Annotated in this window: 215 protein-coding genes and 1 tRNA gene (1 of these 216 cut by a window edge); 119 read left to right on the plus strand and 97 right to left on the minus strand. The window is 49.5% G+C overall.

The window, feature by feature from the left end:
* Both ABDZ76_RS09550 and ABDZ76_RS09555 read left to right on the plus strand, forming a co-directional pair.
* On the plus strand, positions 1–195 hold a 195-nt coding region (locus tag ABDZ76_RS09550; RefSeq protein ID WP_343804797.1), incomplete at its 5' end, for a hypothetical protein.
* Between the two features lie 437 nt (positions 196–632).
* Positions 633–1,064 carry an RrF2 family transcriptional regulator gene (locus ABDZ76_RS09555; protein ID WP_343804801.1) on the plus strand — a complete coding sequence of 144 codons (432 nt, stop codon included), beginning with the start codon at positions 633–635 and terminating at the stop codon, positions 1,062–1,064.
* Here ABDZ76_RS09555 and ABDZ76_RS09560 read toward each other — a convergent pair.
* The gene (locus ABDZ76_RS09560) at positions 1,057–1,992 is read right to left on the minus strand and encodes a zinc ABC transporter substrate-binding protein (protein ID WP_343804803.1); all 936 of its coding nucleotides are present in this window, start codon (positions 1,990–1,992) and stop codon (positions 1,057–1,059) included. The two genes, ABDZ76_RS09555 and ABDZ76_RS09560, sit on opposite strands and share 8 nt — an antisense overlap.
* A gap of 121 nt (positions 1,993–2,113) precedes the next feature.
* Here ABDZ76_RS09560 and znuC point away from each other — a divergent pair, with 121 nt between their 5' ends.
* From znuC to ABDZ76_RS09575, 3 genes are read left to right on the plus strand one after another with little or no spacing between them, the layout of a single operon-like run.
* Positions 2,114–2,968: a zinc ABC transporter ATP-binding protein ZnuC gene (znuC, locus tag ABDZ76_RS09565; RefSeq protein WP_343804805.1), complete on the plus strand. Its 855-nt coding sequence runs from the start codon at positions 2,114–2,116 to the stop codon at positions 2,966–2,968.
* A complete protein-coding gene (gene znuB, locus ABDZ76_RS09570) occupies positions 2,961–3,764 on the plus strand; it encodes a zinc ABC transporter permease subunit ZnuB (RefSeq protein WP_343805554.1) in 804 nt (267 codons plus the stop codon). Before znuC ends, znuB begins: the two co-directional genes overlap by 8 nt.
* Positions 3,765–3,769: 5 nt before the next feature.
* Positions 3,770–4,186, plus strand: coding sequence for a Fur family transcriptional regulator (locus ABDZ76_RS09575; RefSeq protein WP_343804807.1), 417 nt, complete (start codon positions 3,770–3,772; stop codon positions 4,184–4,186).
* Between the two features lie 50 nt (positions 4,187–4,236).
* Here ABDZ76_RS09575 and ABDZ76_RS09580 read toward each other — a convergent pair whose 3' ends face one another.
* Both ABDZ76_RS09580 and ABDZ76_RS09585 read right to left on the minus strand, forming a co-directional pair.
* Complete coding sequence (locus tag ABDZ76_RS09580; protein ID WP_343805557.1) at positions 4,237–5,019, minus strand: helix-turn-helix transcriptional regulator; 783 nt, start codon at positions 5,017–5,019, stop codon at positions 4,237–4,239.
* A gap of 342 nt (positions 5,020–5,361) precedes the next feature.
* Positions 5,362–6,045, minus strand: coding sequence for a TetR/AcrR family transcriptional regulator C-terminal domain-containing protein (locus ABDZ76_RS09585; protein ID WP_343804809.1), 684 nt, complete (start codon positions 6,043–6,045; stop codon positions 5,362–5,364).
* A gap of 233 nt (positions 6,046–6,278) precedes the next feature.
* Between ABDZ76_RS09585 and ABDZ76_RS09590 the strand changes: the two genes are divergently transcribed.
* The 6 genes from ABDZ76_RS09590 to ABDZ76_RS09615 all read left to right on the plus strand — a co-directional run bounded on the left by ABDZ76_RS09590 (position 6,279) and on the right by ABDZ76_RS09615 (position 13,281).
* Positions 6,279–7,463, plus strand: a complete 1,185-nt coding sequence (locus ABDZ76_RS09590; protein WP_343805559.1) for an HlyD family secretion protein — start codon at positions 6,279–6,281, stop codon at positions 7,461–7,463.
* 40 nt (positions 7,464–7,503) lie between these two features.
* Entirely contained in the window at positions 7,504–9,081 is a 1,578-nt protein-coding gene (locus ABDZ76_RS09595; protein WP_343804811.1) for a DHA2 family efflux MFS transporter permease subunit, read from the plus strand.
* 250 nt (positions 9,082–9,331) lie between these two features.
* Positions 9,332–10,435, plus strand: a complete 1,104-nt coding sequence (locus ABDZ76_RS09600; RefSeq protein ID WP_343804813.1) for an ABC transporter substrate-binding protein — start codon at positions 9,332–9,334, stop codon at positions 10,433–10,435.
* Positions 10,436–10,502: 67 nt separating this feature from the next.
* Complete coding sequence (locus ABDZ76_RS09605; RefSeq protein ID WP_343804815.1) at positions 10,503–11,408, plus strand: ABC transporter permease; 906 nt, start codon at positions 10,503–10,505, stop codon at positions 11,406–11,408.
* Positions 11,405–12,211, plus strand: a complete 807-nt coding sequence (locus tag ABDZ76_RS09610) for an ABC transporter permease (protein ID WP_343804817.1) — start codon at positions 11,405–11,407, stop codon at positions 12,209–12,211. The genes ABDZ76_RS09605 and ABDZ76_RS09610 overlap by 4 nt, the downstream gene beginning before the upstream one ends.
* 8 nt (positions 12,212–12,219) lie before the next feature.
* Positions 12,220–13,281, plus strand: a complete 1,062-nt coding sequence (locus ABDZ76_RS09615) for an ABC transporter ATP-binding protein (protein WP_343804819.1) — start codon at positions 12,220–12,222, stop codon at positions 13,279–13,281.
* A 53-nt stretch (positions 13,282–13,334) separates the two neighbouring features.
* Here the strand turns inward: ABDZ76_RS09615 and gndA are convergent, their stop codons facing one another.
* Together gndA and odc2 are read right to left on the minus strand one after the other, a co-directional pair.
* Positions 13,335–14,747, minus strand: a complete 1,413-nt coding sequence (gene gndA, locus ABDZ76_RS09620) for an NADP-dependent phosphogluconate dehydrogenase (protein ID WP_343804822.1) — start codon at positions 14,745–14,747, stop codon at positions 13,335–13,337.
* Positions 14,748–14,965: 218 nt separating this feature from the next.
* Positions 14,966–16,099, minus strand: coding sequence for an ornithine/lysine decarboxylase (gene odc2 / locus ABDZ76_RS09625; protein WP_343804824.1), 1,134 nt, complete (start codon positions 16,097–16,099; stop codon positions 14,966–14,968).
* A gap of 621 nt (positions 16,100–16,720) precedes the next feature.
* Between odc2 and ABDZ76_RS09630 the strand changes: the two genes are divergently transcribed.
* The 4 genes from ABDZ76_RS09630 to ABDZ76_RS09645 all read left to right on the plus strand — a co-directional run bounded on the left by ABDZ76_RS09630 (position 16,721) and on the right by ABDZ76_RS09645 (position 20,749).
* On the plus strand, positions 16,721–17,911 hold the full coding sequence (locus ABDZ76_RS09630; RefSeq protein WP_343804826.1) for an amidase: 1,191 nt from the start codon (positions 16,721–16,723) through the stop codon (positions 17,909–17,911).
* A 12-nt stretch (positions 17,912–17,923) separates the two neighbouring features.
* Positions 17,924–18,838, plus strand: a complete 915-nt coding sequence (locus ABDZ76_RS09635; protein ID WP_343804828.1) for a LysR family transcriptional regulator — start codon at positions 17,924–17,926, stop codon at positions 18,836–18,838.
* Positions 18,839–19,022: 184 nt separating this feature from the next.
* The gene (locus ABDZ76_RS09640) at positions 19,023–19,658 is read left to right on the plus strand and encodes a DUF1007 family protein (RefSeq protein WP_343805561.1); all 636 of its coding nucleotides are present in this window, start codon (positions 19,023–19,025) and stop codon (positions 19,656–19,658) included.
* Positions 19,658–20,749, plus strand: coding sequence for a nickel/cobalt transporter (locus ABDZ76_RS09645; RefSeq protein WP_343804830.1), 1,092 nt, complete (start codon positions 19,658–19,660; stop codon positions 20,747–20,749). The genes ABDZ76_RS09640 and ABDZ76_RS09645 overlap by 1 nt, the downstream gene beginning before the upstream one ends.
* Positions 20,750–20,753: 4 nt before the next feature.
* Here the strand turns inward: ABDZ76_RS09645 and ABDZ76_RS09650 are convergent, their stop codons facing one another.
* The 6 genes from ABDZ76_RS09650 to trhO all read right to left on the minus strand — a co-directional run bounded on the left by ABDZ76_RS09650 (position 20,754) and on the right by trhO (position 25,463).
* Positions 20,754–20,990 carry a hypothetical protein gene (locus ABDZ76_RS09650; protein ID WP_343804832.1) on the minus strand — a complete coding sequence of 79 codons (237 nt, stop codon included), beginning with the start codon at positions 20,988–20,990 and terminating at the stop codon, positions 20,754–20,756.
* A 122-nt stretch (positions 20,991–21,112) separates the two neighbouring features.
* A complete protein-coding gene (locus ABDZ76_RS09655; protein WP_343804834.1) occupies positions 21,113–21,799 on the minus strand; it encodes a GNAT family N-acetyltransferase in 687 nt (228 codons plus the stop codon).
* Between the two features lie 44 nt (positions 21,800–21,843).
* Positions 21,844–22,935, minus strand: a complete 1,092-nt coding sequence (gene modC / locus ABDZ76_RS09660) for a molybdenum ABC transporter ATP-binding protein (RefSeq protein ID WP_343804836.1) — start codon at positions 22,933–22,935, stop codon at positions 21,844–21,846.
* Positions 22,932–23,618, minus strand: a complete 687-nt coding sequence (gene modB, locus ABDZ76_RS09665; protein ID WP_343804838.1) for a molybdate ABC transporter permease subunit — start codon at positions 23,616–23,618, stop codon at positions 22,932–22,934. The genes modC and modB overlap by 4 nt, the downstream gene beginning before the upstream one ends.
* Positions 23,615–24,364 carry a molybdate ABC transporter substrate-binding protein gene (gene modA / locus ABDZ76_RS09670; protein WP_343804840.1) on the minus strand — a complete coding sequence of 250 codons (750 nt, stop codon included), beginning with the start codon at positions 24,362–24,364 and terminating at the stop codon, positions 23,615–23,617. Before modA ends, modB begins: the two co-directional genes overlap by 4 nt.
* A 175-nt stretch (positions 24,365–24,539) precedes the next feature.
* Positions 24,540–25,463 carry an oxygen-dependent tRNA uridine(34) hydroxylase TrhO gene (trhO, locus tag ABDZ76_RS09675; protein ID WP_343804842.1) on the minus strand — a complete coding sequence of 308 codons (924 nt, stop codon included), beginning with the start codon at positions 25,461–25,463 and terminating at the stop codon, positions 24,540–24,542.
* A 232-nt stretch (positions 25,464–25,695) separates the two neighbouring features.
* Between trhO and ABDZ76_RS09680 the strand changes: the two genes are divergently transcribed.
* Together ABDZ76_RS09680 and ABDZ76_RS09685 are read left to right on the plus strand one after the other, a co-directional pair.
* Positions 25,696–26,346, plus strand: coding sequence for an N-acetylmuramidase family protein (locus tag ABDZ76_RS09680; protein WP_343804844.1), 651 nt, complete (start codon positions 25,696–25,698; stop codon positions 26,344–26,346).
* Positions 26,347–26,400: 54 nt separating this feature from the next.
* Positions 26,401–27,039, plus strand: a complete 639-nt coding sequence (locus tag ABDZ76_RS09685) for a 2-dehydro-3-deoxy-phosphogluconate aldolase (protein ID WP_343804846.1) — start codon at positions 26,401–26,403, stop codon at positions 27,037–27,039.
* A gap of 39 nt (positions 27,040–27,078) precedes the next feature.
* Here ABDZ76_RS09685 and ABDZ76_RS09690 read toward each other — a convergent pair whose 3' ends face one another.
* Positions 27,079–28,479: an outer membrane beta-barrel protein gene (locus ABDZ76_RS09690; RefSeq protein ID WP_343804848.1), complete on the minus strand. Its 1,401-nt coding sequence runs from the start codon at positions 28,477–28,479 to the stop codon at positions 27,079–27,081.
* Positions 28,480–28,713: 234 nt separating this feature from the next.
* Here ABDZ76_RS09690 and ABDZ76_RS09695 point away from each other — a divergent pair, with 234 nt between their 5' ends.
* Positions 28,714–29,715 carry a KpsF/GutQ family sugar-phosphate isomerase gene (locus ABDZ76_RS09695; protein ID WP_343804850.1) on the plus strand — a complete coding sequence of 334 codons (1,002 nt, stop codon included), beginning with the start codon at positions 28,714–28,716 and terminating at the stop codon, positions 29,713–29,715.
* Positions 29,716–29,764: 49 nt separating this feature from the next.
* On the opposite strand, the gene ABDZ76_RS09700 is transcribed toward ABDZ76_RS09695, so the two are convergent.
* From ABDZ76_RS09700 to ABDZ76_RS09730, 7 genes are all read right to left on the minus strand, one after another.
* A complete protein-coding gene (locus ABDZ76_RS09700; protein WP_343804852.1) occupies positions 29,765–30,226 on the minus strand; it encodes an NfeD family protein in 462 nt (153 codons plus the stop codon).
* 27 nt (positions 30,227–30,253) lie between these two features.
* Positions 30,254–31,237: an SPFH domain-containing protein gene (locus tag ABDZ76_RS09705; protein ID WP_343804854.1), complete on the minus strand. Its 984-nt coding sequence runs from the start codon at positions 31,235–31,237 to the stop codon at positions 30,254–30,256.
* A gap of 57 nt (positions 31,238–31,294) precedes the next feature.
* Complete coding sequence (hemH, locus tag ABDZ76_RS09710; RefSeq protein WP_374844560.1) at positions 31,295–32,332, minus strand: ferrochelatase; 1,038 nt, start codon at positions 32,330–32,332, stop codon at positions 31,295–31,297.
* Between the two features lie 161 nt (positions 32,333–32,493).
* Positions 32,494–32,871, minus strand: coding sequence for an outer membrane lipoprotein Omp10 (omp10, locus tag ABDZ76_RS09715; protein ID WP_343804856.1), 378 nt, complete (start codon positions 32,869–32,871; stop codon positions 32,494–32,496).
* A gap of 127 nt (positions 32,872–32,998) precedes the next feature.
* Positions 32,999–33,691, minus strand: coding sequence for an aminotransferase class IV family protein (locus ABDZ76_RS09720; protein ID WP_343804858.1), 693 nt, complete (start codon positions 33,689–33,691; stop codon positions 32,999–33,001).
* Positions 33,643–34,788, minus strand: a complete 1,146-nt coding sequence (locus ABDZ76_RS09725; RefSeq protein ID WP_343805563.1) for an aminodeoxychorismate synthase component I — start codon at positions 34,786–34,788, stop codon at positions 33,643–33,645. The genes ABDZ76_RS09720 and ABDZ76_RS09725 overlap by 49 nt, the downstream gene beginning before the upstream one ends.
* Positions 34,789–34,811: 23 nt before the next feature.
* Positions 34,812–36,611: a M3 family oligoendopeptidase gene (locus tag ABDZ76_RS09730; RefSeq protein WP_343804860.1), complete on the minus strand. Its 1,800-nt coding sequence runs from the start codon at positions 36,609–36,611 to the stop codon at positions 34,812–34,814.
* A gap of 479 nt (positions 36,612–37,090) precedes the next feature.
* Here ABDZ76_RS09730 and ABDZ76_RS09735 point away from each other — a divergent pair, with 479 nt between their 5' ends.
* On the plus strand, positions 37,091–38,878 hold the full coding sequence (locus ABDZ76_RS09735; RefSeq protein ID WP_343805565.1) for a peptidoglycan L,D-endopeptidase MepK: 1,788 nt from the start codon (positions 37,091–37,093) through the stop codon (positions 38,876–38,878).
* Between the two features lie 69 nt (positions 38,879–38,947).
* On the opposite strand, the gene galU is transcribed toward ABDZ76_RS09735, so the two are convergent.
* On the minus strand, positions 38,948–39,841 hold the full coding sequence (gene galU, locus ABDZ76_RS09740; protein WP_343804862.1) for a UTP--glucose-1-phosphate uridylyltransferase GalU: 894 nt from the start codon (positions 39,839–39,841) through the stop codon (positions 38,948–38,950).
* A gap of 361 nt (positions 39,842–40,202) precedes the next feature.
* On the opposite strand from galU, the gene ABDZ76_RS09745 reads away from it, so the two are divergent.
* The 3 genes from ABDZ76_RS09745 (at position 40,203) to ABDZ76_RS09755 (ending at position 43,704) form a co-directional block, all read left to right on the plus strand.
* On the plus strand, positions 40,203–41,378 hold the full coding sequence (locus ABDZ76_RS09745) for a lytic murein transglycosylase (protein ID WP_374844569.1): 1,176 nt from the start codon (positions 40,203–40,205) through the stop codon (positions 41,376–41,378).
* A gap of 72 nt (positions 41,379–41,450) precedes the next feature.
* On the plus strand, positions 41,451–42,539 hold the full coding sequence (locus ABDZ76_RS09750) for an SGNH/GDSL hydrolase family protein (RefSeq protein WP_343804866.1): 1,089 nt from the start codon (positions 41,451–41,453) through the stop codon (positions 42,537–42,539).
* Positions 42,540–42,654: 115 nt separating this feature from the next.
* Entirely contained in the window at positions 42,655–43,704 is a 1,050-nt protein-coding gene (locus tag ABDZ76_RS09755) for a threonine aldolase family protein (protein WP_343804868.1), read from the plus strand.
* Between the two features lie 68 nt (positions 43,705–43,772).
* Here the strand turns inward: ABDZ76_RS09755 and ABDZ76_RS09760 are convergent, their stop codons facing one another.
* Positions 43,773–44,252: an Hsp20 family protein gene (locus ABDZ76_RS09760; protein ID WP_343804870.1), complete on the minus strand. Its 480-nt coding sequence runs from the start codon at positions 44,250–44,252 to the stop codon at positions 43,773–43,775.
* A gap of 38 nt (positions 44,253–44,290) precedes the next feature.
* Between ABDZ76_RS09760 and ABDZ76_RS09765 the strand changes: the two genes are divergently transcribed.
* The 3 genes from ABDZ76_RS09765 to ABDZ76_RS09775 all read left to right on the plus strand — a co-directional run bounded on the left by ABDZ76_RS09765 (position 44,291) and on the right by ABDZ76_RS09775 (position 46,174).
* A complete protein-coding gene (locus ABDZ76_RS09765) occupies positions 44,291–44,566 on the plus strand; it encodes a hypothetical protein (RefSeq protein ID WP_343804872.1) in 276 nt (91 codons plus the stop codon).
* A 26-nt stretch (positions 44,567–44,592) separates the two neighbouring features.
* The gene (locus tag ABDZ76_RS09770) at positions 44,593–44,967 is read left to right on the plus strand and encodes a hypothetical protein (RefSeq protein WP_343804874.1); all 375 of its coding nucleotides are present in this window, start codon (positions 44,593–44,595) and stop codon (positions 44,965–44,967) included.
* A gap of 199 nt (positions 44,968–45,166) precedes the next feature.
* Positions 45,167–46,174: an alpha/beta fold hydrolase gene (locus tag ABDZ76_RS09775; protein WP_343804876.1), complete on the plus strand. Its 1,008-nt coding sequence runs from the start codon at positions 45,167–45,169 to the stop codon at positions 46,172–46,174.
* On the opposite strand, the gene hisN is transcribed toward ABDZ76_RS09775, so the two are convergent.
* Together hisN and ABDZ76_RS09785 are read right to left on the minus strand one after the other, a co-directional pair.
* Positions 46,162–46,938, minus strand: coding sequence for a histidinol-phosphatase (gene hisN, locus ABDZ76_RS09780; RefSeq protein WP_343804878.1), 777 nt, complete (start codon positions 46,936–46,938; stop codon positions 46,162–46,164). The two genes, ABDZ76_RS09775 and hisN, sit on opposite strands and share 13 nt — an antisense overlap.
* A gap of 76 nt (positions 46,939–47,014) precedes the next feature.
* Positions 47,015–47,878, minus strand: coding sequence for an N-formylglutamate amidohydrolase (locus ABDZ76_RS09785; RefSeq protein ID WP_343805568.1), 864 nt, complete (start codon positions 47,876–47,878; stop codon positions 47,015–47,017).
* Between the two features lie 332 nt (positions 47,879–48,210).
* Here ABDZ76_RS09785 and cpdR point away from each other — a divergent pair, with 332 nt between their 5' ends.
* The 12 genes from cpdR (at position 48,211) to paaZ (ending at position 59,868) form a co-directional block, all read left to right on the plus strand.
* Positions 48,211–48,573 (plus strand): cell cycle two-component system response regulator CpdR, encoded by a 363-nt coding sequence (gene cpdR / locus ABDZ76_RS09790; RefSeq protein WP_343804880.1) that lies wholly within the window; start codon positions 48,211–48,213, stop codon positions 48,571–48,573.
* Positions 48,574–48,692: 119 nt separating this feature from the next.
* A tRNA-Val gene (locus ABDZ76_RS09795) sits at positions 48,693–48,767 on the plus strand.
* 458 nt (positions 48,768–49,225) lie between these two features.
* The gene (locus ABDZ76_RS09800; protein ID WP_343804882.1) at positions 49,226–50,728 is read left to right on the plus strand and encodes a C69 family dipeptidase; all 1,503 of its coding nucleotides are present in this window, start codon (positions 49,226–49,228) and stop codon (positions 50,726–50,728) included.
* A gap of 185 nt (positions 50,729–50,913) precedes the next feature.
* Positions 50,914–51,750 carry a PaaX family transcriptional regulator C-terminal domain-containing protein gene (locus tag ABDZ76_RS09805; protein WP_343804884.1) on the plus strand — a complete coding sequence of 279 codons (837 nt, stop codon included), beginning with the start codon at positions 50,914–50,916 and terminating at the stop codon, positions 51,748–51,750.
* A gap of 137 nt (positions 51,751–51,887) precedes the next feature.
* A complete protein-coding gene (gene pcaF / locus ABDZ76_RS09810) occupies positions 51,888–53,093 on the plus strand; it encodes a 3-oxoadipyl-CoA thiolase (protein WP_343804886.1) in 1,206 nt (401 codons plus the stop codon).
* A 19-nt stretch (positions 53,094–53,112) separates the two neighbouring features.
* Positions 53,113–54,105, plus strand: coding sequence for a 1,2-phenylacetyl-CoA epoxidase subunit PaaA (gene paaA, locus ABDZ76_RS09815; protein WP_343804888.1), 993 nt, complete (start codon positions 53,113–53,115; stop codon positions 54,103–54,105).
* A 54-nt stretch (positions 54,106–54,159) separates the two neighbouring features.
* Positions 54,160–54,444, plus strand: a complete 285-nt coding sequence (gene paaB / locus ABDZ76_RS09820) for a 1,2-phenylacetyl-CoA epoxidase subunit PaaB (RefSeq protein ID WP_289386379.1) — start codon at positions 54,160–54,162, stop codon at positions 54,442–54,444.
* Positions 54,444–55,286, plus strand: a complete 843-nt coding sequence (paaC, locus tag ABDZ76_RS09825) for a 1,2-phenylacetyl-CoA epoxidase subunit PaaC (RefSeq protein WP_343804893.1) — start codon at positions 54,444–54,446, stop codon at positions 55,284–55,286. The genes paaB and paaC overlap by 1 nt, the downstream gene beginning before the upstream one ends.
* Positions 55,287–55,290: 4 nt before the next feature.
* Entirely contained in the window at positions 55,291–55,812 is a 522-nt protein-coding gene (gene paaD, locus ABDZ76_RS09830) for a 1,2-phenylacetyl-CoA epoxidase subunit PaaD (protein ID WP_343804895.1), read from the plus strand.
* A gap of 89 nt (positions 55,813–55,901) precedes the next feature.
* Complete coding sequence (gene paaE / locus ABDZ76_RS09835; RefSeq protein WP_343804897.1) at positions 55,902–56,978, plus strand: 1,2-phenylacetyl-CoA epoxidase subunit PaaE; 1,077 nt, start codon at positions 55,902–55,904, stop codon at positions 56,976–56,978.
* A gap of 11 nt (positions 56,979–56,989) precedes the next feature.
* On the plus strand, positions 56,990–57,742 hold the full coding sequence (locus ABDZ76_RS09840) for a Phenylacetic acid catabolic protein (RefSeq protein ID WP_343804899.1): 753 nt from the start codon (positions 56,990–56,992) through the stop codon (positions 57,740–57,742).
* A 53-nt stretch (positions 57,743–57,795) separates the two neighbouring features.
* A complete protein-coding gene (gene paaZ, locus ABDZ76_RS09845; RefSeq protein ID WP_343804901.1) occupies positions 57,796–59,868 on the plus strand; it encodes a phenylacetic acid degradation bifunctional protein PaaZ in 2,073 nt (690 codons plus the stop codon).
* Positions 59,869–59,932: 64 nt separating this feature from the next.
* Here the strand turns inward: paaZ and ABDZ76_RS09850 are convergent, their stop codons facing one another.
* The 4 genes from ABDZ76_RS09850 to paaG all read right to left on the minus strand — a co-directional run bounded on the left by ABDZ76_RS09850 (position 59,933) and on the right by paaG (position 63,263).
* Positions 59,933–60,532 carry a TetR/AcrR family transcriptional regulator gene (locus tag ABDZ76_RS09850; protein ID WP_343804903.1) on the minus strand — a complete coding sequence of 200 codons (600 nt, stop codon included), beginning with the start codon at positions 60,530–60,532 and terminating at the stop codon, positions 59,933–59,935.
* Between the two features lie 131 nt (positions 60,533–60,663).
* A complete protein-coding gene (paaK, locus tag ABDZ76_RS09855) occupies positions 60,664–61,974 on the minus strand; it encodes a phenylacetate--CoA ligase PaaK (protein WP_343804906.1) in 1,311 nt (436 codons plus the stop codon).
* A 60-nt stretch (positions 61,975–62,034) separates the two neighbouring features.
* Positions 62,035–62,478: a hydroxyphenylacetyl-CoA thioesterase PaaI gene (paaI, locus tag ABDZ76_RS09860; protein ID WP_343804908.1), complete on the minus strand. Its 444-nt coding sequence runs from the start codon at positions 62,476–62,478 to the stop codon at positions 62,035–62,037.
* Entirely contained in the window at positions 62,475–63,263 is a 789-nt protein-coding gene (gene paaG / locus ABDZ76_RS09865) for a 2-(1,2-epoxy-1,2-dihydrophenyl)acetyl-CoA isomerase PaaG (protein WP_343804911.1), read from the minus strand. The genes paaI and paaG overlap by 4 nt, the downstream gene beginning before the upstream one ends.
* 107 nt (positions 63,264–63,370) lie before the next feature.
* Here paaG and paaN point away from each other — a divergent pair, with 107 nt between their 5' ends.
* From paaN to ABDZ76_RS09900, 7 genes are all read left to right on the plus strand, one after another.
* On the plus strand, positions 63,371–65,014 hold the full coding sequence (paaN, locus tag ABDZ76_RS09870; RefSeq protein ID WP_343804914.1) for a phenylacetic acid degradation protein PaaN: 1,644 nt from the start codon (positions 63,371–63,373) through the stop codon (positions 65,012–65,014).
* A gap of 76 nt (positions 65,015–65,090) precedes the next feature.
* Positions 65,091–66,185 carry an ABC transporter substrate-binding protein gene (locus tag ABDZ76_RS09875; RefSeq protein WP_343805570.1) on the plus strand — a complete coding sequence of 365 codons (1,095 nt, stop codon included), beginning with the start codon at positions 65,091–65,093 and terminating at the stop codon, positions 66,183–66,185.
* A gap of 95 nt (positions 66,186–66,280) precedes the next feature.
* A complete protein-coding gene (locus tag ABDZ76_RS09880; RefSeq protein WP_343804916.1) occupies positions 66,281–67,153 on the plus strand; it encodes a branched-chain amino acid ABC transporter permease in 873 nt (290 codons plus the stop codon).
* Positions 67,153–68,112, plus strand: a complete 960-nt coding sequence (locus ABDZ76_RS09885) for a branched-chain amino acid ABC transporter permease (protein WP_343804918.1) — start codon at positions 67,153–67,155, stop codon at positions 68,110–68,112. Before ABDZ76_RS09880 ends, ABDZ76_RS09885 begins: the two co-directional genes overlap by 1 nt.
* Positions 68,109–68,897: an ABC transporter ATP-binding protein gene (locus tag ABDZ76_RS09890; RefSeq protein ID WP_343804920.1), complete on the plus strand. Its 789-nt coding sequence runs from the start codon at positions 68,109–68,111 to the stop codon at positions 68,895–68,897. Before ABDZ76_RS09885 ends, ABDZ76_RS09890 begins: the two co-directional genes overlap by 4 nt.
* Entirely contained in the window at positions 68,884–69,585 is a 702-nt protein-coding gene (locus tag ABDZ76_RS09895) for an ABC transporter ATP-binding protein (protein ID WP_184223005.1), read from the plus strand. The genes ABDZ76_RS09890 and ABDZ76_RS09895 overlap by 14 nt, the downstream gene beginning before the upstream one ends.
* A 1-nt stretch (position 69,586) precedes the next feature.
* Entirely contained in the window at positions 69,587–71,524 is a 1,938-nt protein-coding gene (locus ABDZ76_RS09900; protein WP_343804924.1) for a 3-hydroxyacyl-CoA dehydrogenase NAD-binding domain-containing protein, read from the plus strand.
* Between the two features lie 56 nt (positions 71,525–71,580).
* Here the strand turns inward: ABDZ76_RS09900 and ABDZ76_RS09905 are convergent, their stop codons facing one another.
* Positions 71,581–73,065, minus strand: a complete 1,485-nt coding sequence (locus ABDZ76_RS09905; RefSeq protein WP_343804926.1) for a DHA2 family efflux MFS transporter permease subunit — start codon at positions 73,063–73,065, stop codon at positions 71,581–71,583.
* Positions 73,066–73,128: 63 nt separating this feature from the next.
* Between ABDZ76_RS09905 and ABDZ76_RS09910 the strand changes: the two genes are divergently transcribed.
* A complete protein-coding gene (locus tag ABDZ76_RS09910; RefSeq protein WP_343804928.1) occupies positions 73,129–73,704 on the plus strand; it encodes a TetR/AcrR family transcriptional regulator in 576 nt (191 codons plus the stop codon).
* A gap of 3 nt (positions 73,705–73,707) precedes the next feature.
* Here ABDZ76_RS09910 and ABDZ76_RS09915 read toward each other — a convergent pair whose 3' ends face one another.
* The 6 genes from ABDZ76_RS09915 to ABDZ76_RS09940 all read right to left on the minus strand — a co-directional run bounded on the left by ABDZ76_RS09915 (position 73,708) and on the right by ABDZ76_RS09940 (position 80,442).
* Positions 73,708–74,493: an ABC transporter ATP-binding protein gene (locus ABDZ76_RS09915; RefSeq protein ID WP_343804930.1), complete on the minus strand. Its 786-nt coding sequence runs from the start codon at positions 74,491–74,493 to the stop codon at positions 73,708–73,710.
* A 10-nt stretch (positions 74,494–74,503) separates the two neighbouring features.
* Complete coding sequence (locus ABDZ76_RS09920; protein WP_343804932.1) at positions 74,504–75,493, minus strand: FecCD family ABC transporter permease; 990 nt, start codon at positions 75,491–75,493, stop codon at positions 74,504–74,506.
* 11 nt (positions 75,494–75,504) lie between these two features.
* A complete protein-coding gene (locus tag ABDZ76_RS09925; protein ID WP_343804934.1) occupies positions 75,505–76,494 on the minus strand; it encodes a FecCD family ABC transporter permease in 990 nt (329 codons plus the stop codon).
* Complete coding sequence (locus tag ABDZ76_RS09930) at positions 76,494–77,393, minus strand: ABC transporter substrate-binding protein (RefSeq protein ID WP_343804936.1); 900 nt, start codon at positions 77,391–77,393, stop codon at positions 76,494–76,496. The genes ABDZ76_RS09925 and ABDZ76_RS09930 overlap by 1 nt, the downstream gene beginning before the upstream one ends.
* A 53-nt stretch (positions 77,394–77,446) precedes the next feature.
* Positions 77,447–79,660 carry a TonB-dependent receptor plug domain-containing protein gene (locus tag ABDZ76_RS09935; protein WP_343804939.1) on the minus strand — a complete coding sequence of 738 codons (2,214 nt, stop codon included), beginning with the start codon at positions 79,658–79,660 and terminating at the stop codon, positions 77,447–77,449.
* A 149-nt stretch (positions 79,661–79,809) separates the two neighbouring features.
* The gene (locus ABDZ76_RS09940; RefSeq protein ID WP_343804941.1) at positions 79,810–80,442 is read right to left on the minus strand and encodes a CatB-related O-acetyltransferase; all 633 of its coding nucleotides are present in this window, start codon (positions 80,440–80,442) and stop codon (positions 79,810–79,812) included.
* Between the two features lie 220 nt (positions 80,443–80,662).
* Here ABDZ76_RS09940 and ABDZ76_RS09945 point away from each other — a divergent pair, with 220 nt between their 5' ends.
* Positions 80,663–81,556, plus strand: coding sequence for a cation diffusion facilitator family transporter (locus tag ABDZ76_RS09945; protein WP_343804944.1), 894 nt, complete (start codon positions 80,663–80,665; stop codon positions 81,554–81,556).
* 30 nt (positions 81,557–81,586) lie between these two features.
* On the opposite strand, the gene ABDZ76_RS09950 is transcribed toward ABDZ76_RS09945, so the two are convergent.
* From ABDZ76_RS09950 to ABDZ76_RS10005, 12 genes are all read right to left on the minus strand, one after another.
* A complete protein-coding gene (locus ABDZ76_RS09950; RefSeq protein ID WP_343804946.1) occupies positions 81,587–82,294 on the minus strand; it encodes a response regulator transcription factor in 708 nt (235 codons plus the stop codon).
* On the minus strand, positions 82,291–85,035 hold the full coding sequence (locus tag ABDZ76_RS09955; RefSeq protein ID WP_343804948.1) for a DUF4118 domain-containing protein: 2,745 nt from the start codon (positions 85,033–85,035) through the stop codon (positions 82,291–82,293). Before ABDZ76_RS09955 ends, ABDZ76_RS09950 begins: the two co-directional genes overlap by 4 nt.
* Positions 85,036–85,063: 28 nt before the next feature.
* A complete protein-coding gene (kdpC, locus tag ABDZ76_RS09960; protein ID WP_343804951.1) occupies positions 85,064–85,627 on the minus strand; it encodes a potassium-transporting ATPase subunit KdpC in 564 nt (187 codons plus the stop codon).
* Between the two features lie 11 nt (positions 85,628–85,638).
* The gene (kdpB, locus tag ABDZ76_RS09965; RefSeq protein ID WP_343804953.1) at positions 85,639–87,699 is read right to left on the minus strand and encodes a potassium-transporting ATPase subunit KdpB; all 2,061 of its coding nucleotides are present in this window, start codon (positions 87,697–87,699) and stop codon (positions 85,639–85,641) included.
* Positions 87,700–87,787: 88 nt separating this feature from the next.
* Positions 87,788–87,958 (minus strand): hypothetical protein, encoded by a 171-nt coding sequence (locus ABDZ76_RS09970; RefSeq protein WP_343804956.1) that lies wholly within the window; start codon positions 87,956–87,958, stop codon positions 87,788–87,790.
* Between the two features lie 6 nt (positions 87,959–87,964).
* Complete coding sequence (gene kdpA, locus ABDZ76_RS09975; protein WP_343804959.1) at positions 87,965–89,662, minus strand: potassium-transporting ATPase subunit KdpA; 1,698 nt, start codon at positions 89,660–89,662, stop codon at positions 87,965–87,967.
* Positions 89,663–89,692: 30 nt separating this feature from the next.
* Complete coding sequence (locus ABDZ76_RS09980) at positions 89,693–89,785, minus strand: potassium-transporting ATPase subunit F (protein WP_343804961.1); 93 nt, start codon at positions 89,783–89,785, stop codon at positions 89,693–89,695.
* A 379-nt stretch (positions 89,786–90,164) separates the two neighbouring features.
* The gene (locus ABDZ76_RS09985; RefSeq protein ID WP_343804964.1) at positions 90,165–90,878 is read right to left on the minus strand and encodes an ABC transporter ATP-binding protein; all 714 of its coding nucleotides are present in this window, start codon (positions 90,876–90,878) and stop codon (positions 90,165–90,167) included.
* Between the two features lie 3 nt (positions 90,879–90,881).
* Positions 90,882–91,628, minus strand: coding sequence for an ABC transporter ATP-binding protein (locus ABDZ76_RS09990; RefSeq protein ID WP_343804966.1), 747 nt, complete (start codon positions 91,626–91,628; stop codon positions 90,882–90,884).
* Complete coding sequence (locus tag ABDZ76_RS09995; RefSeq protein ID WP_343804968.1) at positions 91,625–92,605, minus strand: branched-chain amino acid ABC transporter permease; 981 nt, start codon at positions 92,603–92,605, stop codon at positions 91,625–91,627. The genes ABDZ76_RS09990 and ABDZ76_RS09995 overlap by 4 nt, the downstream gene beginning before the upstream one ends.
* Positions 92,605–93,483 carry a branched-chain amino acid ABC transporter permease gene (locus ABDZ76_RS10000; RefSeq protein WP_343804970.1) on the minus strand — a complete coding sequence of 293 codons (879 nt, stop codon included), beginning with the start codon at positions 93,481–93,483 and terminating at the stop codon, positions 92,605–92,607. The genes ABDZ76_RS09995 and ABDZ76_RS10000 overlap by 1 nt, the downstream gene beginning before the upstream one ends.
* Before the next feature lie 65 nt (positions 93,484–93,548).
* Positions 93,549–94,685, minus strand: coding sequence for an ABC transporter substrate-binding protein (locus ABDZ76_RS10005; protein WP_343804972.1), 1,137 nt, complete (start codon positions 94,683–94,685; stop codon positions 93,549–93,551).
* A 243-nt stretch (positions 94,686–94,928) separates the two neighbouring features.
* Between ABDZ76_RS10005 and ABDZ76_RS10010 the strand changes: the two genes are divergently transcribed.
* Positions 94,929–95,537: a hypothetical protein gene (locus ABDZ76_RS10010; RefSeq protein ID WP_343804974.1), complete on the plus strand. Its 609-nt coding sequence runs from the start codon at positions 94,929–94,931 to the stop codon at positions 95,535–95,537.
* A gap of 913 nt (positions 95,538–96,450) precedes the next feature.
* On the opposite strand, the gene ABDZ76_RS10015 is transcribed toward ABDZ76_RS10010, so the two are convergent.
* Together ABDZ76_RS10015 and ABDZ76_RS10020 are read right to left on the minus strand one after the other, a co-directional pair.
* A complete protein-coding gene (locus tag ABDZ76_RS10015) occupies positions 96,451–97,098 on the minus strand; it encodes a 3'-5' exonuclease (protein ID WP_343804976.1) in 648 nt (215 codons plus the stop codon).
* Positions 97,099–97,436: 338 nt separating this feature from the next.
* On the minus strand, positions 97,437–97,688 hold the full coding sequence (locus ABDZ76_RS10020) for a hypothetical protein (protein ID WP_343804978.1): 252 nt from the start codon (positions 97,686–97,688) through the stop codon (positions 97,437–97,439).
* A gap of 130 nt (positions 97,689–97,818) precedes the next feature.
* Between ABDZ76_RS10020 and ABDZ76_RS10025 the strand changes: the two genes are divergently transcribed.
* Complete coding sequence (locus tag ABDZ76_RS10025) at positions 97,819–98,046, plus strand: hypothetical protein (RefSeq protein WP_343804980.1); 228 nt, start codon at positions 97,819–97,821, stop codon at positions 98,044–98,046.
* A gap of 12 nt (positions 98,047–98,058) precedes the next feature.
* Here the strand turns inward: ABDZ76_RS10025 and ABDZ76_RS10030 are convergent, their stop codons facing one another.
* From ABDZ76_RS10030 to ABDZ76_RS10040, 3 genes are all read right to left on the minus strand, one after another.
* Complete coding sequence (locus tag ABDZ76_RS10030) at positions 98,059–98,253, minus strand: hypothetical protein (RefSeq protein ID WP_343804982.1); 195 nt, start codon at positions 98,251–98,253, stop codon at positions 98,059–98,061.
* Between the two features lie 77 nt (positions 98,254–98,330).
* Positions 98,331–99,104: a nucleotidyltransferase domain-containing protein gene (locus tag ABDZ76_RS10035; protein WP_343804984.1), complete on the minus strand. Its 774-nt coding sequence runs from the start codon at positions 99,102–99,104 to the stop codon at positions 98,331–98,333.
* 99 nt (positions 99,105–99,203) lie between these two features.
* Positions 99,204–100,253: an NAD(P)H-dependent flavin oxidoreductase gene (locus ABDZ76_RS10040; RefSeq protein ID WP_343804986.1), complete on the minus strand. Its 1,050-nt coding sequence runs from the start codon at positions 100,251–100,253 to the stop codon at positions 99,204–99,206.
* Positions 100,254–100,400: 147 nt separating this feature from the next.
* Here ABDZ76_RS10040 and ABDZ76_RS10045 point away from each other — a divergent pair, with 147 nt between their 5' ends.
* The 5 genes from ABDZ76_RS10045 to tsaA all read left to right on the plus strand — a co-directional run bounded on the left by ABDZ76_RS10045 (position 100,401) and on the right by tsaA (position 104,310).
* Positions 100,401–100,784, plus strand: coding sequence for a winged helix-turn-helix domain-containing protein (locus tag ABDZ76_RS10045; protein WP_374844561.1), 384 nt, complete (start codon positions 100,401–100,403; stop codon positions 100,782–100,784).
* A gap of 145 nt (positions 100,785–100,929) precedes the next feature.
* The gene (locus ABDZ76_RS10050; protein WP_343804988.1) at positions 100,930–101,958 is read left to right on the plus strand and encodes an iron ABC transporter substrate-binding protein; all 1,029 of its coding nucleotides are present in this window, start codon (positions 100,930–100,932) and stop codon (positions 101,956–101,958) included.
* Positions 101,958–103,001 (plus strand): FecCD family ABC transporter permease, encoded by a 1,044-nt coding sequence (locus tag ABDZ76_RS10055; protein ID WP_343804990.1) that lies wholly within the window; start codon positions 101,958–101,960, stop codon positions 102,999–103,001. Before ABDZ76_RS10050 ends, ABDZ76_RS10055 begins: the two co-directional genes overlap by 1 nt.
* Positions 102,998–103,786, plus strand: coding sequence for an ABC transporter ATP-binding protein (locus ABDZ76_RS10060; protein ID WP_343804992.1), 789 nt, complete (start codon positions 102,998–103,000; stop codon positions 103,784–103,786). The genes ABDZ76_RS10055 and ABDZ76_RS10060 overlap by 4 nt, the downstream gene beginning before the upstream one ends.
* Positions 103,783–104,310: a tRNA (N6-threonylcarbamoyladenosine(37)-N6)-methyltransferase TrmO gene (gene tsaA / locus ABDZ76_RS10065; RefSeq protein WP_343804994.1), complete on the plus strand. Its 528-nt coding sequence runs from the start codon at positions 103,783–103,785 to the stop codon at positions 104,308–104,310. Before ABDZ76_RS10060 ends, tsaA begins: the two co-directional genes overlap by 4 nt.
* A gap of 49 nt (positions 104,311–104,359) precedes the next feature.
* On the opposite strand, the gene iolG is transcribed toward tsaA, so the two are convergent.
* Positions 104,360–105,367 carry an inositol 2-dehydrogenase gene (iolG, locus tag ABDZ76_RS10070; protein WP_343804996.1) on the minus strand — a complete coding sequence of 336 codons (1,008 nt, stop codon included), beginning with the start codon at positions 105,365–105,367 and terminating at the stop codon, positions 104,360–104,362.
* 238 nt (positions 105,368–105,605) lie between these two features.
* Here iolG and ABDZ76_RS10075 point away from each other — a divergent pair, with 238 nt between their 5' ends.
* From ABDZ76_RS10075 to ABDZ76_RS10100, 6 genes are all read left to right on the plus strand, one after another.
* The gene (locus tag ABDZ76_RS10075) at positions 105,606–106,427 is read left to right on the plus strand and encodes a MurR/RpiR family transcriptional regulator (RefSeq protein WP_343805574.1); all 822 of its coding nucleotides are present in this window, start codon (positions 105,606–105,608) and stop codon (positions 106,425–106,427) included.
* Positions 106,428–106,562: 135 nt separating this feature from the next.
* Positions 106,563–108,479 (plus strand): bifunctional 5-dehydro-2-deoxygluconokinase/5-dehydro-2-deoxyphosphogluconate aldolase, encoded by a 1,917-nt coding sequence (locus tag ABDZ76_RS10080; RefSeq protein ID WP_343804998.1) that lies wholly within the window; start codon positions 106,563–106,565, stop codon positions 108,477–108,479.
* A 43-nt stretch (positions 108,480–108,522) separates the two neighbouring features.
* Positions 108,523–110,346 carry a 3D-(3,5/4)-trihydroxycyclohexane-1,2-dione acylhydrolase (decyclizing) gene (gene iolD / locus ABDZ76_RS10085; RefSeq protein WP_343805000.1) on the plus strand — a complete coding sequence of 608 codons (1,824 nt, stop codon included), beginning with the start codon at positions 108,523–108,525 and terminating at the stop codon, positions 110,344–110,346.
* A gap of 3 nt (positions 110,347–110,349) precedes the next feature.
* Positions 110,350–111,249, plus strand: coding sequence for a myo-inosose-2 dehydratase (iolE, locus tag ABDZ76_RS10090; RefSeq protein WP_343805576.1), 900 nt, complete (start codon positions 110,350–110,352; stop codon positions 111,247–111,249).
* A 3-nt stretch (positions 111,250–111,252) separates the two neighbouring features.
* Positions 111,253–112,080 (plus strand): 5-deoxy-glucuronate isomerase, encoded by an 828-nt coding sequence (gene iolB / locus ABDZ76_RS10095; RefSeq protein ID WP_343805002.1) that lies wholly within the window; start codon positions 111,253–111,255, stop codon positions 112,078–112,080.
* 378 nt (positions 112,081–112,458) lie between these two features.
* Positions 112,459–112,758, plus strand: a complete 300-nt coding sequence (locus tag ABDZ76_RS10100) for a DUF1344 domain-containing protein (protein ID WP_343805004.1) — start codon at positions 112,459–112,461, stop codon at positions 112,756–112,758.
* Positions 112,759–112,837: 79 nt separating this feature from the next.
* Here ABDZ76_RS10100 and ABDZ76_RS10105 read toward each other — a convergent pair whose 3' ends face one another.
* The 8 genes from ABDZ76_RS10105 to ugpB form a co-directional block, all read right to left on the minus strand.
* The gene (locus ABDZ76_RS10105; protein WP_343805006.1) at positions 112,838–113,638 is read right to left on the minus strand and encodes an inositol monophosphatase family protein; all 801 of its coding nucleotides are present in this window, start codon (positions 113,636–113,638) and stop codon (positions 112,838–112,840) included.
* Positions 113,639–113,664: 26 nt separating this feature from the next.
* Positions 113,665–114,726, minus strand: coding sequence for an ABC transporter ATP-binding protein (locus ABDZ76_RS10110; RefSeq protein WP_343805008.1), 1,062 nt, complete (start codon positions 114,724–114,726; stop codon positions 113,665–113,667).
* Positions 114,723–116,942 carry an ABC transporter permease gene (locus ABDZ76_RS10115; protein ID WP_343805010.1) on the minus strand — a complete coding sequence of 740 codons (2,220 nt, stop codon included), beginning with the start codon at positions 116,940–116,942 and terminating at the stop codon, positions 114,723–114,725. The genes ABDZ76_RS10110 and ABDZ76_RS10115 overlap by 4 nt, the downstream gene beginning before the upstream one ends.
* 83 nt (positions 116,943–117,025) lie before the next feature.
* Positions 117,026–118,051 carry an ABC transporter substrate-binding protein gene (locus tag ABDZ76_RS10120; protein ID WP_343805012.1) on the minus strand — a complete coding sequence of 342 codons (1,026 nt, stop codon included), beginning with the start codon at positions 118,049–118,051 and terminating at the stop codon, positions 117,026–117,028.
* 253 nt (positions 118,052–118,304) lie between these two features.
* Entirely contained in the window at positions 118,305–119,366 is a 1,062-nt protein-coding gene (locus ABDZ76_RS10125; RefSeq protein WP_343805014.1) for a sn-glycerol-3-phosphate import ATP-binding protein UgpC, read from the minus strand.
* Positions 119,366–120,214, minus strand: a complete 849-nt coding sequence (ugpE, locus tag ABDZ76_RS10130; RefSeq protein WP_343805016.1) for a sn-glycerol-3-phosphate ABC transporter permease UgpE — start codon at positions 120,212–120,214, stop codon at positions 119,366–119,368. Before ugpE ends, ABDZ76_RS10125 begins: the two co-directional genes overlap by 1 nt.
* Before the next feature lie 15 nt (positions 120,215–120,229).
* The gene (gene ugpA / locus ABDZ76_RS10135) at positions 120,230–121,111 is read right to left on the minus strand and encodes a sn-glycerol-3-phosphate ABC transporter permease UgpA (protein ID WP_343805018.1); all 882 of its coding nucleotides are present in this window, start codon (positions 121,109–121,111) and stop codon (positions 120,230–120,232) included.
* A 69-nt stretch (positions 121,112–121,180) separates the two neighbouring features.
* Complete coding sequence (ugpB, locus tag ABDZ76_RS10140) at positions 121,181–122,485, minus strand: sn-glycerol-3-phosphate ABC transporter substrate-binding protein UgpB (protein ID WP_343805020.1); 1,305 nt, start codon at positions 122,483–122,485, stop codon at positions 121,181–121,183.
* A 669-nt stretch (positions 122,486–123,154) separates the two neighbouring features.
* Between ugpB and ABDZ76_RS10145 the strand changes: the two genes are divergently transcribed.
* Positions 123,155–123,604, plus strand: coding sequence for an ABZJ_00895 family protein (locus ABDZ76_RS10145; protein WP_343805022.1), 450 nt, complete (start codon positions 123,155–123,157; stop codon positions 123,602–123,604).
* 108 nt (positions 123,605–123,712) lie between these two features.
* On the opposite strand, the gene ABDZ76_RS10150 is transcribed toward ABDZ76_RS10145, so the two are convergent.
* The 6 genes from ABDZ76_RS10150 to ABDZ76_RS10175 all read right to left on the minus strand — a co-directional run bounded on the left by ABDZ76_RS10150 (position 123,713) and on the right by ABDZ76_RS10175 (position 128,790).
* On the minus strand, positions 123,713–124,693 hold the full coding sequence (locus ABDZ76_RS10150; protein WP_343805024.1) for a 2-hydroxyacid dehydrogenase: 981 nt from the start codon (positions 124,691–124,693) through the stop codon (positions 123,713–123,715).
* Positions 124,694–124,773: 80 nt separating this feature from the next.
* Positions 124,774–125,556, minus strand: a complete 783-nt coding sequence (locus tag ABDZ76_RS10155) for a maleate cis-trans isomerase family protein (protein WP_343805026.1) — start codon at positions 125,554–125,556, stop codon at positions 124,774–124,776.
* A gap of 67 nt (positions 125,557–125,623) precedes the next feature.
* Positions 125,624–126,421, minus strand: a complete 798-nt coding sequence (locus tag ABDZ76_RS10160) for an amino acid ABC transporter ATP-binding protein (RefSeq protein ID WP_343805028.1) — start codon at positions 126,419–126,421, stop codon at positions 125,624–125,626.
* A gap of 44 nt (positions 126,422–126,465) precedes the next feature.
* Positions 126,466–127,164 (minus strand): ABC transporter permease, encoded by a 699-nt coding sequence (locus tag ABDZ76_RS10165; RefSeq protein WP_343805030.1) that lies wholly within the window; start codon positions 127,162–127,164, stop codon positions 126,466–126,468.
* Between the two features lie 5 nt (positions 127,165–127,169).
* Entirely contained in the window at positions 127,170–127,865 is a 696-nt protein-coding gene (locus ABDZ76_RS10170; protein WP_343805032.1) for an ABC transporter permease subunit, read from the minus strand.
* Between the two features lie 118 nt (positions 127,866–127,983).
* Positions 127,984–128,790: a transporter substrate-binding domain-containing protein gene (locus ABDZ76_RS10175; protein ID WP_343805035.1), complete on the minus strand. Its 807-nt coding sequence runs from the start codon at positions 128,788–128,790 to the stop codon at positions 127,984–127,986.
* A 319-nt stretch (positions 128,791–129,109) separates the two neighbouring features.
* Here ABDZ76_RS10175 and ABDZ76_RS10180 point away from each other — a divergent pair, with 319 nt between their 5' ends.
* Positions 129,110–130,054: a LysR substrate-binding domain-containing protein gene (locus ABDZ76_RS10180; RefSeq protein ID WP_343805037.1), complete on the plus strand. Its 945-nt coding sequence runs from the start codon at positions 129,110–129,112 to the stop codon at positions 130,052–130,054.
* A 71-nt stretch (positions 130,055–130,125) separates the two neighbouring features.
* On the opposite strand, the gene repC is transcribed toward ABDZ76_RS10180, so the two are convergent.
* The 5 genes from repC to ABDZ76_RS10205 all read right to left on the minus strand — a co-directional run bounded on the left by repC (position 130,126) and on the right by ABDZ76_RS10205 (position 136,284).
* Positions 130,126–131,331, minus strand: a complete 1,206-nt coding sequence (repC, locus tag ABDZ76_RS10185; RefSeq protein ID WP_343805039.1) for a plasmid replication protein RepC — start codon at positions 131,329–131,331, stop codon at positions 130,126–130,128.
* A 168-nt stretch (positions 131,332–131,499) separates the two neighbouring features.
* Positions 131,500–132,522 carry a plasmid partitioning protein RepB gene (repB, locus tag ABDZ76_RS10190; RefSeq protein ID WP_343805041.1) on the minus strand — a complete coding sequence of 341 codons (1,023 nt, stop codon included), beginning with the start codon at positions 132,520–132,522 and terminating at the stop codon, positions 131,500–131,502.
* A gap of 3 nt (positions 132,523–132,525) precedes the next feature.
* Positions 132,526–133,731: a plasmid partitioning protein RepA gene (repA, locus tag ABDZ76_RS10195; protein ID WP_343805043.1), complete on the minus strand. Its 1,206-nt coding sequence runs from the start codon at positions 133,729–133,731 to the stop codon at positions 132,526–132,528.
* Positions 133,732–134,137: 406 nt separating this feature from the next.
* A complete protein-coding gene (locus ABDZ76_RS10200; protein ID WP_343805045.1) occupies positions 134,138–135,760 on the minus strand; it encodes an AMP-binding protein in 1,623 nt (540 codons plus the stop codon).
* A 62-nt stretch (positions 135,761–135,822) separates the two neighbouring features.
* Positions 135,823–136,284, minus strand: a complete 462-nt coding sequence (locus tag ABDZ76_RS10205; RefSeq protein WP_343805047.1) for a MarR family winged helix-turn-helix transcriptional regulator — start codon at positions 136,282–136,284, stop codon at positions 135,823–135,825.
* Between the two features lie 268 nt (positions 136,285–136,552).
* Here ABDZ76_RS10205 and ABDZ76_RS10210 point away from each other — a divergent pair, with 268 nt between their 5' ends.
* The 7 genes from ABDZ76_RS10210 (at position 136,553) to ABDZ76_RS10240 (ending at position 144,058) form a co-directional block, all read left to right on the plus strand.
* Complete coding sequence (locus ABDZ76_RS10210; RefSeq protein WP_374844562.1) at positions 136,553–137,407, plus strand: alpha/beta hydrolase; 855 nt, start codon at positions 136,553–136,555, stop codon at positions 137,405–137,407.
* A 56-nt stretch (positions 137,408–137,463) separates the two neighbouring features.
* Complete coding sequence (locus tag ABDZ76_RS10215; protein ID WP_343805051.1) at positions 137,464–138,600, plus strand: ABC transporter substrate-binding protein; 1,137 nt, start codon at positions 137,464–137,466, stop codon at positions 138,598–138,600.
* Positions 138,601–138,767: 167 nt separating this feature from the next.
* The gene (locus ABDZ76_RS10220; RefSeq protein ID WP_343805053.1) at positions 138,768–139,688 is read left to right on the plus strand and encodes a branched-chain amino acid ABC transporter permease; all 921 of its coding nucleotides are present in this window, start codon (positions 138,768–138,770) and stop codon (positions 139,686–139,688) included.
* A gap of 9 nt (positions 139,689–139,697) precedes the next feature.
* Positions 139,698–140,678: a branched-chain amino acid ABC transporter permease gene (locus ABDZ76_RS10225; protein ID WP_343805056.1), complete on the plus strand. Its 981-nt coding sequence runs from the start codon at positions 139,698–139,700 to the stop codon at positions 140,676–140,678.
* Entirely contained in the window at positions 140,671–141,420 is a 750-nt protein-coding gene (locus tag ABDZ76_RS10230) for an ABC transporter ATP-binding protein (RefSeq protein WP_343805058.1), read from the plus strand. The genes ABDZ76_RS10225 and ABDZ76_RS10230 overlap by 8 nt, the downstream gene beginning before the upstream one ends.
* Positions 141,421–142,104 carry an ABC transporter ATP-binding protein gene (locus ABDZ76_RS10235; protein ID WP_343805060.1) on the plus strand — a complete coding sequence of 228 codons (684 nt, stop codon included), beginning with the start codon at positions 141,421–141,423 and terminating at the stop codon, positions 142,102–142,104.
* 181 nt (positions 142,105–142,285) lie between these two features.
* Positions 142,286–144,058, plus strand: a complete 1,773-nt coding sequence (locus ABDZ76_RS10240; protein ID WP_343805062.1) for an SLC13 family permease — start codon at positions 142,286–142,288, stop codon at positions 144,056–144,058.
* A gap of 57 nt (positions 144,059–144,115) precedes the next feature.
* On the opposite strand, the gene ABDZ76_RS10245 is transcribed toward ABDZ76_RS10240, so the two are convergent.
* The 5 genes from ABDZ76_RS10245 to ABDZ76_RS10265 all read right to left on the minus strand — a co-directional run bounded on the left by ABDZ76_RS10245 (position 144,116) and on the right by ABDZ76_RS10265 (position 149,272).
* Entirely contained in the window at positions 144,116–144,865 is a 750-nt protein-coding gene (locus tag ABDZ76_RS10245; RefSeq protein ID WP_343805578.1) for an ABC transporter ATP-binding protein, read from the minus strand.
* 11 nt (positions 144,866–144,876) lie between these two features.
* On the minus strand, positions 144,877–145,650 hold the full coding sequence (locus ABDZ76_RS10250; RefSeq protein WP_343805064.1) for an ABC transporter ATP-binding protein: 774 nt from the start codon (positions 145,648–145,650) through the stop codon (positions 144,877–144,879).
* 12 nt (positions 145,651–145,662) lie between these two features.
* A complete protein-coding gene (locus ABDZ76_RS10255) occupies positions 145,663–146,802 on the minus strand; it encodes a branched-chain amino acid ABC transporter permease (protein ID WP_343805580.1) in 1,140 nt (379 codons plus the stop codon).
* Between the two features lie 5 nt (positions 146,803–146,807).
* Positions 146,808–147,836, minus strand: coding sequence for a branched-chain amino acid ABC transporter permease (locus ABDZ76_RS10260; RefSeq protein WP_343805066.1), 1,029 nt, complete (start codon positions 147,834–147,836; stop codon positions 146,808–146,810).
* Between the two features lie 92 nt (positions 147,837–147,928).
* Positions 147,929–149,272: a substrate-binding protein gene (locus ABDZ76_RS10265; protein ID WP_343805068.1), complete on the minus strand. Its 1,344-nt coding sequence runs from the start codon at positions 149,270–149,272 to the stop codon at positions 147,929–147,931.
* 180 nt (positions 149,273–149,452) lie between these two features.
* On the opposite strand from ABDZ76_RS10265, the gene ABDZ76_RS10270 reads away from it, so the two are divergent.
* Positions 149,453–150,994, plus strand: a complete 1,542-nt coding sequence (locus ABDZ76_RS10270) for a helix-turn-helix domain-containing protein (RefSeq protein ID WP_343805070.1) — start codon at positions 149,453–149,455, stop codon at positions 150,992–150,994.
* Between the two features lie 3 nt (positions 150,995–150,997).
* Here the strand turns inward: ABDZ76_RS10270 and ABDZ76_RS10275 are convergent, their stop codons facing one another.
* The 3 genes from ABDZ76_RS10275 to ABDZ76_RS10285 are packed head-to-tail and all read right to left on the minus strand — an operon-like array spanning position 150,998 to position 154,399.
* Complete coding sequence (locus tag ABDZ76_RS10275; RefSeq protein ID WP_343805073.1) at positions 150,998–153,709, minus strand: ATP-binding protein; 2,712 nt, start codon at positions 153,707–153,709, stop codon at positions 150,998–151,000.
* Positions 153,706–154,011, minus strand: a complete 306-nt coding sequence (locus ABDZ76_RS10280) for a TVP38/TMEM64 family protein (protein ID WP_343805075.1) — start codon at positions 154,009–154,011, stop codon at positions 153,706–153,708. Before ABDZ76_RS10280 ends, ABDZ76_RS10275 begins: the two co-directional genes overlap by 4 nt.
* A gap of 1 nt (position 154,012) precedes the next feature.
* The gene (locus ABDZ76_RS10285; protein ID WP_343805077.1) at positions 154,013–154,399 is read right to left on the minus strand and encodes a response regulator transcription factor; all 387 of its coding nucleotides are present in this window, start codon (positions 154,397–154,399) and stop codon (positions 154,013–154,015) included.
* 370 nt (positions 154,400–154,769) lie between these two features.
* Here ABDZ76_RS10285 and ABDZ76_RS10290 point away from each other — a divergent pair, with 370 nt between their 5' ends.
* Complete coding sequence (locus ABDZ76_RS10290; protein WP_343805079.1) at positions 154,770–155,621, plus strand: sulfite exporter TauE/SafE family protein; 852 nt, start codon at positions 154,770–154,772, stop codon at positions 155,619–155,621.
* Here the strand turns inward: ABDZ76_RS10290 and ABDZ76_RS10295 are convergent.
* The 3 genes from ABDZ76_RS10295 to ABDZ76_RS10305 all read right to left on the minus strand — a co-directional run bounded on the left by ABDZ76_RS10295 (position 155,601) and on the right by ABDZ76_RS10305 (position 158,359).
* Positions 155,601–156,587 (minus strand): DMT family transporter, encoded by a 987-nt coding sequence (locus tag ABDZ76_RS10295; protein WP_343805081.1) that lies wholly within the window; start codon positions 156,585–156,587, stop codon positions 155,601–155,603. The genes ABDZ76_RS10290 and ABDZ76_RS10295 overlap by 21 nt on opposite strands.
* Before the next feature lie 107 nt (positions 156,588–156,694).
* Positions 156,695–157,303 carry a hypothetical protein gene (locus ABDZ76_RS10300; RefSeq protein WP_343805083.1) on the minus strand — a complete coding sequence of 203 codons (609 nt, stop codon included), beginning with the start codon at positions 157,301–157,303 and terminating at the stop codon, positions 156,695–156,697.
* A gap of 114 nt (positions 157,304–157,417) precedes the next feature.
* Positions 157,418–158,359 (minus strand): nucleoside hydrolase, encoded by a 942-nt coding sequence (locus tag ABDZ76_RS10305; protein ID WP_343805085.1) that lies wholly within the window; start codon positions 158,357–158,359, stop codon positions 157,418–157,420.
* 235 nt (positions 158,360–158,594) lie between these two features.
* Between ABDZ76_RS10305 and ABDZ76_RS10310 the strand changes: the two genes are divergently transcribed.
* Together ABDZ76_RS10310 and ABDZ76_RS10315 are read left to right on the plus strand one after the other, a co-directional pair.
* Positions 158,595–159,152 (plus strand): invasion associated locus B family protein, encoded by a 558-nt coding sequence (locus ABDZ76_RS10310; RefSeq protein ID WP_343805087.1) that lies wholly within the window; start codon positions 158,595–158,597, stop codon positions 159,150–159,152.
* A gap of 19 nt (positions 159,153–159,171) precedes the next feature.
* Positions 159,172–159,630 carry a GFA family protein gene (locus ABDZ76_RS10315; RefSeq protein ID WP_343805089.1) on the plus strand — a complete coding sequence of 153 codons (459 nt, stop codon included), beginning with the start codon at positions 159,172–159,174 and terminating at the stop codon, positions 159,628–159,630.
* A gap of 61 nt (positions 159,631–159,691) precedes the next feature.
* Here ABDZ76_RS10315 and ABDZ76_RS10320 read toward each other — a convergent pair whose 3' ends face one another.
* From ABDZ76_RS10320 to ABDZ76_RS10345, 6 genes are read right to left on the minus strand one after another with little or no spacing between them, the layout of a single operon-like run.
* A complete protein-coding gene (locus tag ABDZ76_RS10320) occupies positions 159,692–161,560 on the minus strand; it encodes a CocE/NonD family hydrolase (RefSeq protein WP_343805091.1) in 1,869 nt (622 codons plus the stop codon).
* Entirely contained in the window at positions 161,557–163,140 is a 1,584-nt protein-coding gene (locus ABDZ76_RS10325) for an ABC transporter substrate-binding protein (RefSeq protein ID WP_343805093.1), read from the minus strand. The genes ABDZ76_RS10320 and ABDZ76_RS10325 overlap by 4 nt, the downstream gene beginning before the upstream one ends.
* Positions 163,137–164,183, minus strand: a complete 1,047-nt coding sequence (locus ABDZ76_RS10330) for an ABC transporter ATP-binding protein (protein WP_343805095.1) — start codon at positions 164,181–164,183, stop codon at positions 163,137–163,139. The genes ABDZ76_RS10325 and ABDZ76_RS10330 overlap by 4 nt, the downstream gene beginning before the upstream one ends.
* Entirely contained in the window at positions 164,180–165,190 is a 1,011-nt protein-coding gene (locus tag ABDZ76_RS10335) for an ABC transporter ATP-binding protein (protein ID WP_343805097.1), read from the minus strand. The genes ABDZ76_RS10330 and ABDZ76_RS10335 overlap by 4 nt, the downstream gene beginning before the upstream one ends.
* The gene (locus tag ABDZ76_RS10340; protein WP_343805099.1) at positions 165,187–166,086 is read right to left on the minus strand and encodes an ABC transporter permease; all 900 of its coding nucleotides are present in this window, start codon (positions 166,084–166,086) and stop codon (positions 165,187–165,189) included. The genes ABDZ76_RS10335 and ABDZ76_RS10340 overlap by 4 nt, the downstream gene beginning before the upstream one ends.
* On the minus strand, positions 166,086–167,054 hold the full coding sequence (locus tag ABDZ76_RS10345; RefSeq protein WP_343805101.1) for an ABC transporter permease: 969 nt from the start codon (positions 167,052–167,054) through the stop codon (positions 166,086–166,088). The genes ABDZ76_RS10340 and ABDZ76_RS10345 overlap by 1 nt, the downstream gene beginning before the upstream one ends.
* A 170-nt stretch (positions 167,055–167,224) precedes the next feature.
* On the opposite strand from ABDZ76_RS10345, the gene ABDZ76_RS10350 reads away from it, so the two are divergent.
* Positions 167,225–168,133, plus strand: a complete 909-nt coding sequence (locus ABDZ76_RS10350; RefSeq protein ID WP_343805103.1) for a LysR family transcriptional regulator — start codon at positions 167,225–167,227, stop codon at positions 168,131–168,133.
* A gap of 55 nt (positions 168,134–168,188) precedes the next feature.
* Here ABDZ76_RS10350 and ABDZ76_RS10355 read toward each other — a convergent pair whose 3' ends face one another.
* On the minus strand, positions 168,189–169,667 hold the full coding sequence (locus tag ABDZ76_RS10355) for an aldehyde dehydrogenase family protein (protein WP_343805105.1): 1,479 nt from the start codon (positions 169,665–169,667) through the stop codon (positions 168,189–168,191).
* Between the two features lie 104 nt (positions 169,668–169,771).
* Here ABDZ76_RS10355 and ABDZ76_RS10360 point away from each other — a divergent pair, with 104 nt between their 5' ends.
* From ABDZ76_RS10360 to pyc, 6 genes are all read left to right on the plus strand, one after another.
* A complete protein-coding gene (locus ABDZ76_RS10360) occupies positions 169,772–170,560 on the plus strand; it encodes an SDR family oxidoreductase (protein WP_343805106.1) in 789 nt (262 codons plus the stop codon).
* Between the two features lie 13 nt (positions 170,561–170,573).
* Entirely contained in the window at positions 170,574–172,223 is a 1,650-nt protein-coding gene (locus tag ABDZ76_RS10365) for a thiamine pyrophosphate-binding protein (RefSeq protein WP_343805107.1), read from the plus strand.
* Between the two features lie 92 nt (positions 172,224–172,315).
* On the plus strand, positions 172,316–172,648 hold the full coding sequence (locus tag ABDZ76_RS10370) for a cupin domain-containing protein (RefSeq protein ID WP_343805109.1): 333 nt from the start codon (positions 172,316–172,318) through the stop codon (positions 172,646–172,648).
* Between the two features lie 76 nt (positions 172,649–172,724).
* Positions 172,725–173,405, plus strand: coding sequence for a GntR family transcriptional regulator (locus ABDZ76_RS10375; protein WP_343805110.1), 681 nt, complete (start codon positions 172,725–172,727; stop codon positions 173,403–173,405).
* Between the two features lie 172 nt (positions 173,406–173,577).
* On the plus strand, positions 173,578–174,756 hold the full coding sequence (locus ABDZ76_RS10380) for a diaminopropionate ammonia-lyase (RefSeq protein ID WP_343805111.1): 1,179 nt from the start codon (positions 173,578–173,580) through the stop codon (positions 174,754–174,756).
* A 386-nt stretch (positions 174,757–175,142) separates the two neighbouring features.
* Entirely contained in the window at positions 175,143–178,598 is a 3,456-nt protein-coding gene (pyc, locus tag ABDZ76_RS10385) for a pyruvate carboxylase (RefSeq protein WP_343805112.1), read from the plus strand.
* Between the two features lie 62 nt (positions 178,599–178,660).
* On the opposite strand, the gene ABDZ76_RS10390 is transcribed toward pyc, so the two are convergent.
* The 3 genes from ABDZ76_RS10390 to ABDZ76_RS10400 are packed head-to-tail and all read right to left on the minus strand — an operon-like array spanning position 178,661 to position 182,366.
* Positions 178,661–180,994, minus strand: a complete 2,334-nt coding sequence (locus tag ABDZ76_RS10390) for a xanthine dehydrogenase family protein molybdopterin-binding subunit (protein ID WP_343805113.1) — start codon at positions 180,992–180,994, stop codon at positions 178,661–178,663.
* 2 nt (positions 180,995–180,996) lie between these two features.
* Positions 180,997–181,500: a (2Fe-2S)-binding protein gene (locus ABDZ76_RS10395; RefSeq protein ID WP_343805114.1), complete on the minus strand. Its 504-nt coding sequence runs from the start codon at positions 181,498–181,500 to the stop codon at positions 180,997–180,999.
* Positions 181,497–182,366, minus strand: a complete 870-nt coding sequence (locus ABDZ76_RS10400; protein ID WP_343805115.1) for an FAD binding domain-containing protein — start codon at positions 182,364–182,366, stop codon at positions 181,497–181,499. The genes ABDZ76_RS10395 and ABDZ76_RS10400 overlap by 4 nt, the downstream gene beginning before the upstream one ends.
* Before the next feature lie 243 nt (positions 182,367–182,609).
* Between ABDZ76_RS10400 and dctP the strand changes: the two genes are divergently transcribed.
* From dctP to ABDZ76_RS10440, 8 genes are all read left to right on the plus strand, one after another.
* On the plus strand, positions 182,610–183,608 hold the full coding sequence (gene dctP, locus ABDZ76_RS10405) for a TRAP transporter substrate-binding protein DctP (RefSeq protein WP_343805116.1): 999 nt from the start codon (positions 182,610–182,612) through the stop codon (positions 183,606–183,608).
* Positions 183,609–183,713: 105 nt separating this feature from the next.
* Positions 183,714–184,226 (plus strand): TRAP transporter small permease, encoded by a 513-nt coding sequence (locus ABDZ76_RS10410; protein WP_343805118.1) that lies wholly within the window; start codon positions 183,714–183,716, stop codon positions 184,224–184,226.
* A gap of 1 nt (position 184,227) precedes the next feature.
* Complete coding sequence (locus tag ABDZ76_RS10415; RefSeq protein WP_343805120.1) at positions 184,228–185,541, plus strand: TRAP transporter large permease; 1,314 nt, start codon at positions 184,228–184,230, stop codon at positions 185,539–185,541.
* Between the two features lie 67 nt (positions 185,542–185,608).
* Entirely contained in the window at positions 185,609–186,880 is a 1,272-nt protein-coding gene (locus ABDZ76_RS10420) for an ArgE/DapE family deacylase (protein WP_343805122.1), read from the plus strand.
* A gap of 14 nt (positions 186,881–186,894) precedes the next feature.
* Positions 186,895–187,512 carry an SRPBCC family protein gene (locus tag ABDZ76_RS10425; RefSeq protein WP_343805124.1) on the plus strand — a complete coding sequence of 206 codons (618 nt, stop codon included), beginning with the start codon at positions 186,895–186,897 and terminating at the stop codon, positions 187,510–187,512.
* A gap of 28 nt (positions 187,513–187,540) precedes the next feature.
* The gene (locus ABDZ76_RS10430; RefSeq protein ID WP_343805126.1) at positions 187,541–188,545 is read left to right on the plus strand and encodes an XdhC family protein; all 1,005 of its coding nucleotides are present in this window, start codon (positions 187,541–187,543) and stop codon (positions 188,543–188,545) included.
* A 3-nt stretch (positions 188,546–188,548) separates the two neighbouring features.
* A complete protein-coding gene (locus ABDZ76_RS10435; RefSeq protein WP_343805128.1) occupies positions 188,549–190,177 on the plus strand; it encodes an NTP transferase domain-containing protein in 1,629 nt (542 codons plus the stop codon).
* Between the two features lie 104 nt (positions 190,178–190,281).
* Positions 190,282–191,049 (plus strand): sulfite exporter TauE/SafE family protein, encoded by a 768-nt coding sequence (locus ABDZ76_RS10440; RefSeq protein WP_343805130.1) that lies wholly within the window; start codon positions 190,282–190,284, stop codon positions 191,047–191,049.
* Positions 191,050–191,094: 45 nt separating this feature from the next.
* On the opposite strand, the gene scpA is transcribed toward ABDZ76_RS10440, so the two are convergent.
* Genes scpA through ABDZ76_RS10455 form a run of 3 tightly spaced genes read right to left on the minus strand, consistent with a single transcriptional unit; the run spans position 191,095 to position 196,820 of the window.
* Entirely contained in the window at positions 191,095–193,239 is a 2,145-nt protein-coding gene (gene scpA, locus ABDZ76_RS10445; RefSeq protein WP_343805132.1) for a methylmalonyl-CoA mutase, read from the minus strand.
* The gene (locus ABDZ76_RS10450) at positions 193,239–195,242 is read right to left on the minus strand and encodes an acetyl-CoA carboxylase biotin carboxylase subunit (protein ID WP_343805134.1); all 2,004 of its coding nucleotides are present in this window, start codon (positions 195,240–195,242) and stop codon (positions 193,239–193,241) included. The genes scpA and ABDZ76_RS10450 overlap by 1 nt, the downstream gene beginning before the upstream one ends.
* A gap of 45 nt (positions 195,243–195,287) precedes the next feature.
* A complete protein-coding gene (locus ABDZ76_RS10455) occupies positions 195,288–196,820 on the minus strand; it encodes an acyl-CoA carboxylase subunit beta (protein ID WP_184222776.1) in 1,533 nt (510 codons plus the stop codon).
* A 129-nt stretch (positions 196,821–196,949) separates the two neighbouring features.
* Between ABDZ76_RS10455 and ABDZ76_RS10460 the strand changes: the two genes are divergently transcribed.
* Positions 196,950–198,371 (plus strand): helix-turn-helix domain-containing protein, encoded by a 1,422-nt coding sequence (locus ABDZ76_RS10460; RefSeq protein ID WP_343805137.1) that lies wholly within the window; start codon positions 196,950–196,952, stop codon positions 198,369–198,371.
* Between the two features lie 23 nt (positions 198,372–198,394).
* Here the strand turns inward: ABDZ76_RS10460 and ABDZ76_RS10465 are convergent, their stop codons facing one another.
* Positions 198,395–199,006 carry a glycosyltransferase family 29 protein gene (locus ABDZ76_RS10465; RefSeq protein WP_343805139.1) on the minus strand — a complete coding sequence of 204 codons (612 nt, stop codon included), beginning with the start codon at positions 199,004–199,006 and terminating at the stop codon, positions 198,395–198,397.
* A 220-nt stretch (positions 199,007–199,226) separates the two neighbouring features.
* Here ABDZ76_RS10465 and ABDZ76_RS10470 point away from each other — a divergent pair, with 220 nt between their 5' ends.
* The 25 genes from ABDZ76_RS10470 to ABDZ76_RS10590 all read left to right on the plus strand — a co-directional run bounded on the left by ABDZ76_RS10470 (position 199,227) and on the right by ABDZ76_RS10590 (position 224,388).
* Positions 199,227–199,886, plus strand: a complete 660-nt coding sequence (locus ABDZ76_RS10470; RefSeq protein ID WP_343805141.1) for a DapH/DapD/GlmU-related protein — start codon at positions 199,227–199,229, stop codon at positions 199,884–199,886.
* 122 nt (positions 199,887–200,008) lie between these two features.
* The gene (gene phnN / locus ABDZ76_RS10475; RefSeq protein ID WP_343805143.1) at positions 200,009–200,575 is read left to right on the plus strand and encodes a phosphonate metabolism protein/1,5-bisphosphokinase (PRPP-forming) PhnN; all 567 of its coding nucleotides are present in this window, start codon (positions 200,009–200,011) and stop codon (positions 200,573–200,575) included.
* Positions 200,576–200,754: 179 nt separating this feature from the next.
* Positions 200,755–201,477: a phosphonate metabolism transcriptional regulator PhnF gene (gene phnF / locus ABDZ76_RS10480; protein WP_343805145.1), complete on the plus strand. Its 723-nt coding sequence runs from the start codon at positions 200,755–200,757 to the stop codon at positions 201,475–201,477.
* A 109-nt stretch (positions 201,478–201,586) separates the two neighbouring features.
* Entirely contained in the window at positions 201,587–202,042 is a 456-nt protein-coding gene (phnG, locus tag ABDZ76_RS10485) for a phosphonate C-P lyase system protein PhnG (RefSeq protein ID WP_343805147.1), read from the plus strand.
* On the plus strand, positions 202,042–202,593 hold the full coding sequence (gene phnH / locus ABDZ76_RS10490; protein WP_343805149.1) for a phosphonate C-P lyase system protein PhnH: 552 nt from the start codon (positions 202,042–202,044) through the stop codon (positions 202,591–202,593). Before phnG ends, phnH begins: the two co-directional genes overlap by 1 nt.
* Complete coding sequence (locus ABDZ76_RS10495; protein WP_343805151.1) at positions 202,593–203,678, plus strand: carbon-phosphorus lyase complex subunit PhnI; 1,086 nt, start codon at positions 202,593–202,595, stop codon at positions 203,676–203,678. Before phnH ends, ABDZ76_RS10495 begins: the two co-directional genes overlap by 1 nt.
* Positions 203,675–204,589 carry an alpha-D-ribose 1-methylphosphonate 5-phosphate C-P-lyase PhnJ gene (locus ABDZ76_RS10500; protein ID WP_343805153.1) on the plus strand — a complete coding sequence of 305 codons (915 nt, stop codon included), beginning with the start codon at positions 203,675–203,677 and terminating at the stop codon, positions 204,587–204,589. Before ABDZ76_RS10495 ends, ABDZ76_RS10500 begins: the two co-directional genes overlap by 4 nt.
* A complete protein-coding gene (locus ABDZ76_RS10505; RefSeq protein WP_343805155.1) occupies positions 204,586–205,416 on the plus strand; it encodes an ATP-binding cassette domain-containing protein in 831 nt (276 codons plus the stop codon). Before ABDZ76_RS10500 ends, ABDZ76_RS10505 begins: the two co-directional genes overlap by 4 nt.
* A gap of 10 nt (positions 205,417–205,426) precedes the next feature.
* A complete protein-coding gene (locus ABDZ76_RS10510; protein WP_343805157.1) occupies positions 205,427–206,134 on the plus strand; it encodes a phosphonate C-P lyase system protein PhnL in 708 nt (235 codons plus the stop codon).
* Complete coding sequence (locus tag ABDZ76_RS10515) at positions 206,124–207,284, plus strand: alpha-D-ribose 1-methylphosphonate 5-triphosphate diphosphatase (RefSeq protein ID WP_343805159.1); 1,161 nt, start codon at positions 206,124–206,126, stop codon at positions 207,282–207,284. The genes ABDZ76_RS10510 and ABDZ76_RS10515 overlap by 11 nt, the downstream gene beginning before the upstream one ends.
* A 75-nt stretch (positions 207,285–207,359) precedes the next feature.
* Positions 207,360–208,166, plus strand: a complete 807-nt coding sequence (gene phnC / locus ABDZ76_RS10520; RefSeq protein WP_343805161.1) for a phosphonate ABC transporter ATP-binding protein — start codon at positions 207,360–207,362, stop codon at positions 208,164–208,166.
* Positions 208,167–208,184: 18 nt separating this feature from the next.
* Positions 208,185–209,093, plus strand: a complete 909-nt coding sequence (phnD, locus tag ABDZ76_RS10525; RefSeq protein WP_343805163.1) for a phosphonate ABC transporter substrate-binding protein — start codon at positions 208,185–208,187, stop codon at positions 209,091–209,093.
* 79 nt (positions 209,094–209,172) lie between these two features.
* Positions 209,173–210,141, plus strand: a complete 969-nt coding sequence (phnE, locus tag ABDZ76_RS10530) for a phosphonate ABC transporter, permease protein PhnE (protein WP_343805165.1) — start codon at positions 209,173–209,175, stop codon at positions 210,139–210,141.
* Entirely contained in the window at positions 210,138–211,016 is an 879-nt protein-coding gene (gene phnE, locus ABDZ76_RS10535; RefSeq protein WP_343805167.1) for a phosphonate ABC transporter, permease protein PhnE, read from the plus strand. Before phnE (ABDZ76_RS10530) ends, phnE (ABDZ76_RS10535) begins: the two co-directional genes overlap by 4 nt.
* 499 nt (positions 211,017–211,515) lie before the next feature.
* On the plus strand, positions 211,516–212,013 hold the full coding sequence (locus ABDZ76_RS10540; protein ID WP_343805169.1) for a hypothetical protein: 498 nt from the start codon (positions 211,516–211,518) through the stop codon (positions 212,011–212,013).
* On the plus strand, positions 212,013–212,585 hold the full coding sequence (locus tag ABDZ76_RS10545) for a peroxidase-related enzyme (protein WP_343805171.1): 573 nt from the start codon (positions 212,013–212,015) through the stop codon (positions 212,583–212,585). Before ABDZ76_RS10540 ends, ABDZ76_RS10545 begins: the two co-directional genes overlap by 1 nt.
* Before the next feature lie 81 nt (positions 212,586–212,666).
* Positions 212,667–213,653, plus strand: coding sequence for a LysR family transcriptional regulator (locus tag ABDZ76_RS10550; protein WP_343805173.1), 987 nt, complete (start codon positions 212,667–212,669; stop codon positions 213,651–213,653).
* Between the two features lie 2 nt (positions 213,654–213,655).
* A complete protein-coding gene (locus ABDZ76_RS10555; RefSeq protein WP_343805175.1) occupies positions 213,656–215,113 on the plus strand; it encodes an NAD(P)-binding domain-containing protein in 1,458 nt (485 codons plus the stop codon).
* Complete coding sequence (locus ABDZ76_RS10560; protein WP_343805177.1) at positions 215,110–216,090, plus strand: ABC transporter permease; 981 nt, start codon at positions 215,110–215,112, stop codon at positions 216,088–216,090. Before ABDZ76_RS10555 ends, ABDZ76_RS10560 begins: the two co-directional genes overlap by 4 nt.
* Positions 216,087–216,986 (plus strand): ABC transporter permease, encoded by a 900-nt coding sequence (locus ABDZ76_RS10565; protein ID WP_343805179.1) that lies wholly within the window; start codon positions 216,087–216,089, stop codon positions 216,984–216,986. Before ABDZ76_RS10560 ends, ABDZ76_RS10565 begins: the two co-directional genes overlap by 4 nt.
* Positions 216,983–217,987, plus strand: coding sequence for an ABC transporter ATP-binding protein (locus ABDZ76_RS10570; protein WP_343805181.1), 1,005 nt, complete (start codon positions 216,983–216,985; stop codon positions 217,985–217,987). The genes ABDZ76_RS10565 and ABDZ76_RS10570 overlap by 4 nt, the downstream gene beginning before the upstream one ends.
* Positions 217,984–219,042 (plus strand): ABC transporter ATP-binding protein, encoded by a 1,059-nt coding sequence (locus ABDZ76_RS10575; protein WP_343805183.1) that lies wholly within the window; start codon positions 217,984–217,986, stop codon positions 219,040–219,042. The genes ABDZ76_RS10570 and ABDZ76_RS10575 overlap by 4 nt, the downstream gene beginning before the upstream one ends.
* A complete protein-coding gene (locus ABDZ76_RS10580; protein WP_343805185.1) occupies positions 219,039–220,607 on the plus strand; it encodes an ABC transporter substrate-binding protein in 1,569 nt (522 codons plus the stop codon). The genes ABDZ76_RS10575 and ABDZ76_RS10580 overlap by 4 nt, the downstream gene beginning before the upstream one ends.
* An 11-nt stretch (positions 220,608–220,618) precedes the next feature.
* On the plus strand, positions 220,619–221,905 hold the full coding sequence (locus ABDZ76_RS10585; RefSeq protein ID WP_343805187.1) for an acyl-CoA thioesterase/bile acid-CoA:amino acid N-acyltransferase family protein: 1,287 nt from the start codon (positions 220,619–220,621) through the stop codon (positions 221,903–221,905).
* Positions 221,906–222,051: 146 nt separating this feature from the next.
* Positions 222,052–224,388, plus strand: a complete 2,337-nt coding sequence (locus ABDZ76_RS10590) for a penicillin acylase family protein (RefSeq protein WP_343805189.1) — start codon at positions 222,052–222,054, stop codon at positions 224,386–224,388.
* A 29-nt stretch (positions 224,389–224,417) separates the two neighbouring features.
* Here ABDZ76_RS10590 and ABDZ76_RS10595 read toward each other — a convergent pair whose 3' ends face one another.
* Complete coding sequence (locus tag ABDZ76_RS10595; RefSeq protein WP_343805191.1) at positions 224,418–225,365, minus strand: LysR family transcriptional regulator; 948 nt, start codon at positions 225,363–225,365, stop codon at positions 224,418–224,420.
* Positions 225,366–225,500: 135 nt separating this feature from the next.
* Here ABDZ76_RS10595 and ABDZ76_RS10600 point away from each other — a divergent pair, with 135 nt between their 5' ends.
* The 6 genes from ABDZ76_RS10600 to ABDZ76_RS10625 form a co-directional block, all read left to right on the plus strand.
* Positions 225,501–226,367: a pirin family protein gene (locus tag ABDZ76_RS10600; RefSeq protein WP_343805193.1), complete on the plus strand. Its 867-nt coding sequence runs from the start codon at positions 225,501–225,503 to the stop codon at positions 226,365–226,367.
* A gap of 98 nt (positions 226,368–226,465) precedes the next feature.
* Complete coding sequence (gene ycaC, locus ABDZ76_RS10605) at positions 226,466–227,098, plus strand: isochorismate family cysteine hydrolase YcaC (protein ID WP_343805195.1); 633 nt, start codon at positions 226,466–226,468, stop codon at positions 227,096–227,098.
* Positions 227,099–227,203: 105 nt separating this feature from the next.
* Positions 227,204–228,055, plus strand: a complete 852-nt coding sequence (locus ABDZ76_RS10610; RefSeq protein WP_343805197.1) for a DMT family transporter — start codon at positions 227,204–227,206, stop codon at positions 228,053–228,055.
* 146 nt (positions 228,056–228,201) lie between these two features.
* Positions 228,202–229,329: an LLM class flavin-dependent oxidoreductase gene (locus tag ABDZ76_RS10615; RefSeq protein ID WP_343805199.1), complete on the plus strand. Its 1,128-nt coding sequence runs from the start codon at positions 228,202–228,204 to the stop codon at positions 229,327–229,329.
* Between the two features lie 82 nt (positions 229,330–229,411).
* Positions 229,412–230,092 (plus strand): FMN reductase, encoded by a 681-nt coding sequence (locus ABDZ76_RS10620; RefSeq protein WP_343805201.1) that lies wholly within the window; start codon positions 229,412–229,414, stop codon positions 230,090–230,092.
* 174 nt (positions 230,093–230,266) lie between these two features.
* A protein-coding gene (locus ABDZ76_RS10625) for a metallophosphoesterase family protein (RefSeq protein ID WP_343805204.1) crosses the window boundary here: on the plus strand, positions 230,267–230,686 show its start. 849 nt of this gene lie beyond the right edge of the window; 420 of the gene's 1,269 nt are visible here — the first part of the coding sequence; it begins with the start codon at positions 230,267–230,269; its stop codon lies beyond the right edge, outside the window.

Consider the following 230,686-nt stretch of genomic DNA (forward strand, 5'->3'; position numbering starts at 1 on the left):
GAACTATCCGAAAACAGTTCAGCAAACTATGCCGCCCACGTTTCTCTTTCTTCTGTATGTAATTTTCAAAGAACGGACGAAATCAACTTTCGTCAAAAACTAACTTCAATCACCAATCAGCGAACTCGCGCTCAACCGCTCAGCAATCTCACCACCCTCACTCTCTCGAGCTCCGAAGTGGTTCGGGGCTTCTAACCCCTCAAGTAATCACTGTCAAGTGAAAACTTGCAAGAAAATCATTTACTTATCAAACAATCTTCTCAAATTCCTAAAACCGGATTTCTCCAATTTCAGCCAGAACAATCAACCAATCTCACAACCGATCAATCACTCTTAAGGACGAAGCTTCCTGCCGCTAGCAGCGCCGCCGCCCTCGTTGTTCGCCTTATAGGGCAACCAATCTAAAACTGTCAACGACAATCTAACAAAAAATGCAAAATTCTTTTCAACAGGGAAAACAAACAAAATTAACCAAAACGAAACCAAAAAACAGAACCAAGAAAGGAATCGAAACTACCCTTTGATTATCCCCAATTAGTAGGGGAAGCCGCACTCTATATATAAAGGGCTTGTACCGGACGCTTATTGCTCCTAATCCTGAAATTGCGGGTATTATAAGGGAGTCCAGTACAATGCTAACAAAAAAAGGGAAATATGGCCTGAAAGCCATGATCCATCTGGCCACTTCGGAACAGGAAACTCTGGTATCGGTTGGGGAGATTGCCACCAAACATCAGATCCCGCGCAAATTTCTGGATAATATCCTGACAGAACTGCGCAATGCCGGCTTTGTAAACAGCCGTAAAGGCAAAGGCGGCGGCTTTTGCCTTGCCCGTCCGGCCAGTGAAATTCACATCGGCAATATTATACGTGTGCTTGATGGAGCGCTTGCGCCAATTTCCTGCGCCAGCAAAACGGATTATCGTCCTTGCGACGATTGCAATGAAGAGTTTTGTGAAGTGCGCCACGTCATGCTGGACGTGCGCAAAGCGATTGCCGATGTTCTCGACAATCGCACTTTAGAGCAAAGCGCTAATCCGGCGATAGCAGCACTTCTTAATTAAGACACTTATTCAGCGAAGCGGCCAGATCACGCAACAAATTCAGATATAGATCTGGCCCATCCTTCAGTTCCGCCCCCAAAGGATCCAGAACACCGGTCTTTGCCGATGTGCCATCAATCACTGTCTGTACCAAGCGCGACTCGAATTGCGGCTCTGAAAATACGCAGACCGCATTAAGAGCCGAGAGTTTATCGTGTATCTCTTTTATACGGGCTGCACCCGGCGCATTTTCCGGACTGACAGTGATTGAACCAACCGTATTCAAGCCATAACGTTTTTCAAAATATTGATAACCATCATGGAAAACGACAAACGGCTTGCCTTTTACAGGCGCCAGCTCATCCTTCAGCTCTTTATCCAATTTTGCGATACGCTCTTTATAACTATCCGCATTGGCATGATATGTTTTTGCATTGGCAGGATCTGCTTCACTTAAAACATTGGCGATTTCCTCAACCATCGTTTCGCCATTGGAAGGATCAAGCCAGATATGTGCGTCATGGCCATGCTCATGAGAATGATCGTGCCCGTGACCATGGTCGTGACCTTCAAAAGCGCCACCCTCACGGAAGCCATAAGTGGTCAGACCACTCACCTCACCCAGCATAATTTGCTCAGCTTTGGTGCCGAGCGTTTCCAATGGCTTGCTTAAGAACATTTCCATAGAAGGCCCTGTCCAGAAAATGAGCTTGGCATTTTCCAGCATATTAGCATCTGACGGCTTCAAACTATAAGTATGACCAGAGCCAGCGCCTTTCACGATCAGCTGCGGTTCAGCCACATCTTTCATCACAGCAGAAACCAGTGAATGCAGAGGCTTGATTGAAACGACAACGTCCGTATCGGTTAAGGCATAACTTGGCTGTACGGCTAAAGCAGTGCCGGCACAAAAAACCGATGCCATCAAAAATTTACCCATAAATTTCATAATAAACCTCTTGAAAAGACATGACTCACATCACTAATTGCGATATGTAATTGTATAACAATTCTATGTAATGCTATAACGTCACGAATTGCAACGTGCAAGCTATTTTCGGAAATATTTTATGCCCCATACCCGCCCGACCACACATACCGGCTCCATAAAGCCCGCCAACCCGCCTTTGATCGAACTCAAAGATGCAGGCGTTTTTCGTGACGGCCGCTGGCTGGTGCGCAATATTAATCTGACAGTCAGCGCCGGTGAGATTGTAACGCTGATCGGCCCTAATGGTTCGGGCAAAAGCACCACGGCAAAAATGGCCTTGCATATTACCAAGCCGGACGAAGGGTCGGTTACACACCAGCCCGATCTCCGCATCAGCTATGTACCGCAAAAGCTCAATCTTGACCGCACCTTACCTTTATCGGTTGAACGCCTGATGACCCTGACCGCCAAGGTCAGCAAAGCAGATATTCTCAAAGCACTGGAACGTGTCGGCATTACTCATCTCTTAAAAGCGCAAATCGCCAATCTCTCCGGCGGCGAATTACAGCGCGCCTTAATTGCGCGCGCCATAGCCCGAAACCCGAACCTTTTAGTGCTGGACGAGCCGGTGCAAGGCGTGGACTTTAATGGTGAGGCTGTTCTTTATGAGCTTATCCAGAAAGTACGTGATGAAACCGGCTGTGCGGTTTTGCTGATCAGCCATGATCTGCATCTGGTTATGTCTGCAACGGATCGTGTTTTCTGCCTTAACGGGCATATTTGCTGTAGCGGTACACCGGAGGAAGTCAGTGCGAGCCCTGATTATATGCGCCTGTTTGGCGCGCGCGCCGCTTTGCCTTTGAGTGTCTACCAACACAAACATGACCACACGCATCTGGCCGATGGTCGTGTTTTACATTCTGACGGCACGATTACCGATCACTGCCACCATGAAGACGGGCATCACAATCACGAAGGTCAGCATCATGCTTGATGATTTTTTCACCCGCGCTCTCATTGCCGGCATCGGGCTTGCTGTTACCACCGGCCCGCTTGGTTGCTTTATCATCTGGCGACGGATGGCTTATTTTGGCGATACCATGTCCCATTCCGCCCTGCTTGGTGTGGCGCTCGCCTTGTTTTTCAACATCAACATGATTGTCGGTGTTTTTGTCGTAGCGCTTTCCATCTCTGCCATTTTGCTGCTGTTGCAACGCAAACAGAGCCTGTCATCAGATTCTCTTTTGGGGATACTGTCCCACTCCACGCTGGCACTTGGCATGGTGATGGTTGCCTTTATGACATGGGTGCGTGTTGACCTGATGTCCTTTCTCTTTGGCGATATTCTCTCGGTCTCCAGAATGGACATATTGCTGATTTATGGTGGCGGCGCTGTTGTGCTTGCTATTCTGGCATTTCTCTGGCGGCCATTGCTGGCTTCAACCATCAATGAAGATCTGGCTCGCGCAGAAGGTATGAACCCTGACCTATCGCAAGCCGTCTTCATGATTCTGCTTGCTGTGGTGATAGCAATTGCGATGAAAATAGTCGGCATCCTGTTGATTACCGCCATGTTGATTATTCCGGCAGCCACGGCACGCCGCTTCGCGACAACCCCTGAAAAAATGGCTGTCATTGCCTCACTCGTCGGATCACTGGCGGTTACCGGCGGGCTTTTCGGCTCGCTCCATTATGATACACCATCCGGCCCGTCGATCGTGGTGGCGGCATTTGGCATTTTCATGCTAAGCCTGCTATCATTAAACAAAAGAATGCTGAAACGGATATAAAAACAATGAGTGCACATCATCATCACGCTGCAACCGAGCTGACGCGCAATCAATCTCTTGTTTTTGACGTCCTCAGCAAGGCGGAAGGCCCGCTTAGTGCCTATACGATTTTAGATCAGCTGCGCGATGAAGGTATTCGCGCACCCCTGCAAATTTATCGTGCGCTGGATAAGTTGCTGGAATATGGCATGGTACACCGTGTGGAAAGCCTCAATGCGTTTGTCGCTTGTGCCGATCCGCACTGCTCCGCCCACGGCATCACCGCTTTTGCTATTTGTGAAAAATGCGGACAAGTAGATGAATTTGCTGATCCGCTGATTGAAGACCGCGTGCGCCAATGGGGTGCGCAGCATGGCTTTAAGCCAAGCAAAACCACTTTGGAACTGCGTGGTCTTTGCGCACAATGTCAGGCCGCAGCCTGATATAAAAAGAGCGGTTGCGTTCATTACAAACCGCTCTTTGAAGTCTGATTTTATGTCAGATGCGACACTTCCGGCTCTTTAATAATGCCTAAGGTCAAAGCCGCAGCAACGGCTGCCGTGCGGTTGGAACAACCAAGCTTGATCTTGGCATTTTGCAAATAAGTCACCACTGTCCAGCGAGCGATAGATAAAATCTCGGCAATCTCACCGTCAGTTTTGCCGATTGCTGCCCATGTCAGACACTCAATCTCACGCGCTGTCAGCAGTGCTGCTTGCGATGTTTGCGAAATCCCCTGCCCTGCCAAAGCCAAATGCAATTCCTTGCTGGCCTTCAATAAGGATGCGCGCATACGATTGATAAATGCGCAACGGTCTTCCTCGCCTTCATCAAATGAAAACAGCGAACACCCCGCAATGCCATTGGCATATTGCGCCGACACCGCCAGAAAAAGCGTACCAGCGCCATGTTTGGTCGCATCATTATACATCGCAGCTATGGACGGATTATCATAATGCTGCCCGCCCAGATCGAGCAGCAGTTCGCAATCTCCAGTCGTGACCACAGGAATATTGTCATTAAACAACGGATCAATGGCAAAGTAGTTTTTTGCCGAATAACGCTCCACCCATTTAGAGGGCATTGTAATGGCAACAGTAATATCGCTATCGGCGATTTTTGTACCCTCAAATCCGCAATTACAAAAAGCATGCAGAATATGTTTGCAGTTGATTTCCTGTTTAACGCGCTGAAGTTCAGTTAAAATATCGCCTTTGAACGTCTGCCCAAAAAATGTTTCTTTGAAATTCGGAAAGTGAATTAAATCATATTTCATCATAATTATCCTTGCTAAAAGCAGCACCTAATCCACACCATGATGTCTCATAAGCAGACACTGCCACTTCACTCGGCCAAACGCCTGGGAGGATGGACGGAGCCCTAAAGGCATAAATTTTTGTCAGTTAGCAACACTTTAGATAAGCAATAGCTAAAATAACCTATGTTTTATGACTTAAAATGAACAATTTGAAAAGAAAAAATAAAGCGGGAAACAGCTTTTAAATTAAAAACTGAATATTCTCATAAATCCTGTAAATAGCTATCAAGTACTTATAACAATATATATAGCAATTTATTGATCCCAATTAATAGGGATTACTTGAGATAGGCTTAAAAATCAGCGCGGTGCATAACCGCGACAAAACAAATCAACTGCACTTTTAACATTATGTTCAATGCGCTGGAAAACCTCTTCCTCGCTCAAAACACCAAACAAACGTGGCCGGTAAAGACCGGCAAAATACAAATCCACCAATTGAAAAGCCGCCAATTGCGTATCAGCAATTTCCAATTCCTTGCGTGCCACCATCTGATCCAGAAATCCGGCCATTCTTTGCAGCATATGTTTAGGACCACTGCGATAAAAGCCACTAGTCACATCCGGATTACGGTCACGGATGCCAAGCACAATGCGCTGTGCGCTGACAGCAGATTCAGCGAGAAAACGCTGCGAGATCTGCATGCCGAATTCAATCAACTGTTCTTTATTATAGGGGCCGTTATCCAAAATTGCTGCGAGCTCTGAAAACATTTCACGCCGATATTCATAGCAAATCGCTTCAAACAAAGCGTCTTTATCAGTGAAATACACATAGAGCGTACCTTTGGACACACCAGCCTGACGCGCAATATCGCTCATGCTGGCAGCTTCAAAGCTCTTGGTGAAAAACACTTCCTGTGCACCGGCCAAAATCTGCGCACGCTTTACCGGATCTTGCCCCGCACCATGACGATTGCCTGATGAGAGAACCTCCTTGGCATTATCATCAGTTTCAGCAAGGTTTTCCGGTTTCAGACACATGGCACACTTTCTTCAGGGTTTTATCCTCTATAACCCCGACAATCATCACTACACAAGTTTTTAGAACCCGCGGGTTCGATTTCTCTTGATATGATAGCTCCGATGCCTTATGTCAACATCGAACCCGCCGGTTCAATCGGTATATCTCCCATATACCACAACTCATTTTTTACGTACCTCTTGAAGAGAGCTCCCCCATGACGGCTCAATCACCAGCGCATTCATCCAGCTCAATGCCAGCTCAGACTTCTGCAGAAGAAGCCGAAATCCGCGCCTTTCCGGGTGTAACAGCAGAGCAGACAAAACGTCAGAATCCAGTGCAAAACGAAACGCCTCCTCCAAGCACAGCCCCATCATCGGCTGAGAAAAAGAAAAAAGGCGCAGGCAAACGTGTCGTGCTGCCTGTTCTGCTCGTTGCGGCATTAGGTGCCGGCGCATGGTATGGCTATAATTGGTGGACTGTCGGCCGTTTTATGGTTTCCACTGAGGATGCCTATATTCAAGGCGATATTTCCGCCATTTCGCCCAAAGTCAGCGGCTATATTGAAGAAATTCCTGTGCATGCCAACCAGTCGGTTAAAGCAGGTGATCCGATTTTCATCCTTGAAGATGGCGATTACCGCATCGCGCTTGATGAAACAAACGCCAAGCTTGAAACGCAAAAACAAACTTTACTGCGCATTGATGCCCAGACCCTTGCTGCTAAAGCCAGTTTGAAGCAGGCAGAAGCCGGAAAACTTTCCGCAGAAGCCGTGCTGACCAACGCCAAAGCCGCGATGGAACGCACCCGTCAGCTGCACAGCACACGCATTGCCTCAAACTCTGATCTCGATAATGCCACTTCCGCATTGGATCAGGCGCAGGCTAATGTCGCCAGTGCAGAAGCAACTATTGCGGCTGCAACAGCAAATATCGGTGTCTTGGAAGCGCAATATAAAGAAGCCGAAAGCACAACACGTTCGCTGGAGCTTGCCCGTGACAAAGCCGAACGTGATCTTTCTTTCACCGTGCTGAAAGCACCATTTGACGGTGTGATTGGCAATCTTTCCGGCAAAACCGGTGATCTTGTGAATGCAGGCCAGCGTATTGCCGCACTTGTGCCCGTCAAAGAGCTTTATATTGAAGCCAATTTCAAAGAAACACAGCTTGCCAAAATCCATGGTGGCGAAAAAGCCCATATCACCATTGATGCACTGCAAGATCAGACTTATGAGGGCACAGTTACCTCTATCGCACCGGCATCGGGCGCAGTGTTTTCACTTCTGCCGCCAGAAAATGCGACTGGTAACTTCACCAAGATTGTCCAGCGTGTACCGGTGCGGGTCACCATTCCGGCAGATGCCATAGCATCAGGCAAATTGCGTGCCGGTTTAAGTGTGGTTGTCGATATCGACACCCGCACTTCGCCTGCTCAATAAGCGTGATTTGACCTTAAAAGCCTGAACGGAGCGCGTCATTATGGCCGCCGATATAACAGCCGGATCATTGCCTGTTGCCGATGATCGTATAGATCCCAAAAAAGCTATCGCCTTTCTGGCGATGGTTTTCGGGATGTTTATGGCGATCCTCGACATTCAGATTGTCTCGGCCTCTTTGGCCGAAATTCAGGCCGGCCTTGGCGCCAGCTCTGATGAAATTTCATGGGTGCAGACCTCCTATCTGATCGCGGAAGTTATCATGATTCCGCTATCGGGCTTTTTAGGTCGTCTGATGTCCACCCGCGTGCTTTTCACATTGTCTGCGGCGGGCTTTACGCTTGCCAGTATTCTATGTGCGACCGCCACCAATATTGAGCAGATGATTGTCTATCGTGCGTTGCAAGGTTTTATCGGCGGCGGCATGATTCCAAGTGTTTTTGCGGCAGCTTTTACTATTTTTCCGCCGTCCAAACGCTCCATCGTCTCCCCGATGATCGGCCTTGTCGCCACGATGGCGCCAACGGTCGGGCCAACTATCGGCGGCTATCTCAGTCACACATTTTCATGGCATTGGCTGTTTTTGGTCAATGTGATCCCAGGCATTATCGTGGCTGTCGCCGCATGGAAACTGATTGATTTCGATAAAGGCGACAAATCCCTTTTGTCAAAATTTGACTGGTGGGGCTTAGCCGGTATGGCAGCTTTTCTGGGTTCGCTTGAATATGTGCTGGAAGAAGGCCCGCGCAATGACTGGCTGGATGATCAAACCATTTTTGTTATGTCCATCGTACTGACTGTCGGCGCTGTGATCTTTTTCTATCGTGCATTCACCGCACAAGAACCCATTGTCGACCTGCGCGCCTTTAAAAATGTCAATTTTGCTTTCGGTTCGCTGTTTTCCTTTGTCATGGGGGTCGGGCTTTATGGCCTGACCTATCTCTATCCGCTCTATCTCGGACGGGTACGCGGTTATGATTCTCTGATGATCGGTGAAGCACTGTTTGTTTCAGGTCTTGCCATGTTTATGACAGCCCCGATTGCCGGTATTTTGTCCAATAAAATGGATCCGCGTCATATGATGATGGTCGGTTTTATCGGTTTTGGCGCTGGCACATGGCTGGTCACCGGCCTGACAGCTGACTGGGATTTCTACGAATTATTGCTGCCGCAAATTTTGCGTGGTTGCTCTTTGATGATTTGTATGGTGCCGATCAACAATCTGGCGATGGGTACGCTGCCGCCTTCACGCCTCAAAAATGCGGCAGGTTTGTTTAACCTGACGCGAAACTTAGGCGGTGCTGTCGGCTTGGCGGTTATCAATACGATTCTCACCGATCGGAATGCCATGCATTATCAACGCCTTGCTGAGCATATTCGCTGGGGCAACCGTGAAGCAGAAGATATGCTTGCCAATTTGACCGCCAAATTTAATGCAGCAGGCCTCGATGGCCCAGTCATTGCGCTCTCCAAACTCAGCGGCATGGTGCATCAACAGGCAACACTTTTGTCCTTCATTGATGTTTTCCACATCTTAACGGTGCTGTTCAGCGCTCTGGCCGTGCTTTGTTTATTCGCCAGAAAACCAGATAAAGCAGCCAGTGGCGGCGGTGGCCATTAAAAAAACTGTCATAAAATCAAGGCGGTCGGTGCTTCATCGGCCGTTTTGACGACTAAAGCCTGATTGCCAAGCGCTTAAAAACATGGTTCATTTTCCGACAGCCTTGGGTTTATCCGGTGCCCTTCATGCAACCGCAATGCATTTATGAAAGATGTCATGCAGGTGTCATGCAGTGTGATTATCGGATTAAATATGAGCATTGGAATCATACCAGCGCCATAAAACTCAAGCCTGAACAGGGAGTTTAATTATGTTGTCTCATGCAGCGCGTTTATTGTCATTATCGACTGCAATTGCGGTTGCAGGTGTGTCCATTGCGGCCGCCGCACCATCTGAAGAGCTGATCGCAGCGGCTAAAGCTGAAGGTGAGCTCACCACAATCGCTCTGCCCCACGACTGGTGCGGCTATGGCGAAATCATTCAGAGTTTCAAAGATAAATACGGCATTAAAGTCAACGAACTGAACCCTGATGCGGGCTCAGGCGATGAAATTGAAGCTATCAAAGCCAATAAAGACAACAAAGGCCCGCAGGCTCCTGACGTGATTGACGTCGGCTTCACCTTCGGCACCACCGCTAAAGCGGACGGTTTGTTGCAGCCTTATAAAGTGTCAACATGGGATTCGATCCCGGATGATGCCAAGGACGCAGAAGGCTACTGGTATGGCGACTATTACGGCGTGCTGGCTTTTGAAGTTAACAAAGACATCATCAAAGATGCCCCACAAGACTGGGCAGACCTGTTGAAGCCTGAATTTGCCAATGCGGTTGCACATTCCGGCGATCCACGCGCCTCGACTCAGGCAATCTTGAGCGTTTACGCAGCCGGCCTCTCGCTTGGTGGTTCGGCTGGTGAAGATGCCGCCCAGAAGGGTCTGGAATTCTTCCGCGATGTTAATAAAGCCGGCAATTTCGTTCCTGTTATCGGTAAAGCCGCTTCGCTGGCACAAGGTTCAACCCCAATTGTTATCCGCTGGGATTACAATGCGCTGGCCGACCGTGACACACTGAACGGCAACCCGGAAGTTGAAGTTATCATTCCGAAAAGCGGCGTTGTTGCAGGCGTTTACGTGCAAGGCATCAGCGCCTATGCACCACATCCAAATGCAGCCAAGCTCTGGATGGAACATCTTTATTCCGATGAAGGTCAGGTCGGTTACCTGAAAGGTTACTGCCACCCGATTCGCTTTAATGCGCTGGCAAAAGAAGGCAAAATCCCGCAGGATCTGCTCGACAAACTGCCACCAGCAGAAGCTTACGAAAAAGCTGTCTTCCCTTCATTGGAAGAGCTGGAAAAATCACAGGCTGCGATCACTAAAAACTGGGATAGCGTTGTCGGTGCCAATGTCCAATAATATTTGCTAATCCTCATGTCCTGCGGCTTGTCTTTTCAAGCCGCAGGATTTCTCTTAAAAGAACAGCATGAACGCAATCAGCAACGATTATCTCGACGGCGAGCCAGCTGCCTTACCAAAACGCAAACGAAAACTTTCCTTTGCTTGGGTTGGGGTCACGCCTTTTTTCCTTTTTGCCATTTTATTTCTGCTCTGGCCGACCATGTTTCTGGTTGTCGGCGCCTTTCAGGACGGGCAAGGCAATTTTACCTTCCAGAATATTATTGATCTGTTTCAGGCCAATATTTTAAGCGCCTATTGGGTTTCGATCAAAATCAGTTTCGCCTCCGCATTGGGTGGCGCGGTGATCGGCTTCTTTCTGGCATGGGCAATCGTGCTCGGTAATTTGCCCAAATGGCTGCGCCCGACAGTGCTGACCTTCTCCGGTGTTGCCTCCAACTTTGCCGGTGTGCCACTGGCTTTTGCCTTTCTGGCAACCCTTGGACGCACAGGTTTCGTAACGATTCTTCTGCGCGAATGGTTCGGCTTCAATCTTTATGGCACCGGCTTTAATCTTTTGAGCTTTTTCGGTCTCACCCTCACCTATCTATTTTTCCAAATTCCGCTGATGGTGCTGATTCTCACACCCGCCTTAGACGGTTTGAAAAAAGAATGGCGTGAAGCTGCCTCGATTCTTGGTGCCAACCAGCTGCAATATTGGCGCATGGTGGCCTTTCCCATCCTCTGGCCAAGCCTGCTCGGCACATCGCTTTTGCTGTTTGCCAATGCTTTTGGTGCCATTGCCACAGCTTATGCCCTAACCGGCTCGACACTCAACATCGTACCGATCATGCTTTACGCACAGATTCGCGGCGACGTGCTGCATAACCAAAACTTAGGTTACGCGCTGGCGCTCGGTATGATTGTCATTACAGGCATTTCCAACCTGCTTTATATTTGGTTGCGTATGCGTGCGGAAAGGTGGCAGCGATGAAAAAGACCCGCTATTTCACCCCGCAGCGCATTGGTGCATGGGTCGCCTTTCTGATCGGCGCGATTTATTTTCTGGTGCCACTGATCGGCACATTTGAATTTTCGCTGCGTATGCGTCGCGGCGAATATTCTTTTGATGCTTATCGCGTCGTTTTCACCGATCCGAATTTTCAGTCAACCTTCGGCTATTCGATACTCTTAGCTATCATGACGATTATCTTCGGCATTTTGCTGGTGGTGCCAACGGCCTATTGGGTGCGTTTGCGTTTGCCAAAATTGCGACCCGTAATCGAATTCATCACGCTGATGCCATTGGTCATTCCGGCCATCGTCATCGTTTTCGGCTATTTGCGCATTTATAACTCATCATCATGGTTGCCATTTACCGCTTCGACACAAGCAACTGACCTGTTGTTAATGTTCGGTTATGTCACCTTGTCATTGCCTTATATGTACCGCGCCATTGATACGGCCATGCGCACGATTGATGTTCGCACGCTAACGGAAGCTGCCGAAAGCATGGGGGCAAAGCTGCCGACAATCATGTTCCGGATTATTTTCCCGAATGTGCTTTCCGGCGTGATGAGTGGTGCTTTCATTACCTTTGCGATTGTGATCGGCGAATTTACCCTTGCCTCCCTTCTCAACCGTCCGGCTTTCGGGCCTTATCTGCAACTTGTCGGCGCCAACCGCGCCTATGAACCATCAGCACTCGCCATTATTGCATTTGGCATAACATGGGCAAGCATGGCATTGATCCAGCTTGTCTCACGCCTCAACAAATTCAAAACCACGGGCGGGTAATTCATCTCATGGCCTTTTTAAATTTAAAAAACTTACAAAAAAGCTTTGGCACCAATACGGTGGTGCATGATTTCAATCTCGCCGTTGAAAAAGGCGAATTTGTCTCCTTCTTAGGCCCTTCGGGCTGCGGGAAAACCACCGTTTTGCGCATGATTGCCGGTTTTGAAACACCTGACCGCGGCATGATCGAAATTGACGGTAAGGATGTGGTTGATCTCAAACCCAACCAACGCAATATCGGCATGGTGTTTCAGGCCTATGCGCTGTTTCCCAATATGACAGTTGCGCAAAACGTGGCTTTTGGCCTGCGTATTGCCGGTAAATCCAAACAAGAGCGCGATGCAACGGTCAAAGAAATGCTGAGCCTTATCCGGCTTGAGCATCTGGCCGACCGCTATCCGTATCAAATGTCCGGCGGTCAGCAGCAGCGTGTGGCTCTTGCCAGAGCTTTGGCAACCAAGCCGCAAGTGCTGCTGCTTGATGAACCGCTTTCTGCACTTGATGCAAAAATCCGCATTTCTTTGCGTGAAGAGATTCGCGCCATTCAGCAAAAACTCGGCATTACCACAATCTTCGTCACCCACGATCAGGAAGAAGCTTTGTCAATCTCTGACCGAATCGTCGTGATGCATGAAGGTAAGGCCGATCAGGTTGGCACACCGTTTGAGATTTATAATCAGCCATCCACACGCTTTGTGGCGTCCTTTGTCGGAACGCTCAATATGCTGGAAGGTCATGTGGAAAATCTCTCCGCCAATCAGATCAATCTGGATGGCAATCTGATTACATTGCCTCAGCCAATCACGGGTGTAGCCGATAAAGCATCAGTCACTTTGGCATTACGACCAGAAGCCATCCGGCTCAACAATCAAAAGCCGCAGGATGTTTCTGTGCCTGCCGCGATTGAAGATGTGCATTTCTTGGGCTCAGTGATCAGAACACGTGTGAAGCTCGGGCAGAATCAATTGTCGCTTGATAGTTTCAATGATCCGGCTGTGGCACCGCCAAAGCGTGGCGACGAGGTGAAAGTTTCCTTTGCCGCCCACGACCTGCTGGTCTTACAAGATTAACAAAAAAGCCGCTGATACAATCAGCGGCTTTTTTAATCTCACTTAAGCTATTATCACGCGCCCCAAGGGCCGTGGAAATCACCCTGTTTATCAAGGCGTTCAAAACCATGCGCGCCAAAGAAATCACGCTGCGCCTGAATAAGATTGGCTGTGCCGCGTGACTGTTTGAAACTGTCAAAATAGCTCAAAGCAGCGCTCAATGCCGGCATTGGCAATTCGCCAAGGGCTGCTTTTGCCACCACCTGACGCAATGCACCGGATGATGCTTTCATTTTTTCAACAAAAGCCGGTGTCAGCAGCAGATTATCGGCCTCACCATCATCAAACGCTTTGGCAATATCATCAAGGAACTGCGAGCGAATAATGCAACCGGCACGCCAGATACGGGCAACTGTTGCCAATGGAATATTCCAGCCATGCTCTTTAGAAGCGGCCTGCATCACCACAAAACCCTGCGCATAGGCAGCAATTTTACCAGCCAGTAATGCTTGTTCCAACTGATTAATGAACGCGGCCTGATCTTCCAGCTCTACCGTATGATCGGCAGTACCATAGGTTTTCTCGGCCAATGCACGTTCTGCTCGCATCGAAGAAACAGCACGCGCACCAACAGCTGCTTCAATGGCAGATGCCGGAACACCCATCATCTGCGCTTCAATGGCAGCCCAGCGTCCGGTGCCCTTTTGGCCAGCCGCATCAAGAATGATATCAACCATCGCCTGACCGGATTCAGGATCCTGTGTGCGCAACACTTCAGCCGTGATTTCAATCAGATAAGAGTTGAGTGCGCCTTCGTTCCATTTGGCAAAAATATCGCCAATCGCAGGTGCAGAAAGGCCAAGACCATCACGCAGCACGCCGTAAATTTCAGCAATCATCTGCATATCGGCATATTCAATACCGTTATGAATGGTTTTCACAAAGTGACCAGCACCATCCGGCCCCATCAGGGCAACGCATGCTTCACCTTCATATTGCGCAGCAACAGCATTCAAAACCGGTGCAATACGTTCATAGGCAGCTTCCGTGCCGCCCACCATCATAGACGCACCATGGCGCGCACCTTCCGCACCACCGGAAATGCCCATGCCAACAAAGGTCGGGTCATTGGGTCCAAGCGCTTTTAGACGGCGAACCGTATCGCGATAATCGGAATTGCCGGAATCGATAATGATATCCTGCTTATCAAGCAGAAGCCGCAAACGGGCGGTTTCATCATCCACCGGCTGACCTGCTTTGATCAGAAAGATGAACGGGCGCGGTTGACGGGTGTTTTCCACCAGCGCTTCAAAAGTTTCACAAGGAATAATTTTATCGCTCAGCGCACCGGCATTTTTGTAAAACTGCTGCACGACGGCCGGATCACGATCATAAACCGCAACGCGGAAACCTTTTTCAGCAATGTTCAGTGCGAGGTTAGAACCCATCACGCCAAGCCCAACCATGCCAATATCGGCTTTTTCCATGATATGTCCTTCTGTCAAACGTCAATTTACCTGGCGATATAGCCTAAACATGATCGCAGGCCAATGGTTTATAAGCATCAGCGAAAATACAAAGCTGACTTCCGCCGTCCTGATTAATTCTTCAGACCTATATATGACCGGCTGACAGTTTGTTCAATTTACAAATGGAAAAAGCACCCAAGAAAAAGCCGCCTGATTGTGTCAGGCGGCTTGTTTTTTTAAATCACGTAAGAGCGGAGTGGCTCAAAACCGTTGAAAGCAACGGCCGAATAAGTGGTGGTGTAAGCACCGGTGCCTTCAATGAGAACCTCGTCACCGATCGAAAGTGAAACCGGCAACGGATATGGGTTCTTTTCATAAAGCACATCTGCGCTATCGCAGGTAGGTCCTGCCAGTACGCATGGCTGCACTTCATCACCATCGCGTGGTGTCACGATCTGATAACGGATCGCTTCATCCATGGTTTCAGCCAAACCACCGAATTTGCCAATGTCGAGGTAAACCCAACGCACATTGTCATTGTCGGCTTTGCGCGAAACCAGCACCACTTCCGCCTTGATCACACCGGCATTACCAACCATGCCGCGGCCTGGTTCGATAATGGTTTCCGGCAGACGGTTGCCGAAATATTTGCTCAAAGCATCAAAAATCGCCATACCATAGGCCTGTGCGGTTGGCACATCGCTCAAATAGCGGGTCGGGAAACCACCGCCCATATTAACCATGCGAAGGTTGACACCTTCTTTTGCCAATTCGCGGAATACCATTGAAGTGTCGGCCAAAGCGCGATCCCATGCGCCCAGATCGGTCTGCTGTGAACCGACATGGAAAGACACGCCATAAGCATCCAAACCCTGTTCTTTAGCAGCGCGTAACACATCAACAGCCATAGCAGGCACACAACCAAATTTGCGTGACAACGGCCATTCAGCGCCTTCACCATCGGTTAAAACGCGGCAGAATACGCGAGAACCCGGTGCAGCGCGGGCAATTTTTTCAACTTCTTCAACGCAATCGACAGCAAAGAGATCAACGCCATGAGCAAAAGCACGCGCAATATCGCGTTCTTTCTTGATGGTATTGCCATAAGAAATACGGTCGGCGGTTGCACCTGCATCCAGCGCCATTTCAATTTCTGCAACTGATGCAGTATCGAAGCATGAGCCAAGGGAAGCCAGAAGACGCAGAACTTCCGGTGCAGGATTTGCTTTAACTGCGTAAAAAATACGGGATTCCGGCAATGCTTTTTCAAAGCCGAGATAGTTTTCGCGCACAACATCCAGATCCAGCACGAGGCATGGGCCTTCAGGGCGGCGGGTGTCGAGAAAATCAATAATACGCTGTGTAGCCATAGTACAAACTCCCATGCGGGCGTACTTCTAGCGCACCGCTTCACGAAGGGACAAAGTAAGTATGAATCACTCCGCACGAGACCAGCCTTTGGAGACACTGAAATCATGTGAAAGTTCATAGCGATGATGGGACAACGCCGCTAAGCGTTATTCCGCTTTGTCTGCCTTGGATTGGAAGAGTTGACCGCTTCCGCACTACCGGCAATGAAGGTGTGCCTCTTTGAGTTCCCGACTTTTGGACAGCCGAAAGACACCAGAAAGGCCCGCACCGTCGTTGCTTCAAGATGTCCTTGATCTGGCGGTTGGCCATCAGATCAACTGGAGCGGTTAGGTCCAGGTACCGTACCGGTTTTCCCTCACCATTTGAGGACCGGCGGACACCCACAGGCACGTGCGACTTTGGGCAATTGCGATATAAGAGATAAATCATGTCCATTCAATGACAAATATCCGGTTAATGAAATTAATTTTTTTAAGATTTCTTACTGATGCAAATAAGTCTCAAAAATGCACAAAACCTCATAAAAAACCTATATTATTTCTATATTTATCGCTTTCCACCGGCATGAAATCCGCTGTAGGATGAACAAAGCATCACGATTTTTTAGCGGAAAGTGAACAATGGCGGCTCTTGATCCTTATAATGCGCTCATTAATACGAGTTCTGCCGAGGTGGCTCATGCCACGCACGGCTCCCTTTCAGGCGCGACACTCGCTGTTAAAGATATATTTGACGTCCAAGGGCTCATCACAGGTTGTGGTAATCCGGCGAAAGCTGCCGAATCAAAACCTGCCACCCAAAATGCGGTCTGCGTACAAGTACTGCTGGATCAGGGGGCACAATTTATCGGCAAAACCCAAACCGATGAGCTGGCCTTTTCGCTGATGGGGCAAAATGATCACTTCCCCCACCCTATCAATGCAGCTGCACCTTCACGCGTAACCGGCGGCTCATCCTCCGGCTCGGCCGCAGCCGTTGCCGGTGGTCTTGCAGATATTGCCTTGGGCTCCGACACCGGCGGCTCAATCCGTGCACCGGCAGCATTTTGTGGCTTGATCGGATTGCGCACCACCCATAGCCGTATTTCCAAAAAAGGCGCGATGCCGCTTGCGCCTTCGCTCGACACCGTCGGCTGGTTTGCCAAAAACATCGACCTCTATGAAAAGGTCGGCGCAGCACTGCTTGGTGAAGATCAGCATCAAACAGCATTGACCAAGCTGTTCTTCATGCCAATTTTAGAGCATCTTTTGCTCAATCAGCAATCGGCAGATGCCTATAGAGCCATGTTTACAACGGTGCGTGACCAGTTCACCAACCTTAAACCAGCTTCTCAGCCAACCAGCTCACTCGCAGAGCTTTATCTCTGCTTCCGTCAGATCCAAGGTGCCGAAGCCTGGGCAAGTCATGGCAAATGGATATCATCGGGCGACAAGCATTTAAGCAAAGGTGTGGCTGAGCGTTTTGCCTATGGTGCCAAGGTAAATGCTGAAGATTTGGCTGCTCAGCAGCTCAGACGCGCACGCTTTATTGCAGAGTTTGAAGATATATTGGGCGATGACGGTGTTCTGGTTCTGCCAACCGTTCCGGGCATTGCGCCATTAAGCGCAGAACCTTTTGAACAACAGCAGATTTACCGCGAGCAAGCCTTGCAACTTTTATGCTTATCCGGTCTTTCCGGCCTGCCACAAATCACATTGCCATTAAGCACGGTTGATGGCGCACCTTTTGCCATTTCACTGATCGGCCCGCGCCATAGCGATATGGCACTTATCGCCTTAGCCAAACAAATTCTTCACGTTAAAGCCTCATAACAGGAGCGATCGATGGACACTCTCACCCGTATGCGGGCTTTTATTGATGTGGTTGAGGCGGAAGGTTTTTCTGCTGCCGCCCGTAAAATCGGCCGTTCCAAAGCGCTGCTTTCCAAATATGTGCGCGAACTGGAAGATGAGCTGGGTGCACGCCTGCTTAATCGCACCACGCGCCAGTTTTCGCTGACCGAAGCAGGGCACACTTATTATCACCGTGCGGTTGAGATCATCCGTGACATTGAAAATCTGCAAGATGCCGTGTCTGAAAGCAGCGGCGATGCCCGCGGACGCATCAAGCTTTCCGCCCCGCGCACCTTTGCCGATGCGGTGATCGGTCAATCTTTGATTGAGTTTTGTCTGGCACATCCAGAAATTACTCTGGATGTCAGCCTTGATGACCGCTTTGTTGATCTGGTGGAAGAAGGTTTCGATCTGGCAATCCGTATCACCCGGCTACAGGATTCATCGCTGATTGCCAAAAAACTGGCGCCTTTTCACACCGTGCTTTGCGGCTCACCGGAGCTGATTGAACGTGTAGGCAGACCGGAACGCCCCGAAGATCTGGCCAGCCGCCCTTGCATTATTGATACCAACAGCCGTTCACGCAATAATTGGTATTTCCGCAATCCTGATGGCTCTGCCGTTGCGGTTTCCGTCAGCGGCCCTTTGGAGGTCAACAGCCCGATCAGCACCAAACATGCAGGCCTTCGCGGTTTGGGCTTCTGCTCGCTGCCGGTTTTTGTTGCTGAAGAAGAAATCGCCAAAGGCACATTGGTTTCGGTGCTGGATGAGTTCCGGCTCACCGATGGCGGAATTTATGTAGTTTATTCCCATAAGCGCTATTTGCCAGCCAAAGTGCGCGCCTTAGTGGATTTTTTAAGCCAATGGTTCAAAGACCATAATGAGAACGTTTCCCGACAAGGGTAACAAGCATTTTCAACAAGAACGCGGCAATACAAAATGTCAGAAAATGGGTTGAGTTTTTAAAACACCAGCCTCACTTCTGCCGCGTTCAACACGTTTGATATGCGCCTTCTTTCAGGATTCCTTCATGCTCAGCTTTCTTCTGCGGAACACAAGTTCAACACCGTTTTTTACCGGTTTTATCACGATGGTTGCCGCTTCCACGATGACGGCGCTTCCCGCGCATACCCACCCGCATGTTTTTGCTGATGCACGGCTGGAATTATCCATTGATAAAGACGGCATGGTCGAGCATTTAGCCCATGTATGGCGCTTTGATGATGTGTTTTCCAGCACTGTTCTGATGGAATTTGACAAGAATGGCGATCTCATTCTTGATCAAGGCGAGCTCGACACTTTGTCGAAAACAATCGGCGATTCATTACAAGAGTTCAACTATTTCCAGACCATTATGGACAACGGCAATGATGTCAAAATGAATGAGCCAACGCATTTGCGTGCTGATTTTATTGATAATCAACTGCTGATTATTTTCGAAACCAAACCGGCACAGCCTTTGAATATCAAATCCGGTCATGTGGTCAGCTTCGGTATTTATGATCCGACCTTTTATACAGCCATTGATTTTCTCACCGATGAAGACCTGCATGTCGATGGCCTGCCAGAAGGGTGCCATGCAGAGGTCGTGCGCCCAGATCCTGATGAAGCACTGGCGCAAAACCAAGGCACATTAACAGACGCCTTTTTCAATGACCCAATGGGGACTAATATGTCAAAAATATTCGCCACCCGTTTAGAGTTAAGCTGCGGAGCCAAGAAGTAATGCCGCAGAAACGTCTCTTTTATACACTCAGCCTGCTCCTCCTCATTGCCTCCTCCCAATATGCTTTGGCACAATCTTCGCTTGGTATCGGCAGTAATGAAGCAGCCTTAACACCCACCGGCCCGTTCGCACATCTGATCCTGTGGCTCAACGAGCAACAACGCGCTTTCTATCTGGCGATGACCAATGCTTTGAAAGCCATGCGTGAAAGCCCATGGAATGCGCATATTCTCATCGGTATTTCTTTTGTTTACGGCGTGTTTCACGCAGCCGGCCCCGGCCATGGCAAGGCGGTGATTTCTTCTTATATGATAGCCAATGAAACCGCTTTGCGACGCGGCATTTTACTATCCTTCATCTCATCGCTGTTACAGGCTTTGATGGCGATATTCGTCGTAGGATTAGGCTGGTTTGTGCTGCGTGGCACCGGCATCAGCATCAATGACACTGCCCGTTTCATGGAAGTTGCGAGTTTCGGGCTTATTATGTTGTTTGGCTTCTGGTTGCTCTGCCGCAAATTACCAGTGCTGATCAAAGGCAATCCGCAAACCATCAGCCCTGTGGTGGCAGTCCCTGAAACCGCTATCGCGACAAGCTCGCTTTCAACTGCTGCACAACAACAAAGTTTTGGCAGCGCCAAACCGGTGCGCCTCAATTACAGCGCCAGCAAAGCGCAAGAAACCGGTTTTGATCATGCTTTTGTCGGCAGTGAATTAAACTGCGCTGCCTGCGGTCATGCCCATATGGCTGACCCGTCACAATTAAGCGGTGATTTCAACTGGAAAACCGCATGGTCGGCGATCATGGCTGTGGGTTTGCGCCCCTGCTCGGGCGCTTTGATTGTGCTGACTTTTGCCGTTTTAAACGGCCTGGTAGTCGGTGGTTTAATTTCGGTTTTTGCAATGGCCTTCGGCACATTCTTAACCGTTGCAGCGCTGGCAACACTGGCGGTAACCGCTAAAAATGTCGTCCTGAAACTGATGGGACATAAGGCCATGTCCTTCCGTGTTCAGGCTTTGATTGAAGTGGGGGCAGCACTGCTGATTACCCTTGTCGGTGCTTTGCTATTTGCCGCGGCCTTGACTGGATAAAAAACTATTTCTGGCTGCGGGCACGGAGCCAGAAAACACCAAAAAATGCCAAAACAAAAAGCACTGCGAAAACGGCCGCAGCTACCAGTGAATATTCACCGAGCCACAGCATAATCGGCGGCAATAAATAGCCGAAAAACGCAAAGCCAAACATGATGCAGGCAGCAGCAATAGCAGGCCCCTGCCATTCAGGCTTTGTTTTGTTGTTCTGCTGCACTTTGCCAGACTGTTGCTTGTTCATTATCTCTCCTCCGGCAAGGGCATAAAATCATGCGTCAAGCAGATGCCAATATTGGCAGGCCTGCTTATAACTTGGCCTGCCATTTTCTTGCATGATTGGGTGGCTCAGAGCAAGCTCCTTCTTCAGGCGCTTTGTTCCGCCTTAATAAAGCTTTCCAACTTGCGGATCTGCTCACCGTTTTCATTAAAATTATCAGGATTGAGCCAAGCCTGATAAGCACGCTTCAAAGCCGGCCACTCACTATCGATAATTGAAAACCACGCACTGTCGCGATTAAGGCCTTTGGCAACCATATGTTGACGGAATATGCCCTCAAACGTGAAGCCAAAACGCAAAGCCGCGTGTTTTGACGGCTCATTATCATTGTTGCACTTCCACTCATAACGGCGATAGCCCAGCCCGTCGAACACATATTGCATAAACAAATATTGTGCTTCTGTTGCCCCGCGTTGACGCGAAATGGCAGGCCCCCAATAGATATTGCCAATTTCAATCACACCATATTGCGGCTCAATGCGCATCAAAGCCTGCCGTCCGGCAACCAAGCCTGTTTTCTTGTCAATGACAGCAAAAAATATCGTTTCCGTATTGGCTGCACTTTGCTCAAGCCAAGGCGTGAAAGCTTCACGGCTTGCCGGTGGTTGATCAAACAAATAACGAAAACGCTGATCGACATCAGCGACCGACGAGGCAGCGTAAAGCTGATCGCCATGGCGTTCGACATCTAATGGTTCCAGACGAACATATTGCCCGTCCAAAATTATGCGTTGCGGTTTTTCACGCGGCGTCCAGTTCGTCAAATCAGTCATTTCATATGCTCCAGCTGTTTTTAAAATGGAGCAATAAAACCGCATTAACGCAATGCGGTTCTATCAACTGAAACGGCTTTCACCATCGCATAAACATCATCGCCCGCTTGCAATGACAAATCTGCCACGGATTTGCGTGTCAATCTTGCTCCCATTTGCTGTCCAGCATAGGAAAGTGTGAGACGTGCAAAAGAGCCGCTTTCGTCATTAATAGCGGTGATTTTTACCGGCAGTATGTTGCGAATGCTTAAACCTTCCGGCTTGTTACGCGCGATCGACACATCACGCTCACGAATGCGCAATCGCAGCCGCATCCCCTTCTCCACACCCTGATCGGTAATCTGAAAAGCAGTGCCGTTCAGATCAATCGTTGCGATCTGATAGGCCGCATCGTAATCTGTCACTTGACCTTCCAAAAGCACCCCGCTGCCGTCACCCTGATTATCAATCAGCGGGAAAACCTTAGCCACAGGGCCGCTTGCCACCACATTTCCACCCGCTAAAAGCACCAGCGTATCGGCAAGACGCGCCACTTCATCAATCTCATGGCTGACATAGACAATCGGCACGCCGCTTTCATCACGCAGCATTTCCAAATAGGGCAAAATTTCCTGCCGCCGCATCCGGTCAAGCGAGGACAAGGGCTCATCAAGCAGTAACAATGCCGGATCAGACAGAAGCGCCCTGCCGATTGCCACGCGCTGGCGCTCCCCGCCTGACAAATGTGTTGGTTTGCGGGTGAGCAGATTTTCCAGCCCCAAAAGTTGCACAATATCATCAAATGAGCGCGAAGCCCGTCTTTTGTCCGCCCCCCACCTTTTGCCAGCCCAACGCGCATAAGTGAGATTACGGGCAACCGACATATTAGGAAAAAGCCGCGCATCTTGAAAAACATAGCCGATACGGCGTTTTTCAGGGGGTAGAAAAATGCTTTTTTCTTTGTCAAACAGCACATGATCGCCTATGGCAATGCGTCCTGAAGCGGGGCGCAATGTGCCGGAAATCATCTTCAACAAGGTGGTTTTTCCAGCGCCTGAATGACCGAACAAAGCAGTTACGCCCTGATCGGCGGTAAAATTCGCTTTCACCGGAAAAGCGCCATTAAAACCGGTAAGCGAAACAACAAGACCCGTCATTTTGCACCTGTCGACAATTTGCGCTGCAACCATTCGGACAATATCACCGCACAAATAGAAAGGGCTGCCGAAACCAAAATGAGCTTAAAGGCTGCACTATCGCCGCTTGGTGATTGCAACAAAGAGTAAATCGCCAAGGACAATGTCTGTGTTTGCCCCGGAATGTTGGAAACAAATGTGATGGTTGCACCAAACTCGCCAAGCGCCTTGGCAAAGCCAAGCACCGCGCCGGCAATAATACCGGGTAAAAGTGCCGGTAAAGTTACCGTGCAAAAACTCATCAACCAGCTTGCACCCAATGTGCGCGCTGCTTCTTCCAAGCCTTGATCAAGGTTTTCAATCGACAATCTGATCGGGCGAACCAGCAGCGGAAAGGCCATTGTTCCGGCCGCCAATGCAGCACCCGTCCAGCGGAAGGAAAAGCTCACCCCCAGCCATTCCTGCAAAGGTGCACCAAGCGCCCCTTTGCTGCCGAATAAAATCAGCAATAAATAGCCCGTCACCACCGGCGGCAAGACCAGCGGCATGGTGACCACGGCCTGCACAAAGCTTTTGCCCGGAAAGTTAAACCGTGCCAACACCCAAGCAACTGCAAAGGCCAATGGCAATGCGAACAGGATCGCGGTTAAGGCGATCCTGAGCGACAGAGCTATAATCTGCCAATCTTGTGGTGAAAGATTCACTGACCTGTCTCAGCCGCCTTGACGAAACCTTTATCTGCGATGATTGCCTGTCCGGCATCGCTCTCCAAAAATGCCAGAAAAGCCTTGGCTTCATCATTTGCACCTTTGACCAAAGCGGCCGGATAAAGAATGGCTTTGTGGCTATCGGCCGGAAAACGATAGGCTTCCACCAGATCAGTTGTCACCGCACGGTCGGACGCATAAACAATCGCCGCATTGACCTCATCACGGCTGACATATTGCAAGGCCACGCGCACATTTTCAGTGAAAACAGCATTGCCTTCAATTTTGCCCCAGATGTTCAAATGCTCAAGCGCTGCCTTGCCATATTTACCGGCTGGCACATTGGACGGATCGCCCATCGCAAAACGTGCGCCTAACAGCTTTTCCAGATCACTGTCAGCTTTATCTTTTTGAGTGGCAATCACCAGCGCATTGCCTGCAATAACGACGCGTGATTCATCTTCAATCAGCTTGCGCTCTTGCAGATAATCCATCCAGTCGAGATCGGCAGATACAAAGATTGATGCAGGCGCGCCCGCTTCCACCTGTTTGGCCAAAACAGACGATGCCGCAAATGATGCAACAACATCAATGCCGTCTTTTTCTTTGAATTGTTTGGCTGCTTCTTCAATCACATCTTTCATGCTGGCTGCGGCAAAAACAGTTACCTGCTCGGCGGCAGACGCCCAAGATGTCACCAAACAAGACAAAGCCACGGCACAGCTGAATAAAATTTTCTTCATTGATCTCCACCTCGGAATGCTGGCAACAGCACCCCTCTCCCATTATCAAGATTAAACCACCGTTATATTCTTAGCGATATAATGAACTAAGCATAAAATCTGTGCTTCACCAAACAAAAAAAGCTCCCCGAAGGGAGCTTTGATCTTTTAAGCAATGATGCAGATAAAACCTCTCTTAGCTGCCAATGTGACGGGCGCGACCGTGTTTTTTCGCCAGCATGATTTGTTTTTCGCGTTCGGCATAGCGGGCACGATCTTCATCGGTGCGTTCGTCATAGCAAGCCTCGCATGAAATGCCGTGCTTAAATTTCGGTGACAGCTTGTCTTCCGGCGTAATCGGTCGGCGGCAAGCGCGGCAAAGTTCGATATCGCCTTCCACCAGACCATGGCCAACCGATACGCGCTCGTCAAAGACGAAACATTCGCCTTCCCACATGCTTTGTTCAGCCGGAATATCTTCCAGATATTTCAAAATGCCACCTTTGAGATGGTAAACATCATCAAAGCCCAAGCCTTTGACAAAAGCCGTTGCTTTTTCACAGCGGATACCGCCCGTGCAGAACATCGCGATTTTTTTGCCCTCCAGCTCATCACGATGTTGCTCCACCCATTCCGGAAATTCGCGGAATGTTGTGGTGCAGGGGTCAATCGCACCTTCAAAAGTGCCGATCGCATATTCGTAATCATTGCGCGTATCAACGAGAATGGTGTTCTCGTCGCTGATCAGATCATTCCAGTCTTCAGCTGCCACATAGGTGCCAACACTTTGCAGCGGATCAATACCTTCGACACCCATGGTGACGATTTCGCGCTTCAGCTTAATCTTCAGGCGATAGAACGGCAGCTTGCTGGCGGTCGAATATTTAAGCTCCAGACCTTTAAGCTCGGGAATCGCTTCAATATAATCGATAAGTGCCGCAATACCTGCTTCTGTACCTGCAACCGTGCCGTTGATGCCTTCGCTTGCAAGCAGCAGCGTGCCTCTGACATCGTGCTTGTTGCACAATTCAGTCAAAGGTTCGCGCAACGCCTCAAATTGCGGCAGTTTCGCAAATCGATAGAGTGCGGCAACGGTAAAAACGGGTGCAGACGTGTTCATATTTTTCAGTGCCAGTTCGATTTTTTAATGCAAGGATTGCGTCAGACATTCTTAATTGTCGCAAAATATCTCTAACGCATTGATTTTAATCAATAGTCACGTTCCATCCATAAAACGTGCTTGTTTCTGCCTCTGACGTAGCGCTGAAAAGCACAATTTTCAAGCTCACATTTATCCCCCACCTGCCAAGATAGACGACAATGGTCTTTTTCAAGCCAGAAAAGGAACCTCAATGTTTAACAAGGATACAATCAACGCAGTTCTGACAATCGCTTTTGAATATCAGCTTGATCCGGCGGCTTTGCTGGCTGTTGCCGAAATTGAATCAGGCGGCAAAACCGCTTATCTGGTCAATGGAAAATTTGAACCGGCAATCCGGTTTGAAGGCCATTATTTTGACCGCAGACTAACGGGCTCAATCCGTGAGCGGGCGCGCACGGAAGGTTTGGCACATCCCTCAGCTGGAAAAATCCGCAATCCTGCCAATCAAACGGCTCGATGGGCACTGCTGGAACGCGCCATAAAAATTAACCGGAAAGCCGCGCTCGAATCAACCTCATGGGGCTTAGGGCAAGTGATGGGCGCCCATTGGCAGTGGCTGGGTTTCAAAAATATTGATGCTCTTGTAGTCCTTGCCCGCAGTTCTGTCTCCGGCCAGATCATGCTGATGACACGGTTTATTCTCCAATCCGGTTTGCAGCAAAGCCTGCATAAACAAGACTGGGCGCATTTTGCCAAAAGCTATAATGGGCCGGCTTATGCCAAAAACCAATATGACCTGAAGCTCGAAGCCGCCTGGATCGGCTGGAAAATCCGTCTGGCTCATGAAATGCCGCGGCTTGAAACCAGTATCAGTGTAGACAAACCCATCCCAGCCATTTAAATCGGTTCGTATAAATTTGCAGATGCGGAACAGTTCATAACCACCGGAGCTCACATGTCTCAAAAGATCGATCTTCTCAAGCCAGTGCTTACAGGCCAGCCGGTCATTCCGGTTTTGCTCATCGAAAAGGTAGAACATGCGGTTCCGCTTGCGCGTGCGCTTGCTAAAGGTGGTTTGCCTGCCATTGAAATAACGCTTCGCACCGCTGCTGCACTGCAAGCAATCAAAGCTGTGGCCGATGAAGTGCCGGAAGCCATTGTTGGTGCTGGCACAATTCTGGATGCAAAAAACTATCAGGATGCAGTGGCCGCAGGCTCACGCTTTATCGTCAGCCCCGGCGTTACCCGCAATATCCTCGATGCTGCCAATGATAGTGCCGTGCCATTATTGCCAGCCGCCATCACACCAGGCGAAATGCTGAGCCTTCGTGATGAAGGCTACCGCTATTTGAAATTCTTCCCTGCCGAACAATCCGGTGGTGCAGCATTTTTGAAAGCCATGTCTTCGCCATTGGCTGATCTTTCGTTCTGCCCGACCGGCGGCATCAGCCTTGCCAATGCCAATAATTATTTGAGCCTGCCAAATGTGATTTGCGTGGGTGGCTCATGGGTTGCACCACAAAATCTGGTTGAAGCCGGAGATTGGGATGCCATCACCAAGCTGGCCAGCGATGCCTGCAAGCTAAAAGCTTAAAACTAACAACGAAAAAGCCCTGAAAATTCAGGGCTTTTTTTATCGCTGCAATTTCATGCCGACATAAATGCTGTTGGAACGATAATCGCGTGAAGCCAGATCGCTTTTCATCTGTTCATGACGCAGGCGCGCATTGAGCGCTACAAAACGGTTAATCCAATAGGTCGCGCCAATTTGCGCACCATACATATAATCAAAGCCGGTATTATCTTTATTATCGCGGATACGCGTATCAAGCCCTGCTGTCAGCATCAGGTTGGAGCGAATATTATGGTTCACTTCAAGGCTTGCCAGATATAAGAGCGAGCCACTGACATTGGCCGTTGTCGCCCCTTCCACAAGGGTGCGGGCATTGAGTGCCACATCCGTGCCACGGCGCGGCGACCAGTTCACAAGCGCATTAAACGCCAATCCATCCACATTGCGCAAACGATCATCATCCAGTTGCGCGCGTAAATAACCGACCGATAATTCACCGTTGAATTTCTCGCCCAGATCAAACATTAGCCCTGCATTGGCAGCATATTGATTGCCGCTGCGCTGAAAACCATTGTGATCATATTTGTCATCATAAATACGCTTGCCAGCCTCAACCTCAACAAAAGGCTTCAACGCGGCCGACACCTGAAAACCACCGCGAAGCTTCGCACTGACATAATTATTATTGCGGTCACTTTGGCTGATACTACCACCGCCGATCAAATCCGCATCGCCGTAAAAATTACGCTCAAAGCGTGCATCAGCACGGCCAAAAAGCAGGTTTCCTTCGCGCTCAATGCCGACAGTGCCGCTCAATGTGTGAAAAAGCGGGTTTTCATCAGCAACATCCAGACTGTTTGGACTGGAAGCACTTTCACGGCGCAACATATAATCAAAACCCAAATTCAAACGGCTTTGATTATCCAGATCAAGACGCAAGCCACTGTTCAGAAGCAAAAACGGCTCTGATACATCATCGCCGGAAATTGTTTTGATCCAATTGCCCGTCAGATTTAAAAATGCCGCATGGCGCGGTAAATCAGTTTGAATATCCATGCGCAATTGCGTCTCTGACAAAACCGCATTTTTACCGCTACTGCTGTTTTTGGAATTGCTGGTGGCACGTAAGCCCTGCTCCAGCGACGGGCGCAACATAAAGTTACCGCTGCGGATACCAAGCGGTGCAAAAGGATTTGCTTCCGGCCTTCCGCCCAAACCCTGTTCCGGATTTTGCGGCAGATTTTCGCGGCTCGCACGGCTGGGCTCTTCATCCTCATTCTGGATAAAGCGTCCCGCTTTCGTGCTTTCCCAAAAGCCTGGTTCTTCAAGCACTTGGGGCAGGTTTTGAGCAAAAACAAAGCTTGATGAACCCGCCAAAAAAGCCACAAGCAGAGCCAGCTTCAGTGGCACTTTGCGCACTGAGCCTTTCAAGCCAGTCGTGTTTTTTCGCGTTTTAACCATCAAAGCATTCTGCAAACCGGTCAATTCATGGTTTATAAGATCTAACTCTTTATGGTTAATATTCAGTTGCAGGATTTTCTGCGGAAAAATAATTTAAATAATAATTTGAATATGTTGCCTGATATATATCTTTACAAATACCTATATGGGAGAAAAGCAGTTCACGCAGGCGCGTGAACTTCTGCATGCTTTATTATTGGACAAACCCACACGAAAAGCTTATCGGTTCAGACCATGCAAGACTTGATCAGACCTTCCGTTAAAGACGATGCCGAGGCAGCTCTTGCTTCCGCATTAAGAACCCTGAACACCGAGAAAAACGGTTTGTCGGCGCTTGAAGAAGCCCTACAAAACGGCCTCGCGGCACCTTTTGCCGAAGCTGTCAGAGTGATCGGCGCCAGTAAAGGGCGTCTTATTGTAACCGGTATCGGCAAAAGCGGCCATGTCGGTTCCAAGCTGGCGGCAACATTTGCCTCCACCGGTACTGCCGCGTTTTTCGTCCATTCTGCCGAAGCCAATCATGGCGATCTTGGCATGATCAGCTCTGACGATGTGATTCTCGCCCTTTCATGGTCGGGTGAAACAGCAGAGCTTAAAGGCGTTGTGCAATTTGCCACCCGCTACCGCATTCCGCTGATTGCCATCACCGCAGGTGAAGATTCAGCCCTTGGCCGCGCCGCGACCACATGCCTGCTGATGCCGCGTGCCACAGAAGCCTGCCCGCATGGCTTAGCACCTACCACCTCAACTTTGATGCAGCTTGCCATCGGTGATGCACTGGCAATTGCCCTGCTTGAAGCCCGCAACTTCACCCCAGGTGATTTCCGCACCTTCCATCCGGGCGGTTCATTGGGGGCAAGCCTGACCCATATCAAAGAAGTCATGCATAAAGGCGATAATATCCCAACCGTTCCGCTTGGCACATTGATGCCGGAAGCGATGAAGGTTCTTTCACATAAGCGTTTTGGCTGTGTGGCGGTTCTGGATAGTGACGGTTTGCTGGCAGGTATTGTCACCGAGGGTGATCTGGCGCGTAACCTGCACCGTAATCTGTCGGAACTCAGCGTTGATGATGTGATGACCCGCTCACCGAAAACGGTCAGCCCGAAAGCATTGGTCAGCAGCGCGATGAGCATTTTGGAAGAGCACAATATCAGCGTGCTGATTGTAACAGAAGAAAACCGCCCTGTCGGTGTTATCCACTTCCACGATTTGCTGCGCATTAAAGCCGCATAAAACAAAAAGCCCGGGAAACCCGGGCTTTTTTATTTGTCTCCTGAAAGCCTTATACCAGTGGTTCCACCACCAAAGTGCCCTGATCAAAAGCGGTAATCAGCACAGATGTGCCAGCTGGCATATCAGCGCCTTTAACGCGCCAGATCGTATCATTGATTTTCAATCGGCCATGACCGTTGACAACGGCTTCAATCAACACAGCACGCTGACCAACCAATTGATCACCACGACGATTGAGCAATGGCTGGTCAACTTCGCGCTTGCTGGAGCCGAAAAACCGACGTCCAACCAGCGGAAAGATAACCGACAAAACCAAAAACACTAACAGCGACACCTGCCAGCCAAGTCCGAGTGCACTGCCAAGCAAAAGCACAAAAGTGCCGGTGACAAGAGCAGCAGCACCAAACCATACCAGAAAGATCCCCGGCAACAGCACTTCCAGAACAAGCAGAATAAGCCCCAGAACGATCCAGCTCCAATGGCCTGATTGCTCAATCAAAGTCACAATCATGATCTGCTCCTGTTCTGAAACAATGGCTTATTTCTTGCCAGTGGATGGAACCGAACGACCACGCTGAGGAGCTGGATCATTCGTATTATCATCGCTGCCGGAACCAAAAACTTCCTTGGCAATCGCGCCAATACCACCGAGCGAGCCAATCAATGAGCTTGCTTCCAATGGCATCATAACGATCTTATTGTTCTTGGAACTGCCGATCTCTATCAAAGCTTCAGTATATTTCTGTGCGATGAAGTAGTTGATCGCCTGCACATTGCCGTCGGCAATCGCATCGGAGACAAGCGAAGTCGCTTTCGCTTCCGCTTCAGCCAGACGTTCGCGGGCTTCTGCCTCACGCCATGCAGCTTCACGCTTACCTTCAGCCTGCAAAATCTGTGCCTGTTTCAAACCTTCAGCACGTAAAATCTGCGCATTACGGTCACCTTCAGCTTCCAGCACCTGTGCACGTTTATCGCGCTCGGCCTTCATCTGTCGACCCATGGATTCGATCAGGTCTTTCGGCGGGTTGATGTCTTTGATCTCAACGCGGGTCATTTTAATGCCCCATGAATGCGCCGCATCATCCACCACGTGCAACAAACGCTCATTGATAGTGTCGCGGTTGGAAAGCAGTTCATCGAGATCCATCGAACCCATGACTGTACGGATATTGGTCATGGTGAGGTTAAGGATCGCATAGTTCAGATCAGAAACTTCATAAGCCGCCTGTGCTGCATTCAGTATCTGATAAAAAGCCACACCATCAACGCTCACTGTCGCATTATCACGGGTAATGACTTCTTGTGTCGGTACGTCCAGCACCTGCTCCATCATATTAAGCTTGGCGCCGATACGATCAAAGAAAGGCACGATCAGGTTAAGACCCGGTGCGAGTGTGCGGGTGTAACGACCAAAGCGCAACACCGTAAAATGATAGCCCTGCGGTACAGTTTTTACGCCGGCAAACAGCGTAATCAGTACCAAAAAGCCAAGAATAACCAATACGATATCAAAACCAGTCATCGTAAAACCTTTTTAAACAGCCTCTGCATGCAAGATGCAGAGGCTCAACAATTAGCTTTATACCCAGCCTTGCAATTCACGACGCACCAGCGTCTCAATAACTTTCATACCATCTTCTGTGTCATTAAGGCACGGAATATGGCTGAAATTAACGCCACCGTTTTCATGGAATTCTTCTGCGGCTTCATTGCCGATTTCATCAACGGTTTCGAGGCAGTCTACCACAAAGCCCGGATTAAACACGGCCATGGATTTGACACCCTGTTTGGCAAGTTCCACAACGGTTTCATCCGTATAAGGCTGCAACCATTCTTCCGGCCCGAAACGCGATTGGAAGGTGCTGCGATATTTTTTATCATCATAGCCCAAACGCGCCTGCAACAAACGTGATGTTTCGTAGCATTGCTCCGGATATGGATCGCCCTTTTTGGCATAGCTCTGCGGAATGCCATGATAGGAGGCCAAAATCACTTCCGGTTCAAAATCAAGACTGGCGACATGCTTCTCAATTGAGCGCGCCAAAGCTTCGATATAAACCGGTTCCGTCTGATAAGAAGGCACCACCCGCACCGCAGGCATGAAGCGTTTTTTCATCAGAGCTTCAAAGAACTTGTCATTGACGGTCGCGGTGGTAGTCGCAGAATATTGCGGATAGAGCGGGAACATCACAATACGTTCACAGCCCTGCGCCAATAATTTATCGGTCACGCTTTCAATAGAAGGCTGGCCGTAACGCATCGCCCAATCAACAATGACGTTGTCGTGATCTTTCAGCGCTTCCGCCAGTTTCTCACTTTGGGAGCGCGTATAGGTGCGCAGCGGCGATTCATTCTTTTCGCGATTCCAGATACGGGCATATAAAGCACCGGATTTTTTCGGACGTGTCATCAACACGATACCATAAAGAATCGGCAACCAAATTGCGCGCGGCCATTCGATGACGCGCTTGTCTTTCAAAAACTCAGCCAGATAACGACGCATTGGCTTATAATCAGTACCATCCGGCGTTCCCAGATTAACAAGCAGCACGCCCACTTTGGGTGGCGGCACCTGCTCAATATCCGGGTTGATGTAAGCTAAATCATTCACGCTCATTGTCTGTCTCCTGTATTGCCGGAAAACTAGACCAATCCGGACAAATTTCAATAGCGCCCCGAGCCGATCTGGTAAATATGCTAATCTTTACACATTCATCCAATTAAAAAGCCGCCCTTTTGATGGAGCGGCTTGATAAAATTCAGTCAAACGCTTGAAACTCAAGCGCTGCGCTGCAACGAGAACTGCGCACCGGCAGAAGATGTGCAATTGAGCTGGCTTTGTGAAACCATCGCGCAGTTCACTTTAGAAACCGTGCCACGTACCAGCGAGCGCATTTCAATTTCCACCAAACGCGGTGACTGATAGCGATAGCTGCCTTCAGCCAATTTTTCGTTGGTATCAGTCGTACGCGTAGTGAAAACACCACCGTTAAAGCTGGAGGTAATGCCGTTGGCATCAACCCAATTGCCATCAATACCGGCTGCATTGGCTTGCGGAGCAATACCGCCGCCATCATAAATCGGTGCCTGCGTCTGACAAGCTGCGACAGAGAAACCCAGCGCGGCGAGTGTTGCAATAGTGCGGAAGCGTTTCATTTTATGCTCTCCCGAAAAAAACTTCATGTGTTGATGATACCAAATTCATTACAAAACAAGACCTCTTTTTTAAGGGGCATGCCTGTGTTGCAGTTCTGCCGCACCGCTTTAAGCGTGACGAAGAGCCTTATACTGTCACGAAAGAACAAGGCAAGTCAGCTTTTATCATACCACGTAATGAATTGCCGACGAAAATTTTATCCGCATTCAAGAGATCATCTAAAGTTAGAACCGCTTCAGTGACGATCTTTTTACGCAGTAATTCTTCACGCAAAACCCCGGCCAGCAACCCGCAAGAAAGTGCAGGCGTTACGCAAGCCTTATCCCCTCTATCTAAAAATACTGTCGTAATTGTGCCCTCGCACAATTGCCCAAGGTCATTAAACAGCAAAACCTCGTCGACTTCCTCGCGTGAAAATTCTTCACGCGCAGCGACATAAAGCTCGCGTCTGGTGGTTTTGTGGCTGAGCAACGGATCATCATGACAAAGCGTTGTTTTAGCAATACCAAGCCGCCAAACGGTTTCTGCAGGCAGCGCTTCAAAAGGCGCCGTCTCAATATCAATCACACCATCAGGATCAAGCGTCAGACGCACACGTAAAGCTTTGTTGCCCTGCCCTTTAGCTGCCAGTTGGCGTCTGACTGCCGGCATATCTAACGGAAAACCCAAAGTGCGGGCGGAATTTTCCAACCGTTCCAGATGCAGTTCCAGCCGTAAAAAATCTGCATCAGGTTCATAACGCAGTGTTTCAATGAGCTGGAAAGCCGGCTTCACTGCTGCAATTTCTGATCCATCACATAACGGGCTTTCAACAGACATTCTGCATATTCCTCCTCTGCGGTTGAATCAAAGATAACACCGCCTCCGACATTTAAAATAGCCTGTCCGTCGTCAAACAGCGATATGGTTCTGATTGCCACATTGAAGCGCATCTCACCACTGGGCGCAATCCAGCCAAGTGAACCGCAATAAATATCACGCGGGCTTTGTTCCAATGCTCGCAATATACGCATCACACTGATTTTGGGGGCACCGGTAATGGAACCACAGGGAAAAAGTCCGGCAAAAATATCGCGTAATTTCAAATCCGGTTTTAACCGTGCCCGCACACGGCTGATCATCTGATGCACGGTTTCAAAACGCTCAACCGCAAAAAGTTCCGGCACATCAAGGGTTCCGGTTTCGCTGATCAATGAAATATCATTGCGCAGCAAATCAACAATCATCCGGTTTTCAGTTTGATTTTTCGGATCATTTTTCAAAAAATCACGCCAATAATCATCTTCTTCAGCAGTTTTACCGCGCGGGGATGTGCCTTTCATCGGATGAGTTTCAATCCAGCCTTCTTTATCCACTTCGAAAAACAATTCCGGAGAGCGCGAAAGAATAACCGGTGCAGCGCTTGATGCTCCAAAATTACAATAACAGGCATGGCCAACCTGCTGACGTTTCGACAATTCATTAAAAAGAGCATAAGGATCACCATCCCATTGCGCTTTGATCGGAAAAGTCAGATTGCCCTGATAGCAATCACCAGCGCGCAAATGACAATGTAATTGCTCAAATTTTTGGCGATAGTCTTCCAAAGTCCATTGTGGCTGAAAATCATAAATGCGTGCCGCATCACCGGCTGGCATGAGCGGCATATCAACCGGCTTTTCAAAAACACCAAAGGATAAAAGCGGCGCTTTTCGCCCCTCAGGCAGGCTTTGCCGCAATTGCGGCTCTAATAAATAGCCCGCCTCATAAGACAAAAATCCGGCAAGCCAAAATCCGTCCTCATGGGCTTGCTGGCAAGCTTGAAAAGCGGCCTCAAACGCCTGCGGTTCATTGGCTTCAATCATAAAGCGAGGAGCCGCGAAAGATATTTCGCGACCCTTTTTCTCGTCTCTAAAAAGAATAACGGGGTCGTTCATCATTTAAAACAACACTTTACCGCTTAATTCTCCATTGCTTCCAATTCATCGATGATCGATTCAATCACTGACAGGCCTTTCTGCCAGAAATTAGGATCAGTCGCATCAAGGCCGAAAGGTGCAAGCAATTCACTATGATGTTTGGTGCCGCCTGCCTTCAACAGATCGAAATACTTCTGTTGGAAGCCTTCTTCCGCATTTTGATAAACCGCATAGAGCGAGTTTACCAAACAATCACCGAAAGCATAAGCATAGACATAAAACGGTGAGTGGATGAAATGCGGGATATAGGTCCAGAATGTTTCATAACCCGGATTGATATGAACCGCTTCACCTAAGCTTTCGTGCTGAATTTCAATCCAGATTTCACCAATGCGCTCAGCCGTTAATTCGCCCTGCGCACGTTCGGTATGAACGCGGCGCTCAAACTGATAAAACGCAATCTGACGCACAACCGTATTGATCATGTCTTCGGCTTTTTGCGCCAGCATAGCTTTGCGCTCACGCTTATCAGTGGTTTTAGCCAGCAATGAGCGGAAAGTCAGCATCTCACCAAAGACCGATGCGGTTTCAGCCAAGGTCAAAGGCGTTGACGCCATCAAAGCGCCCTGACGCGCCGCCAGAACCTGATGCACACCATGACCAAGCTCATGCGCCAAAGTCATCACATCACGCGGCTTACCCATATAGTTAAGCAACACATATGGATGAGCAGAAGGCACAGTCGGATGGGCAAATGCACCCGGCGCCTTACCTGCACGTACTGGTGCATCAATCCAGTTTTTATCAAAAAACTCTTGCGCAATATCAGCCATTTCTGGTGCAAAACCACGATAGGCCGAAAGCACTGTTTCACGTGCTTCATCCCAGCTGATCAGCGCCTGCGGAGTTTCGGGCAATGGCGCATTGCGATCCCAGTTTTCCAATCGTTCGAGGCCGAGCCACTTGGCTTTCAAAGCATAATAACGATGTGAAATACGCGGATAAGCATCGGTCACAGCTTGTGCCAAAGCATCAACCACTTCGCGCTCAACGCGGTTGGCCAGATGGCGGCTGTCGGCAATATCTTCAAAACCGCGCCAACGATCAGAAATTTCTTTATCTTTGGCAAGCGTGTTGGTGATCAGCGTAAAGACACGCATATTGGCCGCAAAGGTTTTAGCCAAAGCGTCAGACGCCGCTTTACGCACCGCACCATCGGCATCCTGCAACATGTTCAAGGTTGGCTCAATCGCCAGTTCCTGACCATTTACCTCAAAGCGCAAAGACGACATGGTTTCATCAAACAAGCGATTCCATGCGCTATAACCGGTCACCGACTTTTCATGCAGCAAATGCTCAATGCGGTCTTCCAGCTGGTATGGTTTATCTTTACGCAGATCCACCAGCCACGGACGATAATGGCCGATAGCCGGATTATTGTCGATCGCTTTATCCAGCACCACATCATCAATGCGGTTGAGTTCCAGCGTGTAAAAAATCAGTGGTGTGCTGGCATCGGTCAGTTTCTGCTGCACATCACCATAAAGCTTGGCGCGGTTTGCATCACTGGTATCGCCATAATAATAAAGGCCGACATAAGAACCGATGCGCCCCATCAATTCGCTTAAATTTTCATAAGCCTGAATGCTGAGGGCAAAATCACCGCCATTGGGCTTCAACAATTCTTCATTAAGCTTACCTGCCCAGCGCTGTTCAAAAGCCTTGGCATCGGTAAAGCACTTTTCGATATCACGCGACAGTTCCGGCGCATCAGGACCCTTATAAAGATCATCCAGATTCCATTCAGGTAAAAGGCCGAGTTTACTGTTTGCACCACTCATTGAGGGTCTCCTGTGATCGATTCCATTGAAGGCAGATAAGGCCATCGTCTTCTTGTTCAAGCCTTACACTGCTTCGTCTGATTGTTGAGCAAAATTAATCATTTTCTCAGTGATTCGCACAAACTATGCCCCGTCAACGGCTTTTTCTGGCCATAGAAGCGCATTTGACGCAGGCATTTCGATTTTTTCTTAAAAATAATGTTGTACCCTGTAAATCATGGCATTTCAGGCAAAAACACTGGTAAATTGCGGCGAAATCCTGTTAATAGTTTGTTAACTACAGCGAAAATAGATGCTGAACTGTGTCTTTTTCGCCATAGTACCAACGCAATTAATGTTCACTAAGCCTCCATTAACCAATAAATCCGATACTGGTCAGTGATCCGACTGGAAGAACGGTAAGGCTATACGAATTGATGGACAGCACCTTGATTATCAAAACGGGATATAACCGCATCAAAGCAAAATTTCTGCGCTGCATGATTGCAGGCGCAGCTTTCGCGGTTACTGCTACAACAGTTATGATGCCAAATGTTGCCTCGGCTGAAACGCGCAGTCTGAAACTCTATTATGTGCATACCGGCGAGCGCGCCGAAATCACATTTAAAAAAGACGGCCGCTACCTGAAAGACGGTCTGCAAAAGCTCAATGTATTTTTGCGTGACTGGCGCCGTAACGAGCCGACGAAAATGGATCCCCGTCTGTTCGATCTCGTCTGGCAGGTTCATAAAGCGTCCGGCTCATCCAATTATATCACTGTCGTATCCGCATATCGTTCTCCGGCCACCAACTCCATGTTGCGCTCCAAAACCAGCGGTGTTGCTAAAAACAGCCAGCACACGCTTGGTAAAGCCATGGACTTCTTCATTCCGGGTGTACCACTGACCAAATTGCGTCAATTGGGTATCCGCTATCAGATTGGTGGTGTTGGTTATTATCCTAAATCCGGTTCGCCATTTGTGCATCTGGATGTCGGCGGTGTTCGCGCATGGCCGCGTATGAGCCGCAAAGAATTGCTTGCCCTCTTCCCCGATGGTAAAACCGTTCACATTCCTTCCGATGGTAAACCTCTGCCTGGCTACAAACAGGCTTTGGCCGAAGTAGAGCGTCGTAAATCTTCTGGCGGCGACATCGTAGTTGCCAGCGCAGCACCATCCAAAAAACGCAACAATAACACACTGTTTGGTGCATTATTTGGCGGCGGCGCTGATGAAGAAGAGGACGTAAGCGAAGACAATATCCGTGCAGCGACACCCGCACGCCGTCCGGCCACTGCCACAGCTGCACCGCGTCCTTCTGCTCCAACAGCACCGGCTGTCGTTCCAACGCCTGCGCCAACTCCGGCTGAACCTCTGATTGCAGCCCTGCCAACACGTAATGTGCCGCTTCCTGTCGGTGCACCGCGTCCGGCAGCTCCGGTTGCAGCCGTACCAGCAGCACCAGTTCAGCCGGCAGAGCCTGAAAATATTCCTTTTGCCGTTGCAGCTGCACCAGTGGAAGCACAGAATAATGCAATCGCACACAGTATCATTCCGGTTCCGGCGCGTCGCCCTGCCACTGCTGTTGAAAATGCTATTGCAATGGCAGCAGCAATCGATACGGAAACACCTGCTGATAATGTCGCGCCGACAATGCTGACCGGTTTTGTACCGGTTCCTGCGAACCGCCCGGCAAGCCTTTCAGGTGAAGTGCAAATGGCAGCTGCATCCAACAATGATGCGATTGCCGATCTGCTCAAAAACGACCAGACCGCCACCGCTGCACCTGTACCGGCAAATCGCTCGGCCAGCCAGCAAGTTGCAGCCCTGTCTTCTTCGCAGGGTGAGCTGATTGCACCACCTGCCGACGATGATTTTGCACCGGCTAAAGCAGTACCGGCAACCAAACCAGTTGCTCCGGCACAGCAACCAGCCGTGGTTGCACACACAGCACCAAAGAATAATGTTCAGGTTGCAAGCCTCAATACGCAGTCACGCACAACTGCAAAATCGGCAAAGCCAAATGCACATGGTGCAAAAGCTAACAAGGCGGCTATTGTTCAGCCTGCAACAGCACCGGTTTCACAATTGGCGATGTCGTCTGAATCGGTTGCCAATGCTGTACCTGTCACCAATCCGGTTTTACGTAATGATGCAATGCGTGAAGCGCCAGCCATGGTTTATACCGCTGGCTTCCAGCGCGATATTCCAACGACAGACCGCGCCCATAGCTTCAGCGGTCAGGCAGTTACCTTCCTTTCAGTTGCCAAGTTTAAAACTGCCAACTGATCATAAAATCACAAACGAAAAAGGGGCTCTTAAGCCCCTTTTTTTATGCCTGTCATCAAGGTGAACTGATCATTTTGCCTTGATTGTCTTGAGCAAATGCTCAATCGAATATTCGACATTCGGCCGGATATCATTGCGCCACAAAGCAAAAGCCACATTGGCCTCAATGAAACCTTCTTTTGAACCGCAATCAAAAGTCAGTCCCTGATAATTGAAACCATAAAACTTCTGTTCATCAGCCAGTTTCAGCATCGCATCAGTGAGCTGAATTTCGTTGCCCGCACCTTTTTCCTGCTTGCTGAGCAGATCAAAAATTTCAGGCTGCAAAATATAACGACCATTGATGTAAAGATTGGAAGGTGCGGTGCCTTTTGCCGGTTTCTCCACCATTTTGGTAATTTCAAAACCATTGGCAACGCTCTCGCCCTGCCCGACAATTCCGTATTTATGCGCGTCTTTCGGATCACATTCCTGCACAGCAATAATATTGCCGCCGGTTTGTTCATAAAGCGCGACCATATCAGCTAAGCAACCACGTTCCGACTGCATCACCATATCAGGCAGCAGCAGCGCAAAAGGCTCATTACCAACCAGTTCGCGTGCGCACCAAACGGCATGACCAAGCCCTAACGGCACCTGCTGACGGGTAAAACTTGTCGTACCAGGCTGCGGCTGCAACTGTTGCATATGCTCCAGTTCTGCTGTTTTGCCACGTTCCTGCAAGGTAGTATAAAGCTCAACCTGAGCATCGAAATAATCTTCGATAACCGCTTTGTTACGCCCAGTGACAAAGATCAAATGCTCAATACCGGCTTCACGCGCCTCGTCGACAACATATTGAATAACCGGCTTATCAACCACCGTCAGCATTTCTTTCGGGATGGATTTGGTCGCAGGCAAAAAGCGCGTTCCCAAACCAGCAACCGGAAAAACAGCTTTACGGATTTTTTTCACTGAACTCATGCCATTCCTCAGTTATCAAACAAACAGCGTTTCGATTAGACTTAGCCTATTATATAAGGATTTCTACTACTTAATGGTAAAATGCGATTATTCAGCACTTTGTTCCATCACTTTAAATATGCGCCTTTAACACTAGATCGTGTCCGGCTCTTAAACTTCATACGAAAACGAATTATTTTCAATTTTCAGGTGCATGGTAAACTAAATGCTAACCAGCATATGTTAAAACCTGCTAAAGTGAGGTCACACAGGCTTCATCCGTTTGACAGCCCCTAAAAGAGAAGGGAAACACAGAAACATGCTGCGATTTCCATTCACAGTGAAAACAGTCTCTAAAACGAAATTAGCGTTTTCCGGCGCGATGCTGGCTATTTTAATGGGATTATCAACTGCGCCCGCTTCCGCCGACGCAAAATTTCGTCAGTGGGTCGCAAGTTTTCGCACAACCGCCATTCAAAATGGTGTCAATGCGCGCATTTATGATCAGGCTTTTGCCGGTGTGAATACGCCAGACCCGGAAGTTTTGCGCAAAGCCCGTTATCAGCCGGAATTTGTCGACCCAATCTGGAACTATATCGATAATCGTGTGAACGAACAGTCGGTTGCCACCGGTCAGGCAATGGCACGTAAATGGGGCCCGTGGCTGCAACGGATTGAACAGCGTTTTGGTGTTGACCGTAACATCTTGCTTGCCATCTGGTCGATGGAGAGCAATTACGGTGAAATTCTCAAGCGCGATGATGTGATGATGGATACTATCCGCTCACTGGCAACGCTTGCATATGCGGATCCAAAACGCGGCAAGTTCGGCCGCACCCAGCTCATTGCTGCAATGAAAATTTTACAAACCGGCGATATTGATCGCAAACATCTGTCTGGTTCATGGGCAGGTGCTTTAGGCCATACCCAGTTTATTCCGACAAGCTATCAAGCTTATGCTGTTGATATGGACGGCAATGGCAAACGCGACATCTGGAACTCTGTCCCAGATGCCTTGGGCACAGCCGCCAATCTGCTGGCACGCAATGGCTGGCAACCAGGTCAAACATGGGGTTATGAAGTCATTCTGCCTGCGGGTCGCAAATTCCCGTCCGGTTCGCTGACTGTTGCCGAATGGGAAAAATTGGGTCTGAAGCGCGCAAATGGCCGCCCGTTCCCGCGTCCAAATGAAAGCGTTACATTACGCGTTCTTGATGGTCGTGAAGGCCCTGTTTTCCTGATGGCGAAAAACTTCTCAGTCATCAAACGCTATAATAATGCCGATAAATATGCGCTGGCCGTTGGCTTGCTGGCAGACCGTATCGGTGGTTATCAGGGCTTGGTACGTGACTGGAACCGTCCATTCACACCGATCACCATGAACGAGCGTGAAGAGCTGCAAAACCACCTGAAAGCGCTTGGCTATTATGATGGAAAAATTGACGGCAAGATCGGCTCAAGCTCACGTTCTGCGATTGAGGCTTTCCAAAAGCGCAATGGTTTGAGTGCAGACGGCCATCCAAGTAAAGAAGTCTTGAACGTCCTACGCAGACGTTAAAACACCATGTTTCGTTTGCTTAAAACGGCCCGCTACAAAGCCACGCTGACATCTATTTTGTCGGCGGGGCTTATGGTTTTTCCGCTTCTTTTACCTCAATCAACCCCTGCTCACTCACAAACACTTTTCGACATGCTGTTTGGTGAAAAAAAAGCGGCTCCTCCCGCGCCGCCTGCGCAAAAGAAACCAGCGCCACAGCGTCAGGTGCGCCCGAAAAAACCGGCACCACCGGCACCTCGCAAACCATCTGCCGCACAAATTCCCATTCCTATCCCTGCACCCAAACAACTGGTGCAAAAACTGGATGACGCCAATAATGTGCTGGTGCTGGGTGATTTCTCAAGCTCCGGTCTGGCAGACGGTCTGATGGAAGCTTTTAGCGACAACCCGTCTGTGCAGATCAGTGATTTATCCAATGGTTCTTCAGGATTTGTGCGTCAGGATTATTATAATTGGAATCAATCCATTTCCACATTACTTGAACAGGAAAAGCCAGCTGCTGTTGTTATGATGATTGGCGCGAATGACCGCCAAGTGATGGATTCAAATGGTAAAATCAGACTTTTTGCCAGCGACGAATGGAAAGCAGATTATAAGTCTCGCATTGAGAACTTTACCAAAACTGTGCAAGCTGCCGGCTATCCGCTGATCTGGGTGGGGCAACCGCCCTATGCCGCACGCGCCATGTCCAAAGATATGTTGGCGCTTAATGAAATATATCGTCAAACGGCTGAAAAAGCCGGGGCAAGCTTTGTCGACATATGGGATGGCTTTGCCAATGAAGACGGCGATGTGGTCATTACCGGCCTTGATATTAACGGGCAAGAAGCACAATTGCGCAGTCCCGATGGTATAGGTCTTACCACCGCAGGTAAAAGAAAACTGGCCTTTTATGTTGAAAAGCCGTTGCGCAAAATTTTAAGCGATAGTGAACAACAGGATGAACCGGCAGCAACATCCAGCAGCGAAGCTGTCTCCACTGCACCATCCCGTATAGACCGTGTTCCTGCCGTCAGCTTACGCGACTATGGTGCCGACCATAGTGGCATTTTACTTGGCAGCGCACCCGCCCCTGCCCAACCAAATGCGCACAAACACGATAATCCTTACAGCCCCTATCCAGAGCGCGCCGATTATTTTCGTTCCATCACGAATAAATGATCATAAGCTTATAGAAGCTCTGGACGGCTTTCATTTGCCAAGGCATAACACTTGGCAATACGTGCCGGAAGGCTGATACAACCGGCAATCAAGCCTGATATATATGGAGACAACCTTGCATTTTGCATCCGATAACTGGGCAGGCGCTCACCCGACCATTGCAGAAAGTCTCGCACAACATGCCGGTGGTTTTGCTGCCGCTTATGGCAGTAGTGAACTCGACAAAAAGGTTGAACAGCGCTTCAATGAATTATTCGAACGCGAAGTCGCCGTTTATTTTGTTGGCACCGGCACGGCTTCCAACTCGCTCGCGCTCGCCAGTGTCAACCGCCCGGGCGGCGTCACCCTTTGCCACCGTGAAGCGCATGTGATTGAAGATGAATGCGGTGCACCGGAATATTTTACCGGTGGTGCGCGTTTACATCCTGTCGACGGCGCCCATGGCCGTATTGATCCAGCTAATCTGCGCAAAGAGCTCAAGCGCTTCAATCCGGCTTTTATTCATGCCGGACAGCCGATGGCAGTGACCTTCACACAAGCCACAGAAGTCGGCACGCTTTATTCGCTTGACCAGATTGCCGAGCTTTCATCCATTTGTAAGACGCATAATCTGCCGCTGCATATGGATGGCGCGCGTTTTGCTAATGCGCTTGTCTCGCTTGATGTGTCGCCTGCCGAAATGACATGGCGTCAAGGCGTTGATATTGTTTCTTTCGGCGGCACCAAAAACGGTTGCTGGTGTGCAGAAGCGCTTGTTTTCATGAACCCTGACCGCGCCAAAGACCTGCCGTTTATCCGTAAACGTGCAGCGCAACTCTTCTCCAAAACCCGTTTTATCGCGGCACAATTTGACGCCTATTTGCAAGATGATTTGTGGCTGGATCTGGCACGCCACTCCAATAAGCTTGCGCAAAAACTGGCAGCCCATATTGATGCTTCATCGCAAGTGCGTCTGGCTTGGAAACCACAAGCCAACGAAGTTTTCGCAATCATGAAACAAACCACTTATGACCGTTTGCAAAAAGCGGGCGTTATTTTCTATGATTGGAACCCGCCGCATTCCGAAGCAGATAAAATCAGTGAAGGGGAAATCTTCACTCGCTTTGTCACCAGCTTTGCCAATACGGAAGCAGAAGTTGACCAGTTCGGCGCTCTGATTGCTTAAATAATAAAAATGACAATAAAAAAACGCCCCGATGACATCAGCCATCGGGGCGTTTTTTTAGTGGCTTATTAATGCTTGGACGAATTTACATTCGCTTCAATCTGCGTGCCATTAGGTGAGCCTTGGGTCACCTCAATTTTGCGCGGTTTCATCTGTTCAGGAATTTCTCTGATCAGATCAATATGCAGCAAGCCGTTTTTCAGGCTGGCACCGGAGATTTCCACGAAATCCGCAAGCTGGAAACGACGCTCGAAAGCACGAGAAGCAATGCCGCGATAAAGCACTTCGCCAGCATTTTCGCCCTGATCTTCAGCCTTTTGACCCTTCACGGTCAGCTGGTTGCGATGGGCTTCAATTTCGAGTTCGTTTTCAGAAAAACCGGCCACAGCCATGGTGATACGGTAATTATTTTCGCCTGTGCGTTCAATATTATAAGGCGGATAGCTCTGCGCGCCTTCTGCTGGCTGCGCCAGTGAATCGAACATGGAAAACAGACGGTCAAAACCGACAGTGGAGCGGTAGAGTGGAGAAAAATCTACGTGACGCATGAGTAAAGCCCTCCTTAAGAGCGACAAAGTTTGCGTAGTTGGCGGCAGAACTCCCGATGTGGCGAATTCTTCTTGCCGGTAGCCCCTTAAGTGGCGGCTACAACAATGATGTGGGAACCGGTTTTAAGCTTTTCAAGTCTCTCGAAGGCCAGATTTTTTTACAAAGAATTTTCATTACAAAAAACACATATCCGGCAGATGAACATGAAATGAACAAGGACTTCTGCTTTCATTCAGACAGCAGCTTTTATATTGGCATCATCAACAAGACGGGCAAGCGACCTCCAAAATGCCCAACCATCGTAAAGCCTTAAACATTTGAAGCTGAAGGACATTGAAGATGAAAAAAGCTCTTATCACTTTTGCAGCCCTTGCCACTATCGTCACCGGTTTCTCGCTGCCAGCAGCTGCGGCTTCCACCAATGAGCTCACCGTGCAGGTTCATTCTTCATGGAATGATCATGGCCGCCATAATCAGCGCCATGGCTGGAAAAAGCAGAACAACTACCGTCATCAGATTATGCATCCGGGCGAAGTGAAAAGAATGCTGCATCGTCAGGGCTATCGCACCAACGATATCCGCCAGCAGCGCGGTGATTATTATGTCCGTGCCCGTAACCATAAAGGCCGTCAGGTGATGCTGATCGTCAACGGCTATAATGGCAAAATTGTTGGACAGCGTTACATCGGCCGCCCGCATTTTACCCGCACATAAGTTTTCGTTGCCTGATAACGTCCCTTATCAGGTAACTAAACCACCGGAGCGAATAGTTTTTCTATCCGCTCCGGTTTATTTTTTAAAAAAACAAGCTAAAATCCGGTTGAGTTTCACTGGTTGAAAGCTTGGCAATATTTCATTTCTTATTTTTATAAATACCAAACGAAATCAATTTCTTCACCCGAAAGGCCTTCATGTGACAACGCCCGCCCAAACAGATACACATGAAAGTCCGGAAGAAATTTTATTCGATACCCCTGACAATCTGAAACCGAAAGAATTTCAGGCCGGTTTTCTGACCACCAAAGACCATAAAAAACTGCGCTATGCGCTGGTGCCCTCCCATCCCGAGCATAAGCAAGGCACCGTCATTTTGCTGCACGGGCGCAATGAATGTATCGAAAAATATTACGAAACCATCGATGACCTGCACATGCGTGGCTTTCATGTCGCCACGATGGATTGGCGTGGTCAGGGCCATTCAGACCGCCTGATCAAAGACAAAAACCGCGGCTTCGTACACCGGTTTAAAGATTATACCGATGATTTAGAACAATTCCTCCATGAGATTGTGCTCAAAAACTGCCCTGCCCCTTATTACATTCTGGCGCATTCGGCAGGTGGCCTGATCACGCTCAGCGCGATGGCACATCTTGCGCCGCATATTGAACGCATTGTGCTTGCCGCACCACTGCTCGGCTTTCCCAATAAAAAGCTTTCCGACAAGAATTTACGGCGTGTAAGCCGGTTGATGCAATTTTCAGGTCTTGGCAAAACCTATGCCAGACGTGGTGTTCCGCCCGGCAATAAACGTGAATTTACCGGCAATGTGCTGACATGTGATGAGCAGCGCTACCAGCGAAACCAGCAAATTATTTATGACCGCCCGAGCCTCGGGCTTGCCGGTCCGACATTCACGTGGGTTTTCAATGCACTGCGTGCTGCTCATAAGCTGAACTTGCCGAAGAATTTAAATGCTCAAAAAATTCCAACGCTTTTTATTCTGGCAGGTGCCGACACAGTTGTTTCCAGTCGGGCAGCAGAAGATTATGCCCGCAAAATTCGTGGCGCAACATCCATCACTATTGATGGCGCCCGCCACGAACTGATGCAGGAAGACGATCACTACCGGCAACAATTCTGGGCTGCATTCGATGCCTTTATCCCAGAAAAGCAGCAACAAAAGGACAATCAGCCCAAATAGGTAGCAATCGCAATTTTGTGGAGTTCCGGCGTTGCAGCGGCAATAATATCGCCACCCTTTTCCGCAGGTCCGCCATCAATTTGCGTAATCACACCGCCCGCTTGCTCGATGATCGGAATAAGTGCAACAATATCATAAGGTTGCAAACCGGTTTCAATCACCACATCCGCAAAGCCTGAAGCCAGCATGGCAAAAGCATAGCAATCCACGCCATAGCGTGTCAGCCGTGCTTGGCTCTGAAGACGTTTAAAACCTTCATATTTCTCATTTTTGAACAATGACGGCGTGGTGGTGAAAACTGTCGCCTCGCTCAATGCAGTCGTGTCACGGGTTTTCAATGTGCGCAGCGGCGCCGATCCATGGCTCAGATAAGAACCTTTGCCATCGCTGAAATAAAGCTCACCCGTAAAAGGCTGCGACATCATTCCGGCTTTGGCATCACCATCAATGGTGAGCCCCACCAGCGTGCCCCAAACAGGGAGACCTGAAATGAAGGCGCGTGTGCCATCGATCGGATCAATCACCCAGACATGGCTCTGATCGGTATTATGCGCACCATATTCTTCACCCAAAATGCCATGATCAGGAAATTCTTCACCAATCACCGCACGAATGGCGCGTTCAGCCGCACGATCTGCTTCCGTCACAGGGTCAAAACCAACCGTGTATTTATTATCAATTTCGTTAAACTGACGAAACCGTGGTAAACTTTCAGCCGCAGCCGCATTGGCTAATTTTTCAAAAAACGCCTGATTAATAAGCACACCCGCTCTCCCTGTATCAAAACTCAACTTTTGATTTATACAAAGCTGCAGGCTTTGGCCACTCATGAAGTATCAGCTATTCCGCGGCCAGCTGCGAATAGCCCAGAACACTATCCGGCAGCGCAGTTAAATCACTTAAAAAACTATATAAATCACGGCGCAGCAGATCAAAACTTACCAACTTTTCCAGCGTCTTTTCATTCATATAAAGGCTGCGATTCATCTCCAGCTGCAAAGCATGAATATTTTCGGCAGGCTTGCCATAATGCTCAGTGATAAAACCGCCCGCATAAGGCTTATTATAAGCCACTTCAAACCCGTAATTTTGCAATAAATCTATTGTTGCGGCTGCAAGACCAATATGACAAGCGCGACCAAAACGATCGCCGATAATAAAATCGGCGCGTCTTGAGCCTGACTGCTCAGCACCTGCTGGCATTGAATGACAGTCAATCAGCACCGCGTAGCCGAATTTCTCACGCGTTTTATCCAGCAATTCACGCAATAGCGCATGATAAGGCTTATAAAGCTTCTCAATACGATCAAGCGCTGATTGCAGCGGGATTTTGCCCGGATAAATCAGCCGCCCCTCGCCGACATTTCGCGGCACAGTACCCAAACCACCAGCCACACGCGCCGAATGTGTATTGGCATAAGCAGGCACAGCTTCAAAAAACATCCGCTGATCAAGCTCATAAGCCTCACGATTAACATCCAGATAAGCCCGTGGAAAACGCGCGCACAATAAAGGCGCCCCTAACAACACTGCCGAGGCATAAAGCTCATCAACATAACAATCTTCAGACGATCGGATAGTCAGCGGATCAAGGGCAGATGCTTCCAGAAAACTATCGGGATAATGCGAACCGCTATGGGGCGAATTAAATACGAACGGAATACGCTGTTCGGCCGGAGCCAAAACATCAAAAGCCGGTGTCATTAAAAAATCATCATACACAGCAGCTGATCCGTTTGTTATGCGCCTTCCTTCTTTTCCGGGCGCCTTGCTCAATCAACGCCAGAAAATCAGGTATTTTCGATTTTACGAATATTTAGAGCATCCAAACAAGCTTTGCATCTTCAATTTTTTATCATAATTTCGTCAAATCTCGGCTTTATGCGCTCAGTTTTAAAGTTTTTTGCGTTGTTTTGACGAAAATTCATTCCATATTTACCTAAAAAGGTTTTGCTAGAGGGCAAAATCTATTGAGTCGCAACAGGTGCGCGCCCCCAAAGCATAAGCCTGAAGCGACAAGACACTCGGACGGAACAATGAAGAGAATCCTTCTTGCTGAAGACGACAATGATATGCGCCGCTTTCTGGTTAAAGCACTGGAAAAGGCTGGCTATCATGTAACCCACTTTGACAACGGCGCCAGCGCTTATGAGCGTTTGCGGGAAGAGCCATTCTCTCTTCTTTTGACCGATATTGTCATGCCGGAGATGGATGGTATCGAATTGGCGCGTCGTGCGACCGAAATCGATCCGGATCTGAAAGTGATGTTCATCACCGGTTTTGCGGCTGTTGCCCTTAATCCCGATTCGGATGCACCGAAGGATGCAAAGGTACTTTCGAAGCCTTTCCACCTGCGTGATCTGGTGAATGAAATCGAAAAGATGCTGCTTGCGGCTTAATTCATGAAAAAACAGCGTGTTTTTTCCACGCCTTTGAAAAGACACGCTAAAAAATTGAGAATTATTGATAAAGGGCATTGACGAGCGCATCCTGATATGGTGTATGCGCTTCATCGAATGGGCGTATAGCTCAGCGGGAGAGCACTACATTGACATTGTAGGGGTCATAGGTTCAATCCCTATTACGCCCACCATTCGATCCTATTAAGTCTCATTGACTTTCTCCCTTTAAAATTTCGCTTATTAACTGATATCCCCGACGCGGATTATTGGTAGCTCATATTCATTATCAGTTTTGGGACAATTAAACGTACATCTTGATGAGATGATTACGAATAATTAGGCGCATCAACTCTTCATTTCATTAAAAATAAACATAAAATCATAAATATCAAAGCTAATTCAAAATGTATTGCTTAGTTAAATATAAAAAATTCATATCAAATATAAGTAAGATATTATATTTAATATGAATAATTAATTTTAAATAGTTACTTCACTTGTAAAAAAACTTCCAAAGCACGGTTGAACCGATAAAAATATTTCTTCACTATAAGCAGTGGAGGTTCATTTCTTCACATTATTTATCATAAGCTATGAATAAAGATGTGAGCCCCCGAATGAAACAGACAATGCCCCGCAAGAGGAAATAATGAGAAATTCGGATTTCTGCAAAATCATCGCACTCAATCTATTGGTATCCGTATCAATGTCATCTCCGACACTGGCCAGTTATGGCTTTTATGTTGGGAAAAACCTGACCGAAGACGGTTCTGTACTGATCGGAGGCACCGGAGAAGAGGTATCCGGCCACTGGTTAACTGTTGTACCTGCGAAGAAGCATGCAGAAGGCTCTACCATTTCTGTCGGCGCGACAGAAAAAGCATATATGCCAGGCAAATTGATGGAAATTCCACAAGCGCCTGAGACATTCAAATATATCAACATGAACTACAGCGACTTTGAAGGCTTTCCGGCACCGCTGACAAATGGTGGCCTGAATGAGCACGGCGTCGCAATTCGTGACATCTGGTCTAACTCGCGTGATGAACTTGTCGAAATGACACCCGATCCGCAGACAGGCCCGCAATATAGCGATCTGGCACGCATTGCGCTTGAGCGTGCCAAAACAGCCCGTGAAGCTGTTGAAATCATTGGTGATCTCATCAATAAGCATGGCTACACCACCTATGGCGGCAATTCACACCTCATCGCTGATAAGGATGAAGGTTGGGTCATGCTGCAATTTGCCGGCGGCAAAGGCCTATGGGTTGCCGAGCGCTTAGGTCCAGACGATGTGCGCGTTTCTTACCCAGGCTATATTGGCGATATTCCAGCCGATATCAGTGACAGCAAAGACTATATGGCTTCGCCGAATTTCTATGATGTTGCCATTGAACAAGGTTGGTGGAAACGCGATGGCGACAAGCCATTTAATGTTCATGATGTTTATAGTGAACAAGATCGCCCGATGCGTACCGGCCAAAAACATTGGACAATTGACACGGTCGAAAAAGAACTGCGCGACATGGCACCGGTCACATTGAAAAAAATGATGAAAATGGTGCGCGATCCACGCGTATCGACCGAGCGCTCCGGCTATGGTGAAGTGGCACAATTGCGTGAAACAACCCGCCCAGAACTCAACCTGCTTTGGGTTGCGCCAACCGGTTCCGTCACCGCGCCATTTGTCCCTTATCATATTGGTATCAATAAGGTTATTCCGGAATACGGCATTCACAGATACTTGTTCCGCGATGCAGGATCTACCTTCCTGAATGCTGAATATCAATCACAGGAAGCGACCCAGTTTGCAGGTCGTTTGTTCAAGCGGATTATGTATCACAGCTGCGCCCATCCTGAAGCTTTCCTGCCGGAAATAACGCAGGCACTGGAAGCATTTGAAGATCGACAGATTCAAGACATCGCCACCATCCAGACGACAGCCGATATTCTGTACAAGGCCGACCAGCCGGAATTGGCATCAAAATATTTGACTGATTACAGTGTGCGTCAATCAGAACGCGCACTGGATCTGGGTAACGCGCTGCTCGCTTCTATCGAAGCACGCGTAAAACTCCTTTACGGTATTGAAACCATTGACGGCACAGCCATCAATGCAGAAGGCACCGACATGCCGTGCCGAAAAAAATAAAGTTTTGTACCATTAAATTATAAAAAAGGGCGTTTGCAGATAGGCTGCAAACGCCCTTTTTTGATAGTTTTGCTATCTCTAAACAGTTGGTTTATGAAAGCTTCAAGAAAATATCATCTTTCTCTGCGCCAGTTCACACTTCATCGCAGCTGTTTTCTATCGCTTCAATTGAAAGTAAAACATCCATGACCATCGATAACGTCATTAAAAATCTGCTGAAAGATCAGGAATTACGGGCAGCAGCTTTTATTGTCACAGTCTATGGTGACATTGTTTTACCGCGTGGCGGCGTGTTTTGGACAGGCTCTTTAATCGAAATTTGCAATCGTGCGGGTTTGAGTGAATCAGTGGTTCGAACTGCGGTTTCGCGCTTAGTCACTGCCAATCGCCTCAAAGGCGAGCGCAACGGACGCCGCAGCTATTACAGCCTTGATGTTTCTTCACGCGCTGAGTTTGAACAAGCGGCCAAGCTCCTCTACCAACCGGATCAGGAACCCAAAGGCTGGCAAATTATTTATGCGCCTGATTTAACCGATGCCGATGCCGCACGCCTTCGTATGGGGCGGATGGGATCAGCCATTTTTATCCGCCCTGATCGCGGACAGACTTTGCCGGAAAACGCACAAATCCTACGCGCACAAGACCCCGATGACATGGGCTGGCTGGCGCAGTTCTGGGATTTGAGCCAGATCCATCAGCGTTATTGTGATTTGATTGCCCGCTTTGAACCGCTTTATCAACGCGCCGATGCGCTATCGCCGGAAAACGCATTAATGGCACGGCTCATTCTCGTACATATGTATCGTGGTGTTTTGCTGCGCGATCCGCGCCTGCCGCTCAACGCATTGCCGCAAGACTGGCAAGGGCATACAGCGCGTAATTTATTCCGCAATCTCTATCTGGCACTTAGCCCGAAAGCAGAAAACTGCATCGCTGCTCTTTGCGAAGGCATTGACGGTGCTTTACCGGCCAGCACCGATGAAACCCGCTTGCGTCAGCAGGGCCTGTTAATTGCCGAATAAAAAAGCTCTGAATTTCAAAACATTACAACAATTCTAAAAATTCTCTTGCATTGTAATGTCTCATCCCCTTATACTCTGACCAAGCGGTCGATGAATGAGGAGATTCTTCCGCTCTCTGGGTAGGAAGGAAAATATCCATGCAAGATGCTTTTATCTGCGATGCAGTACGTACACCAATTGGTCGGTATGGCGGAGCGCTGGCTTCCGTGCGTGCAGATGATCTTGCTGCACTCCCCCTCAAAGCCCTTATTGAGCGTAATCCTTCGGTCAACTGGTCAGCCGTTGATGATCTGATTTATGGCTGTGCCAATCAGGCAGGCGAAGACAACCGCAATGTCGGCCGTATGGCAGCCCTCCTCGCAGGTTTGCCAATCAGTGTTCCGGGCACCACGGTTAACCGTCTTTGTGGTTCCGGTATGGATGCCATCGGCATGGCAGCCCGTGCTATCCGCGCAGGTGATTGCGATTTCGTGATTGCCGGTGGCGTTGAAAGCATGACCCGTGCACCATTTGTTATGCCTAAAGCAGAGAGCGCATTTTCCCGCAGCAATGCGGTTTATGACACCACCATTGGCTGGCGTTTTGTCAATCCTGCGATGAAAGCAAAATTCGGCGTTGATACAATGCCGGAAACCGCCGATAATGTGGCTGGTGACTTTAATATTTCGCGTGAAGATCAGGATGCTTTTGCTGCGCGCAGTCAGGCACGCTGGGCGCGAGCGCAAGCCGCCGGCCTCTTCAATGATGAAATCGCACCGGTGACCATTACACCACGTCGCGGCGATCCGATTATTGTTGCTGAAGATGAGCATCCGCGCCCTGGCACAACTGTTGAAGCGCTTGCTAAACTGAAAGCCATCAACGGCCCTGATCTGACAGTTACAGCCGGTAATGCATCCGGCGTTAATGACGGTGCAGCAGCCTTAACAATCCTCTCAAGCGAGGCTGCGAAAGCGCAGGGTCTTACCCCTAAAGCGCGCATCGTCTCCATGGTTGCAGCCGGTGTTGAACCGCGCATCATGGGTATCGGCCCTTCACCTGCAGCCAAAAAAGTTTTGGCGCGTGCGGGCCTCACCATTGATCAGATGGATGTGATCGAGCTCAATGAAGCTTTTGCCAGTCAGGCATTGGCAACATTGCGTGATCTCGGTCTGCCGGATGATGCAGAACACGTTAATCCGAACGGCGGCGCGATTGCGATCGGCCATCCGCTCGGCATGTCGGGTGCACGTCTGGTTGCAACCGCCATGTATCAGTTACACCGCACCGGCGGACGCTATGCATTGTGCACAATGTGCATCGGCGTCGGTCAGGGCATTGCAATCATCATCGAACGCGTGTGAGCAGGAAGGACATCTTAATATGTATGCACAGCTCGTAACGTCTGAGGGCGCCAAAGACCGCACTGATATGAGCCCGGAGGAAATTGCGTTTCAGGAACGCATTGACCGTGGTGAAAAGATTGAACCAAAAGAGTGGATGCCGGAAGGCTACCGCAAAACCCTGATCCGCCAGATCGGCCAGCACGCCCACAGTGAAATTGTCGGTCAGCTGCCGGAAGGCAACTGGATCACCCGCGCACCGACGCTGGAACGCAAAGCCATTTTGCTGGCTAAAGTGCAGGACGAAGCCGGTCACGGTCTTTATCTCTATTCAGCCGCTGAAACCCTCGGTGTTTCGCGTGATGAATTGCTGGAACGTCTGCATGCAGGCAAGATGAAATATTCCTCCATTTTCAACTATCCAACCCTCAACTGGGCCGATATGGGCGCGGTCGGCTGGCTGGTTGACGGTGCAGCGATTATGAATCAGGTGCCGTTGCAGCGCACATCTTACGGCCCTTATAGCCGTGCGATGATCCGTATTTGTAAGGAAGAATCCTTCCATCAGCGTCAGGGCTATGCCGTGATGATGAAGATGGCTTCCGGTACACCTGAACAAAAGCGCATGGCGCAGGATGCTTTGAACCGTCTTTGGTATCCGTCGCTGATGATGTTTGGTCCGTCGGATAAAGATTCCGTCCACTCCGTTCAGTCGATGGCGTGGAAGATCAAGATGAATACCAATGACGAACTGCGTCAGAAATTCGTCGATCAGACTGTGCCGCAGGCCGAATATCTGGGTCTGACCGTTCCGGATCCTGACCTGAAATGGAACGAGGAAAAAGGCGGTTACGACTTTACCGAGCCAAATTGGGAAGAGTTTTTCAACGTCATTAACGGCAATGGCCCGTGCAATGCCGATCGTCTCGGTGCGCGCGTCAAAGCTTGGGATGATGGTGCATGGTTCCGTGAAGCGCTGGTTGCGCATGCGGAAAAAGTTGATGCACGCGCTGCACGTGTAGCCGCTGAATAAGCGGCTTACGGGCAAGCAAAAAATTTAAGTGCCACAAAGTCAAGGAACACACCTATGTCAAAAGAATGGCCACTCTGGGAGATCTTTATCCGCGGTCAGCACGGCCTCAACCATCGTCATGTCGGCAGCCTTCATGCGCCCGATGCTGCAATGGCCATCAACAATGCCCGCGATGTTTACACCCGCCGCAATGAAGGCGTATCAATCTGGGCTGTGCGCTCTGATGATATCGTTGCTTCAAGCCCGTCGGAAAAAGGCCCGCTTTTCGAGCCTTCCAACAGCAAAGTTTACCGTCATCCGACATTCTTCGATATTCCTGAAGAAGTGGGGAGCATGTAATGAGCGCAGCACACGGCAAAACAGCGCCGGTACGTGACCGCGCAAGGCAGGAAGAGATTGTGCGCAATGTGCGCCCTCTTGCCGAACCAAAAGGCGATGCTCTCGTTGAAGCTTTGCTGCGCATCGGCGATAACACACTGATCCTCGGTCATCGTGTTTCGGAATGGTGCGGCCATTCTCCGGCTTTGGAAGAAGATATCGCGCTGGCAAACGTCGCGCTTGATCTGATCGGCCAGACCCAGCTTTGGCTGGAATTGGCCGGTGAAATTGAAGGCAAAGGCCGCACGGCAGATGACATCGCATTTTTGCGCGATGGCTGGGATTTCAAAAACCTGCTGATCGTCGAGCGTCCGAACGGCGATTTCGGCCACACATTGATGCGCCAGTTCCTGTTTGATGTCTATCATCTGGAACTGTTGAAAGAGCTGAAAAAATCCTCTGATCAGCGCATTGCCGATATTGCGGAAAAATCAGCCAAGGAAGTTGCTTACCATCTGGAGCGCTCTTCCGATCTGGTTATTCGTTTGGGCGACGGAACAGCAACAAGCCACAAGATCATGCAGGATGCACTGGATGCATTGTGGTCTTACACCGGCGAAATGTTCCTTTCCGACGAAATCGACGAACAGGTTGCCGAACAGGGTCTCATGCCAAATCCGGCAGATCTGCGCGGGCCTTGGGAAGCCGTTATCCGTTCTGTGCTGAATGAAGCAACATTGCGTATTCCGGATGGAACTTTTGCCCATAAAGGTGGTCGTCAGGGCGTGCATACCGAGCATTTGGGACATTTGCTGACCCATATGCAATGGTTGCAGCGCGCTTATCCTGGCGCCAGCTGGTAAGCCCATGCAGAACACTGCCCGTCCCTCCGTTGATGAAGTCTGGGGCTGGCTCGCCGAGGTTCCGGATCCCGAAATCCCGGTTATCAGCCTGACAGACCTCGGCATCATCCGTGATGTCGAATGGCAGGATAATGAACTGGTCGTCACCGTCACGCCGACTTATAGCGGCTGTCCGGCGACCGGCATCATCAATCTTGATATTGAAACGGCATTACGTGCCAAAGGCATTGAACAGTTGCGGCTGGAACGCCGCCTGTCACCGGCATGGACAACAGACTGGCTGACCGATGAGGCACGCGAAAAACTGCGTGCCTACGGCATCACGCCACCGGTTGAGGGCACTGCCGCAGACGGCGTTTTGCTTGACCGTGCCCGCAGCCTTTCCGGTGCCAATATGACGATCAGCTGTCCGCGCTGCTCGTCGATCAATACCGAGAAGATCAGCCAGTTCGGCTCCACACCATGTAAGGCCAGCTATCGCTGCAAGGATTGTCTGGAACCTTTCGACTATTTCAAATGCATCTGAGGATGCAATCCAGTTCGAATGCATCTTCAGATGCAGCCCAGTTTTAAGTGCATCCGCAAGATGCAGGTCGGTTTTAGGAAAGATACCTAATGGCACGCTTTCACACCCTTAAGGTCACTGATATTCAACGCGATACGCGTGATGCTGTCGTCCTGACACTCGCACCGCGTGATGAAGATCGTGAACATTTCAACTTTACCCAAGGTCAGTATCTGACCTTCCGCCGCGCTTTTGACGGTGAAGAACTGCGCCGCAGCTATTCCATCTGCGCCGGTCTTGATGACGGTGTTTTACAGGTCGGCATCAAGCGCGTGGATGGCGGTGCATTCAGCACATGGGCGAATGAAAATCTCAAAACCGGCGACGAAATTGAAGCCATGCCGCCAATGGGACGTTTCTTCGCGCCGCTTGAGCCTAACCAGTCCAAGCAATATTTAGGCTTTGCTGCCGGTTCCGGCATCACGCCTTTGCTTTCGATCATCAAAACCACCCTGGCGCGCGAACCACAATCCCGCTTCACATTGGTTTATGCCAATCGCCAGATCAGCTCAATCATGTTCCGCGAAGTGCTGGAAGACCTGAAAAACACCTATCTCGGCCGTTTTTCCGTCATCCATATTCTGCGTCAGGAAGGGCAGGAAATCGACCTGTTCACCGGTCGTATTGATGAAGCGAAAATGAAAGATCTCTTCCGCGCATGGATTGATCCGAACAGCATCGACACTGTCTTTATCTGTGGCCCAGAGCCAATGATGTTAAGCGTTGCGGCAAGCCTGCGCGATCATGGCCTCAAAGACGAGCAGATCAAATTCGAACTGTTTGCCTCCAGCCAGCAGGGGCGCGCCAAACAGCGTACCGTTTCCAAACAAGCGGTTACAAGCAGTGCCGGTGTGCAGGCAACCCTCACCCTTGACGGCACCACGCGCAATTTTGAAATGCAGCGTAATGGCGACACTATTCTGGATGCGGCGCTCGCCAATAATCTCGATGCGCCTTACTCCTGTAAAGCCGGTGTCTGTTCCACCTGCCGCTGTAAAGTGCTCGAAGGTGAAGTAGAGATGGCCGTCAACCATGCGCTCGAAGATTACGAAGTGCGTGCAGGCTATGTGCTTTCTTGTCAGGCTTCCGTGCTAAGCGACCGCGTTGTCGTCTCTTACGACGAATAAAGGAACATGCCATGACTGATCTGATGAATATTGAAGACTATCTGGCAAAAGGCGGTGTTTTAACCGCACCAAACAATGTGCCAGCGCGTTATCGCGGCGAGCTGATGCGTATCATGTCGAGCTTCATCGACAGCGAATTGGCAGCTTCTGCCGGTTTTGCCTCCTCCATCAACTTTGCCCCTGCCATTAAAGAACGCATCGCAGCCAGCCGCATCACGCTTGAAAAAGCCGATCACGCTGAACGTGTGCTAAACATTATGGGCGATTTCGGCACAGACAAACGCCGCTACCAATCCCAATATGACTGGGCAGCGCGTGTCGAACGCGACAGCGATTTAGGTCAGGTGCGCAAAGAAGGCGATATGCGCGTTTCGGTTTTTCATTACCCGATCATCAACTGGACTGATGCGGTGGTAATGAATGTGCTGCAAGGCTTATCAACCAGTGTTTTAATGACCGAGCTTACCCGCATTTCTTATGCTCCGCTGGCTGAAGTTTTCCGCGAAATTGCCCCGCGTGAAACCCGCCATATGCAGCTTGGTCTTGAAGGTTTGACCGAAATTGTCGCTACGGAAGAAGGTCGCGCTGAGGCTAAAACTTCAGTTGCTTACTGGCTTCCTCGCGTTGAAGCCGGTTTTGGTGCACCAAACTCCAGCCGCTTTGAAATTTTAGCCCGTTTTGGCCTGCGCCACAGCTCCAATAAAGAATTGCTGGCGCAGTGGAACGCTGAATGCAGCAAGACGCTGGCAGCGCTCGGTCTTTGATAAGGGCGCTTTCACAGCGCCCTGCCCCCATGAAGAATTTGGAAGGAAATGGAATGAGCAATACGGCTGTTCAGCCTCGCCGCCTTGAAAGTTATGTCTATGGCAGCTGGGTCGCAGGCACCAAAGAAGGTCAGACACTTCTCGATGCCGCAACAGGCGCACCGGTTGCACAGATCGATTCAACCGGCATTAATTTTGCTGATGTTTTGGATTATGGCCGCAAAGTTGCAGCACCAAAACTGCAAGCAATGACCTTCCACGAACGCGCTCAGCTGCTCAAAGAACTTGGCCAGCTGCTGATGACGCAAAAGGAAGAGTTCTACACCGAAAGCCTGCATACCGGTGCCACCCGACCGGACGCCTGGGTCGATATTGAAGGCGGTATCGGCACGATGCTGACCTTCTCATCAAAGGGTCGCCGTGAACTGCCAAACACCCGCGTGCTTACCGAAGGCGATATTGAGCCGCTTTCACGCGATGGCAGCTTTTTAGGCCAGCATATTCTCACCCCGCTTCAAGGCGTGGCCGTCCACATCAATGCTTACAACTTCCCGATCTGGGGCATGTTGGAAAAAATCGCACCAACGCTCATTGCCGGTGTGCCTTGCATTGTTAAACCAGCCAGCCAGACCGCCTATCTGACCGAGCTGATGATACGCCGCATTATCGAAAGCGGTATTCTGCCGGAAGGTGCTTTGCAGCTGATCTGTGGTTCGGTCGGCAATATGCTTGACCATGTGACCGAGCAGGATGCGGTAACGTTCACAGGTTCGGCAAAAGTTGGCCGTATGCTGAAAAACCATCCGGCAATTGTTGCAAATTCCACCCGTTTCACCATGGAAGCCGACAGCCTGAACGCCTCGATTTTGGGAGAAGATGCAGTTCCCGGCACACCGGAATTTGATCTTTTCGTCAAGGAAGTCGCGCGCGAAATGACCTCGAAGGCAGGGCAGAAATGCACCGCCATTCGCCGCGTTATCGCACCGCGTGCGCAAATTGATGCATTGATTGATGCGCTGCGTGACCGTCTGAGCAAAACCGCCGTTGGCTTGCCAGGCGCAGAAACCACCCGCATGGGCGCGCTTGCAAGCCTTGATCAGCGTGTGGAGGTGCGTGAACGCATTATTGAGCTGCAAAAAGGTGCCAGCATCGTTGCGGGCAATCCGGATCAGGTCAATGTTACTTCAGGTGATCCAGAAAAAGGCGCCTTCCTCAATCCGGTTCTGCTTTATGCTGACAAGCCGTTTGAAGCAGAAGCCATCCACGATGTGGAAGCCTTTGGCCCTGTTTCAACTGTTATGGCTTATGATGATCTTGATGAAGCCATCGCGCTTGCACGCAAAGGCAAAGGCTCGCTCGTTTCATCCGTTTTCACCAATGATCCCAAGACTGCCGAGAAAGCCGTTCTCGGTGTCGCTGCGTGGCATGGCCGTGTGATGATTGGCAATCGTGATACTGCCAAATCATCCACCGGCCATGGTTCACCGCTTGCCGGTCTTATTCATGGCGGCCCGGGTCGTGCAGGCGGCGGCGAAGAAATGGGCGGCATTCGTGGCGTCAAACATTTCATGCAACGCACCGCTATTCAGGGCTCTCCGACCCTGCTTTCAGCTGTCACCGGACGCTGGATTGAAGGCGCGCCAAGCTATCAGGGCGAACATCCGTTCCGTAAATCATTGGCAGAGCTTAAAATCGGCGATCAACTGGTTACTGAAAAGCGCACCATCACTTTGGAAGATGTCGAGCATTTTGCTCATTTCACCGGTGATACTTTCTATGCGCATATGGATAGTGAAGCCGCCAAAGCCAATCCGTTCTTTGATGAGCGCGTAGCACACGGCTATCTGATTGCAAGCTTTGCGGCCGGGCTTTTCGTCCATCCTGATGCAGGGCCGGTTCTTGCCAATTACGGCGTGGATAATCTGCGTTTCCTCGTGCCGGTTTATTTCGGTGATACTTTGCAGGTGCGCCTCACCTGTAAGCAAATCAATCCACGCATGAACAGCCAGCACGGCGAAGTGCGCTGGGATTGCCGCGTCACCAACCAGCGTGATGACGTTGTTGCGCAATATGATGTTCTCACCATGGTTGCCAAAACCTGGCCGCTGGCCGCAACACCTGCATAACAACAAAAAAGCGGAGCGCCTCCCACAAGCGCTCCGCTTTTATCATTCAGCCAGATAAAAAAAATTAACGGACGGATTTGATGCCTTCCAAAATCAGCGTTGTCGCCACATCGGCATAATCTTCACGCGTGATCTTGCCGCCGTCTTTGAACCACATATAAACCCAGTTGATCATACCAAAAAGTGACATGGTAACGGGGGTAAGCAGCGGGCGCTCTGCATTGTCCAGATCAGGGTTAATCTCGCGCAAAACTCTCGAAAACCGCTTAACAATACCGCGCTCGATCGTATAAATCTGCTGGCGTTTATCATCCGGCAAAGCCCATGCTGCATTCAGCTGCACTTTATGGGCGTTATCCGCTCCCTTATAGCATTCAAGCACAGTGCCAACCAATTGGCGCAGACGTTTTTGCGGTGGCAAACTCTCATCATCGGCCTCTTCAATCGCTGCAACAAGGTCTTCCAGATGGGTGGAGATGATGGCAAAAATCAATTCTTCTTTGCTTGGATAATAATGATAAAGCAAAGACTTGGATACACTGGCATGTTTTGCAATCAGAGACATGGATGCTTTTTCCATCCCCACTTCTGCAAAAACCTCCGCGGCGCTCATCAGTAAACCACGTTGTTTTTCTTCAAAATCTGTGGCTCTGGTACGAGACATATTGCCCCCCTTATTCTTATAGTATCGTGCTTCATCAGCAAAAGATAAGGGGGCTAAAACTGCCCCCTGATGTGATTATTAACTTTTCATATCAAATTAGCCAAGTTGACTTGGCCAAATTATCGGGGTCATTATTCAACAGGGCGGTCGTCCACAACGCGCTTTGCTTTGCCTTCAGAGCGCACCATTGAATTCGGATCTTTAACGACCACTTGTGCCGAAACACCAACAACGCTTTTAATATGATGTGACAATTCACGAGCTGATTTAGCACGTGCATTCTCATCTGTCATATCGGTTGTGCATTCCACATGAACAGTCATGCAATCCATACGACCTGTACGGGTCAGCTGGATTTGGAAATGCGGTGCAAGACCAGAGCATTTAAGAACCTGTTCTTCGATCTGGGTCGGGAACACGTTCACCCCGCGCAGGATGATCATATCATCGCTACGGCCGGTGATTTTTTCAATGCGGCGCATCGAACGGGCAGTGCCTGGCAAGATGCGGGTCAAATCGCGGGTGCGATAACGAACCATCGGCAGCGCTTCTTTGGTAAGTGTCGTGAACACCAATTCACCGACCTGACCATCAGGCAGCACTTCACCGGTCACCGGATCGATAATTTCCGGATAGAAATGATCTTCCCAAACATGCAAACCATCTTTGGTTTCCACACATTCCATCGCAACACCCGGTCCCATCACTTCGGAAAGGCCATAAATGTCGACCGCATGCATGTTGAATGCATCTTCGATTTCTTCACGCATGGAATTTGTCCATGGTTCTGCACCGAAAATACCGATTTCCAACGAGCTCTTACGCGGATCAAGACCCTGACGACGGAATTCATCGAGAATGGAGAGCATGTAGCTCGGTGTCACCATGATGATGCGCGGGCGGAAGTCATTGATCAGGGTTACCTGACGCTCGGTCTGACCGCCGGACATCGGAATAACCGTACAGCCTAAACGCTCCGCACCGTAATGCGCGCCGATACCACCGGTAAACAAGCCATAACCATAAGCATTATGCAGCATATCGCCGGAACGACCGCCACCGGCACGGATGGAACGGGCAATCAAGTTCGCCCAGTTATCAATGTCGGACTGCGAATAACCGACAACTGTCGGTTTGCCGGTTGTGCCGGATGAACCGTGAATACGCACAACCTTGTTTTGTGGCACAGCAAACATGCCGAACGGATAAGTGTCGCGCAGATCCTGCTTATAGGTAAACGGAAATTTGGAAATGTCGGAGAGTGTTTTCAACTCTTCGGGATGCACATCAGCTTCGATAAAACGCTTGCGGTAGAACGGGGAATTTTCATAGCAATGCTTCAATGAACGCTTCATGCGATGGAACTGCAACGCTTCGATTTCATCGCGTGATGCAGTTTCAATAGGGTCAAGGATCTTGGGATCCGGTGCCATCGCTGTCATAATAACCTCCCTAGGGTAATAACTTGATGCGGTATCAGATGAGTGTCAGGTCAAAGACATTCACTCAGGCACATGCGTTCCTTTAACGCTGCGCGACAAACCGCGAAATTCTGCAATATGCTCACCATCCTGATTGGAAACCCGAATATCATAGATGCCTGAGCGGCCGCGTCGGGAGACTTCACGCGCAACGGCTGTTAACCGATCCCCGATTTTTCCCGGATTAATAAAACTGACCGAACAGCTTTGCGCTACAACCAGCTGATTATAGCTGTTGCATGCAAACGCGAAAGCGCTGTCGGCAAGTGTAAAAATAAAGCCACCGTGACAATTACCATGTCCGTTCGACATGGTTTCAGTGAGTGTCATCGCAACACTCGCTGCGCCCGGTGCCACATTGATAAGCTCCATGCCCAAATTCTGGCTGGCTTTATCACCTGCCCACATGGCTTGTGCGGAGGCTTCGGCCAGTTTCTGCGGGGTCATATCTGCAACTTTTTTCATTTGCCCTTAAACTCCGCGGCACGTTTTTCCAAAAACGCCGTAACACCTTCAGCATAGTCAGCGCTTTTACCCGCTTTTTGCTGGGCATCCCGTTCCAGATCCAACTGCTGATCCAAAGAATTGGTCGCAGACGCCTGAATAAGCTGCTTGGTCAAACCAAGGCCGAAGGTTGCTCCCTTGGCAAGCTTGCGAGCTGTCGCCAATGCTTCATCAAGCAATGTTTCATCATCAACAGCCTTCCAGATCAGCCCCCAAGAAGCTGCATCTTCTGCCGATAATGGCTCAGCTAACATGGTCAATGCCTTGGCGCGCGGCTCACCCAAAATACGGGTGAGGTTAAATGTGCCGCCAGCGTCGGGAATAAGCCCGATTTTGGAAAAGGCTTGAATAAAACGGGCAGATTTTGCGGCAAAAACAATATCACAAGCAATGGCAATATTCGCGCCTGCACCGGCTGCCACACCATTGACAGCGCAGATAACCGGCTTGTTCAAAGCACGGATCAAACGCAATGTCGGATTGTAAAAAGTTTCGAGCGTATTGCCCAAATCCGGCGCTGGCGTTCCTTTACGTGGATCGCGATCGCCTAAATCCTGTCCGGCGCAAAAACCACGTCCCGAACCTGTAATCAGCACTGCACGAACAGTCACATCATCATGCGCGCGCTGGATGCCGGCGCGCAGCGCCATGTGCATTTCTTCGTTAAATGAGTTCAGCTTTTCAGGGCGATTCAACGTCAAAGACAGAACGCCATCAGCCAGCTCTACAAGAACCGTATCCGACATATTTCAACTCCCTGCTCCATGATATTTGTGGAGCCCTCTTTTTTTTGTTGCATAAACTGACCGGCCGGTCAATAATAATATGAAGAACGAGGAGGAACGTTTTCACGATGTTTTGGGATCGCCATTTACCGACACTCAATGCTGCTGGTGCGGCACTGTTAGCCCGTGAGTTCTGGACACCATATCCGGAAGTCCCGTCAGGCAAGATCTATGGCGAAACTGCCCGTGACGACGGATTAGCAAGCTATCAGGCACTTCTCAATAAGCCTTTCGATATTGCTGACCACCCGGAAACGGCCCGTATCGGCACCGAAATATCTCCTTATGGCGACGCACTGGGAATCACTTATCCGGCCGCAGAACCGCAGGTATTAATCGATGCAGCCAATAAGATTGCCGACGCCTTTGCCGCTTCTGATGTCAAAATCCGCATTGGTGCGCTGCTTGAAACTTTAGCACGTTTAAACGCACAAAGCTTCCTGATGGGCAATGCGGTGATGAACACCACCGGACAGGCATTTCCGATGGCCTTTCAGGCCGGTGGCCCGCATGCACAAGACCGTGCCTTAGAAGCTGTTGCAGCTGCCTGGGCAGAAATGCAGCGCTTTCCGGCACAGGCTATCTGGGAAAAGCCACAAGGCAAACAGGCACCTTTACGTCTTGAAAAACACTGGACACTGATTCCCTCCGGTCTCTCACTTGCTATCGGTTGTAATACATTTCCGACGTGGAATTCATTCCCGGGTATTTTTGCAAGCCTTGCCACCGGCAATCCGGTAATCATCAAGCCGCATCCATCAGCTGTGCTGCCGCTGGCACTTGCGGTTAAAACATTGCGCGAAGTGTTTATTGAGGCAGGCCTGGCTGCTGATGCTGTTCTTTTGGCCGTTGATCTTGTCGATGCACCGATTGCCGACAAGCTGGCAACGCACAGCGATATCAAGCTGATTGATTATACCGGTTCAAATACCTTTGGTGACTGGCTGCGTGGCAATGCTGTTCAGGCTAAGCTTTTCACCGAAGAAGCCGGTATCAACACGATCACCATCGCAGGCACTGATAATTTCCTGGCCATGGCCGATAATCTGGCTTTTGCACTCTCGCTTTATTCCGGCCAGATGTGCACCGCACCGCAGAATATTTATATTCCTGAAGGCGGCATTGAAACTGACGAAGGCCATAAAAGCTTTGACGATGTCGCCAAAGGTTTAGCCGATGCGATTGACCGTCTTGTCGCGGATCCGGCACGCGCTGCCGCCATTTGCGGTGCCATTGCCAATCCGGCCACATTGAGCCGCGTGGAAAAAGCCCGTTCGCTTGGCCGCATCATTCGTGATTCTGCGCCGCTTGATTATAAAAACAGCGCCACACCTTTGCTCATCGCCATTGAAGCCGGTGATGAAGCCACCACGCATGAATGGTTCGGGCCGATCATGTTCATTATTCCGGCCAAAGATGGCGATGTAGCCATCCAGACCGCATCCGGACTTGCGCGTAAAAAAGGCGCCATCACAGCCGCCCTTTACGACACCAATGAGCCACGCATTCAACGGGCGGCAATCGCCTTTGCGCGCGCTGGCGTCAATCTGTCGGTCAATCTGACAGGCAATATTTTCGTCAACCAGTCAGCAGCCTTCAGTGATTTTCACGTAACCGGTGCCAATCCTGCGGGAAATGCCTGCCTGACCGATACAGCATTTGTTGCCAGCCGTTTTCACCACGCCATGTGGCGCCGGCCGGTTACAGAATAACAAACACTCTGGGAGGAGTATCACCTTGATTAACTTTCTGAAAACAACTGTTCCGGCCGCCGTTATTGCTCTTGCTATGGCAGGTGCAGCCCATGCCGAAATCCGCATCGGCGCATCTGTTTCGGCCACAGGCCCGGCAGCATTCCTCGGCGATCCAGAATTTAAAACACTAGAAATGCTGGTTGCAGAGCTGAATGAAAAAGGCGGCATCAACGGCGAACAGATCAAACTCATCATGTATGATGATGGCGGCGATGCCAACAAAGCACGCACTTTCGCCACCCGTCTGATCGAAGATGACGAAGTGGTTGCCATTATCGGCGGCACCACCACCGGCACATCCATGTCGATCCTGTCCGTGGCTGAAGATGCTGAAATTCCTTTCATCGCGCTTGCCGGTGCAATTGAAATCATTCAGCCAGTGCGTCCTTACACTTTCAAAACCCCGCATACCGATCGTATGGCTTGCCAGAAAATCTATGAAGATATGGTCAAGCGCGGTTTCACCAAAATCGGTATGATTTCCGGTACTGACGGTTTCGGCGCTTCCATGGAAGCCCAGTGCAAAAACGTTGCACCGGACTATAAAATCGACATCGTCATCGACGAAACCTATGATCCAAAAGATGCGGACATGACCGCTCAGCTGACCAAAATCCGCAATGCGCCGGGCGTCCAGGCTGTGCTCAATCCGGGCTTTGGTCAGGGGCCTTCAATTGTAACCCGCAACTATCATCAGCTCGGCATCGAACTGCCAATGTATCAATCGCATGGCGTTGCATCTTCCGGCTTCATCAAACTGGCCGGTGAGCAAGCCGCTGAAGGCCTGCGTCTGCCGGGCACTGCCCTTCTGATTGCTGATCAGCTTGATGCGAGTGATCCGCAGCAGCCGCTCGTCACTGCGTATAAGGCAAAGTTTGAAGAGCGTTATAAAATGCCGGTTGATACATTCGGCGGCTATGCCCATGACGCTCTTTTGATCGTGACCGATGCGATTACCCGTGCAGGTTCTGCTGAGCCTAAGGAAATCCGTGACGCCATTGAAAAAACCAGCGGTTTGGCCGGTGCAACAGGTATCTACACTTTCTCACCTGAAGACCATCTCGGCCTTGATCTGACAGCATTCCGTATGCTCCAGATCAAAGACGGCGGTTGGACTGTAGCCGAATAATAATGACACCTGCATCCCGCCTGCGCCGTTAGTTCCGGTACAGGCGGGATCATGTCATCCGGCCTGTTATTTCTCCATTCACACGCGGAGAGCTCATGTCAGAGTTTATGCAATTTCTCTCTTCAGGGGTAACTGTCGGTGCTGTTTACGCACTGATCGCCCTTGGTTTCACGATCATTTATAACGCATCCGATGTGGTCAATTTTGCTCAGGGCGAATTTGTCATGCTGGGCGGTATGATCACTTGGGCAGCTTATGCAGCGGGTCTTCCCCTGCCGCTGGCGGCTCTGATTGCCATTGTTCTGACAGCGGCACTCGGCGTTGCGATCAATAAATTCGCAATCGAACCGGCGCGTGGTGCGCCTGTTGTTTCGCTGATTATTATCACGATCGGTGCCTCCGTCTTCATTCAAGGCGCGGCACAGATCATCTTTGATAAGCAGATCCATAGTTTCCCTGCTTTTTCCGGCGACAAGCCGCTCAATTTCTTAGGTGCTACCATTCAAACCCAGAGCTTGTGGGTTATCGGCGGCGCTTTGGTGGTGTTTATCGGCCTGTGGCTTTTCTTCACCCGCACCCTGTTGGGGCGCGCAGTGCTTGCCACATCTAATAACCGTCAAGCCGCGCAATTGGTCGGCATCAATACCACTTTCATCATGACCCTGTCTTTTGCATTGTCAGCAGGTATTGGCGCACTGGCTGGTGTACTTGCAACGCCAATCACCCTTGTTGCTTATAATGTCGGCATTGGTTTTGCGCTCAAAGGTTTTGCCGGTGCTATGCTTGGCGGCATGGGCAATCCGAAAGGCGCACTGGCTGGCGGTTTTCTGATCGGTCTCATTGAAGCAATGACGGCTGGTTATATTTCATCGACCTATAAAGAAGCCGCTGCCTTTATCGTTATTCTTCTGGTGCTGTTCCTGATGCCGCAAGGTCTCTTCGGCAAGAAAACCACGGAGCGTGTCTGATGTCATTCATTTCACGCAAAAACGCCACTCTTTTGGTGCTTTTCGCACTGATTGCAATCGCACCTTTCTTCTTTCCGTCCGGTTTTTATTTCCGCATCGGCGCTATGGTTTTCGTCAATAGCCTTGCAGTGATGGGTATTGTCATTCTCACCGGTTATGCAGGGCAAATCAGCCTCGGACATGCAGGCTTTGCCGGTATTGGCGGTTATGCCTGCGCACTTGCACCGGTGCATTTAGGCATTCACCCCGGTGCTGCCGTTTTCCTGGGCGCAGCTATTTCTGCGATTATGGCCTATCTGGTTGGCCGTCCGATTTTGCGCCTCAAAGGCTATTATCTAGGCGTTGCCACCCTTGGTTTCGGCATTTTGATCTCAATGGTTTTAAGCAATGAGCGCGACCTTACCGGCGGCCCTGACGGTATGTCGGTACCGGAGCTGGGCTTGCGCGCAGGCTTGAAAAATATCGGCATCAACCTGTCGAATGGTGAATTCTGGTATTATTTCTGCGGTTTTGTGCTGCTGATCGGCGCATGGATTGTGCTTAATCTTTATAACAGCCCGATGGGGCGCTCATTACGCGCGCTGCACGGCTCAGAAATTGCTGCCCGCACTGTCGGTATTGATGTGGCACGCTACAAGTTGCTGGCCTTTGTTATTTCAGCCGTATTTGCCTCCGTTGCAGGTTCGCTGATTGCTCTGCAAAACAAGTTTATCACGCCTGATATTGCCGGTTTCATGCATTCGATTGAAATGGTGACCATGGCTGTTCTTGGTGGTGCAGCTTCTGTGCTCGGTGCGATTTTGGGTGCAGCGATTTTAACAATCCTGCCGCAAATCCTCACCGTTTTTGCCGAATATGAACAGCTGATTTTAGGTCTTGTGATGATGCTGGTGATGATCTTCCTGCGTGAAGGTTTGCTGCCGTCCATCGTCCGTAAATTCAAGGGAACCGGCGAATGACCCTGCTCTCAGTTGAAAATATCGGCATCAGTTTCGGTGGCCTGAAAGCGGTCGACAATGTCAGCTTTCAGGTTAAACAAGGCGAAATCACATCCGTTATCGGGCCAAATGGTGCTGGCAAAACCACGCTGTTCAATATGATTTCCGGTGTTTATCAGCCATCACAAGGCCGTGTGTTGCTTAAAGGTGAAGATATTACCGGTATGCGTCCGGATTTGCTGGCACGCCGGGGTATGTCACGCACCTTCCAGAACCTGCAAATTTTTCAGAATATGACCGTGATTGAAAACGCCATTGCAGGCTTTCACTTAAGTGAACGCGGCTCGGTGCTGGCTGACCTTCTCAGCCTTCCATCCTCGCGTCGTAGAGCATCCAAAGCGCGTGAAGGTGCAATGGAACTGCTGAAAAAAGTAGGGCTTGAACGCGCAGCAGAACGCGAAGCTGGCAGCCTTTCCTATGGTTCGTTGAAGCGTCTTGAAATTGCCCGCGCATTGGCACTCAATCCGGCAGTGCTGCTGCTTGATGAGCCTGCTGCTGGTTGTAATGCCGTGGAAACCGATGAAATCGACCAGCTGATCGCCGATGTGGCTGCGTCCGGTGTCGCGATTTTGCTGGTGGAACATGACATGAAAATGGTCATGCGCATTTCCAATCATATCGTCGTTCTCGATCACGGCCAAAAGCTTACCGAAGGCTTGCCAGCCGAGGTCAGCCGTAATCCGGCAGTGATTGCCGCTTATCTCGGCGCAGATTTCAACGAGGAGACCGCCCATGCTGACAGTTGAGGGCTTACGCTCACGTTACGGGCGCATTGAAGTTTTACACGGCATCAATCTCACCGTCGATTCCGGCGAGATTGTTACCGTTGTGGGTGCCAATGGTGCGGGTAAAACCACATTATTGCGCTGTCTTTCAGGCTTGCAGCCTGTTTCTGAAGGTTCAATCAACTTTCGCGGCGAGACAATCACCAATCTGGCAGCGTTCCGCCGCCCTTCGCGCGGGCTTACACAATCCCCCGAAGGCCGGCAGATTTTCACCAATCTTTCGGTAGAAGAAAACCTGCGTCTCGGCGCTTTTCTCTTCCGCGATGATCAGGTGGAAAAAGATATGGCCGATGCTTTTGCCATGTTCCCGATCCTGAAAGAAAAGCGCAATCTGCCAGCCGGTGGTCTTTCCGGCGGTCAGCAGCAAATGCTTGCCATGGCGCGCGCTTTGATGGGGCGTCCGGCTTGTTTGCTGCTTGATGAACCATCCATGGGGCTTGCACCAATCATTGTTCAGCAGATTTTTGATGTAGTCAGCAATTTGAAAACTTTAGGCGTCACCATTCTGCTGGTGGAACAAAATGCCTATGGTGCCTTGAAAATTGCTGATCGGGGTTATGTGATGGAAACCGGTAACATCACAATGCAGGGTTCTGCCGAAGAGCTGATTGCCGACCCTAAAATCCGGGAAGCTTATTTGGGAATTTAATATGTCTGTGACCATTACCCGCGACGAAAATATTGCCATTGTGACGGTTGATAATCCGCCGGTGAACGCTCTCGGCCAAGCCTTGCGCCAAGGTCTTTGGGATGCGGTAGAAACGCTGGATCAAGACCCTCAGGTAGAGGCCGTTGTGCTTATCTGCGCTGGCCGTACTTTTATCGCGGGCGCAGATGTGCGCGAATTTGGTTTGCCCCCACAGCCACCGCATTTGCCTGATGTCGTGGCAAAAATTGAAAATGCACAAAAGCCTTGGGTTGCAGCCATTCACGGTTCGGCTTTGGGTGGCGGTCTGGAAGTAGCCCTTGGCTGCCGTTTCCGCATCGCGGTTGCAAATGCTTCTCTCGGTCTGCCGGAAGTCACCTTGGGTGTTATTCCGGGTGCTTCAGGCACCGTGCGTACGCCGCGCCTCATCGGCCTTGAAAAAGCAATCAGCATGATCACATCCGGCAAGCCGGTGCGTGCAGAACAGGCTCAAAAAGATGGCCTGATTGATGCGGTCATTGATAGTGACTTGCAAGAAGGTGCCGTCGATTTTGTGCGCCGCGCCATCAAACAAGAGCTTCCAAAGATTTTATCACAACGTAACACGCCACAAGCCGATGACGCGTTTTGGGAACAGCAAAAAGCTGCTGTGAGCAAAGCAGCCAAGGGTGCAAGCGCGCCTTTGCTGGCCTTTGAATCCATTCGTCAAAGCACGCTTTTGCCATTTGATGAAGCAATGGCCTATGAGCGCAAAACATTTCTGGAACGTCGCGATTCCAAAGAAGCGGCAGCTTTGCGCCGTATTTTCTTTGCTGAGCGTAATGCGACCAAGCCTGACTTTGTCAAAGACATCACGCCGATCGACATTAAAAAAACCGCTGTTATCGGTGGCGGCACCATGGGTGCAGGCATCGTTATGGCACTCAGCAATGCCGGTTATCCGGTTGTGCTGGTCGAGCAGGATGCGGAAGCTGTTGCCCGCGGCCTGACCAATGTGCAAAAAATCATCGATGCCAGCGTCAAACGCGGTATTTTGAGTGAGGCGCAGGCCGAAGAGCGCTTGAATAGCATCAAAGGCACCAGCGACTATGCTAATCTGGCAGATGTCGACCTTGTCATTGAAGCCGTCTTTGAAGAGATCAATGTCAAGCGCGATGTATTTGCCAAACTCGGTCAAGCGTGCCGTGCGGATGCAATTCTTGCCACCAATACATCTTATCTTGATCCACGTGATATTGCACAAGGTCTGCCACATCCCGAACGTTTTATCGGTCTGCACTTCTTCAGCCCAGCCCATGTGATGAAGCTGATGGAAATTGTGCCGACACCGGAGACATCAGAACCAGTGTTGGCAACCGCTTTTGCTTTGGCCGCCAAGCTTAAAAAAATGCCGGTACGCGCCGGTATTTGCGAAGGTTTTATCGGCAATCGTATTTTGAAACGCTATCGTGCAGCCGCAGAAGATTTGCTGCGTAAAGGCAATCAGATTGCTGATATTGATGCAGCGATGCGTGGCTATGGTCTGGCGATGGGGCCTTTTGAAGCGCAAGATATGGGCGGCCTCGACATTGCATTTTTGCAGCGTGAAGGTGCGCGTGCAACAGGCGCAGATGTGCCGGAAACCTTAGGCGATATTCTGGTGCGTGCCGGACGTAAAGGCCAAAAAACCCAAGGCGGCTGGTATGATTATGTGGAAGGCGAGCGCAAAGGTCGCCCCTCAGCACAAGTTGATACTTTGCTCCAGAATGAAATCAGTGCTGAACAGCCATTGTCACTCGAAGCAATTGCCCAAACACTGGTTGGCGAAATGGCAGCCGAAGGTCAGGCTATTCTTGATGAAGGCATTGCACTCAGTGCCGTGGACATTGATCTGGTCAAAATCCACGGTTACGGCTTCCCGCGTTGGCGCGGCGGTCCGATGTTTGCCAGCAACAAAGCGTAAAAAAATCAAAAGGCTCCGATGTTTTCACCGGAGCCTTTTTTAATAAATAACAAAGTCTATTGCGCTTTGTTCAGGCGATAAACCCCAAACGCAGTCATGAAAACACCCACTGCGGCCACAGCAATCACCACAATAAATGACTGGTCAAAGGCCAGATAGGCATTATCCAGCAATGCGCTGACCTGATCGGCAGGCAATGTTTCAGCTACCAGCTTTGCCCCGTCGAGACTATCGGTGGCAGCTTTGGCGTGAGCCGGATTTTGTGCCGCAAATTCCGGCAACACCAGATTGAGGCTATAGATGGCAGTCATCAGACTGCCCATCACCGTCACACCAATAGAACCGCCAAGCTCATAGGACACTTCTTCAATCGAAGCTGCCATACCGGCTTTATCAGCGGACGCATTGCCCATAATCGCTGTTGATGCACCCGTCATGGCAGCACCGACACCAAAGCCCACGACCATCAGCGGCAACAACCAGATCATGGTCTCCATTTTGTAGCTGAGGAGATATAAAACAATCCCCACGCCCGACAGACCAAGCGACAGATAAAGCGCTCTGGCGGTGCCGACACGGTTCATAAAGAAGCCCATCAACGGTGCGGCCACAAAAGCGGCTAACGGAATAGGCAAGATCAGCAATCCGGCCTGCAATGGCGAATAACCGGCAACCAGCTGCAAGCGCTGTGTGAAAACCAGTTCCACCCCGATCAGCGAAGCCGAGGCAACGGAAGCGGTTAAAACACCAGACGAAAACTTGCTGTTTTTGAAAAGCTGGAAATCAAGAAGCGGTTCGCTACGTTTGTTCTGACGTTTGACAAAGATCACAGCCGCAATCAAACCGATCACCAAGGCGCCAGCAAAATGCAACAGATCGCGGTCAGGCTTACCGAGCTCCTTCAAAGCAAAAGTCAGAGCGATCAGCGCCAGCATGATTTGCACCGAGCCGGTAAAGTCCCATGCGCGCGCTTTGTTGCCGCCGCGCTTTTCCAAAACGATCATGCCAACAATAAAAGCTGCAATCACAACAGGCACATTAATGAGGAAGACTGAGCCCCACCAGAAATATTCAAGCAGAACGCCACCAACCACCGGCCCCACGGCAGCGCCACCAGCTGCAATCGAGCTCCAGATACCAAGCGCCAGCGCACGCTCTTTCTCATCCTGAAACGTAATGCGGATGATCGACAAAGTGGCAGGCATCATCATGGCCGCACCAACCGCCAAACCGATACGTGCACCAATCAAGAAATTAGCACTTGGCGCAAAAGCAGCAGCCGTTGAAGCGAACCCGAAAACAATAAGGCCGCACAAAAACATGGTCCGGTGCCCGATACGATCACCCAAAGTGCCGGTCCCCGGTAACAGACCAGCCACCACCAACGGATAAGCATTGATGATCCATAATTTTTGCGATGCACTGGCATGCAGGTCATGTGTCAGACGCGGCAATGCTGTGTAAAGCACTGTCATATCAATAACAATCAGCAGTAAGGCACAGGAAACAACAGCCAGTACGATCCAGCGATTATTCGTCATTTTTCAACACCATTCATAAAAAAACTACTTGTATCATGCAGCGCTTAATTTAAATCCTCTTGTATGGAAACTAAAAAATTCAAAAAAATCGGCCGCCCGCGTGTGGTTGACCGCAACAAGGTGCTGGATGCCGCTGAACACTTGCTGGTAGAAGGTGGCATTGAAGCCCTCACCATGGACAATGTCGCGCGTGAAGCGGGCATTACCAAGGGTGGTGTGCAATATTGTTTCGGTAATAAATACGGCCTCATGCGTGCTATTATTAATCGCTGGGGCGATATTTTTGATGTGAAGGTCAATGCCTATAAGCAAGGCTCCACTGATCCGCGTGCCCATATTGCTGCGCATATCAAAGTAACCCGCGAGGGTGAACAGACGGACGATTCCCGCTTTTCTGCCATGATGGCAAGCCTCGTGCCCAATAGCGAGCAATTGGAAGAAAGTCGCAAATGGTACAGCCACCAAATCGATGGCCTTGATATGAATGATCCTGCCGACCGCATGGCGCGTTTGGCGTTTATTGCAGCGGAAGGGGCTTTTTTGCTGCGCAGCTTCAATCTCTTTGCCTTTACTGAAAGCCAGTGGCAGGAAATCTATGATGATATTGAAAAGCTGATGGCACCAGAACAGAAAGATTAAATCCTATTTCAAACATGTGCCAAAAGGAATGCAGACCGGTTTTCCGGTGCGGGGATCTTCAAAAAAATCCGCTTCAACACCAAAAACATCGCGCAATACATCAGCACACATAATATCATGTGCCGAGCCTTGGCTGACGATTTTGCCCTGTTTAATCGCAATAATATGATGCGCAAAACGGGCTGCCTGATTAAGATCATGCAGCACCATCACAATGGTTTTTCGTTGCTGCTGATTAAGCTTTTCCAGCAGCTGCATCACTTCCAGCTGATGTGCCATATCCAAAAATGTGGTCGGCTCATCCAGCAGAATAATGTCACTGTCTTGCGCCAGTGCCACCGCGATCCAAACGCGCTGACGTTGACCTCCCGATAAAGAGCCAACCGCCCTTTCCGCAAATTCGGTGAGATTAGTAAGCCGCAACGCATCCGTTATTTTTTGCTTATCAATTGCGCTTAATGTGCCAAAACCTTTTTGCCAGGGAAAACGGCCATAAGCGACCAGATCATATACTTTCAAACCGGACGGCGCTTCGGGAGCCTGCGCCAAAACTGCCATTTTACGTGCAATCGCTTTGGAATTGAAATTGTGCATTTCCTGACCTTCCAGCATCACAGTGCCGCCGGTTGGTTTCAAAATACGGGCAAGGTTCTTCAAAATCGTGCTTTTGCCGGAACCGTTAGCGCCAACAAGTGCCGTTATTTTTCCCTGCCTGATCTGCAAATCCAGCCCAGTGATGATCTCGGCCGCATCATAAGAAAAGCTTAAATTTTTGGTTTCCAATAACATTATGCTCTCCCTAACGCGCCATTCGCATCAGCAAATAAAGAAAATACGGCGCACCGATCATCGCGCAGAAAATACCTGCCGGAATTTCTACCGGAGCCAAGAGGCTGCGCCCCAATGTGTCCGCCACAAGCACTAAAATGGCACCGCATAATGCACAGGCAGGCAGCAATAAAGCATGGCGCGCACCAACCAGTCTGCGGCACATATGCGGCGCTAAAAGGCCGACAAAACCAATGCCGCCCGTTACCGCAACACTTGCCCCCGTCAATGCGACTGCAACCACAATCATCAATAAACGCTGACGATTAACATGGATGCCCAGACCGGTTGCAGTTTCATCACCAAGCGACAAAATATCGAGTATTTTGACCCGCCATGCCAGCACAGGTAACAAAGCAATAAACCACGGCAAGAGCAGCATAATGTCCTTGTAATTTTTACCCGACAAGCTACCTGCAAGCCACACCACCGCCTGATCATAAAGGCTGCGGTCAAGTCGCATTGCCAGCACAAGCGTTAAGGCGCCCAAACCTGCATTAACCGCAATACCGGTCAGCAATATACGTGCCGGTGCCGCCTCACCTTTTTTACGCGCCAATGTATAAATTAATGACGCAGAAAGTGCCACCCCGCAAAAGGCTGCAAAGGGGCGCCAATGCGCTGACACAAACACACCTTGCTGCTGCAAATAGAACAAAACAATAATCACCAGCCCTGCACCGGCACTTAAACCCAGCAAACCCGGATCAGCCAGATCATTGCGAAAAACAGCCTGCAAAACCGCACCTGATAAAGCAAGCCCGCAGCCTGTGATCATCGCCAGCAATAAGCGCGGCATACGGATAGAAAACAACACCAGTTCTTGCTGGGGTGTCCCCTCGCCGCTCATCATTTGATAAAGATCAGTAAGGCGCAACGGATAAGAGCCCAGATGCAGGCTGAAAAGCATCGCGAGCAGCAAAATTGCCGCCAAGCCAATGAAAACAAAATCTGCGCGCATGTTTTTTTGCATCAGATACCGCGCTCATCCCGCCATGCCAGCGCCAGAAAAAACGGCACGCCAATCAAAGCTGTAATCAACCCAAGTGGCGTTTCATAAGGCGGATTGATCATCCGCGCCCCGAGATCGGCAAAAACAAGTAAACAAGCACCAGAGATCATTGAGCCTGGAATAATCCAGCGATAATCAAGCCCCAGCATAAAACGGCTAAGATGCGGAATAACCAGCCCGACAAACCCGATGCCACCGGCAATCGCCACACTACATCCGGCCAGCACCAGAATAACAAGACTGATGAAAATCCGCGCATGCAGAATATTAAGCCCCAAACCGGAGGCCACATCCTGCCCAAGGCTCAGCAATGTTACGCTACGCGATAATAAAAGAGCAGCAACCAGTCCGCCGATAATCCATGGAGTGACAAAGAACAACTGGCTTTCCTGCACGCCCTGCACACCACCGGCGGTATAGAACAAAACATCTTGCCCGATTTTAAAATATACAATGGTGAAACTGGTCAAAGCGCCGAAAAAGGCAGAAACCGCAGCCCCTGCCAAAGCCAGACGCACGGGTGTCAATCCACCACGTTGCGCAGAGCCCACCATAAAAACAATACCGACACCCAGCGCTGCGCCTAAGAAGGACAAGCCTATCAACAAAGTAAAATCAATTGCCGGATAAAGTGCCAAGCCCAAAGCCAGCATCAGCCCTGCACCGGCATTGAGCCCCATCAAAGAGGGGCTTGCCAGCGGATTACGGGTCATGCCCTGCATCAAGGCACCGGCCGTGCCGAGAGCCGCGCCCACCAGTGCAGACGCCAACACACGCGGAATGCGAAACTCGCGCAAAATCAGATGATCATGATTACCTGCATCAAAAGCAAACAACGATTTCAGAATAGTGGAAAATCGAATATCTGCCGCACCGAACCGTGCTGACAGCAATAGACCCGCTATCAGCAAAACCAGTCCGGCCAATAAAATGCAGATCCGTTTCGGCATTAGTCCGCAAGACCAAAAGCACGCGCCACATCATCCATGATAATACCGGCACTGATCGGCCCGCTGGATTGGTTCCACGGTTCGATATTAACCTTGTAAACATGGCCGGCTTTCACCGCTGGCAAGCTCTGCCAAAGCGCGGTTTTCTCAATATTGCCAAGCCGGGCAGCATCTTCCACCATCAGGAAAATACGATCCGCATCCATTTTGCCAATCAGCTCATTGGAAATCGCTTCGTAATTTTTACCCACCGGCACAAGCGCATGCGGCGTCAATTGCAAATCCCGATAAAGCACAGGGCCGGAACGACGTCCCGTGCCATAAACACGAATATCTTTTTGGCGCACCCGCATCAGCAACACGGTTTCATCTTTATAATCAGCATGAATCTTTTCACGCAGGCTTTCAGCCCGCTGATTATAATCATCTACCAGTTTTTGTGCCTGCTCCTGACGCTCCAATACAGCTCCAAGCCCAAGCAACCATGGCCGCCAATCCTCATCCGGCTCACGCAGACTAATGACCGGCGCAATCGCCTGCAAAAGATCATTATTCTGGCTATGAACATCGCCAACCGATAAAATCAAATCCGGTTGTAAGCTTAGAATTTTTTCATAATCAGGGCTGCTTTGATCGCCGACAGAAGATGTATCAGCTAAGGCTTTTTTAAGCTGTTCCGCTGCCCCTTGCGGGCGCTCCACCGCCCCAACAGGCGTGATGCCTAGCGCAATCAGCGCCTCAGAAAAACTGTTATGCAGTGCCACAATATGTTTAGCCGCAAAAGGCACATCGCTTACACCATCAAGATGCTGAACAGTCTTGATTTTATCATCAAACTTCAAAACAACTGCCAGATTATCGCTTGCAGCCGCCGCTTTTTCGTCGGCCCTTGCGGACACAAAAACCGCGCTGTTAAGCGCGGTTAATATGAAAATGATGAGCGATAAAACTCTTACCATTTATAGCTCGCCCGTACATAATAGGAGCTGTAAGATGGTTCTTTAGTGAAAGTCTTATCGACAATTGCGCCATTCACATCAAATGTCGTACGTTCACGTTTGTCTTTTGTGCGCAAAATATTCAACGCACTGAACGAAACCGAGAAGCTTTCGGTGATATCTGTACGCGCGCTCAGATCCAAGCGGTTAAGCGCCGAGAAATGTGTGCGGACATTTGTAATATCTCCGTCTTTGTTCGACTCCAAAATATTTTGCGTATAAGCATAGGTTGTGTTCAGGTTGACACCAAATGTGGTTTTCCAATCCGGCACATAATAGTCCATCCCGATATTGGAAACAAAATCCGGTGTTTCGCTGAAGCGACGTTTCTGGCCTGTGCGGTCATCCGTCAAACGGCTTTTCATGGCAGTCGCATTGGCAAAGACGCTCAAGTTTTCCAAACCGAGGAACTCAAGCGGCACGCGTGTTTCCAGTTCCACACCATAAAGATGGCCGCTGCCGACATTTTCAGGTGTCTTTACCCAACGATCATTATTAGATGCATCACGGCTCAAAGAATCTTCCATCTTATCGTCAAAATGACGGGCATAAACATTGGCCGACAAAATGCCCTGCTGATCAAGGATATACCAATCAAGACCAGTATCAACGCCCCAGATTTTTTCAGGTTTCAGGAACGGGTTACCACGTTTATCAGGTTTACCTAAAGTGCCTTCCTTAGTGCTGAGCGAAGGTGTCAACTCACGCAAATCCGGACGGCGCAATGTGCGGGCAACACCCAAGCGCCAATCCAAACCATCATTGATGTTATATTTATACTGCAAAGACGGATTAACCTGCGTGCTATTCACACTGTAATCATCACTGGAAGAATCTGTGGTTTTCGTACGGCTATGCTCGACGCGCAAACCAGCAGTCAGCTGATCATTGCCAAAGAGTGAAAACTGGTCACTGACATAACCATAAATAATGTCTTCATTCGCGCTATAAATACGACCAAGATTAGGCTCTATAATACCGCCTGTGAAATCATTTTCTTCTTCATCGCGCTTGCTGAAAGAAGCGCCGAAACCAGCTTCAACATTATGCTCACCAAAACGACTATTCAAAACAAAACCAGGCGCTACACGCTGCAGGGAAATATCGTTTTCGCGTTCTGATTCAATAACATCATTGAGAACATTCTTTTTAAACGTATAAGTTACGCTATCGCGGGTGGTGTCTTCACTGCCTTTTTGCAGATCGATAAATAAGCGGGAACGCGTTTCGTCATTAAACTCATGTGCCCATTCCAGATAGCCGGCATAGGTTTCACGCGTGCGTTTACGCAACTCGTCACCCTGTTCTTTAAGAGCTATCTGATCTTTGTCGAACTTAAACTTTGTCTGGTCACGCTTTTCATATGAACGCGAATAGGTCGGTGCAAAAGTTACTGTATCTTTTTCCGAAACATCAAACTCGAAACGACCGGTCACCAGATAATCATCAAAGCTGCGCTCCTGATCCTCATCAGAACCGCCATCTGGTTTCGTGCCGCTTTTAAACGACATCTCGGATGAACTCTCGTTCACACGGCGACGCTGATAATCGGCACCCAGAAAATAACGGAAACCACCTTCTGAACCAGACGCCCAGCCATTGATATCGCCTGTCGGGCCATTCTTGGTCAGATAACCGCCACCAAGCGATATACCACCGCCATTACGCTCAAACTGACGTTTGGTGATAATATTGACCGTACCGGCAGCACCCAATGATGCCATGCTGGCAAGCGGGCTGCGAACAATTTCAATGCGCTCAATCATTGCCGACGGCAGACGATCAACTTCGAAATTACGGCTGGAGTCGCCATCGATAAGTGGGCGGCCGTCAATCAAAACCTGCGTATATTCACGACCGATACCGCGCAACTTAATTTCGCGTGAACGATTGACGCCCGGGAAAGTCACACCAGGCAGACGGCGAATAGCATCACCAGCGCTTAAATCATTAAACTGATTAAGCTGTTCGCCTTCAATAACCGTCATAGCATTAGGCGCTTTGGCGCGTGCATCATAAGCGTTAGCAACAGAGCCGCGCACAAGATCATTAATCACGATCTCTTTAAGCTTTAAAACCTCATCCGCCTGTTGGGCATGTACAGAAGATGCCAATAAAACACCTGCAACCGAAACGGTTGACAATAGTAACGCCCGCACATTTTTCATGACGATCTCACTTCTCAATTAAACTTGAGATCACTTGTCATATTTCTGTCACATTCGTCAAGGCGGTAAAATTTAAGTAACAATTTTTAACAAAAATAGAGAATAGACTGCGATAAATAAGTCGCACTTACTTCTAAACCTTTGTTTTATCAAGCCTGACGCTGCAACCATTTGTGATAAAGTTCCGAAATATCCTTCGAACAAATCAAAGGCAATTCCTGCTTAATAACCTCTATTGACCAATCCCACCATTGCATTTCCATCAATTGCGCAATGTGTTCATCCGCAAACCGATAATGCACATGACGTGCCGGATTACCCACAACCACACTATAAGGCTCCACATCACGGGTAACGACAGCGCGAGCACCAATAATTGCACCATCACCAACAACGATGCCGGGCATAATCAGTGCTTCCTCACCAATCCACACATCATTACCAATGATCGTGTCCCCTAAGCGCTTAAAGGCTTTAGGGGCATTCTCAGCATCTTTAAAATCATCAAACATCGTGAAAGGAAAAGCAGTCGCCCAACCACTATTGTGGCCTTGATTACCACCCATGATAAAAACGGCACCGGAACCGATTGAACAAAACTTTCCGATATATAATTTATCAACATCACGGCGTTCAAAAGAAAGAAAATGCGCACAGTCATCAAAAGAATGGCCATTGTAATAACCGGCATAATAACTATAAGCACCAGCGATAATATTAGGGTTGGTTATCTGCTCTGAAATCGGCACCAGCTTAAAAGGACTATCAAAATAATTATCCATCCCGCGGCCTGCCTTTAATTAATTACAAATTGTATCAGGTAATTATGAGCAGCATTTCGATGAAAATCAATTAAGCCATTCAATAATCGATAAGCATTTCACACCTGCATGAAACATGGCATATCTATTCACTATAATAAAAAAGCACTACATTGATCTATTAATGCTATTATAAAATTCTGAATAAGCAGGCAATTGTAGTCCAATCAAAGGTTGAGCAATGAGCGGCAATCACGACCATGTCGATGCAAGCAGCACACCAGTGTCACGGCTTTGGCTGGCGCTTTTCTTAACCGGCAGCTTTATGATTGCCGAAATTGTCGGCAGTTATGTAACAGGCAGCCTCGCTTTACTGTCCGATGCCATGCATATGGCAACAGATACATTTGCTCTCGCATTAGCGCTGATTGCTATCTATTTAGGCAGACGCGCCGCAGATTTATTCAGAACATATGGCTATTCGCGCTTTGAAATATTAGCCGCAGCCATCAATGCGCTTTTGCTGCTGATCGTTGCATTTTATATCTTATATGAGGCCTATATCCGTATAGCAGAACCCGCTGAAGTTCAGTCGGTCGGTATGCTTGTTGTTGCTTTTATCGGTTTAGTCGTGAACTTGATTTCAATGCGATTGCTGGCGGGTAAAAAAGATGAAAGCCTGAATGTAAAAGGCGCATATCTGGAGGTTTGGGCGGATATGCTTGGCTCTATCGGCGTTATCGCCGGAGCCGTCATTATCTATCTGACCGGATGGCAATTGGTAGATTCCATCATCGCAATTGGCATTGGTTTCATGGTGTTTCCACGCACTTGGATTCTCTTAAAAGAATGCATCAATATCCTATTAGAAGGCGTTCCGGTCGACATTAATTTAGCTGAATTGAAGCAATCAATTTTATCTATTCAGGGCGTTGCTGAAATTCATGACCTGCATGTCTGGTCACTCACCAAAAGTCAGCACTCACTTACCGCGCATGTTGTTATGAATCCTGCAACGGATGGAGAAAATTTACGCCGTAAAATTGAACAACTACTTCAAGAGCAATATCATCTTCATCATACGACATTGCAGATGGAGCGCGAAAATTGCGCACGCTCAGAAGATATTCATTAAATTAAAAGACCTGCCAACACGTCTATCCGTTTAGTCAGCGTCAAAGATTTCGGGCTCCCGCAACCGGTAACCAACACCGGTTTCCGTCAGAATATAATATGGCTGATCAGGAATATCTTCCAGTTTCTGGCGTAATTGACGCACATAGATACGCAAATATTGCACATCGCTCATGCCACCCCAAACCTGACCCAGAATAAAATTATGTGTCAGTACTTTGCCCGCATGCTGCACCATAATGCGCAACACATCATATTCTTTCGGCGAGAGTTTCACCTCCTGCCCTTTGAGCCGCACAATGCGTTTGACCAAATCAACCGATAATTCTCCGGTCTGAAATACTGGCTTTTCACCCTGCTTTTGTAATTTATGCCGCAACGCCACGCGAATACGCGCGGCCAGCTCCTTCATGCCAAATGGTTTAGTCACATAATCATCAGCACCTGTTTCCAGCGCCTTCACGATTCCGGCTTCATCGGTGCGGCTTGAGAGGATAATCACCGGCAGATCAAGCTTTTCTGAACGCCAAAGACTTAAAAGGTCATGCCCCGGCATATCCGGCAGTCCTAAATCCAGCAAAACCAGATCAGGCTTATCAGCTTGCATGATCTCGCGCGCAATCATAGCAGACGGAGCTTCCAGAACGGCGAAACCTTCTGTGCCAAGCCCTACCCGCAACAATTTACGGATCGGTGGCTCATCATCAACGACAAGAATTTTGACCACATTTTGTGTCATTGAATGTTTAGCCTTTCACCTAGATTTGCTTCCAACTGGGCGCAGCTTTCCATCGGCAGCCGAATGGTAAAAACCGCACCGCTTTGGCCAGAAGGCTCCCGTCGGTTGGAAGCGGTAATCGTGCCCCCCATCGCCTCTACAAAGCCTTTGCAAATTGCCAGTCCAAGCCCTGTGCCTGCGCGTACCTGATCTGTTTTTCGCACGCGATAAAAGCTATCAAAAATGCGCTTTTCATCGCCTTCAGGAATGCCGGCTCCTTCATCTTTGATGTTCAGCACAATGTCGCTTTGTTCGCCATGCCCTTCAATCGAGATCAGACTTCCTTCAGGTGCATATTTAGCGGCATTATCCAGCAGGTTAAATAAGACCTGCTCAAACAAAACACCATCCAATTTCAGCATCGGCAAGTCGGCAGCAATATTTGTTTCAATACGATGATGCACCAAAATTTTGCCTGCACGTTTCAAGGCGCTGCCAACAACATCACCTAAATAATGCAGCGATTTATTTGGTTGCATAGCACCTGATTCAATTCGCGTCATATCAAGAAGATTAGCAATAAAGCGGTTGAGACGCTCAGATTCATCCACAACCGTCGTCAGCAATTCTGCACGGTCTTCATCCGGCAATGTCACAGCATAGGTTTTAAGCGTATCAGCCGCTCCCAAAATAGCAGCAAGCGGCGTTTTCAAATCATGCGAAATGGATCTCAGCAGAGCCGAGCGCAAACGGTCTGCCTCCACGGCAAGCTTGGCACGGTCAAGATCATCAACCAGCTGAATACGCGCAATCGCCAAAGCTGCCTGCTCTGCCAAGGCGTCAAACAAACGCTGTTGTTCAGGCGTTAAAATCGGCCCCTGCCGATCATCATCAAGCCCGATCACACCAATTGTATGCCCGAAAGCGCGCAAAGGCAGATAAAGCCGCTTAGCGCCCGGCAATGTATCTGCGCCGCGCCCTGCCGGACGGTCTTGCTCCCATGCCCAGCGGGCAGCCGCGATATCCGCATCCGCCAAACTATCATCAGGCGGATATCCGGCACGCACAGAAATTGTTTTATCAACTGCGCCTTCATCCGGCAGCAACACCACGACACGAACTTTCAAAAGGGCTGCAATCTGATAAACCGTTGCCCAAAGCACATCTTCCAATGCACCGGCACCGGCAAGTTTTTTACTGAATTGATAAAGCCCTTCGGTGGTTCTGGCACGTTGGCGTGCAGCCACGGCCTGCCGTTGCACCCGCGCTGTCAAATTACTGGTAATCACCGCCACACAGATGAAAAACACCAGCGCAATCACACTTTCAGGGTCACTGATATCAAGCGTATATAGCGGCGGTAAAAAGAAGAAATTAAACACAAACGCACTGATAGCCGAAGCAAATAAAGCCGGACGTAAACCAGCAGTCACAGCTGAAACAAGCACGGCCATCAAAAACACCAGCGCAATATTACGCACATCCAGCACACGCGAAAGCAATGTTCCGGCAAGGAGTGCCAGCACAATATAGCCAAGGCTGAACAAATAAGGTTGCAGCGAAACCATTTTACGCACGGCTGCCGCAACAGGTCGCGCAGGCGCTGCGGCTTGCGGATAACCGGCAATCACATGCACACTCAGATTGCCCGCCTTGCGGATCAGATCATGCGAAACAGAACCTTCAATCATTTCGCGCAAGCGTGATTTACTGGATTTACCAATCACGATATGGCTGAAATTATGCGCCAAGGCATAATTGATAATATCCTGCGCCACATCATGACCGGTTAATGTAATAATTTCACCGCCAAGCTGCTCGGCCAATCGTAATGTAGTCGCTATACGATCTTTTTCTTCTTCTGAAAGCGCCACCGCATGGGATGTTTCAACATAAAGCGCCGTCCAGGGTGTGCGTAACCGATCCGCCTGTCTGCGCGCATAACGAATTAAAGCCGCACCATGCGGCTCTCCGTCGATACAAACCAACACCCGCTCACCTGCCGACCATGGCCCTGAAATAGCATTGGCCTGCATATGTTTAAGCAGCTGATCATCGACACGTTGCGCTGTGCGCCGAAGGGCAAGCTCACGCAGAGCGGTGAGATTACCGGCAGAGAAATAATTCTGTGTTGCGCGTTTTGCCGTCTTCGGCAGATAGACCTTGCCCTCTTTCAGACGCTTGATCAAATCCTCCGGCGTTATATCAACAATTTCAATATCATCGGCACGATCAATAATACTATCCGGCACCGTTTCGCGCACACGGATACGGGTGATCTGTGCCACAACATCATTGAGACTTTCAACATGCTGAATATTCAGCGTGGTATAAACATCAATCCCGTTCGCAAGCAGCTCTTCAACATCAAGATAGCGCTTAGGATGGCGACTGCCTGTCGCATTGGTGTGGGCAAGCTCATCGACTAGCACAAGTTTTGGACGACGTGCCAATACTGCATCCAGATCCATCTCGTCCAGCACATGGCCTTTATAATCCACGCGCGCACGCGGAATAATTTCATAACCTTCGGTAAGTGCCGCGGTTTCCTGTCGGCCATGTGTTTCCACAATGCCGATCACCACATCCACGCCATCGGCCAAAAGATTGCGACCGGACATCAGCATTTCATAGGTTTTACCAACGCCCGGAGCCGCCCCGAGAAAAATCTTGAGGCGGCCACGGGTTTCTTGTTCAGCCTGTGCAAGCAATGCATCCGGTGACGGGCGATTGTCTGCTATGCGTGCTGTATCTTCATTCATGCAGCGGTAATCCTGCTGATTTAATGCATCACTTAACCTGATCCAGTGCGAGATTAAGCGCAAGTACATTCACGACCGGCTCCCCCAGTACACCAAGCAAACGTTCTTGTGTCTGCGTTTTCACCAATGCGGTCAGTTTTGTTTCATCAAGCCCGCGTGCTTTGGCAATACGGGGTATCTGGAACAAGGCAGCAGCAGGTGTCAGATGCGGGTCAAGTCCGCTACCTGATGCTGTCACCAGATCCACCGGAACGGGTTGGTTCGGATTTTCTGCCTTCAGCTTGGATACATCCGCTTTCACACGCTCCAACAAAGCAGCACTTGTCGGCCCAAGATTAGAGCCACCCGATGATGTTGCATCATAGCCCTCGCCTGCGGCACTCGGACGGCCATGAAAATACCGCTCGGAGGTAAATTGCTGGCCGATGAGCGCTGAGCCGACAAGCTGATTATCTTTGACAACCAAACTACCATTTGCCTGCACCGGAAATAATGCTTGCGCAACGCCGGTCATCCCCAGCGGATAAAGAATACCAGTGATAACCGTCAGGCCAATTATCATCACCAAGGCTGGACGTAATTGTTTCAACATGAACTTATTCCTTACACCAAAGCCAAAGCCGTAATAGCCATATCAATCAGCTTAATCGTGACAAAAGGCACGATAATCCCGCCAAGGCCGTAGATCATCAGGTTACGGCTCAACAGCGCACCAGCACCAACCGCCTGATATTTGACACCACGCAGCGACAACGGAATAAGTGCCACAATAATCAACGCATTGAAGATAATGGCCGAGAGAATAGCGCTCTGCGGACTATGCAGCCCCATAATATTCAACACGCCCAATTGCGGATAAAAAGCCAAAAACATTGCCGGAATGATCGCGAAATATTTGGCAATATCATTAGCAATCGAAAAAGTGGTCAGCGCACCGCGTGTCATCAGCAATTGCTTACCGATCTCCACAATCTCGATCAATTTGGTCGGATCACTATCAAGATCAACCATATTGCCCGCTTCGCGCGCTGCCACCGTGCCGGTATTCATCGCCACGCCCACATCTGCCTGCGCCAATGCAGGTGCGTCATTGGTGCCGTCGCCACACATGGCAACAAGTTTGCCTTTTGCCTGCTCTTCACGGATCAGAGACAGCTTGTTTTCAGGTGTTGCCTGCGCCAGAAAATCATCCACGCCCGCTTCTGCAGCAATCGCCGCAGCCGTCATCGGATTATCACCGGTAATCATCACCGTCCGGATACCCATGCGGCGTAATTCTGCAAACCGCTCACGAATGCCGCCTTTGACAATATCTTTCAGCGCCACCACACCCATTAATTGCCCGTCTTTGACAACCGCCAAGGGTGTGCCGCCCGCTTTGGCAATCTGCGCAGCAATCGCCTGAACTTCTTGTACCTGTGCTGTTATTGAAGCTTTTGCCCCTACTGCCTCAACATATTTCAGCACAGCATCCACGGCACCTTTACGGATAATACTCCCTTCGATATCCACGCCGCTCATCCGGCTTTGCGCTGTAAAAGGCACGAAACTTGCATGCAGACTGCCCATATCGCGAGCGCGGATGCCATATTTCTCTTTCGCCAGCACAACGATGGAGCGGCCTTCCGGCGTTTCATCCGCCAATGACGAAAGTTGTGCCGCATCGGCTAATTGCTGTTCACTGACACCCGAAACCGGACAAAACTCAGTAGCCTGACGATTGCCAAGCGTAATCGTTCCGGTTTTATCAAGCAGCAATGTATCAACATCGCCGGCAGCTTCCACCGCACGCCCTGACATAGCCAGCACATTAAACCGCACCAGACGATCCATACCAGCAATGCCAATAGCTGAAAGCAAAGCGCCAATTGTGGTTGGAATGAGTGTCACAAACAGTGCAACCAGCACAATTACCGGCACCGAACCGCCGGCATAACTGGCAAAACTTGGAATTGTTACCACTGCCAGCACGAAAATAAGCGTCATACCGGCAAGCAGAATATTGAGTGCAATCTCATTTGGTGTCTTCTGGCGCTCTGCCCCCTCCACCAGCGAGATCATACGGTCAATGAAAGTGGAACCGGCAGCCGCCGTAATACGCACACGTATCCAATCGGAAAGCACCTGCGTGCCGCCGGTTACCGCCGAGCGATCACCACCGGATTCACGTATAACCGGTGCAGATTCACCTGTGATTGCGGCTTCATTGACCGAAGCAACACCTTCAATCACCTCGCCATCAGAAGGAATAATATCTCCGGCTTCCACCAGTACAATATCATCTACTTTTAGGCTGTTGCCAGCAACCACCTTATAATCGGTTTTGCTGTCACCATTCAGCAGTTTAGCTTCTGTTTCGGTGCGGGTGCGGCGCAGAGATTCTGCCTGCGCTTTACCGCGCCCTTCGGCTACAGCTTCCGCAAAATTGGCAAACAAAATCGTAAACCACAGCCACAATATGATCTGGAAAGAAAAACCTAAGTCATCACCGCCACTGACCAAATCGCGCAAAAAAAGCACACTGGTCAGCAATGTCACGACAGCCACCACAAACATCACCGGATTTTTGGCAAGGCTGCGCAGGTCAAGTTTTCGAAAGGCACCACCAATGGCGGGCAGAAGAATTTTAGCATCCAAAATGCTTGAAGATTTTGACTGGCTCATGAGAGCCCTCCGTCTGATTTCGTGCAAAGCCTTGAAGGCTGCATAAAAATTTCATCATCAGTGCTGGTGTTTTTAAAGACCAAAGTGGTCATTTCAAAAACTCCGCCACATAGACACCCAGCAAAACAATCAGCAAAAACAACAGCATCAGGCTCATTGGCTTGGGGTATCCACCAGGCTTACCAAACCATTTTGAGCGCTTTTGCCTCAGTTTTGCCTGGCTGACCGGCTCGGTAGAATTTGGTTTTCTATTCATCATCCACCTTTAAAAAAGTTTGCCGGACAGAAGCGAGAAATGCTCAACAACGGGTCCAAGCGCCAAAGCCGGAAAGAAGGTCAGACCGCCGACAATCATCGTCACACCAAACACAAGGCCGACAAATAGAGCGCCAGTGGTTGGCAATGTACCGGCAGTAACCGGAACCGTTTTTTTAGCCGCCAATGAACCTGCAATCGCCAGCACCGGCACGATGAGCAGAAAGCGTCCCATCAGCATGGCAAAACCAACGGTTAGATTATAAAAAGGCGTGTTGGCGTTCAGCCCTGCAAAGGCACTGCCATTATTGTTGGCACCCGATGAATAAGCGTAAAGCACTTCACTGAACCCATGCGGGCCTGCATCCTGAATGCTGGATAATCCTTGTGGCAAGACCACCGCCAATGCTGCAAATCCAAGGATCGCGAGCGAGGGGCCAAGCGTCGCCAAAAGGCTCATTTTGACCTCTTTGGCTTCGATTTTTTTACCCAAATATTCCGGTGTGCGCCCCACCATCAAGCCAGCAATAAAAATCGCCAGCATGAAAAATAACAGCATGCCGTAAATACCCGCACCAATACCGCCGAGGTTCGGGATTTGCATGTTGAACATCGGCACCAAGCCACCAAGCGGCATCAGGCTGTCATGCATATTATTAACAGCACCGGTGGAAGCCGCCGTTGTCACCTCAGAAAACAATGAAGATAAGGCAATACCAAAGCGTGCTTCTTTGCCTTCCATATTGCCGCCCACAACACCAAGCGCCTGCATCAGCGGATTACCGGTGCTTTCAGCCCAGTAAAGAACAGACGTTCCCAACGCGACCAACACAGCAAAAACCGCAAACAACATCCAGCCCTGACGTTGATTGCCAACCATCCGGCCAAACACATTGGTCATCGCTGTCGAGATCACAAAGATCGACAAAAGATGAATAAGGTTTGTAAGCGCCGTCGGGTTTTCAAATGGATGCGATGAGTTCGCATTAAAGAAACCGCCGCCATTAGTCCCCAGATGTTTGATAATCATCTGTGAGGCGACGGGCCCTTGGGCGATGACCTGCTGAGCGCCTTCAAGCGTGGTCACAGCCGTATAGTCATTGAGATTTTGCGGCACACCCTGCCAAACCAGCACCAGCGTGCCAACTATACAAATCGGCAGCAGCACATAAAGTGTGGCGCGGGTCAGATCGACCCAGAAATTACCAATCGTCGGGCTGGATGAACGGGCAAAGCCACGCGTAATTGCCATAGCACCAGCAATACCGGTTGCTGCGGAAACAAAGTTCTGCACCGTAATACCAGCCATTTGGGTCAGATAGCTCATGGTGCTCTCGCCCCCATAACCCTGCCAGTTGGTATTGGTCATAAAACTCACAGCAGTATTGAAGGAAGAGGTCGGCTCAACCGCCTGCATATTGGCCGGATTAAAAGGCAACATGCCTTGCAAGCGTTGCAGGACATAAAGAAAAACAAACCCGGCAATACTGAACATCAGGAGCGAAGCCGCATAGGCGGTCCAGTGCTGTTCTTCCCTTTCATACGTACCGGCAAGCTTATAAAGGCTTCGTTCAATCGGCGCTAAAAGAGAAGATAAAAAAGTCCGCTCGCCGGTAAAAACACAGGTGAGATACCCGCCAACCGGCTTGACCAGCAAAATTGTGATCCCGAACAGGATCGCAATTTGCAATAATCCGTTGAATGTCATTGGAAGTACTTTCTGCTTTTAGAAACAGATTCAAAAGCGCTCAGGCTTGGCTAATGCATAAAGCAAATAAAGCGTGAGCAATGCGGCCACCGAGCCGCCAAGAACATAATCAAACCACATCATGCGCTCTCAAAGACGATCGCAAACGAGAGCATAAAAATAGCTGAGGCCGATAAATCCGGCGCCTGCGGCTATCATAAGGATATCCATCATTCCAAACTCCTGACATTCAGCCGAAGACATGCAACGGCTGTTGTTGATGGCGTCTTTTTATAAAAACGCTCGCGAAGAGCAGGAATTATGCAGCTAAACCGCATAGTGGTTCGAGAGAGGGAAAGCCGTCAGGATATAAAAATCTCATATATGAAAAGTTCAGTTGCCGAATATTGAAGCACAAAACAGAACCAGCAAAAAAGCTTACCAATAATTTTGAAGCGCGCTTAAATTTTACAAGCTAACGCGCTTCCAACGCATTTTTCATCAAAACGCATAGCTTCTCCGACTATTCGATATGCCCGCCAAGGAATAATTGCCCGACACGCGGATCAGCCAACAGCTTTGATGCCTCATCATGCATACGCGTCTGGCCGAGTTCCAGAACGAGCCCATAGTCAGACATCGCCAAGGCTGCCTTGGCATTTTGCTCAACCATCAAAATGGTGACACCCTCATCACGCAACCGGGTCAGTGTCTGAAACACTTCCTGCACCAGATTGGGTGACAAACCAATGGATGGTTCGTCAATCAAAATAAGCTTCGGATCAAGTAATAAAGCGCGTGCTACTTCCAGCTGTTTCTGCTGCCCGCCAGATAGTTCGATGGCTTTGCGATCTTTATATTGACGCAGCATCGGAAACTGATCCATCACCATTTCAATGCGCTCACGCACTTTGGTCTGGTCACTGGCCGTAATGCCGCCAAGCTCCAGATTATGATAAACGGACAGCTGCGGCACCACATTGCGCCCTTGCGGCACATAGGTGACACCATGCGCAATCATCTGGCGCGGGGTTTGGCGGGTAATATCTTTTCCATCGAGCAGTATTTGCCCGGACTGGATATTCAGAAGACCAAAAATCGCCTTGAAAACCGTTGATTTACCGGCACCATTGGGGCCAATAACAGTGGTGATCGACGCTTTGGGAATGGTAAAAGACACGCCATTCAAAATGGTGATTTTACCATAACCACCATGAACATCTTTAAGTTCCAGCATCTGTTATCCTCCCAGATAAGCGTCGATAACCATCTGGTTTGAGCGAATTTCGTCCGGTGTTCCTTCCGCGATAATGCACCCTTCAGCAAGCACGATAATGCGGGTGCAAAGGCTCATGACAAATTCCATATTGTGTTCAATCACCACAAAAGTCGTGCCATGTTCGGCATTATAGGTCGTCAGTCGCTCTTTCAGATTGCTCAGCATCGTCAGATTAACGCCGCCTGCCGGCTCATCAAGCAAGACAAGGCTTGGCCCCGCCATGAAAGCCATCGCCGCATCAACCAATTTTTGCTGACCATAAGAAAGAGAACCGGCAAGCTCATCCCGCAGATGCTCAAGACGGAAGAAGGAGATCATCTGCTCGGCCTCAGCTGTCAGCCCCGCATCAGCCGGGCCAAACAAGCGGGATGTCATGGTGCCTTTATGCTCCTGACCGGCAAGGATAATATTCTCGATCACCGACATTTTCGGGAAGACCGAAAGCTGCTGAAATGTACGCCCGACCCCAAGCTTATTGAGGTCAGAAGCGCGCATCCCTGAAACCTTATTGCCATTGATACGCACTTCACCACTATTGGGCTGAAGCTGACCAAGGATACAATTAAACAGGGTGGATTTTCCCGAACCATTAGGGCCGATCAAACCAAGGATTTCGCCTTGCTGAACATCAAATGACACATCACGCACGGCATGAATGCCGCCGAAGCGTTTTTCGATATTGCGCACTGAAAGCACAGGATTGCTCATTTTAACCGCGCCCCCTGCTGCATATCACCGCGAACCTGTTGTTTTGGCCAGAACTTGTCGCGCAATTTATCCCATACGCCAATCAAACCGGACGGCACAAAAACCAGCATGACAATAACCAATGCCGAATAGATGATCAGATAATAGCCTTCGGTAAAACGCAGCACTTCCGGCAGCAAAATGACAACTGCGGCACCAATAAATGGCCCGAAGTAAAAGCCTGAACCACCAACGACGACCATCAGCAAAATCTTCAATGAATGGCCTACATTGAACGAACCCGGCTCAATAAATTGCACCAGCGGCGTAATCAAAGAACCGGCAAGTCCGCCATAAACAGAGCCAATCGCAAAGGCCAGCAAAGTGATGCGGCGCGTATCAACGCCCAAGCTTTCAGCTCTTATCGGATTTTCGCGCAGTGCTTTAAACGCACGCCCCCACGGGGAGCGCACAATGCCCCAAAAGATCAAAGCTGCAATCACAGTCACGCTCAGGGTGAAATAGTAAAATGGCAGGCTTTTATTCGCCGAGAACAACCATAAATCAGGGCGCGGCATACCAACCAGCCCGTAATTGCCACCCGTTAGCCATTCTTCATTGCGCAGAACAAGAAAGACCAGCGTGTTAAAAGCCAGCGTTACAAAAGCCAAAAAATGACCTTTGACACGCAAGGCCGGATAGCCAAGCACAAGCCCTACCAAAAAGCACAAAAACAATCCGACAGGCATAGCAAGCAGCCAGTGCCAGCCAGCCAGTGTCAGCAAGGCGGTTGTATAAGCGCCAATTGCCATAAAGGATGCCTGAGCCAGCGAGATTTGCCCCGCATAACCAAGTGTCAGATTAAGCCCCATCGCCGCGATTGAGAAAATCAGCCATGAGGTTAAGATGTAAATAATGTAATTGCCTTGCCCCAGCGGAGCCAGCACCGCCAACAGCAGAAGCACGGCAATGAAAGAATAGCGTTTCGCCGCGCTCATCACACTGCTCTCCCTTCGGACGTGCCCATAAGGCCCTGCGGACGCACCAGAATGATGACGATCAACAGTACCAGCGGCACGGCCGCACGATATTGTGCCGTTACATAAGCTGCGGTCAGATTATCAAGAACACCGATCAAAAGACCGCCAACCAATGCGCCGCGGATCTGGTTAAACCCACCCACAATGGCCGCGATAAAAGCAATCAGACCCAATGTTTCACCATTGGAGAACTTTGCCAGATAAACCGGACTGATCAGATAAGAAGCAACGGTTGCCAAGGCAGCATTAATCAAAAATGTATAGAGGATCATCCGCTTGACATTGACGCCGAGAATTTCTGCCACGGCCGGATTTTGTGCCGTTGCCTGCATTGAGCGTCCGGTGCGGGTTCGGTTTAAAAACAATGTCAGCAAAACAACAATGGCCAGTGACAAGCCAAGATTGAGCATATCGCGCAAGGATAAAACCGCGCCGAAAATTTCAATCGGATCATTCGGGAACATGGATGGGAAAGGCTGCGCTTCAGCGGAATAAAACTCTTTGACGCTTTCTTTCAAAAAGATACCCAGCGCCATCGTCGCAATAATCAACGTGATGCCACCATGTGGCAATATCGGTTCGACCAGCAACTTCTTGAACAGCAGTCCAAGCACGATCATTGCGATCACCAGCCCGATCAGCATAGCCGGCCAGAAAGAAATGCCGAAAATGCCCATTGCCGCCAGCACAAAAAAAGCGGGCAGCATTACAAATTCGCCTTGAGCAAAATTGACAGTCTGCGCAGCTTGCCAGACCAGCGTAAAACCTATCGCCGCAAGTGCATAGATAGAACCGGTTGCAAGACCGGACAAAACAACCTGTAGAAACTGGGACATTATACGACCTGAAAGAAGCACAGAGCAGCGCGGCGGCAAAACCGCCACGCCGATTAGGACATAGATTAGTTAGCCGGAACAGTGCCAATGACGGTCGGAACACCGTCTTTCACCTGAACCATAAAGCTCGGGCGTGACATTTCTCCGCGATCATCCCAGCAAGTATCCAGCGCGATTTTTGGATAGTCAGCCGCATTCAGGCACAGGCCACGCATTTTCTCAGCAAAGGCTTCACCATCCAGTTTGCCAACCATGTCGGTGACATATTTGGTCGTCCAAACACCCACATAACCTTTGAGCGCATCATGGGTAGGTTTGCGCTTATAGGCTTCTTCAAATTTCTTTGAAAACTCGCCAATAGCCGGAACATCGGTTGCCGCAGCGGTAATACCCACATGAGCAATCGCACCATCTGCTGCCGGACCTGCCAGTTCCACAACTTTTGCTTCTGTCAGCGTCACTTCACCAATCAGCGGCATATTCAAGCCCTGCTTTTTGGCTTCGATCAAAAAACGAGCCGATTCTTCCTGATTCATATAAACGAAGATCGCTTCAGGATTGCCTTGTTTCAGCTTGGCAACGTCGGCAGCATAATCGGTCTGCGCCTGCTCGGACGCCACATCGATAACCACTTCAATGCCAGCTTTTTTCATCTCTTCGACAAAAACATCATGGCCGCCTTTGCCGAATTCATTATTCAGCCATGCGACGCCAACTTTTTTGGCTTTCAATGTATCAGTGAAATAAGAGGTCAGTGCCGGTACGCCCTTCTGTGCGCCGGTTGAGGTACGGAACACAAAAGGATTGCCTTTTTCAACAATGCTTGGTGCTTCAGAACCCACAAATTGCGGAATGCTGTTTTGCTGTGCAACCAGCATATTGACCATCGTCGAGCCGGAATAAATCGTGCCAAGAATTGCATAAGCACCATCATCGATGGCTTTTTGCACCAATGCACGCGAAACCTGCGGATCGGTCTGCGTGTCATATTCACCAAGCTCAACCTTCTTGCCCAGAATGCCGCCGTCCGCATTGACTTCATCAATGGCAATCTTAATACCATCGCGCCAGTTGGTGCCGGCAGGTGCGCCCGGTCCTGACAGCTCAACAACCATGCCAAGCTTCACAACATCCTCTGCCTTTGCAGAAGACGAAAATGCAACCACAGCAGCCGACAACGCCAAAAGATATTTACGATACATTGAGTTCCTCCCCCGGAATTTCACAATCAGCAACCGTGTACAGAGCGCTTTGCGTTCCCCCTCAGAATATCTGAGCGACAACATAACAAACGCGTATCGCCTCCCAAACACGTTGCGTTCATTTTCTCTTTAATCGGGATACTCGGGGAATTATCGACTGGCAAGCCACAAACTGCTTTATCTGCAACTTTGTAATATTTAAAGCGAGCTAAACGTAATATTCAAAAATAAAATCAACCAATAATGGCTGGAAACAACATGTCCAGCCAGAGGCGTATTACCAATTATCCCCGCACTACGGGATATGAAAGACAAGTTTTATACGGCGCTTTCTTTTTCACACAGTTCAATTTCACACCAACCGCTGAAGCAATAGAAAAAAATTCCTGGGGCGCACGACAAGACGGAACTACACATATTCTGACCACCTTTATTGCCGCTCATGGTAAAGTTTATTTACAAGCCATCGCCGCTGCAAGACAGTCAATTCAAAATGGCATTTCCGGCATCACTGGCATTCATCTTGAAGACCCATTTCTATCTCCAGCCAGACCCGGTATTAGTGATCCGTCTGCAATAAGGCCGCTTGAAGAAGATGACGTTGTCGCATTAAAGCGGAAGGCGCGTGACTTTCCCGGTATTATCCTTTTGACAATAGCACCAGAATGCCAAAAACCGTCTTATCTCAAACGGCTATCGACAAGCGGCATCATCCTTTTCGCCGGACATTCTGAAGCAGCGATGGCTGATTTGGCATATACTCAAGACGCGACCCATTTGTGGAATGCGATGCCTGCCTCAACCAGTCGTAACCCTGGCCTTATATCTGAAGTTCTAGGCGGTGACCGTTAATATGCTGGTATCATCGCTGATGGATTTCACGTTGTCGAGCACGCATTGAAAATGTCGATACGCGAGCAGCAGATCGCCTTTGTCTCGTCACTGATACGATGATGACATTAGCCGGATCTGCAACTGGTTCTGATCTCTTATCAGCATTGAAAATGGCTACTTACAATCCGGCTTGTGCTCTTGGTTTGAATAATAATTTAAACAGCATGATCAATCGCCAGCCTTGCAATCGCACACAGCGTGAAGCTTGGAGTTCAGACCACCTTTAATGCACCCGATACACCGAGGGAGCGGGCCCTTCTTAAGCTGTCTGCCGCTGTGCGATGGACTTTGAGATGTGTTGCATCAATCATGAGCTGATTCAGTGTACCACTTTTGAATGCCAAAACCAAAAAAATCTTGTTAAACATATCCATGCGGTTCCAGCGGATGAACCAGTTGTAAATTGTCTTGTGTGGGCCGTAAGCTGCAAGCGCGTCACGCCATCACAGACCATTTTTGATTACGAAGATAAACGGCGGTCATCGATCAGCAGCGCGCCATGCGATGGCGGTAAATACGGCTCAATCCGGCGCGTTTGTGCCTCCGACAATCAGTTCATTCATGGCAGCACTTTCCTTGTGTGCCGTCATTGAATCAATCAAACAAACGCTATGCAATCAATTAATAGGGCCTGAGCCTAGAGATATGCCAGCAATCACTGTGATTAATCGTATTCCGACCAGCGTCAGGCGCGCTTTTATAATACTATAGCGTAAACGTAGTTGTCATCATCGCCCGGTGCGGTGCGCCATAAAAATCAATGCTTAAACAAACACAATTATTAAAATAGTTTGCTTACTCACCATAAACACAAAAAAATAGAAAAGAGATTTTATTTACTTACAACTCCCCACACATTCCTCACCCAGTGTTAAGCGCGACGTTTAGGGCTACGGCGGGGAAGTTCGCCTGATGGGCGTTCCGGAAATGACTTGAGGTTCTTTGGCTCATACCAAGAATTGACTTTAGGCAGGCGTTTTTTAGCGCCTTGCTGGTGCAAATAGAGCCCAGCCGTCAAATACGCATCCTCAAGCGCTCCATGGCGTTGGCCAATGCGCGAAAGCCCTATTCTTTCCAAGCAGCAATCCAATTTACCAGATTCACCCTGCCACTGCTCCCGAGCCATTTGCATTGTACAATAAACCGGATGATCAAGTTGCTCGACCTCTGCCTTACGAAATTCACGCTGGATATAACGCATATCAAAATCAGCGTTATGCGCGACAACCTCATCCGCCCAGCTAAACCATTTCCGTAAAGGCACCGCTAAATCAGCAAACAAATCCTGAAATCGCGTCATCCAGTTATCAAATCCATGCACAGCCTCAGCCTGCGGCGAACTATCCTTACGAGGATCAAAAATCAGATATAAAGATTGCGGAAGAAGCTCATCACCTTCGATTTTTACACCCCCCAGTGTAATAATCCGATCATAAGGTAATAACCCAGTCGTTTCTGTATCAAAGACAATAACGCGCTTTTTACGTGTATGAACCGCTGGATTATGAATATCTGTCATGCCTCTCCCCATTTAATCAAAAAATGGCATAACTATAACAACTCTTAAAGTATATCTTTTGTATCATTAATTTAATTATAAAATATCTTAAAATTCACACAGATTAATAGGGCTTACAACTCCAGTTTCCGGTTTCATCCGGACAACAAATAATCAATTGACCATCAAGATAATTTATCTGGCATGATTTCAGTTGCTTTTCTGCTGCAATAACCTTTTGAGGAACAACTCCTGAACACAGCAACAAAATAAGATAAATATATTTCATAATATCGACCTCAATTACTGATTTAACGGTTAAGTGGGACACATTTCCAGGAATAATCAGAGCATTCGCCTCACATCGCGGAAGGGCAATATGCAAGGCACATATCTTGCGTTGCATATTGGCACATAGCCACATCATTTTTAGGGGAATAGGCAGGCACGGCAACCGACAAAGCTACTGGTGAAGGTTGGGATTCAACCAGCATTTTTGTAGTATCGAATGACAGTGATATCATTGAAAATATTGTAAAAGCAGCAATACTGGCAGCAAAAATTGAGCCAAACATAATAACCTCCCTAAAAGGAAAATTATCGCCCTGCATGCGTTCACCGTCTATTCAAACTTCATGCGATCATATTTGTGGGATAACAAATTTCTTCCATCAAACTTGGAATTCAGTTTCCGATCATACGCGCTAGATTTCCATTATTTCGCACAAATAATAGGAAATCATGATGAAAGCTATTTTGATTTTATCGCTAGTCAGCGCCGCAAATTTAACATCTGCACCAGCGGTGATTGCAGGTGAAAATCACGACACTACCAGCCGCGTTGTTAATCCCAACACACCAGAAGAATGCAAAACACTAGCTGAAACTTTATGCAGAAAATATATTAAAAACCATAAGAAATATCAGTACTGTCTTCAAGAAGTGTACGGCCAATGCATACACCAATAAACGGTGATCACATTAATACACCATTGCAATGCCAAACAGCAAAAGCCCTAAAATAACGGCTGCTAATGTGTGAATAGTGACCCGCAGACTTTGTTTTAACGGCAACAATGCCCCTGCTCCAATGAAAACAACAATGATGGTCATTGCGCTTTTAGGATAAATAACAGGCAAAAATAAAATCGTAATATACCATGGAAGACTCATCATGCCGTGTCCTTAACGGCATGTTTTCTAAAACACAATCGAACTTTAGATAGTTTTTCAACGCAGTTCACTTATGCGCTTTAACAGCTCAATTCTTTATGCTTCGCATCCATCCAATCGACAAAAGCCAATAGTCTACACGCAAAATCATCAACTTGTGGCGCAGGCGCTCTCGCCTCTTTTAAAAAGAACTGCATTTCAGCTCTTTTCTCTGGAAACAGAGACTGAAACCGCTCCGCATAATCATCAAGTGTCAACGGCCAATCCACATCCGTTTCATGTCGCAAAATATTGGTTGAGCGAATTGCCTTTCTGGCCGCCTCACGCCGCAGCTTTTGTGATAAGGTTGTTGACGTGCAAGCTGTAATTTTCTCACCATAGCGCTCAAGCACCTGACGAAAATCACCATTCACGCTGAGAGCTATCAGCCTTGATGGCTTGAAAGGTGCAATACCAGCATTGAGATCTTCACCATAAATACAACGGCAATGATGTTTGAGCCAAAACCGCCATGCTAAATCCGGTAAAGGCGCCGTGATCTGATCGACTGTACCAATATCAAAATCAACTTTGCTAACCACAGAATGACAGTTTTCAATCATCTGCCGAATATGTTCCAGCCGCTTTTGATCGGCCTCTGTCGCTTGTGCATAAAGCAATAAGGTCAGATCAAGGTCAGAGACCATCGGGATTGCCAGACCGGTCGAAATACTGCCATACACATAAGCACTATGCACCAGATCTGCGGCTTCATTCTTTAAATACCGGCAAACATCTGCAATCACAGGCATAAATTCATCTCGTATCGGCACATTCTGTGGTACTGGAATATAACCCGCTGCTTCAGTCATCATCAGTCAGTTTCACTTATTTCATCATAATGCCGCCCAGAATGCGGATGCAGGGCATTGCCGGAACCATATATGTTACATGTCGCCGCCTTATAAAAAGTTTTAGCGATAATCCTGCAATTCCTGTGCCAATAAAGCGACCAGTTCGGCTGCGGGCATGGCACGCGCCAATGGTGCACCCTGCCCCGCCCATTGCGCGCCAAAGCCGCTTTCACCTTTGGCTTTCGCCGCCGCATGCAATGCTTTGGCGGCATCATAAGCAATCGGATAAGCAGGCGGCAGGTGGCCTTTGAGCACTTTATGCAATGCCGTATAGCGATTGGCCAGTGAACGTGCCGGACGCCCTGAAATAATCGGGGTCAAAAGGGTGTGATAAGCCCCTTCACCTTTTAATGCCGCACGATAAGCATCATCAGCCGCAGATTCCGGACAGGCAATAAAGGCGGTGCCCATCTGCGCAGCAACTGCGCCATAATTAAGTGCCGCAGCAATACCAGCGCCATTCATAATGCCGCCTGCCGTAATCACCGGCATATCCAGTTCACGCGTTAAAATTTGTGTCAAAGCCAAGGCGCTCAAACCATCATCCGCACCAGCGGGATTAAAAATACCGCGATGGCCACCTGCTTCAATGCCTTGCGCAATCACAACATCAAAACCAGCTTTTTTAATCTGGCGAGCTTCATCAAGACTGGTCGCCGATGCCATCAAGGTAATTCCGGCAGATTTCAACGCTTGAATAGCTTCGCCAGATGGTAAGCCAAAATGAAAGCTTGCCACGGCGGGTTTTGTTTCCATCAAAAGCGGCAATAATTCCGGATCATGCTTGAAGCTTTTATAAATTGTTTTGAGTTGCTTTGGCGGTTCAGCACCAAATTCTGCAAATAAAGGTGCCAGCCATTCAAGCCATGCCGCTTCACGCGATGCATTGGCTTCTCCTGCATCATGGGTGAAAAAATTGACGTTAAAAGCGCGGTTCGTGCGTTGGTGCAATTCTTCAATCATCGCACGCGCGCCTGTTGCATCAGTTGCCCCCGCCCCGATAGAACCAAGTGCACCCGCATTCGACACTTCAGCTGCCAAAAGCGGTGTTGCCACCCCTGCCATCGGCGCCTGAACAAGCGGAATTGTTACACCTAATTTATCCAGCATCTGCACAACCCCTTTGAACCGACTCAAGCATTATTATTGGCTTTGATAAATATAACGCCTTTTTCAACTCCCACGCAAAATCTTGCTATCTTCACTTTGACCCTTTATGGCTTGTTAAAGCCGATGCACTTGTCTGAGGAGAAACGATTGTCCGGGATTGCTCTGAACCCAATCATCCGCATTGATGTCTCCGACGAAAAGTCAAATGCCGAGCGCATCGGACGCGGCAAAATCCAATTGCTTGAACATATAAAAGAAACCGGCTCCATTTCATCGGCCGGAAGGGCAATGAATATGTCTTACCGGCGCGCATGGATGCTGGTAAACGCCATGAATACAATGTTTTCCCAGCTGGTAGTGGATTCCCAACGGGGCGGCAAACATGGCGGCGGTGCCATTGTTACCCCTTTTGGTGAAGAGTTGATTGAGCAGTTTCGCGCGATGGAACGCCTGACAGCCGCCGCAATCGAGCCGCAAATGCAATGGTTGCGTGAACATTTGAACGAAACACTTGAGCCGCCAAAAGATTAAGCCTGAAATTTCTCTATTTGCTAATATAAATGGGAAAAACGGGTAAGGTTTGACAAGCGTTATGTTTTGTCAAATATAATGCTAATTATAATAAATCAGCCTTCGTTGCATAAACGCAAACACGGCTTAAACGGGAACCATCAGCATGCGCTTTCTCACCCTGCTTATCGCAGCATTTTTTGCCATTATCGGGACAGTGCACGCCCGAACATTTACCGACTCCGCCGGTCGTAAGGTTGAATTGCCGGACACGGTTAATTCGGTGCTGGCCGCAGGCCCGCCGGCATCCGTGTTGATTTACACAGTCGCGCCTGAAAAACTGGCAGGCTGGGTACGTGAACCTGGCGCAAAAGACAAAGAATATCTGCTGAAATCGGTTGCTGATCTGCCAACTTATGGCCGCCTGACCGGCAAAGGCGGAACTGCTAATATTGAAGCCGCTCTTGCAGCCAAGCCTGATTTTATACTTGATGTCGGCACAATCAGCGACACTTATATTTCATTGGCCGACAAGGTGCAGGAGCAAACCGGCATTCCTTATATTCTCATCGATGGCAGCTTTGATAAAACTGCTGATGTTTTCAAGCTGATGGGTGAATTGCTCGGCACCGAAGAACGCGCTCAGCAATTGGCTGATTACGCCACCAAAACCATTGATGGCCTGAATACAAAGCTTGGCGCTATTGCGCCGGAAAATCGCCCGGCCGTTTATTATGGCCGCGGTGCTGATGGCTTAGAAACCGGTATGGATGGTTCCATCAATTTGGAAATTCTAAACTTTGTCGGTGGCAAAAATGTTGCTGCCGCTACTGGTAAAGGCGGGTTGACCAATGTGTCGCTCGAGCAGGTTCTCACATGGAACCCGCACATTATCTTAGGTTCGGATGAGAAATTTGTTGCCGCAGTCAAGACCGACCCATTGTGGAAGGACGTGAATGCCGTGCAAAATGGTCTGGTTTTCCGCACTCCAATGCGTCCCTTTGGCTGGTTTGACACCCCCCCGAGTGTAAACCGCCTGATTGGCGTGCGTTGGCTGGTACAGATCCTCTACCCCGACAGTTTTGAAGGGGATTTGCGCGCCGAGACACGTGATTTCTACAAGCTGTTTTATCAGGTGGATCTGTCGGACGCCCAAGTAGATGCTTTGCTGCATGATGCGGTGCGCGCCCAATAATGACAGGCAACAAAAAAGGGCTGGCTGCTCATTACCTTCAAAGGCGGCCAGCCCTTATTTTTTATCTTTTTGTTTTAGCAGCACTGGCGGTTTTATCTTTAACCATCGGCAAATATCCGCTGAGCTTTAAAGACATTGCCGATGTGATTATCCATGCCGTCGCACCAAACTCCGCTCAACCGGATGCAATGGCGCAAAATGTCATCTGGAACATCCGCCTGCCACGCATTTTGCTGGCGCTCTTAGTCGGCGCATCCCTTGCAGCGGCTGGCGCCACCTATCAAGGTATTTTTCGCAATCCGCTCGTTTCGCCCGATATTCTGGGCGTTTCTGCCGGAGCCAGTTTGGGTGCCATTTTAGGGCTCTTCCTATATCTGCCGGTCGTGACTGTGCAGATTTTAAGCTTTTGCGGCGGATTGCTGGCTGTTGCCGCCGTTTATTCACTCGGCCTTGCAATCCGCAACCGCGATCCGGTGCTGGTGCTGGTGCTGGCCGGTATCGCGATTGGCGCCCTGGTGGGTGCCGCTATTTCTCTCTTGAAAATTCTGGCTGATCCCTATGATCAGTTGCCAGCCATTACCTATTGGCTGCTTGGCAGTTTAACCGCTGTCACCAGAGCAGATGTTTTATCTGTGCTTCCTGCTTTTATCCTCGGTTTAGTACCGCTGATGATTTTGCGCTGGCGGGTCAATTTACTGACACTCAGCGATGATGAAGCAAAAACCCTTGGCGTTAACACCGCTTGTTTACGCCCTCTGCTGATTGCTTCTGCAACGTTGATGACAGCCGCAGCTGTCTCCGTCACCGGTATTATTGGCTGGATCGGCCTTATCATTCCGCATATTGCACGCCTTCTTGTCGGCCCCGATTTTCGCAAGCTATTACCCGTTTCAATGATTTTGGGCGCTGGCTATTTGCTGATTGTTGACCTTTTAGCGCGTTCTATAGCAACCATTGAAATACCGCTTGGCATTTTAACTGCCACGGTCGGCGCACCATTTTTCATCTGGCTTCTCGCTTCCGGCAAACGAGGCTGGCAATGAAATTAAGCGCAGAAAACCTCAGTTTTGGCTATGGCAAACGCATCATCGCGCAAAATATCAATTTAAGCGTTGCGCAAGGTGAAGTGCTGTGTTTGCTAGGCGCCAATGGTGCTGGTAAAACAACGCTTTTTAAAACGCTGCTCGGCCTCATCAAGCCACATAGTGGCCGTATCACACTGGATGATGAGCCATTAGAGCAATTGAGCCTCCACCAGCGCGCCCGTAAAATTGCCTATGTGCCGCAAGCCCATAATGCACTTTTTCCGTTTGATGTGCTGGATGTAGTCGTCATGGGGGCAGCTGCCCAATTAAGCCTCACCGCCAAACCATCCGCATCAGAAATGCAGGAAGCATTGCACTTGCTTGAGCGTTTCAACATGGCGCATCTGGCCGATAAAGCCTATACGGAAATCAGCGGTGGCGAGCGCCAGATCGTCCTGATTGCCCGCGCTTTGATGCAAAAAGTACAAATTCTGGTGATGGACGAGCCAACCGCCAGCCTTGATTACGGCAATCAGTTACGCATTTTGCAGCTGATTAAAGAACTGTCAAAATCCGGCATCAGCGTTATTTTATCGACCCATAACCCCGATCACGCTTTTATCTGCGCCGATCAGGTCGTCCTGCTGCATCAAGGCGCACTCATTGCCAGCGGCACACCAAAAGCGGTCATCACGCCGGAAAACCTGAAAAAGATTTATCAAATCGACGTCACAATCGGTCAGCTTCACGGTAGCCCCTACCCGCTTTGCGCCCCTGTTTTACCTGAAAGCGAACATCAATGAGCGATCTAACACCCAAACAGGCTGCTGCTGAGAGTTTAGAAAGTGATCTTCGCCTTAATGAGCGTGCTGTCACAGCGCCCAAAGCGCAGGATGCAGGGCTTGAGTTTATCGGCCGTATCACAACCCCTTGGACATCCAGACTTGAATGTCCGCGCCAAGGCCGTCATGACGGGCCTTTATGCCAGATTGAAATTTTTGAACCTTGGGCGCCAGCTCTTGAAGGCATAGAAGAATTTCAACACTTGGAAATTCTTTATTGGCTGCATCAATCGCGCCGTGATCTGATTTTTCAAAGCCCTGCCAATAATGGTGAGATACGCGGCACATTTTCCATCCGCTCACCCATCCGGCCAAACCCGATCGGCACATCTATCGTTTTGCTGGAAAAAAGAGAAAATAATCTTCTCTGGGTGCGTGGGCTTGATTGCCTGAGTGATACACCGCTGCTTGATTTAAAGCCGGAGCGCTCAAGTTTCAAACCACTGGCTGCCCCACAAAAAGGCGATTTTGACATCTGCCCTTAAAGAAAACTGCGCTTGGAATAGAACATCCAAGCGCAGTTTATCAGTCAATTTAAGCGGTTATTTCCGAGAGCTTAACAGCCCGCTTTTCGCGCACCGATTTAAGGGCGGCTTCCGCCAATGCCAAAGCCATCAAACCATCTTGTGCCGAAGGCGATGCAGGGGTTTTATTATCCAGCGCATCAATAAAGGCAGCAATTTCTGCTGCATAGGCCTGCGTGTAGCGTGTCATGAAAAAATCATGCAGAGCGGGACGATTATAGCCGGTTTTTGTTGCCACTTCGATGGAAACCGGACGCTGATTTTCAGCAGATACCGCACCCAACGAGCCATGCACTTCAATGCGCTGATCATAGCCATAGCTTGCGCGGCGTGAATTGGAAATCACGCATTGCTTGCCGCTGGCAGTGGTCAAAATCACGCTGGCGCTGTCAAAATCGCCAAGTTCACCGATTATCGGATCAACCAGCACAGAGGCAGAAGCCATCACGCTGTCAATTTCTTCACCAAGCAAATAACGCGCCATATCAAAATCATGAATGGTCATATCGCGGAAAATACCACCCGAAACAGTGATATATTCAGGCGGCGGCGCACCCGGATCGCGGCTGGTGATGGTCACCATTTCCACATCACCAATGCGGCCATCATCAATGGCACCGCGTACCGCCTGAAAATGCGGATCAAACCGACGGTTGAAGCCCAGCATCACCGTTGCATTGGTTTCAGCAATGGTTTTCAGGCAGTCTCGCACACGCGCAATGCTCAGATCCACCGGCTTTTCACAAAAAACCGCTTTACCGGCACGCGCAAAACGCTCGATCAAATCAGCATGGGTGTTGGTTGGCGTGCAAATCAGCACTGCATCCACATCATCCGACTGCTCAATTTCTTCAATGGTGCGAATTTCGCAATCACCGGCCATTTTTGCTATAGCTTCAGCAGATGGCGCATGCGCATCCGCCACTGCAACAAGACGGGCACGCGGATCAGATGCAATTGCACCAGCGTGAACTTTGCCGATACGACCTGCCCCTAAGAGCGCAAGACGGGTTACCATAAATGTCTCCTCCCATTCACATTCAAGAACCTTTGGCGCACGCAAGAACCTGTGGTCAAAAAGCATCTGCAATGGAACAGTCATGGTTAGCTGTGGAATATTTATTCTATTTTGCTAGATTGTGATATAAGTTATGTCAAGAGGGCAGAAAATTTCATACACATTGCTCGTGTAAATTGCGCTCAACCAACGAAAGAATGTTGACCAGCTTCCTGCTGAGAGTTTCGAAAGAGATATGATGGACGATTTGCTGCCGCCGGAAAGCATAAAAGAATTTGAAGCAAGGCTTCTTGAAATATCGCCTGATCTGCCGAAACGCTTGAAACAATGCGCGGATTTTGTAGCCGCTAATCAAGACAGGATTGCCGTTTCCACCGTTGCCGAAATGGCGGAAGGCGCTGGCGTCCAAAGCTCTGCTTTCATGCGTTTCTGCCAGATTTTGGGCTTTTCCGGTTTTTCGGAAATGCAGCGTCTGTTCCGCAACTCTTATGCAGGCGGCTGGCCGGATTATAATACAAGACTGCATCATTTACGTGAAAGTGCCAGCGGCAGCGCATCTGCCTTATTGGCAGAATTTGCCGAAGCGGGACGCACATCGCTCGAATCTCTGCTTGGCACCATTGATCCGCTTGCTTTGGAAGAGGTCGTGCGCATTCTCTCGCAAGCACAGATGATCCATATTGTCGGCTTGCGCCGTGCTTTTGCCGTTGCCAGCTATCTGACTTATGCTCTGGAAAAAATGCAGGTGCCAGCGATGTTGCACAGCAGCGTTGGTGGTCTTGAAACGCCACATGCCATCCGCGAAGGCGATGTGCTGCTTGCAATTACTTTCTCGCCTTATTCTGCTGAAACTGTTGAATTAACTGAACAAATTTCAAATCGTAATATCCCTATTGTGGCGATTACCGACACCATTGTTAGCCCCTTATGCCGTATGGCCAAACAATCTTTGCTGATTTCAGAGGTTGATTTCGGTGCCTTCCGCTCGCTTTCCGCCACGCTTTGTCTGGCTATGACATTAGCGGTCGCTGTAGGCGGCAACAGGCAGGAGGAAATTTAAAAATATATTTGATTTTGATATTGCCAGCCTAAAAAATAGAATTTAAAATCTATTTTAAAATAAAAATGGAATATCAATATCAAGTCACTCGGAATACCAATGGTGACGGACAGTTAGAATGATGCGGGGAGGCATATGACTAAACCACTGGATCTGATCACGATTGGACGCTCATCGGTTGACCTTTACGGCGCGCAAGTGGGCGGCTTGTTGGAGGACATGGCCTCTTTTAACAAATATATTGGCGGTTCTCCCACCAATATTGCCTGTGGTACCGCACGTTTAGGTCTTAAGTCCGCACTTATCACCCGTGTCGGCAACGAGCATATGGGGCGCTTTATCGCCCGTGAATTGGAACGCGAAGGCGTGAATATTCAAGGTGTTGTCACTGACCCTGAGCGCCTCACCGCGCTTGTTTTGCTCGGCATCCGCGATCAGGAACAGTTCCCGCTGATTTTCTACCGCGAAAATTGCGCCGATATGGCGCTTTGCGAAGACGATATTGATCCGGCTTTCATCAGCCAGTCGCGCTCTGTTTGCGCAACCGGCACGCATTTATCACATCCACGCACTGAAGCAGCCGTTTTAAAAGCCTTGCGCATTGCCCGTGAAAATGATGCCAAAACTGCACTTGATATTGATTATCGCCCTAACCTTTGGGGTCTTTCCGGCCATGATGATGGTGAAAATCGCTTTATCTCCTCGCAACGCGTGACAGAAAAACTGCAATCAACCTTGCATTTGTTTGATCTCATCGTCGGTACAGAGGAAGAATTTCACATTGCCGGCGGCAGCACCGACACATTGGAAGCCCTGCGCAATGTGCGCGCTGTTTCCAAGGCCGTGCTTGTCTGCAAGCGCGGGCCTATGGGTGCCGTGGTTTTTGAAGGCGACATTCCCGCCAGTCTGGAAGATGGCCAAACCGGCGAAGGTTTTCCGATTGAGGTTTTCAATGTGCTTGGTGCCGGTGACGGCTTCATGTCCGGCCTGCTTTGCGGCTGGCTGAATGGCGAAGACTGGCCGACATCCCTAAAATATGCCAATGCTTGCGGAGCATTTGCCGTTTCGCGTCATGGCTGCACCCCTGCCTATCCGAGCTGGGAAGAGCTGCAATATTTCTTCAAAACCGGCATCCGCAACAAAGCTTTGCGTAAAGATGCAGCATTAGAACAAGTTCACTGGTCAACCAACCGCCATGGCAACTGGCCGCATATGCGTGTTTTTGCCTTTGATCATCGCTATCAGCTGGAAGATATTGCCAAGGAATGCAGTGCTCCGCTTGAAAAAATCGGCGCATTTAAAAAATTATGTCTTAAGGCTGCCCAAAAAGTCGCCGGAAATGATGCTCACAATCAAGGCTATGGCATTTTATGCGACAGCCGCCTTGGCCGTGATGCACTTTATCAAGCTTCCGGTTCCGGTCTTTGGATTGGCCGCCCTGTCGAATGGCCGACCTCGCGCCCGCTGACATTAGAGCCGGAGCTGGGCATTGATTATGGCGGGCTTAATGAATGGCCGGTTGAGCATGTGGTGAAAGTTCTCTGCTTCTATCATCCTGATGATAATGAAGCGATGCGCTTATCTCAGGAAGAAACCGTCAAACGCCTCTTTACGGCGGCACGACGCAATCGTTTGGAACTGCTTTTGGAAGTTATTCCTTCCAAAGTTGCCCCTGTTGACGATGAAACCAATGCGAAAATCATCGAGCGTTTCTACGAGATCGGTGTCTATCCCGATTGGTGGAAGCTGGAACCGTTGAAAACCAAAGCCGCTTGGCAAAATGCCTGCGATGCCATTACCCGCAACGATCCTTACACACGCGGTATTGTGGTTCTGGGACTTGAAGCACCACAGGAAGAACTGGCGCAAAGCCTGAAAATTGCCGCTGAATTTGATCTGGTTAAAGGTTTTGCCATTGGCCGCACCATTTTTGCCGATCCGGCACGCCTGTGGTTTGCTGGCCAAATGAGTGATGATGAAGCGGTAAACGAAATGGCAGCACGCTATCAAAATCTTTGCAATATCTGGGATGGTCTGCGCCAACAGCAGTAAGACCAACCCGTGAGCATGCCAAAACATGATTGGGAGTGAGATCATGAAAACAGTCCGATTAACCGCTGCGCAGGCAATGATCCGTTATCTTGCCAACCAGATGACACCGGAGGGAGAGCCTTTTATTGCCGGTGTCTGGGCGATTTTCGGTCATGGCAATGTGGCAGGCATTGGCGAGGCTCTCTATGCCGCGCGCGATGATATACAAACCTGGCGCGGTCATAATGAGCAAACCATGGCACATTCGGCCATTGCTTATGCCAAGCAGCTTGGCCGCAAGCGTGCCTGTGCGGTTACATCATCAATCGGCCCCGGTGCGCTCAATATGGTGACAGCCGCAGGCCTGGCACATGTTAACCGCTTGCCGGTTTTGTTTATTCCCGGTGATGTATTTGCCAATCGCGGCCCTGATCCGGTGTTGCAACAAATCGAAGATTTCAATGACGGCACTGTGAGTGTGACCGATTGCTTCCGCCCTGTCAGCCGCTATTTTGACCGCATCACACGGCCGGAACAATTGCTGACCGCTTTGCCACGTGCCTTCCGCACTATGACAGATCCGGCTGATTGCGGCCCTGTTACCCTTGCCTTCTGTCAGGATGTGCAAGCGGAAGCTTATGATTATCCGCTTTCGTTTTTTGAGCGCAAAATCTGGCACCAGCGCCGCCCGGAGCCAGACCAGTTTGAGCTGGCAGAAGCTATCAAAGCCATTCAACTTGCCAAAAATCCGGTCATTATTGCAGGTGGCGGTGTGCATTATTCCAGCGCATGTGCTGCTTTACAAGCATTTGCAGAGAAACACTCTATTCCGGTGATTGAAACACAGGCCGGAAAATCGGCTCTGCCATGGGATCATCCGCTTAATTTTGGCCCTGTCGGTGTCACAGGCGCATCAAGCGCCAATAAAATCGCCGAAGATGCCGATCTGATCATCGGTGTCGGCACCCGTTTTCAGGATTTCACCACCGGTTCATGGGCACTCTTCCGCAATCCTGAATGTCGGATTCTGGCGCTGAATGTGCAAGCCTATGACAGTGCAAAACATGACGCATTACCACTGGTTTCCGATGCCAAGGCAGGGCTTGCAGCTTTAACCTCAGGCTTGAATAGTTATCGTGCAGCCACACCGGATGCGGCTTTGAAGGCAGCTTGGTTTGCCAGTGCTGATCAAGATACAGCCGCACCCAAAGACGACAACCAATTGCCGACCGACATGCAGGTGATCGGTGCAGTTCAGCGTCAATCGCGTGAAAACACTGTTGTCATGTGTGCCGCAGGCACCATGCCTGGCGAGTTGCATCAGCTTTGGAAAGCCTCGCGCCCGATGTCCTATCACATGGAATACGGCTTTTCCTGCATGGGCTACGAGATTGCCGGTGGCTTGGGCATCAAAATGGCCGAGCCTGATCGCGATGTGATCGTGATGGTCGGTGACGGCTCTTATATGATGGCCAATTCCGAGCTTGCGACGGCTGTGATGATGGGTATCAAAATCACTGTCGTGATTACCGATAATCGCGGCTATGGCTGCATCAACCGTCTGCAAATGGCAACCGGTGGCGCAGAATTTAACAATCTGCTCGACCACAGCAATCATGTGAACCCGTCACATATCGACTTTGCCGCTCATGCCGCCGCTATGGGAGCCGATAGCTATAAAGTCTCATCCATTGCAGAGCTTGAAGCAAGTCTGGCAACCGTCCGCGCTAGCAATAAGGTCAGCGTTATCGTGATTGATACAGACCCCTACCCGACCCCCGCCACTGGCAGATATTGGTGGGATGTTGCCGTGCCTGAAGTCTCTGAGCGCGCAGAAGTGCGCGAAGCCCGTAAAAATTATGAAGCCGCTCTGAAAGAAAGAAACTGAGTGATGATCCTCTACGGTACAAACCCAATCGCATGGACCAATGATGACGACCGCAGCCTCGGCGCACATATCTCGCTCGACCAATGTTTGGACGAGGCTTCGGCCATCGGCTTTGACGGCATTGAAAAAGGCCATAAATTTCCGCAAGAACCTGTCGCGCTCAAAGCCGTACTGGAACCACGGAACTTACGCTATATTTCCGGCTGGCATTCGCTCAATCTGCTGACAAACAGCATTGAAGACGAGAAAAAAGCCATGCAGCCCGCGCTTGATTTGTTAAAAGCCATGGATTGCAAGGTGATTATCACCTGCGAAACATCCAATGCCATCCACGGTGACAATGACAAAGCCTTGGAACTGCGCCCGCATCTTGATGCTGGCGCATGGGCAAAATTTGGTGCCGGTGTTGAAGAGCTGGCGAAATTTGCAGCCTCTCAAGGCATTACGCTCGTTTATCACCACCATATGGGCACGATTATCGAAAGTGAAGAAGAGATTGACTTGCTTATGCAGCACACCGGATCAGCAACCAAATTGCTGCTTGATACCGGCCATTGCCTGTTTGGTGGCGGCAATCCGCAGCGCGTTGCCCGCAAACATATGGCACGTGTTGCCCATATTCATGCCAAAAACCTGCGCCCGAACATTGCCGCAGAAGTCAAAGAGCAAAAACTTTCCTTCCTCGAAGCTGTACGCCGTGGTGCATTCACGGTACCGGGCGATGCTGAAGGCGGTGTTGATTTCGTTCCGGTTTTGAAGATCGCTGCCGAGCACGGCTATCAGGGCTGGCTGGTAATTGAAGCAGAGCAAGATCCGGTGGTGCGCAATCCGCTCCAATATCAAACCCTTGGTTTGAAATCTTTGAAAGCCTATGCCCGAGAGGCCGGTTTAGATAAAGGATAGGTCATGGCAAATTTGTTACGCAAACCCCAGTCTACCAGCGGTAAAGTGCATGACATCACGCCGGAAAGCGCCAATTGGGGTTATGTCGGCTTTGGTCTTTACAAGTTGAAGGCCGGTGAAAGCGCTTCGGAAACCACCAATGACACCGAGGTCATTCTGGTGCTGGTGGAAGGCAAAGCGAAAGTCAGTGCCACCACCTCCGACAGTGCCCATGATTTTGGTGAACTGGGTGAGCGGATGAATGTGTTTGAGCGCTTGCCGCCGCATTGCGTCTATATTCCGGCGCAAAGCAACTGGCAGGCCGTTGCCACAACCGATTGCACTCTGGCCATTTGCACAGCACCTGCCAAAGCTGGCCGCCCTGCACAAATTATTGGCCCTGACAACATCCAGCTCGAACAGCGCGGCCAAGGTGCCAATACCCGCTTTATCCATAATATTGCAATGGAAGGGCGTGATGTTGCCGACAGCCTGCTGGTGACAGAAGTGTTCACCCCGCAGGGCAACTGGTCCTCTTACCCGCCACACCGCCATGATGAAGATAATTATCCGGATATGACCTATCTGGAAGAAACTTATTATCATCGTCTCAACCCATCACAAGGCTATGGCATCCAGCGCGTTTTCACCGAAGACGGCAGTTTGGACGAAACCATGGCTGTTGCTGATGGTGATGTGGTGTTGGTGCCAAAAGGGCACCATCCATGTGGCGTACCTTACGGCTATGAAATGTATTATCTCAACGTCATGGCAGGGCCTTTACGCAAGTGGCGCTTCCAAAATCACCCTGACCATGACTGGATTTATCAACGGGACAGCAAAAAAAGCTAAAGATCAATTGAATGTGATTAGAATTTTTTTGCCTTATTTCGACCCAAAATGAATTCAAATGCCACTTTTAAAATATGCCGCCGGAAAGGGTAAAAAACCTCTCCGGCGGTTTTTTATATTAGAAATCAATAATTTATGAAGTTTTTATGACAGCTGTGATCGCTGCAACAATTATTGATTTGTGGCGCCTTATTCATTGTTCATTTAAAAAACGCACGAAAATGTGATTGTTCAATCATGTTCAACAATTCGTTACTTTTCCAACTATTGTTTATTTCAAGGTTTCACCCCAAATTAGGCCCATCACAAGCAGTGACGACGTAATACCCAACATCCTCTCAATAACGTCACTGCACATTATGAAGAATGGAAAATAAAATGCGTAAGATCCTTATTGCTACTCTTGCTGTTTCAACACTTGCTTCAGCCTCTATTGCATCAGCTGCAACATTTACTACAACCGGTACAATTGAAAAGCTGAATATGTTTGCAAACACCGTACAGCTTTCAGATGGTGACTCATTTAAACTTCCTAACGGCACAGACCTCAGCGGTGTTTCTGCTGGTCAGAAAGTACAGATCAACTGGTCCTCACAGTCCCCTTTATGGATTGCAAACCCAAGCAGCGACACAGATCGCATGCAGCTGAATGCTGACAGCATCTCACTTGCTCATTAATTTCGATTAAGAGCTAAAAAACGGGCGCTACCTGTAAACACAGGCAGCGCCCCAATTATTTCGTTAAATCAATAAGTTATTAAAGCTGCGCGATCTCTTTTAATGCATCGACCGCTTGCGGTGCCGCAGCAAAAACCGGTGCGCCTTTGGTCAGATTTTCTCCGTCAACCGGAAACGGATAGCAATAACCGCCTGCTTCTTCGATCAGGCAAAATGCAGCCATGCAATCCCAAGCATGCATATAGCCTTCAAAAAAGCCCACCAAACGCCCAGCCGCCACATAAGCCAGCATCAAAGCGCCAGAACCATTGCGGACAAAATTGCCCTGTGCCGTCAGCAACCGCTCAATCACGCCAGCGACAAAAGCCGGCGTAACATGACTATTAGCACTAATTGCCGTCACGCCCGTCTGCACTGTGTTGGTTGGGTCAACCTTGATGGTTTTATCGTTCAAAACAGCGCCCATGCCTTGAGCTGCCGCATAAACTTCATTGTGACACGGCGCTGAAATCACACCGATCACAGGCTTATCCTGATATAAAACGGCTATCGACACACACCAGTTCGGCATGCCATGAACAAATGGGCTGGTGCCGTCAATCGGATCAACCACCCAAGTATAGCCGCTTGTGCCTCTGTTCAGGCCATATTCTTCGCCCAAAAAGCCATCATCGCCAAAATGAGCCGTTACCTTATCACGAATGAGCGTTTCCACATTGCGGTCAGCGATGGAAACCACGTCCTGCGGGTCGCGTTTGGTTTCAATCACCAGCGTTTCGCGCCGGTTAAAGTAATCCAGAGCCAAGGCTCCGGCTTTTTCTGCAATCAGTTTTGCCAGCGCAAATCTTTGCTCAAGTGCAGACGCAGCCGCTGTCACCATGATATTCCCCTATCCAAACGATAAATTTAATGATGAATAAGCGCCAGTCCGCGCCCTTTCAGATGCACTGCCACCGATGTATCACGTGGCAATGGTTCATCTGCATCCATATCAACGACAAATAATTTGCCAAATTTAGTTTCCACCTCATATTCGATATGGTCGCCAAGATAGGCTGAATGGGTAATCGTGCCCATTAATGCACCATTTGTCGCTTGTTCAAGCTTAATAGAATTTGGCCGAACGGCCAATTGCGCCTTGCCGGTCACCGCATGTGCGCTCGGTAATTGATGTTTCAGATCACCGATATACACACTCGCCAAACCATTTTCTACACGGCTTACTTCACATGGCAAAACATTGGCCTCCCCCATAAAATCGGCAATGAAAGCGGAAGCCGGTGCTTCATAAAGCTCGCGTGGCGAACCTTTTTGCGCAATATCACCATCTTTCATTACGATAATCGTGTCAGAAACCGCCAGTGCTTCATCCTGATCATGGGTTACATAAACGGCGGTAAAGCCAAGTCGCTGTTGCAGCTCACGAATTTCCGTTCGCACGCGGCGTCTTAACCGTGCATCCAGATTGGAAAGCGGCTCATCCAGCAGCAAAACCTGCGGCTCCAGCACCAGAGCACGGGCAACCGCCACACGTTGCTGCTGACCACCCGAAAGCTCTGCCGGTAAACGATGCCCCATACCGGCCAAGCCGACCAGAGCAAGCCCCTCTTCGGCGCGCTCACGCGCTTCTGCTTTTTTCAAACCCGATGACTGCAACCCATAGGCCACATTATCCAATGACGTCATATGCGGAAACAAAGCATAAGACTGGAATACCATCGACACATCGCGCTCATTGGCAGGCAGGTTGGTGACATCTTTACCGCCGATCAGCACCCGCCCCGAGGTTGGATGTTCCAGCCCTGCCAGCAAGCGTAAAGTCGTGGTTTTACCGCAACCGGAAGGCCCCAGAAGCGTCACCAGTGTGCCCGGTTCCACTGTCATGGATAAATCCGGCAGCGCAGTGAAATCACCAAATTTCTTGGTCACATTCTGAAAACTGACAGAACCTGCTTTAATCATAGTCATACAGCATTCTCCTGTTGCTGTGAGGCTTTGGTTGGGGCGATGCGGTTTTCACGCCGCAACTGGCGTTGTCCGACCAGTAGCTGGAACACCGTAATCACCACCAGCATCACAACGATAAGCATCGAGGAATAAGCAATCGCCACGCCAAATTCGCCGTTTTCGACCAGCCCGACAATATAAGATGTCGCCATATTATATTGCGCGCTGACGAGGAAAATCACCGCACTGATTGAAGTGATCGCCCGCACAAAGGAATAGACCAGAGATGCCGTAATAGCAGGGCGCAACAATGGCAGAATAACCTTGCGCAAGGTACGCAAACTATCTGCACGCAATGTCAGCGATGCCTCATCAAGGCTGCGGTCAAGCTGGCTCATCGCTGCTATGCCGCCACGAACGCCCACCGGCATATTGCGGAAGACAAAACAGGCAATCAGCACCAAGGCCGTTCCGGTCATTTCCAGCGGCGGCAGGTTGAAAGCCATAATATAGCTGACACCAATAACCGTGCCCGGAATAGCAAAGCTCAGCATCAGCGCGAATTCAAATACGCTGCGGCCATAAAATTTCTGCCGCACGATCAGATAGGCGGTCAGCATCCCAACAGCGGCCGTCAAAGGTGCTGAAATCAACGAGATTTCCATGGTTGTCCAGAAGGAATTCCACGCAACACCCGTCCATGCAATGCCGTCTTCAGTGAAAGCGACCGAGAACGCACGGCGATAATGATCAATTGTCAGCGTGTTATCGAGCCCCCATGTTTTGACAAAGCCGCCAACGATGATCATGCCGTAAACAACAAGCGTGAAGATAACCCACGGAATGACCAGCGCATAAACGCCGATTTCCAATGATTTTGGCAAAGCGGCATGCATGCCTGAATCGCCTTTGCCGGTAACGGTGGCAAAGTTTTTGCCCGACAACCACATGCGCTGAATGAGAAAAGCGCTAAGTGTGAAAATCAGCAGCACAATTGCCAGAACGGCTGCGCGTGACGGGTCCGTTTGTGAACCAACAACCGCAAAGAAAATTTCCGTCGATAACACGCCATGACTGCCGCCGAGCACCATCGGATTGCCGAAATCGGCCATGCTTTCAATGAAACTGATCAGAAAAGCATTGGCAATGCCCGGTGCCATCAATGGCAATGAGACCTGCTGGAAGGTGCGCCAACGGTCGGCACGCAAGGTTTGCGAAGCCTCTTCCATTGAAGGTGAAACACCTTCCACCACGCCAATGAGCACCAAAAACGAAATCGGTGTGAAGGATAGAACCTGCGCAATCCAGATCCCGGTAATGCCATATAACCAGCGCCCCGGTTCAATACCGAGAAATGAGGATACGGCTTGTGTTGCCACACCAGCACGGCCAAAAAGCAGGGTCAATGCCAGACCGATCACGAATGGCGGCGTGATGATCGGCAAAATAGTTAACAGGCGCAGGCCTTTTTTATATGGAAAATTAGTGCGTGTCGCGAGCAATGCAAAGGCCAATCCAAGCACCGTAGAACCGCTCGCTGTCATCAGCGCCAGCCATAAAGTGCGCCATGCCACGCCGCAGCGTGTGCCATCAATGACACAGCCAAAACTCCAGATCGACGGATCCTGAATATTACGGATAAAGCCATCCGGCTTGAATGAACCGTCAAAATCCTGCACCGAACCGGCAAACATGCTGAAAAGCGGGTAGAAAACAAAAACGACAACCAGCACCGACAACATCGAGATGGAAGCCAAGATAAAAGCATCACCTTTCAGCACGCCACGCTCGGCCAGACTGAAGGCAAAAATCAAAACAAAACAAATTCCGGCAATCACCGCACCGGTACCAAAAGCGGGCTGCCCATCCGGCAAAATACCAAAGAGATTTTCGGTAAAAACCCAGTTCCAGCCGCCAAAGCCAATCGCAAGCCCTTGCAAAGCAAGATATAAAAAGCCCAGCACACTGAGAAGCGTCAATAAATGACTGCGTTTTGGCGGCGACGCCCATAAACGCGCAGCGCCACAAAGCGCCATCAGCAAAACAATGCCCCAAAGCCAGAAACGGTTATAAGCCAGCAATTGCATCATGCCGGAGCCGTACTCCTGATTGCTCAGGAAATCGGACAACCATTTCAGACTAAAGAACCCGCCTTCAATGCGGTACCAGGGCAAAAGGATGAAGCTTGCCAAAAATACGGCCAGCACAACATCCAGTCTACGGTTTTGCTGCTTCATTGCATGCCACGCTTTCTGATTGAGTGAAACCACCAACCGCAGGCCGGTTTCATTCAGCCTGCGGTCAGATTTTTACTGTTTCATCAGTTGGCACTGGCTCCGATTTCACGATCCCAACGCTCCAGAATCTGCTTGCGCTTTTCCGGATCGCCATAGGTTTTAAAGTCATAATCAATCAGCTTGATATCTTCAAAACGCGGGGATTCTTTCGGCACTTCAGCATTTTTATTAGAAGGAAGCTGGAATGATTTTGCATCCTTCATGGTTGATTGCACGTCTGCTTTGAGCACCCAATCATACCATTTCTTTGCATTTTCCAGATTGCGCGCGCCTTTGATGATCGACATTGAGCCGATTTCATAACCCGTGCCTTCGCATGGACCCACGCTCACAATCGGAAAACCTTCCGCCGTCATCGAAACCGCATCATGCATAAACACAATGCCAATGGCATTTTCGCCGCGTGCTGCCGATTTAACCGGTGCCGAACCCGACTTGGTATATTGCGAAATATTGGCATTCAGCTTCTTCATATATTCAAAAGCCGGTTCTTCACCCATAATCTGCACCAATGTGGCAAGGGCAGTATAGGCGGTGCCCGATGAATTGGGGTTCGCCATCTGAATCTCGCCTTTAAAGCCCGGATCAAGCAAATCCGCCCAGCATTTTGGCGGTTGCAGGTTTTTCTTGGCCAGTAATTCGGTATTATAGCCCCAGCCTAGCGCACCAGCATAAACGCCGACGGTTCTAAAGCCTGAGCTTTCTGCCTGTTTAACCGCCCAATCATTCAGCTCGTCCAGCATCGGAGACTTATATTCCAGTGTCAGCCCTTCAGAGGCTGCCTGCATATGCGGATCGCCTGTCCCCGCCCACCAAATATCAGTTTTCGGGTTGCGTGCTTCTGCGCGCACTTTGGCGTAAGTCTCGCCCGATGAAAGACGAACCATATTCACCTGAATATTAGTTTCTTTTTCAAACATGTTTTTCATTTGCTCGCAAATAACCACATCGGCCGAGCAAATGAGATTAAGATTGCCTTCTGCTTGCGCAGAATACGCAAACATTGAGGCTCCGGCTGCTAAAGTCGCAACAAAAAGTGTTGAACGCATGAAATCCTCCCGTTTATACGGCGCCTCCACGCCGCTCGCTTTTACCGCGAAACTAAATAGTTGGACTAAATCCGCCGACTGTCAACAGTACTGACAAAATAATTCCATAAATAGAATAAAACAGTTCAAAAATTCTAATTTGAAAAAACAACAATATATACAAGCTGGCGGCACATATAGGTTCCGCCAGCCTTAGATCACGTCTTATTACCTTAAAGCCTGTCATAATAGCAGACAGGCTTAGTCATTGAATTTAAAGATTTATCCGCCGACCATCGCGGTCAAAAAGATGGATATTTTCCGCTTCCGCACCAATATGGATCATATCACCCACTTTCATGCGGCTGCGTCCGGCAACGCGGAAAATAAAGCTCACATCATCATTCAGATGGCTGTGAATATAGCTTTCCGCCCCCACCAATTCGATTGCATCAACATGAACTTGCGTTTTAAAGGCCGGCTGAGCATGGTCTTCTACCACAACCACATCTTCAGGGCGCACGCCAATCGTGTGAATGTCACGCAGCAGCGCTTCATTAGCGTTTAAATTGAGGCTGTAATTGCTGTTGCCGACCTGATCGAGCGCCAGCAAATTCATTGAAGGCGAGCCGATAAAGGTTGCAACAAAAGTGGTTGCCGGTTTTTCATAAAGTTCAATCGGCGTGCCAACCTGCTCGATGCGCCCGCCATTGAGCACCACCAGCCTGTCGGCAAGGGTCATTGCTTCCATCTGGTCATGGGTCACATAAACGCTTGTCGTGGCAAGCGAGCGTTGCAGGCGCTTGATTTCCACACGCATCTGCACGCGCAATTTGGCGTCCAGATTGGAAAGCGGCTCATCAAACAAAAACGCTGCCGGTTCACGCACGATCGCCCGCCCCATCGCCACACGTTGGCGCTGACCGCCGGAAAGCTGACGTGGTTTACGATCAAGGAAATCATAAATTTCCAGCGATTTTGCCGCTGCCTCGATGCGACGGTCAATTTCGGCTTTCGGCGTTTTACGGTTTTTAAGGCCATAAGCCAGATTTTCACGCACCGTCATATGCGGATAAAGCGCATAATTCTGGAACACCATGGCAATATCGCGCTCGGACGGCTCAATATCATTCACCACACGGTCGCTGATGGAAATCGTTCCGTCCGTGATGCTTTCCAGCCCTGCAATCATGCGCAAAAGGGTGGATTTTCCGCAGCCCGAAGGCCCGACCAGCACCAGAAACTCGCCATCATCAATGGTCAGTGAAACGCCTTTGATAACGTCATTTTTGCCATCATAGGATTTGCGAACATTATCGAGAATAATTTTACTCATTATTTTTCCGTTTCAACCAGACCTTTGACGAACCAACGCTGCATCAGCACCACCACGAGGATGGGCGGCAGGATCGCCAGAATTGCTGTAACCATGACGTAATTCCATGGTGTGGAAGCATCGGCAAAATCGACCATACGTCGCAAACCGATAATGATTGTGTTCATTTTGGCATCATTGGTAACAAGCAACGGCCACAAATATTGCGTCCAGCCATAGATAAACAGGATGACAAAAAGCGCTGCGATATTTGTTTTTGAAAGCGGCAGCAAAATATCGCGCATGAAACGCCAAGGTCCGGCATTATCAATACGTGCGGCCTCCACCAATTCGCCCGGAATGGTCAGGAAAAACTGGCGGAACAGGAATGTCGCCGTCGCAGACGCAATCAATGGCAATGTCAAACCGGCATAAGTATCAATCATACCGAGATCAACAATCACCTTATAGGTCGGCAAAATGCGCACTTCCACCGGCAGCATCAGCGTGACAAAAATCATCCAGAAAAACACCATACGGAAGCGGAACCGGAAGAAGACAATCGCAAAAGCCGACAAGAATGAGACGATAATTTTACCGACGGCAATGATCATCGACACGACAAATGTGTTCCACAACAGGCGTTCAAGACTGACGCCGACAACGCGCTCGACACCGCCGAAAATGGCCGATTTATAGTTTTCCACCAAGTGATCGCCCGGCAGCAACGACATAGGTGCGCGGATGATTTCAATGGAGCTCATCGATGATGCGATGAAAGTATAATAAATCGGAAAAGCAACAATGATAATCCCGAGGATCAGGATGAAATGCCCGATCAGGCTGGATAGCGGACGTTTTTCAATCATAACAACCGCCCTCCTTTAAGAATAGTGCACGCGCTTCTCAATGAAGCGGAATTGAATTGCGGTCAGAGCGATCACGATCACCATCAAAATCACCGATTGCGCTGCTGATGTCCCAAGGCTCAAATTGACGAAACCATCATTATAAACCTTATAAACCAGCGTTTCAGTGGCTTTGGCAGGCCCGCCGCCGGTAACCGAATGGATGATGCCGAAAGTGTCGAAGAAGGCATAAACAATATTGACCACCATCAGGAAGAAGGTTGTCGGCGCCAGAAGCGGGAAGACAATTGTCCAGAAACGGCGCGCGCCCCTCGCCCCGTCAATCGCAGCAGCTTCAATCAAAGATTTCGGAATAGCCTGAAGACCGGCAACAAAGAACAAGAAATTATAGCTGATCTGTTTCCATGCAGCTGCAACCACAATCAGCCCCATTGCCTGATCACCGTTCAACAGCGGATCCCAGTAAATGCCGTTTTTACGCAGCAAATAAGCAAGTGTTCCCATGGCCGGATTAAACATAAACAGCCACAACATACCGGCAACCGCAGGCGCTACAGCATAAGGCCAGATCAGCAAGGTGCGGTAGAAAGTTTGCCCTTTCACCACTTTATCAACGGCTGTTGCCAGCAACAATGCAACGCCCATCGCCAACAAAGTTGTCAGCACATTGAAAACAATCGTTATTTTAAAGGAGTGCAGATAGTTCGGATCAGAAAGCACCAGCTGAAAATTGGCAAGCCCGACAAAAGTGCTGCGCAACCCAAAAGGATCCTCGCGCATCAGCGACTGGTAAATCGCCTGACTGGCTGGCCAGAAAAAGAAAATAACGGTTAAAATAATTTGTGGTGCCACCAGCACATAAGGCAGAACCTTATTGGGAAAGGTAACTTTCTGCACGGTCTCTCCTTTAAACAAGACTGCCGCCGGTTTTTAAAACAGGCGGCAGAAGCTCAGAGATGAAGCATATTAGCGAATTGCTTCCGCAATTGCTGCATCACCACGCTTGACGGCTTTATCCAAAGCGGTCTGCGCATCCTGATTGCCGGCGAGCATGGCTTCAAACTCTTCGTTCATGATGTCACGAACCTGTGGCAGGTTAACAAGACGAACACCTTTAGAGTTTTCGGTTGGCTCACGACCCATCATCTGCAAGATCGGTGTTTCACGGCCCGGGTTCTTGTCATAGAAGCCGGAATCCTTGGTTGCCTTGTAGGCTTCCATAGTCACAGGCAGATAGCCGGAAACTTCATGCAGTTTCTGCTGAATTTTGGTTTGAGACAGGAAGTTAAAGAACTCGGCAACGCCCTTGTACTGGTTGTCATCCAAACCAGCAAAAACCCAAAGACTTGCTCCGCCCGGAATGGTGTTCTGCGGGCCCTTACCTTCATAGTAAGGCAGCTGACCGATACCATAATTAATACCGGACTTGATCACATCACCCAAACCACCTGATGATTCAGTCATGATCGCGCATTCGCCGGAAAGGAAGAGGTTTTTTGCTTCCGAGGTGCGGCCGCCATAACGGAATGCGCCTTCTTTAGCCAGATCAGCGATTGACTGGAAATGGCTGACAAACGGCTCTTTGTTGAAAGCAAGCTTCACATCATTGCCGCCGAGGCCGTTTTCATTGCTGCCATAAGAAACATTGTTCCATGCAGCAAAGTTTTCGGTCTGAATCCATGTCAGCCATGTGGAAGTGAAACCACATTCAGCTGCACCGCTCGATTTGATTTTTCTCGCGGCTTCAAAAACTTCCGGCCAGGTTTTTGGCGGGTTTTCTGCATCAAGGCCAGCCTTGGTGAAAGCGTCTTTATTATAATAAAGCACCGGCGAAGACGAGTTATACGGGAAGGACAGCATAGTGCCGTCAGGCTTCGAATAATAAGCCGTAATGCCAGAGAGATAAGCGGATTTATCGAATTTATAACCGCCTTTTTCAAGAGCATCGGCCACAGGCATCACAGCACCTTCAGCAGCCATCATCACACCGCTACCAGCATCAAAAACCTGCAAAATTGCTGGCGGCTGCTTGGCGCGGAATGCAGCAATACCGGCATTCAATGCCTCTGGGTAGCTACCTTTATAAACCGGAACGACCTTATATTCGCTCTGGCTTTCGTTAAATTCTTTTGAAAGCTCGTTGACCACTTCGTTGTTGGCACCGGCCATTGCGTGCCACCATGCCAATTCGGTCTGCGCCAGGACGGGTGCGGTCAGTGCAAGTCCCAGAAGTCCGGTGAGAATTGTCGTTGTCATCAATCGGGTATGCATATCTTCCCTCCAAAAGGTCAGTTGGCGATCACTAAAAGCTCTAGGCAAGAGCCACATTCATGCACGTGAACAACACCAATCAATATGAGTCACTGGCCGGATTACACGAACACTGACTGCTTCCTTATCTCCTCATTACGAAAGCTATACGAATTCATACGAAAAAAAGCGAAAAAACAATAGGCAATTATACTAATAGACGATGAAACTACGAAATCACAATTTACAATTACGTCATAAATCTAAAAAATATTTAACAATAATAATGACTTAATAAAAATTAAATACAATTAATCGCAAGACTATTTTTAGTATAATTATATAATAGAAATTATTATATTTCGAACTTTCGTTCCGCAAATGAAAAAACATTTAACTCCATGATTTTCCATTACAGATACAAAATATGTATCTGACTGCTACATATTCTTACGCGGTAACATCTTGATGCTCAGTTCAAAACCATGCATCAGTCCATCAGTCTGGTCAATCCACTAAATTGGTAACGAACATCATGACAGCAGCGATCAGACTTGCTCATTGAGTGAAGTAAAAACACATAAATGCTCCCAAGCACTATTTATAAACTCCAATAAACCCTTTGTCCAAAGACCAGAACAAACAGATAAAATTGATGGTCTTTGATTGAAATTTAATACTGAGGTATTCATGTCTTCCGAAATCCGCCCTGCATCCACGGTTTTTCTCGTTGGAATTTACGCGGTTATTTTTGCGCTTATGGCCGCCGTTTATCTTGTCATTGAATATTTTTTCGCGCTCCAAATGGCAGCCATCGGCATTGTCATCACCGCAGCCGCTTCAATGACCATGGCACGCAACTGGGTCATACGCGAGCAGACTACACCAACTGGCGCTCGTGTCTGGACAATCACTTTGCTCTGCTCAATCATTACCATGATTTTCTATGGAGTTTTCGGCCTGTTGGGTGTCGCGGCTGACGAGCGTTTGCTGCGTGAAATTCAGCGTGAAGGCCCAATGCTGATGGCAGCAGTGGCTGCTATTTTGTTTCTCATCAGCCTTTTTGTTATCCGCATCGGTTTATGGGTCGGCATTAAACAGGCTTTAAAGCAGGTTAATACGGCCAAGCAAAAAGCTTAAAATACGATAATCATTCACAAAACGCCCCCGCTTCAATGTTTCAATCCAACATTGAGGCGGGGGCGTTTTTTATTGAGGATCATCGAGAAAAATCAGGAAACAATCAGATTAGTAACCTTTGGCGAAGCTAATCTGATGTTTCGGCATTTCACCGCGATTGATACGGCGAATATTTTCCACTACATCCAGTGCAGCCGTTTCAGGCACGGTTATGCTGGCCAGATGCGGTGTTATCAGTACATTTTCCATTGCCCAAAACGGGTGATCATCAGGCAATGGCTCAACACAAAACGCGTCTAATGTAGCGCCTGCAATATGGCCGCTTTCAAGGGCTGCCAATAATGATTTTTCATCAACCACAGCCCCGCGGGACGCATTGATGAAATGACAACCCGACGGCAAATTGTTGAAAAACTCTTCGCCCAGCAGGCCGGTTGTTTGCGGTGTTAAAGGCAACATATTCACGCAAATATCCAAATCCTGACCAAACTGCGTAAACTCATCCGCACCGTAAACCTTCACGCCTTCGATGGTTTTAGGGTAAGCGTCCCATCCACGCACATCAAAGCTTAGTGCGCTTAAGGCAGCAGCCACAGAGCTGCCAAGCTGACCAAGACCAATGACACCCACTTTAATGCGGTGAAGCGGCCTTGGATGAATATAAGTCCAGCTTTTTGCCCGTTTTGCCGCCTCAAAGCTTGGAATATCACGCGCATAGCGCAGAACGGCAAAAAGCACATAGCTTTTCATCAGCTGCACCATTCCACTGTCGGACAAACGCGCAATCGGCACTTGCGGCAGATCTGTGCGCTGCAATAAGGCATCCACACCAGCGCCCAGATTAATTACCAGCGACAAATTGCTGAATTCATTGAAAAAGCCGTCATAGGGCTTCCATGCCAGAATATATTTAACATCTGAAGGATCGCCGACATCCGGATAAACGCGAAAATCAAGTTCCGGCAACTCCGCCTTGATCACATCTTTCCATTCATCCGGACTGTCAAACTCACTGTAAAACAATAAAGCACCGATTTTTTCCTGTGTACCGGTTGCGCTTTCGTTCAGACATTCAGCATTGGCCATCATAACTCACCTTCAAAGTAAGCATCATCGTTATGTCGCACGTGCATGTGAGACATTGATAAAAATTGAAATTTTCGAAAATTTTAGACGGTCACAACAGGCTTGCTCATCAATGAACCATAGCCAGGCTTGCAGCCTCCTTCAGTGACCAAGCCGCAACTATGCCAAAATGAGGCCTGAATGGCCGACACAACCGGTTTTCCAAGCGCTGTTTCAAGCGCTTCAATCGCTCCCACACTTCGAAAATTGGTGCAGCTGATAAAAATTGCCGTCGCATCATCATGATCAACAGCACGCACCAAACGATAAACCTCTTCCAACGGCACTTCTGCCAAGGCCTGATCGGTATCAATGCGCAAGTTTTTGCTTGAAACCACCTGATGGCCGTTTTCCTCCAGAAAGCGGATCGCGCGGGCATGTACTTCATCTACATAAGGGGTGGCCAGTGCTACCGGCCCCGCATTCACCGCCTTTAAAGCCGCAAGGGTTGCAGTTGAAGCCGTGGTGATTTTAATGCCCGGCGCCCATGTTTTCATCTTGGCAATCAGCCCGTGATCATAGGCTGTGCCATGCAAAAACGAGGCACTTGTGCCGCCAAAACACAAAACATCAATCGGCGCTGAGGCCAGCAGACGCGCCGCCTGCTCTAATTCCGGTGCATTCATCATCGCCTCAATACCTTCAACGGTTACTTTCGGCAGTTTGATGCGGGTTGTATGGGTTGAAACCCCTTCTGCAGCCATAGCAGCCATTTCTGCATCCATAACAATGCTGGAAGCCATATAAATCAGACCAATTCTGGCCTTATAGCCGTCACCATCCGGCATAAAACGGATGTTTTCAGACATTTTCGGGTTCATATTCATCAAAGCCCACTCCCATAAACTTGCAAATTTTGACCGGTCATCAGCAATCTTCACCGGTTTTTATTCTCTAATGGATGATCTGCGCCAAGAAATGCTGCAAACGCGCACTTTCCGGATTGGCAAAAAACTGTGCTGCCGGCGCTTGTTCGACAATCTCGCCATTTTCCATAAACACACAATGATCCGCCACACTGCGGGCAAAGCCCAATTCATGGGTCACGCAAACCATCGTGATACCGGTTTCAGCCAGTTGCTCCATGATCTTCAAAACAGAACCAACAGATTCCGGATCAAGCGCCGAGGTTGGTTCATCAAACAGTAAAATGGGTGGTTTCAGGCATAATGCACGGGCAATGGCCACGCGCTGCTGTTGTCCGCCTGAAAGAGCTGCCGGATATTTATTGGCCTGCGCCGTTATATTAACCTCTGCCAGCTTTTCCATCGCCAGTTCATGTGCCTGATTTTTCGGCATTTTTTGTGCCAAGCGCAGCGCAAATGTGCAATTTTGCAGAACCGTTAAATGCGGAAACAAATTAAAGCTTTGAAACACCATGCCCAATTGCGAACGCACCGCCTGCACTGACTTTGCATCATGTTTCAGCTCTATGCCATTCACCGTAATTGAACCGGAATTATGCTTTTCCAGATAATTGACCGTGCGGATCAGCGTGGATTTTCCTGAGCCAGACGGCCCGCACAACACGACAATATCGCCGGATTTAATATTCAAAGAGACATTTTTCAGCGCATGAAATGAGCCATAATATTTGTTCACATCACGCATTGCGATGGCAACGGACTGGTTGAGCGGTGTTTTTCCAGCCAGTTCAACTGCAAAATCATGATCATCGGTTGATCGCTGCATGCTGAACTCCTCGGATTTAATATGTTGCATGTCGATCTCCTGCATCAGGTGTTGATGTGTGCGATGAGATGGCGATTAAGATTTTTATCCACGGTGCTGAATAAAAACCGCACGATATTGGTTAAGCACCAGTAGATCGCAGCCGCCGTCAGCAAGGGCGTGAACGGGTCATAGGTGTAATCGAAAATCGAATTGGCAGCGGCTGTGAGATCCACAATGGTAATCGCACTTAAGGCGGCCGTACTTTTAATCATGATCAGAATTTCATTCTGATAAGCACGCAGAGAATAACGAATGGCCATCGGTAATCGCAAACGAAAGAATGTCTGGCGTTCTGTTAATCCCAGCACGGCTGAGGCTTCGGTCAGACCTTTAGGAATAACAGCCAGACCACCACGTACAATTTCCGTCATATAGGCCGAATGGGTTAATGTTAGCCCCATTAAGGCACAGAGATAGGCTTGCGAAAAAATCGTCCAAAGCCATGTATCACGGATGATCGAAAACTGCGGCAGACCGCTATAGATCATATAAAGCACGACAAGGCTTGGCACGCCGCGAAAAAAATTGACATAAACAGCGATAAAACCTGAGCCTTTTCGGTTTTCAACGCGGATAACCGCCAGATAAACCGCTAATATCGCGCCTAAAATCAGCACAGGTATCAGCACCGACAATGTGCGTGCCGTCGCGGTCAACAGGAAAGGCAGGCTGTTCCAGGCAAGAACGGGATCAAAATGCATGATGCTTAATCCTTCCCGTAAACGGCTGCACCGCGATCTGACCAGCTTTGCAAATGTTTGGAAACATAATAGGTCAGGCTGGTCATCAGCAGGAAAAACAGTGACGCAATCAGGTAAAAGACAAAGGGCTCTTTCGTGACACCGGAGGCAAGCTTGGCATAGGCCATAATCTCTTTAAGCCCGATCAACGAAATCAATGCCGTATCTTTGAGCACCACAATCCACATATTGGTAAGGGCAGGCAGTGCAATGCGGATAACTTGCGGCACAATGATCAAAGGCACAAAGAAGCGCTTTTTTACCTGCAAAACGCTTGCTGCTTCAAATTGGCCTTTCGGCACATTACGAATAGCTGAGCGCAATAAATCAGCAATATAAGCCCCGTAAACCATGCCAAGCGCTAAAATCGCAGCAATAAAAGGTGTCAGATCAATGCGCTTTTCTGCACCAAACAACCCCGTAATGCCGGCAATAATGTCGGAGCCTGCATAATAGAAGAAAAACGCCACCAGCAGCGAAGGCACGCCGGTAAAAATAGACGCATAGACAATCCAGAATGCACCAAAAACGGTTTTTGGCTTCAAAGTAAGTACGGAAGCCACAGCACCAATCGTCAGCGCCATAATGAACGCACAAACAGCCACTTGCAGCGAAACCATCGCGCCGGTGAGCATTTGCTGGCTGAAACCTAAAATCTGCATAAAGCAATCCTTTTCAGGCCATCATCAGTTGCATGGGATGAGAGGTGTTAAAGACGGCAGGAAAGAATGCCTTGGGAGGCTAAAATGATCACCGTCTTTAACATGGTTGCGTCAGGGCTTAGCCTTTGCGGCATGCGGCCTCTTCGGGCAGCAATTCAACCGGCATGAATTTTTTGCGGATTTCAGTAAAGGTGCAATCCTTGATGATTTCATCAAGCGTTGCATTGACGCGATCCAAAAGTTCCTGACTGTCTTTACGCGCCAGCCAGCTTGAGCCCTTCTCTCCCCCGCCGGTCCACAGATCACCGCCGGCAAATTTCCAGTTCTCGCCTTCAGGCTTGCTCAAAAATTCATTGGTCCAGCTGATTTTCGGCCCCAGGCTTAAATCAAGACGGCCGCTGGCAAGGTCAAGGCGGATTTGATCCGGATTGTCGAAAGAAACAATTTCAACGGCATCGCCAAATGTTTCCTGCACATATTTTGCTTGCGCAGAGCCACGCTGTAAGCCGATTTTAAGCCCCTTCAGCCCCTCTTTGGTAAATTGATAATCTTTGTCTTTCGGAATAACATAGCTATCCGGATTAAAGAGGATCGGGCGGCCAAATAAGACCTTATCAACTCTTTCCGGCAGTGGTTTGGTTTGGCTGGCGACTAAATCAAGCTTCTTTTGCAAGATCGCCGGAATGAGTGCTTTAAAGTCCATGACGACGAACTCACATTCGACATTCATGCGCTTGCACATTTCACGAGCTAGTTCCGGCTCAACACCTGTCAGCGTTCCGCTGGCATCCACCATGCTAAAAGGAGGATAAGCCCCTTCATTGCCCAAAATCAGTTTTTCCTGTGCATGTGCTGCATAGGCTGTAACACTTAAACCCAATGTAACAAGATAAGGCGTCAAACGCTTCAATAATGACTGCGACACTTATATTTCCTCCCCGAAATATCAAGATCGATTATAAAATCGATCTAAAAAAGTGTATTAAAACAGTATGTTAGTTTTATTTTTAGGCTTATAACCAAGCCGTTCCCTGTTTTTATTCTTTATATGGCGATCTGAACGGGTTTACCTTCAATTGCTTCCATTTCAGACCACCCATTCATCATGAAACAGATCATTGCATTTGTAAAATATTTTTAAACTTTCTTTTGCATAGTTTTTTTCTATGCAAAATTTCACTTTCATCATCAGAAATTATAGGCTTCACTGCTGCCAACTCAACAATCATAAGATCGAGTGAGCGATGCTGCTTTCTTTGCGAACCCTTCAATATATTGTCACCGCTGCCGATGCGCTCAGCATTACAGATGCGGCTAAACATCTGAATGTTTCGCAGCCCTCTATTTCAGCGGCCATTTCGCAAGCTGAACAACAAATCGGAATGGAGATATTTTTACGCCATCACGCCAAAGGTATTTCTTTAACCGTGGCTGGACGTAAATTTGTCAATGAAGCGCGACAGCTTCTAAAACACGCTTATGACTTTAATTTAAGCACGCAAAGCCTGTCCCATGAATTGGCTGGTGAGATCACTGTGGGTTGTTTTTTGACTCTTGCGACACGTTTTATGCCGGGGTTGTTAGCAGATTTCAGCAAGCGTTATCCGGGTATTAATGTCAGGATGGAAGAAGGTAATCAGCAAGAATTAACGCAAGGTCTGCTGGCCGGTGAAATTGAAATTGCCATTGCCTATACCTATGCCCTGCCCGATGAAATTCACTCCAGCCCGCTAACCAGTCTGCCACCTTATATTGTTGTCTCTGAAAATCATCCGCTTGCTTATCGTGATAAAGTCAGCATTTATGAGTTTCAATATGAGCCACTGATCTTGCTGGATCTGCCACTTTCGCGCGATTATTTCTTACGCCTTTTTCATAGCTGTCAGATTGAACCGAAAATTATTTATCGCTCCAGCTCATACGAACTAATCCGTGGGCTTGTTGGCCATGGTCACGGATATACAATTCATAATGCTATTCCAGGCACAAGCTATGCTTATGACGGTAGCCGCACGGTGGTTTTGGCGATTGAAGAAGCCTTGCCAACAGCAGATGTTACCTGCCTGACCTTGAAGCGTCACAATACCCGCCCTGCCGTGCAAATCTTTGCACGCTATGTTCAGGAGCAGTTTTCGCAAACCGGTATTTTCTCGCCTAAAAATCTCTATGCATCAGCAAGAAAGATGTAAAATCAATAGGTTCACCAGTTGCACACGAACAACTGATGTTGATTTATTCGTCTTCAAGAGCTTTAAATAGCTTAATTCATATGGCTTTTATGGATTTCACTTCTCAATAGACTCATCAGCATTGGACCAACAGAAAAGGCTTGATGAGAAGCTTTATCGGTTAAATTACGTAAATAGCCACCAGCAGATTGAATTTGATCCAAGCGCTGCAACATACAAGCAATGATAATCGCGGCATTTTGCTGGCCATGAACGCTGACTGCTTGCTGATAGGCTGACGGACTAATGCCTAAATAGCCACGAATTTGTGATGTAACAGCTATGAAATCCTTCCATAGCCTTATCTCTCCACCTGCATAAGCTTGCAGATCTGGACAAGCACGAAGAACTAATTCAAGCGGATAGGTCTGAGTTTTTAGTTCTGATACTGATTTATCCGTTGCAGTGTGCTTTTCAGCATTTTGCTCTGTTGTTTCAAATTTTATTATAGATTCAGAGTCTGAACTATTATGCTGCCGCTCAGTTTGGGCTTCATTGGCGCTCAAAATTTGTACTTTTTCTAAAGAATTCAACGCATTATCGATTTCATGACGCAAATCCTGCATTTGATTTACAATCAGCTCTAAAGCGCTTGTTTCTGCACGACGTGGAATAGTAGCGATAATATCGCGGAATTTGTTGTAGATTGCTCCCCATGGCGCTGTAACGCCGGTTTCGGTTGCCATTTCGATGAGTTTAGCGATGTCACGACGATGCAATGTCAAACGCTCACGCATCAGTCTGTTGGCTGATTGTTGTGCACGGACATATTGAGCACCCTCTTCAATTTCTGCAGCGCGTGCAAGCAGAGGAGCAAGCGAGAAACCATAAGCACTGGCAATTTCACCCTGTTTATCTTTATGAGCATAACGCTTACCGTTTGGACTATCTTTACGAGTGATCAGACCAGCTTCTAACAGGCAAGCTAAATGACGACGCAAAGTAGCATCTGCCATGCCATGGGCACGCAGTGACAATTGACGGTTGGATGGAAATACAATGAGGCTGTTGTCCGTGCTCAACATATTGGACGGATAAAATGACAATAAAGCATTGAGTACAGCAAGGGTACGATCCCCTACTTTGAATAATGACTTACCTTCACATAGCCAGCGATAGAGTTTCCACTTATCGACGGATGTATTTTCAGTGATTCGGTGTGTTTGCTTTTGTGTAGAAAAAAGAGCAAACGACATCGGTCGAGCACCAAACGGTGTCGATACAAGATTGGAATCCATGTTTTCCTCACCTAAAATCAGGCAAAAGAAATCATGCCGCCAAAATGACGCTCAAAAAGCTTGACAGTGATTCGGGGAAATGCGATTCTCAAGTTACCACACACGAGAAGGGCTTCCACGACGGCGACGTTAAGGGGGCCTTTTTCTTTTGCTGTTTAATGTCTCCAGTTAATCTGACGTTTTACGCGCACGATACTCATCAAAAAGCGCATCCATACGCTCTTCAACAAAGCTGGCAAAATCATCCGCAGCCTTACGATCGAAGACAAAAGTTATCTTTGAATTCGTTTCAGTAATTTTAAGCGGTTTTACACCTGTCGGAGCAGTCCACACACGGGTGAGTTTTTCCGACGGTGTTTTGGCTTTCAAAGTCTCATAAAGCTTGATGAAGCGATCATCACTGCGCAAAAGAACGAAATCCGGTTGTTCAATCAGCAGTTTTGCCTTTGAAAAGCGCGGTTTTTCATCCAAAAGATCAGCAAGCTCAGCCCATCTTTGACGACCAAAGGAAGGAGCTGCACCAATAGCCTTGATAAACTCGGCCGGAAGGCGCTCAACCAACGAAATCATGCGGGAAAGTGCCGCTTTATCAACACCAAGCGATGACATGATAACATCACGCGAGAAACCGCGCTGTTCCAGCTGCCATCCAAAGAAACAACGCTCAATGAAGCTTAGATCAGTACGGGCATTGTTTTCTTGCCCCTGACTGACAACCAGCTGTTCATCGCTTAGATCGCGTACAACAGCTTTAATCTTGCCGCCAATGGTTTTGATCGCGGCTAAACGGCGATGACCATAAGCAACCTGATAAAAGCCAGGCTTTTCAGGATGTGGACGCACCAAAATAGGCACTTGCTGACCATGTTCTTTGATCTGATCAATCAAAGCTTGCTGATCTTCAAGCTCAACGCCTAAACGGTCGACGACAAATGAACTTTCCAGAAATTCAGGATCCAGCTCGACGATGGTTTGACCTTCGGCAAGCTGTTTTTCAATTTCGTCTGCACGATTGGCGCGCACATTCATATTTTCCAATGATTGTGAAATCGCACCAACAGGGCTTGATGGCTTAATGTTTTCACCAAGCCCCATCAAAGGACGGCCTAACGGACGTGTTCTCTGGTCAACTGGCTCATTGGCTTCAGTTGGCGGAGTAACCTTGATATCAAACAGGTTTTTACGTGCCATGGATTACTTGCGCCCCCATGTTTTACGGATCATTTCTTCAATTTCGCCGTTAACAAGTGTCAGAGATTCAAGCGCGCGGTCATAAGTGCCACGCGTAAATTGTGCACGGTCAACTTCATAAAGAGTTTGCTTCGTCAGACCGGCGTCGGAAATAGCGGTGGATTTAACCATCGCATTCTCAAGCACGCGATTACCGAAGATAGAACGCATAAAGCCAGCCATTTGGCTTTGCGGTCCATCATTAGGCTCAAAACGCGTAATCAGATAACGCATCCAGTCATATTCAGTATTGCCCCCTGCTCTCTCAACAACATTGAGAAGATCAGACGTCATATGCAAAAACTGCGACATGGACATCACGTCAAGCATTTGCGGATGAACAGTGATCAAAACCGAAGTCGCAGCACACAAAGCAGACAGGGTCAAAAAGCCCAGCTGTGGCGGACAGTCGATAACGATCACATCATAAACGCTTTCAATCTCAGCCAGACATTCGCCAATACGGGAGAAGAACATTGTCTCCTGTTGACGATCAGCCAGAACCTTTGGCGTTTCATGTTCAAATTCCATCAGTTCCAGATTACCCGGAATGATATGCAATCCAGGCGTATATGTGGAACGAACGATTTCGGTGATGTGACGACGATGTTTATCATAACGGATAGCCGCATAGATCGTTTCATTGTGATCTACATCAATTTCAGGCTGATGCCCGAACATTGCGGAAAGGCTGGCTTGCGGATCAAGATCAATGGCAAGTACGCGGTAACCGCGCAAAGCCAGATATTGGGCAAGATGCGCGGTGCTGGTCGTTTTTGCACTGCCGCCTTTAAAGTTCATTACCGAGATGATTTGTAGTTTTTCGCCTTCGCGACGATGACGGATATATTTCGGCGAGTTCTTGCCTGATCCTTCATCTAAGATTGTGCGAAGTTCTTCGATGTCGTGAATCGAATACATACGGCGGCCATTTGGCAATGGCTCAGGCCCGTGACCTTCAGCAACGATCTGACGCAAATAACCCTCATGAATGCCGATAAATTCTGCGGCTTCATGTGGTGTAAATAAACGGATGCTTTTTTGGGCTGTCGGCGGAAATGTTCTCAACTGATGCGCTTGTAGCTGCCGCGATAATTCCGCAGCATCAGCAGCAATCAAAGAACGCAGACTTTCGCCAACCGGACGTTCTGTTTCATTGTTGATAGACATACCCACCTCGTTGATCAGCGCTTTTTTCCGAAATGGACTAATATAAGCGCTGATTATTATGACCCGATTCTAATCAGAGAGCAATCGCTCATTAAGAGATTAGTTACCATAGTGATATCAGCTCTTTTAACGCCATACAACAGCTGCGGTAAAAGCAAGATGCCTTGTTATCTTACAAGAATCAAGCAGTTACAACGTTTTTTATAAACGGCTTAGTTTTGCTGGCGGGCTGAGTTTGAGCGGTGCGAGAATGGTTAATCTGGCGCTATCAGCGCTGCTAAAGATATTCAGCATTTTTAGCGCATATTATAATGCATGTTTTATTTACAATGTGATGCATAGTTCGGTTGTACACGTACAACAAAAGAAAAAGGAGTTGTACGCGTACAACTCCCTGAGTGATATGTTAATGGTGCATGGTTTTTAAAAGATAGCGCTGAATTTTGCCTGTTGGCGTTTTTGGCAAAGCTTCAACAAACAGAATTCTGCGAGGATATTTATAAGGCGCGATCACCTGTTTGACATGGTCTTGTAAGCGCTTGATCATTTCGTCCGACTGTATAGCGCCTTTCTGCAAGACAATATAAGCTTGCACACGTTGGCCGCGTTCTTCATCCTCGGCACCAATGACAGCACATTCACTCACATCGGGATGCGCGAGGAGGGCGGCTTCAACCTCAGGGCCGGCAATATTATATCCGGCTGAGATAATCATATCATCATTTCGCGCTGCAAAATGAAAATAGCCGTTATCGTCTTGATAAAAAGCATCGCCGGTTAAGTTCCAGCCATCACGCACATAATCTTGCTGACGATTGTCGGCAAGGTAGCGGCAGCCGGTTGGCCCGCGCACAGCCAGACGCCCGACCGTATTCCGCGGAACTTCCTGCATATTGTCATCAACGATTTTTGCTTCGTAGCCGCTTACTGGTTTGCCGGTACTTCCGGGGCCTGAATCTTCCAAGCGGTTGCTGATGAAAATATGGAGCATTTCTGTTGCGCCAATGCCATCAAGTAATGGTTTGCCTGTCGCTTTAATCCATGCATCATATATTGGCGCTGGCAATGTTTCACCGGCAGCCACCGCCACACGCAGGGAAGAAAGATCAGCGCCATCTTCCATCGCCTGCAACATTACCCTATAGGCTGTTGGTGCGGTAAAGCTGATTGTTGCTTTATAAGTTTCAATGAGTTTGATCATATTGGGCGGGCTTGCTTGCTCCAGCAAGGCGGCCGTTGCACCAAAACGAAGAGGAAATACCGCCAAACCACCAAGGCCGAATGTAAAGGCGAGAGGAGGGGAGCCGACAAAAATGTCTTCCGGCTGCACATTAAGCACTTCTTTGGCATAACCATCGGCAATCATCAGCAGGTCACGATGAAAATGCATGGTCGCCTTTGGTTCACCGGTCGTTCCGGATGTGAAACCAAGCAAAGCGACATCGTCACGGCCGGTTTTTACCGCCTCAAATTGCACCGGTTTATCGAGCGCTGCATAATCAAGCTCGGCTTCATGATTGGCGGTACCATCGAAAGCGACAACGCGTTTGAGATAAATGCTGTCTTCAGCACACGCCAACATATCATCCAGCAAACGGTTATCACAGAGCGCAAGGCTGACTTGAGCCTTATCGACAATTTTTGTCAGTTCACCGGTGCGTAGCATCGGCATAGTATTAATGACCACAGCGCCAGCTTTGGTGGCGGCCAACCAACAGGCGACCATCGCAGGGTTGTTGGCTGAGCGGATCAGCACGCGATTACCCGGTACAATGCCGTAGTCTTCAACCAGCACATGTGCCAGACGGTTGGTCCAGTCGGATAATTCTTTGTAAGTACGACGACGGCCATTCCCGATCAGTGCGGTTTTATCGCCAAAGCCCTTGGCAACCATCGCATCAGTTAGTTCGACGGCAGCGTTTAGATAGTCTGGATATTGAAAGTTGTACGTGTGCAACTCAGGCCATTCCTGAAATGGCGGCAAATTTTTTCGCGAAAAATCATCAATATGCGCGGAAGGACCAAGCATGTTTATTCCCCTGCTATGCTCTATATTTGTTTTAAATAAAACAATAGGCAGGCTGTGGGAGGTCAGCCTTCAGTAAAACCACGGGAGTGGTCAATTTCATCCATTATCGTTAAAAGCGCGGCGCTTTGTTCAGGTTCCAAAACCTGCAAAACGTCATCAATCCATTTTTCATGGGCGTCCGCTAATGTTTCAAAGCTGGTTCTGCCTGCTTTGGTTAAGCGTACGATGGTTGCACGTTTATCGCCTGAAACGGTTTCTCTTAGCACAAGACCATCAGAAACCAGCCGTTCAATAATGCCGGTCACATTGCCGTTTGAAACGCGTAAAGCCGCGGATAGTTCAGACATGCGCAAACCTTCATCAAAACGATAAAGCGCAGACATCACGTCAAAACGGGGCAATGTGGTATCGAATTCATCACGAAGTTTTTCGCGAATCATAGCTTCAATATGCTTGGTCGTTTTAAGAACTTTCAGCCAAACGCGCAGGTTTTGCTTTGATGTCAAACGGTCAGCATTTGTCATTTTGGACGCTAAAACTTTGTTTTCTGGCATTAGCACAGTTCATCCGGCCAAAGCAGTATGCTCACATAAGACATTGTTTCCTCCCAAAAACGGATATCTTATTCACCCATCCATCCTGACACCAAACAAAATAATTTCAAGTATGAAACTTCATGCTTGAAATTATTTTGATCTTGTGTCGACAATAGGGACGTTGCCACGCATATTAACATGTAAAAAAGAAACGGGCAGCTTAATTCAGCGGAACACACTGGGAGAGGTGCGAAGTTTGAATGGTATTAGCAAAATAGATTGGGATCTGGCTTATTCTAACGTGCTGCATGTTTCCAATTCAGCAGAATATCCGCCTTTATGGCAGGAGAAATCGCTTTGCTTTCGTGAGAAAGCTTCACAAGAAGACTGGTTGGAAGCTGATATCATTTATGGGTCACGAAGACGTAATCAATATGATCTTTTTTATCCGCAATCCATAAATAACCTTCAAAAAGAAGGCGTTAAAGGCTTGGTCGTCTATGTTCACGGCGGCTATTGGATGAAGCTTGATAAGTCTTGTTCCTCTTATTTAGCAGCTGGTGCTCTTGCGCATGGCTTTGCTGTCGCTGTCATTTCTTATACACTCTGTCCTGATGTACGGATTGGAGACATTGTCATCGAGGCAGCTAACGCGATTAAACATGCTGCAAGCAAAGTTAATGGGCCAATTTATTTGGTCGGCCATTCTGCTGGTGGTCAGATTGTTAGTCGCATGAATACGCAAACCTCGCCGCTTGATGCTAATATTATGCAGCGGATCAAGCATACAGTCTCTATTTCAGGCCTGAGTGACTTGCGACCATTGATGAACACAGAAATGAATGAGGTTTTGCGGCTCAATGATGAGCAAGCCTATGCCGAGAGCCCTGCTTTGTTGGAGCCTGTCAACGGTGCAAAGTTAACAGCATGGGTTGGAGGGGATGAACTACCTGAATTTATTAGACAAAGTGCACTACATGCTAATATTTGGAGCGGATTTGCTTGTGAGGTCAATTTTGTCGAGGAGGCAGGCAGGCACCACTTAAATATAATAGACGGTTTGAGCGATCCGGCGCATATTTTAACAAAAACGCTTCTGGAAATTGCCTGAATTTATGCTAGCAAATTGATAGAGAATTATAAAAAATAAAAATCGAGGGGAAATTTATGAAAAAACTGACATCAGCTTTCTTAGGTTTAAGCATGTTGCTTTCCGGCACAGCTTTGGCTGAGCCTATTAAAGTAGGCATGATTACCACTTTGTCCGGTGGCGGGGCAGGGCTTGGCGTTGATATTCGAGACGGCTTTTTGCTGGCTTTGAAACAGGCAGGCAATAAAGATATTGAAGTCGTTGTTGAAGACGATGCGCAAAAGCCTGAATTGGCGGTGCAAATTGCCGATAAAATGATTCAGAGCGATAAGGTGGACATTCTTACCGGTATTGTTTGGTCGAATTTGGCGATGGCTGTGGTGCCGGGTGCTGTCGCACAAGATAAGATTTATATTTCCACCAATGCTGGGCCTTCGGCTTTGGCTGGTGAAAAATGCAGCCCGAATTACTTCAATGCCGCTTATCAGAACGATAATTTACATGAAGCGGTCGGTAATTACGCCAATGATGCAGGTTATAAAAAAGCTTTCATCCTCGCGCCAAACTATCCGGCAGGTACGGATGCGCTGACTGGTTTCAAGCGTTTCTTCAAAGGCGAACTGGCTGGTGAAGTTTATACCAAAGTCGGCCAGACCGATTATGCGGCTGAAATTGCTGAAATCCGTGCTTCCGGCGCAGATTCCGTCTATTTCTTCTTGCCGGGCGGCATGGGCATTGCTTTCATGAAGCAATATTCACAGTCTGGCGTCGACATTCCGGTGATGGGACCAGGTTTCTCCTTTGATCAGGATGTTTTGGCCGCAATTGGTGATGCAGCTTTGGGAGTGAAAAACTCGTCGCATTGGTCAAAAGATCTCGATAACGCAGCCAACAAGAAATATGTCGAAGCTTTTAAAGCTGAGTTTGGCCGCATTCCATCGCTTTATGCGACCCAAGGTTATGATGCTGCTAATCTGATTTTGTCAGCGGCAGCGAAAGCCAGCATTAAAGACAAGGACGCTTTCCGCGCCGCTTTGAAAGAAGCAGATTTTGACAGTGTTCGTGGCAAGTTTAAATTCGGCAATAATAATCACCCTATTCAGGATATTTATATCCGCGAAGTGATTAAAGAAGATGGCGTTCTGACCAACAAGATCGTAGCGACATCCTTCACCGACCATCAGGATGCTTACGCTTCCGAGTGCAAAATGTAAAAAACGCTGTGGTTTCAAGCGTTTAAATCCAAGCCATTGAAACATGCGGATGTTGTTTAGAAATCATCCGCATGTTTTAACCACCTGATTAACTAACTCATTGATATATCAGGTTTTTACGGCAGGCGCTTAAACAGTCTTCCCACATTTAACCACAGGATGATCGTGTGTCGCTGGCTCTTATTATTGAACAGCTCCTCAACGGCCTGCAATTTGGCGTGATGCTATTTTTGATGGCGGCAGGGCTGACCCTCATTTTCGGTGTTATGGGCATTATCAATCTGGCTCATGGCTCGCTTTTTATGATTGGCGCTTTTGCCTGTGCGGCAGTTGCGGCTTATACCGGCTCATTTTGGATCGGGCTGATGGCAAGTCTCGCAGGTGCTGCCGCTGCTGGCGCATTGATGGAAATTACCGTTGTGCGAAGGCTCTACGGGCGTGAGCATCTGGATCAGGTTTTGGCGACTTTCGCGCTGATTTTGATCTTTTCAGATGCAACGCGCTATGTTTTCGGTTCATTTCCGCTTTATCTCGACATTCCGCCTCTGTTGCAGGGCTCAGTTACCTTGCCGGGCGGGGCGCACTATCAGCTTTATCGTCTGGCGATTATCGGCGCTGGTATTTTGGTTGCGCTGGGGCTTTATCTTCTCATCAACAAAACACGTCTTGGAATGCGTATTCGTGCCGGTGAATCTGATCGCGAAATGATCAGCGCATTGGGGGTGGATATTGCCAAGCTCAATACGATTGTTTTTGCTCTTGGTGCAGCACTTGCAGGTTTTGCCGGTGCGCTGGTGGGGGCTTTGCAATCCGTACAGGTGGGCATGGGCGAACCGGTGCTTATTCTTGCCTTTGTGGTGATTGTTATTGGCGGGATCGGCTCGATTAAAGGCGCGCTTTATGCAGCAATTCTGGTGGGCGTGGTTGATACATTGGGGCGGTTTTTGCTGCCAAAGCTGTTTGCGCTGTTCATTCCGCCGTCACAGGCTTCCACAACTGGTACAGCCCTTGCTTCGATGCTGATTTACATTGTCATGGCGATTATTCTGACATTCAGGCCAAAAGGCCTGTTTGCGACTGAGCGATAGGGAAGTGTGATGAAAACAGAAACTCTTCTCAATCTTTTCCTCGCTCTCGTTCTGCCCTTGGTCGCAATGGTAGCTTATTGGATCGGCGAGCCGTTTTATGTTAATTTAACCACGCGTATTGCGGTTTTGGCACTTGCGGCAACCGGTTTAAACCTGGCTCTTGGTCTTGGTGGGCTGGTTTCCTTTGGTCATGCGGCCTTTTTTGGCATTGGCGGCTATGTGGCGGGCATTTTTGCTACGCATGCTATGTCCGGCACGCCCTTTATTGAATGGCCGTTTGATATTGGAGCAACCAACCAAATGCTCGTCATCTGGATTGTTGCGATGCTGGTTGCAGGGCTTGCAGCGCTGGTGATTGGTGCGATCAGTTTACGCACTTCCGGCGTTTATTTTATTATGATCACGCTCGCTTTTGCACAGATGGTTTATTATTTTGCCATTTCATGGCCAGCCTATGGTGGTGAAGATGGCCTCTCAATGCCGGTACGCGATGCGTTTTTCGGTCTTAATACATTTGACCCGCTTAATCTGTTTTTGATTGCTTATCTGGTGTTGATGGCGGTGATTTATGGCTTTTGGCGGCTGACAAATTCGCGTTTTGGTGCAGCACTACAAGGTGCGCGCCAAAATGAGGTGCGGCTTGCCTCCATTGGTATCAAACCGTTTCAGATCCGCTTAACCGCTCTTGTGCTTTCAGCGATGATCACAGCGCTGGCGGGTACGCTTTTTGCTGATCTTAATCGTTTTGTCAGTCCGACAATGTTGTCATGGCATATGTCGGGTGAGTTGATCGTGCTGATTGTGTTGGGCGGAACGGGACGCTTGTTCGGGCCTTTGGCGGGTGCTGTGCTCTATGTTCTGTTTGAGTTTGCGCTGGGCAGCACGGTGGAACATTGGCAGTTTTTCTTAGGGCTGATCTTGCTGGGTGTGGTGATGTTCGCACGCGGCGGATTAATCGGCCTTATTGCGGGGAGGGCACGTCATGGCTGAACCAATTCTCTCCATTCAGAACTTGAAGAAGACATTTGGCGCTCTTAAAGCTACGGATGATGTCAGCGTTGATTTACGTAAAGGTGAGATTCATGCGCTTATTGGCCCCAATGGAGCGGGCAAATCAACGCTGATTCATCAAATTGCAGGCACTTTGCGTCAGAACAGCGGGACAATTTACTTCAATGGCGCGGAAATTTCCGATCTGTCTGTCGCAGAACGCGCACAATGCGGTCTGGGGCGGACATTTCAAATTTCGTCTTTGATGCCGGAATATTCAGCACTGCGCAATGTCACTTTGGCGCTGCAATCAAGGCAAGGTTCAAGCTTTCGCTTTTGGAAATCAGCTGTCACAGATCGCAAGCTGGTGGATGAAGCAGAAGAAATTTTGCAACGCGTCGGGCTTTACGAACGCCGTTTGGTTGTCAGTGCAGAGCTGTCGCATGGTGAAAGGCGGCAATTAGAAATCGCCATCGTGTTGGCTTTGCAGGCAAAAGCGCTGTTGCTGGATGAGCCGATGGCCGGTATGGGGCCGGAAGGCTCCTTAGCGTTGACTGGTTTTCTCGATAAATTACGCGATCAGGCACCCATTTTGCTGGTTGAGCATGATATGGACGCTGTTTTCGCGCTCGCAGATCGCATTTCGGTGCTGGTTTACGGCCGCGTGATTGCAACGGGAAGCGTCAGTGAAATCCGTAACAATCCGCTGGTGCGGGAAGCCTATTTGGGGGAGGGGCATTAAATGTTGCTGCAAATTGATCAGCTTGAGACATTTTATGGCGCTTCACAGGCTTTGTTTGGCGTTGATCTCTCCATTGCTAAAGGTGAGGTGCTGGCGCTGATGGGGCGCAATGGTATGGGGAAAACCACTACAATCAGCTCTGTTTTCGGGCTTAACCCGGCAAAACGTGGCAAAGTGGTTTTTAATGGCACTGATATCACCAAACAAAAACCTTATAAGATTGCTCGTCTTGGCCTTGGGCTTGTGCCGGAAGGGCGGCGTTGCTTTCCAAATCTGACTGTTAATGAAAATTTGCTGGCTTCAGCGCGTCATGGAGAATGGACGATTGAAACGGTGCGCAAGCTTTTTCCGCGTCTTGAAGAACGTGGCCAGCAATCTGCCCAGACACTTTCGGGCGGCGAGCAGCAGATGCTGGCGGTCGGACGTGCTTTGATGACCAATCCGGAGCTGATCGTGCTGGATGAAGCAACGGAAGGGCTGGCACCTGTTATCCGGCAGGAAATCTGGAAAGCGATCCGTGCTTTAAAAAACACCGGACAATCGATTATTGTCGTTGATAAAACTCTGTCGGAATTGCTTCCCGTTGCAGATCAATGCGTAATTTTGGAAAAAGGTGTCACAGTTTGGCGGGGCACACCGGATCATCTTGATGCCGATGTGCAGGAACGCTATCTCGGCGTTTGATAAGTGATTGATAATATAAAGTTTTAAAGCATTGATTTATTTAGGCGAGCCTTGGTGATCTGCGCCATCGCTTGCCCGAATATACAGATGCATCCTTCCTTTTTCGGAAATTCTTTCTAATTTCAGTCATAATGCGGATGATTCTACTCACCCATATGGGCTGAAACAGGGATTTTTATTGATGACATTACCCCAAATTCTGGCCTCGGGCACAATTGCGCTGATGATGGCAGCCTTTTTATGGGGCAAGTTTCGTTATGATCTTGTGGCTGTCTGTGCGCTTTTATTGGGCATTGCAGTTGGCGTTGTGCCTTATGATGAAGCTTTTAGTGGTTTCAGCGATGAAATTGTCATCATTGTCGGCAGCGCTCTCATTGTTTCGGCGGGGGTCGCGCGTTCCGGTTTGATGGAAGCAGCGGTTCAGAAATTTTTTCCCAAAGTGTCGTCTGTGCGCATTCAACTGATCATTCTGGTCGCGGTCGTGACCGTTTTGTCAGCGTTTATCAAGAATGTCGGCGCTTTGGCGATTATGATCCCTGTTGCTTTCCAATTTGCCCGCCGCTCCAATGTGTCGGCCTCGGTATTTCTTATGCCGATGGCTTTTGGTGCTTTGCTTGGCGGATTGATGACACAGATTGGTACATCGCCCAATATTGTCGTTTCGCGCTTACGCGCTGAAATGGTGGGCGAAAGTTTCACCATGTTTGATTTTACCCCTGTGGGCGCGACACTTGCCGTTGTGGGCATTCTTTATTTGGCTTTTTTCTACAAGCTGATCCCTGAGCGGAAAAAAGAAAATGTTTCAGCAACGGATGCAATTGAGATCAGAAACTACGCATCCGAAGCAAAAATTGCCAAAAATTCCAGTGTTATCGGCAAAACAATCGTTGAACTGATCAAGCCGGCAGAAGGCAATGCGATGATTACTGCTATCATCCGTGATGGCCGCCGTATTACGCCTTTGCCTGATCGCACCGTTTTAGAGGGCGATGTGGTGTTGCTGGAGGGAGATTCCAAAGCGCTGGATGCGGTTATCAGCAATGGTAAGCTTCAGATCGCCGAAAATCGCAATCCGAATGATACGGACGGCTCAGAAGAGATTGAGGCGATTGAAGCCGTTATCGGTAAAAATTCGCCGTTAATTGGCTTATCTGCCCGAAATCTTGATCTTTATAGCCGTTATGATGTGAACTTGCTGGCGGTTAGCCGTGAGGAAGAGCGTATTACGCAGCGCTTGGGCGAGGTGGAGTTTCGTTTTGGCGATGTGATCGTGTTGCAGGGGCGCGCCAATATTTTGCCGCCATTGTTGCGCGAATTTGGATGTTTGCCGCTTGCAAAGCGCACGATTTTGCTTGGCAGTGTGCGCCGTGGACTGGTGCCGCTGGCAATTCTGATTGTCGCTATTATGGCGACTGTATTAGGACTTTTACCGGTTTCGATCGCTTTCTTTGCTGCCGCTGTAGCGATGATCCTGTTTAAAGTAATCCCGATTAATGAGATTTATTCGGCAATTGACGGGCCAATTTTGATCATGCTGGCTGCACTTATTCCCGTCAGTGATGCTTTGCGCACTACCGGCAGCACCGATTTGATTGCTGAAGGCCTGTCAATGCTCGCGACCTATCTGCCGCCATCAGGCGCATTGGCAATGATTTTGCTGACTGCGATGGCTGTGACGCCGTTTCTCAACAATGCGGCAACTGTGCTGGTGATGGCACCGATTGCCACGAGTTTTGCCGCTGGTTTAGGCTATAAGCCGGAAGCCTTTCTGATGGCGGTTGCGATTGGCGCTGGTTGCGATTTTCTGACCCCCATTGGCCACCAGTGTAATATGCTGGTGATGAGCCCGGGCGGTTATAGATTCAGCGATTATCCGCGTTTGGGTCTGCCACTTTCCGCAATCATTGCTCTTGTGGCTGTGCCAGCATTGATTTTCTTCTGGCCACTGACGTGATACTAAAAAAACCCCGCATGAAATCACTTTCATACGGGGTTTTTGTTGTTTTAAGCTTTATATCGCCAGATATTCGTTACGTAAATCCGGACTATCAAGCAGCTCTTTGGCGCTGCCGCTAAAAACCAGTTCGCCGGAATCCAAAATCACTGCGCGGTCAGAGAGCCGCAAAGCCGCAACGGCATTTTGCTCGACGATGATCGTCGTAATGCCGCGCTCTTTAATATCATAGACGATATTTTCGATCTCTTTGACGATAACCGGTGCCAAACCTTCATAGGGTTCATCAAGCAGCAGAAGTTTCACGTCACGCGCAAGGGCACGCGCAACGGCCAGCATTTGCTGCTCACCACCGGACATCGTCACGCCTTCCTGATTACGCCTTTCGGCAAGACGTGGAAAATGCGCGTAAATCTGCTCCAGGCTCCAGCCCTTATTCGGGGCAATTTGCGCCAAAATCAGGTTTTCTTCCACAGTCATGCCCGGAATAATACGCCGATCTTCCGGCACAAGCTGGATACCGGCTTGCGCGGCTTGGTAGGATTTCATCGTGTGTAAAGGCTGGCCTTCGAGCCAGATTTCACCCGCACGGGCTTCCGGCTCAGCCAAACGTGCGATGGCGCGCATGGTAGAGGTTTTGCCCGCGCCATTTCGGCCGAGAAGCGCCAGAATTTCACCCTTTTTAATGTCGAGATTAACACCTTGAACGATGTAGCTCTCGCCATAATAGGCGTGAAGATCGCGGATGGCGAAAAACTCCTGCGAAGGATCGCTATTATTGGCGGCAGAGATTGCCTCTTTTTTCATTGAGACTGCACTCATTCCTCAATCCCTCCCAGATAAGCCATTTTTACGCGGCGGTCGTCTTTAATATCTTCCGGCAGGCCGGTGGCGATGATTTTGCCCTGTGCCAGCACGGAAATTTTATCGGCCAAAGAAAACACCACATGCATGTCATGCTCGATGATGACCTTGGTCATGCCGGTCATTTTGATTTTTTTAAGCAGTTCAATGGTGGTGTTGGTATCGTGGCGCGACATGCCGGCTGTCGGTTCATCCAACAATAGCAGACGCGGGCGCTGGATCAGGCACATGGCCAGTTCAAGCCGTCTTTTGTCACCGCGCGATAACACGCCCGCCAGGCTTTCGCGATGATTATAAAGGCCGATATCATTAAGCAGAGCCTCCGCTTCATCGCGAATTTCGGCTTCCTTGGCGACAGAGCGGAACATATTGATTTTAAACGCGCCGTCACGGCGGGCAAAAGCCGGTGCCATGACATTTTGTAAAACGTCCAGATCGGCAAAGATTTCCGGCGTTTGGAAAACGCGCGAAATACCAAGCTGATTGATTTCATGCGGGTTTTTTCCGGTCAGAATAGTGCCGTCAAAAACAACAGCACCACTGCTTGGGGGAATACGCCCGATGATCACATTAAGAAGGGTTGATTTACCGGCCCCGTTGGGGCCGATGATTGCGTGGGTTTTGCCTTCTTCAATTTGCAGGTCAATGTCGGACAAAGCCTGCAAACCGCCAAAGTTTTTAAACACATCTGCTGCATGCAGAACAATATTACCTGGTGCCTCACTCATGACAGCATAATCCTATTCTGCGGGTTGGGGATGAAGGGCTTTGGCGGTTTTGGGTTCTGGCCTGAGTTTTTTTAACAAGCGCTGGTAACCTTCAACCAAACCACCTGGCAGGAACACCACGATCAGCACAAAGATGAGGCCGAGGGTCAGGTGCCAGCCTTCGCCGACAAATTTGGAAAGCACAGTGACAACCGCATTTTCCAAGCCATCCGGCAGGAAAGCAAAGGCCTTATGCAGCATATTGATGTTGATGGCGGAGAAGATATTTTCGAAATATTTGATCAGCCACGCACCAATTACAGGGCCGGTGAGTGTGCCGACACCACCGAGGATGGTCATCAGCACGACATTGCCGGATTCTGTCCATTTCATGCGCTCAGCACCGGCAATCGGGTCGGTAACGGCAAGAAGAGCACCGGCCAGCCCTGCAAACATGCCGGAGATGACAAAGGCTGAAAGCATATAAGGCTTGGTGTTAAAACCGGTATAGACCATGCGGGTCTGGTTGGATTTGATACCGCGCAGCGCCATGCCAAAAGGAGAGGCGAAGATTTTCTGCGACAGATAAAAAGCCAAAATCAGCAGAACGGCGGAGATATAGAAGCCGAAATATCCGCTGATTTCCATCCCGAACAGACTTGGTGTCGGCAGACCGGTGCCGCTGGTGGTGGCGCCGACCATTTTGTCGAAAACTCGAGGGTCATCGCGTGCTAACAGCAGGCCCGTTTCACCATTGGTAATCGGGGTCAGCACAGAATAAGCCAGACTATAGCTCATTTGTGCAAAAGCGAGCGTCAGGATGGAAAAGTAAATACCGGATCTGCGCAGGCTGAAGAAGCCGATGATCAGGGCAAAAATTCCGGCCATGACCACTGCCAGCAGGGTGGCTGGTATAATATCCATGGAAAAAAGCTTGAATGACCAGACTGCGGTGTAAGAGCCGACACCTAAGAATACAGCATGGCCGAAGCTTAAATAGCCGGTAAGACCAAAAAGGATGTTAAAACCGATCGCAAAGATGGCGTAGATGGCGAATTTTTGCATCAAACCCGGATAGGCTGCCCCGATAGGGGCAAGCCATAAAGGCATGGCAATCACAACCAGCGCAAAAATTGCAAATGTAAGCGTGTCTTTTCTGGATAGTGAAAACATGGCCATCAGGTCTCCATCACACCGCGGCGTCCCATCAGACCACGCGGACGTACCAGCAGAATAACCACAGCCACCAGATAGATAATGACTTGGTCAATGCCCGGAATAATTGACTTAATCTCGGTCATCGAAGCGAAAGATTGCAGGATGCCGAGCAGGAAACCGGCAATAACAGCGCCCGGCAACGAGCCCATACCGCCCACCACAACGACAACAAAACTAAGGACAAGGAAGTCCATGCCGATATGATAGTTTGGCGGCAATAATGGCGTGTACATAACGCCCGCAACACCGGCCACAACGGCAGCAAGCCCGAAAACCACGGTAAAGCGGCGGTCAATATCGATGCCGAGCAGCCCGACCGTTTCACGATCAGCCATACCAGCGCGCACAACCATGCCGAAAGTGGTGAATTGCAGGAAGGCAAAAACGCCGCCGATAACGGCTAAAGAGAATAATAGATAAACAAGGCGCCACCATGGATAGGTGAGAGTATGTGCCTGCATGCCGATCCAAGAACCAATATCGGCAGCGCCGCGCAAATCTGATGGCACCGGTTGTGGCACCGGATTGGCACCGAAAAAACTTTTAATGATTTCCTGCAGAACAATCGCCAACCCGAAAGTGACGAGAATTTGCTCGGCATGGGTGCGTTTGTAGAAATGTTTGATCAGGCCGCGTTCCAAAACGATACCAATAATTAGCATCACCGGAACGGCCAGAAGAATGGAAATGGGGACGGAATAATCGACAAGCACTGCGCCGAAATCGCCAAGCCAGTTCTGCACCAGCGGCGTGCGCACTTCAACCGGCGCGCCCCAGGGTGAGAGTTTCGTCGGGTCTGTGGTGACGACTTCCATCGTGATGAGATAGCGAAACATCACTGCACAAAAGCAGCCAAGCATAAATAAAGCGCCGTGAGCGAAGTTCACTACGCCCAGCGTACCAAAGACCAGCGTAAGGCCAAGGGCGATAAGAGCGTATGCACCGCCTTTATCCAGACCATTGAGCAATTGCGCAAATAACGCGTTCATATCTGTTCCTGCGGGTTAAACCTTAAAAAGGTGAAAGTGATGACTTATCCGGCGCGTGTACCGCGCCGGATAAAATGCCCGTTTTTTAACAATCAGCAGGTTTTAGGGTCGTAAGGGCCCAATTCACCGCCAAAAATGCTCGGGTCATAGGTCACATCGGCGCGTGCTGCCTTGCCGACCACATTGAGAACATCGAATTTGCTGGTCGGGTTTTCATTGCCGCGCACCACAAGCACATCTTTGAAGCACTGGTGATCGCTGCCGCGATAAAGGGTAGGGCCGTTGCCCATGCCGTCAAATTCAAAATCTTCCAGCGCTTTGATGACTTCCGGCGGATAGAATGTACCGGCACGTTCACAGGCATCGGCATAAAGAATAGCCTGAACATAGCCTGTATGGGCAGACTGTGACGGTGGTGAACCATAGGCTTCGCCATAGGCTTTGGTGAAAGCTTTGGTGCCTTCATCATCAAGAGCCCAATGCCAGTTGGAGGTGCCGAAAATGCCTTTCACGGCCTCGCCGGCACCAACAGCCATCAATTCGGAGAACATCGGCACAACGATTTCAAAGTTTTTGCCGTTTGCCTGACGATCGCGCAGACCAAACTGCACCGCCTGCGGCAGCGAGTTGACCATATCATGGCCATAATGGTTGAGGATCAGAACGTCGGCACCGGAGTTCATCACCGGTGTCAGATATTGCGAATAGTCGCCAAGACCAAGCGGTGTGCGCACTGTTGCAACGGTTTCCCAGCCGAGTGCTTCAGTGGCGGCTTTAATGGATTCTTCTTGTGTCCATCCCCATGTATAGTCGGCGGTCAGGTGATAAGCGCGGCGTTCGCGGCCATAGGCCTCAGCCAGAAACGGCGCAATGGCCACACCGGATTGATAGGCATTGAAGAAATGGCGGAAGCCATAACGGCGTTTGTCTTTACCGGTGGTGTCATTGGAGTGGGTCAGGCCGGACATGTAAATCACGCCCTTTTCCTGACAAAGGCTCTGTACGGCAATTGCTTCACCTGATGTCACGGAGCCTGTTACCATAACGGCTTTATCGCGTTCGATCATACGGCGGGCGCCATCACGCGCAGCGTCGGTGTTGGTTTGTGTGTCCCCTGTGACAAACTCAACTTTTTTGCCTAAAATGCCATTGCCTTTCAAAGCCAGTGGCTTGAGCGTATTGAGTGCGCCACCATCGCCTTCACCATTAATATGTTTAACGGCGAGCTCATAGGCTTTCAGCTGTTCCAGACCTTCTTCGGCATAAGAGCCGGTTTGTGGTACGATAAAACCGAAAACAGGGTTGCCGCTTCCCGGATTGTTACAGAATTCCTCTGCCCAAGCACCTTTGCTGAAAACCAGCGGTGTGCCAAGCGAGGTCACAAGACCTGCACCGGCACCTTTGATGACAGTACGCCTGTTAATACGAAATGACATATGAGCTCCTCCTCGAGCATAGCTTTTTTAAGCTTATTGTTCCCAAGGAGTAGTGTCGTCCAAAAGAAATATACTTCAATAACAAATTGATATTGCTATATGAATTTGTAAATATTATAATTTTTGTAAATATTAGTTTGTCAATAATTTACATATCTGTTTTACCCTGCCGGAGCTACCATGCGCGCACCCATTGGCATACAGATCAGAAAACAAAGAAAAGCCACCGGACAATCACAGGCAAGTCTGGCAAAAGCTGTTGGCATTTCAGCCAGTTACCTGAACCTCATCGAGAGTAACAAACGTGCCATTGGCGGCGCATTATTATTGCGTTTGGCCGAACGTCTTAATCTGGATGTGGAGCATTTATCCGGCCGCAGCGAGCAGCGGCAAATTCTGGCTTTGCAGGAAATCGCGACTGATCCGGTTTTGTGCCGTGCGGATTTAAGCGCGATTGAAATGGCGGATTTTGTCGCCCGCTATCCGGAAGCAGCAAGAGCCATCCAGTTGCTTTATCAGGCTTATACGGATGCCAATGAGGATATGGAGGCCTATGCCAGCCGCCTGCGTTCCGACCCGTTTTTGTCGGAAACGCTGCATGAAGTGCTGAACCGCATTGCCGCGATCCGCTCAAGCGCGGAAATTCTTTTTACCATGCCGGATTTAAACGCTTCTGACCGGCATCGCTTTACCGGCATGATTAATAGTGAAGGCGACAGTCTCACCAGCACGGTGCGCAATCTTGCTTCTTATTTTGATGAATCAACCGCACGGCGTAAAGCAATTACGCCGTTGCAGGAGGTGGAAGAGGCAATCATTGCCTGGGAAAATTACTATCCGCGCTTGGAAGAAGCGGCTGTTGAATTGCGCCGTGAAATTGAAGCGCATGGCGAGTTTTCAGAAACAACACTGACCCTAGCGCTGGAGAAAAAGCTGAAAATCCGTTGTCGTAAATGGGCGGAAAAGCAAAATGTCAGCTGGGGACATTGGTTTGATGCGGGCAATGACACACTTTGGTTTCGCGGTAATACCACAGCTGCCACAAGACAATTCCAGATGGCCAATCTTTATGCGGCCCAGTTAATGCAAAGCACTATTGCGGCACAAGTTGATCTTTTTAACCTGACGTCGCCGGAAGCCTGCTCCATTGCGCAACATGCTTTGTCATCTTATATCGCGGGTGCGATTATGATGCCCTATGAGGCGTTTTTCAAAGATGCGGAAGAACATCTCTATGATATTGATTTATTGTCGCAAATTTATAGTTCCAGCTTTGAACAGGTTGCGCATCGGTTGGTGACATTGCGGCGCAAGGGACAAGAAGGCGTGCCTTTTGGCTTTTTGCGTGCCGATATGGCTGGTCGTTTGAGTAAACGCTTCCCGCTTCCTGGTTTTACATTGCCGGTTTCAGGTCATGGCTGCTTGCTCTGGCCGGTTTATGATGCTTTTGCCTCTAATAGTGCTATCCGGCAGATTTCTGAATTTACCAATGGAAACAAATATTTGCTGGTGGCTAAGGCCGTGCCGAAACGTGTTTCAGCTTTTGGGGATCGCCCGCTGGTGTTTTCGGTGATGCTGGCTTGCGATATTTTGCATGCCGACAGAACCATTTACGGTAAAGGGCTGGAATTGAACGCTAAACCGGTGCCGATCGGCCCTTCTTGCCGCCTTTGCATCCGTTATGATTGCAGTCACCGGCAGGAACCGGCATCAGCGCCTTGAACCTCAGGCGCTGACAGGCTGGCGCAAAGGCAGGCTGATGCGGAAACAAACACCGGTCTGTCCGTCATCGACCAGTTGAAGTGAGCCACTCATTTTAGTGATGATACGGTGGCTGATATTAAGCCCCAAGCCTAAACCATGGCTGCCATGGGCGTTTTCACGCGAGGAGCCACGCACAAATTTGTCGAAAATGCTGCGTTTGAACTCTTCCGGTATGCCGGAGCCATTATCAGAAATATCGACATGGTAATGATCCGCCACAATATAGGAGCTGATTTTTACCACCGGAAAAACCGCATCATTATGAGCAATCGCATTGGCGATAATATTGATGAACACCTGTGAAAGCCGGTCGGGATCGGTATGCACCCATGCTTCTTTAACCCGTTCACCGCTTTCAACCATCATAGATCTTTGTTGCGCCAATGCTTCGCAAACGGCAACCGCGCGTTCCAAAACCTCTTCTGCATTGGCTTCGATATTTTCCCAATTGCGTTCACCATGTTCCAGAGCATTGAGATCAAGGATTTCATCAAGCAGTTTGGTCAGGCGCATACTTTCGCGATGGATTGTATTCACGAACCGTTTTTTGTGATCATCGTCGAGCTGATCATCGGTCAGTAAAATTTCGGAGAAGGAGCGGATGGAGGTCATTGGGGTGCGCACTTCGTGGCTGACCTGCGACAGAAAATCATCTTTTTGCCGGTGTAATTCATGCAAAAGCGCGTTGGCTTCGGTCAGTTTTTGCGCCGTTTCGCGCAGTTCCTGCGATTTTTCTTCCAATTCATGCGAATATTCGATCACTTGTTGCGTTTCATCGGCAATGCGCATCACCTCTTCCAGTGTGATGATATCGCCGGCAACAATTTTGCTGAGTAGCAAATGCGCAGAGGCTGAACCGATGGAGCTGGCAAGACTGCGTTCCAGCTCGGCGATAAATTCAGCTGAAGCCTCAAACCGCTCGCGTCCGTGCCCGCGCGGAATATTGTGAATGTCGAAAATATTTTTCGCGCGTGACCAACCAAGAACACGCTCAGCCACGAAAAACAATTCATCCGTTGAAACCGAGCCTTGAATAATGTGCGATTGCGCTGCTTGACCGGGCTTAAACACATCTACAAATAAGGCTGCCTGAATGTGCTCCATAACGCTTTGATTGGTGAGCATGGAAACGGAAATCAGCGTGGAAATGTTAAAAAACATGCTCCAGAACACCGAATGGACCAGCGGATCATAGTCTTCCATGCCGAAAAGCGCTTCTGGGCGCAGCATCGACAGACCCCATGGGCCAAATTCGACAATTTGCGCGACCACTTCGCTGGTGGTGCCGAAGCTTGGCAAAAAGGATGTCCATGCCCAGATGATGAAACCGATGAGAATACCGGAAAATGCACCTTTAACGGTTGCTGCATGCCAATAAAGGGCGGCGACCATAGCGGGTAATAATTGCGCGACACCGGCAAAGGAAATGAGGCCGATGGGTGCCAAAGCATCGGAATTGGAGGTAAACCAGAAATAGAGAAAACCGAGACATAAAAGGGCGGCAATGGAAATTCGCCTTGTGCGCAGCAAAAGCCGTGCAATGCCACGCTCGCCTGCGGCTTCCAGATTATCGGAATGGCGCAACGCAATCGGCAAAACCACATGGTTGGAAACCATGATGGAAAGTGCGATGGAGGCGACAATAATCATTGAAGTGGCGCTGGAAAAGCCGCCGATAAAGGCAAAAAGCGCTAGACCGTCATTGCCGGTGGACATGGGCAATGTGAGCACAAACATATCCGGATTGGAACCGGCGGGCATAGTGGAAAGCCCGTAAAAAGCAATCGGCATGGTAAAAATGCTCATCACCAGCAAATAGGCCGGAAATGCCCAACCAGCAGTGCGTAAATGCTCTTCATTGGAGTTTTCAACGACGGTGATCTGAAATTGGCGCGGCAGGCAGATAACTGCACAGGCTGATAGAAACAAAACCGTTACCCAGCGGCTGCCGAAGCTTTCGCGCTCATAAATATTAATGCCTGCATCTGCGGCTTGGGCGTAAATTTGTTCCATCCCGCCGCCGAGGCTGAAAACAACAAAAATACCAACAGCAATAAGGGCAATCAGTTTGACAATGGCTTCAAAAGCAATCGCCGCAACGACGCCGTGATGCTGCTCGCGCGCATCAACATTGCGGGTGCCGAACAAAATGGTGAAAAGCGCCATACCGATAGCCACGCCAAGGGCAAGTTTAACCTCATCCAGCCCACCGCCGCTTTTGGCGATGGAAATCACCTGAATGGAACCGGTAATCGCTTTTAGCTGGAGGGCAATATAAGGCGTGATGGTAATCACGGCGATGAGCGTTACCAGCACTGCAAGCGGGCTGGATTTTCCAAAGCGCGAGGATAATAAATCTGCCACCGATGTGATGCGCTGGGCGTGGCTGATACGGATGAGTTTGCGCAGCAAAAACCACCAGCCGACGAAAACTAAAGTCGGCCCCATATAGATAGCCATATATTCCAGCCCGCTGCGGGCAGCCGTGCCGACAGCGCCGTAAAATGTCCAGCTGGTACAATAGACCGAGATCGACAGCGTATAGATAAAAGGTGAGCGTAAAAAACCGGCATTGCCGCGCTGGGCGCGTTTATCGGAAATATAAGCAAGCAGAAACAAAAGCCCCACATAGGCAACAGCTGTCAGAATAACGAAATTCGGTGACAGCATCATCTTGGCCTGTTCTGATCTGCGGTGAGATCGCGGTTTTGAGGCTCAGCTTCAGGGGAGGGAGCTTGTGTTTTGCGGCTCTTGCGTGAAATAAAAAAAGCAATGACAACCATGATTGTCCAAACGCCGAGCAAATATAAAAAGGCGAGTGGTATGCCAAAGACGAGAACTTTGTGATTAAACAAGTTCATCATTGGCGGCAGTGAGAAAACACAGCCAAAAAGCGGCAATAGAAACACCGCATTATCGCGTTTTTTATCGCCATCACTTTGCGGAGGGCGCGCGTGACCCCGATTTTGAACCATATTAACCCGCCACGATTTGCGGGGTCGAAAGTAAACGGCTGACCTCGGCGATGACCTCACTGTTGGAATAGGGTTTGGTAATAAAACCGTCGGCGTTTAAATCGGAAGCCATTTTACGGTCATAACGCTGGCCGCGCGCGGTGAGCACCAAAACATTAGCCTGATAAAGCTCCGGCTGGGCGCGGATAGTTTTCAAAACATCCATGCCGTTTTTGCGCGGCAGCATAATGTCGAGCAATAATACGCGCGGTTGCAACCGGACAAGCGCTTCTAAAGCTGCCTCACCATCATGAACAGCAGCGACACTCCAGCCTTTTCGTTGCAGGATAAACTCAAGGGATTCTAATATTGCGGGTTCATCTTCTGCGATAAGAATATCCAGCACCACTTAACCTCCCCCTATTGTGAAGTCTTAAATCAGCGCCGTTCCCTTGATCTTTTATGGTTTTTAAAGCGCTGCTGACTTTTTATCTTTATGCTTTTGTCACTATTGAAGCTGAAAAACACCGGCGGCACAAGCCGCATCCCTCAATCACCGGTATTGTTTCAATGCTCCTTGTGATTCCTTTAGTTTAATATGGGCTTTAGCTATAAGCAGCCTATTCAATGGTCTAATACTGGCTCAAATGGCGGTATTTCTGTTGTTTGTGGTTTAAAACTCTCAAGCAAGCTTTGCAAAACAGGCTCAGTATGAAATGTTGCGACCTCTTTGAGATTTTAAGAACCCACAGTAATTTGATAATAACGGACATGAGAGAATGACGGGTATTGATACATATGAACTGGTTTGGCTGGTTATCGGCCTGCTGGTTGCCGGTGGCATTACAGGAATGCTGGCCGGATTGTTTGGCGTTGGCGGCGGTACGGTGGCCGTGCCTATTCTCTATGAACTGTTCCGTTATTTAGGCGTGCCGGAAGATGTGCGCATGCAATTATGTATCGGCACATCGCTGGCGATCATCGTGCCGACATCTATCCGCTCTTTCTACAGCCATCGTTCAAAAGGCGCGATTGATCTGGCATTGCTGCAAAGCTGGGCAATTCCGATCATTATCGGTGTGGTTCTGGGCGCGATGATTGCGCGTTTTGCACCGGCAGAACTGTTTAAAATCATTTTCGTTGTTGTGGCTGGTTTTACCGCAATTCGCTTGCTGTTCGGCAAAGAAAACTGGCATTTGGGCGAAGTTTACCCGAATAAGATCATCGTCAAACTGGTTGGTGGTGTTATCGGCGTTCTTGCCTCGTTGATGGGCATTGGCGGCGGTCAGCTCTCCACCTTGTTCATGACCTTTTACAAGCGTCCGATCCATGAAGCCGTAGCAACATCATCAGGTGTTGGTGTGCTGATCTCTATTCCGGGTGCTCTGGGCTATATTTATGCCGGCTGGCCAACCGCAGCACTTTACCCGGATGTGGCGGCTTTGCAGCCGCCGATGACATTGGGTTATGTGTCACTGGTCGGTTTCCTGCTCTTCATCCCGACCAGTATTTACATGGCACCGGTTGGCGCAAAATTGGCGCATAGCCTGTCCCGTCGTAAGCTGGAAATGGCATTCGGTTTGTTCCTGTCCGCCATTTGTCTGCGCTTTTTATACAGCATTTTCTTTTAAGAGCTGTTTTTTACGTTCTGCCGCGCGCTTTTGCTCGCGGTAGAACACAAATAATCCGCTGCCGACAACGATAAAACCACCGACAAATGTCCACAGATCCGGCATATCGCGGAAGATAATCCAGCCGACAATGATCGACCAGACGAGCTGTAAATAGTTGAATGGCTGCAATAATGTTGCCGGTGCCAATGTCAGCGCTTTAATCAAAAAGAAATGCGCGACCATGGCCATAACGCATAAAAGCGAAAGCCATAATAAATCAACCGGCGCCATACTGACCCAGAAAAGTGGCAAACCGAGTGTCATGAGCACTGCACCGACGGCGCCGACATAAAAGAATGATGTGACAGCACTGTCGCTGGTGCCGGAAACGCGGGTTAAAATCTGATAAAGTGCATAAGCAATAGCACCAAGCATGGTGTAAACGGCACCAAACTCCATCACCCCGCTGCCGGGGCGTAAGATCACCAGAATTCCACCGAAACCAACGGCCAACGCCAGCCAACGCCGCCAACCAACCTTTTCGCCTAAAAAAATCGCCGCTAACGCGGTAACAAAGAGCGGATAGGATTGAAAGAGCGCGATAACTTCTGCAAGCCCCATGGTTTTAAACGCCAAACCAACCATGGCAATTTCAAAAACTAAAATTAGCCCGCGCGCGATTTGAATAGCAGGTTTACGGCTGCGGACAGTATTTTTAAAACCTGCATCCGCGCGCGCGGCCATGATTGTTCCGACGGCAAAAAATACCCAGTAACGCGCCATAATAATAAAAGTAATCGGATAGTCGGTGACCAGATGCTTGGTGATAGCATCTTGCATGGCAAAAATGGCGGTCGCGCCTATCACCAATGTAATACCTAATTTATGGTTGCGTTCGGTTTGCATACTGGAAGGCTGTGCCTGATCGGAAGCGCCAGCAGAACCTTCCGCAGACTGAACGGCGAAGTGTTTGTTATTATTCAATTTTTTATGCCAACTTGGTGGGTATTTAACGAAAGACGATAAAAACATCAGGAAAAGGCGTGGCGCTTATGACAAGCGACGCACTCAACTAGGGTATCTGATTTTACTTAATGATCAATTCCTAAAAAATTCAACGTAAAGTCAAGGACAATACTGAAGGTTAAAAGACCAATCAGGAAGAACTGAAATTTCTTTGATTTAACGCGCATAGCGAGCAGAATACATAGCGTGGTGAAAGCTAAAAGGCCAAATTCCACGATCAAGCCTCTCATATTATGAGCGCTCAACTCGTTGCGAATTTCATTCAGATTTTGCACGATATTGATGGTGATGAAAAATGAGAAAAGCCATTTTTTGCGGGAGAAGAAATATTCTTCATAACCGCCATACTCGTTCACATCATCGGGCGTTAAGGTGACGCAGATGAAAAACAGCCCAAAAACATATGATAAATCAACGATATACGTATAAATGTCGTAGGTTTTTTCGCCACTTTCAAACAGATAATCCCACCAGAACTGGATGATCCAGAGCAGGATGACAAAAACCCAGCCCATATGGACTTTGGAGATTTTATGTTTTGTCGGGTGTTGGATGAAACGGGATAGAAAAATCAGAATACGAGACAAGCACAGGCTGATCCCCATACCGTTGATAATGCGCATATGCGCAAATGTATCAGTCGCAGTAATCGCGTGTTCTAAACCCGAAGCCAACAAAACACCTGAATATTTGTTATGAATAAAAAACCTGATGCGTAAGTTTGAGTAAACGATATACTCTTCAATGGTTTGGTGCAATAAGCTTAAAATTATGAAATATTTTTAGGTTCAGCTGGGTAAGTGGCTTAAACGCTTTGTCAGCAGAGTGAAAAAACCATCTGCATCTACGTCACGCATATAATAAGCGTTTTTTGCTCGCGTGGTTACGCCCCACCAATCAACAACGGTTTCACCCATAGTGAGATCAGAAGCAATTTCAATTTCCACATTGCAATGACGGCCGGAATAAAGCTCTGGTTTGAGCAGATAGGCAATCACATTCGGATCATGTAATGGCGCGCCATCAGTGCCATATTTAGCTTCATCATGTCGTTGATAATAAGAAAGCCAGGCGGCAACAATTTCACTGCTGCGGGTGCTGATCTGACGGATGGCATCAATGCGCTTTTTGGTGGTTAAAACCTGATGCGTCACATCCAGTGGCAGTATTGTCAGGTGTAAACCGGCATTGAAAACGACATGGGCTGCGTGCGGGTCGACATAGATATTAAACTCGGCCACAGGTGTGATATTGCCGCCTTCAAAATAACCACCACCCATCATGATGATTTGTTTGATGCGGGGCGCGATGGCCGGTTCGCGTGTTAATGCCATGGCAATATTGGTCAAAGGCCCCAAGGTGCATAAAGTGACCGTGCCGATTTCTTCCTGCAAAAGAGTTTCAATGATGAAATCGATAGCATTTTGCGGCTGCAAAGGAATTTCGGGAGCGGGTAAATCATAGCCGTTCAGGCCGGTGTCGCCGTGCACTTCTTCTGCGGTTACGAGTTGGCGCACTAATGGTCTTGATGCACCGGCAAAAATCTTGACGTCTTTTCGCCCAGCCACTTCACAAATCTTGCGTGCATTGCTTTGAGTCTTCTCAAGCGGGATGTTACCGGCCAGGGTGGTGATGCCTAAAACATCCAGTTCAGGACTGGCGAGCGCCAGTAAAATCGCTACCGCATCATCTTGCCCCGGATCGGTATCAATAATGATCTTTGTTTTCATGATGAAACCTTCCGGTTGTTACGCAAAGAATGTGCTAATAATGCGTGCTTTGGACAATCATAGCAGCGCTTATTTCAAAATATATATAACTTATTCGAATGATATTGGTTTTTGCTTTCTTAAACTGAATGTGCATTGACAAGATGCCTGCGAACGGCAATCAATTATAGTAAAAAGGCGCATATGTTTTAATTGTGCTGATGATTTTTAATAATAGCATATACGGGATCACTTTATGTCATATTCGATCATGCCAAAATACCTGACATTGACTGCGGCTTTGTTGGTTTCTTGTGGTAGCGCGTTTTCTGCATATGCTCAGGATAAGGCGCCGCCTTTGCCTGGTGGTGCAAGTTCTTTATCTGAAACGCACGGCGACTGGGCAGTGCAATGTCGTTTGCAGGCCATAAAAGATGAAGCACCGAAGCCGCTTTGCTCCCTTTCACAGCAGCAGCAGGATAATAAAGGTTCCCGCGTTTTGGCGGTTGAATTACAGCCAACAGCGGATGGGGCGTCAGGTGCTTTGGTGATGCCTTTTGGTTTACAATTAAGCAAAGGCGTTTCTTTGCAGATTGATGAAGCCAAAGCCGGTGCAGCACAAACATTCTCAACTTGTTTGCCAGCGGGTTGTATTGTTCCGCTCAATTTTGGCGAAGCACAGCTGAAAGCTTTGAATGCCGGTAAAGCGCTTAATCTGGTTGCAGAAGCAGTCAATGGTGGCGAAGTGAAACTCAGCGTTTCATTGGACGGATTTTCGGCGGCACTCAATCGTGTCAAAGAATTGCTGAAGTAAAAAATATTGAAGTCATGGTATGAATAAAGATATTACTGAGATTTCAGGGCAATGCCACTGCGGCAGCGTTAAATTCCATGTGTGTTTATCGGATGGGTTACACACTGCCCGCCGTTGCACATGTTCTTATTGCCGTATGCGTGGAGCAATTGCAGTTTCTGCTGAATTATCTGATATTCATATTTTGGAAGGCGAAGAGAAGCTCACGCTTTATCAGTTTAACACGAAAAGCGCGAAGCATTATTTCTGCTCGGTTTGCGGAATTTATACACATCACCAGCGTCGTTCCAATCCGCATCAATATGGGGTGAATGTCGCGTGTCTTGAAGGTATCAGTCCGTTTGATTTTGATGAGGTGCCGGTTAATGATGGTGTCTCTCATCCGGCAGATGCCGTTGCGCAAGAGCCTAAAAAAGCGGTGCAATTGGCAGGGATTTTGAAGTTCATTGCAACGGATGCAACAGGGCAAAAATCTTAAAACTTTTAAAGAGAAAAAAATTATAAAAATGCCCCTGCAAAACAGGGGCATTTTTATCATATCAGAGCTTTTGCAATTTAAGTTTTGATGCACGGCCTTTGTGCATGAAAACCGTATTGACCGCTGTTTTCTTGCGATGGCTGGTGCCTTCCGGTTCGCCGGTGTTTGGGTTCACATCATATTTAGGGAAATTGGATGAGGAAATATCCAAACGGATGCGGTGGCCTTTTTTGAACATGTTGGCTGTCGCAAAAGGCGAAATGGTGATTTTAAAAACTTCACCCTTGCCAACCGGTTCCGGCTTGTCAAAACCATTGCGGTAACGCACGCGGAAAATACCGTCGGTAATATTGAGTGCGTAGCCACGCGGATAGTCTTCAGATGGCGGATAAACATCAACCAGTTTGGCGGTAAAATCCGTGTCCAATGCATCCGTTGTGACCCAAAGCTCAATCTCAACAGGGCCTGCAATGCTGGTATCTTCAGCCAGAATATCGGTTTCAAAGCTTAAAACATCATGACGCGCTGTCAGTGGCAGACCCGGACGGGTGCAGCCATAAAAGGCTTCAGATTCAACCTGATTGAAACCGCCGCCAGTGAAGATCGGTTCACCGGATGTGAGCGAGCCGCCAATGGTTGGCACCGGATTGCGCGGGTCAAAATCATAGCTGATGGCCGCTGTTTCTGCCTGCGGCGCCGATGTTTGCAGGCTCATATCTGCATGCAGATAGAGATCAAGCGGCTTTGCTTCCGGCAGCGGCCAGTCGGTGCTTTCAATCCAGCGACCACCATGGTCGAGATGTCCGGCTTCGGTTTTTTTGCCCGTACCTGTCCCCATCAGGAACAAATGAACACGTCCGGCCTGTTTTGGGTCGGCTTCATCTTTTAGATAATGCGCGAACCATTTTTCACGATAGGTCAGCCAATCTTCGTCGATCTGACCGTCAAAAACTGCCTGTGCGCCAAAATCCACATCGCCAAAAACCTGTCTTGAACGATTGCCATGGGTCCAAGGCCCCATGATGAGGCTCAACGGGCGTTCGGAATCGCCTTTCAGTGCGGTGAAGTTTTCAAGTGTTGTGGTGACATAGGCGTCATACCAGCTCGACATGAAAATGGTCGGCACTTTCGGGAAAGTGTCGTAATAACCGGCGGCATAAATGCCGACTTTTTTCCAAAAATCATTGAAAGTGCCGTTTTGCCACTGCTCAATGAGATAATCTTCATATTCTGCGTTCCAGCGCACCGGTGAACGGCCTTTTGTCCACGGCATCTGGGCAAACCAGTCATGCAGGCTTTCATCGGCCACAGCCGCCGCAGTGCGATCATCGGTTGCTTCTTGCGCACGGTGATAGGCCCATGTGGCCTGTTTCAATTCAAATGCGCCGCCCTGACGGATGCCGCAGGTATAAGCATTGGAAAAACCACCTGAATCAATGGACATGGCAGCAAGTCCGGGAGGATTAAGACATGCCATCGCCATTTGGGTATGCGCATTATAGGAAAGGCCTTGCGTGCCGATACGCCCGTTCATCCACGGTTGCGCTGCAATCCACTCCATCGTGTCGAAGCCATCTTCGCCCTCGGACAGATATTTGGTGAAATGGCCTTCGCTTTCATAGCGGCCGCGGCAATCCTGCCAAACGGCAATATAACCAAGGCGCACCATATGGATTGCCAGATCCTGACGCGACATGGGGGTTGGCTTTTTCACCGACAATTCTGTGCGTGGCGTGCCCGCTTTATCATAAGGCGTGCGTTCCAAAATAACCGGCAAAGGCGTTTCCACCGGTTTACCGTCCTTGGCAGGACGGTAAATATCAGTTGCCAGATGAACGCCGTCACGCATCGCAATCATTACGTTGCGATGCACGATGACATCGTCGGCGACCAAAGTCGCCGACGTCAATTCATTAGGTGTAAAGGTCATTTTTGCTTCCGCACATCCTGTGCAATGGTTCGTTCGGACAAGTTGGGGGTGAAATCGAGGCCGTCACGCGATGCCCAGTAAATTTTCTGGAAGTAGAGCGGCACAATGGCCTGATCTTCCATGGCAATTTTGGTGGCATCTTCCAGTTTTTTCATGCGGGTTTCATGGTCAAATTCTTCCATGGCTGAGTTCAGCATCGCATCAAATTCGGCATTGGAATAACGCATACGGTTAAAGCCGCCGGTGCCGGCATCTTTGCGATAGGTCTGCAAAAGCGAACGCAGACTGCCTTCTGAGTTTGGTGTGGAAGCACCGAGCGAGAAGATATAAGCGCCATATTCGCCCTTGGTGGCTGCTGCTGCATAGACGTTATATGGTTGTGTCTGCACGCCGTTGACCTTCAAACCGCCACGCGCCAACATCTGACCCATAGCCTGTGCAATGTCACCGTCCCCCGGAAAACGGTTGTTGGAGGAATAAAGCGTAATGCCGAAACCTTCAGGGAAACCGGCTTCAGTCAGAAGCTTTTTGGCTTCATCGGCATCCGGCTTGGTTGGTTGCAAGTCTTTGACATAACCACCCAAAACGGACGGGACGATCTGTGCAGAGGCAACGCCGGAACCGTTCAAAATACGATCAACCATCAGGTTACGGTCGATCATATTTGAAATCGCTTTACGCACGCGTGCATCGCGGAACGGGTTTGGCTCAATTGGTTTGCCGCCAGCATCGACGACACCCGGTGCTGTGTCATCACGCATGCTGAGGGCAAGATAAACCAGACGACCGGATTCAATCGGGTAAACTTTGATGCTTTTTTCGCCTTCCAGACGGGCAACATCGGCAGGGGAGACGGCGTCGATCAGATCAACGGAGCCGGAAAGAAGAGCGGCAGTGCGTGCAGCATCATTGGCGATAAAGCGGAATTCAACATTGTCGTAATCCGGCTTTTCGCCCCAATAGCCGTCATAAGCGACGAGCTTCAAAGATTCCGCCGGTTTCCATTCAACAAATTTGTAAGGGCCGGTGCCGATGGCTGCTTTGCCGGAGTTGAAGTCTTCAAGGCTTGCATTTTCTGCGGCTTTTTTAGAAACGAGGAAAACGCGGCCGATCTGTTCCATCAATGCCGGATTAGGGCGTTTGGTGGTTACGCGGATGGTGTGGTCGTCAATCTTTTCAGTTTTGGCAACCGTGCTGACCATATCCGTAAATGGTGCCGGACTATTTGGCACTTTATCGGTGCGCTCAATCGAGAAAACCACATCATCAGCGGTAAAAGGCGAGCCATCATGGAAGGTTACATCTTTGCGTAAAGAAATTTCCCATGTCAGCGGATCGATATTTTTCCACTCAGTGGCCAGATGCGGATGCATTTGCAGATTGGCATCGGTAAACAACAATGTTTCAAACATGTTGTCAGCGGTCATCTGATTGTTGCCGGTGCGCGAAAATTGCGGGTCAATCGCTGATGGTTCGTTGGCGCGGCCGATAACCACATTATCAGCGAAAGCTGAAAGCGATGTGGTGGCCAGCATTGCAGCTGCAAAAGCAGCGGTTGTTACAGATTTCAAAAACGTCATGACAGGTTCTCCCTTTTATGCCCCGTATTGTCGAAGAGTGGTCTTTGTTCGAGATCGTTTAAGTGACAAGCACTTTGGTGCCCGTTTTCCAGATTGCGCAAAACCGGCCGTTCATTACGGCAGCGGTCCATTGCATAAGGGCAACGCGGATGGAAATGGCAGCCTGCCGGCGGGTTCATCGGTGAAGGAATTTCACCTTTTACCGGACTGAACGCGCGGTGGCGGCGGTCAATGCGCGGCACTTCTGCCAGCAAGGCTGCGGTATAGGGATGGTTGGGATTTTCAAAAATTGTCTCGGCAGTACCTGCCTCGACAATGCGTCCCAGATACATAATCACCACACGATCAGCGATGTGGTTCACAACGCTTAAATCATGGCTGATGAAGAGATAGGTGAGATCAAAGCTTTTGCGCAGATCCATAAACAGGTTGATCACCTGCGCCTGAATGGAAATATCAAGCGCTGCGATACTTTCATCGCAGATCAGAAATTCCGGTTTAACCGCCAAAGCGCGGGCAATACCGATACGCTGGCGCTGCCCACCGGAAAACTGGTGCGAATAGCGGTTGGCCATCGACGGATCAAGACCGACAGTTTCCAGAAGCTCGGTGACGAGTTTTTCTTTTTCGCTGCGTTTAATCAGACCATGGGCGACTGGCGCTTCACCGATAATATCAACCACGCGCTTGCGCGGATTAAGCGATGACATCGGATCCTGAAAGATGATCTGCGTGTTCAAACGGGCATTTTTTGCCGCCTTGCCGCGCAGTTTGTTGCGCTCTTCGCCTTTGATAAACACTTCGCCTTCAGTTGCAGGCAGCATTCCGGCAATAACACGGCCAAGGGTGGATTTTCCGCAGCCGGATTCACCCACTAAACCAACCACTTCACCTTTGCGGATTTGCAGATCAACACCATCCAGCGCATGCACCATTCGCGGCTCGGATTGAGCGCCGAGTTTGGCGGCGATTTTTTCGGCAAAGTCAGGCTCAGTGAAAAAGCGTTTGGAGACATTTTTGGCTTCAGCAAAAATTTCACTCATAGCGTTTGCTCCCCTGCAACAGGTGAAGGCGGATGGAAACAACGCCAGCGATGGCTATGCTCGCCAAATGTTTCCGCAGGTTCTGAAAGACAGGCATCATTTGCAAAATCGCAGCGTGTGCGGAACGCACAACCTTCAGGGCGCTTGAGCGGATGGGGAGCGGCACCGCGAATTTGGGTAAGCCGCGCGCCACGTTCATTGGCCGCTGGTGCTGAGCCAATAAGCCCTGCCGTATAAGGATGTTTCGGGCGGTCCAGCACATCATCAACCAAGCCTTGCTCAACGATGCGTCCGGCATACATAACCGCCACACGGTCGGCGAGCCCTGCAACAACGCCCAGATCATGGCTGATCCAAATCAGCCCCATGCCCAGCTCACGGCAAAGGGTTTGCACTTCTGATAAGATCTGGCTTTGAATGGTCACATCCAAAGCGGTTGTCGGTTCATCGGCGATGATCAGGTCAGGTTTGTGCAAAAGCGCAATCGCTATAGCAACGCGCTGGCGCATACCGCCGGAAAACTCATGCGGATAGCTTTCAATGCGCAACTCAGGCTGCGAAATCCCCACCATACTAAGTGCTTCAATCGAGCGGCATAATGCCTCCTGACGACTGACATTGTCATGGGCAAGCACGGTTTCAATCATATGGGTTTTGACCGATAAAACCGGATTAAGGGTCATCATCGGGTCTTGGAAGATCATCGCAATGCGATTTCCGCGCAAATGCTGCAATTGCTTAGGCGAAGCATTGAGCAGTTCCTCACCCTTGAAAAGAATGGAACCGCCAACATTACGCCCCGGCTTATCCACCAGTCCGATGATCGAAAAGCCGGTGATGGATTTACCTGAGCCGGATTCACCGACAAGCCCTAAAATTTCGCCACGGTGCACCGTCAGACTGACACCATCAACAGATTTAACCACGCCCGCTGGTGTGAAAAAATGCGTTTGCAGATCACGGACATCGAGGACGATTTCGCCGTTCAAATTTTGCGCTTCCGTCATTGTGCCAACCTCGGATTGAGAACCTCACGCAGACGGTCGCCTACGATATTGATGGAAAAAACCAGTGTGAGCAGCAACAGGCCGGGGAAAACGCTGATCCAATAAAGACCGGCGAGAAGTACCTGATAACCGTTGGAAATGAGCAAGCCGAGAGAAGGTTCGGTGATCGGCAAGCCGATGCCTAAAAAGCTGAGTGTTGCCTCGGCGGCAATAGCGCTGGCAATCTGGATCGTGCCGATAACAATGAGCGGCGGCATGCAGTTTGGCAGTAAATGCGCAAACAGAATGCGAGCCTTTCCAAGCCCCAAACAGCGTGCAGCCTCGACATAATCTTTATTGACTTCGACAAGCGCTGCGGCGCGGGCGGCACGGGCGAAATAAGCCCATTGCACAAAAACCAGCGCCATGATGACTTTCCATGTGCCTTGTCCAAGTACGGCCAAAATCAGCAAAGCCACCAGAATGGTCGGGAAACCGAGCATCAGATCGACAAAACGCATGATAAATGCATCGAGACGGCCACCGCTATAAGCAGCCAGAAGACCAAGTGCCGAGCCGATAAAAAGTGCAAGCAAACCGGCGGTCAGGCCAACGCTCAAACTGGTGCGAAGCCCGTAAAGCATGGCGGAAAGCATGTCGCGGCCTTGGCCATCGGTGCCAAGCCAATAGATCATGCCATTATAGCTTTCTGACATTGGCGGCAGCTTGGCATCAAAAATGTCGATTTGCATCAAATCATAAGGGTTTTGCGGCGCAAGAAATGGCGCAAAAACCGCACAGAAAATCAGAATAATACAGATGATCAGTGCAAGCGTGGCTTTAATGCTGCCGAAAATGCCGGTGATGGCAGTGGTGACAAGGCCGTCACCGAAGACGGAGTGAACAAGACGGAGCATTAGCGTTTACTCCTGATGCGTGGATCGAGGAGCGAATATAAAATGTCGACGACCAGATTAATGATGATGAACATGGAAACGACGACCAGAATATAAGCAACGACAATTGGCCGGTCGAGAATATTGATACTGTCGATGATCAGCTTGCCGACGCCCGGCCATGCGAAGATGGTTTCGGTAACAACGGCAAAGGCAATGAGCGAGCCGAACTCGATGCCGATCACGGTGATGATCGGGATAAGAATGTTTTTCAAAACATGCACGCTGATGATGCGAAAAGGCGAAAGACCACGTGCGCGGGCAAATTTAACAAAATCCAGTGGCATGGTTTCCTGCACGCCGGTGCGGGTGAGGCGGATCACCAGCGAGATTTTGGCCAAGGACAAATTGATGGCAGGCAAAATCAAATGTTTGATGCCGTCCCATGTCGCGAGACTGGTTTCAATGCCTAAAATAGTACCGGTCTGGCCGCGCCCGGTGGACGGCAACCAGCCAAGATAAACCGAAAAAATCATGATCAGCATCATGCCTTGCCAGAAATTGGGCAGGCTGAAACCGAGGATAGAGCCTGTCATGATGGTTTCATCAGTTGCGGTGCCGCTTTTAAGACCGGAGAGCAGACCCAGCGGAATACCGATCAGGAGCGCCATAATCAGCGCACAAAATGCCAGTTCCAATGTGGCGGGCAAGCGTTGCAAAATAACGCTGACAGAGGGCTGGTTATAAACAAATGATGTGCCGAGATCGCCATGCAGGGCATTCCATAAGAAATGGCCGTATTGAATGATCAAAGGCTTATCTAGACCTAAAGATTGTGTGACCTGTGCGCGTTCTGCCATGGTGGCATCAGCGGGGAGTAAAATCTCCAGCGGGTCGCCGATTGCGTAAACACCGGCAAAGACAATCACAGATGTAATAAATAAAACGATCAGTGCCTGAAAAAGGCGGCGAATAACAAACGCCGTCATTGTGTATATGCCTGATCAAAATTGGCTGATAAAACTTCCACCCATCCACCTCCAGTTTGGAATTAGAATAATTTGACACAATGATAAAACACTTGCAATATTATGATATAAACGCGAATATGCATGCGTAAAGCGCATAGATATTGACATGAGTTTTAAGTTGGCTGCTGATGAAATTTAAAGATCTGGAAGCCTATCGTGCCGTTATGAGCACCGGCTCGACGCAGGCCGCGTCGGAACTTTTGGGCATTTCGCAATCGGCTATCAGCCGTCGGATTACGCAATTGGAAGAAGATCTGGAAATAGATCTTTTTGTGCGTGAAGGTGCGCGGCTGGTGCCCTCACGCATCAATCATCTGCTGGAAACTTATGTGTCTGATGTGATGGAGCGCATCCATATTCTCAATGAGGCCGCACAGAAAATCCGCTCTGGTCGCTACTCCAATGCCCTGTTGCGGGTGGCCGTGCCGCCGGGTCTTTGCCGCCGTATCCTGCCTGAAATCATTGCGGATTTTCTAAAAGTCCATCCTGATGTGCGCTTTGAGATTTTGCATGGCACTTATGATGTGATCCAGCGTTTTATGGAAGAAAAAACCGCCGATATTGGTTTCATGCGGCTGCCTGCCATTGAGCAGGGCTTTGTGCGTTCCGAAACGGTTTTGGGGCATTCGGTTTGCGTTATGGCGAAAAATCACAGGCTGACAAAGCTGAAGGTGATACGGCCTGAAGATTTACGCGATGAGCCGCTGGTGCTTCTTGGCTGGCGCCGCGCACCGCGTCATGATCTGGAATTGGCTTTTTCAGCTCATGGGATTAAACCGCATGTGCGGTTGGAGGCGCATTCGGTGAGTTCCGCATGCGGTTTTTCGGCACAAGGCATTGGTGTTTCCATTGTTAACTCATTGCTTGTACAAGATTGTCTTGATTTGGATATTGAGGTGCGCAGTTTTCTCCCTGATATCCCGCATCATTTTGCGTTTATTTATCCGGAGCGCCCGAGCATTTCGGAAATTGGTGCGGAATTTGTTGAGTTTACTACTGAACGACTACAAAAAATAGCGGACCGTTTATCTGTTTAAAATAAAAGCTCCGGCCACAATGACCGGAGCTTTTTTATTGCAAGGATGCTGCGCGTTAACGAAGCGGATGGTGGATGCAGATATTTTTGATCTGTTGATATGCACCAAGAGCTTCCAAGCCTTTTTCACGGCCAAAGCCTGAAAGCTTATAGCCGCCGAACGGAAACTCCACATCAAGCCCGACACCAAAAGAATTGACCCACACCTGACCTGCGCGCAGATGTTGACCAACGCCCAAAGCGCGGTTGATATTGGTCGTGTGTACACCTGCCACCAAGCCAAAATCTGAATCATTGGCAATGCGGATGGCTTCTTCTTCCGTATCAAACGGAATAACCGTCAAAATAGGGCCAAAAATTTCTTCACGCGCAATGCGCGTCAAATTGCTGGCACCCACAACCAAAGCAGGGCGCACGAATGCACCATCACTTAATTCAGGCGCTTTTGGCAGGTCTGCACCCCACAAAATTTCCCCGTCTTTGGCCGCTACATCATAATAGCTGGCGATGGAATCGCGGTGTGACTGGTTAATCACCGGCCCCATATCCGGATCATCAACCGCGCTGCCGATATTCATCGCGCGGATATGTGCGTGGAGTTTTTCTACGACACGATCATGCGCCGAGCGTTCAACCAGCAACCGTGTGCCCGCATTACAGACCTGACCGGCATGGGTGAGAAAACCACCTGCAACAAGTGGAATGGCTTTATCCAGATCCGCATCACCAAAGAGAATTTGCGGTGATTTTCCGCCCAGTTCCATATTGCAAGGAATAGCGTGTGAGGCGGCTGCTTTCAGCACGCGCTCACCCGTTGGCACTGAACCTGTAAAGGTGATCTGGTCAATGCCTTTATGGCTGGCCAATGCGTCACCAATCAGCGAGCCGCGACCATTGATGAGGTTAACCTGACCGTCGGGCAGGCCTGCTTCCTGACAGATTTTGACAAATTCATAGGCTGATAAAGGCGTTTCCGTTGCAGGTTTGATAATAACCGAGCAACCGGCGGTGAGAGCAGGGGCAACACCACGGGCAATCAACTGAAACGGATAGTTCCAAGGGATGATGTGGAGCGACACGCCGATAGCATCTTTGACTGTCCAGTCAGACCAGTCCGGCCCCAACGGAATGGATGAGCCATGCTGTTTGTCGGCAACGCCTGCATAATATTCAAAGAAACGTGCGGCACAGTCGACTTCCCAATAGGCATCGCGCAAAGGTTTGCCGCTGTCTTGGGCTTCCAGCTTGGCGATTGCGTCGCGGCGCTCAAGAATCAGCTCGCCGATTTTATGTAAGATACGGCCGCGCTCAAACGGGCGTAATTTAGCCCATGGCCCTTGATCGAAAGCCTTGCGGGCGGCTTCCACCGCAGCATTTACTTCATTTTCACCGGCGCGGACAAAACGGCCGATGACTTTTCCGGTCGAAGGATCGCGGCTTTCCCCGACACCATCGGAACCCTCATGAATTTCTTTGCCACCAATTAATAACGGAATATCGCGCAATTCAAACTCCTCCAGTTTGTTTATGTGCATGATTGATACACGATAAACCAATATGTATACAAATTATAAAATATTGTCGACATTTAATCTGCACATGTGTATGTGTCATGTTAGACAACTCTGGGAGGTGGAGAATGGAACTGGGACTTCAGGGCAAACGCGCTCTGATAACAGCAGCATCACGCGGTCTTGGCCGCGCCGCTGCCATTGCTTTGGCGCGTGAGGGGGCGTCATTGGCTGTTGCAGGACGCAATCTGGCGGCTATGCAAAGTTTTGTTGACGAGCTGAAAGCCGCAGGCGCGGCACAGGCTGTCGCGGTGGAAATTGATTTATCCAAGCGCGAAACTTTGCAAAGCGGTGTTCACTCAGCAGTTGACGCGCTTGGCGGCATTGATATTTTTGTGGCGAATACAGGCGGGCCGGAATCGGCACCTTTTTTAGGTGTGAACCGTGAAGGCTGGGAAGACGCGCTCAATGAAAGCCTGCTTCCTATGGTCGATCTTTGCCATGAAATTTTGCCCCACATGCAAAAGAGCCAATTTGGGCGCATCATTTTTGTCACCACTGTGGGCGTGAAAATCGTTCAGCCGAATATGGTTCTGTCAGACTCTATCCGTCTGGCGGTGGTTGGCATGGCCAAATCTTTGTCGATCGAATTTGCGCATGAAGGCATTACCGTCAACTGCCTCTGTCCGGGGCCTTTTGCCACCGATCGGATGGAATATCTGGTGACATCCAGCATGGAGCGTGACGCGCTCAGCCGGACTGAGGCTGAGAAATTATGGCTTGGTGAAGTGCCGGTGGGCAAATTCGGCGATCCGGAAGATTTCGGCGCGATGGTTGCTTTCCTGTCTTCAAAACGGGGCGGGTTTATTACCGGCACGGCCATTGCACTCGATGGCGGAAAATCACGCGCATATTAAGGGAGAGAGAATAATGCTGAATAAGCAGATACAGCTTGATGGTGGTGGCGCTATCGTTAAATGGCTTCACGGTGCCGGTGTTAAGAATATTTTCTCCGTTTCGGGCGGGCCGATTAATCCGGTTTATCGGGCATGTGCCAAAACCGGCGTGCAACTGGTGCATGCGCGCCATGAAGCTGCCGCTTGTTATATGGCGGAGGCTAATGCCCGTGTGAATGGTGATGTCGGTGTTGCGATGGTAACGCTTGGGCCCGGTGTAACCAATACGGTGACCCCTGCGATTGTTTCCAATCTTGGCGGTACACCACTTTTGATTATCGGTGCGCAATCAGCAACAACCAGTGCTGATAAAGGTGCGGGCATGACCTTTAATGTGCTGCCTGCCATGCAGGCGGTGACAAAATGGGCAGCACGTTGCACGGAAGCCAAACGCTTGCCGGAATATCTGGATATGGCATGGCGTCATATTTGGGCTGGCCGTCCGGGGCCGGTGTTTCTGGAAGTGCCGACCGATATTTTGCATCAGCTGATTGATGCAGATCCGGCAACAATTGCTACACAGCCGCCGGTTAAACCGGGGCGTCCGGGGAATTGCGCTGGTGATATCGCAGCTTTTGCCAAAATATTCAGTGCTGCCAAGCGCCCTGTTTTGATCCTTGGGGATGATGTTTTCTTCAATCCGAGCGAACGCTTGCAGGAAGCAATTGAAAAACATCAGTTACCGTTTTTCACCATGCGTCTGGCGCGCGGCGCGGTGGATGAAAATCATGCCCTATGGGCAGGCCCTGCCTATACGCCTTGCAACAGCGCCATACGTCAGGCGCTCGCCGCCTCGGATTGCGTTATTCTGGTTGGCCATCATTTCGAGTTTGATCTCGAATTTGGTTCCGGTGTCGGCAAAGATACGAAAATCATTCAGGTCGCGGGCGATCAGACTATTTTGCATCGCAACCGTCGTGCAGATGTGGCGATCAATGCCTCAGCCTATCACTTCCTTTATGCCTTGGCAGAAGCGCAAACAGGTGCCTTTGATGCCGGTTGGCGTGATGCATTGATTGCTAAATGGAACGATGAACATCAAGCGCAGGCCGGTGAAGATAATGCGCAAGGGCTGCATCCGATCAATGCGATTGATGCTGTCACATCAGCTGCACCTGATAATACGATTTACACATCCTCCCATGGCAATGTGGATTTTTGGGCGGATGCACGTTTGAAAGTGAAAGCGCCGGGGCGTTATTTGCGTGCTGGTCAATCGGGCACATTGGGTGCGGAAGTGCCTTATGGCGCTGGTGCTAATTTTGCTGATCCGCAAGCGCCGTCGATTGTTTTTGTCGGTGATGGCGGTGTTGGTTTCCATGTGACGGAACTTGATACGGCAGAGCGCTATGGCCGCGCTTTTATCATTGTTGTTCTGGATGATGAATCCTGGGCAGCTATCGCTCTCCCGCAGGAAATGTCTTACGGCGAGACCTATGAAATGGCACTGCCGAGACGTGACTGGGCAAAACTGGCGGAAGCTTTGGGCGGTAAAGGCTATCACGCTAAAACCAGAGAAGAGATTGGCGAGGCGGTGAAACAGGCAATCGCCAGTGGCAAACCTGCGGTCATTCAGGTGCCGGTGCGCAGCGTCATCAGCCCGTACATGGAATATATTTCTTAATCTAAAGTCTGAGCTGTGCTGTGTTTTCTTTGAAAATGCAGCGCAGTTTGAACCTTGCCGATTATGACATGACTGATAAACTGGAGGGATAAATGAAAATCTGGAAAGATGGCGACAAGCATGGCATTACGCCGCCTAATCATTTTGGCGGTTTGAACGTATTGGACATTGTGCCTTTTGCGGGTTCCAATTTTTGCATACAGGTTTCAAAAGCGCCAAAAGGGGGCGGAGGGGAGCTGCATCATCATGACGACGTGTCGCAAGTCTTTTATATTGCGTCGGGTGCTTTAACCTTCGATACAGGTAAAGAGCGTTTTACTTTAACCCAAGGTCAGGCAGTTCTGTTCGAGCCGTTTGATCCGCATTATACCATTAATGAACAAGATGAAGAATGCGTCAGCATTGTCATCACAGTCAAACAATAACAATATTTTCGTCGGAACATGAACGCCGGTTCTGATTTCCTGACACGAGAACCGATAAAGCGCAGATGGCAAAAGAATGAACGTAACTTTGGATCAGACCTCTTCACCAGCCAATTTAGTCCAGATTTTGGAAGACGACATTTTAAGTGGTCGTCTGCATCCGGGCACGAGGCTTGATGAGCAGGCACTGGCTAAAAGGTTCGAGGTTTCACGCACACCTGTGCGTGAGGCACTGCGCCATCTGGCTTCCAGCGGTTTGGTGGAAATCAAGCGCAATCAGGGTGCAACCGTGATGGAACTGACAACGCGCAGCGTTGTTGAAATGTTTCAGGTGCTTGCGGAAATGGAAGGTTTGGCTGCCCGTTTATGTGCTCGCCGGATGACAAGAGCTGACATTGAAGCTCTGCGCGTGGAAAATGATATTTGCCGTGCAAAGGCCGGTGAGGATGATCAAACCGGTTTTATTCTGGCTAATAATGCTTTTCACGATGTTATCTGGCGCTGTTCACAGAACCATTTTCTCTATCAGGAAGCGTTCAAACTGGGTAAACGCCTTAACCCTTACCGTCGTTATGTGACCCATCCGAGACGAATGCAGGAAAGCTGTGATGATCACGCCCGTTTGCTGCAAGCCATTGAAAATGGCGATGGCGAACTGGCTGACCGTTTAATGCGCGAGCATGTGGAGCTGATTGCCGGCGGTGCAGCAGATGTTGTGGTGGCACTTGAAAGCAGTGTTTTAAGCAGCACTGACTAAAGCGCCTCACATGCCAGCATGAACGGGGTCATGCGATCTTTGTCTCAGGGTAAGCGGCACAGTGGTTTTTCGATGATGAAAAGCCGCTCTTGTTCCGGTGCAAATTATTGTCCGACTTTTATCAAGCCGGCTTAAGGCCGGATGGCATCTATTCGCATGGGAGTGAAGCGAAATGACGGATATTCGTCTGGTCGAAAATAAATCGGTACAAAAAGGTCAAAAACTTGATCATGGACAGTCGCTGATCGCCGGTATTGCCGGTGTTGAAGAGGTGAAATCCTTTTTAAGTGCATTTCCTGACTATCAGCCGACACCTTTGGTAGAACTGAAAAATCAGGCACAAAGCCTCGGCCTTGATACAGTTTTCTTTAAAGATGAAGGCGGACGTTACGGCCTTTCCAGCTTTAAGGCGCTTGGTGGGGCTTATGCGGTTGCGCGGGTTGTGCATGCTTATGTGGAAGAAAAGCTTGGCCGCAAAATTGCGCCGTCTGAACTCACCAGCGATGAATGTAAAAAAGTGGCGAGCGAATTGACAATTTGTTGCGCGACTGATGGCAATCACGGTCGCTCGGTGGCATCCGGTGCGCAGAAATATGGCTGTCGCTGTGTGATTTTCCTGCATGAAAATGTAACGCAAGGCCGTGAGGATGCGATTGCCCGTTTTGGCGCGGAAATCATCCGCACCAAAGGCAATTATGACGACTCCGTTGCTGCATCTTTCCAAATGGCAGAAGAAAACGGCTGGACGGTTATCTCTGATTTCTCCCGTGCCGGTTACACGGAAATTCCGGGTCTTGTTATGCAAGGCTATACGCTGATGCTCAATGAAATCTGGGAACAGTCGGTCAAAGACTATAGCCATATTTTCATTCAGGCAGGTGTTGGCGGTCTGGCAGCGGTGGTTGCTGGTTTCTATCTCGACAAAATGGGCGATAAACGACCAAAATTAATTGTCGTCGAGCCGCTGCGCGCCAATTGTCTGCAACGCAGTGCCGAGGCTGGTCATTCGCTTGCGATGGAACCGGGTGAAGAAACCATTATGGCGATGCTTGAATGTTATGAACCATCACTTTCGGCATGGGAAGTGTTGGAAAAAGCGGCGGATTATTATCTGGCCGTTGAAGAGGATATGGCGGTTAAGGCGCTTAAACAGCTGGCGCATCCGGTTGGTGATGATAAGTCGCTTAAAATTGGTGAATCCGGTGCATCGGGACTGGCTGGTCTTTTAACTGCTGCGGCTGATCCGGCAATCATGGCCAAGCTTGGCTTGAAAAGTGATTCCCGCGTGTTGCTGATCGGCACAGAAGGCGCGACTGACGAAGCACTTTATCAGCGCTTGCTTGCCAGCTGATGCTGGTAAAATTTTAGGCAAAACTTCGGACGGCAGCAGTGCCGTCCGGAATTATGCGATAAAAATTTATAACAAAATTTATACAGTCGTTTCTGAATGCGATTGAAGCGTACTTTGGCCGGTTCCAATATAAAAACAGGTCAGCATTACTTACCCATTGAAAAAATTGAATAATCTTCAACTTTTATGTCATGTTAGAATAAGGTTGGAATAAAATATTCAATTTAAACGAACGAAAATTTCGTTTTGTGCCTTTTCAGGCGTGTAATCTCAAACAACTATCTTATTGATATTCCGTCTTAATTAGTTCAGACAAACTATCAAAATGAGAATTGAGAGTTACGTTTGCAGTAAATTCCACCAGATAAAATACGGGAGACTTTATCTTGTCCATCAGGAAGATTCTTGTCGCTAATCGTTCCGAGATTGCTATCCGCGTGTTTCGCGCGGCCAACGAACTGGGGCTAAAAACGGTAGCCATATGGGCTGAAGAAGATAAACTTTCCCTTCATCGCTTTAAAGCGGATGAGAGTTATCAGGTGGGACGCGGGCCGCATCTGGAGCGTGATCTGGGGCCGATCGAAAGCTATCTCTCCATTGATGAAATTATCCGTGTTGCCAAATTATCCGGCGCCGATGCCATTCATCCGGGCTATGGATTGCTTTCCGAAAGCCCTGAATTTGTTGATGCCTGCCGTGAAAATGGTTTGATTTTTATCGGCCCTAAAGCCGAAACAATGCGCCGTCTTGGCAATAAAGTGGCGGCACGTAATCTGGCAATCGAAGTGGGCGTACCGGTGGTACCAGCCACCGATCCGCTGCCTGATGATATTGAAGAAGTGAAAAAACTAGCAGCCAAAATCGGCTATCCGGTGATGCTGAAAGCCTCTTGGGGTGGTGGTGGCCGCGGTATGCGTGCTATCCGCTCTGAAAAGGATTTGGAACGCGAAGTGGTGGAAGCCAAGCGCGAGGCCAAAGCGGCTTTTGGTAAAGACGAAGTCTATCTGGAAAAGCTGCTGGAACGCGCACGCCATGTGGAAGTGCAGATTTTGGGCGACACGCACGGCAATGCTGTTCATCTATATGAACGCGATTGTTCTATTCAGCGCCGCAACCAAAAGGTGGTTGAGCGCGCACCAGCGCCTTATTTAAGCGATGAAAAGCGTCAGGAAGTGGCGTCTTATGCGCTGAAAATTGCCAAGGCCACTGATTATATCGGCGCTGGTACTGTCGAATTTTTGATGGATGTCGACAGCAATGAATTTTACTTCATTGAAGTCAATCCGCGCATTCAGGTTGAGCATACGGTGACTGAAGAAGTCACAGGTATTGATATTGTCAAAGCGCAAATTCACATTCTGGAAGGCTATGCCATTGGCACGCCGGAATCCGGTGTGCCTGCGCAGGAAGACATTCATTTGCATGGCCATGCGCTGCAATGCCGTATCACAACGGAAGATCCGGAACAGAATTTCATTCCCGACTATGGCCGTATTCAGGCTTATCGTTCGGCTTCGGGTTTCGGCATTCGTCTTGATGGCGGCACGGCTTATTCGGGCGCTTATATCACCCGTTATTATGATCCGTTGCTTGTAAAAGTGACAGCTTCCGGCTCTACGCCGATTGAAGCAATCCGCCGGATGGACCGCGCCTTGCGCGAATTCCGTATTCGCGGTGTTGCAACCAATTTGACCTTCGTGGAAGCGATTATCAATCATCCGAGCTTTCAGGCGAATGATTATACCACGCGTTTCATTGATACGACGCCTGAGCTTTTCACCCATATGAAGCGTCAGGATCGCGCTACCAAGCTTTTGACCTATATTGCCGATGTGACGGTTAATGGTCACCCTGAAGCACGCGGTCGCGCCAAACCTGTCGCAACTGCTGCGCCAAAAATTCCTTATACGCCTGACAAAAAAATCGTCGATGGCACCAAGCAATTGCTCGATCAATTGGGCGCAGAGAAATTTGCGCAATGGATGCGTGAGCAAAAACGTGTGCTGGTAACCGATACCACGATGCGCGACGGCCATCAGTCATTGCTGGCAACTCGTCTTCGTACCTATGATATTGCACGTATCGCCGACACTTATGCACGGGCTTTGCCTAATCTTTTCTCACTTGAATGCTGGGGCGGTGCGACATTTGATGTGTCGATGCGTTTCCTGACAGAAGACCCGTGGGAGCGTCTGGCGATGGTGCGTGAAAATGCACCCAATATCCTGCTGCAAATGTTGCTGCGCGGTGCCAATGGCGTTGGTTATAAAAGCTATCCGGATAATGTCGTTAAATATTTCGTGCGTGAAGCAGCACGCGGCGGCGTTGATCTTTTCCGCGTGTTTGACAGCCTTAACTGGGTTGAAAATATGCGCGTTTCGATGGATGCGATCCGTGAAGAAGGCAAACTTTGCGAAGCAGCGATTTGCTATACCGGCGATATTTTAAATAGTGCTCGCCCGCAATATGATCTGAAATATTATGTTGATCTGGCGCGTGAGGTGGAAAAAGCCGGTGCCAATATCATTGCGATCAAGGATATGGCTGGCTTGTTGAAACCGGCTGCGGCCAAGCAATTGTTCAAAGCTTTGCGTGAAGCCACCGATCTGCCATTGCATTTCCACACCCACGACACATCTGGCATTGCAGCAGCCACCGTTTTGGCTGCAGTTGATGCGGGTGTTGATGCCGTGGATGCGGCCATGGATGCGCTTTCCGGCAATACATCGCAGCCTTGTCTTGGCTCGATCGTGGAAGCCTTGCATGGTGATGAGCGCGATACCGGTCTTGATGCCGATGCTATCCGCAAAATCTCTTTCTATTGGGAAGGTGTGCGCAATCAATATGCTGCCTTTGAAAGCGACCTCAAAGGCCCTGCATCGGAAGTTTACCTGCATGAAATGCCGGGCGGTCAGTTCACCAATTTGAAGGAACAGGCACGTTCATTAGGGCTTGAAAGCCGCTGGCATGAAGTGGCACAGACCTATGCGGATGTGAACCAGATGTTTGGCGATATTGTCAAAGTTACGCCATCGTCCAAAGTGGTGGGTGATATGGCTTTGATGATGGTCAGCCAGGACTTGACCGTCAAGGATGTTGAAAATCCGGATAAGGATATTTCTTTCCCGGACTCCGTCGTGTCGATGATGCGCGGCGATTTGGGGCAGCCGCCTGCTGGTTGGCCACAAGCTTTGCAGAAGAAAATTCTGAAAGGTGAAAAGCCGTTTACAGTGCGTCCGGGCTCATTATTGGCTCCTGCTGATCTGGAAGCCGAGCGGGCAAGTGTTGAGGCAACGGTTGGCCGCTCTGTTACTGATCAGGAGTTTGCATCATCGCTGATGTATCCGAAAGTGTTTGCCGATTATGCGGCAGCGCAGGAAAATTATGGCCCGACCATCGTTTTGCCGACGCCTGTTTATTTCTACGGTCTGGCGTCTGAGCAGGAAGTGTTTGTTGATCTGGAAAAGGGTAAAACCCTTGTTGTCGTTAATCAGGCGATCAGTGAAACAGACGAAAAAGGCATGGTCACGGTGTTCTTTGAACTCAATGGTCAGCCGCGCCGTGTTAAAGTGCCAAACCGTGCCAAGGGAGCCGCCGGCGGCGTGAAGCGTAAAGCGGAAGCCGGCAATGATAAGCATGTCGGCGCACCGATGCCGGGCGTGGTTTCAACCGTCGCGGTGGCGAGCGGTCAGGCGGTAAAAGCGGGTGATGTGTTACTGTCGCTGGAAGCCATGAAAATGGAAACCGCAATTCATGCAGAGCGTGATGGCACATTGGCTGAAGTTCTGGTGCGCGCTGGTGAGCAGGTGGATGCAAAAGACCTGCTGATTACTTACGAATAGTTTTGCAAAATAGTGGCAATAAAAAACCCCGACAGCAATGTCGGGGTTTTGTTTTGTAGATATTAGCGCAGTTCGCTTGATAATTCCCAGATGTCGCTGGCATTGAGAGGCGTGAATGGCACATAGACATCAAGCGCGTTGGCCACTGCATTGGCAATGGCGGCTGGCGGCCCGATGGCTCCGCCTTCACCAAGACCTTTGGCCCCCAGCGGTGTTAAAGGCGTTGGTGTTTCAATGTGATGCACTTCGATATTCGGAATTTCCGGTGCAATCGGCATCAGGTAATCGGCAAAACTGGTGGTTAGCGGCTGACCTTCTTCGTCATAGACAAAATGCTCGAACATGGCCGAACCAATGCCTTGCACAACACCGCCGCGCACTTGCCCGTCCACCACCAATGGATTGAGAATAGTGCCGCAATCTTCCACCACCACAAAGCGTTTCAGCTTCATTTTTCCGGTTGGTACGTCAATTTCAACAACGGCGGCATGGGTGGCATTGGCATAGGTGCCGTCGGTTGGCCCATCAAGCGCATATTCTGCATCCAGACCCGGCAAGACACCTTCCGGCAGCTGGTCAACATTGCGCAATGCTGCACGGGCGATTGTTTTAAGCGGAACATTGCGTCCCGGATCACTGCGCAAAAAGGCAAGATTGTCGCGCAGTTCAATATCATCGGGGCTTGCTTGCAGAAAATGTGCGGCAATGGCTTTTAGTTTATTGGCAATTTGCAACGAAGCCATGTGCACGGCACCGCCGCCCAAAGGCCCGCCGCGACTGCCCCATGTGCCCACCGAATAGGGCGAGCCCATCGTGTCGCCATGTTTGACGAAAACATCTTCCGGTCGCACGCCCAAAGCATCGGCGGCCACTTGCGCCATGGTGGTTTCTAACCCCTGACCATGGCTTTGCAGCCCTAGATTGATGGTCACGGTGCCATCTGGTGCCATTTGCACATGCGCTGCAATATAGCCGGTTTCAATCGGTGTCCGGCGACGGGCAAAATCTGGTGTTCCATGCGCGGTTTGCTCCAAAAATGTAGCAATGCCGACACCAATACGGGTGGTTCTTGAGCTTTTTGATGCTTCCGCCGCAGCAATATCATCCTTCAGCAATTCCCTGATTTCAAGAATGGATTGCTCATAGGAGCCCGGATCATAGGTAAAACCGAGCACGTTTTTATAAGGAAACTCGCGGATGATATTTTTCAGTCGGAACTCAAACGGATCCATGCCAATTTCTTTGGCAATATCATCCATTAATCGCTCTTGTGAAAATACAGCTGAAGGACGCGCAACGCCGCGATAGGTACCAAGCGGGCATTTATTGCTGGCGAGCGCACGGAATGTGGCTTCATAGGCCTGAAAATCATAAGGCCCCGGCATCACTTTTGCCGCCATGCCCGGATCACCGGCAGCGGTAAAAGGAAATGTCGAATAGGCGCCGACATCAACGCTGATATCGGCTTTCAAACCTAATAGGCGGCCATCTTCAGAAACATAGGCTTCTAGTGTGTGATCGTGATCGCGGGCATGGATGCTTGAAATCAGATGCTCGCGGCGATCTTCAATCCATTTAACCGGCCGGCCAACCTGCATTGCAATCCATGCAATCAGCACTTCATCAGGAAAAACCTGACCTTTGACACCAAAGCCGCCGCCAACATCAGGCGCAACCACGCGGATGCGCGATTCCGGTAGGCCGAGCTCTTCTGAAATATAAGTGCGCACAAGATGCGGCATCTGAGTGGATGACCAGACGGTTAAAAATCGTGTTGCCGGATCCATATAAGCGACCACACCGCGGCCTTCCATCGGCACACCGGCTTGTCTTTTATTCATATAACGGCGTTTGATGGTGTAATGGGCGGCAGCTTTGGCGGCTTCCAGATCACCGCCCTTCATCTGTCGCTCAACAAAGGTGTTTTTTGTCCAATTGTCGAAAATCGGCGGAATATTCGGGTCGAGCGCATCTTTCATGCTGGCAACAACGGCCAGCGGCTCATAATCAATGAAAAGCTGCTCGGCCGCATCTTCTGCATGATAAGGATCTTCGGCAAGCACTGCGGCGACCGGTTCACCGACATAGCGCACTTTTCCAAGAGCCAGCAAAGGCTGCTCTGAATATTGCATTTCAGGATAATCCTGATGTGCTTTCATCGATAGATGGCGGGTATCTTCGCCGGTGAAAACCCAGGTTTTAAAGCCGATATCTTCCAGCGCGAATTGATCGATTTCCAAAATTTTGGCATGAGCCGATTGCGCACGCGCAAATCGCAAATGCAGCATATCCGGCATTTTAATGTCATCAATATAGCGCGCAGTGCCGGATAAAAGCCTTGTATCTTCAAAGCGTTGAATACGTGCGCCAATATGGCGGGGACTTTCAGGTCTCATGTTTAAGCCCTTTCCGTCAATTGAGATGAGATTGCTTTTTTCACGGCTGCGACAATGCCGTGATAGCCGGTGCAGCGGCAGATATTGCCGCTCATTGCTTCACGAATGTCAGCTTCTTCCGGCATTTCGCCAAGTTCAATTTGTTTGCTGACATAAGGCGCCAGCGTCATCAGAAAACCGGGGGTGCAATAGCCGCATTGCAGGCCATGTTCGCTCTTGAAAGCTTGTTGCAAAATATGGGTGGCATCAATGCCGCCCAAGCTTTCGACAGTTTTGATATCGCGCCCGTCGCATTGTACGGCAAAGGTCAGGCAGGAAAGGCGCGGGGTTCCATCCAGATGCACTGTGCAGCAACCGCAAGCACCATGGGCGCAGCCGATATGCACGCCGGAAAGGTTAAACTCATGGCGCAAAACATCGGCCAGCAAATGTCTTGGCTCTACGGAAACCGTGCGGGTATTGCCGTTAACGGTCAGCGTTACATCCATTTTTGATTGTTCGCTCATGCTGCTTCCAATGCTTTGCTGCAAGCGCGTTGCAAGGTGCGCTTTGTCAATTCACCGATCAGGCCTTTGCGGTAGGCTGTGGTCGCGGTAAAGTCGCCTGATGGATTGAACTGGCCGGAAAATTCTGCTGCTAGTACTTCAAAATCCACCTGATCCAAGCGTTTTCCGACCAATTGTGCTTCAATTGCAGGGCCTCTTGTGGCGACCATTTCTGCGCCGCCGCACACAATGGCAGCGGTTGCGATTGTGCCCGCTTTATGGGTGAGGGCGACACCGATTGAGGCAATGGCAAAATCGCCCAAGCGTTCGCCAAGTTCGCTAAAAGCACCGGATGGTTGTTCTTTGGGCAGCGGAAACTCGACCGCAATGACCATTTCACCCGGTTCGACCGCGGTGACATAAGCGCCATGAAAAAAATCCTGCGCTTTGACGCGACGTTCGCCTTGCAGTGAACCTAAAATGACTTCAGCATCATATAAAACGCACATGGCCGGAAGTTCAGCGGTCGGATCAGCATGGGAAATGCTGCCGCCGAGCGAGCCATGCAGGCGGATCGTGGGATGGGCGATCCAGTGAACAGCTTCCTGAAAGGCTGGAAAATAAGCCGCAATATGCGGGTTATCGGCATATTCGTGATGGCGTACCAAGGCACCAATGCGCAAAAAATCCTGTTTTAATTCAAACTGGTTAAGTGGCAAACGGTTGATGTCGACTAGATGGTTTGGTCGTGCCAGCCGCAAATTCATCATCGGCACCAGACTTTGCCCGCCTGCCAGCGGTCGTCCGTCCTCACCAAACTCTGCCAATAATTGATAAGCGTGCTGAAGATCATCAGCACGATGATAGCTAAAACCCGATGGGCGCATGTCACTCCTCCCAAAGTGATGGAAACCTGTGAAACAGGAAACCCGCTTATATCGTCATATTTATTTGTAAGCTACGCAAAGATTGTATGCAATACAAAAAACTTTGTAGACAAGTTGGATATAAACGCATTACGATGCAGGTGCTCTCAGTGGAGGATTTGAGAGCAACCCGCATTTTTGGCGAAGTGCGGTCGGGGAAAAATCAAGGGAGGACATGACATGATTTCAGTCATGAGGAATTTTATGACCCCTGTTACATCTATAGCGCTGGCTGGTTCGCTGCTTTGGGCGGGCACGGCGTGGATGACGGAGGCACAAGCGGCATCTGTAACATTAAGAATGGTTGGCGCATGGGCGCACGGCTTTTCACCTACTGCCGATATCGGCAAAAATTTCATGGATAATGTAAACCGCATTGGTGAAGGCAAAGTGCGGGTGCAATATATGGGCGCAGACGATGTTCTGCCGCCTTTCGACCAGCCGGAAGCGCTGGTAAATGGCGTGTTTGATGTCTGGTATGGTGCGCCGAATTATTGGGCGGGTGTGGTGCCGGGTGGTGACATCACCGAGCTTTCACCGTTTAAAACACCTGATAACGGGCCGGGATCTAAGCTGCATAATTATATGGTTGATCTTTATGCCGCCAAAGGTGCGCGTTATATCGGCCATGCCAGTGGGGATTTAGGTGTTGGTGTTCATTATATCAGCACCAATTTTCCGGTAAAATCTATTGATGATATTAAGTCGAAAAAGCTGCGTTCAGCACCGCTGACACGTCACTTTCTCAAAGAGGCGGGCGCAGAATCCGTAACACTGCCGCCGAGCGAGATTTATCTGGCGATGGATCGCGGTACGGTTGATGGTTTCAGCTGGCCGGTTGCCGACGGGTTTACCCGTTATGGCTGGCAGAGTGTCACCAAATATATGATCGACCAGCCAATGTATCGCAGTGGCGCAAACATTGTGATGAATCTCGATAAATATGAGGCATTGTCGCCGGAAATTAAAACCATTCTCGATCAGGCCATGGCGGAAACGCAGGAATGGACACGTGGCTGGTTTCAGCAAAATCTGGACGAACAAACAGACCTGATGACAAAGGCCGGCATGGAAGTGGTGAAACTTTCACCCGAAGAAGCCGAACGCTGGAACAAGGTCGCGGTTGATTCGCTGTGGGGTTATTACGCTTCTATTCTCAGTGAGAAACAAATCTCTGAAGTCAAAGCGCTCTTCGCAGAATAACGGGCTGAAGCTTTCCTCTTGTGACTGATTTTCCAAGGGGCAAGCTCCATTCGAACGCCAGACTTTCCAAGCGGAAAGCTCAATTTGAGCAATTGCAGGTTTGTTATGAAAACGATCGAGAAAATCTACGACTTCATTTTGAATTTTTTTGCCTTTCTCGCATGTCTCACACTGATTGCCATGATGCTGGCAACGGTTATCAAAGTGGCGATGCGTGTCTTCTTTAATTATGGCATCCACGGTATCGACCAGATCAGTGGCATCATGATGGTCTATATTACTTTTCTGGGTGCCGCATGGGTGTTGCGTAAAGACGGCCATGTGACGGTTGATATTCTAATGACAATCGTGTCGGCGCCGATGCGCCGTATGATGTTGATTGTCTCTTCCATCCTCAGCGCCATCGTCTGTCTGATCATGGCTTATTATGGCTACCACGCCATTATCCGCTCGGTTCAGCGCGGCATTATGGTGGCGGCTGAGCTTGAAATCCCGCGCGCCATCAATCTGGCGGTCATTCCGGTTGGATGTTTCCTGCTGGGCGTAGAATTTATTCTGCGCACGCTCCGTTTTATCCGCGCCGACACTATTCAACCATGCAAACCTGCGGAGCACTAAAATGGAGTGGTGGACTTTTCTGATTTATTTCTTTGTAGGGCTCACTGGCCTGATGATGCTGGGTGTGCCGGTGGCTTTTGCCTTTATGACCGTCAATATGCTCGGCGTGTTTTTCATGTGGGGCGGTACAACAGGCTTCAGCCAGCTGGTGTTGAGTATTGATAGTTCCATTTCAACTTTCATGCTGGTGCCGGTGCCGATGTTCATTTTGATGGGCTCGGTGATGTTCCACTCAGGCATTGCACCGCGCATGATTGAGGTGCTTGATCAGTGGCTGGGCTTTATTGCCGGTCGTCTGGCAGTGCTCACCATTGGTGCGGGAACCGTGCTTGCAACATTGACCGGTGTTGCAATGGGCTCCGTTGCCATGCTTGGCTCCACGCTTACACCGGAAATGGAACGGCGCGGCTATGCGCGTACTCTTGCTATCGGCCCTGTGCTTGGCAGTGGTGCTTTGGCCATTCTTATTCCGCCAAGCACATTGGCGATTGTACTGGCAAGTGTTGGCGGTTTTTCCATTGCTAAAACGCTGGTGGCGATCATCGTGCCGGGCATTTTGCTGGCCATTGCCTATGTAACTTATATCGTTATCCGTGCCACTTTGCGCCCGCAAGATGCACCAAGTTATGAAATAGAAAGCGTGCCTTTTCGTGTAAAAATGAAAAACACATTTGTCTATCTCATCCCGCCGGTTTCGATCGTGGTGCTGACAATTGTTTTCATTTTTACCGGTGTCGCAACACCGACGGAATCTGCTGCAATCGGTACATTCCTGACCTTCATCCTGTCTTTTATGTACGGAAAACTGAACTGGCAGACAATCCGCAATGCGGTGTCTTCAGCTTTGCAGCTGTCGGTGATGATCCTGATCATTTTGACCGGTTCGGCAGCGTTTAGTCAGTTGCTTAGTTTTTCCGGTGCAACAACCGCCATTACCGAATGGGCAACAACCTTGCCGGTGGCCCCATTGGTGCTGATGCTGATCATGATGCTGATCGTGATGGTGATCGGCATGTTTATTGAACAGACATCGATTGTTCTTGTCACAATGCCGATTTTCCTGCCGATCATCCATGCGATGGGCTGGGAGCCGATCTGGTTTGCGGTGGTGATGATGGTCAATCTGGAACTTGCCACTATTACACCGCCCGCTGGTCTGTCGCTTTTCGTCATGAAAGGTGTGGCGCCTGAAGGCACCACAATGGGCGAGATTTATATGGCGGCAGTGCCTTTCATTCTCATCAATATCAGTCTGATGGCTTTACTAATTTTCGTGCCCGATATCGCGCTTTGGCTGCCGAGCCTGATGAACTGATGACCACTCATTAAAACTGAAATCTTGTCTTTTAAGGGCGTGAAGCCTTCAACAACCGGAGAATAAAATGAGTTCTGCGACCCGCCAGAAAATTCTGGAAACCATTGAGAATAATCAGGATGTTTCGGTCAAATTCTTGCAAGAGATGATCGCTATTCCTTCCGTTACCGGTGACGAGGCTGCTATTCAGGCTTTTGTGGCCGATTATATGAACAAAATCGGCCTTGATGTTGATATGTGGGAAACTGACTGGGAAGAGTTGAAAAAACATCCCGGCTATCGCCCTGTTGCTATGGGCTATGAAGGCCGCCCGAATATTGTGGCAACATTCAAGGGCACCGGCGGCGGGCGCTCGCTGCTTCTCAACGGGCATACGGATGTTATTCCGGTTGGTAATGGTGAAGGCTGGTCGGATAATCCGTGGTCGGCAAAAATCGAGAATGGTCGTATTTATGGCCGTGGTGCGGCCGACATGAAAAGTGGTGTTGCAAGCCATATTCTGGCCGTTGAATATCTGAAAAAAGCCGGTGTGAAGCTCAAAGGCGACGTCTATATCAATGTGGTGATTGACGAAGAAGTGTCCGGTCACGGTACATTGGATACGGTCATGCGTGGTTATAAAGCCGATGCCGGTATTTCGGGCGAAACCAGTGATTTGGCGGTGCAGCCGGCTTGTATCGGCCGTATCTGGTTTGAAATTGCTGTTCAGGGCAAACCGGCCGGTATTCAAAAGCGCTATGAAGGTATTTCCGGCATTGATCTGGGCAATAAGGTTGTGCAGGCAGTTAAAGAGCTGGAAGATCATCGTGTGGCAACGGTGCGCCATCCGCTTTATCCGAATGCGCTGGATTCGCTGCCATGTATCATCGGCAGTTTTCAGGCCGGTAATTATCCAAGTGCCTTCCCTGATACAGCTTTGCTGAAAGGCAGTATCGGTACGGTGCCGGGTGAAGATCATGAAGGTGTCAAGAAAAGTCTCGTTGATAAAATCAATGAAATGGCGGCACAGGATCCATGGATGAAAGATCATCCGCCGGTGGTGCGTTTTGTTGGCTATGACGCGCAGGCTTCAGAAATTCCGGTTGATCATCCGATTGTTGATCTGGTCAGCAAAAATTATACCGAGCTGACCGGCAAACAACCTGTCATTAGTGGTCGTCAGGGGGCTGCGGATACACGTTTCCTCAACCTTTATGCAGATACACCAACAGTGATCTTCGGGCCGGGTTCAACAGCGGTTATGCATGCCAATGATGAATATGTATCGATTGAGGATTACATCACATCTATCAAAGTGATGGCGCTTTGCATTTACGATTGGTGCGGGGCAGAAAACTAAAAAAGGGGAGTATCATGGCTGAGATCAAACAGGTTTTTAAAGTCAACCATAACCGCAAAGTGGTCTGGGAGAAGTTTCAGGATCTGGCGGCTGTTGTGGCCTGTATTCCGGGTGCGCAATTAACCGAGCCGCCGGTGGATGGGGTTGCCAAAGGGCGCATCACCGTCAAACTTGGCCCCGTGAAAGCAGATTTTGGTGGCGAGGCCAAAATCGTGCCGGATGAGGCGAGCTATACAGGTGTGATCACCGGCGTGGGGATTGATAAAAATCACTCTTCACGTGCTAAAGGTGAGGTCACTTACGCGCTGACAGAGGAGGGAGAAAACACCACTGTTGTTTCGGTGGATGTGAATTATTCGCTTTCCGGCTCCTTGGCGCAGGTTGCTCGCGGCGGCATTGTCGAGGCCGTTGCCGGTCAGATTTGCAAAGAATTTGCCAATAATCTGGAAGGTGAATTATCGGCTGGTGCCGAGCCGGTGGCAGAGGTCTTTGTTGCAGGCGAAGGTGTGGACGCAGCGTCGCCACAGCCTGCGGCACCGCGTCGACCTGCACCGGCAAAAGAGCTGAATATGCTCAGTGTTCTTTGGGCAGTGTTTAAAAACAAACTTGGTGCCATTTTCGGGCGCGCCTGAATATTGAAACAATAAAGGGAGGGGCTCAATGAACACAGAACTGTCACAACAGGAGATGTTGTTTCAGCCCCTTCTGATGGCTGCGCAATGGTTCAGGCAAAAACACCCTGCCGCCATTGCTACAGTCATTGAAACATGGGGCTCTGCTCCATGCCCAGTCGGCAGTCATTTGCTGATTGATAATGATGCTCATTTCTATGGCTCTGTTTCCGGCGGTTGCGTGGAAACAGAAGTGATTAGTCAGGCCATGGATGTCATCACGGATGGTAAAGCCCGTGTGCTGGAGTTTGGTGTCGCCGATGAAACAGCATGGCGGGTTGGCCTTTCATGCGGCGGGCGTATTAAAATTCTGGTGACACCATTAACATCTGTCTTTGCTGATATTTATCAGGCACTGGAAAACCGGCGTGCCAGCTATTTGCTGACAAATATTCAAAGCGGCTCTCAGCAGCATTTCTTTGACTGTGATGTTTCATTGCAGCCGTTGATGGAAAATATCCGCATGGGCAAATCGGGTATGGTCAGCCTTGAGGGGGAGGATTATTTTCTCAATATTTATACCCCGCGTCCGCGCCTTGTTTTAATTGGTGCCGTGCATATCAGCCAGAATTTACTGGTTGCCGCTAGGCTTACCAATTTTGATGTGACGATCATTGACCCAAGATCGGCATTTGCGACGGAAGAGCGCTTTGGTGATGCGGATTTGCATGTGGAATGGCCGCAGGATTATTTTGCCAAGCAGCCGTTAGATAATCATACGGCTGTTGCGGCACTGACTCATGATCCTAAAATTGATGATCCGGCTTTGATTGCAGCCATGCATGCGAAAGCCTTTTATATTGGCGCTTTAGGAAGCCGCAAAACCCATGCCAAACGGCTGGAGCGGCTTTATCAGGCGGGCTTTTCAGCAAATGATTGCGCATTGATTCATGCACCGATCGGGCTTGATATCAAAGCGCAAGGCCCTGCCGAAATTGCCATTGCAGTTTTGGCGCAAGTGATTGCCGCCTACCGCAATCGTGCAGCGGAATAAGCCATGCAGTTCGGTCGCTTAGCCCTGAATGATGCATTGGGAGCCATTCTTGCCCATACGATCATCACGGATAATAAGGTGATCAAAAAAGGCACGGTTTTAAGCCGCAGCGATCTTGAATATATCCGGTCAGCTGGGCACGTGGATGTGCTGGCGGCAAGGCTGGAAGGGCTAGATATCGGCGAGGATGATGCCGCACGGCGCATTGCCGATTGCTTGTCTTTTGCCCATATCCGCGCTGGTCTTGCGACCACCGGACGCGTTAATTTCTACGCAGAAAAAGCCGGATTATTTACAGTTTCAGAAGAGCTTATACATGCGATCAACCGTGTGGACAGCTCCATCACCTTGTCAACGCTTGCGCCTTTTACCCGCACCACTGCGGATATGCTGGTGGCGACCGTTAAAATCATTCCTTTTGCTGTTGATCAGTTGCATATGCAACATGTGCAAAGTCTGGCGATCAGACAACAAGCCTTTGCGGTTAAGCCATTCGCACCTAAAAAAATCGGCTTGATCCAGACGGTTTTGCCAAATCTTAAAACCAGTATTCTCGATAAGACAGCCAAGGTCACGGCCAAACGTATTGAGCTCAATGGTGGCGATTTGGTGAGTGAAATGCGTGTCGAACATCACGCGCCCTTTGTGGCAGAGGCGATCAAACAGACATTAAAAAATGCTGATATGGCAGTGATTTTTGGGGCTTCCGCTGTGTGTGATCCTGATGATATTGTACCGCAGGCCATCCGGCTTGCAGGTGGCAGGGTTGAGCGTATCGGTATGCCGGTTGATCCGGGCAATTTGCTCATTCTAGCAAGTCACGGCCATAAGCCTGTTTTAGGAGCGCCGGGTTGTTCACGAAGCCCGAAAGAAAACGGTTTTGATTGGGTTCTCGACCGGCTGATGGCCGATCTTAAAGTTGATGACCGGATGATTGCGGGCATGGGAGTGGGAGGTATCTTGTCAGAAATTCCAAATCGTCCGTCACCACGCGAAATGGTTAAAACAGATCATCAGGGGGATGTGGCTATTGCGGTTCTGGCGGCAGGGCGTTCGAGCAGAATGGGCGCGCGCAATAAATTGCTGGCGCATTTTGATGGTGTGCCATTGGTGCGCCGTTCCGTAGAGGCTGCCATTGCCGGTGGCGGGCGTCCGGTTATCGTGGTGCTTGGTCATATGGCTGAGGAAATTGATCTGGCACTTCATCATCTTACTATCAAAACTATTTTAAACCCGGATTACAGCCAAGGGCTCTCAACATCGATCAAGGCAGCGCTTGATCATTTGCCGCCATCGGCAACAGGTCTGATGATCCAGCTTGGTGATATGCCGCATGTGAAAGCGCATCATATCAGGCAGATGCTTGCGGCATTTGATAAAAGCCGCCACAGTGCGGTTATTCGCGCCACATGTAATAGTGAAGCTGGCAATCCGGTGATTATTCCTGCTCATTTGTTTGAAAAGCTTGGGCAATTACAAGGTGATCGCGGCGCACGTAAGTTGATTGAAACAAGTGAAGTGCAAGTGATTGATGTCGAAATTGGCGAGGCGGCTTTGAGTGATGTTGATACGGCAGAAGCCTTGGAAAAAGCTGGCGGCTACTGGGCTGACCGTCGGCTTTCAACTATGTAACTTATATTCATCGTGTGTTTGCTAAATGGTTGGATTTCAGTGCATATTAATATTGCAAAATTTGATCCCTCTTTATCTAAAATAATCTGAAAGCATAAAAAAATATGGACCCGGTAAATATAGCAGCGCTTTTGCTACTGGCGGGGCTGGCAGCCTATATGCAAACTTTAACAGGTTTTGCGCTTGGGCTTATTATGATGGGCGGCATTGCGCTGGGCTCTATCATGCCGATCGATGAAGCGGCGATATTGGTGAGCTTTTTAACAATCATCAATGCGGTTCAAGTGCTGGCAAAAGGTTGGCGTGATATAGCCAAGCGTGAATTTACCCTGATTATTATTCCGAGCCTTTTCTTTTTGTTGGTAGGCTATTGGTTGCTTGGGTTGTTGCTGGGTAGCTCCGTCAATTGGTTGAAATTGGTGCTGGGCATTTTTATTATCATCTCCAGCATTCAATTGCTGATGAAGCCAACACCTTTGGAAAAGCGTTCGTCTGCGGGTTCATTTGTATTTTTTGGTTCACTTGCCGGACTGATGGGCGGTTTGTTTTCAACGGCAGGGCCGCCATTAGTTTATCATTTATACCGGCAGCCTCTAAGGCTTACCGTTATCCGCGAGACGCTGGTAGCAGTTTTCGGGTTAAACGCATTGCTGCGCCTTGGCACTGTGACATTTACAGGGGAGATGCCGACGGGCGGATTTTGGTGGAGTTTACTGGCTATACCGGCGGTGATCTTGTGCACATATCTGGCACGACGTTTTCCGCCGCCGCTTTCACCGGTTGCCCTGCGGCGATTAGCATTTGTTTTATTATTTTTATCTGGCGCTTCATTGGCCATACCGGCATTTTTGACGCTCATTGCAGATATTTAGTGCTTATAGAAAAGCTCCCGAATAAGGTTCGGGAGCTTTTTAGTTTTACAATGTGTTCGGGCGTTTGCCCTCGAGAAGATCAAGCACGGTGCGTGCTGCTTCCATCACATTGGTGCCGGGGCCAAAAACAGCTGAAACACCGTTTTCATAAAGATAATCATAGTCTTGGCGCGGAATAACGCCGCCAACCACCACAATCACTTGCCCCGCACCGCGTTCTTTCAAAGCTTTGATAAGCTGCGGGGCGAGCGTTTTATGACCAGCTGCCAGTGATGACATGCCCACCACATGCACTTTTTGCTGCACAGCCATATCGGCGGCTTCTTCAGGTGTCTGGAACAGCGGGCCAGCGAGAACATCAAAACCCATATCGCCAAAGGCGGAGGCGATAATTTTAGCGCCGCGGTCATGGCCATCCTGACCAAGTTTTGCCACCATGATTTTCGGTTTCTGGCTTAAAACTTTGGAAAATTCGCCCAGGCGTTCAACCAGTGTCTGATATTCAGGATCGCCATCATAGGCATCGCCATAAACATCACTGACCACTTCCGGTATTGCCGCATGGTCACCATAAACCGCGCGCATTGCATCGGAAATTTCACCAACTGTTGCGCGTTGTCGCGCGGCTTCCACCGCGGCTTCCAGAATATTGCCTTCTCGTGTGCGAGCAACTTCCGTCAGGGCTTTGAGTGCGGCTTCGACCTTAACGGCATCGCGATTGCGCTTCATTTTTTCGATGCGTTCAATCTGCGCCAGTCGCACAGCCGTATTGTCGATCTCTAGAATATCGAGCTGGTCTTCGTTTTCCAGACGATATTTATTGACGCCGACGATCACTTCATCGCCGCGGTCAACCGCAGCCTGACGCCGTGTTGCAGCCTCTTCAATCAGGCGTTTTGGCATGCCCGTGGCAACCGCTTTGGTCATGCCGCCGAGTGCTTCTACTTCTTCAATAAGCGCCCATGCTTTTTCAGCCAGATCATGGGTCAGGCTCTCGACATAATAAGAACCAGCCAGCGGATCCACCACATTGGTGATGCCTGTTTCATGCTGCAAAATAAGCTGCGTATTACGTGCAATACGGGCCGAAAATTCGGTTGGCAGCGCGATCGCCTCATCAAGCGCGTTGGTGTGGAGTGATTGTGTGCCGCCAAGGGCAGCCGACATTGCTTCATAGGCGGTGCGGATGACATTGTTATACGGGTCTTGTTCCTGCAACGACACGCCGGAGGTTTGGCAGTGAGTGCGCAGCATCAATGAAGAAGCCTTTTTCGGTTCAAATTCTTCCATGATACGCGTCCAAAGCAAACGCGCGGCGCGAAGCTTTGCTGCTTCCATGAAGAAATTCATGCCGATGGCGAAGAAGAAAGACAGGCGTCCGGCAAAATCATCGACATTCAAGCCTTTTTTCAAGGCTGCACGTACATATTCGCGTCCGTCTGCCAGTGTGAAAGCCAGCTCCTGCACCAATGTCGAACCCGCTTCCTGCATATGGTAGCCGGAAATGGAAATCGAGTTAAAACGCGGCATTTCTTTAGCGGTATATTCGATAATATCCGCGATAATCCGCATGGATGGTTCGGGGGGATAAATATAGGTGTTACGCACCATGAATTCTTTCAGAATATCATTCTGAATGGTGCCGGAAAGCTCGGCGCGTGAACAGCCTTGTTCTTCGCCTGCGACAATAAAATTGGCGAGGATCGGAATAACCGCGCCATTCATCGTCATGGAAACAGACATATCTTTGAGCGGAATTCCGTCAAAGAGAATTTTCATATCCTCGACACTGTCGATTGCCACACCTGCTTTACCAACATCGCCGACAACGCGCGGATGATCGCTGTCATAGCCGCGATGTGTTGCCAGATCGAAGGCAACCGACAAGCCTTTTTGTCCGGCAGCCAGATTGCGTTTATAAAAAGCATTGGAAGCTTCAGCGGTGGAAAAACCGGCATATTGGCGGATAGTCCACGGACGACCAGCATACATGGTGGCGCGGGGGCCACGTACGAATGGTGCAAAACCGGGCAACGTGTCCAGATGTTGCACGCGCTCCAGATCATCAGCCGTATAGAGTGGCTTCACCGGAATGCCTTCCGGTGTTTGCCATGTCAGCGTGTCGGGAGATCGTTTGATCTCCTTCTCAGCCAGCTTCTGCCAATCGTCGATATTTACTTTATCCGTCATTAAATGAACTCCAGAATAAGCTCATCAACAGCCAGACTTTGACCGGCAGATGCCAGTACGCGTTTCACCACGCCGCTTTTTTCTGCGCGCAAGGTGTTTTCCATTTTCATTGCTTCAACAATTGCCAATGCTTGTCCTGCCTCCACATGGTCGCCCTCCGCGACTTGAATGGAGGTTATCACACCCGGCATCGGGCACAATAGCATCTTGGATGTATCAGGTGCTTGTTTAACCGGCATCAGCCCGGCCAGCTCCGCCACACGCGGACGGCGCACAAATGATTTGATGTCAATGCCACGATAGCGCAGGCGCAAAGCATTGCCGTTAATGTCCACTTTAACACCGAGTGTTTCGCCATCGACATTGAAGGTGCCAAGCTGATCACCTGGTTTCCACTGGCTTGTTACATGCAGCACAGTGTCAGCTCCGATCAGCACACGCAAACCGGCTTCATATTCTTCCATGGTGAGCGCAATGGATTGATGGCCTAAGCTGACAACCCATTCTTTGGCAAGAGGTGCTAAATGGTCGCTCAAACGGCCACTGATTTGAGCGGCACGTTCCTGCACGATTTTATTGATGAAGGCTGCAACCGCTGCCAGTTTTTGAGCAGTTTTCGTATCGGCTTCAACACCGTGGAAGCCTTCGGGAAACTCTTCAGCAATGAAAGCAGTAGTAATATTGCCGTCACGGAAGCGTTTGTGCTGCATGACCGCAGACAGAAACGGCAGATTGTGGCCAATACCTTCCAGCTCAAACTCGTCCAAAGCGCTGCTCATTGCGTCAATGGCGGTGATGCGATTGGGTGCCCATGTGCAAAGTTTTGCGACCATCGGGTCGTAATACATGGAAATTTCGCCGCCTTCATAAACGCCGGTATCATTGCGCACAATGGTGCCGTCAAGTTTTTCGCCTTCGCTTGGCGGGCGGTAGCGGGTGAGGCGGCCAATTGATGGCAGGAAGTTGCGATATGGATCTTCAGCGTAAAGGCGGCTTTCAATTGCCCAGCCATTAAGCTTTACATCAGCTTGGGCAATTGCCAGTTTTTCGCCAGCGGCAACGCGGATCATCTGCTCAACAAGATCAATACCGGTGATGAGTTCGGTTACCGGATGTTCAACCTGCAAACGGGTGTTCATTTCGAGGAAATAGAAGTTGCGTGAACCATCAACGATGAATTCAACCGTACCGGCTGAATGATAGCCAACGGCAGCAGCCAGTGCCACAGCCTGTTCACCCATGGCGCGGCGTGTTGCTTCATCCAAAAATGGGGATGGTGCTTCTTCAACTACTTTTTGGTTGCGGCGCTGAATGGAACATTCACGCTCGCCTAAGTAAATAATATTGCCGTGCTTGTCGCCAAGCACCTGAATTTCGATATGGCGTGGCTGAGTGACGAATTTTTCAATGAAAATACGGTCGTCACCGAATGAGTTTTTAGCTTCATTTTTGGCCGCCTGAAAGCCTTCGCGAGCCTCTAAATCGTTCTCGGCAATACGCATGCCCTTACCGCCGCCACCGGCTGAGGCTTTGATCATCACCGGATAGCCGATATTGGAAGCAATTTTCACCGCTTCATCAGCACTTTCAATCAGCCCCATATGACCGGGAACGGTGGAAACGCCAGCCTCGGAAGCCAGTTTTTTCGAGGTGATTTTATCACCCATTGCAAGAATTGCGCCTTCCGGCGGGCCGATGAAAGCCACGCCGAGCTTGTCGAGAGCTGCGGCAAAAGCCGGATTTTCTGACAGAAAACCATAGCCTGGATGAACAGCATCAGCGCCGGTTTGGCGGATGGCGTCCAGAATTTTGTCGATGACAATATAGGACTGGTTGGATGGTGCAGGGCCGATATGTACAGCTTCATCAGCCATTGAGACATGAAGCGCGTTACGGTCGGCGTCTGAATAAACAGCAACTGTGGCAATGCCCATTTTCTTCGCGGTTTTGATGACGCGACAGGCAATTTCACCTCGGTTAGCAATGAGAATTTTTTTAAACATATTAAATCCAGCTTCGGTTGAATGGTTTAAGCCCGAGGGAAAAAATTACAGCGGAATTGTATCGTGCTTGCGCCAGCGCTTTTCAGTGCGCTTGTTGCGCAGTGAAGCAAAGGCACGGGCGATACGGCGGCGCGATGAATGAGGCATGATGACCTCATCAATAAAGCCGCGTTCTGCTGCCACAAACGGATTGGCAAAACGGGTTTCGTATTCCGCTGTGCGTTCCGCGATTTTTTCGGGATCATTCAGTTCCGAGCGATAGAGAATTTCGGTGGCGCCTTTTGCACCCATCACAGCGATTTCTGCTGTTGGCCATGCATAGTTGATATCAGCGCCGATATGTTTGGAAGCCATCACGTCATAAGCACCGCCATAGGCTTTGCGGGTAATGAGTGTGACCATCGGGACGGTGGCTTGTGAATAAGCAAAGAGCAGTTTCGCGCCATGCTTGATCACGCCGCCATATTCCTGTGCAGTGCCCGGCAAAAAGCCCGGTACATCTACAAGGGTGAGGATCGGGATATTGAACGCATCGCAGAAGCGCACAAAACGTGCCGCTTTACGGGACGCATCAATATCAAGGCAACCGGCCAGTACCATTGGCTGGTTGGCAACAACACCGACGGTCTGGCCATCAATGCGGACAAAGCCGGTGAGAATGTTTTTGGCGAAAGCTTCCTGAATCTGGAAGAAGGCACCTTCATCGGCGATAGCGTAAATCAACTCGCACATATCATATGGCTTGTTGGAGGCATCGGGAATGAGGGTGTCGAGGCGCTGCTCAAGGCGTGCGGGGTCATCAAAACTTGGACGCTTTGGTGTGCTTTCCAGATTGTTGAGCGGCAGGTAATCAAACAGGATGCGCACTTGTTCAAGCGCTTCAATGTCGTTTTCATAAGCACCGTCAGCAACGGAAGATTTGCTGGTATGGGTGCGTGCACCCCCCAGTTCTTCAGCGGTTACAATTTCGTTGGTGACGGTTTTTACCACATCAGGGCCGGTGACAAACATATAAGAGCTGTCACGCACCATGAAAATAAAATCGGTCATAGCAGGGGAGTAAACCGCACCGCCGGCGCATGGCCCCATGATGACGGAAATCTGTGGTACAACGCCGGAGGCTTCGACATTACGTTTAAACACTTCGGCATAACCGGCCAGCGATGCAACGCCTTCTTGAATACGTGCGCCACCGGAATCGTTCAAACCAATGACAGGCGCGCCGTTTTGCAGTGCCATATCCATAATTTTGCAAATTTTTTGCGCGTGTGTTTCAGATAAAGAGCCGCCGAGAACGGTAAAGTCCTGACTAAACACATAGACCTGACGGCCATTGATGGTGCCCCAGCCGGTAACAACACCATCACCGGCGATTTTCTGGGAGGCCATGCCGAAATCCACCGCGCGGTGGGTGACATACATGTCGTATTCTTCAAACGACCCTTCATCCAGCAGCACTTCGATACGCTCACGGGCGGTCAGCTTACCTTTTGAATGTTGGGCATCAATTCGCTTCTGCCCGCCGCCAAGCCTTGCTTCCGCACGGCGTGTTTCGAGTTGCTCTAAAATAGATCGCATTTCATCTCCCAATTGCAAAATATTGCACTTCTTTTAACACCTTAACGGAAGAGGGGGCTTCACAGAACCGGTAAACATGTGGCAATGTGTAAATTATAAAAATGCAAACTCTAAATTGCGAAATTGCAAATGGCTATTGGTAAACTCTATATCGGGCGTAAAATTCGTGAATTGCGCGATGCGCATAAATCCACGCAGAGTAAGTTTGCCGAGCGCATCGGCATTTCAACCAGCTATCTCAATCAGATTGAGAATAATCAGCGTCCGGTTTCCGCATCTGTTTTGGTGGCTTTGGCTGAAAAATTCGAGATTAATATCTCCGAATTGTCTTCAGGCGAAGGCGACCGATTGCTTTCGGCTTTATCCGAGGCACTGAATGATCCGATTTTTGACAATCTTAATATGACCGCGCAGGAGCTGAAACTTGTCAGCCAAAGTGCGCCGAATATGGCGCATGCTCTGATCCGCGCGCATCAGGGATTTCGTCGGAATAGCGAGCAGTTAGCATCACTTAGTGATAGTTTGGGGCGCAGTGCCTCATTAGCAGAAACCACGCCTTTTGAAGAAGTGCGCGACTTTTTTCACTTCGTTGATAATTATATTCATGCACTCGATATTGAGGCAGAAAAACTGTCGCAGGAATTGCAGCTTGAAAATAGCGATCACCGCTATACGCAGCTCTGTCAGTATTTAGAGCAAAAGCATCATATCCATGTGGTGAGTGACAAGGATAGCGGCGAGATTTTGCGGCAGTTTGATCCGCTGACCTCGACCTTACGTATGAACCCTTATGCGGCGCCTTCAACGCGTGATTTTCAGTTAGGCTTGCAAATTGCGCAGGTTCACGCCAGTGAGCTGATCGAGAATATTGCAAAAAATGCAAATTTTCGAACCCAAGAAGCCTTTGAAATTTGCAAAATCGGCTTACAAAATTATTTTGCCGGTGCGCTTTTGCTGCCCTATACGTTTTTTCATAGCACAGCCGCAGAACTGCGTCATGATTTGGAATTATTATCGGTACGTTTTGGGGCAAGTCTTGAGCAAGTTTGCCATCGATTGAGCACATTGCAGCGGCCGGGTTTAAAAGGCGTGCCGGTCTTTTTTGCCCGTGTGGATCGTGCCGGTAATATTACCAAGCGCCACAGTGCGGCGCGGTTGCAATTTGCCCGCTTTGGTTCGGCCTGTCCGCTATGGAATGTGCATGAGGCCTTTGAAACCCATGATCGTATCATTCGCCAATTAGCGGAAACGCCGGATGGCGCGCGTTACCTTTGCTTAGCAACACAGATTTCTAAAGGTACGGGTGGTTTCAGCCGGCCGCAGCAGCGTTATGCTTTGGCATTTGGCTGTGAAATTTCTTACGCGCATACATTTATTTATTCGGATGATTTGGATCTATCAGCGCGTGCAAGTTTTACTCCAATTGGCGTTTCCTGTCGTATTTGTGAGCGCACGCAATGTCCGCAACGCGCTGTCCCGCCATTAATGCAGAAAATTCATGTCGATCATAATAGCAGAGCAACCCTGCCTTATATGATCGAAAAATCTTGAGATCGAAGGTTTGAAATGCCGTCTCAGTTGAGAAAGCTGAGACGGCCTTCATTGATTTTTTGTTCAATCCATTGACGTTCGGCATCCCATGCGTGGCGCTTCCAGCCTTCCCATGTGAAACCGCAAATACGGATGTCCCATTCGTCAGCATCATGGGTTTGCAACATATACCAGATGCCTAAAAAGCCGGTGCTTGGGAAAAGCTTCTTCATGTCTTTTTCGGCAATACCGAGTTGGGCGCAAGCCTGCATATAAAATTCAGGAGACATGATGCGAATATCTTTATATTCGCCAATAATATCAATTGTTTGATGTGTCCAATCGGCGCGACGTCCTTTCAACCGTGAAAGAATATTCGGCTTTGGATGATATTTTTCAACGATACTAGGGTGATAGGGCAACATGATTTCTTGTGTGGCTTCAAAAATCGGCGACTGCATAAAATCAGGTTCCTGCAAACGCCTTTGCATATGTTTGCTGGTGGCCGCAACTATAAGCAGATCAGTTTTAGTGCCAGCCGCTTCAACTGGATGCAGTGCATCATTAAAGCGTACAACATAATCAGCATTGTCGATTGATTGTGAGAGATCCGAGCCAAGCGGAGCACTGCCGACCAGAACCAAAGTCTTTTTCATTATCAGATACTGCTTTTGTATAATTAGGTAATTTTTATACAAGCAGCGTAATGAGGCATCATCACGAAGATCGATATCACTTTTTTGTCATTAACAGTATCTAATGTAAAAAACGTGAACAGTTACATCAAACTGTCGTGGATGCGTCATGAGCAGATTACATCCATGCGTTAATGGGAGCGGATAATATTTATCTGTTTCTTTCAAAGGCTTGGTTTTCGTGAAAAAGCTCTCAGTCACACCACTCGTCCATGATACTGCCGACATCAAAAACAGCACCTTGGGTGCTTATACTGAAGTGGGGGCGCGCAGTCGCGTCTCCGAAACAGCACTGGGTGATTATTCATATCTTGGCATTGATTGCGAAATTTGGTGTGCCGATATTGGCAAATTTGCAAATATTGCCAGTCATGTTCGTATTAATGCGACAAACCATCCGACATGGCGCGCAACTTTGCATCATTTTACCTATCGCGCCAGCTATTACTGGCCGGATGAGCAGGACGAAGCCGAGTTCTTTGAATGGCGCAGAAGCCATATGGTGACGATTGGTCATGATACATGGTTCGGGCATGGCTCAACTATTTTGCCGGGTGTCAGTGTCGGGAATGGTGCCGTGATTGGCGCCGGAGCGGTCGTTAGCCGTGATGTTGCGCCTTATACGATTGTTGGCGGTGTGCCGGCGCGTCTCATTCGTGAGCGTTTTGATCTGGCCACAGGGCAGCGTCTTAATAGGCTGGCATGGTGGGATTGGGATCATCAGCAATTGCATAAAGCACTCGATGATTTCCGCAGCCTCGATATTGAAGCGTTTCTTGCAAAATATGAAAGTGCTGTGAACACAAAGACTGTGATGCAGCATTTAAACCATGATGCATAAAATAAGCTTTTATCATGCTTGCAACCGGTCGACTTTCTATCTGCCAACCATTAAACCCATGCATGCACGCGTTGGCAGAGTGACAATTTTTGCACCGCTTGCAAAGGAGGCCTGTAACATCAATGCAGAATGACAATTCCCAAGGCTGTTTCATTGCGGTTGTAGGCCCAAGCGGTGCCGGTAAAGACACGATTATGGATGCTGCGCGTGAAGCGCTGAAAGATGATGATCGTTTTCATTTCGCGCGTCGTATTATAACGCGTCCGCAAATGGCAGGCACAGAAGATCATGATAGTCTGGACGAGATTGCATTTGCCAAAGCTGTCGCGGATGGCGCTTTTGCTCTGCATTGGCAGGCTCATGGTTTAAACTATGCTTTGCCGCGTTCAATAGACGACGAAATTGCCAATGGTTTGATAGTGATCGCGAATGTTTCGCGCCGTGTACTGGATGAAATTCGGCTCTGTTATCCATGTCGTTCGGTGGTGATGATTACGGCGCGTGCTGATGTTTTGGCCAGACGACTGGCGGCGCGTGGCCGCGAAACAGAACAGGATATCGCGGCGCGTCTTGCACGCGAAGTCAGCTTCGATAATGATGCAGCCGATGTTGTTAAAATCGACAATTCCGGTGATGTTGCATTAGCAATTGATGCTTTTTTACAGCATTTGCGAAGTGTCAAAGCGTAATTTCTATAGTTTCAAATTTGTTTAAAAAATCGAAAGCCCCGCAATGCGGGGCTTTATTTTTGGTCACAATGTGAAAGGCTATTTTGTTGCAAAAGGTCACGAACTTGTCTCGGTAGTTTCATACGCCCTACACAAATTATAGCTAAAACATAAGTCATCCGAATGACTATGAGGCTTTTATGTTGCGGGAACAATGGCAGATAATTCGTGATGAAATCGCCGAAGATATTACTAAGGGCAGTATCCTTTCGGGCGAAAAGCTACCGACTGAGCCGGAGTTGTGCCAAAAATTCGGTGTAGGCAGGCATTCAGTTCGTCGTGCCATTGATGCGCTTGCTGTTGAGGGCAAATTAAGGGTGGAGCATGGGCGCGGCATCTTTGTCGAAGATGCACCATTGATCGATTATAATATCGGGCGTCGTGCGCGTTTCCGGCAAAATTTGCGCTCACAAGGCGTGGTGCCGGGCGGTAGTGTTATCGGTTATGAATTGTGCTCCGCGTCACCGGTTGTGGCTAAAGCTTTGCAATTGGCTGAAGGAACGCCGGTTCATTGTCTCTTCAGTCAAGGCATGGCTGATGGCGTGCCAATTTGCCTTGGTTATTCCTATCATGATGCAGCACGCTTTGCGGATCTGCCAAGCTTGCGGCAGAAAAACGTACCGATTACTGATATCTACCGCCATTATGGTATTCAGGATTATTTTCGTCTGACCACATCGATTTATGCCCGCCGTGCAGAAAAAGATGAAGCACAAATGCTGCGTCAGCATGCGGCACAGCCGGTATTGGTTGTTTGCAAAACGGACTCGGATTCTGCCCGCCGTCCTATCGCTTATTCGGAAGGCATCTGGGCATCCGACCGTGTTAAATTCACCTTCGAAGAACGGGAAGAGGGCCAGTAACCTTACTTGCTGATGAATGAATAAACTTTAAATGAGCAGCTGCCGGAGGCTTTGAAAAGCTGGCGGCTAACCCCAAAGACTATTCCGAAGACCATTCAAGGAAAAGAGCATGGCTGAACAATGCAGCTCCCTGATTTCAGGGGGAACGATGACGCATGGCCGGATGCTGGGTGTTCTGGCGCGTATGCCGAAAGAACCTGTCAAAGCATTTGCCGAAAAATTACTCAATCAGCATGATGACATTAAAGTGCTGAAAAACCGCACTGGTCTTGTGATGCTGCCAATGCGTGACACGGTTAAGTCCACCGATTTCCATTTAGGCGAAGTGCTGGTGGCAGAGGCACATATTCAAAATAATCAGGGCTTGCAGGGCTACGGCATGGTGATTGGCCGTGATCTGGAACAGGCCATGGCTATGGCGGTAATTGATTTGAGCTTTGCTGCAAAAAAGACTGCCGAGGAAATCTGCAATTTTGTTGAAGAGGGTGAAAAATCCATTCTCAAAATGGATGAAGATGTCTTGCGCAATGTGGAAGCAACGCGTGTTCAGATGGAGACATTCTAATGACCATGCAGTCAATGATAACACCTGATGCGGATGAAGCACGCGACAATGCAGTGTTTGAAGTTTTGATGAATACGGCAGCGCGTCCGGGCACGATTTTGTCTCTTGAAGCTGCCAATTCAACCAAGCAATCGATGCAGGAAATTGCGCTGGCACTGGTTGATATTGAAACCAGTTTTCACTGCGATGATGAGGCGTTTCAGGATTTTGTTTCCCTGACAGGTGCCTTGAATGTCGCTCCTCATGAGGCCGATTTTCTCTTTATCTTCAAAGATGCTTTGGCAGCGCTAGGCCAAGCAAAAACCGGTGACGCGCTTTATCCGGATGAGGCAGCAACCATCGTGATGCAAGCCAAATTGCAAGGCGGCCAGGTTTTGACATTAAGCGGCCCAGGCATTGAAACAACCACCACGATTGCCCCGCAAATTGCCGTTGAATTCTGGAATGCACGCGAAAAACGCATCCGCTATCCATCAGGTTTTGATTTGGTTTTGGTTGATGGCGCACAAATTTTGAGCCTGCCACGTTCCACAAAAATTGAGGTGCAATAATGGCTTATGTCGCAACGCGTGGCGGTGAAAACGCCATTCATCAAGCTGAATGTCTTTACCGGTCAATGACGGGCACAATCAGCCATCAACGTGTTGATGAAGTGAAAAAGGCACTGCCTTTTTTGATTGATCGCGTGATGGGTGAAGCATCGCTTTATGAACCCGATCTGGCAGCTCTTGCACTGAGCCAGAGTGGCGGTGATCTTTATGAGGCTGTTTTGTTGCTGCGCGCATGGCGCACGACACAGCCGCGTCTGGCAATTGCTAAACCGGTTTTGCAGGATGAAATTATCACGCATCGCCGTATTTCGGCAGCATTTAAAGACATTCCTGGCGGGCAGATATTGGGCCCGACACTGGATTATTCGCACCGCATTCTGGCAACAGAAGTGCTGGGCGCCCATGATTTTGTACCGGAAGCGGTGACACCAGCTGATAAACCAGCACCGGCTTACCACCCGTCACTGGCTGCATGGCAAAAGGCAGAAGGCTTGGTGCAGGATTACCCGCATGAAGATGTGTCTCGGGAAGATATTCCTGACATCACCCGCGAGCCGCTGCTTTTTCCTTCACCGCGTGCGCATACATTGCAAAGCCTGGCGCGTGCTGACACGGGCGGTTTGCTGGCGCTTGGTTATTCGGCCATGCGTGGATATGGCAATGCGCATCCAACTGTTAATGAGTTACGTCTTGGCGAGGCGGATGTGGTGGTTACACATCCTTCAGGCACTGAGTTTTCTATTGGCCGTGTAAAAATTTCACAGGCAGAAGTGGTTGATAAAAAGTCCAAGGGTTTGAGCCTTGGTTTTTCCGCCACATTAGGCTGGAACGAGGTCAAGGTTATTTCCGCTGCCACGCTTGATTTGAACGCGGAAGGGGCTGCAAAGGGTTCACCGGTTGAGGAAGAGTTTTTCCTTTATCACACCGAGCCAGTGGAAGCGTCGGGCTTCTGTATTCACTTTAAATTGCCGCATTATGTGACATTTCAATCGTCGCTGGATGCAATTCGTGACGCCAAAAAAAACGCATCAGCTACCAAAACTATCGCCACAGCTGAAAAGCGTGAAGAGGAGCCGGCACTATGAATGCTCTTGCCCAATTGACCAAACCGTGGAGCGCTATGAGCTACGGTTTTCTGGATGCCTCGGCCAAGCGTGAAATGCGCCGAAAAATGCTGAAAGCCATTGCCGTGCCGGGCTGCCAGATGCCTTATGCCAGCCGTGAAGTGCCGATGGCACGCGGTTGGGGAACCGGCGGTTTGCAGGTAACTTTAACGCTTGTTAACCCGAAATCAGTGGTCAAAGTTATTGATCAGGGCGCCGATGACAGTGTGAATGCGGCTTCAATCCGCAAATTTGTCAGCCGTGTTTCCGGTGCCGGTGAAACATGGGATACGTGTGACGCTACCATTATCCAGTCGCGCCACCGTATTCCAGAAGAAGTGATGGAAGACAATCAGATTTTGGTACTGCAAGTGCCCAACCCGGAGCCGTTACGTCCAGTTGAGCCGAATATGTCCATTGCGCGTGAAATGCATGCGGATGCGGATTATGGCCGCTTATGGCTGGTGCTTTATGAGGAACTGGTGCGCTCAGGCCGCATCATGCAAGGGGCATCCTATCCGGCGCTCGTTAATGGGCGTCATGTGATGACACCATCGCCGATTCCGCGTTGGGATGTGCCGAAGCTTAATATGGCCAAACATCTGACCTTTTTGTCGGCAGGGCGTGAAAAGCGCATTTATGCGGTGCCGCCTTACACAAAAGTAGAGCCGCTGGTGTTTTCTGATGTGCCATATCAGGTGGAAGATCACGCTAAACTGACCTGCCATCGCTCCGGCCTTGAAGGTTTTTTCATGAATGAAATTCCGCAAGACAATGGCGGATCGCTGTTTGAAGTTTCAGACAGTCATTTCGGCATCAAGGCCATTCAGCAAAGCGAAGGCGAGCCGGTCGAAATCGGTAATACATGGTATGAAAATGGTGAGATGAAATGAAGCTTCAGAATTACGATCGTGCGGCATCAGGCGCAATGCAGCTTCTCGCACCGCAATTGATGACCACCAAACCTATTTTGCAGATGAATAATATCACGCGCCATTATGGCGATGTGACAGCCCTTGATGACGTATCGGTGGAAGTTTTTCCAGGCGAGGTTCTTGGCATTGTTGGTGAATCCGGCTCTGGTAAATCCACGCTTTTGCGCTTGATGAATTTAGAAGATACGCCGGATAGCGGCGATTATCAGCTGGCAATTGAAGGTGCAGGTGACAATCTTTTTGATCTTTCCAGCTATGAACGCCGGATGTTGCGTGCCCAACGCATCGGCATTGTTTATCAAAACCCGCATCTTGGCCTTTTGATGCATAATTCTTCATCAGGCAATGTGGCAGAGCGTTTGCTGATTGCTGGGGAGCGCCGCTTTGCAACCCTGCGGGCAAAAGCTAAAACCGCATTGGAGGCTTCGGAATTTCCGATTGTGCGTATGGATGCGCCGCCGATTGAACTATCAGGCGGCATGCAGCAGCGCGTGCAACTTGCCAAGGCAATCGCGCTGGAACCGGCTTTGCTTTTGCTTGATGAGCCGACAACCGGTCTTGATGTGTCCGTGCAGGCTTTGGTGCTGGATACGTTGAAACGTCTGCAACGGGAGCGCAATATCACCATGGTGATCGTCAGCCATGATCTGGGTGTTATCCGCACTATGGCTGATCGTGTGGTGGTGATGCGGCGTGGCCGTGTGGTGGAACAAGGTCTGGCTGACCAGATTTTCCAAGATCCGCAGCATTCTTATACGCAAGCGCTTGTACACGCGAAATTGTGAGGAAACAGACATGCCGAATAAGCCTGTTTTAGAGATTGAAAACTTCTGCAAACATTTTGACATGCACCATCTGGAACAACGTCTTGGTGCCTTTCAAAATATCAGTTTCAAATTATATGCGGGGCAGTTCTTGCTGCTGCGGGGGCATAATGGTGCCGGTAAATCAACATTGCTGCGCACGATTTACCGCAGCTATCGCCCGACCGGTGGCCATGCCTGGCTGAATATGGAAGACGGGCGCATTGATATGGCGCGCGCGGCTGATGTTGATATTTTGCAGTTGCGCCGCAAAGAAATCGGCTTTGTCACGCAGTTTTTGCTGGCGCGTCCGCGTGTGCCTGCGGAGGAAATTGTTGCTGAACCATTGCGTTTGGCGGGTTTTTCATCCGCAGAGGCTTTGGATGAAGCGAGAAAATTACTGGCTGAGTTTGGGGTAAAGCCTGAATTATGGGCGGCCTATCCTTCGACTTTTTCCGGTGGTGAGCAGCAAAAGGTTAATTTGGCGCGCGCACTCATCATGCCGCAGCGTTTGCTGATGCTGGATGAGCCGACCGCTTCGCTTGATGCAGGGGCGCGCAGTGCACTGGTGCGTCGCTTAGCAGATTTGAAAGCGCAAGGTGTCGCTATGATCGGGGTTTTCCATCACCCTGATGATGTTGCGGAATTGATTGATGGTGAAATTGACCTGTCGCAAAAGGAAATGGCCAATGTGGCTTAGTAATCTGCAAATTGTTCTGCCCGATCAGGTAATCTCAAACGGTGCCGTGAAGGTTGAAAACGGTATTATCAGCGAAATCAGTGACCGCGTCTGCGAAAACACCAGTTTAGACGGACAGGGCAATATTTTGATGCCTGGCTTCATTGATATGCATGGCGATATGATTGAGCGCGAAGTGGAGCCACGTCCGCAAGTGCGTATGCCGATGGAATTAGGCTTACGTGACCTTGATCGCAAACTTGCAACATCCGGTATCACCACCGCCTATGCTGCCTTGTCTTTCAGCCCGAATTCTACTTATGGCCATTTGCGTAGTTATGAACACACGAGTTCTGTTATCCGCGCTTTGAAAGCGATGCAGAATGATCTGCTGGTGGATCATAAGGTGCATACCCGCATGGAAATTACATTTCCGGCGGCTCTGGCGGTTATTGAAGCTTTGATTAAAGAAAACAATGTGGATCTGGTTTCTCTCACTGATCATACACCGGGGCAGGGGCAATATCGCGATATTGAACGCATGATCAGTCGTATGCAGGATGAAAAAGGCATTTCTTATGAAGAAGCTGCCGACACTATCGCGCATCGCATTAAAGATCGTACATTGCCCGCCAGTGAAATGACTGCAACGCTCAATGCGATTTCAAAGCTTTGTAAAGAGCATCAGGTGGCACTTGCCAGCCATGATGATGATACGGTGGAGAAAGTTGAGCTGATGCACGCCCTTGGTGCCGATATCAGCGAATTTCCGGTAACACTGGAAGCTGCACGCAAAGCGCGTGAAAAAGGTTTGGCTAATGCGATGGGCGCACCCAATGCATTGCGTGGGGAAAGCTATTCCGGCAACTTGTCAGCGCGTGAAGCGCATCGACAGGGTTTGCTCGATATTCTTGCGGCCGATTATCACCCGTCCGCAATGGCACCAGCCATTTTGGAATTGGCGAAAGTGGACAAAAACGGCCTTGCCGGTGCGGCCAAATTAAGTTCAACCAATGCAGCCAAAGCGCTTGGGCTTGATGATCGCGGGAGCATCGAAAGTGGCAAATTGGCTGATTTTGTCATTGTTAATCCCCAAGGTTTGGGCCGCCCGGTCATGACAATCCGTCAGGGGCGTGTGATTTATTCTGACGGCAGTTTGCAGCTTTCATGAGCGGAAAAAGTAAATGTCATTGAAAATTCATCCGAATGACTCTCTCTTGTCGTAAGCGTCTGCGATAGTATTCTCATGGAAACACAGACACTCTCACTCAATCATCTTTCCCGTATTTACGGCCAAACCCGAGCCGTTGATCAGGTTAGTCTTGATATTCCGCAGGGCCAGTTTGTTAGTATTATTGGTCCGTCCGGAGCGGGGAAATCGACCCTCTTGCGGTTGATCAACCGTCTCGCAGAGCCAAGCCAAGGCGAAATTCGCCTTGGAAATACTAATATAACGCAATTGCGCAATAGTGATCTGCGCTATTGGCGACGTGATTGTGCAATGATTTTCCAGCAGTTCAATCTGGTGGAGCGATTGGATGTACTGACCAATGTTTTGGTTGGACGCCTTGCAGATCACGGCTTTTTATCGTCGATGACGATGCGTTTTTCTGATGAAGAACGTGCCGAGGCGATCAGAGCTTTAGATCGGTTGGGGCTTGTACCGCGCGCACTTCAACTGGCCGGAACATTGTCCGGTGGTCAGCAGCAGCGTGTGGCGATTGCCCGTGCGCTGGTGCAAAGAGCAAAAATTTTGCTGGCAGACGAACCGATTGCCAGCCTTGATCCGGGCAATGCGACCCGCGTGATGGACGCATTGCGCCGCATCAACCGTGAAGACGGCATTACTGTTCTGGTGAACTTACATACATTGGATACGGCACGTCACTATTCAGATCGTATCATCGCTATGCGTATGGGGCAGGTTATTTTTGACGGAAAGCCGCAAGACCTGACCTCAGATGTTGTCCGTGACCTCTATGGCGAGAGCGGACTGAATGAAATCAATGAAGCTGTCACTTCAACTGCCGCACGCGCCAGTGTTCCGGCCTGATTTTTAGGAAATTCAACAATGCGTATTCTTTTAACCGCTGCATTGCTTGCAGCGACCAGCCTTCCTGTGTCTGCACAAAACTGGAAAGATGATTACCGCATCGTGCGGATTGGCATCACTTCGGCTGAAAATGAAGCCGATCGTATGAAGCGCTATGAGCCGTGGAAAGCCTACATGGAAAAAACGCTCGGCGTTGAAGTGGAGCTTTTCACAGCCGGTAGCTATGACGGTATTATTCAGGCTTTGGCTGCTGATCAGATCGAAGTTGCTTCGATCGGCTCATCCGCTTATGCCGCTGCTTATACGGAAACCAATGGTGGCGTGGTACCGTTGCTCGCTTCGCAGGATATGAGCGGTGCAACCGGTTATTATTCGGTCATTGTAACGCGCTGCGATGGCCCATATAAAAAGATCGAAGATCTGAAAGGCAAAGCGGTTGCTTTTGCTGATCCGGACAGCACATCCGGCTATGCCGTGCCATTTTACAATCTGGTACAGCAGGGCTTTAATCCGAATGAATATTTCGGCAGTGTGACCTTCTCCGGTAGCCATGAGGCTGGTGTGCAAGGCGTTGTGGCCGGTTCATTTGATGCGGCTGCGACTTATATTTCCGATATTGATGGTAAGAGCGGTATTCCTGCCCGCATGGTCAGCAAAGGCATGATCAAAGAAGGCGAGATTTGCAAAATCTGGACATCGCCGGAAATTACTAATGGTCCAATCACTGTCCGTGCCAACCTGCCGCAAGATTTAGTTCAAGCCATTAAAGACGCTTACATGAAAGCCCCGGAAGCTGATCCGGCTGCATTCAAATCTATTTCTGGCGGCGAAACATCAAGCGCAAAAGGCTATGTGGAAGTCAATCATGAGCGTTATCAATGGGTTATTGATATGCGTGATTGGTTGAAAAAACAGCGCCGCAGCTAATATCGAAACCGTGACGCCCGCCAATTGCTGATGAAAACAGCGCTTGGCGGGCTCAATCCAATCACAGGAGTGGGCAGATATGAGCGTATATGCAGGCACACTAAGTGCTTCACCGCTGGGGAATTCTGCGCGTGTTGCACCGGCCAAAGCAGACCATATTGCAGAATTTACCCGCAAATACTCACAGCATCGCCGCCGCAGCCGTATGATCTTTTGGGGCACGACGTTGTTTTTCGGGCTGTTGATCTTTCTGACAGCCAATTATGCCAATTTATTTCAGGTCACACAGGTAACCCAAACAGACGGCACCAGAGCCGAGCGTTGGATTTTGCTGGCAGGACTGCCGCGCCTTGGTGATTATATCTGGAAAACAATTCCTGAATTAAGCTTGTCGACACTTTGGGCTGATTTGCAGCACTGGTTCTGGCGCGGACATATATGGGCAAAGCTGTTACTTGAAACCGTGATGATCGCTTTTATGGCCACCATTCTGGGCGTTGCGGGCGGTTTTTTATTATCTTTCACGGCATCGCGAAATCTTGCGCCAAGCCGCTGGATTATGTGGCTGACACGTCGTTACTTAGAAATTGCACGCACAGTGCCGGAACTGGTTTTTGCGCTGATTTTCGTTTTCTGTTTTGGTGTCGGGCCTTTGGCCGGTGTCTTGGCGATTGCGCTGCACAGCACAGGCTCATTGGGCAAACTATATGCCGAAGCCAACGAAAATATCGACATGCGTCCGGTGGAAGGCATCAAGGCTGCGGGTGGCAGCTGGTTTGACCAGATGCGCTATGGCGTGGTGCCGCAAGTGCTGCCAAACACGCTGAGCTATACGCTTTTGCGGTTTGAAATTAATGTGCGGTCATCCTCGGTGATTGGTTTTGTCGGTGCCGGTGGTTTGGGGCAGGAATTGCGCACCGCCGTAAGCTTGCAGGAATATACCGATCTTTCCGCTCTCTTTATCATTATTTTCCTGACTGTTTTTGTTATCGACTGGGCGTCTGAAAAACTCCGTCATCATATTATCGGACTGGAGAAACACGCATGACCGTGCGCGATTATGTGAAAGGATCAGCTTTGACCCTTTCAGATGTGGAACTGAAAAAGTCGATGCCGGAGCTTTTTGCCAAGCCGTTTTCAGTGCGGATAAAACGTGCCGTAATTTTTGGCGTTGTTGCCGCTCTTTTTGCGTGGTGCTTGTGGGAATTTAACATTACACCGCAGCGCATCTGGGATGGGCTTGGCAAATTAGGCAGCGTTTTATCCTTCATGCTGCCACCTTATACCGGCTTTGATGCCCGCGAAATTGCCGAGATCAGCAAAGGTTTGCAGGAAACATTGGCAATCGCCGTACTTGGCACGATTCTGGGTGCGCTTGTCGCCCTGCCGCTGTCATTTTTAGGTGCCAAAAATCTAAATCGTTTTATCTTATTCCGCTTTGGTGTCAGACGCGGGTTTGATATTATCCGCGCCTTTGAAACGCTTATTCTGGCGCTGATTTTCATCCGTGCTTTTGGCCTCGGGCCTTTGGCCGGTGTGCTCGCAATTGCAGTGGGTGAAATTGGCGTGCTGGCCAAACTTTATGCCGAAGCGATTGAAAATATTTCTAAAAAGCCGGTGGAAGGTGTGGTGGCTTCCGGTGGTTCACGTCAGCAAGCGGTGCGCTTTGGTGTGATGCCGCAGGTTATGCCGGTGTTGTTGTCGATCACGCTTTACAATTTTGAATCGAATGTCCGCTCAGGCACAATTTTAGGCATTGTCGGTGCCGGTGGTATAGGCTTCATCCTGTCGGATCGTATTTCTGCTTATCGCTGGGATGAAGTGTGGTCGATTATTATTCTCATCATTGTGATGGTTTATATTATCGACGCATTGTCAAATTTCTTGCGCATGCGACTGATTGGTGCGCCTGCAAAATCATAAAAAAGCGTGACATTTGAATACTTATGCCGCCGATATTATTATCGGCGGCATATATGTTTTCATTCATGAATAGGGGCAAATTTTTGATTGTATTTAGCTCTTTCATTGTGCGCTTTGATTCCGTTCAATTTTGGCTCGGTGCAAATTTTTTTACCCTTAATCGCGCTTTTTTAAGAAAATCATTTACGTCTTAGGGCAAAATTAGGCCGCTTTACCCCACTTTTTTGCTCCATATAAGCTAGGTTGAATGAATGTTGCATTCTATTTGCGCAAAGCCGCAAATGCAGCTCTTCCCCGGCTGTTTTTATGCTCAGAGGAATAACTGAAATATGCTGTTGGCTTGCAAAAGTGGTTGACAGCCGTAATCGACGATGACAGGTTATTTAAAAAATGAATAAACAGTGTTGCTTTATCCATAAAACAACTAATACCATGCGGCGGGAAGCAGTGTTGGTGATTGGTTCGCAAATGGAAATGAAAACACTGTCAGGGGAATAAAATGAACAAATCTGCTTTGGAGACCGTGAGCTTGTGGCTTGCGGGGGATGTTGAAGATACGCCGCCATTTGAAGAACTGAAGGCGCGTCAGGATGTGTTTGTCATGACACGTCAGGCGCAGGCTGCTGTGCTGGCGCCAGCCGATGGCGGTGCCTGGTCGCATGATTTTCGTGCAGCCATTGCAACCCGTATCGCAACGGCAAATAATAATCCTTATCTGGCCAATATTTACGGCAAAGCGGCCGCTGGCTCGCCTTATGCAGAACTTGCGGCAACCGATCATGTGCCGTCTGATCTGGTTCAGCAAAAGGTTGTCGCTTTCATGGATAAAGTGGCCAACAACACCAAAGCCATTGCTGCCGAAGATATTTCGACACTGCAACAGGCTGGTGTTGCGGATGCTGATATTGTCCGTTTGTGTGAATTGAATGCTTTCCTTGCCTATCAGATCCGTGTGGCAGCAGGTCTTGCATCATTGATCGAAGGGGAGCAGGCATAATGAGCGAAGTTATTCATAAATTCACCAAAACTGTTCCTGAATGGCGCCCGCGCGTTAAGCCGGTTGTGCTGGCTGAAGCAACGCCGGAACAGCTGGATGCGTTGAAAGTAACGCCGTCCAACACCAAAGTGTCTGACTATGTGCTGGTTCTGGCGCATGATCCGGAAAGCCTCAATGTTCGCTCGCCGCTTTTTAATACTGTTATGTATGGCAAGGGTGGTTTGGGTCGTGCAGAGCGCGAACTGGGCGCACTTGGTGCTTCGGTGGTTAACCGCTGCGTTTATTGTGCCGCCGTTCATGCGCAACGCCATGCACAGCTCAGCCGCGATGAGAGCGTGACCGATAAGCTTTTCCTCGAAGGTGAAAAAGCAAAGCTCGATCCTAAAAATCAGGCGATTTTTGATTTTGCGCTGAAACTCTCGCAGTTCCCGCCGAAAACAGATGCTCTTGACGCACAAGGTTTGGCAAAAGCTGGTTTGAACAAAGAAGAGGCCGTTGATCTGGTGCTCTCCACAGCCATGTTTGGCTGGGCAAACCGTTTGATGCATGTGCTGGGCGATCCGGTCAAATAATCATTTAGCCGCTGTTTTTGCCAAAGCATTGTGTTGCTCGGGCATTTTCGCTGCCCCTCAACCGGCAGACAGGGAGAGATTATGCGCAATTTAAAGGCTTTGGAGGCCTATCTGGAAGTAGCAACTTTGGGCAGCGTAACAGCTGCTGCCAAAAGATTGCAGCTTTCGCAGCCGTCCGTTAGCCGCATCATTCAGGATCTGGAGCGCGACCTCGGACAAAAACTGTTTGTCCGGGTGGGGCAGCGTCTGGCTCTGACCCAGCAAGGCATGTTGCTACGCGATGACGTTGAGCGCGCCTTGGCAGGTATTGCCGAGGTGTGGGAGCGTGCGCAGGAAGTTGCCAATTTAAAGTCACGGCCTGTGCGCATTGCCTGCATTTCGGCGCTGGCTTTTGGTTTGGTGCCTCATGCCTGGGCGTCATTGAACCAGAAAATCGGCGTTGAAGGTGCAAAACGTATCACCATCCAGACCGATACACCGGAACGGGTGCGCAGTTCCGTTCTCTCGCATGATGCGGATATTGGTGCCACGTCTTTGCCCTTGCAACATCGTGACCAGACCACGCATTGGTTTGGTTGTGCACCTTGTCTTTTGGCGGTGCGCTCTGATGATCCGCTGGCTAAAGAAACAGGCGGTTTGCCATTATCGGTGATTAAAAGCCGTACATTGGTGGAAATGTCGAATGTGCGCGGGCTTCCGGCTCGTATCCGTCAGACATTGAAAAACAACAAAATTGAAACGGGCGGGTTGATCCGCACCAATTCAACCATGAATGCACTGGCGCTGATCCGCGCCGGTGCCGGCGGCCCTTCAGGCACCGTGGGCATTGTTGAGCCGGTGACATCTGCCGGTACGCCGATGGACGGCGTTACTTTGCTGCCATTGGAGCTTGATATTCCATATTGTTTTGGTGTCATCAGCCATAATGGCGTGCAGCTTGGCGAAACGGCACTGGAACTGATTTCTGCTCTTGAAGACGCTGCACATAAGCTTGTGCCGGGTTTTAAAATTCATTCGCCCGAAGAACATCAATCGCTGATTACCCAGCTGGCATTGCTGGAGGACTGATTATGAAAAACTTTCCATCATCCCTTGAAGAACTGAATAAACTGGTTGCCCGTGATCTGGAATATCTGACAATCCCATCCAAAGAATGGGTGCCGGTCAAACAGGCCGAAGGTGAGACATTGCTGGATGTGGCGGTGATCGGCGGCGGTATGGCGGGTTTGTCGGCGGCGGCATCACTCAAACATCTGGGCATCCGCACCGTAATTTTTGATGCGCGTCCAAAAGGTTTTGAAGGCCCGTGGGCAACAACAGCGCGTATGGAAACCCTGCGCTCGCCAAAAAGCCTGACAGGTCCGGCTCTTGGTATTCCGTCATTGACTTTCCGCGCTTGGTTTACTGCGCAGTTTGGTGAGACAAAATGGGAAGAGTTGGATAAAATTCCACGTCTGCAATGGATGGATTATCTGCGCTGGTTCCGCGATGTGCTTAATGTGGAAGTGCGTAATGGCCATCGTATCACGCTGATTAAGCCGCAAGCAGATTACACTGTTCTGGAAATGGAAACACCGGAAGGCAGCCGCACAGTACTGGCGCGCCATGTGGTGCTTGCCACCGGACGTGATGGTTTGGGCGGCCCTTATGTGCCGGAAATCATCAGCAGTCTGCCGCGTCATTTCTGGGCGCATTCTTCGGATGAGTATGATTATAACAGCCTGAAGGGCAAGAATGTTGCCGTGATTGGCGCTGGTGCATCGGCGATGGATAGTGCCGGTACAGCGCTGGAAGCTGGCGCTGCGCGCGTTGATCTGCTCATTCGCCGCAAGGATATTCCGCGTATCAACCGCGGCAAAGGCATGGGCAATCCGGGCTCTGTCTATGGTATGCAAAATCTTGATGGCCGCACAAAACTGGCTATTTACAGCTATGTCGGTGCAGAACAAGTGCCGCCGCCGCGCGCCAGCGTGCTGCGTGTAAGCCGTCATAAAAACGCGTTTTTCCAACTCGGTGCGTCGCTTGATAAAATTACCGTCGAAGGCGACAAGATCGAAATCACCACGCCGAAAGGCCGCCGTCAGTTTGATTTCGTCATCGCCTCAACCGGTTTTCAGATCGATTGGCGTCAGAAAGCATTTCTGTCGGAAATTGCCACCAAAGCCCGCACATGGGAAGAGCGCTTGGCACCACTGACCGGTAATGAAGACCGCTCCTTAATTGAAGCGCCCGATCTGGGCCCGGCATTTGAATTTCTGCCAAAAGCGGGGGTGGAAGCCGAAGGCCTGTCGCGCATCCATTGCTTCTGCTATCCGGCGATGATGTCGCATGGCGGTGTGTCGGGTGATATTCCGTCAATCAGTGAAGGTGCGCAACGTCTGTCACAAGGCATTGCTGCTACGCTTTATCATGAAGATATTGAGCAGCATTTTGCCAATGCCCGTAACTATGACGAGCCGGAAGTTTTCGGCGATGAATGGACAGAAGCTGATAATTACAATCAGAGCGATCTTGAGGAACTGGCATGAATTTTACTGTCTGGCTCATCAAACGATTAGCTCAGGCCGCAATTGTGCTGCTGATTATGTCGGTGGTCGTGTTTCTCGGCCTGCATCTGATTGGTAATCCGGCAGATATTTTGCTGGCGCCGGATGCAACACAGGCAGACCGTGCCGAGCTGATCGAACGTCTCGGTCTCGATCTGCCTGTCTGGCAGCAATATTGGCTGTTTTTGAAAAGCGCTTTGCAGGGCGATCTGGGCAATAGTTTTGTCTATAATACGCCTGCGGTGACATTGATTTTGCAACGTCTGCCAGCCACGCTTGAACTGGCGGTGCTGGCGATGATTTTTGCTGTCTTCATCGGTATTCCGCTTGGTCTTTTTGCCGGATTAAAGCCTGAAAATCCTTTCGCCAAGCTGATCACAACGGGCAGTATTCTGGGCTTTTCGCTGCCGACTTTCTGGGTCGGTTTGCTGCTGATCATGACATTCAGTGTCTCGCTCGGACTGTTGCCTGCCAGTGGACGTGGCACTACGGTGCGGCTTTTCGGGGTGGAATGGTCATTTCTTACCCTTGATGGCCTGCGTCATATGCTTTTGCCTGCGATCAATCTGGCAATGTTTAAAGTGTCACTGGTTATTCGCCTTACCAATGCCGGTGTGCGCGAGGTGAAGTCACTGGATTATGTGCGTTTTGCCCGCGCCAAAGGCTTGTCGCCTTTGCGGGTCGTGCGCCGTCATATTTTGCGCAATGTGATGATCCCGCTGGTGACTGTCCTTGGTATTGAGTTTGGTTCAACCGTTGCTTTTGCGGTGGTGACGGAGAATATTTTCTCGTGGCCGGGTGCCGGTAAACTCATTCTTGATAGTATCAATGCGCTCGACCGTCCTGTGGTTGTTGCCTATCTGATGGTAGTGGTGACACTGTTTGTGACGATCAATCTTGTCGTCGATATTCTCTATCGCGTCCTTGATCCGCGCGTCAGAACGGAGGCTGCGGCATGACTTTGGCTCTCGCAAAACCCCCACGCTCGCCGGTTGCGGAAAATATCCGGATGTTCCTGCGCTCGCCATTGGCTGTCTTTGGCCTTGTGCTTTGTGTATTGATTGCATTAGCCGCAATTTTTGCGCCTTTCATCGCGCCGCAAGACCCCTATGACATGATGGCTATCGACGTGATGGATGCGCGTCTTGCCCCCGGTGAAACCAATATGACCGATGGATACACCTATCTGCTTGGCACTGACGGGCAGGGACGTGATCTGTTTTCGGCTATCCTTTATGGTTTGCGCACTAGTCTGGTGGTGGGCATTGGTTCGGCAACCATTGCCGGTGTGATCGGCATTGTGCTGGGTCTGGTCGCAGCCTATGCCGGAGGCAAAACCGACGCATTGCTTATGCGTCTTGTTGATCTTGTGATGTCGCTGCCATCTATTCTTGTCGCACTTTTGATGCTCGCCTTTTTTGGCCGCGGTGTCGGCAATGTGGTGATCACATTGGTGTTGCTTGAATGGGCTTATTATGCCCGTACAGCGCGGGGTCAGGCGATGGTTGAAAGCCAGCGTGACTATGTGGAATCTGCCCGTGGACTTGGTCTTTCGCCGCTCAGAATTTTGTTGGGGCACATTTTGCCAAACTGCATGCCGCCATTGCTGGTTATTGGTACATTGCAGATCGCACGCGCCATTACGCTGGAAGCAACACTGAGCTTTTTGGGGCTTGGTGTGCCGGTGACAGAGCCGTCACTTGGTCTGCTCGTTTCCAACGGTTTTCAATATATGCTGTCGGGTGATTACTGGATCAGTTTTTTCCCCGGTCTGGCATTGCTGATTTCTATTGTGGCGATTAATCTCGTAGCCGACCGCCTGCGTGATGTGTTTAATCCGAGGGCTTTATCATGAGTGAGTTGCTGCTTGATGTGCGCAATTTGTGCACGCGATTTTACACACAAACAGGCGTTTTGCATGCGGTGGAAGATGTCTCTTTTTCACTGCGTGCCGGTCAGACCATGGGGCTGGTGGGTGAATCCGGCTCCGGTAAATCCGTCACCGGTTTTTCGGTTTTAGGTTTGATTGATCGGCCGGGTCGTATTGTTTCGGGTGAAGTGCGCTTTAAAGGCGAAGACATCACCAAATATTCCAAAAAACAGCTTCGTCATTTGCAGGGTAACCGCATTGCGATGGTGTTTCAGGATCCGATGATGACGCTTAATCCAGTGCTGCGTATCTCTGAACAGATGATCGAAGCCTTGCAGGCGCATGAGAAAATTTCTTATGCCGATGCCCGCCAGCGGGCACGCGATGTGCTGGGTGCTACTGGCGTTCCAAGCCCTGAAAGCCGTTTGGATGCTTATCCGCATCAGTTGTCAGGCGGTATGCGTCAGCGCGTGGCACTGGCTATCGCCATGCTGAATAAGCCTGATCTGATTATTGCCGATGAGCCGACGACAGCGCTTGATGTGTCGATCCAGTCGCAAATTCTGGCGGAAGTGCAGGGGCTTGTGAAAGCCACCAACATGGCGCTGATCTGGATTACTCATGACTTGTCGGTGGTGGCTGGTATCGCTGATACTTTGTCGGTGATGTATGCCGGACGTATTGTCGAAACGGGCAATGTCGGTGATGTACTTGATGATCCGCGCCATCCTTATACGGCAGGGCTGATCGGCAGTTTGCCGGGCAATGCCGAACCGGGCACACGTTTGCAGCAAATTCCGGGCATTGCACCAAACATGTTCCAGCCACCAAAGGGTTGCGCATTTGCGGCGCGCTGCGGCTATGCCACTGAGGCTTGTCAGGTGCAGCCGGAATTTACCGGCTCTGATCATCATCGCTATCGTTGCTTCCATCCGATTGGTGGCGCATTGGCGGATATTAAGACTATGCAGGAGTTGCGGCCATGAGTGAAAACATGAGCACAAAAACACCTGAGGGTTTAAGCGAAGAGCAGCCGATCGTTCTGCAAATGCAGAATATTGAGAAGCGTTTTGGCGGCGGCGGTTCTGCTTTGAGCGAGAAAATGGGGCTTTCACGCCCGCGCCCTGTTGTGCATGCGCTGGACGGGGTGAATGTCACTATTCGTGCCGGTGAGTTTGTCGGTCTGGTGGGTGAATCCGGCTCCGGTAAATCCACCCTTGGCCGCATTGCGGCAGGCTTGATGAGCCCGACCAGTGGTGATGTGCAAGTTTACGGCAAAGAACCATCACGCGAAAATAAAACGCATCTTGATGTGCAGATGATTTTTCAGGATCCGCAGGCAAGCCTCAATCCGCGCAAGCGCATTGATAAGGCCATTGGTGAAGCACCTTTGGTGCATGGTCTCACCAGCCGATCCGGTCTTGATGATTATGTGAGCCAGCAATTGCAGCGTGTCGGGCTTGATCCGGCTATTCGCACTCGCTTTCCGCACCAGTTTTCCGGTGGTCAGCGTCAGCGTATCAGCATTGCACGTGCGCTTTCACTTAATCCGCGTTTTCTGGTCTGTGACGAATCCATTGCAGCTCTTGATGTATCGATTCAGGCGCAAATCCTTAATCTGTTTATGGATTTACGCGAAGAGCTGGATTTGACCTATCTGTTTATCAGCCATGATTTACGTGCGGTGCGCCATGTGTGCGACCGTGTGCTGATTATGTATTTAGGTCGTGTGGTGGAAGATGCACCGGCAAAGGAATTCTTTGCGCGCCCGAACCATCCCTATACCAAAATGCTGCTCTCTGAGGTGCCTGATCTTGCGCAACGCAGCAAATCTTATTCGGCGATTAAGGGTGAAATTCCAAGCCCGATCAACCCGCCGAACGGCTGTCATTTCCATCCGCGCTGTCCGCTTGTCTTTGACCGATGCCGCGTTGAACGACCAGCCTTGAAAAAAGTAGGCGATAAACACATCAGTGCCTGCCATCTCAACGATATCCCCCAATCACAAAATCCTATGGCTCAACAGGAGTTAAACGCATGAAAAATCTGTTCAGTGCCCTCGCAATGACAACCTTTCTATTTTCTGCCAGTGCGATGGCGGAAGATCTGCGCATTGGTTTTGCCGATCCGCTTTCTTCGATTGACCCGCAGTTGAACAACCATGCGGGTGATCACTCTGTTGCTCAGCATTTCTGGCATCCGCTGACCGGCAAAGATGTGGTCAACATGCAGCCGGGCGTTGCCAAATCATGGCGCAATGTCGATCCGCTGACATGGGAATTTACTTTGCATGAAGATGCTGTCTGGTCGGATGGCAAGCCGGTTGTCGCTGAAGACGTGGCTTTTTCCTATGAGCGCGCCCGTGATGTTCCGGGCAGTGTTGCCACCGTTAAAGGTTTTATCCGTACCGTTGATAAAGTGGAAATCATTGATGATCATCACCTGATTATCAAAACCACTGTGCCTGATCCTTTGCTGCCGGTAACACTTTCCAGTCTTTACATTGTCAGCAAACATGTTGGTGAAAAATCAACTACCGAAGACTATAATAGTGGTAAGGCGATGGTGACCAACGGGCCTTACAATTATGCAGGTTATACACCGGGCGACCGCGTTTTGATGAAGCGCAATGATGCCTATTGGGGTGACAAGCCTGAATGGGAAAATGTCACTTACCGCTATATCAATAATGGTCCTGCCCGTACGGCTGCACTTCTCGCCAAAGACGTGGATGTGATCGACAAAGTATCGGTTGCTGACATTGCCAAGCTGGAAAAATCCGAAGGCGTTAAGGTCTATGCTTATCCGGGCTTGCGCGCGCTTATCATGCAGCCGAGCTTCAATCCGGAGCCTTCAAAATATTTGACCGACAAAGCCGGTAATCCTTTGAAGGAGAATCCGCTTTTGAACCAGAAAGTGCGTGAAGCGCTTAACGTGGCGGTCAACCGTGAAGGTCTCATCAGCCGTATCATGCAAAATGGTGCAACTTCTGCCAATCAGTGGATGCCTGAAGGCACATTCGGTTATGATCCGGATACGAAAGACATTCCGTTTGATGCTGCAAAGGCCAAAGAGCTTTTGGCTGACGCCGGATATCCGGATGGATTTAAAATGACCATCCACGTTCCAAGTGATCGTTACCCGCAAGGCCCTGAAACCGCACAGGCTCTGGCGCAATTCTGGTCACGTGTTGGTGTGGAAACACAGGTCGAAGTCGTGCCATTCTCGGTTTATTCCGGCAGCGCCAATAAGGGCGAATATGCCATGACCATGATTGGTTGGGGCAATGGTACCGGTGAAGGCACCTATGCCATGACCTCAATTTTGGCGACACCAAATAAAGAAAAAGGCTTGGGTGCTTCCAACTGGGGCAATTATAGCAGTGCTGAATTTGACAAGGCGCTGGCGGATGTAACGTCCGAGTTTGACAATGCCAAGCGTGAAGAAATCATTCGCAATGCCGTTAAGATCGTTGCGAAAGATGTCGGCATTATTCCGCTGTTCCATTATAAAAACATCTGGGCAGCGCGTGATGATCTGAAAGTTGTGCCTTGGAACAGTGACCGCACCGTTGCGATGCAGGTCAGCAAAATCAAAGCCGACTAAGGAGAAGCTTAATGTTGAAAATATCAGTTGAACCAGAGGTTGCGCTGATTGATGTGGAGCGCCGGATTACTATTTCCGGCGCGACGCCTCATAGCAAAATTACCGTGCAAAGCCTGACCAATCGTGCAGGCTTTGACTGGAAAAGCGAGGCCGTATTTGAGGCGGACGCGCAAGGTGTCGTTGATCTCACCCGTGATGCATCTCTTTCAGGTGATTATCAGGGCGTGTCGGCAATGGGGCTGATCTGGTCGCAGCATCATGGCCGTGAAGGCATGCTACCGCAGTTTAACAAAGATTTGTCGCAGCCGCTTGAAACAGTTCTGACTGTTCGTGATGGCGAAAAACATGCGGATGCATACCTCGTCCAGACATTGATGGCAGAAGGTGTCACGCGTGAAGAAGTGCGGGTTAACGGTTTAGTCGGCACGCTTTACCGTGCTGCCGGTGATAAACCTGCCCCCGCTGTGATGATTATGAATGGTTCTGGTGGCGGCATCAATGAGCCACGCGCGGCTCTTTATGCGTCTCGCGGCTATCATGCCTTGGCACTTGGTTATTTTGGCGCGGAAGGCCTGCCGAAATATATCTCCAACACGCCGTTGGAATATTTCGAAAAAGGCCTTGATTGGCTGCGCGAAACAGTCAAGCCGGAGGATGATTTTGTCGCGATCAGCGGCCAGTCGCGCGGCGGCGAACTTGTCTTGCTGCTGGGCTCGACTTTCCCTGAAAAAGTGTCGGCGGTGATTGGTTATGTTCCAAGTGCTTTTGTGCATGGCGGACAGGCCGCAGCTGATCCGGCATTAGGGCGCGATGGTCCATGCTGGCTTTATCAGGGCAAACCGCTGACCCATATCTGGGATAATAACCGTTTTGCCAGCTGGAAGCCTTATGATGACGGCGAGCAGCCGCGCCGCAATAGCCTTGCTATGCGCACTGCATTGGCTGACCCTGAGGCAATGCGTATTGCGCGTATTCCGGTTGAGAAAATTGCTGGGCCGGTGATGCTGATTTCCGGTGGTGATGATGGCGCATGGCCGTCAGATTATTATTCGTTGTTGGTGCAGTCGAGTTTGCTGGCGGCTAAACATGCCTTTCCGGTGGAGTGGTATAATCTGCCGGAAGCAGGTCATTCGATCTTGTTTCCATATGTGCCGGCCACACAGATTGTCCATGCTCATCCGGTCAACGGTAATCTGACGACAATGGGCGGCGATGCCAAGCATAATGCGCAAGCTAATGAAGCTTCATGGCAGGCGGTGTTAAAGTTCTTGCAACAGGCAACCGCTGATAAAAATTAAAATGATTGAGACATGCATGTCTCTGTGCAGGGTTGTTTTTAAACCTCGAATAAAGTCAGATAGGAACGGTTCGGATTATGAAAATCCGAACCGTTTTTTTACTATTTCCAGACATTGAGTTGCATGGAAATAATTGGAGAATATCTATGTCCGGCGCGATCAATTTAGCCGCAGCCCGCGTTAAGGGTTTGCAAGACGATGTCACGATTAATGTGGATCAATGGGGCGTTGCTCATATCAATGCGCAAAATCTGCATGATCTGTTTTTTGCGCAAGGCTGGAATGCGGCGCGTGATCGTCTTTGGCAAATTGATCTGGCACGTAAACGCGGCCTTGGCCTGTTGGCGCGTGATTTTGGCCCCGGCTATCTGGAGCAGGATAAAGCCGCAAGACTGTTTCTTTATCGCGGTGACATGCAGCCTGAATGGCAGGCTTATGGTGAAGATTCTGAAGAAATTTGCACAAGCTTTGCGCAAGGGATCAATGCTTATGTTGATGGTTGCCTGAGCGGTGAAAACGAATTGCCGCCGGAATTTACTTTGCTTGGCACCAAGCCCGATCATTGGGCGGCAGAAGATGTGGTGCGCGTGCGCAGCCACTCGCTGGTAATGAATGCCACTTCCGAATTAACCCGCGCAAAAGTGATGGCAGCAGCGGGTAAAGAACTTGGTGCGAAACTCGATTTATTGCGCAAACAACTGGTGCTCGGCAACGTGCCGCAGCCGGTTGAGGGCTTGGATCCGGCCGTTGTCACAGACAGGGTTTTGCGTGATTTCCGTCTGGCGGTTAGTCCGGTTAATTTCTCAAAAGAGCGCCTTGCGGCAACGCTAGATGAAGCACGTTTTTGGACGGCTGTGACACCGGCGGGTGAAATTGATCGTGCGCCTTTTGAGGAAGGCTCGAACAATTGGGCCATTTCGGCAGATAAAACAGCAACAGGTCGCCCGATTTTGGCACTTGATCCGCATCGTACCCATGTTTTGCCATCCATCCGCTATGTGGTTCATTTGACCATGCCGGGGCTGGATGTGATTGGTGCCGGTGAACCCATGGTGCCGGGCATCTCCATGGGGCATAATGGTACTGCCGCTTTTGGCCTGACAATTTTTGGTGCCGATCAGGAAGATATTTATGTCTATGACACCAAAGAAGGCGCACCGGATCAATATGTCTATGGCGATAGTTTTGAAACTGTAACCACAATTGCAGACACTATTCCGGTTAAAGGTCACCCTGATCAGGCGGTGGAATATAAATTCACCCGTCACGGCCCTGTACTTTACGAAGATAAAGCCAATAACCGTATTTTTGCATTGCGCACAGTGTGGATGGATGCAGGCATGGCGCCTTATATGGCCAGCCTTTCGGTTATGCGTGCCAAAACCTATGCCCGTTATGTCAAAGCACTGGAAGGTTGGGGCTGCCCGTCGGTCAATCATATCTATGCTGACACGGCCAATACGATTGCATGGAAACCATCAGGTGCCACGCCTATTCGTGATAATTGGGACGGTCTTTTGCCGGTTCTTGGGCATGGTCAATATGAGTGGAACGGCTATCTGGCGCCGGAAGCAGGACCTGTCGCGGTTAATCCGTCATGCGGTTTTGTAGCAACTGCCAATGCTTTGAATATTCCGGCAGAATGGACAGCTAATAATCCGGCTATTGGTTATGAATGGGCAGATAGCAGCCGTCAGGATACATTATATCGCGAATTGGGTCGTGATGAACCAATTACACTGGCTGATTGCGTGGATTTGCAGGTTTCGACTTTTTCGCCAATTGCTGCGCGTGCGCTGAAGCGCCTTCATGCTTTTTTCAAAGCGGATGATGCCCATGAGGCATGGCAGATTTTGCGTGATTTTGACGGCAATCTGGTTGCTAGTTCGCCTGCTTCCGCCTTATTTGAAGTCTGGTTCAGCAAGCATTTAGGCAAATTGGTTGCCAAGCGCGAAGGTGCAACGCCTGAAGTCATGGCTTTGCTGATGCCGTTTGATTCACAAAATATCGTTGGCTGGTTGGAAAAGGCTGATGTAACTGCTGAATTGACCGCCGATATTCAGGAAAGCCTGAGCAATGCGATGGCTGAGTGCCGCAGTTTCATGGGTGATGATGCAAGCCAGTGGAGCTGGGGTGCTATCCATAAGCTTGAATTGCGCCATCCGCTTCAGTCATTGACAGAAAACAACTGGTCGATGGATTCCGTGCCTGTCGGCGGCAGCAGTTCGGCGCTCAATTTAGCCAATTATCGCTTGAGTGATTTTTCGGTGACATCAGGCCCATCTGTCCGCATGGTTATTGATGTGGGCGCTTGGGATAATAGCTTGTTTGTTAATAATCCGGGACAGTCGGGCGTGCCGCATTCTGAGCATTATGGCGATTTGTTGAAAAACTGGCATCAGGCCAAACATGTGCCGCTTGTTTATTCCCGCGAAGCGGTTGAAAAAGCAACGACAATGCAGATTAAGCTGACGGCGCAATAAAACTGATTGCTGATCTGGGGCAGGCACAATTAGCGTTGTAATTGCCCCAGATCGCGCAAATATTGCGCTTCAATCTCGCTTAAAACGGCATATTCTTTGGCCATAAAATCCAAAAGTTTACGAACAGAGGGCAAGAGGCCGCGCCGTGAAGGAAAGACGGCATGGACAATGCCCGCACGCGGTGTCCATTGTGGCAGAATATCAATAAGCCTGCCCGCCTTGAGATCATCATGCACCATGATTGTCGGTAACTGGCACACGCCGACACCGGCAAGGGCAGCATGTTTGAGCGTCACCATATCTTCTGTGACGAGACGTGGCGCATAAGGGATTTTGATGCTGGCGCCATCGGGGCCATCAAGGCACCATGTATGTTCGCCCTGCGTTGGCCCCCATGCAAAACTTGGCATAACCGAGAGGTCGGCAGGCACCATCGGACGTGTCATGCAATGCGCCAAAAGATCGGGGCTGGCGACAAGCCTTTGGGTGCTGCTACCAAGATTGCTGATAATAAGATCGCTGTCTTCCAGCGGTTGAAACCGCACACGAAACACTAGATCATAGCCCTCGCGGATCACGTCAACACGCCGGTTGGTGTTATCGAGGATGATGTTCACTTTTGGATATTGCGCCATAAAACGCGCCGTAATTGCGCCGACCTGCAAATAGAGCAGTGAAGGGGGGCAGTTGATTTTAATCGTGCCCTGTGGCTCTGAATGAACACGGTGAATAACATCGCGTGCCGCATCAGCTTCAATCACCATGGCTTTGCAGTGATGGTAAAATTCCTGCCCGATATCGGTGACGATAAATTGTCGTGTAGAGCGCTGGATCAGGCGAACACCGAGGCTTTCTTCCAACAGACCAATACGACGGCTTAATCGTGAACGCGGCAGGCCGAGTTTGCGCGCTGCTGCCGAAAAACCGTTTTGCTCGACCACATCCACAAATAAACGAAAATCATTGAGGTCTTGCATTCTCAGGTTCCGATCCGGTGATTGTCCTGTTTTTAGGATAGTGATGCATGATTTCGCTGACTACTCAATCTTTTGTCGCAGGAATATATCTGTTGCAACAGATGAACAAGCAGTTTGGCTTGCAGGAGTAATGATGTGAGAAAAGTTATTGGAATTTACAACAGTCCGGCACAACACTGGGTTGGTAATGGTTTTCCGGTACGCACCATGATGTCTTATGGCACGATGGGCGAACATATCAGCCCTTTTCTGCATTTGGATCATGCAGGGCCAATGGAATTTGCGCCGACCTCAGAGATGCGCGGCGTTGATGCCCATCCGCATCGTGGCTTTGAAACCGTGACGATTGTGTATGACGGTGAAGTGGAGCATCGGGATTCGACCGGAGCGGGTGGCATTATTGGTGCCGGTGATGTGCAGTGGATGACGGCAGCAGCCGGCATCATGCATGAGGAGTTTCACTCGCCTGCTTTTGCTACTCGCGGTGGCTTGTTCAATATGGTGCAGCTTTGGGTGAATTTGCCTGCAAAAGATAAAAATGCCGATCCTGCTTACCAAACTCTTTTGAATGCCGATATTCCCTCGGTTGAATTGCCGCAAAAGGCCGGTCGCTTACGGGTGATTGCCGGAGATTATAACGGCCATAAAGGGCCGGCACGGACATTCTCACCGATCGATCTTTGGGATGTGCGCCTCACGCAAGGCAAATATACCACTTTGGATTTGCCGGTTGGCCATACGGCTGGCTTGGTGATTTTAAAGGGCGAGATAACCATTAACGGTAATACACAAGCGCACGCCGGCCAGTTCGTGCTGCTGGATCAGACTGGTTTTGATTTCAACATGGAAGCGATGAGTGATGCTTCGGTGCTGGTGTTAAGCGGTGAACCTTTAAACGAACCAGTAGCCATGCGCGGGCCTTTTGTCATGAACACGGCGGCCGAGTTGCAGCAGGCTTTTGCTGATTTCAGGGCAGGCAAGTTCGGCACTATTCCGGCTTAAGTTTTTCAACCCGTTTCAATTTCTAACCCCCGATGAGGCCAGCTTTCTGCCGCTGTCTTTTTATCCTTCAAATGTGCAGATCAAACAGAGGTGTAACAATGTCAAAGACCTATAACCGTATCGACAAAGATAATGCTGCTATGCTGCTGGTGGATCATCAGTCCGGCCTGTTGTCACTGGTGCGTGATATCGACCCTGACAAATTCCGCAATAATGTGTTTGCGGTTGCTGATATTGCCCAATATTTCAACCTGCCAACCGTGCTGACCACCAGTTTTGAAGATGGCCCAAATGGCCCTCTGTTGCCGGAGCTGCATGAAAAACTGCCTGATGCAGCCTTTATCCCGCGCCCTGGCCAGATCAATGCCTGGGACAATGAAGATTTCGTCAAAGCGGTCAAAGCAACCGGCAAAAAACAACTGATTGTTGCAGGTGTGGTGACGGAAGTTTGTGTAGCATTTCCGGTGCTTTCAGCGCTTGAGGAAGGCTATGAGGTTTTCGTAGTGACGGATGCCTCCGGCACATTTAATGAAATGACCCGTCATGCGGCTTGGAGCCGTATGGAACAGGCCGGTGCACAGCTGATGTCATGGTTTGGTCTTGCATGTGAGTTGCACCGTGACTGGCGCAATGATGTGGAAGGTCTGGGCACTTTGTTTGCCAACCATATTCCTGATTATAAAAACCTGATGGACGGCTATGCCCGCGCTCAGGCAAATGCCAAAGCTTAATCAGTCATAGGGTAAACCTTGTTCTGAGTGATAAATTACGGGCTGTTTTGGCAGCCCGTAAGCGGCTTTGAACGACAGACTGAATATTATGAATGGATGTGTGTTATGCCACCAAAAAGTGCCGCTGCTATTGCCACCATTTTATGGGGCTTTACCTATATTATTACCGTTACCATGCTGCCGCAAAATCCGATGTTTATTGCAGCGGTTCGTGCCGCAGGGGCTGCCATTCCGCTTTTGTTGCTCGCGCGCGAATTTCTGCCGCGTGAATGGTGGTTTAAAATCATTGTGCTCGGTACTTTAAACTGTGGTCTTTTTTTTGGGCTATTGTTTATCGCGGCGATCAGATTGCCCGGTGGCGTGGCGGCAACATTTCAGGCGCTGGGGCCGTTGTTTATGGTGTTGCTTGCCTGGCCGATGCTGGGTTTCAAGCCATCAAGGCTCAAGATTGTTGCTGTGGCTTTGGGTGCCATTGGTGTGGCGATGATTGTGCTCAAAGGAGATGCTTCGATCGACCTTTGGGGTGTTGCAGCAGCTCTTGGTTCGGCTCTTTCCGTCGCCATCGGTGGTTTGCTGGTCAATAAATGGGGACGGCCAAAATCGCTGCTGGCTTTTACCGGCTGGCAATTGTTGGTTGCTGCGGTTGAGCTTTCTCTCGTCGCCATCTGGCTTGGCGATATTCCCTCAAGTCTGGATCTGACCAATATTGCCGGACTGGCGATTGTCGCCTTGTTGTTGACAGCCGTTACCTTTGTCTTGTGGTTCAAAGCCATTCAGGGCGCTGGTGCTGCGGCCATTGCACCATTGTTTTTGCTCACCCCGCTGACGGCTTTTGTACTTGATGCCATCTTCCGCGGTGTTGTGCCTTCATGGATGCAGGCAGCAGGCGTGGCCATTGTAATCATCAGCCTTCTTTACAGTCAGTATATTGACCGTAAAGCACTGGCTCCTCGCTGAAACTTACACGGCTTTGTTGACAATCTGTCTTCAATATCAACCCGTTAAATCGCAACCAAAAACACTATATAAAGCTTAACAAAAGGCGCTTGCCGCCATTTCATATTTGACTGCGTTTACGCAGCTAGCAATAGACAGGTGTTATTATGCAGTTTGGAATTTTTACTGTCGGTGATCTGACAACTGATCCAACCAACAATCATACACCAACCGAGCATCAGCGCCTCAAAGCTATGATGAAATATGCTTTGAAGGCCGAAGAGGTTGGTTTGGATGTGTTTGCCACCGGCGAACACCACAACCCGCCATTTGTGCCTTCATCGCCGACAACGATGCTGGGCTGGATTGCGGCTAAAACCAGCAAAATTCAGCTGACAACCGCAACAACCCTGATCACCACCAATGATCCGGTGAAGATTGCCGAAGATTTTTCTATTCTTCAGCATCTGGCCGATGGTCGTGTGGATCTGATGATGGGGCGCGGCAATACGGGGCCGGTTTACCCGTGGTTCGGTAAGGATATCCGTCAGGGTATTCCGATGGCGATTGAAAATTATCATCTGCTGCGCCGTTTGTGGCGTGAGAAAGTGGTGGATTGGGAAGGCCAGTTCCGTACACCGCTGCGTGGTTTCACACTGGCACCGGCACCGCTTGATGATACGCCGCCATTTGTCTGGCACGGTTCTATTCGCAGCACCGAAATTGCCGAACAGGCTGCATTCTATGGAGATGGCTTTTTCGCCAATAATATCTTCTGGAACAAAGAACATACCGAGCAGATGATTAATCTTTATCGCTCGCGTTTTGAACATTACGGCCATGGCAGTGCCGATCAGGCGATTGTCGGTCTTGGTGGTCATGTGTTTATGCAGAAAAACAGTCAGGACGCGGTTGCGAAATTCCGTCCTTACTTTGATAAAGCGCCGGTTTATGGCCATGGCCCTTCGCTGGAAGAGTTCACGGAAATGACCCCGCTGACCGTTGGTTCACCGGAACAGGTCATTGAGCGCACATTGAGCTTTGCGGATTATGCCGGTCATTATCAGCGTCAGCTCTTCCTTGTTGATCATGCCGGTCTGCCGGAAGAAATGGTGCTGGAGCAAATCGAACTTTTGGGCACGGAAGTTGTTCCGGTTCTGCGTAAAGAGTTTGAGGCGCGCCGTCCGGCACATATTCCAAGTGATCCGCCAAGCCATGCTAGCTTGAAGGCACAAGGCGAGAACGGAAAACACCGCAAGGTTATTCCGGTTGAAACAGGCAAAGAGTCAAAGTGATGTCTTTGTCTCTTTAAAAGGCGCAATCAACGATCGTGACGGGGGGCAAGCTTCCCGTCACCTGATTTTTCAGGAGGCCAGAATGGCACGACAGATTATTGTTATCAGTGCAGGCTTGTCACAACCTTCATCCACACGCTTGCTCGCAGATCAGATTGCAGAAGCCGTGCGTGCGCAGGTTGGTGCGCGGGGTGAAGAAGCGCAAATTGAGGTGATTGAGCTGCGCGAGCTTGCCATTGAACTGGCAACAACCATGACAACCGGTGGCATCCCGACCCCGCGTTTGTCGGAGGTGAAGAATAAAATCTCTGCCGCTGATGGATTGATCGCGGTTACGCCGGTTTTTTCCGCAAGCTATAGCGGCTTGTTCAAAATGCTTTTTGATGTGCTGGACACGGATGCCCTCAACGGTATGCCGGTGATTATTGCCGCCACTGCCGGAACAGCCAGACATTCGCTGGTGCTTGATCATGCATTGCGGCCGCTCTTTAGCTATTTGCGTGCCGTTATTATGCCGACAGGTGTGTTTGCAGCCACAGAAGATTTTGGCGGCGGTGAAGCAGGCAAAGATTTGGCACGCCGCATCCAGCGTGCAGCAAGCGAGTTTACGGCGCAAGTGGTGGCAGAAAAAACCGGTGTTGGTGGTTTTGTGCCCAATCTTGCTGATCAGCGGACACGCAAATCCGGCGTGGCGCTTGATAATAAAATCACCCCTTTTGCCCAATTGCTGCAAGGGCATACGGGCGTCAAAGAAAAGATCTGAGATGATCCTATCCGACAGGCTGGCGGTGCTCAATCAAGCCGCCAGCCTGATTTAGCGCAACAATAAGCGATCATTGCTAAATAGTGTTTTTTCTGCTCCAAAGGAATATGAAAAAATGGAACGCTGGTGCCACCTTAGCACTCGCGTGATTAATTTGAACGTGCTGGAATTGTTGTGACTTTTCGTTTTGTACATGCTGCCGATATTCATCTGGATTCACCACTGCGCTCGCTTGCATTGCGCAATAGCGAATTGGCGGAACTGATCGGCAATGCCACACGTCAGGCGTTCGTGCGCATTATTGATTTATGTATCGCGCAAAATGTCGATGCTTTGCTTATTGTCGGTGATCTTTATGACGGTGATCAGACCTCAATGAAAACCGCGCGCTTTTTGCATGAGCAATTAAAACGGCTGGATGATGCAAAAATTAGCACATTTATCATTCGCGGCAATCATGATGCTTTATCGCGTATTACCAAAGAACTGGTACTGCCTGATAGTGTTAAACTCTTTGGCGGGCGGGCGGAAGTGGTCGAAATTGACCATGCCGACACGCCTTTTCCGATTTGCATTCATGGTTTAAGTTTTGCG

This window comes from Paenochrobactrum glaciei (assembly GCF_039522165.1).
GTDB classification, from domain to species: domain Bacteria; phylum Pseudomonadota; class Alphaproteobacteria; order Rhizobiales; family Rhizobiaceae; genus Paenochrobactrum; species Paenochrobactrum glaciei.

Excerpts from the sequence above, each read along its gene's own strand:
- ABDZ76_RS09555 (WP_343804801.1), top strand. The coding sequence starts at position 633 with ATGCTAACAAAAAAAGGGAAATATGGCCTGAAAGCCATGATCCATCTG.
- ABDZ76_RS09560 (WP_343804803.1), bottom strand. The coding sequence starts at position 1,992 with ATGAAATTTATGGGTAAATTTTTGATGGCATCGGTTTTTTGTGCCGGC.
- znuC (WP_343804805.1), top strand. The coding sequence starts at position 2,114 with ATGCCCCATACCCGCCCGACCACACATACCGGCTCCATAAAGCCCGCC.
- znuB (WP_343805554.1), top strand. The coding sequence starts at position 2,961 with ATGCTTGATGATTTTTTCACCCGCGCTCTCATTGCCGGCATCGGGCTT.
- ABDZ76_RS09575 (WP_343804807.1), top strand. The coding sequence starts at position 3,770 with ATGAGTGCACATCATCATCACGCTGCAACCGAGCTGACGCGCAATCAA.
- ABDZ76_RS09580 (WP_343805557.1), bottom strand. The coding sequence starts at position 5,019 with ATGAAATATGATTTAATTCACTTTCCGAATTTCAAAGAAACATTTTTT.
- ABDZ76_RS09585 (WP_343804809.1), bottom strand. The coding sequence starts at position 6,045 with ATGTGTCTGAAACCGGAAAACCTTGCTGAAACTGATGATAATGCCAAG.
- ABDZ76_RS09590 (WP_343805559.1), top strand. The coding sequence starts at position 6,279 with ATGCCAGCTCAGACTTCTGCAGAAGAAGCCGAAATCCGCGCCTTTCCG.
- ABDZ76_RS09595 (WP_343804811.1), top strand. The coding sequence starts at position 7,504 with ATGGCCGCCGATATAACAGCCGGATCATTGCCTGTTGCCGATGATCGT.
- ABDZ76_RS09600 (WP_343804813.1), top strand. The coding sequence starts at position 9,332 with ATGTTGTCTCATGCAGCGCGTTTATTGTCATTATCGACTGCAATTGCG.
- ABDZ76_RS09605 (WP_343804815.1), top strand. The coding sequence starts at position 10,503 with ATGAACGCAATCAGCAACGATTATCTCGACGGCGAGCCAGCTGCCTTA.
- ABDZ76_RS09610 (WP_343804817.1), top strand. The coding sequence starts at position 11,405 with ATGAAAAAGACCCGCTATTTCACCCCGCAGCGCATTGGTGCATGGGTC.
- ABDZ76_RS09615 (WP_343804819.1), top strand. The coding sequence starts at position 12,220 with ATGGCCTTTTTAAATTTAAAAAACTTACAAAAAAGCTTTGGCACCAAT.
- gndA (WP_343804822.1), bottom strand. The coding sequence starts at position 14,747 with ATGGAAAAAGCCGATATTGGCATGGTTGGGCTTGGCGTGATGGGTTCT.
- odc2 (WP_343804824.1), bottom strand. The coding sequence starts at position 16,099 with ATGGCTACACAGCGTATTATTGATTTTCTCGACACCCGCCGCCCTGAA.
- ABDZ76_RS09630 (WP_343804826.1), top strand. The coding sequence starts at position 16,721 with ATGGCGGCTCTTGATCCTTATAATGCGCTCATTAATACGAGTTCTGCC.
- ABDZ76_RS09635 (WP_343804828.1), top strand. The coding sequence starts at position 17,924 with ATGGACACTCTCACCCGTATGCGGGCTTTTATTGATGTGGTTGAGGCG.
- ABDZ76_RS09640 (WP_343805561.1), top strand. The coding sequence starts at position 19,023 with ATGGTTGCCGCTTCCACGATGACGGCGCTTCCCGCGCATACCCACCCG.
- ABDZ76_RS09645 (WP_343804830.1), top strand. The coding sequence starts at position 19,658 with ATGCCGCAGAAACGTCTCTTTTATACACTCAGCCTGCTCCTCCTCATT.
- ABDZ76_RS09650 (WP_343804832.1), bottom strand. The coding sequence starts at position 20,990 with ATGAACAAGCAACAGTCTGGCAAAGTGCAGCAGAACAACAAAACAAAG.
- ABDZ76_RS09655 (WP_343804834.1), bottom strand. The coding sequence starts at position 21,799 with ATGACTGATTTGACGAACTGGACGCCGCGTGAAAAACCGCAACGCATA.
- modC (WP_343804836.1), bottom strand. The coding sequence starts at position 22,935 with ATGACGGGTCTTGTTGTTTCGCTTACCGGTTTTAATGGCGCTTTTCCG.
- modA (WP_343804840.1), bottom strand. The coding sequence starts at position 24,364 with ATGAAGAAAATTTTATTCAGCTGTGCCGTGGCTTTGTCTTGTTTGGTG.
- trhO (WP_343804842.1), bottom strand. The coding sequence starts at position 25,463 with ATGAACACGTCTGCACCCGTTTTTACCGTTGCCGCACTCTATCGATTT.
- ABDZ76_RS09680 (WP_343804844.1), top strand. The coding sequence starts at position 25,696 with ATGTTTAACAAGGATACAATCAACGCAGTTCTGACAATCGCTTTTGAA.
- ABDZ76_RS09685 (WP_343804846.1), top strand. The coding sequence starts at position 26,401 with ATGTCTCAAAAGATCGATCTTCTCAAGCCAGTGCTTACAGGCCAGCCG.
- ABDZ76_RS09690 (WP_343804848.1), bottom strand. The coding sequence starts at position 28,479 with ATGGTTAAAACGCGAAAAAACACGACTGGCTTGAAAGGCTCAGTGCGC.
- ABDZ76_RS09695 (WP_343804850.1), top strand. The coding sequence starts at position 28,714 with ATGCAAGACTTGATCAGACCTTCCGTTAAAGACGATGCCGAGGCAGCT.
- ABDZ76_RS09700 (WP_343804852.1), bottom strand. The coding sequence starts at position 30,226 with ATGATTGTGACTTTGATTGAGCAATCAGGCCATTGGAGCTGGATCGTT.
- ABDZ76_RS09705 (WP_343804854.1), bottom strand. The coding sequence starts at position 31,237 with ATGACTGGTTTTGATATCGTATTGGTTATTCTTGGCTTTTTGGTACTG.
- hemH (WP_374844560.1), bottom strand. The coding sequence starts at position 32,332 with ATGAGCGTGAATGATTTAGCTTACATCAACCCGGATATTGAGCAGGTG.
- omp10 (WP_343804856.1), bottom strand. The coding sequence starts at position 32,871 with ATGAAACGCTTCCGCACTATTGCAACACTCGCCGCGCTGGGTTTCTCT.
- ABDZ76_RS09720 (WP_343804858.1), bottom strand. The coding sequence starts at position 33,691 with ATGTCTGTTGAAAGCCCGTTATGTGATGGATCAGAAATTGCAGCAGTG.
- ABDZ76_RS09725 (WP_343805563.1), bottom strand. The coding sequence starts at position 34,788 with ATGAACGACCCCGTTATTCTTTTTAGAGACGAGAAAAAGGGTCGCGAA.
- ABDZ76_RS09730 (WP_343804860.1), bottom strand. The coding sequence starts at position 36,611 with ATGAGTGGTGCAAACAGTAAACTCGGCCTTTTACCTGAATGGAATCTG.
- ABDZ76_RS09735 (WP_343805565.1), top strand. The coding sequence starts at position 37,091 with ATGATTGCAGGCGCAGCTTTCGCGGTTACTGCTACAACAGTTATGATG.
- galU (WP_343804862.1), bottom strand. The coding sequence starts at position 39,841 with ATGAGTTCAGTGAAAAAAATCCGTAAAGCTGTTTTTCCGGTTGCTGGT.
- ABDZ76_RS09745 (WP_374844569.1), top strand. The coding sequence starts at position 40,203 with ATGCTGGCTATTTTAATGGGATTATCAACTGCGCCCGCTTCCGCCGAC.
- ABDZ76_RS09750 (WP_343804866.1), top strand. The coding sequence starts at position 41,451 with ATGGTTTTTCCGCTTCTTTTACCTCAATCAACCCCTGCTCACTCACAA.
- ABDZ76_RS09760 (WP_343804870.1), bottom strand. The coding sequence starts at position 44,252 with ATGCGTCACGTAGATTTTTCTCCACTCTACCGCTCCACTGTCGGTTTT.
- ABDZ76_RS09770 (WP_343804874.1), top strand. The coding sequence starts at position 44,593 with ATGAAAAAAGCTCTTATCACTTTTGCAGCCCTTGCCACTATCGTCACC.
- ABDZ76_RS09785 (WP_343805568.1), bottom strand. The coding sequence starts at position 47,878 with ATGACACCGGCTTTTGATGTTTTGGCTCCGGCCGAACAGCGTATTCCG.
- cpdR (WP_343804880.1), top strand. The coding sequence starts at position 48,211 with ATGAAGAGAATCCTTCTTGCTGAAGACGACAATGATATGCGCCGCTTT.
- ABDZ76_RS09800 (WP_343804882.1), top strand. The coding sequence starts at position 49,226 with ATGAGAAATTCGGATTTCTGCAAAATCATCGCACTCAATCTATTGGTA.
- ABDZ76_RS09805 (WP_343804884.1), top strand. The coding sequence starts at position 50,914 with ATGACCATCGATAACGTCATTAAAAATCTGCTGAAAGATCAGGAATTA.
- pcaF (WP_343804886.1), top strand. The coding sequence starts at position 51,888 with ATGCAAGATGCTTTTATCTGCGATGCAGTACGTACACCAATTGGTCGG.
- paaA (WP_343804888.1), top strand. The coding sequence starts at position 53,113 with ATGTATGCACAGCTCGTAACGTCTGAGGGCGCCAAAGACCGCACTGAT.
- paaB (WP_289386379.1), top strand. The coding sequence starts at position 54,160 with ATGTCAAAAGAATGGCCACTCTGGGAGATCTTTATCCGCGGTCAGCAC.
- paaC (WP_343804893.1), top strand. The coding sequence starts at position 54,444 with ATGAGCGCAGCACACGGCAAAACAGCGCCGGTACGTGACCGCGCAAGG.
- paaD (WP_343804895.1), top strand. The coding sequence starts at position 55,291 with ATGCAGAACACTGCCCGTCCCTCCGTTGATGAAGTCTGGGGCTGGCTC.
- paaE (WP_343804897.1), top strand. The coding sequence starts at position 55,902 with ATGGCACGCTTTCACACCCTTAAGGTCACTGATATTCAACGCGATACG.
- ABDZ76_RS09840 (WP_343804899.1), top strand. The coding sequence starts at position 56,990 with ATGACTGATCTGATGAATATTGAAGACTATCTGGCAAAAGGCGGTGTT.
- paaZ (WP_343804901.1), top strand. The coding sequence starts at position 57,796 with ATGAGCAATACGGCTGTTCAGCCTCGCCGCCTTGAAAGTTATGTCTAT.
- ABDZ76_RS09850 (WP_343804903.1), bottom strand. The coding sequence starts at position 60,532 with ATGTCTCGTACCAGAGCCACAGATTTTGAAGAAAAACAACGTGGTTTA.
- paaK (WP_343804906.1), bottom strand. The coding sequence starts at position 61,974 with ATGACAGCGATGGCACCGGATCCCAAGATCCTTGACCCTATTGAAACT.
- paaI (WP_343804908.1), bottom strand. The coding sequence starts at position 62,478 with ATGAAAAAAGTTGCAGATATGACCCCGCAGAAACTGGCCGAAGCCTCC.
- paaG (WP_343804911.1), bottom strand. The coding sequence starts at position 63,263 with ATGTCGGATACGGTTCTTGTAGAGCTGGCTGATGGCGTTCTGTCTTTG.
- paaN (WP_343804914.1), top strand. The coding sequence starts at position 63,371 with ATGTTTTGGGATCGCCATTTACCGACACTCAATGCTGCTGGTGCGGCA.
- ABDZ76_RS09875 (WP_343805570.1), top strand. The coding sequence starts at position 65,091 with ATGGCAGGTGCAGCCCATGCCGAAATCCGCATCGGCGCATCTGTTTCG.
- ABDZ76_RS09880 (WP_343804916.1), top strand. The coding sequence starts at position 66,281 with ATGTCAGAGTTTATGCAATTTCTCTCTTCAGGGGTAACTGTCGGTGCT.
- ABDZ76_RS09885 (WP_343804918.1), top strand. The coding sequence starts at position 67,153 with ATGTCATTCATTTCACGCAAAAACGCCACTCTTTTGGTGCTTTTCGCA.
- ABDZ76_RS09890 (WP_343804920.1), top strand. The coding sequence starts at position 68,109 with ATGACCCTGCTCTCAGTTGAAAATATCGGCATCAGTTTCGGTGGCCTG.
- ABDZ76_RS09895 (WP_184223005.1), top strand. The coding sequence starts at position 68,884 with ATGCTGACAGTTGAGGGCTTACGCTCACGTTACGGGCGCATTGAAGTT.
- ABDZ76_RS09900 (WP_343804924.1), top strand. The coding sequence starts at position 69,587 with ATGTCTGTGACCATTACCCGCGACGAAAATATTGCCATTGTGACGGTT.
- ABDZ76_RS09905 (WP_343804926.1), bottom strand. The coding sequence starts at position 73,065 with ATGACGAATAATCGCTGGATCGTACTGGCTGTTGTTTCCTGTGCCTTA.
- ABDZ76_RS09910 (WP_343804928.1), top strand. The coding sequence starts at position 73,129 with ATGGAAACTAAAAAATTCAAAAAAATCGGCCGCCCGCGTGTGGTTGAC.
- ABDZ76_RS09915 (WP_343804930.1), bottom strand. The coding sequence starts at position 74,493 with ATGTTATTGGAAACCAAAAATTTAAGCTTTTCTTATGATGCGGCCGAG.
- ABDZ76_RS09920 (WP_343804932.1), bottom strand. The coding sequence starts at position 75,493 with ATGCGCGCAGATTTTGTTTTCATTGGCTTGGCGGCAATTTTGCTGCTC.
- ABDZ76_RS09925 (WP_343804934.1), bottom strand. The coding sequence starts at position 76,494 with ATGCCGAAACGGATCTGCATTTTATTGGCCGGACTGGTTTTGCTGATA.
- ABDZ76_RS09935 (WP_343804939.1), bottom strand. The coding sequence starts at position 79,660 with ATGAAAAATGTGCGGGCGTTACTATTGTCAACCGTTTCGGTTGCAGGT.
- ABDZ76_RS09940 (WP_343804941.1), bottom strand. The coding sequence starts at position 80,442 with ATGGATAATTATTTTGATAGTCCTTTTAAGCTGGTGCCGATTTCAGAG.
- ABDZ76_RS09945 (WP_343804944.1), top strand. The coding sequence starts at position 80,663 with ATGAGCGGCAATCACGACCATGTCGATGCAAGCAGCACACCAGTGTCA.
- ABDZ76_RS09950 (WP_343804946.1), bottom strand. The coding sequence starts at position 82,294 with ATGACACAAAATGTGGTCAAAATTCTTGTCGTTGATGATGAGCCACCG.
- ABDZ76_RS09955 (WP_343804948.1), bottom strand. The coding sequence starts at position 85,035 with ATGAATGAAGATACAGCACGCATAGCAGACAATCGCCCGTCACCGGAT.
- kdpC (WP_343804951.1), bottom strand. The coding sequence starts at position 85,627 with ATGTTGAAACAATTACGTCCAGCCTTGGTGATGATAATTGGCCTGACG.
- kdpB (WP_343804953.1), bottom strand. The coding sequence starts at position 87,699 with ATGAGCCAGTCAAAATCTTCAAGCATTTTGGATGCTAAAATTCTTCTG.
- ABDZ76_RS09970 (WP_343804956.1), bottom strand. The coding sequence starts at position 87,958 with ATGATGAATAGAAAACCAAATTCTACCGAGCCGGTCAGCCAGGCAAAA.
- kdpA (WP_343804959.1), bottom strand. The coding sequence starts at position 89,662 with ATGACATTCAACGGATTATTGCAAATTGCGATCCTGTTCGGGATCACA.
- ABDZ76_RS09980 (WP_343804961.1), bottom strand. The coding sequence starts at position 89,785 with ATGATGTGGTTTGATTATGTTCTTGGCGGCTCGGTGGCCGCATTGCTC.
- ABDZ76_RS09985 (WP_343804964.1), bottom strand. The coding sequence starts at position 90,878 with ATGCTGGAACTTAAAGATGTTCATGGTGGTTATGGTAAAATCACCATT.
- ABDZ76_RS09990 (WP_343804966.1), bottom strand. The coding sequence starts at position 91,628 with ATGAGCAATCCTGTGCTTTCAGTGCGCAATATCGAAAAACGCTTCGGC.
- ABDZ76_RS09995 (WP_343804968.1), bottom strand. The coding sequence starts at position 92,605 with ATGAGCGCGGCGAAACGCTATTCTTTCATTGCCGTGCTTCTGCTGTTG.
- ABDZ76_RS10000 (WP_343804970.1), bottom strand. The coding sequence starts at position 93,483 with ATGTCCCAGTTTCTACAGGTTGTTTTGTCCGGTCTTGCAACCGGTTCT.
- ABDZ76_RS10005 (WP_343804972.1), bottom strand. The coding sequence starts at position 94,685 with ATGTATCGTAAATATCTTTTGGCGTTGTCGGCTGCTGTGGTTGCATTT.
- ABDZ76_RS10010 (WP_343804974.1), top strand. The coding sequence starts at position 94,929 with ATGGCTGGAAACAACATGTCCAGCCAGAGGCGTATTACCAATTATCCC.
- ABDZ76_RS10015 (WP_343804976.1), bottom strand. The coding sequence starts at position 97,098 with ATGACAGATATTCATAATCCAGCGGTTCATACACGTAAAAAGCGCGTT.
- ABDZ76_RS10020 (WP_343804978.1), bottom strand. The coding sequence starts at position 97,688 with ATGCAGGGCGATAATTTTCCTTTTAGGGAGGTTATTATGTTTGGCTCA.
- ABDZ76_RS10025 (WP_343804980.1), top strand. The coding sequence starts at position 97,819 with ATGATGAAAGCTATTTTGATTTTATCGCTAGTCAGCGCCGCAAATTTA.
- ABDZ76_RS10030 (WP_343804982.1), bottom strand. The coding sequence starts at position 98,253 with ATGATGAGTCTTCCATGGTATATTACGATTTTATTTTTGCCTGTTATT.
- ABDZ76_RS10035 (WP_343804984.1), bottom strand. The coding sequence starts at position 99,104 with ATGATGACTGAAGCAGCGGGTTATATTCCAGTACCACAGAATGTGCCG.
- ABDZ76_RS10040 (WP_343804986.1), bottom strand. The coding sequence starts at position 100,253 with ATGCTGGATAAATTAGGTGTAACAATTCCGCTTGTTCAGGCGCCGATG.
- ABDZ76_RS10050 (WP_343804988.1), top strand. The coding sequence starts at position 100,930 with ATGCGCTTTCTCACCCTGCTTATCGCAGCATTTTTTGCCATTATCGGG.
- ABDZ76_RS10055 (WP_343804990.1), top strand. The coding sequence starts at position 101,958 with ATGACAGGCAACAAAAAAGGGCTGGCTGCTCATTACCTTCAAAGGCGG.
- ABDZ76_RS10060 (WP_343804992.1), top strand. The coding sequence starts at position 102,998 with ATGAAATTAAGCGCAGAAAACCTCAGTTTTGGCTATGGCAAACGCATC.
- tsaA (WP_343804994.1), top strand. The coding sequence starts at position 103,783 with ATGAGCGATCTAACACCCAAACAGGCTGCTGCTGAGAGTTTAGAAAGT.
- iolG (WP_343804996.1), bottom strand. The coding sequence starts at position 105,367 with ATGGTAACCCGTCTTGCGCTCTTAGGGGCAGGTCGTATCGGCAAAGTT.
- ABDZ76_RS10075 (WP_343805574.1), top strand. The coding sequence starts at position 105,606 with ATGGACGATTTGCTGCCGCCGGAAAGCATAAAAGAATTTGAAGCAAGG.
- ABDZ76_RS10080 (WP_343804998.1), top strand. The coding sequence starts at position 106,563 with ATGACTAAACCACTGGATCTGATCACGATTGGACGCTCATCGGTTGAC.
- iolD (WP_343805000.1), top strand. The coding sequence starts at position 108,523 with ATGAAAACAGTCCGATTAACCGCTGCGCAGGCAATGATCCGTTATCTT.
- iolE (WP_343805576.1), top strand. The coding sequence starts at position 110,350 with ATGATCCTCTACGGTACAAACCCAATCGCATGGACCAATGATGACGAC.
- iolB (WP_343805002.1), top strand. The coding sequence starts at position 111,253 with ATGGCAAATTTGTTACGCAAACCCCAGTCTACCAGCGGTAAAGTGCAT.
- ABDZ76_RS10100 (WP_343805004.1), top strand. The coding sequence starts at position 112,459 with ATGCGTAAGATCCTTATTGCTACTCTTGCTGTTTCAACACTTGCTTCA.
- ABDZ76_RS10105 (WP_343805006.1), bottom strand. The coding sequence starts at position 113,638 with ATGGTGACAGCGGCTGCGTCTGCACTTGAGCAAAGATTTGCGCTGGCA.
- ABDZ76_RS10110 (WP_343805008.1), bottom strand. The coding sequence starts at position 114,726 with ATGACTATGATTAAAGCAGGTTCTGTCAGTTTTCAGAATGTGACCAAG.
- ABDZ76_RS10115 (WP_343805010.1), bottom strand. The coding sequence starts at position 116,942 with ATGAAGCAGCAAAACCGTAGACTGGATGTTGTGCTGGCCGTATTTTTG.
- ABDZ76_RS10120 (WP_343805012.1), bottom strand. The coding sequence starts at position 118,051 with ATGCGTTCAACACTTTTTGTTGCGACTTTAGCAGCCGGAGCCTCAATG.
- ABDZ76_RS10125 (WP_343805014.1), bottom strand. The coding sequence starts at position 119,366 with ATGAGTAAAATTATTCTCGATAATGTTCGCAAATCCTATGATGGCAAA.
- ugpE (WP_343805016.1), bottom strand. The coding sequence starts at position 120,214 with ATGATTGAAAAACGTCCGCTATCCAGCCTGATCGGGCATTTCATCCTG.
- ugpB (WP_343805020.1), bottom strand. The coding sequence starts at position 122,485 with ATGCATACCCGATTGATGACAACGACAATTCTCACCGGACTTCTGGGA.
- ABDZ76_RS10145 (WP_343805022.1), top strand. The coding sequence starts at position 123,155 with ATGTCTTCCGAAATCCGCCCTGCATCCACGGTTTTTCTCGTTGGAATT.
- ABDZ76_RS10150 (WP_343805024.1), bottom strand. The coding sequence starts at position 124,693 with ATGATGGCCAATGCTGAATGTCTGAACGAAAGCGCAACCGGTACACAG.
- ABDZ76_RS10155 (WP_343805026.1), bottom strand. The coding sequence starts at position 125,556 with ATGAATATGAACCCGAAAATGTCTGAAAACATCCGTTTTATGCCGGAT.
- ABDZ76_RS10160 (WP_343805028.1), bottom strand. The coding sequence starts at position 126,421 with ATGCAGCGATCAACCGATGATCATGATTTTGCAGTTGAACTGGCTGGA.
- ABDZ76_RS10165 (WP_343805030.1), bottom strand. The coding sequence starts at position 127,164 with ATGCATTTTGATCCCGTTCTTGCCTGGAACAGCCTGCCTTTCCTGTTG.
- ABDZ76_RS10170 (WP_343805032.1), bottom strand. The coding sequence starts at position 127,865 with ATGCAGATTTTAGGTTTCAGCCAGCAAATGCTCACCGGCGCGATGGTT.
- ABDZ76_RS10180 (WP_343805037.1), top strand. The coding sequence starts at position 129,110 with ATGCTGCTTTCTTTGCGAACCCTTCAATATATTGTCACCGCTGCCGAT.
- repC (WP_343805039.1), bottom strand. The coding sequence starts at position 131,331 with ATGGATTCCAATCTTGTATCGACACCGTTTGGTGCTCGACCGATGTCG.
- repB (WP_343805041.1), bottom strand. The coding sequence starts at position 132,522 with ATGGCACGTAAAAACCTGTTTGATATCAAGGTTACTCCGCCAACTGAA.
- repA (WP_343805043.1), bottom strand. The coding sequence starts at position 133,731 with ATGTCTATCAACAATGAAACAGAACGTCCGGTTGGCGAAAGTCTGCGT.
- ABDZ76_RS10200 (WP_343805045.1), bottom strand. The coding sequence starts at position 135,760 with ATGCTTGGTCCTTCCGCGCATATTGATGATTTTTCGCGAAAAAATTTG.
- ABDZ76_RS10205 (WP_343805047.1), bottom strand. The coding sequence starts at position 136,284 with ATGACAAATGCTGACCGTTTGACATCAAAGCAAAACCTGCGCGTTTGG.
- ABDZ76_RS10215 (WP_343805051.1), top strand. The coding sequence starts at position 137,464 with ATGAAAAAACTGACATCAGCTTTCTTAGGTTTAAGCATGTTGCTTTCC.
- ABDZ76_RS10225 (WP_343805056.1), top strand. The coding sequence starts at position 139,698 with ATGAAAACAGAAACTCTTCTCAATCTTTTCCTCGCTCTCGTTCTGCCC.
- ABDZ76_RS10230 (WP_343805058.1), top strand. The coding sequence starts at position 140,671 with ATGGCTGAACCAATTCTCTCCATTCAGAACTTGAAGAAGACATTTGGC.
- ABDZ76_RS10235 (WP_343805060.1), top strand. The coding sequence starts at position 141,421 with ATGTTGCTGCAAATTGATCAGCTTGAGACATTTTATGGCGCTTCACAG.
- ABDZ76_RS10240 (WP_343805062.1), top strand. The coding sequence starts at position 142,286 with ATGACATTACCCCAAATTCTGGCCTCGGGCACAATTGCGCTGATGATG.
- ABDZ76_RS10245 (WP_343805578.1), bottom strand. The coding sequence starts at position 144,865 with ATGAAAAAAGAGGCAATCTCTGCCGCCAATAATAGCGATCCTTCGCAG.
- ABDZ76_RS10250 (WP_343805064.1), bottom strand. The coding sequence starts at position 145,650 with ATGAGTGAGGCACCAGGTAATATTGTTCTGCATGCAGCAGATGTGTTT.
- ABDZ76_RS10255 (WP_343805580.1), bottom strand. The coding sequence starts at position 146,802 with ATGTTTTCACTATCCAGAAAAGACACGCTTACATTTGCAATTTTTGCG.
- ABDZ76_RS10260 (WP_343805066.1), bottom strand. The coding sequence starts at position 147,836 with ATGAACGCGTTATTTGCGCAATTGCTCAATGGTCTGGATAAAGGCGGT.
- ABDZ76_RS10265 (WP_343805068.1), bottom strand. The coding sequence starts at position 149,272 with ATGTCATTTCGTATTAACAGGCGTACTGTCATCAAAGGTGCCGGTGCA.
- ABDZ76_RS10270 (WP_343805070.1), top strand. The coding sequence starts at position 149,453 with ATGCGCGCACCCATTGGCATACAGATCAGAAAACAAAGAAAAGCCACC.
- ABDZ76_RS10275 (WP_343805073.1), bottom strand. The coding sequence starts at position 153,709 with ATGATGCTGTCACCGAATTTCGTTATTCTGACAGCTGTTGCCTATGTG.
- ABDZ76_RS10280 (WP_343805075.1), bottom strand. The coding sequence starts at position 154,011 with ATGGTTCAAAATCGGGGTCACGCGCGCCCTCCGCAAAGTGATGGCGAT.
- ABDZ76_RS10290 (WP_343805079.1), top strand. The coding sequence starts at position 154,770 with ATGACGGGTATTGATACATATGAACTGGTTTGGCTGGTTATCGGCCTG.
- ABDZ76_RS10305 (WP_343805085.1), bottom strand. The coding sequence starts at position 158,359 with ATGAAAACAAAGATCATTATTGATACCGATCCGGGGCAAGATGATGCG.
- ABDZ76_RS10310 (WP_343805087.1), top strand. The coding sequence starts at position 158,595 with ATGTCATATTCGATCATGCCAAAATACCTGACATTGACTGCGGCTTTG.
- ABDZ76_RS10315 (WP_343805089.1), top strand. The coding sequence starts at position 159,172 with ATGAATAAAGATATTACTGAGATTTCAGGGCAATGCCACTGCGGCAGC.
- ABDZ76_RS10320 (WP_343805091.1), bottom strand. The coding sequence starts at position 161,560 with ATGACCTTTACACCTAATGAATTGACGTCGGCGACTTTGGTCGCCGAC.
- ABDZ76_RS10325 (WP_343805093.1), bottom strand. The coding sequence starts at position 163,140 with ATGACGTTTTTGAAATCTGTAACAACCGCTGCTTTTGCAGCTGCAATG.
- ABDZ76_RS10330 (WP_343805095.1), bottom strand. The coding sequence starts at position 164,183 with ATGAGTGAAATTTTTGCTGAAGCCAAAAATGTCTCCAAACGCTTTTTC.
- ABDZ76_RS10335 (WP_343805097.1), bottom strand. The coding sequence starts at position 165,190 with ATGACGGAAGCGCAAAATTTGAACGGCGAAATCGTCCTCGATGTCCGT.
- ABDZ76_RS10340 (WP_343805099.1), bottom strand. The coding sequence starts at position 166,086 with ATGCTCCGTCTTGTTCACTCCGTCTTCGGTGACGGCCTTGTCACCACT.
- ABDZ76_RS10345 (WP_343805101.1), bottom strand. The coding sequence starts at position 167,054 with ATGACGGCGTTTGTTATTCGCCGCCTTTTTCAGGCACTGATCGTTTTA.
- ABDZ76_RS10350 (WP_343805103.1), top strand. The coding sequence starts at position 167,225 with ATGAAATTTAAAGATCTGGAAGCCTATCGTGCCGTTATGAGCACCGGC.
- ABDZ76_RS10355 (WP_343805105.1), bottom strand. The coding sequence starts at position 169,667 with ATGCACATAAACAAACTGGAGGAGTTTGAATTGCGCGATATTCCGTTA.
- ABDZ76_RS10360 (WP_343805106.1), top strand. The coding sequence starts at position 169,772 with ATGGAACTGGGACTTCAGGGCAAACGCGCTCTGATAACAGCAGCATCA.
- ABDZ76_RS10365 (WP_343805107.1), top strand. The coding sequence starts at position 170,574 with ATGCTGAATAAGCAGATACAGCTTGATGGTGGTGGCGCTATCGTTAAA.
- ABDZ76_RS10370 (WP_343805109.1), top strand. The coding sequence starts at position 172,316 with ATGAAAATCTGGAAAGATGGCGACAAGCATGGCATTACGCCGCCTAAT.
- ABDZ76_RS10375 (WP_343805110.1), top strand. The coding sequence starts at position 172,725 with ATGAACGTAACTTTGGATCAGACCTCTTCACCAGCCAATTTAGTCCAG.
- ABDZ76_RS10380 (WP_343805111.1), top strand. The coding sequence starts at position 173,578 with ATGACGGATATTCGTCTGGTCGAAAATAAATCGGTACAAAAAGGTCAA.
- ABDZ76_RS10390 (WP_343805113.1), bottom strand. The coding sequence starts at position 180,994 with ATGAGACCTGAAAGTCCCCGCCATATTGGCGCACGTATTCAACGCTTT.
- ABDZ76_RS10395 (WP_343805114.1), bottom strand. The coding sequence starts at position 181,500 with ATGAGCGAACAATCAAAAATGGATGTAACGCTGACCGTTAACGGCAAT.
- ABDZ76_RS10400 (WP_343805115.1), bottom strand. The coding sequence starts at position 182,366 with ATGCGCCCATCGGGTTTTAGCTATCATCGTGCTGATGATCTTCAGCAC.
- dctP (WP_343805116.1), top strand. The coding sequence starts at position 182,610 with ATGACCCCTGTTACATCTATAGCGCTGGCTGGTTCGCTGCTTTGGGCG.
- ABDZ76_RS10410 (WP_343805118.1), top strand. The coding sequence starts at position 183,714 with ATGAAAACGATCGAGAAAATCTACGACTTCATTTTGAATTTTTTTGCC.
- ABDZ76_RS10415 (WP_343805120.1), top strand. The coding sequence starts at position 184,228 with ATGGAGTGGTGGACTTTTCTGATTTATTTCTTTGTAGGGCTCACTGGC.
- ABDZ76_RS10420 (WP_343805122.1), top strand. The coding sequence starts at position 185,609 with ATGAGTTCTGCGACCCGCCAGAAAATTCTGGAAACCATTGAGAATAAT.
- ABDZ76_RS10425 (WP_343805124.1), top strand. The coding sequence starts at position 186,895 with ATGGCTGAGATCAAACAGGTTTTTAAAGTCAACCATAACCGCAAAGTG.
- ABDZ76_RS10430 (WP_343805126.1), top strand. The coding sequence starts at position 187,541 with ATGAACACAGAACTGTCACAACAGGAGATGTTGTTTCAGCCCCTTCTG.
- ABDZ76_RS10435 (WP_343805128.1), top strand. The coding sequence starts at position 188,549 with ATGCAGTTCGGTCGCTTAGCCCTGAATGATGCATTGGGAGCCATTCTT.
- ABDZ76_RS10440 (WP_343805130.1), top strand. The coding sequence starts at position 190,282 with ATGGACCCGGTAAATATAGCAGCGCTTTTGCTACTGGCGGGGCTGGCA.
- scpA (WP_343805132.1), bottom strand. The coding sequence starts at position 193,239 with ATGACGGATAAAGTAAATATCGACGATTGGCAGAAGCTGGCTGAGAAG.
- ABDZ76_RS10450 (WP_343805134.1), bottom strand. The coding sequence starts at position 195,242 with ATGTTTAAAAAAATTCTCATTGCTAACCGAGGTGAAATTGCCTGTCGC.
- ABDZ76_RS10455 (WP_184222776.1), bottom strand. The coding sequence starts at position 196,820 with ATGCGATCTATTTTAGAGCAACTCGAAACACGCCGTGCGGAAGCAAGG.
- ABDZ76_RS10460 (WP_343805137.1), top strand. The coding sequence starts at position 196,950 with ATGGCTATTGGTAAACTCTATATCGGGCGTAAAATTCGTGAATTGCGC.
- ABDZ76_RS10465 (WP_343805139.1), bottom strand. The coding sequence starts at position 199,006 with ATGAAAAAGACTTTGGTTCTGGTCGGCAGTGCTCCGCTTGGCTCGGAT.
- phnN (WP_343805143.1), top strand. The coding sequence starts at position 200,009 with ATGCAGAATGACAATTCCCAAGGCTGTTTCATTGCGGTTGTAGGCCCA.
- phnF (WP_343805145.1), top strand. The coding sequence starts at position 200,755 with ATGTTGCGGGAACAATGGCAGATAATTCGTGATGAAATCGCCGAAGAT.
- phnG (WP_343805147.1), top strand. The coding sequence starts at position 201,587 with ATGGCTGAACAATGCAGCTCCCTGATTTCAGGGGGAACGATGACGCAT.
- phnH (WP_343805149.1), top strand. The coding sequence starts at position 202,042 with ATGACCATGCAGTCAATGATAACACCTGATGCGGATGAAGCACGCGAC.
- ABDZ76_RS10495 (WP_343805151.1), top strand. The coding sequence starts at position 202,593 with ATGGCTTATGTCGCAACGCGTGGCGGTGAAAACGCCATTCATCAAGCT.
- ABDZ76_RS10500 (WP_343805153.1), top strand. The coding sequence starts at position 203,675 with ATGAATGCTCTTGCCCAATTGACCAAACCGTGGAGCGCTATGAGCTAC.
- ABDZ76_RS10505 (WP_343805155.1), top strand. The coding sequence starts at position 204,586 with ATGAAGCTTCAGAATTACGATCGTGCGGCATCAGGCGCAATGCAGCTT.
- ABDZ76_RS10510 (WP_343805157.1), top strand. The coding sequence starts at position 205,427 with ATGCCGAATAAGCCTGTTTTAGAGATTGAAAACTTCTGCAAACATTTT.
- ABDZ76_RS10515 (WP_343805159.1), top strand. The coding sequence starts at position 206,124 with ATGTGGCTTAGTAATCTGCAAATTGTTCTGCCCGATCAGGTAATCTCA.
- phnC (WP_343805161.1), top strand. The coding sequence starts at position 207,360 with ATGGAAACACAGACACTCTCACTCAATCATCTTTCCCGTATTTACGGC.
- phnD (WP_343805163.1), top strand. The coding sequence starts at position 208,185 with ATGCGTATTCTTTTAACCGCTGCATTGCTTGCAGCGACCAGCCTTCCT.
- phnE (WP_343805165.1), top strand. The coding sequence starts at position 209,173 with ATGAGCGTATATGCAGGCACACTAAGTGCTTCACCGCTGGGGAATTCT.
- phnE (WP_343805167.1), top strand. The coding sequence starts at position 210,138 with ATGACCGTGCGCGATTATGTGAAAGGATCAGCTTTGACCCTTTCAGAT.
- ABDZ76_RS10540 (WP_343805169.1), top strand. The coding sequence starts at position 211,516 with ATGAACAAATCTGCTTTGGAGACCGTGAGCTTGTGGCTTGCGGGGGAT.
- ABDZ76_RS10545 (WP_343805171.1), top strand. The coding sequence starts at position 212,013 with ATGAGCGAAGTTATTCATAAATTCACCAAAACTGTTCCTGAATGGCGC.
- ABDZ76_RS10550 (WP_343805173.1), top strand. The coding sequence starts at position 212,667 with ATGCGCAATTTAAAGGCTTTGGAGGCCTATCTGGAAGTAGCAACTTTG.
- ABDZ76_RS10555 (WP_343805175.1), top strand. The coding sequence starts at position 213,656 with ATGAAAAACTTTCCATCATCCCTTGAAGAACTGAATAAACTGGTTGCC.
- ABDZ76_RS10560 (WP_343805177.1), top strand. The coding sequence starts at position 215,110 with ATGAATTTTACTGTCTGGCTCATCAAACGATTAGCTCAGGCCGCAATT.
- ABDZ76_RS10565 (WP_343805179.1), top strand. The coding sequence starts at position 216,087 with ATGACTTTGGCTCTCGCAAAACCCCCACGCTCGCCGGTTGCGGAAAAT.
- ABDZ76_RS10570 (WP_343805181.1), top strand. The coding sequence starts at position 216,983 with ATGAGTGAGTTGCTGCTTGATGTGCGCAATTTGTGCACGCGATTTTAC.
- ABDZ76_RS10575 (WP_343805183.1), top strand. The coding sequence starts at position 217,984 with ATGAGTGAAAACATGAGCACAAAAACACCTGAGGGTTTAAGCGAAGAG.
- ABDZ76_RS10580 (WP_343805185.1), top strand. The coding sequence starts at position 219,039 with ATGAAAAATCTGTTCAGTGCCCTCGCAATGACAACCTTTCTATTTTCT.
- ABDZ76_RS10585 (WP_343805187.1), top strand. The coding sequence starts at position 220,619 with ATGTTGAAAATATCAGTTGAACCAGAGGTTGCGCTGATTGATGTGGAG.
- ABDZ76_RS10590 (WP_343805189.1), top strand. The coding sequence starts at position 222,052 with ATGTCCGGCGCGATCAATTTAGCCGCAGCCCGCGTTAAGGGTTTGCAA.
- ABDZ76_RS10595 (WP_343805191.1), bottom strand. The coding sequence starts at position 225,365 with ATGCAAGACCTCAATGATTTTCGTTTATTTGTGGATGTGGTCGAGCAA.
- ycaC (WP_343805195.1), top strand. The coding sequence starts at position 226,466 with ATGTCAAAGACCTATAACCGTATCGACAAAGATAATGCTGCTATGCTG.
- ABDZ76_RS10610 (WP_343805197.1), top strand. The coding sequence starts at position 227,204 with ATGCCACCAAAAAGTGCCGCTGCTATTGCCACCATTTTATGGGGCTTT.
- ABDZ76_RS10615 (WP_343805199.1), top strand. The coding sequence starts at position 228,202 with ATGCAGTTTGGAATTTTTACTGTCGGTGATCTGACAACTGATCCAACC.
- ABDZ76_RS10620 (WP_343805201.1), top strand. The coding sequence starts at position 229,412 with ATGGCACGACAGATTATTGTTATCAGTGCAGGCTTGTCACAACCTTCA.